Origin of the sequence: Shewanella avicenniae, from assembly GCF_017354945.1 — a bacterium.
Classification (GTDB): domain Bacteria; phylum Pseudomonadota; class Gammaproteobacteria; order Enterobacterales; family Shewanellaceae; genus Shewanella; species Shewanella avicenniae.
Map to the genome: position 1 here is coordinate 1,786,320 of NZ_CP071503.1, position 230,686 is coordinate 2,017,005.

Below are 230,686 nucleotides of genomic sequence, written 5' to 3' on the forward strand. Positions count from 1 at the left end.
GCTTTGTGGGTCACAAAAATTACATCGCGTCGTTGAATTTAAATAGTGGTGATTAATAATGATTTCAAACCTAACCTAGCGACAAGCAGGAGACAAGTATGTCATCAGAAATGAAATTGGCTTTAGGCACCACAGCAGGTATCGCACTGGTATTTATCGTGATGATTATTCAAATCTTCTGATCAAGCCAAGTAAAGAAAAATCCGCCTTCTTTGTTATATAGTAACTAAAAGGGCGGATTTTTTTTGGTGGCCTATCACCTTACTCTTCTGGATAGACCTTCTGTTTGTACTCACAAAGATCTTCAATAATACAGCTGCCACAGCGTGGTTTACGGGCAATACAGGTATAACGCCCGTGCAGTATGAGCCAATGGTGTACATCGACTTTAAATTCCGCAGGTACCACTTTTAGCAGCTTGTTTTCTACCTCAACAACATCTTTACCGGAAGCAAACTTAGTACGATTAGATACTCGGAAAATATGCGTATCAACCGCGATCGTTGGCCAGCCAAAGCATAACTATGATAGATTATGACTATGTTATAAAATAACAAGCCATTAAAAAACCAAGGGTACTCTATGCCAGCCAAACCGTTACTCTATACTTACATCCGATTTTCGACACAAGAACAGGCCAAAGGACATTCGATAGAGAGGCAACTCGATTACATAAACCGAGTTGCAAAGGAAAAAGGACTGGAGATTGATGACGCGCTTACAATGAAAGATTTCGGATTAAGTGCCTACCATGAAACGAATATTAAACGGGGAGCGTTAGGACAGTTTTTAAATGCGATTGATGAAGGCAAAGTACCAGCTGGCTCTGTTCTGGTTGTCGAAAGCATAGACCGCATTTCTCGTGCTAATCCATACCAAAGCCTGAAAACTATGATAGATATTATCAATGCGGGCATTACTGTTATTACTGCTATGGACCGCAAGGAATATAACTTAGAGAATATTACCAAAGAAATATTTCATTTAACTACTATGATCACTGAATTAGCTCGTGCTAATAATGAAAGTGAGGTTAAGTCTAAACGTGCAAAAGAAGCAATACTCAGTAAAATTAAATCGTGGGAAGCTGGAGAACGCGGTTTCAAGATCGGAGCTGGAAAGGCACCGATGTGGTTAGTTTGGGATAATGAAGAAAAAAAGTATGTTTTCAATCCCAGAAAAAAGCAAGTTATGCTCCGTAAAATTGAATTATTTAAACTTGGTCATGGTGGTCAAAAGATTGCTGATTTGCTTGAGCTAGAGTTTGGTGAAAAAATAACTCATAAAACAGGAGCAAATATTTACAGTGAAGTTAGACGTCCTTCTTTAATTGGTGAGCTGCACATGGAAAATGGAGGGAAAAAATATGTATTAAAAGAATATTATCCTCCATTAATAACACGATACGAATATTATGAACTGCTCTCGTTTGCAGCGAAGCGAACCGCAGTAAAATCGGGTCAAAAATTTGTAGGTATTATCTCGGGTATCGATATTTTTAAATGTAGTTCTTGTGGTAAGTCAGTAGGCTCACATGTTATTTATCGTAAAAAATTACTTCAGGATGTAACTGGCGGTCATAAAAGATATGGATGTGTTGAGGCAAGACGAAATAATAATTGTGAAATGAAGGCAACTGTTCAAATAGACTTTGTTGAAAATGCAGTTGTTAGATTTTGTCAAGATCGAGTTAATTTACGTAGAATACTTCTAAAAACACGAGATCAAAGTGAAATTATTGAGCAGGTTAAGTTGTTAAATGAAGAGAAAATAATGATTCAAGATAAGATTGAATTATTAGTTGAGTCATTAACTCACTACTCACAGAAAGCTCCTACTTCTGTATTGAACAAGATTTCTGAATTAGAATCAGAATTAGAGCTTGTAGCTAATAAAATAATTGATTCAGAATGTGAATTAGACATGATCAACCAAACTCAAAAGGATACTGTGAGTGAACGATGGGCTTCTCTTACAAAAAATTTATCAACTATGCCAGTTGATGAAAGATTAAATTTAAGGCAATTAGTTGGTGATACCTTTAAGAATATCTGGCTTAAAACATATGATAAAAATGCTGAAAAACAATTTGGAATAAATTTACTGGTCCAAGAACGTCTTTTTAATGGTTCTCATAATAATTTTTTTGATTTAATTCTAGAATTTCATAACGGTTATAAGAGAATGTTGAGAATAGACTCAAAGTCTGGTGATTTAATTTCCGGCTTCGATTTTACTTCAAATGATTAAAATTATAAACCCCTTTGATTTTACGAATTTTTCGTTCGGAGAAAGAATTGGAGGGGTTTAAATTTTGTCATCAGTGTATTTAAAATTAATTGTTTGCGTAAATTTTAAAGTCTTCCTTCTTTATTTGCTTGAAATTTGAACAGAAATCATCAACCACTTTCTTACTCATCGCTGTAAACACAGATTCGTTTACAGTCTCGCCTTGAACAACAATATTGTTGTTTTCATCTATGATCGCAAGCTGAAAACCTTGAGTTATTTCAATGCCAGTATTCGACGATCTCAATAAATCAGTTATTGATGGCTGCTCTCTGTGACTCACGTTGTTTTTACTCGTGATTGGTTTTGGTTCCTTTTTCATGTTTGTCATCCTTGACGTAATTCATTTAAAAGCATCTAACAAGCTAACTAGAAATTATCTTAGCTTATTTGACTTTATTAAAATTAATTTTTTTCAATATTTACATTTGTTAAAAATATATAAAAAACCAATAAAATCATATAGATATAAATCACTTTTTATCGTTTTTACAAAAGTATTGTTATATTGTAATTCATTATTTTAGTTTTAAAAAAATCTCTGGAATATTTGACATAAGATAAGTTTTACAAGAGTGATGTTGCTCTTGCATAACACGTCTACAAGGATGTTAAAAATGGCAAAAATGAATGTTTTTGTAACGACGAAGTCATGCGTCGATGCAAATACCGGTGAGCTAATGTTCACAGAGGAAGTTATGCAAACTAGCTTAACAAAAGCAGTTAAGATCAACTTCGTACAACTTTATGACTCGATAGAGTATCTCGATGGATTATCCGGAACTGAAATAAAAGTTTTGTTTTTTTTGGCCGGAAAGGCTGAGATGAACACTGCTCAAGTTGATATATCGACCGCTTTACGCCTTGAAATCTCTGAACGATTTAAAATCAAAAAAGGATCGGTTCGCAACATGATCTTAAAGTTGATTGGTCTTGGACTTATCAAACCTCTTAAGAATCAGAAGTACATGTTGAACCCTTTTGTTGTTTTTAAAGGGAACTCCAATAATGTCGTGAAAGTCAGAGAGTTGTTTGTCAATGAACGTAAGTGATTAGTTTGTCTCCCCTTTTAAATATTGTATTAGAGGGGGAGGAAGATGGATTTGCTTAACATGTTGATTATCAACAAAAACGATGTGTTTTATTTAATGTACTTATGTCATCAGCAAGATGACATTGTGCAATAGCTTTAAGTCTCAAAGTTTTTTTGATTTTTTTATCAAATTTAAATTGGCAAAAATATTTTGTGATAAAATCATTTTTGCCATTTGAAAAAAGGAAGGAGTTTAAAATGGACTTTTGCACTAAACGCGAAGCACTTCAATTTGATGTTGAAGTGAACGGGCTTACATCTGAAACGACGGAGTTATCATCTGTTCTACTTCGTCAAAATTTAGACCTGCATGTGGAATTTCCCGATTTAGTAACTTTGGGTCATCCGGTGTCAATGTGGGCAACATGTAAAAACGCGGTTGAAGTTAATCCAGTTACTATCGAAATGGGGGTGTATTTTCAGATCGTTTCTGAGTATGAGTCGAGTCAGAAATTTGATGTTGACGGTGGCTATTCTCGCGTTGAATTAATCGAGAAATTAAAAAGCGGCAAATCACTTGGCGTTCAAATGCCAACTGATATTTTGTTGTATCAGTTCTTGTTTGGTAAACGCAGTGTTAAAGCAAAGATTAAGGCAGTCAATAAGCCTAGAATTTTGCTGGATGTAACGTTGACCCCTGTCCCTGTTTATTAGCCACATCTTTCAGTGTGTTTTAACTAATTGAGTTTACTTACTGTCGGAGATAAATCATGAAACAAGATTTTGCTATTTTTCGCATCGGTAAACTCAAATCTAAAGCTGAAATCTCGGCAATGTCTGCCCACTGGCGTCGGACGAAACCGACGCCAAATGTCGACCCAACTAAAACGAAGTTCAATCGTGTACTGATGGGGGCGGCAGACCCCTATAAGGCATTTTGTGAAGGCGTTACGCAGCGAGGTATTACCAAGTTTCGTAAAAATGGCGTTTTTGCTTTAGAAGCTGTGCTGGCATTTTCGCCTAGCTTTATTATTGACGAATCAGGTAAGTATTTACCTGATGCGAAAGATAAGCTTACTCAGTGGATCAAATTATCGAAAGATTGGTTACAAGAGGAATTTGGCGAACGGGTGTTATCTGCATACCTACATGCTGATGAGCGAAATTTTCACATCCACTGTTGCATTCACGTATTTGAACTCAAGCAACGCCGTAACGGTGCGGTATGGGGCTTAAATGCGAGGGCTATAACGGGCGGAGCTGATAAGCTCCGTCGTCTACAAGACAGCTATTCGTCGAAAATGAACTGCCTAGGGTTAAAACGTGGCATTCGTGGTTCTAAAGCAACTCACTCAACAGTATCGCAGTTTTATAACGCTATAAACGAAGCGAAGGACGTAGCACAGTCATTAGGCCTTAATCCGCCGACAGATAGCCCTACAGCGTTTTCTCCTTGGTTAAAAAATGTTGAAAAGGTCATCACTGCGCTACAGAAACAACAACAGGTCGAGAAGACAAAGTTGTTAGATCTTATTCAGGAACTCAGAGACACAAACCAACGTTTAAACTATCAACTTCAATCTGGCACTCCAAGGCGTGGCATACGATAGAACTGAAATGTGTACACAACGAACGTAACAATTAGCGGTAGCTCAATTGTGTAGTGAGTACGCAAGTACCATCGTTATAAGATTTGTCGCTAGTGAGTTACTATCCGTTTGGGCTAGGGCTCTTCACTCTGTGATTGATTGTAAAATGCACAGGAGTTTACCGCCAGCACTCATGCAGAACTTTGACTGGAACACTTCCACGAAAGATGCTGTCCATACTTGGAAAGTACGGTTCTATCATTGTCGATTCTTCGATTTTCCCATATCCTCTTCCCATCAAGTTTTTGACCAATTCACTTAGTGCTAATTTGTTTAGATTTAAGGTCAAATTTCAATCAAAAAAACAGGCTTCGCTATCTGACTTCAACGGTAAATACCATTTTATAGGCTCGCAAGTGAAGACCTGATACTGGCTTTAAAATTGCGTACTCCTGTCGTTTCAATAAGACGATTTAGAAAATGGATCGAACAGGAATAGCGCGTTTGTAGTCAAAGTGAATAGCTCACAAACAACAATGAATTAAGAAGTTAAGGATCTCTATGCCAACGTTGGATTTTAAAGGTAAACAGTTTGTTTATTCACACCACTTGAGTGTGCCGTTTCGTGAACTAAAAGTGGTTGCAGATAAATCGTTACCGCAGGAAGGCAAGGCGGCATCATTGGATGACAACCTCATCATTCATGGCGACAACCTTGAAGCCCTCAAGGCGTTACTGCCTACCCATGCGGGTAAAGTAGACTGCATTTTTATCGACCCGCCGTACAACACAGGCAATGAGGGGTGGTGTTATAACGACAATGTACGCTCACCATTGATGCAGGAGTGGTTGAAACAGTCTGCCAATCCAGTTGACAAAGATGATTTGGAACGTCATGACAAGTGGTTATGCATGATGTGGCCTCGCTTAACGTTGTTAAAAGAACTGTTATCCGAAACAGGAACCATTTTTGTTTGTATAAATGACGTTGAGCAGCATTCACTAAAAATGTTACTTGATGAGATCTTTGGTGACGAAAATTTTTTAGCGACACTTGTTTGGGAAAAGGGAAAAAAAGGGGATTCCACGTTTTTCTCTAATACGCACGAATACATTCATGTATACAGCAAAAACAAAGAGACAGTTAAGTCAATGGATATCAAGTGGCGATCAGCCAAAGAAGGTATCGAGGAAGTTTTGAGTTTTTACCAAAGTCTCAGGAAGAAGCATAATAATAATCACGACTTAATTCGAGAGGATATGCAGGAATGGTTCAGAAAATTACCGAATGATGCTCCTGAGAAGAAAATGAAGCACTATTGCCACTCTGATGACAGAGGACTTTATTTTCCTGATAATTTTGCCGGTCCAGATGATGGCAGAAAAAACCGACCTAGATATGACATTCTTCATCCTGAAACCGGTGAACCTTGCTCGAAGCCTTCTACAGGATGGAGATGGGATGAGTCTACAACTAAAAGAGCTTTAGAAGCGAATCCGCCATTAATTCATTTTGGTAAAGATCATACAACAATACCAAACCGTAAAACATATCTTAAAAAAACTGGAGGCGAAGCTTTCAATACGGTGTTTTATAAGGATGGCAGGTCTGCGACACTTCAGGTTGAGCAACTCGTTGGTGAGGGTGTTTTTCCCTATCCAAAAGATGTTGATATTGCAGCTGCTTTAATAGACTTATGCTCCCATGAATCAGCAACAATATTGGACTCCTTCGCGGGAAGTGGAACTACATTGCATGCAGTTTTGAAACTTAATAACTCTGACGCCGGTAAAAGGAAATTTATCGGAATTCAATTGCCTGAAGAAGTACAGCCGGAAACGAAAGCCGCCGAAGCAGGGTATAATGACGTTATTGACATTACTCTAACAAGGGTAAGCAAAGTAATAACCGGTTATGTGTCGGAAAAAAACACTAAAGAAGAACTGTATGTAAAAAATATTAATTGGTCGGATTTTAAAAATTCAGAAAAAACAATTAATACTTTAAATGCTATAGAAGAAAGCACACAAGGGCAGTATCACTCATATCAACGTGTGATGAAGAATGGAGTACTTAGACTTTACGGTATTCGAAATGCAAATGAAAAGGTACTTGGCTTAGAAGGCTCCTATGCATTTTGCACATTGGGTGACCCTATAAGAATTGAAAGTTTGCTCACCGGCGAAGCAATGCCGTCATTCGACGCGCTTGCTCGTTATGTGTTTTATACCGCCACTGGGCAGTCGTTAGAAACGGTCGCTAAAGCCTCTGCCGATGGTTTTATCGGTGAAACAGACTTATTCCGTATCCATCTATTCTATCGTCCAGATAGTGAGTGGTTGCGGTCAAATGAAGCGGCATTAAACGCAGATAAAGTAGGGGCGATTGTTAAAAATAACACCACGAAAAAGCGCACGATTGTTTTTGCTGTGGCGAAATTTATGAGTCAGAAGGACTTAACTGAAAAACGCATTGAGTTTTGCCAGTTGCCTTACGCTATCCATCGCATTATGGGGGCGTAATATGGAGTTAAAAGACTACCAAAATGGTGTTTTGGATAAGCTAGATTATTACTTAAAAAAGCTAGCCGACACCAAGGAAGAGGCGGAAGACTTTGTTGCTTTTCAGAAAATGAAAGGCAAAGAGGCGCGCTTAACCGATTACGCCAAAGACACGTGGGAAGCTTTGGTACAGGAGCGCCGTATTGACCTACTTAAAGACAAAAGTGGTCACTTGGTGCCAGCGCCTTATGTCACAAGATTTGACGGCTTAGATAGACCAATTCCGAATATGTGTTTAAAGCTACCTACAGGCGGCGGTAAAACCTTACTTGGTGTGGCAGCTATTGAACGAGTGCAAACAGATCTTTTTGCGCAACAGACAGGGATGGTTCTGTGGGTTGTGCCTTCTGACACCATTTACAAACAGACATGGAAGCAGTTGGCCAATCGTGAGCATCCATATCGGCAAATGCTAGAGCGCGCTTCGGGTGGGCGTGTAAAAATGCTCGAAAAGAACGATGCATTTACCAAGCGGGATACCGATGAAAACCTGTGCGTTATGTTATTGATGCTGCAATCTAGTGCGCGTCAATCCAAAGAAACGCTGCGTATGTTCCGTGATAGCGGACGATTTACCACTTTCTTCCCGATTGAAGATGACACCACAGCCAACGAGGCGCTTTTGAGCCGTATTCGTAATTTAGATTGTAACGATCTTTCAGATTACGGTTGGCAAGAGGGTATAGCCCCTGGCTCTGTGTCAGTCAAACAAAGCTTAGGCAACGTGTTACGCATGGTTCGCCCAGTCATTATTGTGGATGAAGGGCATAAAGCCTATAGCGAAACCGCAAGAGAAACTCTGTGTGGATTTAACCCTAAGTTTATTCTTGAGCTTTCTGCCACGCCTAATGCTAACGGTAAGCATCACTCAAACGTGCTGGTGAATGTGTCAGGGCAAGCACTGAAAGATGAACAAATGATTAAGTTGCCTATCAACCTAATCAACGAAGAAAAAAGTGAGTGGAAGCATACCTTGGCGCTTGCGCACGCAAAACTGGCAGAGCTTGAAAAGGATGCGGGGCAGCTACAAAACGAAACTGGTCGCTATATTCGCCCCATCATGCTAATCCGTGTTGAGCGTACTGGTAAAGATCAGCGTGATTCATCGTTTGTGCATGCGGAAGATGCCCGCGAGTATTTGATGGACAAACTCGGCGTAAATGAAAATGAAATTCGCCTGAAAACATCTGATAAAGATGAGTTAGGTGATGATGATTTGCTTAGCGAAATGTGTCCCGTTAAATACATCATCACAAAGGATGCGCTACGTGAGGGGTGGGATTGTCCTTTCGCTTATATATTAACCGTGTTGTCAAAAATGACGGCAAAAACGGCAATCACCCAAATGATTGGTCGGGTATTACGCCAACCACATGCGCGATTGACGCAAAAACCAAGCTTAGATGAGTGTTATGTCTACACCTTTGATCAGGATGTGATGGAAGCGGTCGCCGGTGTTAAGCAAGGTTTAGAAGAAGAAGGGATGGGGGATGTGGCGAATCAGGTTAAAGCCTCAGAAGCCAATAAACCTGCCACTGTAGTAAGTAAAGAAACGTTACTGCGTAGAGAGCGTTTTCGTAGCTTACCGAAAATATTCTTGCCTCGGGTTTTACATCGTGATGCAGGCAACAAAGACGGCTACCGCTTGTTTGATTATGAACGGGATGTGCTCGGTGACTTAGATTGGGAATCGCTGTCTTATTTGAATGCTGAGAACTTCCAGTTAGTAGACGACAAGTTAAAGCGCACGATTGCTCGTATCGACTACAAAATGTCAAAGGATAAGCAAGGCGAGTTGGACTTGGCCGATCCGGTACACGAAAATGTCGAGTTTGACCCAAGTTTAGGCCTAGATATCTCGTTTATGGTAAGGCAACTCACTGATGTCATTCCAAACCCTTGGCAAGCCATGCGGGTGTTAACGCACACCTTAGACACCTTGCGTAGCAATGGGGTTACAGAGGAAGCGCTGTTTACTAATCGCCTAGAGCTGCTCAAAGAGATTAAGCGCGACATTAAACAACAGGTTGAGGAATTATCGGAGCAAATCTTCAAGTCTAAATTGGACAATGGTGATATATCACTGCGTCTACTCGCTTCAGATAATGAAAAGCTTAATTGGGAACTGGCGCAAACCCTAGAGGTAAATGTTAGTGAGCATGATCAGGTGCTTCGCCGCAAAGATGGATCTGAACTCGAAAAAAGCCTGTTCGAAAAGGTCTATCAAAATGGGTTGAACAATTTAGAGCGCGACACAGCTTGGTATCTAGATAAGCAAGAGTCTGTGTATTGGTGGCATCGTATTGCGGTAAACCAACGGGAGTACAGCCTACAAGGCTGGCAAAAGCAAAAGGTATACCCTGACTTGTTAGTTTGTGTGGAAGAACCTACTTTCGGTACTTATCGTTTTTCAGTGTTAGAAACGAAAGGCGAGCATTTGAAAGGAAATGATGACACTGAATACAAGCGTCGTTTGTTCGAATTGTTGACCGATCATATTAGGTCGGCAGTGGACGCTGGAGAAATGACGTTGGAAGCTGCCTCTGGTGGGATTTCATTTAGGATGCTAATGGAAAGTAGTTGGACACAGGAGATCGTGCCTGAGCTAACCAAGTAAAGTAAGACGAAATGCATAGTCAGGTCAGTAAGACTGCTTGACTATGCATTTATCAAAAAATATCAAACATTCCCACTCCCCTAAGCGCCAATTCTGCAACGTTTAAACCGTTTTCCCCTTAAACTCACAAAGATCATTGATTATGCATGAGCTACAGTCAGGTGTTCTAGCTTTACATACATAGCGTCCATGAAGGATGAACCAATGGTGCAAATTGAACATGAACTCAGTCTTATTGGGTGTGTTTTTGATAATGGCCTGCTCGGTTTGTTCGACTGTTTTGCCTTTAGCGTAGCCAGTGCGGTTAGCAAGGCGCTGAATGTGAGTGTCCACCGCGATAAAATATCTACCATCATTATCTTTTAGCCAGCCAAACGCTGTGTTAAGCACCACGTTAGCCGTTTTACGGCCGACACCAGGTAGGGACTCTAATGCTTCGCGATTCTTCGGTACTTGGCCATCGTATTTATCTAATAGGATTTGCGACAGCGCGACCACGTTTATCGCTTTGTTGTTATACAAGCCGATGGTTTTGATGTATTCCTTTAAGCCTTCAACACCAAGCGCCGCAATCGCCGCTGGAGTATTGGCAACGGGGAATAACTTATCAGTGGCGTTATTCACACTCACATCGGTTGCCTGTGCCGAGAGGGTCACTGCGACCAACAGTTCAAACGGACTGCTGTAGTTGAGTTCAGTTTTGGGATGAGGATTTTCAGTGCGGAGCCGCTCTAAAATTTGTCGACGTTTATCCTTATTCAATTCGCTTTCCGTCCATCGTGTTAACTCACTTTAGTGACTCGTGCCCGCTCTACAGCTGGAGCAGTCGGTGCCGGTTGCTTGGCGGCTAACTTGCTATCAATCACGTTCTTTAACGCAATCAACAATCCCATGCCTAAAAACGCGCCGGGTGGCAGCATCGCCAACAAAAATGAGGTATCGGTGTGCCAGAGCTCAATTCGCATACCCGCAGCCCACGGACCAAGCAACTGGTCAGCACCATCAAACAGCGTGCCCTGGCCTAATATTTCGCGCATTGCGCCGAGCACCAACAGCACAAGGGTAAAGCCTAAGCCCATCATAAAACCATCAAATGCGGCCTTCGCGACCGTGTTGCGAGAGGCAAAAGCTTCGGCACGACCGATAATGACGCAGTTGGTTACGATCAACGGCAAAAAGATCCCCAGCGACAGATACAGCCCATAAGCATAAGCGTTGATAGTGAGCTGCACCACGGTCACCAGTGCGGCAATAATCATCACAAACACCGCAATACGGATCTCTTTCGGCACAAATTCGCGGATTAACGACACGAGTACGTTGGAACCAATCAATACCGCCATGGTGGCTAGGCCTAAACCCAAGGCGTTGGTCACTGTAGCCGTCACTGCAAGCAGTGGACATAACCCCAACAATTGCACTAAGCCAGGGTTATTTCTCCATAACCCTTGTACGGCAATTTCGCGATATTGACTCATGATTTAGATGCCTCACAGCTGGTTTTACTGGTGTAGATTTGCGCCTTATGCGACACAAAATAGCTCAAGGTATTGCGCAATGCTTTGGTATAAGCACGCGGCGTAATGGTCGCACCGGTAAACTGATCAATCTCGCCGCCATCTTTTTTCACAAACCAAGATTTCATTTGGTTAGGGTCAAATGCACGCCCAACAAAACTTTCGACCCAGTTGGATTTACGTCGGTCGACTTTATCGCCGAGTCCAGGCGTTTCCTGCTGCTCCAGCGTTCTCACCCCAAGCACAGTACCTTGGTTATCCACTGCCACAATCAAAAGGATTTTACCGTTGTAACCATCCGGCGCGATGGTTTCAATCGCCACTGCTTGCGGTTGACCTTGTTTGCTGGCGATATACACCGGCATCGCGTCAGCAGTGCCAAGCGCTTCCGGTGCGGTGATTAAACGGCAAGAGGCTGCTAAATCATTGTCATGCAGTGCATCGGGAATAATCTGCTGCAGAGTGCCGAGCAGCTGCTGGCGCTGTTGAAACTCAATTTGGGGGCGCGTTAGCAGGTTGACACCAGCGACCAGCGCCGAACAAACCAAGGCAAACAGACCTAAAAGCAGGCCGTTTTTAAGCATCCCGTTATTAAATATTCCGCTTTGAAACATGTTGTTATTCACGTTCACCTCTTAAGACGATGCCCGGCCGTGGCCGTAGGTGCGTGGTTTAATGTAGTAATCCAGCAGCGGCGCGGTGAGGTTGGCTAACAGCACCGCAAAGGCAAAGGCGTCTGGGTACCCACCGTAACTGCGGATCAGATAAACCAAGGTGCCAATCAGCGCACCAAAAATAAGTCGACCTTTGTTGCTGGTGGCGGCGGTGACGGGATCGGTCGCAATAAAAAATGCTGCTAACATGGTGGCGCCGCTAAACAGATGCATCAACGGGCTGACATGGGTTTCAGGTTGCCACATCCAGCCGATAGCAGCACACACTGATAATGCGCCAAGCACCCCGGCACTGATATGCCAGCGAATCAGTCCCATTTTTAATAACAGCAAGCCACCGAGCAGGTAGGCCAAATTGACCCAAAACCAACCCGCACCCACAGCACCGTTAAATGCAGGTTTCTGCAGGATGTCGCTGATGGGATGGCCTTGTGATAAGCCTGTTCTTAACGTGTCGAGCGGAGTGGCCATAGTGAAACCATCGATGCCTTGCTGAAAGGTTTCTGCCACCGAAATTTGACTGCCCGAGAGAATAATTTGCGCACTCTCCAAAAGCTGCGGTGAGCTCGATGCGATGCTCACAGGAGCAACCCATGAGGTCATCTGCACTGGAAACGCGATCAGCAACACCACGTAGGCCGCCATTGCGGGGTTAAACAGATTATTCCCTAAGCCGCCATAGAGTTGTTTGACGATAATAATCGCAAAGGCGGTGCCGATAACCGTCAGCCACCATGGGGCTAATGGTGGCAGCGCAATACCAATTAATATGGCGGTTAACAGTGCGCTATTATCTGACAAAGCGCTTGCTACAGGGCGTTTACGTAGCACCATCACCAATGCTTCGCTGATCAGCGCGGTAAGCATAGCCAACAATACTTGAAACAGAGTTCCCCAGCCAAAAAAGGCAATCTGTACCGCAACCCCGGGTAAGGCACATAGCAGTACGCGTTGCATGACCGTACTGGTCTGCAGCGGCCGATTCATATGGGGCGATGAGGCAATTTTAAACGCCATTATGATTGATTCTCCTTCTCGGCGCGCTCAGCTGCCTTTTTGGCTTTAGCCTTGGCGACCGCGGCGGCAATACGCGCTTGCTTGGCATCAGCTTCATTTACTTCGACTACGGGGGCTTCTGCTGCTTCGATTGCGCTGCCGCTGTTATCCGTTGCGGGTGTCACATGCTCAGCTGCCATTGCCGCGTTAGCTTGCTCTGCGGCTTTTTTGGCTTTCGCTTTAGCTACCGCGGCGGCAATACGAGCCTGTTTGGCATTAACCATTTCGCCAGTATCAGCTGGGGCGGAAGCTTCATCGGCCACTGCCGCGTTGTCGTTAGCACTCACCGGTGTGTGAGCTCTAGCATCGTCGCTCTCAGTCGTCGTTGCTAATGCGCTCTGGGCCGGCGATGCAGATGGTGTCTGTTCCGTCGATGGTTGCGCATTGGCGGTCTTTTTGGCTTTGGCGCGGGCAACTGCAGCCGCGATTTTCGCTTGTTTATCGTCTGCGGGAATTGCTGCTTCGTTAACTGCTGCGCTGTTTTCTGCCGTATCAAGCTGAGTCGTCGATTCGGCGTCTGCTGTGTCATCACAACTCACTTGAACGGCTTTTTTAGCTTTGGCGCGGGCAACAGCGGCGGCAATTTTTGCTTGCTTGTCGTCTATAGTCGGTGGAACAGGCTCAGTTGCAGGTACATCATTGGTTTCAGTTGGCTGTGGTTCAGCTGCAAGTGCGGCCTTTTTCGCCTTAGCGCGAGCAACCGCGGCAGCGATTTGCGCTTGCTTAGTGTCGGAGGCTGCACCTGTTTCTGCCTTGATAGCCTCACTGTCGGCGACTGCGCTGTCTGCAACCTCGTCGGTCGATTGAGATTTCTTTGCTTTGGCACGAGCTATTGCGGCAGCAATTTGCGCTTTTTTATCATCGGTCACATCGCTGGTTACGTCGGATTCAGTATTAGACTGCACCACACTTGTTTCAGCAGTTTGCAGTTTTTTCGCCTTGGCTCTGGCGACTGCGGCGGCGATTGCATCATTGCTTGGCGGTTCGACAACCGCTGCATCGCTAAGTTGCACTTGCTTTTTGGCTTGCACGCGAGCTAACGCGGCAGCAACGGCATCTTTCTGATCGCCACTCATCGCGGCTTTACGTCGCTCTGACGCTTCTTTCGCTTTGGCTTCCCGTTCGAGGCGCTCTTGTTCTAAGCGTTCTAAACGGGCTTCATAGCGAATTTTTGCTTGTTCAGCTTGTACCTTTTCTGCACGGTCTTTACGGATTGCTGCTTTGGCAACACGATAATACTGCACCAAGGGAATATCTGACGGACAGACAAAAGCACAGCAGCCACACTCGATACAATCTTGCAGATTAAAGCTGTTGGCTTTGTCGTATTCTTCGGCTTTGGCATGCCAATAGAGTTGCTGTGGCAACAAGGAGGCGGGGCACACTTGCGCACACTCGCCGCAGCGAATACAAGCACGCTCATAATTGCCGCTGCTTAGCTCATTGCGTTTAGGCAACAACAAACAGTTGGTGCCTTTGAGTACCGGCACATCGGCATCGGGCAGGGTATAGCCCATCATCGGCCCGCCGACAATCACTTCTACCTGCTTATTACTGCGCAGCTTGAGTTGCTGCAGCACATGATTCACCGGAGTACCGATCGGTAACCAGTAGTTACCATTTTGCTCAATATTGCCGCCGGTCACGGTGACCACGCGTTCAATCAGTGGTTTACCCTCAACAACTGCATCACGAATGGCATAGGCTGTGCCCACGTTGTGCACCACAATGCCGAGTTGTGCCGGAATTGTTCCCGACGGCACCTCTTTGCCTGTGATGATTTGGATGAGCTGCTTTTCACCGCCGGAAGGGTATTTGGTCGGAATGACCCGCACTAACGCAATCGGTTTTAGCTCTGCACTTTGGCTGATAGCCGTCGCCATTGCCTTTGCAGCTTCAGCTTTATTATCTTCAATGGCGATAACAATACGACGTGCGCCAATCAGTTGCTGAATAATCTCAATACCGGCAACAATGTTGGCCGCATGTTCTCGCATCAAACGATCATCGGCAGTGATATAGGGTTCACATTCCACACCGTTGATGATCAGCAATTCAATTTTGGCAGCAGGTCTTAATTTGATGTGGCTAGGGAACATGGCGCCGCCCATACCGGCAATACCTGCATCGCGAATGCGCCCTAAAATCTGCTCTTTACTCAGTTGTTTGGCATCTGCAGTCTGAAACTGAAGCGCTTGGTCTTCACCGTCAGCGTCAATTATGCAGGTAAGTTCAGGTAAGGCTGAGGCGTGATTGCTGGCATGCGGCGCAATTGCGCTGACGACACCAGAGGTTGGCGCATGCGCCGCCACAAACATTGCACCGGCGGATTTGGTCAATGGCTGACCTTTTAACACGCGCTCCCCAACTTTCACCGTCAGCAGGGCGCTGTCGCCCACTTGTGGCACCGGAATATAAAACTGCTTAGCCAGCGGCAGGCGAGCCACGGGTGTTTGGTTTGACAAGTGCTTCATCTCAGCAGGATGAATACCACCGGTCAGCGGCCAAAGAGTATTTTGTTCGATAATATCGATAAGATTCAATTGACTATCCCCAACTACAGCGTCTTAACTGGAATGGCATTTAAGCGCCAATCCCAACTGCGGGTGTTCTGGGCGACTGGGATCATGTCGATACAGTCTACAGGGCAGGGCTCCACACAAAGATCACAGCCGGTGCAATTGACCGTCAGTACTGTGTGCATCAACTTGCCCGCGCCGATAATCGCGTCCACCGGACAGGCTTGGATACATTTGGTGCAGCCAATACATTCTTCTTCACGAATAAAGGCGACTTTCTTGACTTGTTCCTGTGCTTCGGCGGCGAGAGGCTCAGGTTCCACGCCCATCAATTCGGCTAATTTTTCCATGGTGGCGGTACCACCAGGCGGGCAACGGTTAATCTTTTCACCGTTTGCGATTGCCTCTGCATAGGGGCGACACCCCGGAAAACCACATTGGCCACATTGGGTTTGCGGTAACAGGGCTTCGAGCTGATCGACAATAGGGTTACCTTCAACACGAAATTTCTCTGCAGCAAAGCCGAGAATAACGCCAAAAACCAGTGCAAGCAGCGTCAGTAGTACAACAGCAGTTAACATCCTTTACTCCGTTATTTCACTAAGCCGGTAAAGCCCATAAAGGCTAACGACATTAAGCCGGCGGTAATCATTGCGATTGCGCCGCCACGGAAGGGGCTAGGAACGTCTGCGGCAGCAAGCCGCTCACGCATAGCTGAAAACAGGATCAACACTAATGAAAACCCGACTGCTGCGCCAAAACCATACACCGCACTTTGCAGCAGATTGTGTTGCTCATTGACGTTAAGTAATGCCACACCCAATACCGCACAGTTGGTGGTAATCAGTGGCAGATAGATACCCAAAGCGCGATAGAGCGCGGCGCTGGTTTTTTGCACCACCATCTCGGTAAATTGCACGACGACGGCAATCACCAAAATGAAACTCATGGTGCGCAGATATTCCAGCCCAAACGGAATTAATAGGTATTGGTTAACCAAGTAACTCAAAATCGACGCCAGCGTCAGCACAAAGGTGGTCGCCATCGCCATACCGAGCGCCGACTCCAACTTGCCCGAAACGCCCATAAAGGGACACAGGCCTAAAAATTTGACTAAGACGAAGTTGTTCACCAGCACGGTGCCGATCAACAGCAGTAAATATTCAGTCATTGCAATGCAATAGGTTCATTTTCATGGGCGCTTATTATCGGCATTTAGGCACCGATAAACAACACATAGAATGAAGGGGATAACGTTAATGAGCGGCGAATCGCCAGTGAACTAGGTACAGGTTGGCACAATGTGATGATTTGGTCACACAGTCACGACAATCAAGTGGGATTTCAGTTTGTAGTGGGGAATTGAGTTTAGCGAGCTGGGGAATTACGCAATGGCTCCCCTGACTGGACTTGAACCAGTGACATACGGATTAACAGTCCGCCGTTCTACCGACTGAACTACAGGGGAACATTTGAATTGCAGTAACAAGATGGCTCCCCTGACTGGACTTGAACCAGTGACATACGGATTAACAGTCCGCCGTTCTACCGACTGAACTACAGGGGAATTGCTTGTTGTTTAAAAGTGGCTCCCCTGACTGGACTTGAACCAGTGACATACGGATTAACAGTCCGCCGTTCTACCGACTGAACTACAGGGGAATTGCATTTAAACGTAAAATTGGCTCCCCTGACTGGACTTGAACCAGTGACATACGGATTAACAGTCCGCCGTTCTACCGACTGAACTACAGGGGAACACTTTGTTTCAGAATCGCTTGGCTCCCCTGACTGGACTTGAACCAGTGACATACGGATTAACAGTCCGCCGTTCTACCGACTGAACTACAGGGGAATTGCGATGTGTCTCTGAAGACGGAGCGCATAGTAAAACGCTCTTTGGGATGAGTCAACTCGCCTTTTCAAAAAAAGTCGGATTGCGGCGTTAATTGCTTATCTTATGCGCATACCCCAGAAATTTGGTGAATTATTAGCGAATAATGCATAAAAAATAACAGCTAAGCGAAATTTCAACGGCGATTAATGAGGGCGAGTTTGCCGCTCCAGCATGATGTGAAAGCTGCTCTGAATAGAAACTGGGCAATATTCGCTGTAGGGGATATTAAAAACGATCTTTTTGATTGCACCGAAGCAGGGCAATGTGATCTCTATCGAAATGATCCTCGACTAATTAATAAGGGGTAGTTGTGGGTCAATGTAATTTAATTTCGGCTTCATCAAGTTGTCACAAAAAGCACCTGCATTAGGCAATCCCGCATGGTTACGGGGCTTGAGCCACTTATCCACTATTTCTGTGGATAACCTTGTGAGTTATTACGGTAAATACGCTGCAAACCCTTGTGGTTACTGCAACGGACTTAAAATGCACAGTTTTGGTTAGAAAGAATAAAAATAAATAAAAACATATAGTTAAAAAAGTCAATACTCTGGTGTAGGCAGATTGGGACAAGTGTTCAAAATGTAAGGAAATCTCGCATGAATGCTGTGCATTAAATAGGGGCAGTTTTACTCAAAATAGCGAAATTTAGCCGTTTTTATGAGATCGCGATCTAAAGTTTGTTCTGTTTTCGCAACAGTAATCGTCTCTGCTCATAATCGCTAACGAGAACAATTCTGGTACTCGGTTACAAGGCTGATTACAATGGCTACTCGGAAGAAGGAGCTGTTATCGTGTCCGACACTGTTTTCAAACTCGAATCACAATATTCCCCTGCTGGCGATCAGCCGACTGCGATTAAGCAACTGATTGAAGGATTAGAAGCCGGACTTGCACATCAAACCCTTTTAGGGGTAACCGGCTCAGGTAAAACGTTCACTATCGCCAATGTGATTGCTACGTTGGGGCGACCCACCATTATTCTTGCGCCTAATAAAACTTTGGCAGCGCAATTGTATGGTGAGATGAAGGAGTTTTTCCCTCATAACGCGGTGGAATACTTCGTCTCTTATTATGACTATTACCAGCCAGAAGCTTATGTGCCGTCGACCAATACCTTTATTGAAAAGGATGCCTCGGTTAACGCCCATATTGAACAGATGCGGTTATCGGCAACCAAAGCACTGTTAGAACGGCGTGACGTGGTGTTAGTGGCATCGGTCTCGGCAATTTATGGTTTGGGTGACCCTGATTCCTACATGAAGATGCTGTTGCATCTCCGCCAAGGCGATATTATTGGTCAGCGCGACATTCTTAAACGCTTAAGTGAGTTGCAATATACCCGCAATGATATTGAGTTGGCGCGTGGCACCTTCCGTGTGCGTGGCGAGGTGATCGATATTTTCCCAGCGGAATCTGATCGCGATGCGATTCGGGTGGAATTGTTTGATGATGAGATTGATCGCTTGTCACTGTTCGATCCACTGACCGGACACGTCAGCAAAAAAATTGCCCGCGCCACTGTCTACCCGAAAACCCACTATGTGACCCCTCGAGAGAAGATCCTCGCCGCTGCGGAGCAGATTAAAGAGGAGTTGCGGGAACGTCGCGAACAATTGCTGCAATTGAATAAATTAGTCGAAGTGCAGCGTTTATCTGAGCGCGTGCAGTACGACATCGAGATGATGATGGAGCTGGGTTATTGCTCCGGCATTGAAAACTACTCGCGCTATCTGTCAGGGCGTGCGCCGGGTGAAGGCCCACCAACTTTGCTTGATTATCTGCCGGATGATGGCTTGATGATCATTGATGAATCCCACGTGACTGTGCCGCAAGTGGGCGCTATGTACAAAGGCGACCGTTCGCGTAAAACCACGCTGGTGGAATATGGCTTTCGCTTGCCGTCAGCGCTAGATAACCGACCGCTCAAGTTTGAAGAGTTTGAGGCATTAATGCCGCAAACGATCTATGTGTCGGCCACGCCGGGCAGTTACGAGATTGAGCGCAGCGATGGGGAAATTGCTGAGCAGGTGGTGCGGCCAACGGGGCTGCTCGACCCTGAAATTGAAGTCCGTCCTGTTTCAATTCAAGTCGATGATTTGCTGTCAGAGGTGGGTAAACGGGTTGCGGTTAATGAGCGGATTTTGGTGACCACGTTGACTAAGCGGATGGCGGAAGATCTGACCGAATATCTTGATGAGCATGGCGTCAAAGTCCGTTATCTGCACTCAGATGTGGATACAGTTGAGCGGGTAGAGATTATTCGCGATTTGCGTAAAGGCATCTTTGATGTGCTGGTGGGCATCAACTTGTTGCGTGAAGGCTTGGACATGCCAGAAGTATCACTGGTGTGTATCTTCGATGCCGACAAAGAGGGCTTCTTGCGCTCCGAGCGTTCACTGATCCAGACCATTGGCCGTGCGGCGCGTAACGTCAACGGTAAGGTGATTCTCTACGCCGATAAAATTACTCCATCGATGGAAAAGGCGATGGGCGAAACCGCCCGTCGGCGTGAGAAGCAACATCAGTTTAACCTCGAACACGGCATAGTGCCGCGCGGCGTGGTGAAACGGATTACCGATGTGATGGATATTGGTGATAGTTCAGAACGCGATCTGCCAAGTAATTTGGATATTCGTGGCAGAAGAAAAGTGGCCGAACCGAAAGCACAATATCATGGCAATGTTGGCGAGCTAACTAAGCAGATAACAGCGATGGAAGAGCGCATGTATCAACACGCCCGTAATCTGGAGTTTGAAGAAGCGGCACAACTGCGTGATGAAATTGCCGCGCTAAATGAACAGTTAAAACGCTTGGGCTGATCAATCAAAAGCTCATCAATACAAAAGCCGCTAGAAATAGCGGCTTTTTCGTCAGTGGCTTAGCAACCGAGTGACGGATGAGCTTATTGCAGATGTTTATGCAGCAAGCGACTGCCAAGCCAATAAAGGCCAAACAGTATTACACCGCTCAATAACCCAATGAGATGAGCGTCAATGGCAACCGGCGCATTAATCAGGTTAGTCACTTCACTGTTGGCGCCAGCATATTGCTCCCAGCCAACTTTTACGCTGACCCCGAGCAATAACAGGTAACCTGACTGTAAACCGCATTTGATGTCGCACAGACTGCCAAAGCTAAACAGCCCATGTAACACACCGCTCAGGCCAACATAGCCCCACAAACTCGGCACAGCAAAATAAAGCCCAATCCCTTCGACCACCAACAAACTCAGCATCAGGCCAATGAATCCCGACGCCGAGTAATGCATGCGGTGAATAAACACCACAACCCACATACCCGAGAGATTCATCAACAGATGCCAGAGATTCGTGTGTAGCAGATTACCTGTGAGTAAGCGCCAATATTCGCCGTTGCCAATCTCAGAACGCTGATAGGCCAATAGATCGGTTAAGCCGAGTAATTGCAGCAAGCCGCATAGAGCGCTGATGGCAAGTACTCCAAACCATAATGGCGGCAGTTTATAACTCATGCGCAAGTAAGTTTTTGCTGTAGCGATTGCTGCACCTGAGCTTGATTATCGAGATAATCCGCGAGCCCTTGATGGCGTAATTTGCAGGCTGGACATTCGCCACAGCCGTCGCCTTGAATACCGTTATAGCAGGTGAGGGTATGATGCCGGACTAATTCCAGTTGACCATAATGATCGGCCAGCGCCCAGGTTTCGGCTTTGTTGAGCCACATTAGCGGGGTTACTAACTTAAGCGGCCGTTCCATACCCAGTTCTAGCGCCTTATTTAGCGCAATCACAAAATCATTGCGGCAATCAGGGTAGCCAGAAAAATCGGTTTCACAGACGCCGGTAATCACAGCTTGAGCACCAATCTGATAGGCAAAAATGCCGGCCAGCGTGAGAAACAGAATATTGCGTCCAGGCACAAAGGTATTGGGCAGGCCGTTATCCATCAGTTCATTGGAGACGGGAATGTTATCGCGAGTGAGCGCCGAAATGGCCAATTCATTCAGCAGCCCCACATCCAACACTTTATGGCTGGTAACGCCTAATTTACTGGCGAGTGCTTTGGCCACATCAATCTCAGCTTTATGGCGTTGGCCATAGTCAAAGGTGATGGCGTGTACTTCGTCATACTGAGTCAAGGCTTGTACTAAGCAAGTGGTACTGTCTTGGCCGCCACTGAACACCACAATGGCGATACGTTTAGACTGGGGGGCATTGCTATTTGCTGTCATACTCAAATTGTTTTGTTCTGTTTGTTGCTTCAATGGGCGCTAGTTTAGCGTAAAAACACGCTAAACCCCATATCGCGCGGTAATTGCGTTTGTACGGAAAATCTTCTATAAAGTGCGCCGCAAATAAATGAGGTTAGTTAATGCAATATCCCGTTAATGAGATTTTCCAAACCATTCAAGGTGAAGGCCAATGGACCGGCGTGCCCGCAATCTTTGTCCGCTTGCAGGGGTGTCCAGTCGGCTGCCCTTGGTGTGATACGCGCCATACATGGGAATTGCAGCCAGAAAATGCCGTCGCGCAGCAGCTGATTTTCCAAACTGATGGCCAAATTGGCCGTTGGTCGAAGCTCACTGCCGCAGATATCATCGATGGGTTTAAGGCGCAGCAGTTTACTGCAAAGCATGTGGTCATCACCGGCGGTGAACCTTGTATGTATGATTTGCGGCCATTAACAAGTGAACTGCATGCACATGGCTTTAGTAGCCAAATTGAAACCAGTGGCACTTTTGAGGTGCAATGCGCCAACGAGACTTGGGTCACCGTGTCACCCAAAGTGAATATGCAGGGCAAACTGCCGGTACTGACGACGGCGTTGCAGCGTGCCAATGAAATTAAGCATCCTGTGGCCACAGAGCATCACATCGAAGAGTTGGAGCAGTTGCTGGCGACAATCGACACTGAAGGCAAGACCATCTGCCTGCAACCGATCAGTCAAAAAGCGCGCGCAACTGAATTAGCGATGCGGGTCTGTATTGAGCGGAATTGGCGTTTGTCGGTGCAAACACACAAATATCTGCAGATTGATTAACCCATGCAGCGAGTTTCGTGAGCGGCTATTAAGCGACATTGACCTGAGTAAATGTCGCTTTTTTGTGGGCAACGCTGATAGTTCTGGGGTAAAACCCGTTTGTGGGATGCTCAAGATGATACGTATTAGACTCAGGTAAACGAGCGATAATGCGTTTAGCAGTTGTGGAATTATCGGTTGTGTTGGGAGTTTTGAATCAAGGAAAGATAAAGCAGGAAGAAAATGGTGGAGGGAGAAGGATTCGAACCTTCGAAGGCGGAGCCGTCAGATTTACAGTCTGATCCCTTTGGCCACTCGGGAACCCCTCCATCAGGGAATGCGAATGAAATGAAGTTGAATAATGGTGGAGGGAGAAGGATTCGAACCTTCGAAGGCGGAGCCGTCAGATTTACAGTCTGATCCCTTTGGCCACTCGGGAACCCCTCCAGTGCTTATTCAAAACACATCACTACAAGCCGTGCAAAATGGTGGAGGGAGAAGGATTCGAACCTTCGAAGGCGGAGCCGTCAGATTTACAGTCTGATCCCTTTGGCCACTCGGGAACCCCTCCTCATTTAGCGGCGGCAATAGTAGACATAAACAGATTTCATGTAAAGCCCGAATTTTAAAAATGCGCTAAAGTTCTTGTTCAACTGGTCGATTAAATAACAACAGATTGTTTTATTGATGTTTTTTTATGCAGCCAGCGTCAATTGTCGTTAACGAGCTAACTATTGCCCCAGCCTTACGCAGTGCTGTGGAACAAAACCAGCGTGGTGACTTTGGGTTACTGCTGGCGATGTTGTCGCAAGATGCGCGGGACTGGCCGCAATTTCATCTACAAGATGGTATTGCGCTGCAAGAAAAGCTCGCTAAGCAGTTCGAATTACCCCCTGCAGAACGGCTCATCGACAACGTGGCTGAGAACGCTGAAGTGGTTGATAACAGCCAATACTTCCTTAATGAGGGCGCAACGGCGTTCCGCTTGCAGCAGTGTTTACGGCCAGAAGCCTTAGTGATCCGTGGTCAACATCCCTTAAGCGACAGTGAAGTGTTGGAAAACCTTGATCCACAAACTCGCCAACATCTTTCTGGAACTACATCCGTTAAGTTACCTGAGATCCCTGATTTTGCTGATCAATTAGCCGAGCAGCGTCTCTGGCTATCGCAACATCAAGCAGCGTGAATTACACCACAGTCTGGCACTGTGAATGCTGTATATAATGACGCGGTTAACCACAAATCCACCGGAATAAGATCATGAAAAGTATCAAAGATGCACAGAGTAGCTTGGTCAATGACACCTGCGCTGAGTGTGGCAGTTATGTTGATATTGGTGCGGTGATTGAAGAAAACGACACCTTGTTGAAAGTGGATTTTGTCGGTGAGTCGGCGACGCAACAAGCCCAAGCGCTGGGTGAACAGGCCTGCACACGTTTTGAAGATGCTCAGTATCAAGTGGTCACGACCGCAGAGGGGGCACAACTACTGGTCACCTTTGGCTGTAGTGCCGAGAAGATGATTTTTCAATTACAGAACAGTTTGCCGTAAACGACGTTGTAGTTAAGTGTAAATAAATATTATAGATATTGCTCGGAATAGCACGTCTGTGTACCCTTCAAAAGCACCCGTATATTAGGCGTCGTAGATATTTAAAATAGGTGATTGGTTTGGGAATTAGCGTTAATCGTGGGGAGTATAGACGGTTACTGGAGTCGCTAACGAATTCCGAGGCCAAACAGAAAGGAAATTTTGTTGCCACTGCAGATCTTGCTTGCCGTTTATTGAGTGAACATCTCAATGTCGAACGTGTTAGCGTGTTGTCGTGGTCGAAAGATCAAAATATCCAATTTGAAGTGGCACGGGTTGGTAGCCAACCTGACGTCTGTCGTCCGCAGCATTTGGTGGATGTTGGCAATTACGTTGCTGAATTGCATCAGCATTTGCATATTGATGCTGCCGATGCGGTGGTCGATTTCCGCTTAAGTGAATTACGTGACCACTATCTGCTGCCAAATAACATCGGCAGCTTGCTCGACATTGCCATTCGTATTAATGGACACATTGAAGGGGTAGTGTGCCTTGAACGATTAGGTGATGTTGCCGCTTGGGGGGAAGCCGATATCAGTTTTGCTTCTCATGTAGCAGATCAACTAGCGCTCACACTCGCCACCAGCAATGCTTATTATCAAGACGAGATGCTGAGTCTGTTTCAATCCGCAATTGAAAAATCTCGTCAGATCACCTTGCTGGTCAATCTCAATAAGCAAACCGTTGAATATGTAAACGGCGCCCATGAAATCATCACCGGCATCCCACGTGATAGAATTGAAGGTCGGAGCCTTGCTGAGTTAGCGTATTTCAAGCAACATCCAGAAGACGCTCAGCAAGTATTAGCGGAACTGCTGCAGGGCAATGTTGTACGGCAGATTTTTTCACTTACCAATAGCCGTGATGAAAAGATTTGGGTGAAGTTTTTTGCTAGCCATTTTGTCTCGCCAATGGGCAAACAATACGCGCTAGTATCGGCAGAAGATTACACCGAAACTAAGCAAAACCAGCAAGAACTTGAGTTCTACGCTTGGCATTGCAGTCTTACTGGTCTTTACAATCGCACCTATTTTAAACGCCAACTTGACCGGATGACTGATGGCAAACTGGTGTTGCTCAATCTGGTCGGTTTTAAACGATATAACGATACTTATGGCCATGAGCGTGGCGATCAGTTGTTGGTTGAAATTGCCCGTCGTTTGAAGCACTTTACCGATGCTCGCTTTAAGCCACCTTGTATGGCTGCGAGAATTGGCAGTGATGAGTTTGCCTTATTACTCGATAGTGATTCAGGCCAAGACCTTGATATTCATATCAATAAGCTTTATCAGCAGTTGTCTCATCCGGTCGCTTTTGGTAGCGAATCTGTGGATGTGCGCCCTGCGATAGCCATTGTAGATATTGGTGCTGTGACGGCAATTGCATCGCCGTTAACCTGTGCAGATATTGCATTGCAACATGCCAAAAAGAAGCAGGGGATGCCGATTAGAAGTTTTACTTCGGATCTGCTGGAAGCTTTTAAAGACGACTCAGAGATTGAGCGTGACCTTATTCACGCAATTCGTAAAAAGCAGTTTGAGCTTTATTATCAGCCACTTAAAGACCTACAAACTCAACGATATATCGGCGCAGAAGCATTAATTCGTTGGCATCATCCCAAACGGGGTGTGCTTTATCCCGGTACATTCATTGAGATTGCCGAGCAGAAAGGGCTGATTAATGCCATTGGATCTTGGGTATTAGAAGCCGCCTGCAAACAACTCTATCTGTGGCAGCACCATGACATCAGTCTGACGATGCATGTGAACGTATCGGCACGGCAATTTTTCGGCGGTAACCTGTATGAACAGGTGTGGGATTTGTTGACGCGCTATCCGATAAAACATCGCACCTTGATTTTAGAGATTACCGAAACCGAGTTGATGGAAGATATTCGTTATGCCACCAATCTTTGTCAGGAATTAGCGGAGTTGGGCGTGGGACTGGCCATCGACGATTTTGGTACTGGCTATAGCTCAATGCGCTATCTGAAGCAGTTCCCCATCAGTAAATTGAAAATTGATCGCTCATTTATCTCTGATCTGACCATTAGTCATCAAAGTCGAGAGATTGTCAGCGCAATCATTGCGATGGCAAAAGCGTTGAATATATCGCTGACGGCGGAAGGGGTTGAAGATCAGGAACAAGAGATGTTTTTGACGGAAAACTTGTGCCATCAGGCGCAAGGCTTCCTTTATAGTCCAGCATTAAGAGAAGCGGATTTTTCTCACTTTATTGATTTGCAATCCAGCAGTTCAATCGTGCATTAAGCGTTTAACCTGTTCAAGAAAGCAAAACGCTAAGTCCTTTAGGCTTAGCGTTTCAAACAACACTGCTTAAATTTTTTACCACTACCGCAGACACATGGGTCATTGCGGCCAGGTAAGCTGACCTTCAATAGTTCACCATCGGTGTAAAACCAGCGACCATCTTCAAGAACGAAATTGGACTGCTCGTGAATAGCATCAATCGTGCCGCCATCTCGATACCAAGCGCAAAAACGCACTTGGCCGACATTAGCCGACATTGAATGTGCTTCGACATTCAGCGATAGCCACTGCTCAGGCTGCGCCTGCGCCAATTGTGCTACTGTAAGCGCACCACAAAAATCAGCATGGTGCGTATCGAGCAAATATTGATATTGCTTTAACACAAAGGCACTGTAACGCGAACGCATCAGTTGCTCAGGCGTTTGTGCTGTGGCTTGTTGTTGGTGCAACTGACCACAGCAGTTCACATACTCTGTGCCACTGCCGCACGGGCAAGGCTTATTTAGTGTGTTGGTAGGCATTGGGGCTATTGTTTTCTGGTACAACCGCTGGCGTTAATTCTGAAAATTGCTCGCCATAATAAAAGTTGGGATGAGGCGTCGCATCGTAGTACAGCTTGGCATCGGCACGATTACTCATATCCAGTTGGACGCGCCATTGCAGTTGGTTATTCTTCTTCAGCATCATCACCAATTTACCCGCAAACTCGCTGATCGGTTCTTCAGTATCTTGCGGGGGATGATAACGCACCATGTAATAGACAATCTCAGTCACCTCATTGGTGCTGGTGTGGAGCCGCTCAATAACACGAAAATCGACATCTAGCGCGGCGCGGCGCTTTTTGACGCGATCGAAAAATTTTTGATACAAAGCGAGTACATCAGTCTTACCCTTGACGATGCCGACACTGTTTTGTTCAGGCACGTAAATGGTATCGTCGGCGTAGACGTTGGCCAACGGTGCAGCATCGAGCGCTTTAAATGCCTTAATAAATTCACCGTAAATGGCGTTTAACGCGGTTTGCTCGGCTTTGTCATTCGTTGCTGCAAACACTGGTGCTGCCAGCGAAGCGCACAGAATCAAAGCAGTTAGTAAGAATTTCATCAACTATTTCGAAGAATCTGTCATGGCTGCCACTATAATGGATGCGCCTTTTTACCAGAAGCCTGATTTATTTACAAAGTGTGTAGTGTTGTTTGTGAGAGGGAAGATAGCGATGCACCAAGACGACAGAGAACTGTTTCTCGAGGAAATGGCGGACGTTGTTCCCATCAAACAAGATGTTGAACAGCAAACGGCATTACGTAATGGTCCAACGGAAGGCCAACTCGCCAAAAAAGCAGCGGCGGAATTGAGCGAATATCATCAACGACTTACCTTGGATTTGAGTCAAATTCCGCCGCTAAAACCCGACGATATGTTGAGTTTTAAACGTGATGGTGTGCAGGAAGCGGTGTTTAAAAATTTTCGCCAAGGACAGTATCAAATCGCTGCTGAGTTAGATATTCACGCCATGTCGCTTCGGCAAGCGCGTGATAGCCTGCTGTCATTTTTGTTGGCGCAGGTAGAACGTGGTCACCGCTGTGTCTTAGTCATCCACGGCAAAGGTCATAGCAGTAAGCCTTTCCCCGGCTTAATGAAATCCTGTGTTAACTATTGGTTGGCTCAGGTAGACGAGGTGATGGCTTATCACAGTGCTCAGCGGCATCATGGCGGCTATGGCGCTGTCTATGTGATGTTGCCTAAATCCAGCGCAAAGCGAGTCGAAAGCCGCGAATTAAACAGTCGTGGGGTACGTAAACGCTAAGGGCTTATTAGACGTTTGTCCGCGGTGTTTTTGTTTGACAAGGTGGGTAGCAACAATTAATTTAAACGTATGTTTAAAATTGTTGGAGTCGCTATGTCCAGCAGAATCGATACCAAAACCAAAATCCTTGATGCAGCAGAAAAATTGTTTGCAGAACGCGGGTTTTCGGAAACATCGCTGCGTCTTATCACCAGTAAGGCGGAGGTGAACCTTGCCTCTGTGAACTATCATTTTGGCTCCAAACGCGAACTCATCCGAGCGGTGCTGGCGCGCTATCTCGATCAATTTATGCCTGCGGCATCAACTGCTATTACGCAATTGCAGCAAGACAATCCGCAGGCATCGTTATTTGACATATTTTCGGCGCTAGTCGAGCCGCTATTGCAACTAAACACTGTCCGCGTTGGCGGGACTCGCACCTTCTTGCAGTTGCTTGGGCGCGGTTATATCGAAAGCCAAGGTCACTTACGTTGGTTTATCACCTCGCAATACGGCACACATCTGAGCAGTTTTGTTTCCGCTGTGCATACCAGCGTGCCCGATATCCCCGAAGCTGACATTTTCTGGCGCTTACATTTCACCTTGGGCACTGTGGTGTTTACTATGGCCTCGGCGGATGCGCTGATTGATATTGCAGCCAATGATTTTGCTGAGAAAAACAATATTGAAACGGTTATTCGTAAAGTGATCCCGTACATCGCCGCTGGCGTTGCGGTATCTGCTTAACCAGTAGGTGATGATATGACGATATTTGTATTGTTATTAGTGGCAGCATTGATTGTGCTGTTTTTTGTAAGAGATGTTCGGCTGAAGTTTATTTCTACGCCGGTTCTGAAATTCTTTCGCAAAGTGTTGCCGCCTTTGTCTGAAACTGAGCGCCAAGCGATGGATGCGGGCGATATTTGGTGGGAAGCAGAGCTGTTTCGTGGCAAGCCCAATTGGGAACTGCTGCATAGCTACGGCAAGCCGGTACTGTCAACCGAAGAAAAAGCCTTTATTGATAATCAAGTCAACACCTTAATTAACATGATTGATGATTATGACATCGTCAATAAGCGCCGCGATTTACCACCAGAAGTATGGAACTACCTCAAACAAGAGGGGTTCTTTGCACTGATCATTCCGAAAAAGTTTGGCGGTAAGGCGTTTTCTGCCTATGCAAACTCCACGATTGTCAGCAAGATTGCCAGCCGCAGTTTAAGCGTCGCGGTAACTGTAATGGTGCCGAACTCCTTAGGCCCCGGTGAGCTACTTACTCATTACGGCACAGAGCAGCAAAAGCAACATTGGTTACCCGCATTAGCCAATGGAGAGGAGATCCCATGTTTTGCGCTTACCGGCCCAGAAGCAGGCTCAGATGCAGGCGCAATTCCAGATGTAGGCGTTGTGTGTCAAGGTGAGTTTAACGGTGAACAAACTCTCGGGCTTAAACTGACCTGGAATAAGCGTTACATTACGCTTGCACCTGTAGCAACTGTGCTGGGATTGGCGTTTCAGATGCGCGATCCTGACCATCTGCTTGGTGATAAAGTAGAGCTCGGGATTACCTGTGCGTTGATCCCAACCGATCACTCCGGCGTCGAAATTGGCCGCAGACACGACCCATTACATATGGCGTTTATGAACGGCACCACCCAAGGGAATGAAGTGTTCATTCCGTTAGATTGGATTATCGGCGGCCCAGACTATGCGGGTAAAGGTTGGCGCATGCTGGTGGAGTGTCTGTCTGCTGGGCGCGGAATTTCATTGCCAGCGTTGGCGACTGCAAGTGGTCATCTCGCCACTAAAACCACCACCGCCTATAGCTATATTCGTAAGCAATTTGGCTTGTCTATTGGCCAGTTTGAAGGCGTACAGGAAGCGTTAGCTCGGATTATTTCCAACACTTATCAGCTGGAAGCCGCACGCAGATTGACGACCACTGGCATCGATTTAAAGGTGAAGCCTTCTGTCGTCACTGCCATCGCCAAATATCATATGACCGAACTCGGGCGTCAGGTGATGAATGATGCAATGGATATTCAAGCGGGTAAGGGGATCCAAATGGGCCCGAAAAATTACCTCGCCCATGGCTATATGGCTAACCCCATCTCGATCACCGTTGAAGGCGCTAACATTCTCACCCGTAGTTTGATGATTTTTGGTCAGGGTGCCACCCGTTGCCATCCCTATGTGTTGGCTGAGATGGAAGCGGCACAGATGCAGAATCACGACGAAGCCTTAACTCGTTTTGATGCATTATTGATGGGGCATTTGGGTTACAGTGCGCGCAATGCGGGGGCTGCATTACTACATGCCGTCACTGGCAGTTACTTTGCCAGTGCTCCGGTGAGCGGTGAAACCCGAAATTATTACAAATGGTTAGGGCGTTTTTCTGCAGGATTAGCCTTTGTAACCGATATCGCCATGTTAGTGTTAGGCGGTGATTTAAAACGTCGTGAAATGATTTCGGCGCGCCTTGGTGACGTGTTAAGTCAATTGTATTTGGCTTCGGCAACACTGAAGTTGTTTGAAGATCATGGTCGCCAATTTGATGACTTACCGATAGTTAAGCATGTCTTAGATACCCGCCTACAAAAAATGGCTGAGGCAATGGAGGCGGCTATTCGGAATTTCCCGAATCGTCCAATGAGTTGGTTATTACGATTAGTGGTGTTCCCGTTAGGTAATAGGTTTAAAGGTCCCTCTGATGAATTGACCAAGCAAGTTGTCAAAGGCATGCTGAAACCAACGCCTGCGCGTGAGCGATTAACCTTTCTATCGCCAACCTTTAAAGATAACGACAATTCTGGCATTGCCGAAGTTGAAAGGGCGTTTCGTGCCTTGTATGACGCGCGCGAGTTGTTTGAGCGTTTACGTAATGCCCAAACAGATGGCCGCTTGGCAAAAGGCTTGAGTATTGAAGCGCTGATTGTCTTGGGCGTAAAAGCGAAGGTGATTTCTGAAGAGGACGCAGGCTATCTGTTTGCCGCGAATGAATTACGTCTTGCTGCCATTAATGTTGATGATTTTGTGCAGCTCTAACCATTGGGGCGAGTAGTTAGTTAGGCAATAAAAAGGTACGCGATGCGTACCTTTTTTGTCACTGTAGAGCGAGTGAATTACCACTAAGGGACAATCAACACCTTGCTGGTGTTAGTGCCACCAATGGTTTCCATTACGTCGCCTTTGGTCATCAATACCAAGTCGCCTGATTGCAATACGCCTTTTTCACGCAAACAATCTAACGCGCGTTGAGCCACTTCTTCTGCCGCATAAGCGGTAGTATCGAATTGCACTGGGTAGACACCACGGTATAGCGCCATGGCTGCTAAGGTGCGTGGATGACGCGCCAGCGCAAAAATCGGCAATGAAGAGCTGATGCGTGACATCAGTTTTGGCGTTGCACCTGATTCCGTCAGCGCAATAATCGCTTTCACGCCGTCCAAGTGGTTCGCAGCGTACATGGTCGCCAGTGCGACAGTTTCTTCAATAGAAGCAAAGTGTTCATCCAAGCGATGCTTAGAAACACGAACGCTTGGATGCGCTTCTGCGCCCAAACAAACGTTGGCCATTGCTTTAACGGTTTCTTCTGGGAAGTTACCGGCAGCGGTTTCAGCTGACAACATCACCGCGTCGGTACCGTCGAGTACCGCGTTTGCCACGTCCATCACTTCTGCACGCGTTGGCATTGGACTGGTGATCATCGATTCCATCATTTGGGTTGCAGTGATCACGACTTTGTTCAGTTGACGTGAACGGGCAATCAAACGTTTTTGCACAGCTACCAGCGCAGCGTCACCGATTTCAACACCCAAGTCACCACGGGCAACCATAACCGCATCAGACGCACGAATCACATCATCCATTGCTTCTTCAGTGGCGACAGCTTCTGCACGTTCAACTTTGGATACGATAAGGGCTTGGCTACCCGCTGCACGTGCTAATTCACGTGCGTATTCCAAATCTGCGCCAGAGCGAGGGAACGATACCGCAAGATAGTCCACTTCAATTTGCGCAGCAGTGATAATGTCGGCTTTATCTTTTTCTGTCAGTGCAGCAGCAGACAAGCCGCCGCCTTTCTTGTTGATGCCTTTGTTGTTAGACAATGGGCCTGCAACCGTCACAGAAGTGATTACCCGACGACCTTCTACCGCTTCTACGCGCAGCTGTACGCGACCGTCATCGAGCATCAGAATATCACCTACGGTGACGTCATCTGGCAGCTCTTTGTAGTCGATGCCTACTTGGTTTTCGTTACCTTCGCCTTTAGCTAACTCAGCATCCAACACGAATGTTTGACCTAATTCGAGTTGTACTTTCTTATTGTCTTTGAAAGTAGAAACACGGATTTTAGGGCCTTGAAGATCACCAAGAATTGCTACGTGCTTGCCAAGTTCTTTGGCAATGTTACGCACGTCAGTTGCACGCTTCATATGATCTTCTGGGGAGCCGTGGGAAAAGTTCAAGCGAACAACGTTGGCACCTGCTGCGATGATTTTGCGCAGGTTATCATCACGGTCTGTGGCTGGGCCCAGAGTAGTAACGATTTTAGTTCTGCGGAACATAGTTAACTCCGTTAAGTTTAAAGAATCTGGGATGCATTTTATCATACAAAATGCTGGAGTGTAGGAAACTTACGAACAAAAAACAGATCTGACTCAAAATTTATTTTTGTAAGTTTAGACAAATTTTATGACAAAAAATGCGCCATTGATGCTCAAGGGCGCACTTGGGAGCGGAATTTTACAGGAAATGAATTACAGTTGATCACTTTTTTCAATCCGAGACTCTTTTAGTGCCTCTTTTACGCGTTTTAAACTTTCACGGAAACGTGGGCCACGGCGTAAGGTAAAGCCAGTCGCTAACACGTCAATCACCACCAGTTGCGCTAAACGTGAGGCCATTGGCAGATACATGTCAGTATCTTCTGGCACTTCAAGCGTCACAGGCAGGGTACATTCTTTACTCAGTGGTGAGTTCTTGGCGGTAATACCAATCACCGAGGCGCCGTTTTCGCGGGCAAAGCGGGCGATATCAATCAGCGACTTGGTGCGGCCTGTATGGGAAATTAACACCACAACATCGCCTTCAGTACTGCTAATAGCGCTCATGCGTTGCATTAACACATCATCAAAACAAACGACCGGGACGTTAAAACGGAAGAATTTATTTTGTGCATCGTGTGCGACTGATGCGGATGCTCCCAAGCCAAAAAAGGAGATTTTTTTAGCTTGTGTTAATACATCAACCGCTTTATTAATAGCGATAGCGTCGATACTTTGACGAGCCGTGTCGAGCGAAGCCATTGAAGATTCGAAGATTTTGTTGGTATATGAATCTGGAGTGTCATCTTCCTCTACATGTCGGCTAACATACGGAGTACCATTAGCAAGACTTTGCGCAAGATGCAGTTTGAAATCAGGAAAGCCTTTTGTGTCTAAACGACGACAAAAACGGTTAACCGTAGGTTCACTGACATCAGCAAGTTTTGCCAGCGTGGCGATGCTGGAATGAATGGCTGTCTGGGGCGAAGCCAGAATCACTTCGGCAACTTTGCGTTCCGATTTGCTGAAATGAGGCAGGTTCTTCTGAACCTTTTCAAGAGTATTCATACTTTGTAACGTCCGCTGGATTTTGGTTATGTAATTTTATTAATTCTTGTGTCACAAGGCTGTGAACAAGAATACAAAACGCACCTTTAGTTGTTTACGTCAATGAAATCGCTGTAAACAGACGAGAACGTCTTGATTTTAGGCAAAAAGAGCATATCAGACTTGTTCATATTATGCCTAGATTCTATTTCATTGTGTTCGACTAAATACTAGGTGCAAACGAATATGTGTGTTGTTATATTACAACAAATTTGTATTTGATTTCCTAATAGAACGGTTGCCTCTGGTAATTATAGAACGGCAACCGTTGTCACAATGGAGACAGTAAAGTAATGGGCAAGCCAGCATCAGAGACCAAAGCTTGTGATTTCGTTCTTTTTGGTACGAAAGGAGATTTGGCCCGACGCAAGTTACTACCTTCCTTATATCAGCTGGATAAAGCTGATCTTTTGCATCCAGACACACGTGTTATTGGTGTCGCCAAAGACAAATTCACACGTGAAGAGTTTGTTGAGCGTGTGACTCAATCGCTGAAAACGTTCGTTAAAGAACCATTGAACGACGAAATCGTGAAGCGCTTTTTAGCCCGTTGTCACTACGTGGGTGCGAATTTTACCGATGTAGAAGAATATGCGGCATTTCATGAGGTGCTCGACCCAGCAACGCGCGTTACCGTGAATTATTTTGCGACTCCGCCTGCCATTTTCGGTGACATTTGTCGTTGTCTGCACGAACAAGGTTTGATCACCCCAGAAACTCGCGTGGTGCTTGAAAAACCTATCGGTTCAGATTTAGCTTCATCAAAAGTCATCAACGATCAAGTGTCTGCCTACTTTAAAGAGAAGCAGGTTTATCGTATTGACCACTACTTAGGCAAAGAAACAGTACAAAACCTGTTAACCCTGCGTTTTGCTAACTCGCTGTTTGCGTCTAAGTGGGACAACCGTACTGTTGATCACGTGCAAATTACCGTGGCAGAAGAAGTGGGTATCGAAGGCCGTTGGGGTTACTTCGATAAAGCGGGTCAGATGCGTGACATGATTCAAAACCACTTGTTGCAAGTGTTGACGCTAGTGGCGATGGATCCTCCGGTCAATTTGAATGCTGATAGCGTGCGTGACGAAAAGGTGAAAGTGCTGAAGTCATTGCGACCTATCAACATGGATAACGTGTTTGAAAACACCGTCCGTGGTCAGTATTCCGCTGGTTTCTTGAAAGGTTCACCGGTACCGGGTTATCTCGAAGAGGAAGATGCAAACGTCACCTCTAACACTGAAACTTTCGTTGCACTGCGCGTGGATATCGATAACTGGCGTTGGGCGGGTGTTCCTTTTTACTTGCGTAGCGGCAAGCGTATGCCAGTGAAAAGCTCTGAAATTGTTATCTATTTCAAGAATCCACCACACAACTTGTATCGTGAAAGCTACCGTAATTTGCCACCGAACAAGCTGACTATCCGTTTGCAGCCGCATGAAGGCGTTGAAATTCAGATGATGAACAAGGTGCCGGGCTTGGAGCAGAAACAACGTCTGCAAACCACCAAACTGGATTTGAGCTTCTCCGATACCTTCAAAACAGAACGCATTGCCGATGCCTATGAGCGTCTGCTGTTGGAAGCCATGTCGGGCAACCAAGCGCTGTTCGTGCGTCGCGACGAAGTTGAGCAAGCGTGGACATGGGTTGACGGTATTATCCAAGCGTGGGAACAAAGTGGCGAACGTCCAAAATCATACCCAGCAGGTACGTGGGGACCGGTTGCCTCTGTCGCACTTATCACCAAAGACGGCCGTTCTTGGGATGAATAAAGGAGTTCTCGAATGATCAAAGAAGCAGTATTTAAATCATTTGATAACACTGAAGCGTTAGAGCAACAGCTTGCTGATCGGATTGCGGCTGGCCTGCAAGAAGCAATTGATAAGCGTGGCGAAGCCAGTTTAGTGGTTTCTGGCGGTAAAACGCCGACTGGCTTGTTTAACAAACTCAGCCATAAGCCGATTGATTGGAGCGAGGTGTTTATCACGCTCGCCGACGAGCGTTGGGTTGACGCTGATCATCAAGATTCTAACGAAAATACTGTGCGTAGTGTTTTGCTGCAAAATCGTGCGGCTAACGCCAAATTTCGTGGTCTGAAAAACATGTTTGCCACGGCAGCCGCGGGTGTCGATATGACGACTGAGCAGTTGGCTAATTTCCCACGTCCATTCGATATCGTGATTTTGGGCATGGGCAATGACGGTCATACCTGTTCTTGGTTCCCATGTGCGGCACCAACCGAGTTGAATACCGCGCTAAATACCGATGCGTTACTGTGTGCGGTTCAGCCTACCACTGCACCCTATGAACGCATTACCTTCAGTAAAAAAGCGATTTTAAATAGCCGCCAGATCTATTTGCATCTGGTGGGCGAGCAGAAGCTCGACGTCTATAAAAAAGCACTTGCAAGCGACGTGGTAACAGAGATGCCTATCCGTGCTGTGTTGGCACAGCATAAGACACCTGTCGATGTATTTTGGAGTGCTTAAGGAGTAACTCATGCATGCAACAATTCAGGCAGTGACCGATAGGATCATTGCCCGCAGTCAAGAGCATCGCGGCAAGTACTTAGCTGCTATTGCTGAGGCGAAAGGACAAGGCGTTCATCGTGGCAAACTGAGCTGCGGTAACTTAGCGCACGGCTTTGCGGCGTGTTCGGCAGATGACAAAAACGCGTTATTGCAATTAACCAAAGCAAACGTCGGTATTGTCACAGCCTACAACGATATGCTTTCAGCCCATCAGCCTTATGAGCATTATCCGCAAATCCTCAAGCAGGCGTGCCAAGAAGTCGGTAGCGTTGCACAAGTTGCAGGGGGTGTTCCTGCTATGTGTGATGGTGTCACTCAAGGTCAGCCGGGGATGGAGCTAAGTCTGATCAGCCGTGAAGTGATTGCAATGGCGACCGCAGTTGGCTTGTCACACAATATGTTTGATGGTGCGTTGCTGCTGGGGATCTGTGACAAGATTGTGCCTGGATTGTTGATTGGTGCATTGAGCTTTGGTCATCTGCCGATGCTGTTCGTGCCAGCTGGCCCAATGCGCTCCGGTATTCCGAATAAAGAAAAAGCCCGTATTCGGCAGAAATTTGCTCAAGGCTTAGTCGACCGTGCGGCACTGCTTGAAGCTGAATCCAAGTCCTACCATAGCGCGGGTACTTGTACCTTCTATGGCACGGCAAACAGTAATCAGTTAGTGCTGGAAGTGATGGGGTTACAGCTACCTGGTTCTTCTTTTGTGAATCCAGATGATCCATTACGTCTCGCATTGACACAAGCGGCTGCACGTCAAGTGTGTCGTTTGACCAGCTTGGGTACCGATTACACCCCGATTGGTGAAATCGTCAATGAAAAATCGATTGTCAACGGCATTGTTGCGCTGTTGGCAACCGGTGGCTCAACCAACTTAACCATGCATATCGTTGCCGCTGCACGTGCTGCTGGCATCATCATTAACTGGGATGATTTTGCTGAATTGTCTGCCGTTGTGCCGCTACTGGCACGGGTTTATCCAAACGGGCATGCTGACATCAACCATTTCCACGCTGCTGGTGGTATGGCCTTCCTCGTTAAAGAACTGCTGGATGCCGGTATGCTGCATGAAGATGTGGCTACTGTTGCAGGATACGGTCTGCGACGTTACACCCAAGAGCCGAAGTTAATTGATGGCAACTTGGTGTGGGTTGATGGTCCAACCGTTAGTTTAGACACCGAAGTACTGGCGCCAATTGCGCAAGCATTCCAACCCAACGGTGGCTTGAAACTGCTGAAAGGTAATTTGGGCCGTGCAGTGATGAAAGTGTCTGCGGTTAATCCTAAATTCCGCGTGGTAGAAGCCCCCGCCGTCGTCATTGATGATCAGGACAAACTCAATGGCTTGTTCAAAGCGGGTGAACTCAACCGAGATTGTGTGATTGTGGTCAAAGGCCAAGGGCCAAAAGCCAATGGTATGCCGGAATTACACAAACTGACCCCAATTCTTGGCTCACTGCAAGACAGTGGCTATCACGTTGCCTTGGTGACTGACGGCCGTATGTCTGGAGCTTCGGGTAAAGTGCCTGCGGCAATTCATCTAACGCCTGAAGCGCTTGAAGGTGGTTTAATCGCCAAAGTGCAAAACGGCGACATGATCCGTGTTGACGCAGAAACGGGTGAGATTTCGTTATTGGTCGATGATGCTGTTATTGCAGCGCGACAAGCCGAAGAAGTGCCATTACGTCAGGTGCGTTACGGCATGGGACGCGAATTATTTAGTGCGATGAGAGCCAGCTTCTCTAGCCCAGAAACCGGTGCGCGCAGCACCAGTGCTGTTGATGAATATTATTAACCGTTAAGGACGTAAAAGAATGACAACAAATAATTGGTCAATGCAGCCTCAGGACGTGTTCAAACTGAGCCCTGTGATTCCTGTAATGGTTATCAACAAGCTTGAACATGCTGTGCCACTGGCGAAGGCGTTGGTTGCTGGCGGGATCCGCGTACTCGAAGTGACTTTACGTACTGAGTGTGCTTTAGCCGCAATTAGCAAAATTGCCAAAGAAGTGCCTGAAGCGGTTGTTGGTGCAGGTACTATTTTGAACGCAGAACAGCTGCAGCAAGCTACTGAAGCTGGCTCACAGTTTGCCATCACACCTGGTGCAACGCCTTCTATTTTGGCAGCGGGTAAAGCGGGCTCTATTCCATTGATCCCCGGTGTTGCGAGTATCTCTGAAGTCATGGAAGGGCTGAGCCAAGGCTACCAGTTCTTTAAATTCTTCCCAGCAGAAGCCTCGGGTGGCGTGGGTGCGTTGAAAGCGTTTGGTGGTCCATTGTCTGGTGTACATTTCTGCCCAACCGGTGGTATTACCCCAGAAAACTATCGTGATTATCTGAAACTGCCTAACGTTGACTGTATCGGTGGTAGTTGGATTGCGCCGGTGAGCGCCATGGAATCAGGTGACTGGGACCATATCACCAAGTTATGTCAGGAAGCATTAAGCGGCTTATAAGCCGCTTTTTCCTTTGCCGTTTTTAATTGTGTTTTTAGCTACGAAAACGGCAAAAAAAAAAGCCCATTCAAACGAATGGGCAACTAAAAATATCGCAATCAACAAATTGAAGGAAGGAAGTCAAGCATAAGAACCTTGAGCAAACTTTCTAACACTATCAACTAGGCTTGATGCCTATCGTTGATAAGAGAGTTAAGCTCGTCCTCAACATGCTGTGCATTCTAGGCCTCGGCAGATTTTTCAACAAACGAGAAAAATTGTAGGTCTACATTAGAAAAACTAATGTCGTGACATTCATCAAACTCCCATGAATGCTGATTCTATAGGGTTTTAACTAATATTTGCTTTTATCTGCATAAATAATCAATTTGTTTTTTTTATCCGTAATCACGCTTTTTTTACAAATGTTACGCCTTAGACACAACCCTTTTCAATTGCGCACTTTTCATCTCAAATAATCGCATTATATTTACTAGCCTGCGCTGCAGTTTGGCGCCATCAATTTGACTAATGACGAAATATAGGCGGAGTCCATGCTTAATAAGCACAAAATCGTATGTTTAGCACTCACACTGGTCAGTTCGGCGGTAATGACCGGCTGTAACTCGACCGCAACCGATAAGCAAGTCGATGCAAAACTAGTGAATAAATTGAACTATCCGATAACACGTAAAACTGACTTCAGTGAGGTGTTACACGGAACAACAGTTGCTGATCCTTATCGCTACTTGGAAGAAAATAATGCAGAGACGGACGCGTGGGTCAAAGCACAGCAGCAGTTTGGCAAACAATATTTAACCGCCATTCCTAACAAGCAAGCGTTAGTGGATCGTATTACCCACCTTTGGAATTACGAAAAGTTTTCTGCGCCATTTGAAAAGGGCAAGCGCAGTTTTTATTACCGTAATGATGGGCTGCAGGCACAATCGGTGCTGTATGTGAAAGAGGCGGATGGCAGCGAGCGAGTATTACTGGACCCTAATCAGTTATCAACCGATGGCACAGTCGCGTTAAGCGGCGTGGATGTCAGCGAAGACGGCAACACCTTGGCGTATGGTGTGTCGGCATCGGGTTCTGATTGGCAATCTTGGCACTTTATTGATGTGGCCAGCGGCAAAAAGCTGGAAGATGAACTGCAATGGATTAAGTTTTCCTCCGCTACTTGGAACATGCAAAACACAGGCGTCTACTACGCGCGTTATGATGCACCGAAGGGCGGTGATGTGATGGCCGACGTCAACTACGGCCAGAAAGTGTATTTCCATAAAATGGGCACTGCCCAAGCTGAAGATACGCTCGTATTTGAACGTCCAGATAATCCAGATTGGGGCTTTGGTATCAGCGTCAGTGACGATGGTAACTACCTGTTGCTTCCGGTGTCGCAAGGTACGGATAGTCGCAACCGCTTCTTTTATAAATCATTGGCTGACAATGGTCCTGTGATTGCATTGATCCCTGAGCTGGAAGCGGAGTTTAGTTTTATCGGCAATGATAAAACCCGTTTCTATTTTAAAACTGACTATCAAGCACCTAATGGCAAAGTGATTGCCATTGATATTCGTCATCCAGAAAAAGCGCAATGGAAAACCATTATTGCGGAATCTGCCGACCCAATTGCATCGGTTGCGCTGATTAATGAGCATTTGGTGGTAAGTTCGCTGCATGATGTGCTGGGCAAAATGGCGATTTATTCAATGAATGGTGCTAAACGGCAAGATGTGGAGATGCCTGGACAAGGCACTGTGATTGGCCCTTATGGCAGTGCAAAGAAAGATTACTTTTATTACAGCTATAACAGCTACATTCAGCCTGAGTCGATCTATAAGTTTGACTTCAAAACCTCGTCGTCCACCGTTTATAAACAACCGCAGGTTGCCTTTAACCCTGACGACTACCAATCAGAGCAGGTGTTTTACACCAGCAAAGATGGTACGCGAGTGCCGATGATGATTTCCTATAAAAAAGGGCTGAAGAAGAACGGCGATAATCCAACCTTACTTTACGCTTATGGTGGCTTTGCCATTTCTATGACGCCACGTTTCAGTGCTGCCAATATTGCGTGGATGGATCTCGGTGGGATTTATGCGGTACCTAACATTCGTGGCGGTGCCGAATATGGTGAAGGTTGGCACCAAGCCGGGATGTTCGATAAAAAGCAAAACGTGTTTGATGACTATTTTGCCGCGGCTGAATACTTGATTGCCAAGGGCTATACCAATAGCACAAAGATCGGTGCTTATGGCCGTAGTAATGGCGGTTTGTTGATGGGCGCAACCGTGACACAACGTCCCGAACTGTTTGCCGCGGTGTTGCCCGCCGTTGGTGTACTCGACATGTTACGCTTCCAAAAATTCACTATTGGATGGGCATGGACGAGTGAGTATGGCAGTGCCGATAACGCCGATCAGTTCCCTGCATTGTTGGCCTATTCGCCATACCATAACGTCAAAGCTCAAGCCTATCCGGCAACCATGATCATGACAGCCGATCACGATGACCGTGTGGTGCCAGCGCACAGCTTTAAGTTTGCGGCAATGATGCAAGCTAAGCAGCAAGGGGACAAACCGGTCATTATGCGCATCGAAAGTAACGCCGGTCACGGCGCAGGTAAACCGACTGCGATGAAGATCGATGAAGCGGCTGATATCTACGGATTTTTGTGGCATTCGTTTGGGCTGACTTTGCCTAGCCAAATCGACTGATTAAGGCAAGGTTAAGCTTCACAAAAATAAACTGGAGGCCTTGTGCCTCCTTTGCCTTGTGGCCATTCACAATCCTCGGCCGTATCGGTATAGTAGGCGTCATTTATTGTAGGGATCGAGCAAGAAAGATGTTTCGCTGGCCGATTACAGTTTATTATGAGGATACCGACGCTGGTGGCGTAGTTTATCACTCAAATTATTTAAATTTTTTTGAACGTGCGCGTACCGAGTGGCTTCGAGCACTTGGCATTAGCCAAACCCAATTATTAGTTGAGGATCTTGCGTTTGTGGTGCGTCATGCGGAGATTGATTTTCGTAAGGCGGCTCGCTTTGAACAACAATTTGAAGTCGTGACTACCATCGCTGCCACCAAACGTGCCTCGCTGATATTTGATCAACAATTGGTAGACGCTGACGGCCAAGTTTATTGTGCTGCAACGGTTACCGTCGTCTCTGTTTCGCTGTCGCGAATGAAACCCATCGCTATTCCGCCCCACATTTTGCAGGAGTTTACGCAAGGTGAATGCTGAAATTTCGTTTATCGGACTGTTCTTACAAGCCAGTTTACTGGTGAAGTTTGTGATGTTGACCTTGTTAACACTTTCCATCGTGTCATGGGGGGTGATCTTACAACGTCGCCGCGTATTAGGTGATGCTCGCCGTAACGCAACAAAATTTGAAGAAAAATTTTGGTCGGGCGTGGATCTGAATAAGTTTTATCAAGAGTTATCTGCCAGACAAGATGGCAATGTCGGCATGGAAAGTATGTTTGTCTCCGGCTTTAAAGAATATGCCCGTTTAAGCAAAACCAGTCATCGTGTACCTGAAGCGATTATGGATGGCAGCTATCGTGCAATGCGCATTGCCTTGTCGAAAGAGCTTGAAAAGATGGAAACCCATCTGCCGCTGCTGGCCACCATTGGTTCTACCAGCCCCTACATCGGCTTGTTCGGCACTGTGTGGGGGATCATGAATGCCTTTATTGCATTGGGTGCTGTGCAAAACGCGACATTGGCGATGGTGGCACCGGGTATTGCTGAAGCTTTGATTGCTACCGCAATGGGCTTGTTCGCGGCAATTCCGGCCGTTATTGCCTACAACCGTTTTTCAACCCAAGTGGAAAAATTGGAAGTAGCTTATGCCAACTTTATGGAAGAGTTCTCCAGTATTCTGCATCGTCAGGCGTATAGCGACAGGGCAGAAGTATGAACCAAGGATACCAGCGTAAGCGGCGCAGACCGGTCGCTGAAATCAACGTGGTTCCGTACATCGACGTAATGTTGGTGCTGTTGATCATCTTTATGGTGACTGCGCCGATTGTGTCGCAAGGTGTCAAAGTGGATTTGCCGCAAGCCTCAGCTGAACCCTTGTCGGCGGACAGTAAGCCGCCGATCATTGTGTCGATTGATGCTGATGGTGCCTACTTTGTTACCGATGGTGCCAGCCCTATTAAGGCCGAAGCCAGTGTTCAAAGTGCCACTGCACACGTATTAGCGATTCTCACTGATGAACCTGAGCGTCCAGTCGTCGTTAAAGGTGATCGCACTATCGCGTATGAAAAAGTTATTCAACTGATGGCCACGTTAAAAGCTGCAGGCTTACCATCGGTTGGCTTAATGACTGAATCACCGGAGGATAATTAAGTGTCCGGTAATCAGAATATGAAAACACCGTTGATTATTTCTGCCATGTTGCACTTAGGGGTGATTGGCGCATTGGCGTTGAATATCGATTTTTCTAAGCCCACGCCGTCGATGGTGATGAATGCCACTCTTGAACCGACGCCTGATGCTAAGCCAAAGCCAGAAGCGTTAAAGGCGGTCGCCGTTGATCAAGAGAAAGTGGATGATTACATCAAGAAAGTGCGGCAAGACCGTGCGGACGCCGCCCGTAAAGAGCGCGATCGCCAAGCTGAGTTAGACCGTAAGGCAGACGACGCCCGTAAGGCGCGTGAGCAAGAACAACAACGGATCCAGAAACTTGCGGAACAACGCAAGCAGCAAGAGCTAGAAACCCAAAAAGCCGCAGCCGCCGCAGAGGCCGCACGGCTAAAACAGCAGCAAGAGCAAGAAAAGGCTGCGAAAGCCGAAGCTGCGCGTAAGCAAAAAGAGCAGGAACAACAAGCAGCGGAAGACGCCGCCAAAAAAGCGGAAGCGAAACGCAAGGCTGAAGAGGCTGCAGCTAAAAAGGCTGAAGCCGAGCGTAAGGCGCGCGAAGAAGCTGAGCGTAAAGCCCGTGAAGAAGCTGACCGCAAGCGTAAAGCTGAAGAAGCAAAACGTCAGCAAGAGTTAGAAATGCAGCAAGCACTTGCTGCTGAGCAGGCACAATTGAGTGCCGCACGCTCACGGCAAGTGATGAGTGAAGTTGATAAATATAAGGCGATGATCACCTCGACCATTCAACGCAATTTGGTGGTGGACGATTCAATGCGCGGCAAAACCTGTAAGGTACAGGTGCGGTTAGCGCCTGATGGCTTCGTTACCAACTTGAGTATTTTGAGTGGTGATGCTCAGGTGTGTCGTGCGGCGCAAAGTGCAATTAACAAAGCGGGACGGCTACCGGTGTCACCACAGCCAGATGTTTATCAACAGATGAAAGAAATTAACCTGGAAGTAAGACCTGAGTTTAATTAAAGGAGTCACATGAAAGCGTTTGTTAAAGGTCTAATGTTACTCTGCGTGTTGATGGTCAAGCCCTCATTCGCAGCATTGGATATTGTGATTACAGAAGGTGTTGATGCTGCGCGTCCTATCGCCGTGGTGCCATTTGTCTGGCAAGGCAATGGCGTTGCGCCAACGTCGATCTCAGAAGTGGTTGCCAGTGATTTAACACGAAGTGGTACCTTTAAGCCGCTCGACGAGACTGGGCTAGGGCAGCGTGCCATCGGTCAATTGGCTGAATTTAATGCTGAATTGTGGCGCAACGTTGCGGCTGAAGCGGTGTTGATGGGCAGCATTAAGCCTTATGGTGCGAACCAATATTTGGTCAGCTTTGACCTGGTGGATCTGGTTAAGGCGCAGATGCAAGGTGCCGGACCTCAGTCAAAAAATGAGTATTTGCTGGATAGCCGCCAAACCGTGATCAGTGCCGAACAGTTTCGTCAGTATGGCCACCGCATCAGCGACATCGTTTACGAAAAACTCACCGGCGTGAAGGGCGCATTTTTGACACGTATCGCTTATGTGGTAGTCGATCGTCGTCAGACGAATGCCTATCAGCTGATGATCGCCGATTATGATGGTTATAACGAACAGATGTTGCTGCGCTCACCGGAACCGCTGATGTCGCCATCATGGTCACCAGACGGTCGTAAGTTGGCGTATGTGAGCTTCGAAAACAAAACGGCTGAAATCTATGTGCAGGATATCTACAGTCGCACTCGTATTAAAGTGACCAGTTATCCGGGCATTAACGGTTCTCCGAGCTTTTCACCCGACGGCACTAAGTTGGCGGTGACCTTATCAAAAGATGGTCAGCCTGAAATTTATGTCGTGGACATCGCGACCGGCGCACTTAAACGCGTGACCAATCATTACGCGATTGATACTGAGCCATCGTGGTTCCCTGATGGAAAGTCATTGCTGTTCACCTCTGAACGCGGTGGTCGTCCACAAATATATCAAGTTGAACTGGCGACTAATCGCGTTACCCGTTTGACCTTTGATGGTGAATGGAACTTAGGTGGCACCGTCACACCAGACGGTCGCAGCTTAATTTTCGTTAACCGCACCCAAAGCAAATTTAATATTGCGCGCATGGATCTCCAAACCCGCTTTATGCAGGTGTTGACATCTACCAAGCTGGATGAGTCTCCAAGCGTTGCTCCGAACGGTACGATGGTGATTTATGGTACTACCTATGGCAGCAAACAGGTGTTAGCCGCTGTTTCAGTCGATGGACGCTTTAAAGCTCGTTTACCGTCTGGCGAAGGCGATGTTAAGTCTCCCGCTTGGTCACCATTTTTATAACAACAAACGATTTAAACAAGGAACACATAATGGAATTCAATAAGATTGTAAAAGCACTGGTTGTTACCCTGCCGCTGATGACATTAGCCGCTTGTAGTTCAACCTCAGAAACCGATACTGCAGCGGGTGATGCAACAACAGGTGGTGCTGGTCAATACGGCAGTGGTGCCAATGGTGGGATTGAAATGGGTGGCGCAAACCCAGTGTTGTCTGCTGAAGAACAACAACGCCAGAAGTTTCAAGAACTGCGTCAAGACAGCATTATCTATTTTGACTTCGACCGCAGTGAGATCCGCGCCGATTACGCCAGTCTGTTAGAAGCACATGCTGATTACCTCAGCAGCCACCCAAGTGTACGAGTGTTGATTGAAGGTCACACCGATGAACGCGGTACTCCAGAATACAACATTGCCTTGGGCGAGCGCCGTGCCAAAGCGGTGGCTAAATATCTGCAAGGATTAGGCGTATTGCCAAGCCAGATGAGCATTGTGAGCTATGGTGAAGAAAAACCTGCCGATATGACACATTCTGCCGATGGTGAAGCGAAGAACCGCCGTGCCGTTTTAGTTTATTAAGGATAAGAGTCAATGAAAAAATCACTTATCGCCGTTGCATTGTTGCTGACTGGTGCTGCGCAAGCAGCACCTGCACCGGTAGAAGAAGTGGGGGGCGGCGGCAGTGCCGCCGACCGTATCGCCAGATTAGAGCGGATTATCAAAGCGCGTCAGCAATCTGAAGTCGATATGCAGCAACGTTTGGATGCTCTGCAACAGGAAGTGTTGGATTTACGTGGTTTAACTGAACAGCAAAACTACCAAATCCAGCAGATGTTGCAGCGTCAGCGCCAGTTATACGATGAAATTACTAAAGCGACGAGTTCACAACCCGCGCCAAGCGCTGCGGTGGCTCAGCCAAGTGTTACTGCGCCAGCAGCTACTGCCACTTCGTCGTTATCAGAGACTGATTCTTATCAGCAAGCGGTTGATCTGGTGCTGAAACAGCGCAAGTATGACGAAGCCATTCCAGCGTTTAAGAGTTTCATCAGCCAATATCCAAATTCAAATTTTGCCGACAACGCAAATTATTGGTTGGGACAACTGCTGTACAACCAAGGTGATACCGCTCAAGCGAAGTTGGCGTTTGAAAATGTTGTGACCAACTACAAAGAATCGGGCAAGCGCCCTGACTCTTTGGTGAAGTTGGCCATGATTGCTGAAAAATCAAACGACAAGAATGGCGCGCGTAATCTCTACAACCAAGTGTTAAGAGAATACGCCAACAGTGCTGCTGCGCGAATTGCGCAACAACAACTGGCTGCAATTAAGCCATGATTTAACAGCAATTAACCAAAAAAACTCCACCTCGACTGTTTTTCAGGCAAACAATAAAAAAAGCAGATTTTACGCTTGCATGAGAAACTGAAAACGGTATTATAGGCGCCCACAACGCGGGGCAGCTTAAATAGAAGTGAAAAACGCGTTGTACAGTTTGAAAATGGGTCGTTAGCTCAGTCGGTAGAGCAGTTGGCTTTTAACCAATTGGTCGAAGGTTCGAATCCTTCACGACCCACCATTTCAAACCCTATGTTGGGTCGTTAGCTCAGTCGGTAGAGCAGTTGGCTTTTAACCAATTGGTCGAAGGTTCGAATCCTTCACGACCCACCATTTTTGATTTGTCGGTTATCCCTTTGGGTCGTTAGCTCAGTCGGTAGAGCAGTTGGCTTTTAACCAATTGGTCGAAGGTTCGAATCCTTCACGACCCACCATCAAATCAAACCCCAACATGTATGGGTCGTTAGCTCAGTCGGTAGAGCAGTTGGCTTTTAACCAATTGGTCGAAGGTTCGAATCCTTCACGACCCACCATTACATGTTGCCCAATTAGACGGGTCGTTAGCTCAGTCGGTAGAGCAGTTGGCTTTTAACCAATTGGTCGAAGGTTCGAATCCTTCACGACCCACCATCTAATTCATGCCTATATCATGGGTCGTTAGCTCAGTCGGTAGAGCAGTTGGCTTTTAACCAATTGGTCGAAGGTTCGAATCCTTCACGACCCACCATGATGTGTTCTCCTCTGTTTCACAATTCCGTATCTAAACAAAAACCAGTAGTAGACCATCTGTCTGAGTTATTTCGCCCAATAAAAAAGCGCCCTCAGGCGCCTTTAACGGTTGTTGTCAGCTCAAATTACAGCATTTCTTTCTCACGAATAAAGGCTTCAAAGTCAGTGCAACCGCCAATTGGGGTTTTATCAACAAAGATTTGTGGCACAGTTTCAACTGGCTTACCTACACTTTTTGATAAATCCGCTTTGGTGATCCCTTCTTCATGAATATCAACGTAACGGAATTTAAAATCTTCGTGCTTATCTGCCAATTGCTCCGCTAACTGTTTTGCGCGAACACAGTATGGGCAGCCTGGACGACCAAAAATAACAACGTGCATGGTAACTCCTGAGTGAAAATTTGCTCCACAGTACAACAGCCGATGAATTGAGTACAGTGCCGATTCATCAAACTCGCCTTAGTCGCAAAAATTTGCACCAATTTGATAACGACCTTGATAGTCAAAAAATTTATCGACTAACTGCCAGCCCCGTTTCGGTTTTTTTTGCAATAACAGCAGGTCAGGTTGCCGAAAGCGCCTGGCATCGTCGATAACCGCAGCTGCAGTGGAATACTGCGGAAAAGGTAGGCCAGCACGACGGTCATGTGGCTTTAAAAAAGCAGCAAATAACGCGCGTCGTTGCGCTGCGGTTTGCAGTCTGAACGTTTCAGAAAACTGATTGCCATCAATATCGAAGTAATCAATCTGAAGCACGCCGCCAACGTCTTGCAGTTGCATGCTATCAACCCTAAACAGGTGGTGATGGCGGCTAGTCAACACCTCTTTTAAACGTTTGTCGGGATCGACCATCATCGAATTACAGCTGTGGCAATTGCGCGCCGCAATATCATTTTCGGCACCACAATCGGGGCAGATTTTGCCACGAAAGCGATAAGTACATTGGCTTCTCTCTGAGCCAACTAAGCCCTGACAGCGTCTGCCAAAGTGTTCAATGATATCGCCATCGGCATCTACCTTGCCCCAAAAACTGTTAGCAAAGCCGCATTCCGGGCAGGGCACTTGGACCGGTACTGCATTGCTGGCTGGCTTTGCTTGGGGGATCTCTGGCGCAAACAGATCAAAACCATTAGCGGCATAATCGATAATTAAGCAGTCGGGTTTATTCGGCGCTAAACGCAGGCCTCGCCCGGCCATTTGTTGGTATAGCCCTGCAGATGCGGTGGGGCGCAATATTGCGATTAAATCCACGTGCGGCGCATCAAATCCCGTGGTGAGTACCGCCACATTGACCATAAATTTAATCCGTTTAGCACGGAAATCGCTGATCGCTTGGTCGCGCTCAGTGGCAGGCGTGTCGGCGGTAATTAACGCAGCATTATGTTCAACGAGCAATGCCATGATCTCTGCTGCATGACGCACAGTGGCAGCAAAAATAATAACGCCTTGGCGATGCTCGCTGAGTTGAATCAATTGCTGAATAATCGCGGTGGTGGCACGCCCTTGATGGGCGATTAGCGCATCAACTTCACCTGGGGAATAGTCGCCATTTTCAGCAGGAGATAACTGCTCAAAATCATACTGTGCACTCAAGCCATCGAAGGTTTTTGGTGTGGTTAAATAGCCCTTTTTGACCAGATAACGCAGCGGCAATTCAAAGATGCAGTCATCAAATATCGCACTTTCACTGCCAACCTTGCCGTGGTAATGACGTTTATAGATATAACCGCTATCCAAACGGTAGGGCGTTGCCGTGAGACCCAGCACTTTCAGCTGTGGGTTATGCTGTTTAAGCGTGGTCAGCAACTGTTGGTATTGGGAGGTATCATCATCACTGACGCGATGACATTCATCGATGATCACTAACGAAAATCCGGCGTTAAATTGCGTTTGGTTGCGCGCAGCAGATTGAACGGACGCAATCACTGTTTTTCCATCGACGTGCTTTTGCTTCAGCCCCGCGGAGTAGATAGATAATTCGGTATCCATCAACGCCACTTTTTCGGCGTTTTGCTCAACCAATTCCTTCACGTGGGTCAGTACCAACACCTTGCCGCGTGCGACTCTGGCCAGCTCGGCAATAACGATACTTTTGCCAGCGCCAGTCGGCAACACAATGACTGCGCTCGAACTGTGGTGTCGAAAATGGCGCAACACCGAATCGACGGCTTGTTGTTGATAATCGCGAAGTTGGATTGCTGGCGTCTTGCTCATACACCTGTGGCTTTTGCTTAAATCTCGCCGCAGCATACCACAGCTAAGTTTTACGAGACGCCCGATTCAAAATTAGCTACGACTTTGGTTAAAAAAACTCCATGTTTTCATTTGTTAATCTCGATTGTGGCTGGCTAAATGGGGGGGACTGGCGTAAAATTTCCATCCTTTAAATATCATTCAGATACACTCAGCCCGCTGGGCTGGCATGCACTGGAAGGGAAGATGCAGCAGTTAACAGAGATCGTACAGCAGGCCCTCAACGCCATCGAAGGTGCCGCAGATCTAAAAGTATTAGACGAGATTCGAGTCGATTACCTTGGTAAAAAGGGCAAAATCACCGATCTGATGAAATTGATGGCAACGCTGAGTGCTGAAGAAAAACCAGCGTTTGGCCAAAAAGTCAACGAAGCGAAAAAGCAAGTTCAAGATTTTCTGAGTGCGCGCATTGATGCGCTGAAGGCGTCTGAATTAGAAGCCAAACTGAAAGCTGAACAGATTGATGTGGCGCTTCCCGGCCGCCGCTTAGAAAACGGTGGTTTGCATCCAGTGACTCGTACCATCGAACGCATTGAATCCTTCTTCGGTGAACTCGGTTTTAGTGTTAAACACGGCCCTGAAGTGGAAGATGGATATCACAACTTTGATGCATTGAATATTCCTGCGCATCACCCAGCACGTGCCGATCACGATACCTTTTACTTCAATCCAGAAGTTGTATTACGTACCCAAACGTCGGGCGTGCAGATCCGCACCATGGAAGTTGAAAAACCACCATTACGTATCATCTCTCCAGGCCGTGTATATCGTAACGACTACGACATGACGCACACCCCAATGTTCCACCAAGTGGAAGGGCTGTTGGTGGATGAAAACGTCAGCTTTGCGCAGTTAAAAGGCATTTTGCATGACTTCTTGCGCAACTTCTTCGAAGAAGATTTAGAGATCCGCTTCCGCCCATCTTATTTCCCATTCACCGAACCATCAGCTGAAGTGGATGTGAAAGGTAAGAACGGTTGGTTGGAAGTGCTGGGCTGTGGCATGGTGCACCCCAATGTGCTGCGTGGCGTCGGTATCGACCCTGAAAAATACTCCGGCTTTGCCTTTGGTATGGGCGTAGAGCGTTTGACCATGTTGCGTTACGGCGTAACTGACTTGCGTTCATTCTTTGAGAATGACCTACGTTTCCTCAAGCAATTCAAATAACGGAGCTAACTTACAATGAAATTCAGTGAATCATGGCTTCGTGAATGGGTAAACCCAGCGATTAGCCGCGAAGAATTGGCCCATCAAATCACTATGGCCGGTCTTGAAGTTGATGGCTTTGAAGCCGTAGCCGGAGATTTTACCGGTGTGGTTATCGGTGAAGTTGTTGAATGTGGTCAGCATCCTGATGCCGATAAACTGCGCGTGACCAAAGTTAACGTCGGTGGGGATGAACTGCTCGATATCGTCTGTGGCGCGCCAAACTGCCGTCAGGGCCTGAAAGTGTGCGTGGCCGTTGTCGGTGCCGTATTGCCTGGTGAATTCAAAATCAAGAAGGCAAAACTGCGTGGTCAGCCTTCAAACGGCATGTTGTGTTCTTATAGCGAACTGGGCATTGATATCGAAAGTGACGGCATTATTGAGCTGCCACTTGATGCGCCACTGGGCACCGATGTTCGCGAATACCTGCAACTTAACGACGCCGTAATCGATGTCGATTTAACCGCAAACCGCGCAGATTGCTTGGGCATGGTAGGTCTGGCGCGTGAAGTCGGCGTACTGAACCGTGCGACTGTGACAGCGCCAACTTGGGAGGCTGTTGCACCTTCACATCAAGAAACCTTTGCGGTTGATGTGCAAGCGCCACAAGGTTGCCCTCGTTATTTGAGTCGCGTGATCAACAGCGTTGATGTGAGCGCAGCTACGCCTGATTGGATGGTGGAAAAGTTACGTCGCAGTGGCATTCGCTCTATCGACCCTGTGGTTGATATCACCAATTATGTGCTGATCGAATTCGGTCAACCGATGCATGCATTTGATAAAGCCAACCTGAGTGGCAGCTTGCATGTACGTTTGGGTAACGGTGAAGAAAAGCTCACCCTGTTAGATGGTAACGAAGTTACTGTACCCGCAGATACACTGGTCGTTGCGGATGATAAAGGTTCACTGGCATTAGCTGGCATTTTTGGTGGTGAACACTCAGGTGTTAACGCTGAAACTAAAGATATCGTGCTGGAATGTGCTTTCTTCGCGCCACTCGCGATTATGGGCAAAGCACGTAAATTAGGGCTGCATACAGATTCAAGCCACCGTTTTGAACGTGGTGTTGACCCAGAGCAACAGCATAAGGTGATGGATCGCGCCTCACGGTTAGTGTTGGAGATCTGTGGCGGTGAAGCAGGGCCAGTGGTTGAAGTGAAAGCGGATGAATATCTGCCAACGGCCAATGAGATTACCCTGCGTCGCGTGAAACTCGACAAATTGCTCGGTCATCATGTGCCCGATAGCGATGTGGTCGAGATTCTTGAACGTCTAGGCTTTGCGGTGACTGTGATTGACGCTGGCTGGCAAGTCACTACCGCCACTTATCGTTTCGATATGGCGATTGAAGAAGACCTGATTGAAGAAATCGCGCGTATTTACGGCTATAACAACATTCCAAATACAGCACCAGTCGCCTCATTGAGTATGTCTGAACATCGCGAAAGCGATATCAAACTGACTAAAGTGCGTAGTTTGTTGGTTGCGCGTGGTTTCCAAGAAGCGGTGACCTACAGTTTTGTTGACCCGAAATTGCAAAATTTGGTGCATCCAGAGCAAGCTGCGATGGTGTTGCCAAACCCAATTTCTAGCGAAATGTCAGCAATGCGTCTGTCGCTGTTCACTGGTTTATTAACGTCAGTAGGTTACAACCAAGCCCGTCAGCAAAACCGCGTTCGCCTGTTTGAAACTGGTTTACGCTTTATCCCAGACAGTGCTGCGCCAATGGGTGTTCGTCAAGAACCGATGTTAGCCGCAGTGATTGCTGGGCCTCAAAGTGATGAACATTGGGCGCTTGAATCGAAAACGGTTGATTTTTTTGACCTTAAAGGTGATCTAGAAGCAATTATTGGCTTGACACTTTCCGATGCTGAATTTAGTTTTAAAGTAGCATCGCATTCGGCTCTTCATCCTGGGCAATGTGCTGAAATCACAAGAAATGATCAGGTGATTGGTTATATCGGTGCAGTGCATCCAGCACTAGAAAAGCCGTTTGGGCTAAATGGTAAAACTATCGTGTTTGAACTGTCGCTTGATGCGCTGTTACACGCCAGTTTGCCTGAGGCTAAACCAGTGTCTCGTTTCCCTGCAAACCGTCGTGATATCGCAGTCGTAGTAGACGAAGCAGTTCAAGCGGGTGATATTCTGTCAATGATAAAAAAAGTTGGCGGAAATCAGTTGGTTGGCTTAAACTTATTTGACGTATACCGAGGGCAGGGCGTCGTGGAAGGTAAAAAGAGCCTTGCCATCGCGCTCACGTTACAAGATAACGCTCGTACGCTTGAGGAAAAAGAGATTGCTGCCACCGTAGAAACAGTGGTTTCGGCACTCAAGACCGAGTTCAACGCATCGTTGAGGGATTAAAGTATGGCACTTACCAAGGCCGAAATGGCAGAGCATCTTTTTGAAACACTTGGCATAAATAAGCGTGTTGCCAAAGAGATTGTTGAAGCATTTTTCGAAGAAGTCCGCTTAGCGCTTGAGAACGGTGAACAAGTTAAGCTTTCCGGCTTCGGTAATTTCGACCTGCGTGATAAAAACCAGCGTCCAGGACGTAATCCAAAGACTGGTGAAGATATCCCAATCTCCGCTCGTCGCGTAGTTACGTTCCGTCCCGGTCAAAAACTTAAAAGCCGTGTAGAAGCTGCAAACTCGAAAGAATAAGGTTCTACAAGACGTTAGGTTTACATGAAAGCCACTGCTAGGTTACTGGCAGTGGTTTTCTTTTTTCTGCATGGCCATAAGCTAAGTTATTGATAGATTGCTGCGCGTATACAACGCAAAATATGGTGGAGTCAATTAACACTTTGGGATTGCTGGCGGAGTAAACGGATAGCGAAGGCGGCAGATAGCGTTAACAGAAAGGGAAGTTGACGAATTTCAGGCATAAAAAAACCGGCTTATGGCCGGTATTAATATTTCGCATTGGTTGCGGGAGCTGGATTTGAACCAACGACCTTCGGGTTATGAGCCCGACGAGCTACCATGCTGCTCCATCCCGCGACTGCGAATTTAGACTTCCTAAGAAAACTGGTTGCGGGAGCTGGATTTGAACCAACGACCTTCGGGTTATGAGCCCGACGAGCTACCATGCTGCTCCATCCCGCGACTGCGTTTTACTTAAGACTTATTGGTTGCGGGAGCTGGATTTGAACCAACGACCTTCGGGTTATGAGCCCGACGAGCTACCATGCTGCTCCATCCCGCGTCCGTCTAAGTGGTGCGCACTATAGCGATACCCTTTTGCGAATTCAACCTAAATTCTTAAAAGAGTGTTTAACTGCTCAATTTCACTGCAAATGTTACTCATGAGTTAACTGAACGCCCTCATCGCAGCGCGATACTGCTAAGTAAAACCCGCAAGTAGTTACCTTTTTATGCTGTAGGCAGGTTATAATGCGTGGCTATTACCACTTGTGATGAACTGTTTGATGTTGAATTGTTTTGCTGCTGCACCCAAAGGCTTTGAATATACACTCGCCACTGAGTTGACTGAGTTAGGTGCGGTTGATGTAAAAGAGAGTGTCGCCGGCGTATTTTTTAATGCGTCGCAGGAAACCTTATACCGCGTGCTGTTGTGGAGCCGTTTAGCGAGTCGTATTACCGTGGTGTTATACCAAGGTGCGTGTGATAACGCTGACCAACTTTATAACGCGGCCTACGCAATTGACTGGCCAGCAGAATTTGATAACCGCGCGACCTTCAGCATTGACTTTCATGGCATGGGCGGTTTTATCAATAACACCCAATTCGGTGCACTTAAGATAAAAGATGCTGTGGTGGATCGTTTCCGCAATGCTGGGCTTAATCGTCCTAACGTGGAACGTACCAATGCTGACATCCGTATTGATGCTCACTATCGTCATGGTCAATTGACCATTTCATTAAACCTGTCAGGCGCGCCGTTACATCAACGTGGCTATCGTCATGGCACAGGTGAAGCGCCATTAAAGGAAAACCTCGCCGCAAATATGCTGGTGAGAGCACAGTGGGATAAAACCAGTACGGTATTTGATCCATTCTGCGGTAGTGGCACGATTTTGATTGAAGCAGCCTTGATGGCTTGTGATGTTGCGCCGGGTTTGCTGCGTCCACGTTATGGTTTCGAACAATGGCGCCGCCATGATCAAGCGAGCTGGACTGAACTGTTAAACGACGCGAAAGCGCGTGCCTTTGTTGGCAAAAAACACTGTCAAGTAAAGTTCTTCGGTAGCGATATTGATTCGCGCATGGTGGCATTGGCAAAACGTAATGCCGCTAACGCAGGTGTTGATCATCTTATTCAATTCAATGCTGCTAACGTGCTTTCAGCCGCCGTACCTGCTGAGTCTGGTTTGCTGATTTCCAACCCGCCATACGGTGAGCGTTTGGGCAATGTGTCTACGTTGTTGCAGCTATATTTCCAATGGGGCGAACTGCTCAAGCAACAGTTTGGTGGCTGGCGCGTGGCTTTGTTGTGCAGCGAGATTGAATTGTTATCGGCACTCAAGTTGAAAGCTGATCGTCAATTGAAGATGTTCAATGGTCCATTAGAGTGTGCTTTTAATCTCTACACCTTGCATGCTAAAAGTACCCGTCGTCAGCAAGACGCATTGACCGAAGGGCAAGAGCTCAGCGAGTTTGCCGCATCCTTTGTTAACCGTATTAAAAAGAATCTTAAGCAGTTAGAAAAATGGGCTGCAAAAGAGGGTATTGATAGCTATCGTCTCTATGATGCTGATATTCCAGAATATAATGTCGCAATTGATCGCTATTTGGATTTTCTTGTTATTCAAGAGTATGCCGCGCCCGCAACCATCCCTGAACAGGTTACGCGTCGTCGACTGAGCGATGTGTTGCTGTCTCTGCCGAGTGCGACTGGCGTTGATCCGGAGCGGATTATTCTTAAAACGCGTGAAAAGCAGAAAGGCCGCAACCAGTATCAAAAGTTAGATAGTGAGAAGTTAGAGCTGACCACTGTCGAATATGGTGCCAAGTTTAAGCTCAATTTGAGTGATTATTTGGATACAGGGTTATTTCTTGATCACCGTTTAATCCGCAAATTTGTCGGTGAAAAATCCAAAGATCGCGACGTATTAAACCTGTTTGCCTATACCGGCACGGCGTCAGTTCATGCTGCACTTGGCGGGGCTAAGTCAGTCACCACGGTTGATATGTCCAACACCTATCTGAACTGGGCAAAAGATAACTTTATGCTGAATGGATTGATGGGCAGACAATACCATTTTGAACAGGGCGATTGTTTGCAGTGGATTCAGGACTGCAGCTTGCGATTCGACCTGATTTTTATCGATCCGCCGACATTCAGTAACTCTAAACGCATGGAAGATTCCTTTGATGTGCAACGTGACCATGGGGCAATGCTGACAGCGCTTGCTGGCTTACTCAATCCCGGTGGCGAAATCGTGTTTTCCAACAACAAGCGTAAATTTAAAATTGATGAGCAGGCGTTGACTGCCGCAGGATTGTCGATTCAAAATCTCGATGATCGCATGTTGCCGCTCGATTTTAAGCGTAACCCTCATATTCATAACACTTGGTTATTGTCATCGAACAATAAATAAGTCAGCGCGTAGCCGAGTGTCGAGAGCAACAAAAGGAAGATAGTGTGAGTTTGGTTCGTATCAACAATGGCTCGTTGGCATACGGATATATTCCGTTACTTAGCCATGCCGATTTCACTATTGAAGCCGGTGAACGGGTGTGTATTGTGGGGCGTAATGGCGCCGGTAAATCCAGTTTATTGAAAATTCTCGCGGGTGAAGTCTTGCTCGACGACGGTGAATTTAACATCGCCAGCGATGTGAAAGTCAGCCGTTTGCAGCAAGATCCGCCTAAAGCCGAGAGTGGCACTGTCTACGCGTATATTTCGGCAGGGCTTGCTGAAGTCGGTGATTTGTTGGAGCAGTATCATCAGCTGTCGGCAGCACTGATGACGGTTAGCGATGCTGAACAGCAACAGACGTTGGCGCAAATGGCCAAACTGCAAGAGCGTATTGACGTGCTCAATGGCTGGCAGTTTGACACCCGCATTCAACAAAACTGTAAGCTTTTGGGGCTTGATCCAGAAACTAAATTGAGTGAACTCTCTGGTGGCTGGCAGCGCAAAGTGGCATTGGCAAGAGCCTTAGTCAGCGAGCCTGATTTACTGCTGCTTGATGAACCGACCAACCACTTAGATATCGACACCATTGAATGGCTTGAGCAGTTTCTCAGTAACTTCAAAGGTGCGATTGCGTTTATCAGTCACGACCGTGGCTTTATCCAACGAGTGGCGACCCGAATCGTCGATTTAGATCGTGGTATCGCAACCTCTTGGCCAGGCGACTATCAAAAGTACCTTGACGGTAAGCAGGAATGGTTGCGGGTCGAAGAAGAACAAAACGCGCAGTTTGATAAACGCTTGGCTGAAGAAGAAGCGTGGATTCGTCAAGGCATCAAGGCACGTCGTACCCGTAACGAAGGCCGTGTTCGCGCGTTGAAATCATTACGCATGGAACGTCGTGACCGTATTGACCGTCAAGGCAAAGCGCAGATGTCTGTCTCAGATGCTGAACGCAGTGGTAAGTTGGTGTTCGAAGTTAAAGAGCTCAACTACAACTTGCCCGAAATGAATCTGGTGAAAGATTTTAGCGTCAATGTGATGCGCGGTGACCGCATTGCGCTGATTGGCCCAAATGGCTGTGGTAAATCAACCTTAATTAAGTTGTTGATTGGCCAACTTGAAGCACAATCGGGCTCAGTGCGCACTGGTACTAAGCTGGAAATCGCCTATTTCGACCAGTATCGCGAAGCGCTAGATCTTGAAAAAACTGTTGAAGAAAACGTGGGCGAGGGTAAAAGCACCGTCACGATTAACGGTAAAGACCGCCACATACTAAGCTATCTGCAAGATTTTCTGTTTTCGCCTGCGCGTGCGCGCACACCGGTGAAAGCGCTTAGCGGTGGCGAGAAAAACCGCCTGTTGCTTGCGCGTCTACTTTTACGCCCAGCAAACTTAATTATTCTCGACGAACCGACTAACGATCTTGATATTGAAACCTTGGAGTTGTTAGAGTCTCTGCTCTCCGATTTTCAAGGAACCTTGATCCTCGTCAGTCACGACCGTGCCTTTATCGATAATACGGTGACCAGTTCTTGGTGGTTTGCTGGCAATGGTCGGTGGAGCGAGTTTGTCGGTGGCTATCAAGACGCCGTCGACCAAGGCGCAAGATTCTATCGTGATCCTGTGGAACCTGTTGAGACAAATCAGGTCGAAAAGAAAACTTCGGTGAGCAAGCCGGTAGAAGCCGCAACTAAACCGAAGAAGCTGTCGTATAAATTACAGCGAGAATTAGAAGCGTTGCCTGAGCAGATGGAGCAACTCGAAGCCGAAATTGAAGCGTTGCAACAAGAGATGAATGCGCCCGATTTTTACAGTGGCGACCAGCAGCGCGTGGCAGAGAAACTGCAGCATTTGGCAGATAAGGAACAGCAGCTTGAAGCGTGCTTTGAGCGTTGGGAAGAACTTGAGTCAATGAAATAACTCAGTAATAACAATGGGAAACAATTGAATGAAGTTGAATAGTGCACTGTCGTTGGTTGCATTGAGCGTGGTCGGAGTATTGCAGATCGCGCCAGCACATGCCGCTTCTGTTTATGAGATCGTCAATATTGAAGATGCTGACATTAACGGCACCCTAACAGGATCTCAAAACGGATATGGCCAAAGCATCAACGCCAACGGTGTTGCGGTTGGGATCGCGAAAGGCCGTTCTGATTTGACCAACGCAGATATCGAAACGCAAAACGACTATATCGACAATAACAACGGTGTAGAGCCAGACCGCACCATTGTGCACACGGTTACCAGTGGTATTGTCGGTAACAACTTCACTTTTCATGCTTTGGAAAATGATGCCACAACCCCTTGGTTACCGATTTTTGAATCCGTCAATGGCACCACAGATCCAACCACTACAGATAATTCAGTTGATAGTTATTTTTACGACATCAATGATGCCGGCATTCGTGTGGGGGCGATGACAGCACCAGAGCAAACTACCGCTTATACGGGCAGTTCAACTGGCATTGAAAACTGGCATTTCCGTGAATACGAAATGCGTGGGTTTGTGAAAGATGGTGCCAATGCAAGTGAATTAGCCATGACGCCGGCGTTTACTACTTATACCGATGCAGATGGTGTTGCAGTTAATTTGGGCGGTTGGTCTGTTGCCGCAAAAATTAACAACAGTAACCAGATTGCGGGTTATGCTAGTGTGGCGTTAAGCGATGCTAGTGAGACGCGTGTAGATAACTGTATCAGCAACGCAAATGATGAGCCGATTGATGTCTGTATTCAGCGCTATCAATTTCCGAATACCTCAGGTATTCAGTACATTGCTTACCAAACGCGTGCTTTCGTGTGGGATTATGCAAATGGCGCAATTAGCGCAACAGAATTGCCACTTGGTTTAGAACCTGGTACCTCAACCCGAATTTTCCAGGCCCAAGGTTTAGGGATTAACGAAAATGGTGTGGTTGCAGGTCGCTCTCATGTTTACCGCAATGGCAATACAGACGACCTTTACTATGATGCAGCTTATTGGCAAAAAGACGCAGAAGGTAACTATCAATATCATTGGATTCCGGTCATTGATAATGATGATGTGCGCAGTTCAAAAGCGGTTGACGTGAATGACGCAGGCATTGTTGTTGGGAGTTTCGTTTCCTATATCAACGGTTACAGTCGCGAAAAATTCTTCGTATACGACATCAATTCGCCAGATACGCTGCCAGTTGTGCCTAATGATTTGTATAGCTACACCTCTGAGTTGACTAGCTATCCGAAAGATATCAACAACCAAGGCCAAGTGGTGGGTTCAATCGAAACAACTCACGAACAGGATTTTGCCGGTCCTCGTGATGGTTTCTTGTACAACGTGAATACGCAAGAGTTCAGCGATATCAACGATCTGCTAACTTGTCAGTCAAAAGGTTATGAGCAAGCAAGCGATGGTAGTTGGGCAAAACATGTGTTTACCGTAAACGACAGTACTGGGGCAAATTTGACCTATGATGCTGACGTACGTGTGGTAGAAGCCAATAAAATTACCGAAGATGGCACGATTGTGGCGACGGCTTTTGTTAGACGTCCAGTGTATGAAACGGATTCGCTTGGTGCTTTGGTCTTGGATGAAGACGGTAACCCAGTCTTCCAACTTGATGGCAGCGGCGCGCCTGTGACGGGCTATGTACCGCGGATGGTGGTGTTGAAACCAACCAACAGTGGTAGCGCATGTGACATTGAAGAAAACACTGACCAAGAAGGGACTGCAGCTCAGGGTAACTATGAGCGTAGTGGTGCAGCTTTCGGAGCCTGGCTGTTGATGTTGCCGTTGGTTTGGCTACGTCGTCGCAAATCTTAAGCGAATAACCGCAACACTAAAAAATCGGCAAAATATGCCGATTTTTTTTTGTCCGAGTCTCAGGTAGTTATCTGCTTTGAGTGTTTTTTGTGCAAATTTAATGTTGATTCTCGACCAGAAACGTTCTAATTCTGTAAGCGAGGTTTAGCTTCTTTGCTGGCCATAACAGACATTGTTTAGGCTCGAGCTGATTAGTTGAGTATTGATTAACGCGTGCTAGGACGATAAACCACAACGGTTACTGATTGCTGTGTTGACGTATTGGCAATCAGCTAAGCGGCTTGATAGATACTATCGCTAACGCACGTACACTCACAATTTCTGTGGCGCATTAACAGCTAAACATCGTTGTCACATTGAAACAGAGGAAACTTGCATGAAGAGACAAAAAAGAGATCGGATGGATCGCGCTTTCTCCAAGGGATTCCAAGCTGGTGTAGGTGGACGATCAAAAGAAAATTGCCCGTATTCTGGCCTAGACTCACGGTCGCAATGGCTCGGCGGTTGGCGGGAAGGGGTTGACGGGCGTCTCAATGGCTTGTTTAACAAATAATCTTGTTCAACATATAACAAAGTTGCCCTCATAAAGAGGGCATTTTTACATCAACAATCGACGTTTCGACGTTTCGACGTTTCGACGTTTCGACGTTTCGACGTTTCGACGTATAGTCGCGCGAAAATTAGAAGGTTGAAGTATCGCTAAATACGCCAACTTTCAGATCGGTCGCGGCGTAGATTTCTCTTCCATCCACTTCAACCGTTGCGTCAGCAATACCCATGATCAGCTTACGATTGATAGTGCGTTTGATGTTTAAGCGATAGGTCACTTTCTTGGCGGTTGGCAATACTTGGCCGGTGAATTTCACTTCGCCAACACCTAATGCACGACCTTTACCTTCTGCACCTTGCCAAGCAAGGAAGAAGCCGACTAATTGCCACATTGCATCGAGACCAAGGCAGCCTGGCATCACTGGGTCATCCACGAAGTGACAACCGAAGAACCAGAGTTCTGGATTGATATCCAGTTCCGCAATTAATTCACCTTTACCATAAGCACCACCGGTTTCGTTGATTTCAACGACGCGGTCAACCATGAGCATATTATCGATTGGCAGTCTTGGTGCATTTTTACCGAACACTTCACCGTGTCCGCAGGCAATCAGTTCTTGTTTGCTGAAACTGTTAGCTTTTGTCATTTTTATAACCACACATTATGAAATTGTGCCAAGATTAGCGAACAGGTGTACGCCAAACAAGTCCGATCAGCTTATAAATGCCCTTAAAACTTGAACTTGCTCAGGATACGACTGAACAGTGAATAATCTTCGTCGTCCCCATTGCCAGCAAGTCGATCTAAGCGACGTTGTACCAATCCATATAGGCTGTCTTCTGGAAAGTTGTCATCTTCATCCGGTTTGCCGGTTGCTTTGTTCATGAGTAACTCGATGGCATCATCCACGTGTGATATTTCATAAAGATGAAACTTACCTGCTTTTACGGCCTCAATGATGCGGTTGGGTAAATTGAGCTGCTGCACGTTGGAGCGGGGGATGATAACGCCTTGCGTTCCCGTCAGTCCGCGGCGTTCGCAAAGATTGTAGAAGCCTTCAATTTTTTCGTTAACGCCACCAATTGCTTGGACATTACCAAATTGGTCGAGTGCGCCCGTCACCGCAATACCCTGATAAATAGGTTGTTCACTGATGGCGGATATCAAACAGCAATATTCGGCCAGCGAGGCGCTGTCTCCATCGATTTCTTGATACGACTGTTCAAACACGATATTGGCGCTGAGATGTAGAGGCGCGTCTCGGCCAAATATTTGATACAGGCAGGAAGAAAGAATCATCATGCCTTTCGCATGAATATTACCGCCGAGCTCAGACTTCCGCTCGATATCGGCAACCTCACCATCCCCATAGTGAACAGATGCCGTAATACGTGCTGGTTCGCCATAGACATAATCACCCGAATCAATCACGGTTAAGCCACAGATTTGGCCAACCCTCTCGCCATCAGTGGGCAGATGAATAAAAGCATCATCAACATTTTGTGCCGACAGTTGTTCTTGAGCGTTGTGGCGAAATTGGCGCTGCTGTTTTGCCTGCAGAATATGGCTATCGGTAATCTCGCTGTCAGCTGCAATCGCGTGCGCTTCGTAAAACAATTGGATGAAATGCTGAGACGCTAAACTCAGCCTTTGTTGGTGCTCCGTCAACAGGCAAGCGTGATTAAGAAGGGGAGCGATAGCACTCGCTGCGAGTGTGCATCCTGCGACTTGAGCTAACTGCTGTAGCCAAGCACTGTAGTCAGTTAATTGAATGCTGTTGCTATCGAGTTCGTCCGCTACATCGCCAAACATTGAAAATACGTTTTGGAAGGCGCGGTCCAGTTGCAGTAGTTCGCTATAGTAGCCCGCATGGCCAATCAACACGATTCGCGCATTAACTGATTGCCATTGCTTACCACAGTTATAGCCTTGCCGTTGCATTGCTTCCAGCAACATCTCCCATAAGCGCGGTTTGTGTAGAATGGCCTCAGCATCGATAAACAACAGTTTGTGTTGCGCCAAATCACCAGCGTTGTCTGCACTACCAAAGAGCTGAGCGCGCGTCAGACGGCCAAACAGATATTCAAATTCTGAGCTGGCAATGTGCGCTAGTGCTGCCATCAGCCCCGGGCGATAAATGCCATCAAAATCGGCAATGTAAAGGCCTTGCTGAGAAAGACGGAGAAAGGTACAAAATGCGGCTTTGAGGCGGTCCTGCCCGAGCAGCTGTTGCTCGGGGTTGGCAGTCGTGGCAAGCGGTACCGCGGCAAATTGTGGAGCGAGTTGTGTAATAGCGATTGGATTTGGCTTCATGCTTGTATTAACTATGAACTTAGTAAGGCAATTTTATCACATTCAGGCGTAAGGCTTAGTAATTATTACGCTGGCTTTTCTTTGAAAAATTAATCAGTTTGGCAGATTAAGTTGCCGAATTGCGCAGCTTTTGAGCGGTAGAACGTAATTTTGAAAATAATGGTTTACAAGCTGACAGTCTGCTTATAGTATTTGCGCCGTTCGGAGGGGTGGCAGAGTGGTTTAATGCACCGGTCTTGAAAACCGGCGTGGGCTTATCCCCACCCAGGGTTCAAATCCCTGCTCCTCCGCCATATTTTGAGAACCCGCTACTTAGTAATAAGTAGCGGGTTTTTCTTTTGGTGGTTCTAAAAAAATTGGCGGACGCAGTTTTTAGGCTGAGTCGTCAAATTATTGGGCAAATTTGCTCACTAAGTCTAAGCTATCCTTTTGTCTATAAGGCATTATCTATAACGGTGTTTTCCGGATAATACGCTTTTATAATCGGGCAATTTCAGATAAATTACCTTTCTAATAACGGTGAGAAGTAGGCTTCTTGCCCAAAGCGATCAAGGTGGGTTGAAGTTGATTTCTGTATATTTGGTCGATGATCATGAGTTGGTCAGAACCGGTATTCGAAGGATCCTCGAAGACGAAAAAGGCATAAAAGTCGTTGGTGAAGCGGGCGACGGTGAAACCGCCGTGCAGTGGAGCCGCCAGAGTGAAGCGGATGTCATTCTGATGGACATGAATATGCCGGGCATTGGTGGCTTAGAAGCAACCCGTAAAATTTTGCGTTATCAGCCTCATGCCAAAATTATTGTGCTGACCATACACACTGAAGATCCACTGCCGACAAAAGTGATGCAGGCGGGAGCCTCTGGCTTTTTAACCAAAAGTGCCAAGCCGCCCGAGATGATTCATGCCATTCGTCAAGTGGCTTCTGGGCAGCGCTATTTAGCCCCCGAAATTGCCCACGCGATGGCGCTAAGCTCATTTAACCATAATGATGAAAATCCGTTTAAGAGCTTATCTGAGCGAGAATTGCAGATTTCGATGATGATCACCAATGGTCAAAAGGTGAATGAGATTTCGGAGCAGTTAAGCCTAAGTCCAAAAACGGTCAACAGTTACCGTTATCGCTTGTTTGCTAAGCTGGGGATCAGCGGTGATGTAGAACTTACCCGTTTAGCCATCCGTTACAAATTACTCGATACCGGGCATTTTTAGTTTGTGTTGATGCCTGTTGTGATTGCTGCGACAGGTGTTTTATCTCCAGCGAGTTACCGCGATACCACTATTCAGTTACTAGAGAGTCGTTATGTCCTCTGGGTTTAATGCCAAACAATTTTTACGTAATGTGACGTCGGCGCCTGGCGTTTATCGCATGTATGATGCCGATGCCAATGTGATTTACGTTGGTAAAGCCAAAGACCTCAAAAAACGATTATCTTCGTATTTTCGCGCCAATCTCCCCAATGTGAAAACTCAGGCATTGGTGTCTCATATTGCCAATATCGATGTCACTGTGACTCACAGTGAAACTGAAGCCTTGATATTGGAAAACGACTATATCAAGCGTTATATGCCGAAATATAACGTGCTGCTGCGTGATGATAAGTCGTATCCGTACATTTTACTGAGCCAGCATCGGCACCCACGCTTGGCCTATCATCGCGGCCCTAAACGCGAGAAAGGGCATTACTTTGGTCCTTACCCTAACGGTGGCGCGGTGCGGGAAAGTTTGCATCTGATGCAGAAGCTGTTTCCTATTCGCCAATGTGAAGACCTCTACTACAAGGCTCGCTCACGGCCCTGCTTGCAGTATCAACTGCAACGCTGCAGTGCGCCTTGTGTGGGTAAAATTTCCGATGAAGATTATCAACAGCAGGTACGACTCGCAGAGCTGTTTTTACGCGGTAAAGATCAGCAAGTGATTGCCAGTTTGGTTGAACAGATGGAAAAAGCCTCACACGGCTTACAGTTTGAGCAAGCGGCACAATATCGCGATCAGATCATGGCATTGCGGCGGGTTGCTGAGCAGCAGCAAGTCAGTTCGGCACATGGCGAGATGGATGTGATTGGCGTGCATTACGCGTCAGGTATTGCATGCTTTCATCTGTTGTTTATTCGTGAAGGTAAAATCATCGGCAGTCGCAGTTACTATCCGCAAGTACCTGATGCAACTGAATTAGCAGAAGTACTGCGGTCGTTTATGTTGCAGTTTTATCTCAATAGTGAAGTGCATGGCAGCGTGCCGAAAGAGATTTTACTGAGTGATGAATATGACGATTTAGATGAGTTAACGGCGTTATTGCTGGATGCCACCGGTAAAAAAGTGTCTATTCGCACTAACGTGCGTGGTGATCGCGCGGGCTATCTGAAGTTGGCAAAAACCAACGCAACCAATGCGGTACTCACTAAGCTCAATCATAAAAATACCGTCGAAGCACGATTTTTGTTGCTTGAAGAAGCACTTGAATTTAACGCGACCATTGCGCGGATGGAATGCTTTGACATCAGCCACACCATGGGCGAGAGCACGGTTGCTTCATGCGTGGTGTTCAATCGTGATGGGCCACAGAAGTCTGAATATCGTCGCTATAACATCAGCGGTATTACGCCCGGTGATGATTATGCGGCAATGAAGCAAGCATTAGAGCGGCGTTTTGATAAAGTGACCAGTAGCGGCAAGATCCCCGATATCGTGTTTATTGATGGTGGATTGGGTCAATTACGCATGGCACAAGCGGTCGTCGACTGTAAGTTCGTCGGCATCGACAAAGTGCCTATGTTAGTCGGTGTGGCTAAAGGCGAAAGCCGCAAGCCTGGGTTGGAAACGCTCATCTTTGGCGATAGTGAGCAAAGTTTTTCGCTACCAGACGATTCACCTGCGTTGCATTTAATTCAGCATATACGCGATGAATCTCACCGCTTTGCGATTACTGGACACCGTAATCGTCGGCAAAAGACTCGCAATACCTCGTCGTTGGAATCTATTCCCGGCGTCGGGCCTAAACGGCGTAAAGCGTTACTGCAATTTTTAGGTGGATTACAGGAAGTGAAAAACGCCAGTGTGAATGAATTAGCCAAAGTGCCGGGAATTAGCGCGGAAATGGCACAAACCATTCATGACGCATTGCGAGCCCATTAAATTTAAGGCAAGATTAATCCGCGAATAATCAGTTGGTTCTATCATGCCGTTTAATCTTCCTATGGCCTTAACCTGGTTTAGGCTATTTCTGTTACCGATCTTTATTGTAGTTTTCTACTTGCCTTACCCTTGGGCGTATTTTGCTTCGGCGTTTGTGTTTTGGCTGGCAGCAATTACCGATGCACTTGATGGCTATATGGCGCGCAAGTTAGGCCAATCAACCCGGTTCGGTGCGTTTCTAGACCCTGTAGCAGATAAGTTGATGGTCACTACGGCATTAGTGCTGTTGGTGGAGCAATACGATAGCCCTTGGTTAACGCTGCCGGCTTTGTTTATGGTCGGCCGTGAAATTGTCATTTCCGCGCTACGTGAGTGGATGGCAGAAATCGGTAAACGCGGCATTGTGGCGGTAAGTTGGATTGGTAAATACAAAACCGCGGCACAAATGTTGGCCATTATTGGTTTGCTGTGGCAAGTCGATACTTGGATGATCAATTTATCTTATGCGCTGCTTTATGTCGCGGCATGGCTCACTTTCTGGTCAATGATCAGTTACATAAAAGCGGCTTGGCAGGATTTGATTGCAGGTTAAACAGCAATAGATCATTTAGTGTGCGAACAGTCACTTATCCTGCTTTGTTGAATTGACAGGATAGTGGAAACCCGTAAAATGCGCCGCGTGAACTACGGTTCCTTCCTTCTTTTTGATGCGACATTAGCTCAGTTGGTAGAGCGATACCTTGCCAAGGTATAGGTCATCGGTTCGAACCCGATATGTCGCTCCAAATTATTAGGCGCGATGGCAGAATGGCTATGCTGCGGATTGCAAATCCGTCGATCTCGGTTCGACTCCGGGTCGCGCCTCCATTTTTTAATTTCCCTCTAGTTTCTACCGCCATTATCTCTCTGTTCTATAATCAGGTTATCCGTCGATAGTTACTGCATTGGATTCCTAAAAGGAATAGGGAAGTTAGCTCTGTGCGGATTCAATCTTTCACCGTGTTGCTGTTGGGCTGTTATGCGCTGCTGGCAGCGATTGGATATAGTGCGCCACTGGCCAACCGTGACGTCATGCTAAGTCAATTACGCATGATTTCATTACTGCCGGAATATCAAAATCTAGCCCGCTATATGGCGCCATTGGCCTCCAGTACCGATTCTGAGCAGGCTGTTGCACAAGCTCAGCAGGCTTTAGCTGCGTTTTGGCAGCAGCAGGGGTTAAATTCAGCGGTTGAGTTTGCTACTGGTGAGCCGCAACTCGCCCAATTTAACGCCCATGTTTCACGCTTACTTGCTCTCGAACATCATGCCGCATGGCCTCAAATTCAACCTGGCGGTTGGCTTCGCCCAGGCGATAGTCATAGCACAGTTCACTTGATTACTGAGCGTTTACGGTTACTGGGCGATCTCAGCCAAGAACTAAATAACGGCGATAGCTACACCGCTGAACTTGCCGAGGCAGTGCAGGCATTTCAACGGCGTCATGGTCTAAAAGTAGATGGGGTTATTGGGCCCCAAACGCTACATTTCTTGAATCTTACTCCGCGCCAACGTGCCACCTTGTTGGCACAAGCCTATGTGCAGCGCACACTGTTTACCGCGCAGCAACCGCACCAGTTTGTGTTGGTGAACGTACCGGCATTTGAGTTGACCTTGGTAGATGGCGAGCAAACGGTATTGCGCTCAAAAGTGGTGGTGGGCTTACCTTATCGACAAACACCGATGCTTACCAGTGAGATTTCCAGTGTAGTGCTCAATCCTCATTGGAATGTACCGCGCAGCATAGTGCGTCGAAAATTGCTCGGTAAGATCCGAGCTGACGATCAATATCTCACCAATCAAGCCTTTGATGTATATAACTATCAAGGGCAAAAAATTGATTCTGCTGAAGTGAATCAAATGGCTCAGGCCGGTGGTCGTTTTCCGTACCGCTTGGTACAAAAGCCGGGCCCAGATAACTCGTTAGGCCGCTATAAGTTTCATTTTTCGAACAGTTACGATGTTTACTTGCATGATACGCCAGAAAAACCATTATTTGCGCGCGAACAACGCGCCTTGTCGTCAGGTTGCGTTCGTGTTGAGAAGGCTGAAGCGCTGGCACAATGGCTTGCAGAGCATTTAATGGTAGATCGTCCTTTATGGCAACAGATGCAGAATAATTATACAGAGACAAAATGGTTTAAATTACAACATCGACTGCCAGTGTTTATAGTTTATTGGCCTGCATGGGTTGATAATCAAGGCATTGCGCAGTTTCGTCCAGATATTTACCAAAAATTATCAGCCCATTCCATTAGCCCTGTCACATCCCCATAACATCTGGTTTTAGGTCGTTGGCATAATTTTGGTGGCTAATGACCATTTTTAAATATTCTTGCTTGACCTTGTCGACAATGATGGTTACTTTCTGAACGGTTGCTATCTGTTGTAGAGGTCGTTTAGTAGTGTCTTTGTCTTGTCCAACTCGTCGTCAATTGCTCAAAGGCTTAGGTGGTGCGGCATTTATGTCGTTAGTACCTGCTGAAGCTTTTGCAAGTCGCTCAACCCAAGGAAGTCGTTCGCTGAGCTTTTATAATATTCATACAGGGGAACATGAGCAGGGCGTTTATTGGGAGAAGGGCGTCTATTTAGGGGAAACCTTAGACTCGTTTAACAGTGTGATGCGCGATCATCGACAAAATATCGCCGCGCCGATGGATAAGCGAGTATTCGATATTATTTATCAGTTACAGCAAAAGCTGGGCACATCTGACGAAGTGCATATCATCTCTGGCTATCGGTCACCGAAATCCAATGCACTTTTGGCGGCTAGCAGTAATGGCGTCGCGAAGAAAAGTTTTCATATGAAGGGGATGGCGGTCGACCTGTGTATTCCCGGAATTGCACTGAAAGATGTTCGCAAGGCAGCGTTGGAATTGAAGTTAGGTGGGGTTGGTTACTATCCCAAGTCTGGGTTTGTGCACGTCGATTGCGGCCCAGTACGTCGTTGGTAGTCAGTCAGTTTTAGGTTGTTGCTCTGTCCTGTCTGTGTTAGTATTCGCGCGCATTTTGCACTGGTTGTTGTTGGTCGAAAACGACAACCCCTATTTACTTATTTGAGAGTATTATTATGTCTTATACAATTCCTGCCGCTATCCGCACTGAGATCGGGAAAGGTTCGAGCCGCCGCCTGCGTCGTGAGGGTAAAGTTCCAGGCGTTATCTATGGTACTGGTAAAGAGCCTGTATCAATCGTGTTCGATCACAAAGATATCATCAACGTTCAAACTAACGATGATTTCTACACTAGCGTTCTGACTATCGTTGTGGACGGTAAAGAAGTGCCTGTACGTGCGCAAGCTATGCAACGCCACGTATTCAAGCCAATCATTGAGCACGTTGACTTTGTATACGCTTAATTAATAAGTGTTTAAAATGAAAAAGCGCCTCAGGGCGCTTTTTTTACGTCTGTAGCGGAGGTTCAAGTCGCGTGCAGGCCGACGCAAGTCATATACGCCTCAGTGCTAGTTGTCGATATCAAAGGTGTAATAGATATCCAGTGATTGGCCTAATGTGCTTGATACTGACTCTAAGTACAACTGCGACAACAGATAATAGCGCACGGTGACTTCATAACCCGGTGTAAACACGCCCACACCATATTTCAGCATCAAATCTTTACCGATATAGCCACTGATGGCGAGCTTGCCTTCGTTGTCTGTATCGAGCTGAACGTTGTTAAACCCAAACATCTCGACCAATCCAGCAGCACTGTTGGTAATGTTGCCCATCGTGGACTCGCCGCCACTAAACTGGCTACCGAGTGAAATCGCCGCACCAATCATCATACTGCTGTTATCAGCGGTACTGTCGTAGGCTTTACCTTGCAATATGTAAGAGAGAATTTCGGCCTGCTCGCGTGCGGGGTTTGAGAACAGCGTGACCTCAGGTTTTAGCGCGCTGCCGGTAATGCGAACGCCTGCCACCATATTTTGATCTTTGATTTCACGGATTGCTTCGATATTGAGTGTTGGTACTTGCGGTGGACCGATAAATTGCAATTCGCCCCGCGAAATTGTGAGCGTTTGACTCATGAATTTATAAGTACCGTCTTTTAGGGTGATATTGCCATAAATCTGTGCTGGCTTATTGGCATGTTGCTGTAGGTTAACCGTGCCATCTAACATGGCTTTGAGGCCATAGCCGTCGATCTTCAGCTTGTCTCCAAGATTTACCCCGATATCAGCGGTAACTGGCGTTGTAGCTTGCTGTGCCACTTGGATGGCTTGGGTATCGTCAAATACCACATCTTTAGACAGGCTTACTCCGCCTGAAGGTAGCTGAGTAATGGTAATGTTGCCACTGGGAATATTGACGTTGCCGCTAATGTGAATGGTATCACCGAGGCTGATATTCAAATCGGGGGAAACATCCACAATGGCTAACGGTGGTTGGATAACGGTGAGCTTACTGCCGCGTACCTTGATATCCCCCATAGTCTTGCCCTGTGGCCAACGAATATCACCGCTGACCGTTGCGCTACCTTTACCCATACGCCAGTTACCGTTAAGTAACAGTTGTTGACCGTTAAAGTCGGCCGATAAGGCGAGCTCATCAATTTTGGTTGGGTTATTGCTCAACACCAATGCCCCATCAGCAAGGCGTGCTTGGCCATGTGCTAATGGATCCGACAGTGTGCCACTCAGTTCGATGTTGGAGCTAAGTAAGCCTTCCAAGGTTTGAAATTGTGGAATGATCTGCTCAAAAAACTTGAGATTTAAGCGCTGCAAATTGACTGAACCCGTGAGTTGATGTTCGGGTGCGGTACTGACATTTACAGCGGCGTCAATTTTGAGCAAATCTCCGGCATCCAAGGCGATGTTGGTGGTCAGCAGATCTTGATTAAGCACGGCGAGGATCTGCCCAGCATGATATTCAACCGTTTCACTATTTTTTGTTTGTGGAGTAAATGTAACGCTGCCTTCATGCAAGGTAATCGCCACATTCGCAGTAGGTTTTGCCTTCGGTGGTAGGTTTATTTGCGCCGCCATCTCGGCGCTGCCTTGCCAATCAATCCCTTCAGGCAGGAATTTCGCCAAAGCAGTGCTTGGCTTACCTTGGTAATCGATATTCAATTGCGGATTCGCAAGTTCAACCGAATTGCGCAGGCAGATTTGATTGTCTGTGGACGTGAAACAGAACGGGCTAATCGAGCCTGCTCCAGTTTTTTGTTGCCAATCCGCTTTTAACGGGGTAGTTAATGACCAAACGCCTGCGACGCCATCAACATTGAGCTCAGTTAGATTTAATAGCAGCCGCTGCTGCTGTTGCTGATACTGATTGTCACCTTTTAGGAACAGGCTGTTTTCACCATCCAATTTAAATTCAAAGGCTTGTGCGGTAATGTCACCGTCGAACGAGGCATTAATTCTACCCAGTAATTGACGCTGAGCACTGATATCTCCGCTATTAATTTGTAACTGAAATTGATGTTGCTGCAGCGGTCGGTAATGCCCATTTAGCTGTAGTGACTCTATTTTGTAGCTGTTCCAGCCGAGGGTATCCATTTGCCCAGCAAGATCGAGCTGCGGGTTGTTAGCTGCACCTGATACCGACACAGTAGCGCTGACATTGCCGTAGCCGTTAGGCAGCCATTGAGCCACGTCAGGTATCTTAAGTTCGCCTTGCAGATCCCACTCGTCGCCTGCGTTGCCTTTGATAAAAGCGCGACTGTTGAGCGCTGTCAGTGTCAGCCCAGTAGAATGCAATTTCTGGCTGTCATCAACACTGAGATCGCCGGCAAGCGCAAAGGGCAGTTGATCGGCAATCCCGTTAAGTGAGACATCATCAATCCGCACTTGCCAATGGCCATCGCGATATTCGCCACTGGTGTGTATTGGCCCACTAATCTTGCTATCAGGAAGGCGAAATTCAGTTCGATTCTTAGCAGTGTTGCTGACGTTAACATCGGCACTTGGCTGCATCGCCAGCCGTATTGCGCCCAAATCGATCGCGTCAGTTTGTGCTTGCAGTTGCCAACGCAGACCTTTGGCGTAATTCAATAGGCCATTGAGGGTGATGCTACCCGCTGATGTGTGCAGTGCGAAGTTTTCTAAATCCAGCTGTTCACCACGATGGCTGAATTGGCCATCAAGTTGTGAGGCGCTCAAAAATGGCGTAAGCACCTGACCATTTAGGCTGACTTGCTGTTGGGTTAGGTTACCTTGACTTTCAAGCGTTAGCGATTGCGCGTGATATTGCGGCTGTTCAAACGGCCACTGCAGTTGCCCCTCTCTTAACGCGATATGGTAGGGCAATTGCGGATTGGTTAACTCGATACTTCCTTTAATCGCAGCTTGTTGCTGGCCATAGAAATTGGCCGTGATCGCTAAATCACGAAAGTCGCCACTGAGCTTAAGTTGAACGTCTTGCGCGAGCTTATCGTCAATACCGGGCAATTGTTGCAAGGCCAGTTGCGCTTGCAGCTCAAGCGGATAATCCTCAAGCAAATCTGCTTGACCTTTAATTGATGCCGCGCCGAGCTGATTTAGCACGGTGAATTGTGCTAAATCGACATGACTTTTAGCAACAGAACCGAGCAGCACCAGTAGCGGAAACGTTTCTTGATGGCCGCTTAAATCCAGCGTCGTTTGTTCTAAACGCGCCATCTTTACGTCAATAGGAAACGGCAAGACTACGCGAGGCAACTCGGCCAGCGGCCAACTGTTGTTGGCGGTTGTATTGGGTTCATCGGCGCTATTGGGGGCCAGCAGCAAATTATTGCCCACCAGCCGTTGCACCGTTAGGCCTTGTTTGTTCCATTGGGCACTGAGATTGATAGCAGCGGCCTGATAACGCATCTGATTGACGCTCACATCAATCGCATTTAGCTGAGCACTGCCAAGTTTTATCGAGAGCGGTAGCGTGAACTCAGCATAGGTTGGATTTTCCGTTGATGTGCTGGGGACGTCATTCTCATCTGCTACAGCGGTTTCGTCTTTCGTGGCAGTTGTAACCACAGCAACCAGGATTCCATCGGCGCCAAGACCATCAACACAGATTTCGCCTTTGATTAAACACCAAGGCCGCCAACTCAGTTGCAGCTGTGACACGTTCACAACGACGGTGTCGTTTTGCCAATGCACTTGTTCAAGGCTTAAATCACTATTTAACGCGCCGTGACGGTATTGCACCGCTAAGCCGGGCACGAATTTATCGGCTAGGAATACCGTTAGATGGCTACCAAAGGGCGTCGCGACCAACAATGCCACAATGACCAACAGCAGCAACGGCAGGTAAATCAGACTGCGAATGCTATGTTTCACCCAAGTTAGCCAGCGACTACCTTGACTCGCGTTCACCTCAGCACATTGCGGCTCATTGGTGGGAGAGGACTGCTCTGTCATAGTTCAGTCCCCATAGTTAAGTGAATCCGCCAAGTACTGTAGTCCACTTGTGGATCGCGTACGCCAAAGCCAATATCCAACTTAATTGGGCCTAGCGGTGAAATCCAATGGACGCCGCCACCGACAGATACCACGGGATCAAGTTGCCCTGCATCAAAGGCGTTACCACCATCAACAAACGCCGCAACACGCCAGGTGGGTGTCACATAATATTGGTATTCGATACTGCCCACCGCTAAGTAACGCCCACCGACTACTTGGCGGACTTGTTCGCCGTCGCTATTGGTGTATTCAATATAAGGACCGAGTTCTTGGTAACTGAAACCACGAATACTCTGATCACCACCCGCGAAATAGCGTAGTGAAGGGGGGATTTCCGCGAGTTCACCACTTCCGGTCAGGTTCACCCCTAAATCTAAGCGTGACACAAGGCGGTGTTTTTCAAAGAAGGTATCAATCCACTTTAGTTGTGCTTTAATGCGCGTGAGCCGCGTGTCAGACCCCAGCAGCGGGTCGGTGTATTCCACACTATAGAGTTGGCGATAGCCGGATTTAGGATCGAGCGAGTTATCACTGCGAACCGTTTTACTGATACTGCTGCCGAGCATCACAAACATCGGATCATAGGCGATCTCTGATTGGTTATAACGCTCTTGTAGGCCATTAAGGTAGTAGGAAAACAGCCAGCCACTGATCCGTTTATTGCGGGCAACACCAATGATTTTCTTCCGGGATTCGAGTTGCCCGGAGTTACGATATTCGCCCGATTCTGGATCGAACGTTTGGCTTACCCCGTAGCTGTCCCACAATAAACCCGCCTTAAATTGCAGTTGATCGTTTAACGGGTGAGATAACGGAATCGTGTAAGTAAACAGCGCCTTGGGGCGATCTGGCGACCACTCTAAACTTGTTTCTTGACTATGGCCGTAACGGTTTACTTGCGGTGTTTTCCACACTAAGGTGACCCGCGGCTCCAGTTCATTTTGACTACCATTACCAATATCAGCCCCTAAGCCCACTTGAAATGAATGGGCGGGCTTTGGAGTTAATTCCGCTTTTACGGGCACTTTGCCATCTGCCAATTTATCCAGTTGCGGCAGAACCTTAATGGAGGCGAAATAGCCAGTATCGAGCAGTTGCTGATTAAGTGCAGCAATGCGGCGAGTATTGTATTTAGCATGGGGACGAAACGGGATTAATTTGTCCAATAACTCAGGTTCGAGGGTTGAGCCTGTAAACGAGATATCTCCAAACCGATAACGTTCACCAGAATCAAACACTAAGTTAATTTGCGCAGTATTGAGGTCGCGATTGATGCGGATTTCGGCGCGCTGATAGTGACCATCAAAATAGCCTCGGGCAAATGCAATGGCAGACAACTGCGATTTCATCTGTTCATAGTCGCCATGGTTAAGATTATCACCCGGCTTTAGCGCCACGGAATTGAGCCAACGTTCAAAGATGGGATCGTGCAGCATTTCCCCTTCAATGCGGACGTTGACCCACTGTAGTTTGGTCACTTCACCCGCCGTCACTTCAAGGCTTAGTTGCCAAGGTTCTTTGGCATCGCGCGTCAGTGTTTGATTCAGCTTGCCATGATAATAGCCAAGCGATTCGAGCGCTTGATTGACACTGTCACTGACATTAAACAGATAAGCATCACGTTGCGCTTCGGTGACAGGGTCTTCACCTAAGTAAGCTTGGATATTACGTTTTAGCGCGCCGTCAACACCGGTAATTTTGACTTTTAATAGTTTGTCCTCAGCAACGGCTGAGGCAGAAAACAAACTTAAATAGCAAAGACTGAAAACGGAAAGCGCGGTTAGGAGATATTTAGCAGACAAATGTAATAACCGTGGTTTACGAGGGCTTCCTTACTCAACATTGTGAACCCTAGCGCCTCAAACAGGCAAGTCGCAGATTGTAATTGGCGCCGAAAATCGCTACAAAGAAGGCGTTTGTTAACAAGGAAGCAATAAAATGAAAACCAAAATAAAAAAAGTAGTACTTGCCGTTGCGCTATTGTCCCCTGGGTTCGCCACTTTTGCCGCTGATGAACCGTTCGCAATCGTCATTCATGGTGGCGCCGGTACGATTTCCAAAGCAAATCTCACTGACGAGCAGATAAAAGAATACAAAGCTAAGTTAACTGAAGCCGTCGATGCGGGTTATGACGTGCTTGAAGATGGCGGCAGCAGCTTAGATGCAATCCAAAAAGCGATTAATATTTTGGAAAGCAGCCCCTTGTTCAATGCGGGTAAGGGCGCTGTGTATACCTGGGATGGTAAACATGAGTTAGATGCCTCCATTATGGATGGTGCAACCATGAATGCTGGTGCCGTTGCGGGCGTTACCCATATCGAACATCCCGTCGATTTGGCACGTGCGGTAATGGAAAAATCCGAGCATGTCATGTTATCGGGTGCAGGCGCGGAAGAGTTCGCGCTCACCCAAGGTTTTCAATTGATTCCCGCAAATACCTTTGATACTGACCATCGCTATCAGCAGTTATTGCAGGCAAAAGCCAAGATTACCGCGTTAGAAAAAAATAACTACCAAGCCAAACTTGACCCGTTGGACTTGGACTACAAATTTGGCACTGTGGGCGCTGTCGCGCTGGATAAATCCGGCAACCTTGCTGCTGCCACATCTACGGGCGGTATGACGGCTAAGCGCTTTGGCCGGATTGGTGATTCCCCGGTGATTGGCGCGGGCACTTATGCAGAAAATGGTGTTTGTGCCGTGTCTGCCACTGGCCACGGAGAGTTTTTTATTCGTTATCAGGTCACCGGTGATATCTGTGCCCGCGTGAAGTATCAACAAAAATCGATTATCGAAGCCGCTGATGAGGTAATTAATGGCCGATTGAGCAAAGTGGGTGGCACTGGTGGCGTAATCGCGATTGATGGCCGAGGCAATATTGCTACCTTGTTCAACACCGAAGGCATGTATCGCGCCAGTCGTAAGAGTGGCGAAAAGCCGGTAGTGATGATTTGGCGTGAAGAATAAGCCTGTTTTCACGCTCGTTTACCTCATTAGGATTCGGTGATGTTTCCCTGCGTTATCGGCAATTGCCTACTACACTGAAAGGTGGGGTAATTGCTTCCTTTGGGGGATACATGGAATCACTAAGAGTACAAGACTATATGGATCGCTTTCCGGTAAAGCTATCTGCTGATATGACCATTGCACAAGCGGTTGAATTGTTATTGAAAGAACGTAAACCGGGCGCGCCAGTTGTTGCCCCTAACGGCCATTTAGTGGGCTTTTTGTCTCAACAGGACTGCATGGGAGCTATGCTCAAGAGCAGTTATTACTGCGATTTGGCTGACATGGTTAAGGATCGAATGCGCACCGACGTGCTCACCGTCTCACCTGATCACAGCATGTTATTGTTGGCTGAGCAGATGTTGGGGCAAAAACCAAAAATCTATCCTGTTGTTGATCATGGCCAAGTGGTGGGTGTGATTGACCGTTCAAACGTATTGGCAGCAATAAACAGCTATATGAAACAATGTTATATGGCACCTGCATAGTCAACATTCGGCAAGCTAATTGCAGCTCCTTAGTATTCAAAACGGCGTATCCTTGGTAGGATCGCCGTTTTCGTTGTTACTGGATATTGAGTGTTGAACGCCAAGTTGTCGCCGCTGTCGCGCGAATTCCTAGACCGTTGTTACCAGCCTGATGCGGCCCGTATTCGTCGCCAATTGTTCAAATCAAAATCGCTAAAAGATGCTGATAAAAAAGCAGCGCTTTTGGCCGATTTAACTACCGAAGCTGAAGCAGCATTAGCAAAAGCCAATCAGCGTATGGCAGCGCGGCCGACGATCAACTATCCCGATGAACTGCCCGTGTCGCAAAAGCGCGACGAAATTGCCTCGGCCATCATCAATAACCAAGTGGTGATTGTGGCGGGCGAGACCGGCTCTGGTAAAACTACCCAGTTACCCAAAATCTGTTTGGACTTAGGCCTCGGTGCTCGCGGTTTAATAGGCCATACCCAACCAAGACGGTTGGCGGCGCGCAGCGTTGCCAGTCGTGTGGCGGAAGAGCTACACACTGAACTCGGTCAAGCGGTTGGTTTTAAGGTGCGTTTTGCTGATGCAATTGCGCCTGAGTCCTACATCAAACTGATGACTGACGGGATTTTGTTGGCAGAGCTGTCGAACGATAAGTGGTTGTCGCAGTACGAATGTTTGATTATCGACGAAGCGCATGAGCGCAGTTTGAACATCGACTTTATCCTCGGCTACATGAAAGAAATTCTGCCGAAACGTCCTGATCTCAAACTGATCATCACTTCGGCCACCATCGATGTGGATCGCTTCTCTAAGCACTTTAATGACGCACCGGTGATTGAGGTCAGTGGCCGAACTTACCCTGTGGAAACTCGCTATCGGCCATTGCTGCAAGAAGATGATGACGATTTGGATTTAATCGACGGCATTTTCAAGGCGGTTGATGAGCTGTGCGCCGAAGGCCCCGGTGATATTTTGGTGTTTCTCAACGGTGAGCGCGAAATCCGCGACGTAGCCGAACAGCTCAACCGCCGTCAGTTGCGCGATACCGAAGTGCTGCCGCTGTATGCACGCCTGTCTTATGGTGAGCAATCCAAAGTGTTTAAACCGCATATTGGCCGTCGTATCGTGTTGGCCACCAACGTGGCGGAAACCTCGTTGACCGTGCCGGGTATTCGTTATGTCATCGACCCCGGCACTGCACGTATTAGCCGTTACAGCTATCGTACCAAAGTGCAGCGTTTGCCGATTGAACCGATTTCCCAAGCCAGTGCTAACCAACGTCAAGGCCGTTGTGGTCGTGTTGGCCCCGGTATCTGCATTCGGCTATACGACCAGTTGGATTTTAACAATCGCCCAGAATTTACCGATCCTGAAATTCTGCGTACCAACTTGGCGTCGGTGATTTTGCAGATGTTGTCGATTGGATTGGGCGATATTGCGGGTTTCCCGTTTATTCAGCCGCCGGACGAGCGCAATATTCGCGATGGCTTTTTACTGCTGGAAGAACTGCAAGCGGTTGCTCGCCATAAAGGCGAGCTGAAATTGACCAAGTTAGGGCAACAGTTGGCCAGTATTCCGGTCGACCCGCGCTTAGCGCGCATGGTGCTCGAAGCCAACAAGCTGGGCAGTTTGCATGAAGTGATGGTGGTGGCGGCGGCGCTGTCGATTCAAGACCCGCGTGAACGGCCCATCGAGAAGCAACAAGCTGCGGATGAATCCCATCGCCGCTTTGCTGATAGCAAATCTGACTTTGTCTCCCTACTGAACCTTTGGGATTACCTCAAAGAGCAGCAACAGCAACTGTCGGCTAATCAGTTCCGCAAGCAGGTGAAACAAGAGTTTCTTGCTTATCTGCGCATTCGTGAATGGCAGGATTTATACGCCCAGCTGCGCCAAAGCGTGCATGATTTAAAATGGCGTTTAAACAGTGAACCTGCCAATTATGAACAGCTGCACCAAGCACTGTTGTCAGGCCTGTTGAGCCAAATCGGTTTTAAAGATGCCAACAACGAATATCTCGGCACCCGTAATCGGCGCTTCTTTATCTTCCCCGGCTCACCGCTGGCGAAGAAAGGCCCAAAATGGTTGATGGCAGCGGAGCTGACCGAAACTTCACGCCTGTTTGCTCGCAGCGTAGCATCGATTGAACCCGAATGGCTGGAGCACCTTGGTGCCCATTTGATCAAGAAACAGCATAACGAACCGCATTTTGAGGCAAATCAAGGCGCGGTCATCGCCTTTGAAAACCAAGTGCTCTATGGCTTGACCGTGGTTAACCGGCGTCGAGTGCAGTTTGGCCCGATTGACCCGGTGCAGGCGCGTGAAATCTTTATTCGCAGCGGCCTTGCTGAAGGGCAACTCAAGCTGCGGGATAAGTTCTTCCACAACAATTTGAAATTGCTGGAAGAGGTGGAAACGTTAGAGCATAAATCCCGTCGGCGCGACATTTTGGTGGATGAAGATGTGCTGTTTGCGTTTTACGATGAACGCGTACCAGCGGACATCTACAATCTGCCGTTGTTCAATCGCTGGTGGCGTAACGCCTGTCGTGATACACCGGAATTGCTGAATTTTGATCGCAATCTGCTGATGCAGCGCGATGACACTCACGTCTCGGCGTTAGATTTTCCTGACGTTTGGCAGCAACACAATCTGCGCTTACCGCTGAGTTACCGTTTTGAGCCGGGCGAAGCGGATGATGGCGTGTCACTGCATATTCCGGTGGCGCTACTCAACCAAGTGGACGACAAAGATTTTGATTGGTTAGTGCCGGGGCTGCGGGAAGAAAAATGCGTAGCGCTTATTCGTGCGCTGCCAAAGCCGCTACGGCGTAACTTTGTGCCAGCACCGGATTATGCCAAAGCCTGCGTGCAGGCGATGCAGCCGTTTGAGCAATCACTGCTGGAGTCGCTCAGCTATCGGCTATTGCGCATGAGTGGCACCAAAGTTGTGCCCACGGATTACGACATCGCCACTATTCCGCTCTACCTTCGAATGAATTTCAAGGTGGAGGACGAGCAGGGCAAATTGATCGCCCAAAGCCGAGATCTGGATGCGTTAAAAGCCAAGCTGCAAGGGCAGGTCAAACAGGCCATTCGCCAAGTGGCCGATAAAGGCATTGAGCAGGAAGCGATTACCGAGTGGAGCTTTGGTGACTTGCCAATCGAATACCAACGCAATCGCGGTAACTATCAAGTGAAAGCCTATCCAGCGCTGGTGGACGAAGGCAAAGATGTTGCCATCAAATTGTTTGATGATGAACAGCAAGCCAATAAGCAGCATCGTCAAGGGGTGCGTAAATTGTTGCTGCTCAACATTCCTTCACCCGTCAAACATTTGCAACAAGCATTGCCAAATAAAGCCAAACTGGCGATGTATTTCAATCCATTTGGCCAAGTGCAACTGTTGATTGATGACATTATTGATGCAGCGATTCAGCAGATTTTGGATCAGCAAGCACTTGATGTGCGTACCCCCGCGCAGTTTGATGCGGCGCGTGATGCGGTGCGGCAAGATTTGAATAGTGCTGCCGAGCAGATCTCGCTCAAAGTGGAAGTGGTGCTGACCGCGCATCAACGGATCCGTAAGCGCTTAAAGGGCAAAATCAGTTTCGATATTGCCTTTGCGATGAGTGATATTCAAAGTCATCTTGATAGCTTAGTGTTTAAAGGGTTTGTGGAAGCAACCGGTTGGCAACGACTGGATGATTTAAATCGTTACCTCAAAGCGATCGAGATGCGCTTAGACAAACTGCCCGTTGACCCAAACCGCGATAAGTTGCACTTGCTCAGTATTCAGAACGTGACCGAAGAGTACAAAGCGACGCTGGCGAAAGTACCGAAATCGTTGCCAGTGCCCGAGGAGCTTGCCAATGTACGCTGGATGATTGAAGAGTATCGTGTCAGCTGTTTCGCGCAGACCTTAGGCACAGCCTATCCAATCTCAGAAAAACGGATTTTGAACCAGTTGCGACAGGTGTAATTGAGGAATAACGGCGAAAAACTAAAGGCTCCCGAGGGAGCCTTTATCATGTGTATTTAACCAACTCGATTAAGCGGTTTTTCTACGCAGCCAAACCAGCGGCAGCATTAGCAGGGTAAACCAGCCTAACGCACCACCGTGATTAGGCGTTTCAACCACGTTCACCGTGACGATTTTATTAACGCTATTACCGTGACGATCTGACACTGTGACTTGGAAGCTGAGGATTTCACCATCGCTACCCACATCCGGTGCATCCATCGTGATGCTTGCAGCAGTTGCATCAAAGCTTAGCGGCGTACCCGCAATTTGAACCCACTGATAGCTTAGCTCATCGGCGTTAGCATCAGTACTGCCTGAGGCATCTAAGGTAAAGCTCTTACGTTCGCCCACTTCTGCTGGAGCAGAAACAACCAACTCTGGTGCGACTTCCGCGATGCTAAAGCTGTAGTCTTGAGCGAGCAATTCAGCATTGGCAGAATCAACCACGTGGTTAAGTGTCATGAGATATTCACCCGCTTGACGCGGGATCAAGTCAAATGACGCTGTAGTTGCTGCGGAGTGCGGCGCTTGAGTGATGGTCCAAATGACACGGGTTTCACTCGCTACACCACCTTCAGACACATTGGCAATTTCTTGGCCCATCGGCAGTAACGCTTTGATAGTGTATGTGCGTGCGACATCACTTGGGTTAGCTGCTACTGGAATGCTAATGGTATGTGCAACACCTGGCTGGAACTCACCTGCAATGCTAGAAACCGCCGGCAAAATAACGTCATCTTCACCACGGCTGAACATCACTGGAATGGTGATATCTTCAACCGCCTCATCTGTGCTAGTTAACGTCAAAATTGCGTAACCTTCATCACCGATGCTAAAGCTATCGTCCCACGAATAGGTCAGGGCGAAGTCAGTATTATCACCGGTCAGATCTACCGCGAAGTTGTCATCGGTATCATCAGTGACGATGGTGGTCTTCAAGGTGAATGGATCTTGAGCATCAGGCGCTGACGCTTGATAGCTTTGAACCACAATGTAGTAATCACCAGGGATCGGGTTGCTGATGGATACAGCTTCGTTAGAGCCTGCACGTAGAGAAGCACCTGCGCGAATGTCAAGTACGCCATCACCATCGATATCGGCAAATACCCACAAGTCCAGATCGGGTGCTGCAGCACTGGTTAAGTTGGTGATAAACATTTCAGTGTTGGCTGGAACTGTGTAACCGATAACATCAACACCATCAGACAGATCATCCAATGGGCTGCTTACATTAGAATCCTGACCCACAGTACCCTGATACACATCTGAAATACTTAAGCCCGTTACCGAGGCGTCAATACCTGTCATATCAAGGTGTTTTAGATCGGCGACCACCAATTGGTCTTTATCTCGACCGGCTTCGATAGTAAAGGCAGCAGGAAGATTACTACGTGCTGACATTACCGCAATCGGCATGTGTGCAGTCGGGAAATCATCTGAGGTTAGCGTCAATTGACCAAAGGCATAGGTGCTGGCATCTACCAGTTCTGACACGTCTGCTGTAATGGTCAAGGTTTGTGATTCACCGGCGGCCAGGCTAAAGCTGGCAGGTGTTACTGTAATGCTGAGGCCTGATTCAGTATCTACCGCTGTGCCTGCAGCCGTCCAAGTCCCGGCAGCCGTTGCGGTAACAGTACGGGTCCAGCTACAGCTGGTCACACAATTGGAATCAGTCATGCTTGGAATGTTCAGCGTACGTGGATCCCCGCCCAAATCTGGATCAGCATTGATGTAGTTTTCATCAGCTTCATCCATCAATAAGCCGGTTTTTGCCGCTAAATCGACGCGAATACGACCCGCGCCCACATCAAATGGATCCGCAGCAGTAACGCCATCGGCTTTGAACATCGCTTGAGCGGTCGTTGCCGTCAACATCAATGCAGAGCGGATATTATCTGGAGTCCAAGATGGATGAGCAGATTTCAGCAATGCACCCGCACCTGCAACGTGTGGTGATGACATTGAGGTGCCTGACATCAGGGTAAAATCTGATGGTGCAGGGCCAGTGACATCATGGCCAAATTGTTGATCGGAGTGTGCTGCATAAATATCTACACCTGGTGCTGAGATAGAAGGCGTGATGACGTCAATGTAGCTGTTTGGTCCAAGCAAAGAGAAGCTTGCCAACACATCGGCAGGGCCTTTTGTGCTAACCACTTTGGCACTCAAGGTCACTGAAACGTCAGCATTAGCATCGATAGCGTCTTTAATGGCTACACCATCAGAGTTACCTAAGAATACAGACGGAATCGTGGTTTCTTCTAGCGCCGCCATGGTAAGGCGAGCATCGTTACCATCAGCGTTATAGACGATAACCCCCACAGCACCGGCGGCAGCAGCATTATTTACCTTAATCGAAAAGCTACAACTACCACGTTGAATTAACGCGATTTTTCCACTAAACGCATCCGCCGGGAATGCTTCACAACCATTTAAGTCGTCAGCAACATAAGTAATTGCTGCAGTGATATCTTCAGTGATCGCCGGGCCAGTACCAACCGTATAGAGGTAGCTTTCATCGCCCAGTGTCAGAGCACTGCCAATAACACGAGGATGAGTAGAAGCAGCTACAGCAGTGTACCAAGGCGCGTTCTTGCTGGTTGAATACGCCTCTGGATCCGTGCCGTTACCTGCTGATACCGCAGCGAAGATGCCGGCATCACGCGCAGCCAAAAAGCCCATTTCTGTAGCGCTATCCCAAGGATTACCACCACCACTGATGGAGTAGTTGATCACATCAACGCCATCAGCAACGGCATCATCAATGGCTTTCAAAATAGCTGACGTTGGACAGCCACCATAAGTATCGTCGGTATCGCCTGGACGACAAATTTGATAAGCCACGATATTGGCGTGTGGTGCAATACCGGCAACGCGGTCAAACACTAAGTCGGTCACGATACCGTCGCTTTCTTCCACGCCAGATTCTGGGGTGATGTACGGTACATCTAGCAGCACGTTACCTGCGGCTGTACTTGCGGTATGCGAGCCGTGGCCGTTGTAGTCTTCACCATTTTTAGCAGGTGGGGTATCACCGAAAACACTGGCATCATCATAGTCGTCAGTGATATCTGAATAGCTGCGAACGCCGATCAATTTATCGTTACACATGCTGCTAAATTCGCCAGCGCAGTCACCCACGTAAACACCTTGGCCCCATGGGTTGGTGTGGTCATAACCATCACCGCCGACATCGGCAAATGAAGGGTGATCAGTGTTCACTCCAGAATCCAACACCCCAACAATGACACCTTCACCCATCGCAGCATTGCCCGTTGCAGTGCCATCCCATACTTTGTCAGCGCCGATAAATGCAGGGCTAGAATCCGTTGCTAATTGGTATGTTGCTTCACGCTCGACATAAGCAACTTCAGGTAGTTTCGATAACGTTTTCGCTTGTTCGGGAGTTAACTCAGCCGACAAACCGTTAAAGGCATAGTGAAATTTATCTTTCACTTGAACGGAAACACCTGCTGCCGCGGCCATCATCATCACGGTGTTTTGTTTCGAGTTCAGATACTGCACATATGATTTAACTTTGGCTGATGACACATTCAGCTTGGCACTGCCACCGCTTTTGGTGATCGAGGCACGATCAAGCTTAGTCGCCGCAAGGCTTGCAACGCTACCTGAATAACTCGCTACGGGCGCATCGGCTAAACGGACGATATAGGTGTATTTTTTGTTGGCTAGGCCGGGCTCTTCAACAAACTTAAGCTTACCAGTTTTGCTCGTTTGCCCCTTAACGCCTGTAGCCGCCTGTTTGAGGGAATTAGGAACTTGAATTGACGGGTGAAGGATAGGCGCTGCAACGGCGAAAACGCCCATGCCCATCAAAGCTGCCGAAACAGCGATTGCGATTTTATTGTTTTTCAAAAGGAAGCTTCCTGTATTAGTTATGGTTGCAATACTTCCAAAATTACTCATTCAAGGCGAAACCGAAGAGACTTGTCACCATGATGAGGATTAATTTTTAGCACTTTTGTTAAACTTTTCACAACCAACTGATAACGAATTTAAACTTGTAAGAATGTAATGAATTGTTTGAGGCGGCATTTGGCTATGGCGGATAATTATCCAAAAAATTCATTAAATAATGCTGTTGTAGTTATGCCGTAGCTTGAACAAATTGACCATTCGGTGTGAAAAATATCAAATTGTACGTTGGCAGCAAATTACGGTGAAAGAATAGTGTAGGCGAGTATACCTATTGGGGGAGCGCGGTAATCACAGAGATCTTGTTAAACAAGGTTGGATTTAAAGAAGCCGCCAGCGCAGCTTCTTCAACGTGTTGAGCTTAGCAGGCAAGCGCTGTGAGTTCAGATACCGATTCGATCACAGTACGGATCTGCTGATGAATCTGTTGCAACTGCGCCAGTTCCTCTGCGGTGAATGGATGCTCAAGTACTCTTTCTAGACCGCGGCGGCCAACCACCGCCGGTAAACTTAACACTGAGCCGTTTAAGCCATAATGACCATCCACCAACACGCCAACCGGTAGCACAGAATGTTCGTTCAGGCTGACAGCTTGAATAATGCGATAAACGCTGGCGGCAACGCCATGAGTGGTGTTGAGTTTGCGTTTAAAGATTTCGTAGCCAGCCTGTTTGACATCTTCAAGTAACTGCTGCGGTTCTAGTCGAGCTAAGCCATTATTGTCGCAGTAAAAATCGATAGGTTGTCCGCCAGCACCTAAAATACTGGCGGGCATAAAACAGTGGCTGCCATGTTCACCGAGGATGTAACCAAAGACATTCTTCGGATCTAAGCCGGTATAGTCTCCGACAATTTTCATCAATCTGGCGGTATCTACCACGCAACCACTGCTAATCACCTGATGCACTTGATAACCGGTATTGTTGATAATAAAAAACGCTGCTAAGTCACAGGGATTGGTCACGACGATGAGAATGGCATTGGGAGCATGCTGTTCTATCTTTTGGGCGATGTCGACACAGATACGAGAATTGACTTCCGCCAGTTCAATACGCGGTTGACCGGCTTTAATTTGTGCGCCTGCGGTGATGACGACCAGGTCGGCATTGGCTAACATTCCATAATCATCGCCAGCGTTTAACCGAATATTCTTACCAAAAGTCAGAGAGCTGGCATGGCCAAAGTCCATCAGTTCACCTTCGGCTTTGGATTTGTTCTGATCGAGTAATACCAGTTCGCGGCAATTACCGAGGGCGAGTACATAGTTACACACCGCGACGCCAACTGCGCCGGCACCTATCACGCCTATTTTCATTATTTTGTCCGATAGTTGGATTACGATTGGCGCTGATTGTCCTTTAAATAAAACATTGAGCAAGGCAATCGGTTTAATTGGCGTAACCTAAACCGTCAAATATATTTGACGAATATATTGAACATATTGAATTTAATCTGTTTATTTTTAAAATATTAAATAAATATGGCAGTGTAAAAGATATATCGCTGGCGCTGATAAAACAACCGATAAACTGACTTGAAAGTGATAGTGTGTGACCGATAAATCTGCAAAACGCCATGAAAAAAAACTGGCGGCAATGGCCGCCAGTATTGAGTAACCTTTATTTAACGGCAGGGATAAATTCTTCTTCTACGGCTTTTTTGAGCAATTTAGGCGGCAATAGACCTTGCGCCAAAATGAAGTCATGAAAATCTTTCTGATTGAACTTGCCACGTAATGCCATTTCCGTGGTAACTCTTAATTCTCTGAGATTCATGTAGCCGTAAAAGTAAGAGGTGGCTTGGCCGGGCATTCTAAAGGTGTAGCGTTCTACTTCATGCTTAGCAAAGGTTGGTGACAGCACCACATCATCTGTCAGCACTTTTTCGGCTTCGGCGGGTGAGATCATTCCCAAGTTAAGCATCGGATCCAAAAATGCACGGGCAGCGCGTTGTAAACGTGCTTGCAAAACAAACAGTTGGCCTTCTTTGGGAAAGTACTGTTTCATTACGGCTTCAGCATAGAGCGCCCAGCCTTCGACATTGGCGCTGTTCATGGCAAAAATTGCTCGTGCGGTGGAAACGCCGTTTTCCACCATCGCAGTAAATTGCAATTCGTGACCTGGGCGTGCTTCGTGGGCGGTTAAAGTCCAAGAAAATCCTTCGCCAGTAAAGTCATTGCCTTTGCTGTGAGGGTCGAGCATTGGCAACACAAACTCACCATATTCACCTTGGTTGCCAATCAATCGCGGTGGGTTCATATGAGCGGCTGGCGATACTGCAGTTTCTGCGGCTGAGGCTACGCGAATATTGGCTTGGCGTTTTGGCATCGACACGATGTCATGTTGTTTGACAATCTCTTCAATGGCCGTTAAGCGCTGTTTGAAAAAGGGTAATACGTTGTCGCCGGTGATCTGTTTCTGCTTCAGGGTACGGATAACGGCGCGATAATCGTTGTCTTTTAAGCCTTGCTGCGCCGCGATATCGGTGGCTAATACCTGCATTTCATCGCGAATTTCAGCAAAAGTGAACAGTGCTTGCTGCATTAACTGTTGTGGCGGCACGTCCACGCCATAGCCTTTCAATGCCGATTGATACATGGGCAGCGGCATCACGTTGCTTTTGCTGGCAATCGGTAACACCGTTTTTTTTAGCCATTGCTGATATTGGCGTAACTGTACTGACAGTGTGTCAAAGGCAGGTTGCCAGTCAGCGATGTTATTGGTTTCAAACAGACCTTTGATACCATCGAGGAACTTTTCTGTATTCTCAATCGCTTGCTCTACTTCGATGTAGTAGGGGGTTTTGAGTTGCTTGTTTGCTAATGCGGCCTCGGTGCGCTGCATCGCTTGCGTCACAATCGGGTCGTTGCCCGTCATGCCGACGTAATGCTGTAACCGCGCCATCGCTTTTTGCTTCCGTTCGGCGCTATTTCTTTCATCAAGCAGGGTTTGCAACCCATTAAAAATAAATTCACTGACATTGTAGAAGGGCAAGGCGTATTGAACGGCAATATCACTGGCATTGATTTGCTGTTGCAGCGTATCAATCATGATCTGCAGATCTTGTTTCACCCGCGGGTCTGCTTCGGATTTTAATGCCACACTGAGTTTGGTGATTTCCGCTAAAGTCGTTTGCTTGGCGCGTTGTTCGGCGGCCATGCTTAAATCAGCGGCTAAGCCATCAACTTGTTCGATACCGAGTTGTGAGCCCATCTCAGGCTGTTGTGTCGCCATCACCGAAAGCACATTTATGGCGTACTGGTTACTGGTGGTGACCCACTGTGGCTCCGCGGCTGATAGTGAACAGCTGACCGCACACGCCAGCAATAGCATTTTTTTCATTGTTGTTTCCTGATCTTCTGTCGATTAGCGTTTGTTGAGTTATACCGAACCGAGCAAATAAGGCCATAAAAAATCAGTAAACTTTTATGTTTACCGATGTTTCCCAACAAATCGTGCTGCTACTTGGCTTAAATTAACTGCCAGTAACGTAAGGCGCCAAATGCTGCAGCAGTGACCGGCAGTGATACCAAGGTGGTGACGGCAATGATGCTGGCGGCTAGACGATGATCGCCCCCAAGATTACGCACCATCACATAACTGGCTGCGGCAGTGGGCGCGATAGCCAGCAACAATACGATGCCGAGCGCTGTGTCTCTAAAACCCATAGAATAGGCGGCGAATACCATCACCGCAGGATAGAGCACGCATTTACATACAGTGGCGACCACAATGTTGAACCAGTCGGCACTAAATGAACGAAACTGCAGTGATGCGCCAGTGCAGATCAGCGCCAAGGGGAGGGTAAGTTGTGCAAAATAGTGACCGGTTTTCAATATCCATTCAGGGATGGAAATCTGTAGGTAAGAGAATGGCAGCGCCGCCACAATGGCGATGATCAGCGGATTGGTTAGCATCCCTTTGATGGTGTGCAGTAAGGAGCGTTTTCCATCAAGATAAAAGTTAAGCACGAACACCGATAGAATATTAAAAAGTATGGTGATTGAGCCTAAATAGACCGAAGCCACTGCAATTCCTTCGGTGCCATAGGTATTGGCGCAATAAGCTAAGCCGATAATGCCCATATTGGCACGAAATCCGCCTTGGATCACCACACCTCTTGCGCTAGGTGGTGATACGCTGCGGTGACAAAACAGCATCAATACAGCAAAAAAAAGTGTGGTGGACACCGCGCCAGTGACGATCAGCGGCAGGTTAGCGGCGTGACTAAAGTCAGATTGGCTAATCGACAAAAACAACAGTGCCGGCAGCGCAAGGTTAAACACCAATTTAGAACCGGCTTCAACAAAGCCTTCGTTAAGGATTTTATAACGATATAAGCCCCAGCCCATCAGTAATAAGATCAGCACTGGTACCAAAGTGTTAGCGATAAAGGTGAACATTAACGGTGTTCCATCGGGAATGATACAGGTGCAAATGCTGATTCAGTATTTGCCGAAGTACTCCATCCTAACAGAATTATGCTAAGAACCTAGTAGCTTGAAAGGGGGAATTACTTGAAAAGGTTAAAAAATTTGGGGGTTGAATTAACCCCCATGCCGAAACATTTAAATAAGCGTTAATGCAGCAGGGACGAGCATCAAAGCTTTTGCAGAGAACAACTTGTGCAACAACATCAAGCAATGTTGTTACGGATAAGCTGGATAAATCGGCCAAGCAGTGGATGACTAATTCCACGATACGCAATGATGATTTCCAGCGATAGTCATGCTCCGACGCACTCGCTGGCAGTGTTCGGCATTCATTTAATGCTTTCATCTCCCCAAAGGGCACACAGCATTAAAACGAAAGAGGTTTGCAATTCAATACATTTACGGATAAACGCGTTGAACTTAGTGAGCTGAAGTTGCGAATTTGCTAGCCATCAACTCAATACATCATATGTATAACATATAGTTTTTTGAGCATGCGGTAAAATTACATCTGCTGTTTTTCAAAAGGGCTCACAATAGTGATGATTTCCGCATTAGGATCACATATCACAGCAGATTTTTCTGATTTAGCGAGATAAAACCAAGTGAAACATAATGTAGCAACATGTTGATTACGAATGGATGGTTTAGTTAAAGGTAAATAATGATAAGCATAATACCTGAGATACGACATCACACGGAGCTGAGTGAGCAGAAGAGACTTAGTGTAGGTATTAAAGACGGGGATTGGTTACACGAGATAAGCAGGTAGCGATTCGAAAACTGCTACCTGCCAAAGACGATAGAAACTTAGGGTTAGTTTCTATTCAGCAAGCGTTTTACCAAACCAAGTAAAGGCGCTGGAATGCTTGTTGAGAATCACCACATCGTCAGTTTGATCGGCAGGGCGACCGGCCAAGCCATAACAAACATGCAGTGGCAACAGGTGCTCTTCACGTGGCTGACAATAACGGGCATTAGGGGCTTGGCTCCAGTTGGCTAAACCTTGAGTGGCTTCAACCACATTATCGCCATTCACGGTATGTTGTAGCCAAGTTTCAAAACTTAGGTTTTTCTGTTCTCGTTCTTGGGTATGCGGCGCAAAAAATTCACGCATATTGTGGAACGAGAAGCCTGAACCAATCACCAATAAGTTATCGTAATCTAATGCTTGCAGTGCCTTACCAATCGCCAAATGTTGTTCGGGGCTAAGATTGTTAACCAGAGATAACTGCACACAAGGAATGTCCGCCTCTGGATACATCAACATCAACGGCACGAATAAGCCATGGTCATAACCGCGATTGGCATCTTGACGCACTGCAATACCAGCATGGTTCAGCGCATCATAAACTTTTTGTGCCAGTGCTGGTTCGCCCGGTGCAGGATATTGGATCTTGTAGGTTTCAGCTGGGAAACCGTAATAGTCATAAATCATCCCCGGCTTGGCTGATGCAGTGACCGTTGCAACCGTTTCTTCCCAGTGAGCGCTGATCAATAAAATTGCGCTTGGCTTGCCTAATTTGGGGGTTAAGCCCTTTAGATGTTTAACCATTTGTGCGTGAGCAGGGTCATTCAGCAAAGGCATTGGGCCGCCGCCGTGAGAAATAAAACTAATGGTTGGCGTTTTCATAACATACTCCTTAAAAATAATATGGCTAAGGGCGATTTCAGCCTAAATACTGTCTGGACCCACAGGCACAATTCCATTGGGGTTTAGCGCCTTGATTGAGTAATAGCCTGCTTTAATATGCTCGATATTGACTGTGTCCTTGATACCATCGAGTGCTAACACGCGTTGTGTGTAAGCGTGCAGATACGGCATCTCTTTTAGCTGGTTTCGATTACATTTAAACAAACTGTAGTAGGCAGCATCAAAACGGATGAGCGTGACAAACAATCGAATATCCGATTCAGTAAACAGGTCACCAAAGAGGAATGCGCGTCCATCGCTTAAACGCTGTTCTAGCATATCGAGCGTGTTGAATACGGCGTGATAAGCTTCTTCATAAGCTACTTGAGTAGTTGCGAATCCTGCTTTATATACGCCATTATTCAGCGAGTTATACATCTGCTCGTTCAGTAAGTCGATATCATTCGCTAAATTTTCAGGGAACAACACAGGACCTTGATTAACCAATTCACTAAAGCCCGTATCAAACATGCGCACAATATCGGCAGACTCATTGTTGACGATGGTTTGGGTGTGCTTATCCCATAGCACTGGCACTGTCGCACGACCGGTAAACTGTGGATCGGCTTTGGTGTAAAGCTGATGCACAAACGCTGCATCATTAAGCGGATCTGCGTTTAAGCCATCGAAGCCACCAAATTGCCAACCTTGATCTGACAGGCGCGGATTGACCACTGTAACGTCGATATAATCCGTCAGCCCTTTCAGCGCTCGAGCCATCAAGGTTCTCGATGCCCAAGGACAAATATAAGCAACGTAGAGATGGTAGCGGCCTTTCTCCGCTTTAAAACCCGCAATGCCAGTTGGGCCAGCGCTGCCGTCAGCTGTAATCCAGTTGCGAAAAGACGACGCCTGTCTTACAAAGCGACCATCTTTATCTTTTGCTTGTACCGGTTGCCAATCTTCAGTCCATACACCATTGACTAACATCACTTACTCCTTGGAAATCTTCGGGCTTCGTCGCCGAAGCCCATTAACTTGTTTATTGCGTACTTAACTTAGCGCTGTAAGCGGGCGGCGATTTGGCTATCCAGTGACAAGCGACCGCTGCCTTGAATCGCCAAGGTCAGTGTGGCGACCATCAGCGCTAACGCATATTCGTAGCCGTTATTGGCAAGGAACAAGCCGTTGTTGATATGTACCGATAGAATCGCAATCAACATGGTAAAGGCTGTGACGATTGCCGCTGGGCGAGTGAGCAACCCAAGTACCAACGCCAGACCACCGAAGAATTCAGCGCTACCTGCCATCAGAGCCATCAAATAACCTGGGGTCATCCCCATGCTGGCGAGCCATTGGCCTGTACCTTCTAGACCATAACCGCCGAACCAGCCGAATAGCTTTTGTGAGCCGTGCGCGGCGAGGATAATACCCACAGGTACGCGCAATACGACTGATGCAAAACCGGCATTAGTAGCGAATAGTTTGTTCAATAATTGTGCTTTCATGATCTGCTCTCCAAAGTTGTTAAAACTGGTTGTTGTCAGGTTTCCCCTTGACGATGGAGATACTTTACTTTGTGACTCTGCGAAGATTAATATGGCTATCAACGCAATATTATAAACACAGCATTTATAATTGGTGATTGAGCATGGATAGGATTGATGTACTACGCGCTTTTGTCATGGTGGCGAGTGAAAACAGCTTTACTAAAGCAGCGGATAGACTGCAGATCTCACCGCAGTTGGTGAGCAAATATGTGTCTCGGCTAGAAGAGACCGTCGGGATTCGATTAGTCAATCGCACCACCCGCAAAGTACACCTCACTGAAGCAGGGCTGCGTTATTTTCAGCGGGCGCAGCAGTTATTAGATGATTTTGATGATTTAGAACATCAGCTAAGTGACCTGCAAGATGATGCGCGTGGATTATTAAGGATCAGTGCACCAGTTTCATTTTCTACCGCGCACATGGCGCGCTTGTTGACTGATTTTCGTAAAGCCTATCCGCATGTTGATGTCGATCTGCAGCTTAATGATCGTAAGGTCGATATTGTCGAAGAGGGCTTTGATATCGCCTTGCGTATCGGCAACTTAAAGAGTTCCTCCCTGATCGCCAAACATTTAGCGCCGATCCGCTTGGTCATGTGTGCATCACCTGCCTATTTGGCAGAGTTTGGTACGCCAACCACTGCAGAAGCGCTGCAACAGCATCAGTTTTTAAGTTATAGCTATATGGAGCGAAATCCCTTGTGGCCGGAGGGGCATGATGCGTTGATCTCCAATAACGGCGATGTGTTAGTGCAAGCTGCAATCGCAGGGGCGGGCATCACTTTGCAACCCACCTTTATCGCTGGTGATGCATTGGCAGATGGCCGTTTAGTGATCGTGCTACCTGAGTTAGCGCCTGAGCCGCTAGGGCTTTTCGCGGTTTATCCACATCGCAAGCTGTTAGCCAGTAAAGTGCGCAGCTTTTTGGATTTTGCCGATGGCTATTTTGGCAATCCACCATATTGGGATGCAAACCTCGTCTAAACCATCATGCATTACCTTGCCGCTGTGGTGCCCACTTTCTTTGCATACGTGGGCATACTTTCTATGACATCTTATAAGGTGTCAGCGTCTGCTTCGTTAAACGCGCGTCATTTCCTTCCTCTTGGCTTATCAAGAATAGTCCCATCTGCTATCAGGGCTATCGATAATTTCGTTACAATAACACGCTGATTTTAATTTGAATTTAATCATGAATGGCTAGATTCGAGGCCATTTGATCGATAAATGTGAATCGCGCGCTATTATTGTATGGCAATTGTTTCGTGCGCATATTTTCGCTATTTAGCAATGCTTAAAAAGGACGCCTAATGCCCACCGCCTTGACTCGTCAGTATTTGCCTGCAGGATTGGCTGCTATCTCTTTGCTGTTTTCCACAATTAGTTTAGCTGCCGCGCCTGCGAAACGAGTCGTCGTTCAACCCGTCACCTTTGAACATGAAATCACTCGAGTCGATGTGGTCGGCACTGCTGAAGCAGATAAATCAGTCGTGCTGTATCCAGCGGTTGCAGAACGGGTAGTTGAGGTGAATTTTAAGCCCGGTGATAAAGTGGTAGAAGGACAAGCGCTGGTAAAACTCTATGCTCAGCGCCAGCAAGTGGCGGTTGAGCGGGCGCAAATCCAATTGGCCGATGCTGAACGCACCGTAAAAAGATTGACCAATATTCGCCAGCAAGGTGCGGTGCCTCAAACCGATCTTGATGATGCCATCACGCTGCGTGACTTGGCCAAAGTGTCGCTCGAAGAGGCGCAAGTGGCGTTGGAAGAGCGTATTGTGCGCGCGCCATTCAGTGGCTATGTTGGTTTAACTGATGTTGAGGTGGGCGATCGCTTGAGCATCAATACGCCCATCACCAGTATTGATAGCCGTGCCGCCTTGTATGTGAATTTTCAAGCCCCAGAAACCGCCTTTAACCTATTAGCTTCAAACGCGGAAATTGTGCTCCGCCCTTGGAATAACCGCGCTGAATTATTGCCTGCTACTATCGCGCAGCTGGACTCTCGGGTTGATGCCACCAGCCGCACCATTCGTGCTCGAGCCCTGATTGATAATCGGCAAGATCACTATCGCCCAGGGATGAGCTTTCGAGTGAGCTTGCAGATTGTCGGCGATGAGTATGCCCGTATTCCTGAAGCCGCCTTATCGTGGGGAGCTACCGGTGCCTATGTGTGGGTAGTAGAAAATCAGCAGGCAAAGCGGGTTGATATTCAGATCCAGCAACGTCTCAAAGGCCGAATTTTGGTGGCGGGCGAGTTAACCAGCACCACCCCGCTGATTATTGAAGGCATCCAAAACTTGCGCGAGGGGCAAACGGTGACGGTCGTTGAGGAGCAGTTCTAATGAGCCTGCAACATTACCTGCAAACCAGCGATTTGCCTTCATTATCGATTCGCCGCCCGGTGCTGGTGGTGGTGCTTAATTTGTTAATCATTATTGCAGGTTTTGCCGCAATTAATGGCGTTGAAGTGCGTGAACTGCCCGATGTCGACCGCCCAATTGTTACGGTGCGAGCGAATTTTCCCGGCGGTTCTCCTGAAACCGTTGATACTGAAGTCACCAGTATTTTGGAAGGCGCAGCTGCGCGGGTAAGCGGTGTTAAAAGCATTCGCGCCCAAAGCGAAGAAGGCAATGCGCGGGTTGTGGTGGAGTTCCGCCCCGGGGTTGATTTGGATAATGCCGCCAATGAAACGCGCGAGTCCGTCAGTCGCGTGCAGCGCGAGTTACCCGACGATGTTGAGCAACTTTCCATTATCAAGGCGGATAATGACGCCACTAGCGCTGTTAGCCTCGCAATTTCGAGCGACGAATTAGAGCTAGAAGAACTCACCGAAGTGGTAGATGTGGATTTAGCGCCACAGTTCCTCAGTATTCCCGGTGTTGCGGACGTGCGGCTCAACGGCGACCGCGAGCGGGTATTACGGGTGATGTTAGATCCGCTGCGTCTAACCAGTTTTCATCTGTCGGTCACCGATGTGGCCAACGTGTTGGAACAAGCCCCTTTTGATGTGCCCGCAGGCAGTTTGCGTTCGACCGACCAACAATTGATTGTGCGTGCCGATGCTACCTCGGTAACGGCTGAGCAGGTGGAGAATATTGTCGTGAGGGGGGATATCCGCATTGGCGATGTCGCCTCAGTCTACTTTGGCCCAGCTGATGCGAACTCGATCGTCCGGTTGGATGGTAAGCCGATCATCGGTGTCGAAATCATTCGGCAAGCACGCTCGAATACCATTGAAATCTCTGATGAAGTGTTGGCGATGGTGGAGCGGCTCAAGACGCGCTTCCCCAAGTTACAAATTGAAGTGACCTCAGACGACGCCAAGTTTATTCGGGACTCAGTCAAAGAGGTGATCACCAGTTTGGTACTCACCGTGCTGCTGGTAATTCTAACCTTGTGGATTTTTATCGGCTCGTGGCGAGCCACCATCGTGCCCGCGTTATCGATTCCCGTGGCATTAATCGGTTCAATTGCGATCATCTGGATGCTGGGTTTTTCAATCAACATCTTGACCTTGTTGGCGTTGGTGTTGGCAACTGGTCTGATTGTGGATGACGCAATCGTGGTGTCTGAAAACGTTCAGCGGCGCCGCTCGATGGGTCTGGGCGCTCGCGCTGCTGCTGTGGTCGGTAGTCGCGAGGTGTTTTTTGCAGTGGTGGCGACAACTGCGGTATTGGCCGCAGTGTTTATCCCGATCGCGTTTTTGCCATCAACTGCAGGGCGATTGTTCCGTGAATTTGGGGGGGTGCTTGCGGGGGCGGTGATTATCTCTTCCTTTGTCGCCTTATCACTGGTGCCTGCGCTCACCGCACGGTTGCCGAAGGGCAAGCAAGATAAAACCAGCTTATTTGGTCGTATTGGCCACAAGCTGCTCAATGGCTATCAAGCAAGCCTTCACTGGGTGCTTAATCATGCGTGGTTGGCATTCTTTGCTTCTGTTTTGGCCGCTGCTGGCGCTGCGATGTTGTATACCCAACTGCAAAATGAACTGCTGCCGACGGAAGATCGCGGCACGATTCGGATTTTTGCTCGTGGCCCCGACGGTGTTGGCTTGAATTATATGGAACGCCAAGCGCGCAAAATGGAAGATATTTTGCTGCCCTATGTGGATAAAGGTGAAATTGATTCGCTGTATTCTGTGGTGGGTCAGTGGGACCCCAACATTGTGTTTATCACCGCGCCTTTAAAGCACTGGGATGAACGTGATGAGTCACAGCAAGATATTATCGATAAAATTCGTGGTCCTTTGGGCGCGATCCCTGGCGCGCCAGCACGCGCCTTTGGTGCCAACAGTCTTAATTTACGCGGTCAAGGCGGCGGGTTGCAGTTGGCGCTGACCGGAGAAGATTATGCTGGCATTTACCAAGCGGCGCTGAATTTCAGCCGTGAGATTGAGCAAAACCTGCCGCAGCTAGGGACGCCTGACATTGGCTATAAACCAACGCAACCGCAGTTAAGAGTGAACATTGATCGCCGTCGTGCTGAAGAGCTCGGTGTGCCGTTGCGGGTTATCTCATCCACGCTACGGGTAGCGATTAACGGTGATGATATTGCCGATCTGAACGTCGGCGACCAGTCAATTCCCATCATGCTGCAAGCTCATAGTGGCGCCATAAACGACCCTAGCGATTTGTCGAATCTGTATGTTGGTTCGCAATCTGGGCAATTGGTGCCCTTATCGAGTTTGGCGACCATTTCGGAAGAGGGTGTTGCCGCCGAACTTAACCGCCACGCCCAGCGACGGGCCATCACCATCGAGATGGATTTGCCGGATGAGTTGCCGCTGGATCAAGCAGTGATGCAGCTGCGCGAACTAGCGGATCGTACCTTACCAGATAACATAGGGATGCTGTTTTTAGGTGAAGCGCTGACCTTTGAAGAAACCGCTCATGAAGTGATGCTGACTTATCTGTTGGCCTTCGTGATTGTCTTGCTGGTGCTGGCGGCGCAATTTGAAAGTGTTAACAGCGCCATTGTGGTGATGTTAACCGTGCCTTTTGGAATTGCGGCGGCACTGTTAGCGCTATATCTCACCAATACCTCAATTAATATCTATTCGCAGATTGGCTTAGTGATGTTGATTGGTTTGTTGGCGAAAAACTCGATTTTGCTGGTGGAGTTTGCTGACCAACTGCGCGATCAAGGCTTGGCTGTACGAGAGGCCGTTGAAAAAGCGGCAAAAATTCGGTTACGCGCCATTGCAATGACCTTGTTCTCCACCATTCTCGGCGGTCTACCGCTTATTCTCTCAACTGGCGCAGGGGCTGAGGCTCGCAATGCTATCGGTTGGGTAGTGTTCGGTGGATTAGGAATTGCGGTGGTATTTACCTTGTACCTGACGCCAGTACTGTATTTAGCGCTCGCACGGTTTACCAAACCGCGTGCAGATGAAAGCAAACGCTTAGCGCAAGAGCTTAGCGAAGTGACTGATATCGGGCACTAATTCTGAGCGTTTTCATATTGTAGATCGTATCGTTTTTACCAAGGGCTTGCCGAGTAATCAGCAAGCCCTTTTTGTATGGATTCCTTGCTGCTGGCTATTCATAGTGCCCAATAGCGCTCTCGTTTTATCGCCGTTTTTGTTAACTCTGAATGGTTTAAAAAACACATAATTGTAGCTGCTGAGCTAATGTTTTGTTCGCTAAATAAGATTTTTTCATTCGACGTTGAAACTTGACGATGATCACTAATACTTAAGGGGCTGCGGAGGAGAACTCAGCGAAGTCGCAGGGAAACTAATTTGAATGGATCAAGACTATTATGCGAAAAAATCTACCCGTGACGGATCGAGAACGAACATTCAGCCCTGATGAAAAACTTATTTCGGTCACTGATACCGAAGGCAAGATCCTAGAGTGTAACGATGCATTCGTCGCAATTAGTGGTTACGCCAAAGAGGAACTGATTGGCCAACCCCACAACCTCATTCGCCACCCCGATATGCCACCTGCCGCTTTCCGTAATATGTGGGAGTATTTAAAGGCTGGTAAACCATGGATGGGTATCGTTAAAAATCGCTGCAAAAATGGTGATTACTACTGGGTGAATGCCTATGTCACCCCAATGACAGACAACGGCAAAGTCATTGGTTACCAGTCTGTTCGCGTGGTTCCAAAGCGTGAAGATGTTGAGCGATGCATTAAACTTTACGCCAAGTTAAACAGTGGCAAAGGGTTAAAAAAGCCACGCTTAATGAGCCCTGAAAATGTGTTTATTATTGCTGCAACAGCCCTTTGTGGCGCACTGTTTCTACTCAATTTTGATCGCTTATCAGAAGAGCTGCTGGTGGTCGCGATTGTGATCTACGCAATTTGGAGTTCGCAATCAAAACGCAACGTATACAAAGATCTGTTGGAGCTGCTGGATGGCAGTTTCCAAGATCCATTAGCGATTCAATGCTACACAGATCAACGGCAAAAATTGGGTGCAATCAAAGTCGCCATTTTAAGTGAGCGAGCCCATCTCAATACAGTGCTGACTCGCATGGAGCATGCGTCGACCTTGATGGCGTCTGAAACCTGTTCGTCGGTAGAGTTGACCCGTAGAATTCATCACCAACTTGAATCTCAACATCTTGAGACCGAACAAGTTGCCACGGCGATGAACCAAATGACCACCACGATTACCGAAATTTCTCGCCATGTGAATGAAACGTCAATGCGGGTCAATAAGTCCACTGAGTTAGCCGAGCAGGTTAAAGATGTTGCGTCTTCGACCAGCGATGCTATTGCACAGTTGAGTGGTACCGTCGATGACATCAGTCGCTCGGTTGCCAGCGTGTCAGCGCAAACCGACAAAATTGCCACCGTAGCGCAGATGATCCAACAGATTGCCGAACAGACCAACCTATTGGCGCTGAATGCGGCGATTGAGGCTGCGCGTGCCGGGGAACAAGGACGCGGTTTTGCAGTTGTTGCGGATGAGGTGCGCTCGTTAGCCAGTCGAACCCAAGAATCTACCAAGGAGATCCACGACATCATTCAGGAGCTTGGTACACGCGCTGCGCGAGCGGTTACGGTGGCTGAACAAGGGCAAGGCGGCGCACAGCTAGGTTTGGAACGGGTTAAACAGAGCGAGCAGTTGCTTGTGGGTATATCCGATGAACTTGGTGTTATCGCCTCAATGTCGACCCAAATGGCGGCGGCGGTAGACGAACAAGCCCATGTATCTGAAGACATCAATCGACAAATCACTAATATTTCCAACTTGGCGTTTAGTAGCCAAGAAAATGCTGGTGAGGCCTCAAATAGCATTAAAAACCTGCAAACGGTAGCTGAAAACTTGATAGAAATCGTCCGGCGCTTTAAACGCTAACCCGTTAGTCCATTGAAAAAGGCTCCGGTTGGAGCTTTTTTCTTGTCATCGCTTTATGTCATGATGGCAATCAAACTTACTCACCTAAATCGCTTTGTTAGCAAACTCTCATTATCTTCGTTCCGGCCCCGATTATCGTTTTGATGAGCCAGCAGATTTTATTCAAATCCGCGATACGTTTGGTTTTGCTGCGGTACGTATCGGTAAGTGGGTCACTAATGAAGAGGCACAAAAGGCGGCAAATCTTTTATTTGATGCATTGGCCGACTTAGCCTTTGTGCTTAATGTGCCGCCACAGACCCTTGGGCTAAGGCAAAAGCTTAATTTGGATTTCGGCATCGGTGGCACTCAAGGGGTACAAGCGCATTATGCGCCGCAAACTAAAACCTTGGCGTTAGCAAAAAATGCAGGCGCGGGGGCGTTAGCGCATGAGTTTTGGCACGCACTTGATCATCATCTGGCGCAGACTGCGTTTACAGACTCGCCGTTACGACTCAGCCAAATCTGCTTTGCTTCCGAGTTATGGCTAAACGATACGCCATTGCGTCCACATCCGTTAAATCAACAGCTGCAACAGTTGTTAAAAGTGATGTTGCTTGACGCTGGTGGTGATGAGCCGAATGCTTTTGTCCGCAATGCTGTGTCGTTAGACAAGCAGATTAAACGCTACTATTTTGCCATGCCAACTGAGTTAGGCGCGCGGGCTTTTGAAGCGGCGATAGAGAGTGCTGGTACTATTATCAATCGCTATTTGGTGGATGGCACCCGCAAACAGGATGAGCAAACCCGATTGGCCTATCCAGATGCAGAGCATCGGCAGCACATTTTGCAGGCGCTACAGCAGTACTTCCATTGCCTTGCTGCATACTTGTAATGCGGCTAGGCACGATATGGCGGCAAGTAAATACGGATATTAACTGAATGACCAAAGGTTCAAGGTTTGCAGGGTTAACATGGCTAGGGTTACTCGGGCTATCGCTCGTTTGCCAATGGGTTTTTGCGGCTCAAACCATACCATTGCAACGTCAAGCGCTAACATCGGGGGCCGATTTCTCAGATATTGCTGCGGTCAATGTGGCACCCACACCGCGTTGGGTGGTGGCGCAGCCATTTGATAAAGACAGCGAAATCCCAGAACAGCAGCTGCAAAATGGCGTCTATTTTTTATTATCGGATTTTCAGTTTTTAGGCGATAAGCAGAATCGTGAGCAGCAGTTTCGTCACTTTGCGATAAAAATCAACAATGTGAAAGCAGTAGAGGATTATTCGCAGCTGTCATTGCAGTTTGATCCGAGTTACGAACAGCTGCAACTGCATCAAGTGACCCTTTATCGACACGGACAGACAATCGATAAACTGAAAGATGCAAGTCATAGTGTTGAACGTCACTCTCAATCCGCCCAAGTAGTTGATGGCAGCGTTAATCTACGCTTGTTACTTACCGATGTGCGTGTTGGCGATATATTGGAATATGCCTACACAGTTACAGGGGTTAATCCTGTGTTTGATGGCCATTTTTACCATCGTCGTCCGTTGCAATGGAACGTGCCGATTGCGCAGCAGTTTGTCAGTGTCTTATGGCGCCGAGATACGCCGTTGCAGCTGCAATTGGATAATGCGTCAGAGGGGCAACAGCTTGTTGAAACTCACATCGGAGATGATAGAAATTACCAAATTTCGCTCGGCCAAGTTGAAGGGCTTGCTGTGCCAAGCGATACCCCTAATGGGTACGATCCGCGCTTGCGTATTAGCTTTTCTGACTTTGCCGATTGGTCGGCGGTTGCCACATGGGGTTGGCAGTTATTTGCGCCCAAAATCAGCCAGTCAGCGACCGTCATATCGCAAGCCGATTTATTGAGTGCCGGATTGACTACTGATGAAGCCAAGGCAACGGCAGCGCTCGATTTTGTACAACAACAAATCCGTTATTTAGGGTTAGAAATGGGGGTAAATAGCCATTTGCCCGCCACGCCTGAGCAAACCTTGCGGCACCGTTTTGGTGATTGCAAAGACAAAACCGTGTTATTGGTTGCCTTGTTACACGCCATGGGTATTCAGGCTGAACCCGTGTTAGTTAATACCGACACAGGGGAGGCATTAGATAAACAATTACCGTCAGCAAAAGCCTTTAACCATGCAATTGTTCAACTCCTCTTGAATGGGCAAGCCTATTTTGTAGATCCCACCATTAGTTTTCAAAAAGGCATCATTACAGAGCGTAGTCAGCCGTTTTATGGATATGGCCTAGTGCTGTCGCCCACAACGGATGCACTCACACTGATGCCACGTGAACACTCGGGAGCAAGGATTGACTATGCTGAGCTGTTTAACCTGAGCCAAGGTGATACCAAAGCCGCGAGATATCAAGTAACCACTCATTATTGGGGAACTGAGGCCGAGCGCTTGCGCGAGCGGTTAGCATCAACAGGTTCCGCGCAATTGGCAACGTCTTATGCCGATTTTTACCGTGAACAATACGGTGAGCTTGCGGCTGAACCTTTGGTTATTGATGATAGAGATGATGGATTGACCATCAGCGAACAGTACACATTTACCAATCCTTGGCAGCAAGATGCGGATGGCGATCAGCAGTTTTTTGCAACCGAAAATCAGTTGAGTAATTTTATTGAGATCCCCAGTAATCGCGAGCCGCGCCCTTACGCGCTGAGCTATCCGTTGACGGTCGATGGCACAATTACACTTAAGTTATTCGATACGCATCATTGGGATTTGAATAATGAGCACCATCGAGAAAAGAACGCCTTTTTCGATTACCAGTTTGAGGTGAATTTTGATGCGGCGGCGCAGCAGTTGCGGCTGCATTATCGCTATCAATCATTGACACCATTTGTCACCGCGGCGGATTTTCCGCAATACATTGAAGCATTAAAGCGCATTCAAGCGCTGAATGAATACGGTATTGTCAGCTACAACAGTGATGCAAAACAGCAACAAGCGTTAGCGGATAAATTCACCAAAGATGTGCTTATCATCATTGGATATTGGTTGTTCGCGGCCGTACTGATTGGCCTGGCGCTGGCGTTTTGGCAGTCGGTTAAACAGCCGCAGCATTCGATGCAGTTTTACAGTGTGCCTTGGCATCAAGTGGCGCTGCTATCGCTGTTGACCTTAGGCGGTTACTTCTTTTATTGGAGTTTTCGAAACTGGCACTACCTTGAGCAGCACGGTATCACCCGTATTTCAGCAATATGGTGGACGCTTTTTGCACCGCTGACCTACTTACCGTTGGCGCTGGCGATGTGGCGACAGCAATCCCACTATAGAAAGGTTAATCCTATCATCAGCGCGGGCTTCATACTGTTTTTTGTGATAGTTGCGCTGGTACTCATTGTCAGCGTAGTCAATTTGGCCTTGATTCCGGTTGCACTGTGGTGGCTACCACCAACGCTTGCGCTGTTACCGTTAGTCGCCTTGGTAAGCCGAATGAATCGAAAGCAGGGTATTCGGCTAAATCCGCATTGGCAAAGCTATCATCTGTTATTGGCGTTAGCGGTATTGCCATTTTACGCGGTATCACTGGCAAAAAGTGTGTGGCTACTGCCGCAGGCGGAACCGACCGCCGGCAATAAATTGTGGCCAAGTTACAACGTATTCCTGCAACAGCAGCGTTATATCAAGCCTAATGAGTCTGCGGACTACTTTTACACAGATAGTTACTTTGATTTTCGTGATCAAGGTGTCGGTTTTAGCGACTCAACTATTTTCAGCTACCGCCATGATCAAGGAAAATCTACAGCGCAGCAGGCGAGTTTTGCCCAAGTGCGAGAAATTCAGGTGGAATCACTGCAACCACTGTTAACCAAAACTGAGGTGACAGTCGTGAAGCATGATGGTTCACGATTGGTTTTTCGTTTACCAGCCGATCAATCCAACTCGGCAGAGTTTATCGCAGCGCTCAAAGCACACTGGCAGCAGTATCGTCATCAAGACAACACAATCATCAAGGAGTAAGCATGTCGCAGGTTTTCATCACTGGCGCTAATCGAGGCATTGGGCTTGCGTTAACCAAATTGTATTTGAAAGCAGGCTGGGATGTGGTGGCATGCTGTCGGAACCCTGATCAAGCAGACGATCTACTTTATCTGATCAGCGACAATCCAGGCTTGGAAGTTTATCAACTGGATGTCACAGACTATGACGCAGTGGCTGAATTGGGTAAAGAGTTAGCGGACAGACCGATCTCGTTGCTAATTAATAATGCAGGATATTACGGCCCATACAATGTGGCTGTCGGCGGATCTGACGTGGAAGAATGGCGTAAAGTTATCGAAATCAACACAATTGCGCCCCTGAAAGTGGTTGAAGCTTTTTTACCGCAGCTAAAAATGGGGCAAGGCACCATTGCGAACATCAGCTCTAAAATGGGTAGCTTAGATGATAATAGTAGCGGTGGAGCCTATTACTACCGATCATCAAAAGCGGCACAAAATGCAGTGACCAAAAGCCTCGCAATAGATTTAGCCGTTGATGGCATCAAAGCTGTAGTCATTCATCCTGGCTGGGTAAGAACAGACATGGGCGGCCCACATGGGTTAATTGACACTGAAACCTCTGCCAGCGGGATTCAACAAGTATTGAATAATTTGACCGCGGCACAAAGCGGTCACTTTTTTGATTACCGAGGCAATGAGATTGCGTGGTAATTGGTCAATTAACGCAACAGTGATTTAAGACAAAGATGCCGTGTTAGCGCCGCTACGGCATCTTTGGTTTGCGACCCACTATTAGTTGCAGCAAAGCTGTTGAATTAACGGCAAACATCGGCAGCATCACGCCTCGGTGAGCGCAGTATGTAATTCAAATACAGATTGGCATAATCGCTTTTTTAATAAAATTTTCTGCGACAGCCCCTCATGCTGGTTATTTTTGCTACAATAGTTGTTCGCTGAAATTGCACTTGGCTGTACTCGTCGCAATTTACTCAGCGTTTTTTTGGTCTTCCCCTTCGCGATAGCATTGGAATGGTCATCATTCGATGGCGGGTTTTTGTCACGGAAATTTTGGATAAGGGGTAGGCCACGGAGGCCCTTCTGGACCGATTTTCGTCAGAACCGAACTGCGGGAGGTATCGAATTATGAGCATTTCTGACATCTCTGTTGAACAACAGAATCCCAACTTACGCCATCAAGAGCATTGCACTGTGCTTTCTCATACTCAGCGAGACGAAGGTGAGTGGGTTCAACACACACTGATGCTAGAGAATAACGAGACTCCTTTTCGGTTTAGACGTAGCAAACGATATCGCAGCCTCAAAGGCACTCGCGTCAACATTGACTATTATCCGCAGACCACATTAGTCGCCGGCATGGAGTTTGAAACCATGAAGGTGGTGCGGATCAAGCGCTGCTAATCCAGCGCCTGCATCATGCGGTATTCATCTTGAGCAAATTGGTCTGTCATGCCACTGATGTAATCTTGAATTAAACGGCAACGATGATAAAACTCTGGTAGTTCTGCATTCTTGCCGTTTTTTATGGCGTTTTTATAGGTGGCTAAATGTTTTTGCGGCAGACGATGCAGTAAGCGCGCGGCAATGATAGGTTTACGACTCGCACCCGACACCAATGCCATAAAATCCTCGCTTGTCAGCGCCAATAGCGGTGCATAGCTTTGTAGCAAGCCGCTGATAATGCGGTAACCTTGTAATTCCAGTTTTTCGACTTCGCGATGGCTAAATACCTTATCAATGGCCACTTGTTTGAGTGTGGCGGCAATGGCATGGCACACACTGCCATCTTCCAGTAAAGCTCGATTAAGATTTCCGGCAAATACCGCATCGATATTGGCAATAAACTCCGTTGCCGCATGATCCACTAACGGATGGATCAACTTCACCCGCAGGAAAGTGAAGAACTGGCTGGTGTGATTGATATTGATGCGCGCCGATTGGTTTTGTGCAAAACGAATCGCATCAACCATCAACGAGGCATGCTCATTGGGCAAGCCGTGCGCCGCGAGTTGCCGTTGGTACTCCTCGGTCAGCGCTTGTTGCAAGAGTGGCAGGCTGATAATGCCTTTTTCGACTGCATCTTCAATATCTGCAAGACAATAGGAGATATCATCGGCCGCTTCCATGATGTAACTGACTGGATGACGGTTATCTTTAGCAATCCCCAACTGCAGCCAAAGTTGCAGCACAAATTGGCGCTCAGACGCGTAATAGCCCACCTTTTTCATCAGGTAAGATTTATCTACGGGTATCTCATGTTTGGCGATATCACCGGCGCGGGTGTATTTCAAAATGCCAGCGATTTGACTGTAAGTGAGGTTAAGCCCTAACAACGAATGCATCAGCCGAATCGCCTGCGCATTGCCTTCAAAATGGCAGATATCTTGGGCGAGTGCTGGATAATTCGCTGCAAAATCCGCATTCAATATGGAGAGTTCAGTTTCAAACCAATCGCTGATGGCGGCTTCGCCAAAATGGCCGAAGGGTGGGTTGCCAACATCGTGCATCAGACAGGCCATCTCGACTAAGGTTTCTAATACGCGTTCCATCGGAGATAGGCCAAAGTCCTGCTGTTGTTCATCGAGCAGGTCAAAAATTCGCTGCACAATAAAACGCCCAGTTTGCTGCACCTCTAACGAATGAGTCAGACGACTGCGTACCGCCGCATTGCGTTCTAAAGCAAATACTTGGGTTTTTTGTTGCAACCGGCGAATTGCCGCTGAGTTAATGATCCGGCCGCGGTCACTTTCATAAGCACGTTGTAAGGCACGAATATCGAGAGTTTTAGGCTCACCACTGTTATGGCTAAACGGACGTTTCAAGCTAAAGCGCTGGCGAAAATCGATATCCATCGGTTACACATTCCTGAATTATCTGGCTGATATATAGACAAAAGTGTCACATTCTATGGCGTCAGTGTCATCAAATTTGTGATATTGTCACTGCAGCTAACTTCATCAGTATCCTGCGGAGGGAACTATGTCAAAAACAGTATATGGCGTACTGTTGCTTATCGCGATTGTGGTTTTAGGCTATTTCGGCTATCGCCACTCAGATAAACCCAAATTGCCCATTAGCGGCGAATGGAGCACTGGCTGCATCGCCGAAGGTGACAACAGCAAAAATTTCAGCATGAGTTTTACTGACAACACTTACCACAGTCTGGCCAAACTCTATCAAAACACAGATTGCAGCGGTGATACCTTGAGTGAGTACCGTGGCAGCGCATACGCCGAGGTGTCCGACGCGCATTTGAAAACCGTGGATGGCGATGAAGCTGTACTGCTGACGCTTTACTGGGATGACAAAACTCAGCCTCGACCTTTAGTTTATCAACAACGTGCCGATGGCACCTTGGTCACTGGGGTACCGCAACCTAAGACTGAGCAGCAAGCGGGTGGCTGGAAGATGGATACCTCCGCCGTATTTAAGCGGGTTACTCAGTAACTTAAACTGTAACAAGTGATGTGACAGCGGGATTTATTGCTGACATTTAGCATTGGCAATGGTTAACTCAAACAATCTCCACGTTTGAATGACCATGGAACCAATAGAATGAAAAAACTCCCGTTGTCACTGCTGATCACCGCTGTTCTATGTGGTGGTTTGACGGCTTGCCAATCTACTTCCGCACCTGAAACCTTCGCAACTGCGGTGACCACAGTGTCAGCCGATCAGCAATTTGCGTCGTTTAGCGACCAATTTATTGAAGCCTTTTGGCTGGTCATGCCTACGTATGCACTCTATAGCGGTTATCACAAATATGATGCAACGCTGGAAGTGCCAAATGCTGAAAATCGTGCTGCCACCTTGGCATTTGTTGATACCTATCAAGCAAAGCTGAGTGCTTTCAATCCCAACGGTTTGTCGGCGGCACATCTGATCGACTATCGCTTATTAGAAAATTTACTGGCAAGCATTCGCTGGGATCTGACGACCTTTAAAGGTTGGCAGTGGGATCCTTCGTCTTACAACGTCGCGGGCAGCTTCGCGCAGATCATCAATGGCAATTATGCCGCAGAAGATGAGCGCTTGCGCAGTGCCCTAGGTCGATTAACCAATGTACCGGCTTATTACCAAGCCGCTAAAGCCAATATTGACCATCCCACTTTGGAACATACTCAACTGGGGATTTTGCAAAACCAAGGTGCTTTCTCGGTGTTAAACGATGAGCTGCTGACCAAGGTCAATACTTCTGGGTTAACGGCAAATGAAAAGCAGCTATTTGCCTCGCGTCTGACTGATGCAAAAGCGGCTATCACAGGTTATATCGACTACTTGAAGTCCCTAGAATCCGATCTGAAGCAAAACGGTGCTCGTAGTTTCCGTATCGGTGAAGCCTTATATGAGCAGAAATTTGCCTTCGATATTCAATCCGGTATGACTGCAAAGGAGCTGTATCAAAAAGCGCTGGCCGATAAAGCTAAAGTACAAACCGAAATGGCCAAACTGACCGATCAACTGTGGAATAAGTACTTTACCCAAGCCAAGCCGGCAGATGAGAAAGTCGCGATTCGTATGATGATCGATAAGCTGTCTTTGCAGCATGTGTCACGCGATCAGTTTGTCGATGAAGTGAAAAAGCTAATGCCGAAGCTGGTTAACTTTGTTGAAACCAAAGATTTGGTCGAACTTGACCCGAATGAACCTTTGGTGGTGCGCGAAACCCCAGAATATATGCGCGGTTTCGCTGGCGCGTCAGTCAGTGCGCCAGGCCCTTATGATAAAGGTGCCAACACCTACTACAACGTAACCCCGCTTGATGGTATGAGCGACGAGTCAGCCGAAAGTTATCTGCGTGAATATAATCACTGGATGCTGCAAATTCTCAATATCCATGAAGCGATCCCTGGTCATTACACCCAACTGGTTTACGCCAATAAATCACCGAGTCTGATTAAAAGCATTTTTGGTAACGGCGCCATGATTGAAGGCTGGGCGGTCTATGGTGAACGCATGATGCTGGAAGAGGGCTATGGTGATTTTGAACCAGAACTGTGGTTGATGTACTACAAATGGAACCTCCGCACCATCTGTAACACTATTTTGGATTACAGCATTCAAGTGAAGGGCATGAGCCATGATGAAGCAATTGCATTAATGACCCAAGAAGCATTCCAACAAACGGCAGAAGCCGAGGGTAAGTGGCGTCGAGCAACTTTAAGCCAAGTGCAGTTAACCAGCTATTATGCCGGTTACCGCGCGATTTATGATTTGCGCGATGAACTGAAAGCCAAACAGGGTAAGCAGTTCAATCTTAAGCAATTTCATGAACAGTTTTTGAGCTACGGCAGTGCGCCAGTGATGTATATCCGCCAATTGATGTTGAAATAATTGCCATCTCACAGCAAAGAAAAGGGTCTGCTGAAACTTTTCTTTGCTGTTGCTCAAATTAGAAGCGTCAGAATATTGACACTTGCACTATAAATGCGTTTAATGTGCAAATGATAATAATTAGCAATAGTATTGGCGCGCTATGAATTTTCTAGTAGTAACAGATGATGAACAGTGGCAACAAGCAGTAACACCATGGATTGCAAGCAAAACTGAAAATACTCCCCATCGTTTTGCACTTCATTCGCTGAAGGAGCAGCATCTTAAGCCGCAGTTAACCCCTGATGTGTTAGTGATGTTATCCAGACACTTCAAAAAACCTGCAGAACATCAACAGTTAGCTTGTTATACCCAGCTGCCGTGTATCTTTACATCACCAGAATCGATTGATGCCGATATTGCGCCTATCCTTGTCGACGAAAGCGACAGCTCAGAGATTGTGATTGACCCAAAAAATGGTGCCATCATTCTGCAAAACCGGATAGTGCAGCTCACCGATACTGAGTTGAAAATCTTTCAATACCTGTATGAGCAACAAGGTCAGGCTGTTAGCAAGCCGGAATTGCAGCAGCAGATATTGCAGCGTGATTTTGGCCAGTACGATCGGAATTTGGACATGCACATCGCCAATATTCGTAAAAAACTGCAGCAGGCAGGGCTTGCACGTAACTTGATTTTGACCGTGCGTGGTCGAGGCTACAGCTTTAATCACGAACACTTACAGTTCGCCCAGCCAGATCCCGTTTCTAACGTTTAAACCCTTGGGGAATTGGTTTATCCTAGTGCGCAAATTTTGGCGGGTTTTATGCCCGCAGCGTAGTAAGGATATTAAATGAGAGTTACAGCCAATTTCGATGGCGGGAATATCGAAGTACTCGATATTGCTGACAAAAATGACATCCGTTTAGCGATTCGCCCGGATGCAGGTGATGAGTTTTTTCAGTGGTTTAACTTTCGTTTTGAAGGGCTGGTGGGCAATCAATATTGCCTCAAAATCGTTAATGCCGGAAAGTCCTCTTACGTAAAAGGGTGGCATGATTACCAAGCGGTAGCGAGCTACGACCGTCAGCATTGGTTCCGCGTACCGACCCGATTTGATGGTGAACAACTAATCATCGACTTAGCTCTGGATGCCGACGCGATTCAAATTGCTTACTTCGCCCCTTATAGCTATGAGCGCCACCTCGATCTGCTCAGTGCTGTGCAAGTTCACCCAGAAGTCTCACTTGAACATCTTGGTTTGACCTTAGATGGTCGCGATATGACCTTGGTGAAGATTGGTGATGGTGCTGAGCACAAGAAAAACATCTGGATTACTGCACGTCAGCATCCAGGTGAAACCATGGCGGAATGGTTAGTTGAAGGTCTGCTTTATCGTCTGCTTGACTCAGATGATCCGGTTTCAAAACAGTTGCTGGATAAAGCTAACTTCTATGTTGTGCCGAATATGAACCCTGACGGTAGCGCCCGTGGTCATCTGCGTACCAATGCGGTTGGCGTTAATCTTAATCGTGAATGGCAAACCCCTTCGCTAGAAAAAAGCCCAGAAGTTTATTACGTCGTTAATAAGATGAAAGCTATCGGCGTCGACTTGTTCTATGACGTGCATGGTGATGAAGGCTTACCATATGTGTTCTTAGCCGGCTGTGAAGGTGTACCGGCGTGGGATGATCGCATGCAAGCGCTGCAAGATGCCTTTGAAAATGCGTTGTTGCTGGTTAGCCCAGATTTTCAGACTGAATTTGGTTACGGTAAAGATGAGCCGGGTAAAGCTAACTTAACCATCGCGTCAAATTGGGTGGCAAATACCTTTAAATGTTTGTCGAATACCTTGGAAATGCCATTTAAAGATAATCATAATCTTGCAGATCCAATGGAAGGTTGGTCACCACAGCGTTGTATCTATTTTGGTGAAGCATCACTGACAGCGATGCTGGCCGTTGTTGATTCATTGAGGTAAGCACTATGGCGTTAGTCGAATGTCCTGTTTGTAATAAGCGCATGTCGAGTAGAGCAACTCGCTGTCCTAGCTGCAATATTGCAGTGGGCGAGGAGAGTGAATCTGCAGCGCGTATTAGTAGCATCCAAAAATCAACCAAGCTGCAAACGCATAGCTTTTTGGCATTAACCCTGTTTATCGCCGGGGTGGTTATTTGGTTTTGGGGCGGTGAAGTCGCCCAAGGCAATCAGGCATTAGTCGGCGCGGTATGTTTTGCGTTTGGTTTTGTGGGTTATCTCATCACCCGGATTCGTATCGTATTGCACAAAAGGAAAGGCTCATGAGCGACGAACTGTTAAAAGTGATTGATGACATGCCGCTTGAGGTGTTTGAGCGTTTACGTACTGCGGCTGAAATTGGTAAGTGGGAAGATGGCTCATTACTGACAGAAGAGCAAAAAGAATCTACTTTGCAGTTAGTCATGCTATTTCAAGCGCGACGGTTCGATCAAAATGAGCACTTTACGATTGGTAAAGACGGTCAGGTCATTGAGTTGTCAAAAGCAGAACTCAAACGTCGCTTTAAAGGTGACACCATCGCCTCGTTTGACGAAAAAGAGCTGTAACAGAAAAGCCCCAATGTTTGGGGCTTTTTTGATCATCACGCACTGACAAATTTTGCTTAGTTAGGGGTAAGCTCGCCAACTAAATTGTGCTGCATTTCTACTCTTATCTGTGCTGCTGACAAGTTACGCGACAGCAAATAGTGCAGTTTAGTCAGCGCTGCTTCAATCGTCATATCGTAGCCACTGATCACCCCCGCATGCGCCAGCGCATTACCCGTGGCGTAGCCGCCCATATTGACGCGACCTTGCATACATTGGGTAAGGTTAACTAACACAATGCCACTGTCATGGGCATCTTTTAAGGTGTTAAGCAATGCCGGTTGTTGTGGCGCATTTCCGACACCGTAGGTTAGCAGGATCAGCGCTTTGACCGGTTGTTGTAGAATATTCTTAAAGATCTCATTGGAGATCCCTGGATAAAGTGTCACCACGCCAATCGGCTGCGAGGTCAGTTGCTGCACTTGCAGCGGTTTGATCTCGCCAGAGGCTAAGCTGCCAGCTCTCATCCTGATTTGAATTCCAGCTTCAAGCAACAAGGGATAGTTAGGCGATGCAAATGCATCAAACCCTTCTGCATGCACTTTAGAAGTGCGATTACCCCGAAATAGCTTGTTATTAAAAAACAAGCAGACTTCTGCGACCGGATAATTGGCCGCGATATACAAGGCGTTTAATAAGTTGGTTTGTCCGTCAGAACGTAGTTCCGATAACGGGATCTGAGACCCCGTCACAATTACCGGTTTGGACAAATCTTGCAGCATGAATGACAAGGCTGAGGCTGTAAACGCCATGGTATCTGTGCCGTGCAGAATCACGAAACCATCGTATTTATCGTAGTTTGCGGCAATATCATCGGCAATTTGCTGCCAATGTGCCGGCGACATATCAGAAGAGTCAATTAGCGGCGAGTATTCATGTAACACAAACTCAGGCATCTCTGCGCGGAAAAATTCCGGCATACCATTCAAGCACTCGGTGAGAAAGCCTGCCACCGGCACAAAACCATTTTCAGTTTTTTGCATCCCGATGGTACCGCCAGTGTAGGCAATATAAATCGATTTCTTATTCATGTGAGTAGGGGGTTGCCGCTAATGCTGCGGATTATAACAAAGGCCCACAAAAAAGCCCTGAATGTTCAGGGCTTATCCGGCGAGTCTGATTAAATACTGCACGCTTCGCAGTATAGATAGACATTTTTCGGGTCATCAAACGCAGCAAAATCTTCTGCAACTTTGTTGAGTTGTTGCATTAATTTCTCGGTAGTGCTCATTTTGATGGTGGTTTGTGGCAGATACGCTGCCGCTGAACCTAATACGGCTTGCAGCATTTTTTGCTCTGGTGACAACTCTTTTTCAATGACGCGTAAATCATAGCTGGTTAATTTGGCTAATTCGGCGGCTTTGCCGATTGCCGCATCAAGATCACCTAATTCATCCACCAAACCGAGCTTCTTCGCCTCGATGCCTGACCAGACTCGGCCTTGAGCAATGCTGTCGACTTGCTCTAAGGTCATGTGGCGCGATTCAGCCACCATAGAGATAAAGTTGTGATAGCCTCGCTCGATATGCATCTGAATCGCGGCTTTGAATGATTCAGGTAAGGCGCGGGTCACAGACACTCCAGCAATATCGCTGGTGGCTACACCATCAGAGTGGATACCCAAGGCGGCCAGTGAATCTTCAAAGGTGGTCACCATACCAAAAATGCCGATAGAGCCGGTGATTGTGGCTGGATTGGCATAGATGTAATCGGCTGACGCTGAGATCCAATAACCGCCAGAGGCGGCAAGGCTGCTCATGCTCACCACTACAGGTTTACCTGCGGCTTGCAACGCCAGCACTTGTTGGCGGATCTGCTCTGACGCAAAGGCGCTGCCACCAGGGCTATCAACCCGAAGCACCACGGCTTTAATTTTGTCATCAAAACGGGCTTTTTTAAGGAGGTTGGCCGTACTGCGACCGCCAATGGTGCCCGCAGGTTGGTCGCCATTCAAAATATTCCCTTTGGCCACCACAATACCTATGCCTTCAGTTGGCACAATGCTTGGGGTCGGCGCAACGAGGTTGGCATAGTCGTAATAATCGATATGTTTAAAGCTATGACCTTTTTTGGCTTTTCCCACCAAGGCCAGCATCTCTTGGCGGAACTCTTCCTCGGTAACTAGCTTATCAACCCATTTTAGGTTGAGCGCCATCTGTGCAGCATCACCTTGGCTGTTTTTAAGTGCGGTAATGTAATCGGCACCTTGCAGTTGAAAATCGCGAGGCTCAAGCCCACGATTTTGGGCAACGGTCGCTGTAAAGACTTGCCAAACATCGTTCATCCACTTGCGATTAGCTTCTTTCGCAGCCTCAGACATATCATCGCGAATGTAGGGTTCAACGGCTGATTTGTAGGTGCCAACGCGGAATACGTGGGTGTTAACCTTAAGCTTTTCTAGCGCTGATTTGTAATAAGTTGGGTAGTTACCTAGGCCCTCAATCAGGGTTTGCCCCTGCTTATCGAGGTAAATTGTGTCGGCGTAACTGGCCAACAGATAGCGGTATTGATCGTAAAATGCGCCCATTGCAATCACGGGTTTACCGCTCTTTTTAAATTCAATGATGTGGCGGCCAATCGCTTCCAATTTGGTGAGACCACCAGATTGCATGTCCCCAGCGTCAATCACCAATGCCTTAATGCGGCTGTCTTGGGCTGCGCTGTCAATGGTATCGAGGATTTCAGCCAGCAGGATTTCGCCATTTTCATCTCGGTCATTCCCTTGATTCATTACCGCATCAAGTGGGGCGAGCTCAGTCTTTTGCTCGACGATTTTGCCTGCAAGGTTTAACAGCAGTGCAGAGCCATCTTCAATCTGAACCTCTTTATCAGTTGCAGATGCAGCAATAACGGCGACGACAACGATAAATAGAATTGGGAAAAAGATGATATTCAAGATCAGCTTGCGAACAAAGTTGATGACATTCCATATCAAAATCAACGTGTTCTTGGTGGTAAGCGGTTTTGCAGACATAGCGATTCCTAGCTTATTACAATGACCGATATGCTAACTGAAAACGCTGATGTCTGGTAATTTCATTTGTAAATCAATTTATCGTCACACTGAGAAAATTACATTAAAACACTACACCTTAGGTGGCATTGAGTGATCGACTTTTTACCGCTATGCTAGATTTAAACAACTGTTTGAATGGGTGAGTGATGAGCCAAACATTAGCGATGTTGCAGCCGTTGGATCTTGGATTTTGCCAGCTTAAAAATCGTGTGGTGATGGGCTCCATGCACACCGGTTTAGAAGAGGAAAAGCATGGCTTCGACAAGTTGGCGGTGTTTTATCGCGAGCGAGTGGAAGGCGGCGTAGGGTTAATTGTGACTGGTGGCATATCGCCCAATTTTCGTGGCCGATTAACTCCAGGGGCGACTCAGTTAAGTTTTCCGTGGCAGGTGGGCAAACATCGTATTGTGACGGATGCGGTTCACCAAGCTGGCGGTAAAATTTGTATGCAGCTACTGCACGCCGGACGCTACGGCTATCATCCATTTTCCTTGGCTCCATCGGCAATTAAGTCGCCCATCACGCCATTTACCCCGAAAGCCATGTCGCTGCGGCAAATTAAAGGCACGATCAAGGATTTTGCCCGCTCGGCAGCGCTCGCTAAAAAGGCGGGCTACGACGGTGTGGAGGTGATGGGTTCGGAAGGTTATCTCATTAACCAATTTATCTGTACACGTACGAATCAGCGCGATGATCAATATGGCGGCAGTTTTGAAAAACGGATCCAATTTGCGTTGGATGTTGTGGCAGCAATTCGCGCCCGTGTAGGTGCTGAATTTATCATTATCTTTCGTTTGTCGATGTTGGATTTAGTGGATAACGGCTCGAATTGGACTGAAGTTGTGGCGCTGGCAAAAGCGCTTGAGACCACTGGCGTCAATTTGATTAATACTGGCATTGGTTGGCATGAGGCGCGTATTCCTACGATTGCGACCAGCGTCCCTCGTGCGGCGTTTAGTTGGGTGACGGAAAAGCTGCGCCGTGAAGTGTCAATTCCGCTCATTGCAACCAATCGGATAAATATGCCAGAAGTTATTGAGCATATTTTGCAGTCGGGCCAAGCGGATATGGTGTCGATGGCGCGGCCGTTATTGGCCGATCCGCAATTCGTCAATAAGGCCGCTGCTGGGCATGACGCATTGATAAATACCTGCATAGGCTGTAATCAGGCCTGTCTTGATCATACCTTTAAGCTGCAGCGCGCGACCTGTTTGGTAAACCCGCGAGCGGTTTATGAAACCGAAATAAACTTTACGCCGGTGACGAAGGCTAAAAGTCTTGCTGTGGTGGGGGCGGGGCCTGCAGGTTTGGCATTTGCGGTGTATGCCGCTGAGCGTGGCCACCGAGTGACCTTGTTTGAAGCCAATGGCGAGATTGGTGGCCAGCTTAACTTTGCCAAAAATATTCCAGGTAAAGAGGAGTTCAACGAAACGCTGCGTTATTTCCGCGCGCAATTAGATCAGCATAACGTTGATGTGAGGTTAAATTGCGAATTTAGCAGTAAGGATGCCAGTGGTTTTGATGAGGTCATAATTGCGACCGGTGTTCGACCAAGACAGCTTGATATTGAGGGAATCAATCATCCCAAGGTCATGAGTTACCAAGCGTTATTAAGTGGCCAACAGCAGGCGGGTTCAAGCGTTGCGATTATCGGTGCTGGTGGCATAGGGGTTGATGTAGCGCACTTTCTTGCGGAGCGAACCTCTGCCACCTTAGTGCCTGAAAAATGGTACGCCCGCTGGGGGATTGATACCCAGTATCAGCATCGTGGCGGCTTAGTTGATGCGTTAGAAACCGAGCAACCTTCTGAACCGCGTGAACTGTATCTACTGCAACGTAAGCCAACGCCGATTGGGAAAGGATTGGGGAAAACCACTGGTTGGATTCATCGCGCCATGTTGAAATTGCATCATGTGAAGCAGTTGGTGGGGGTTGAGTATAAAAAGGTTGATGATGATGGACTGCATATTGTCCATCAAGGCCAAGCCAAGTTGTTGCCGGTAGATACTGTGGTTATCTGCGCTGGGCAGGAATCAAATGGTCAGTTAGCCGATGAGTTAATCGCGGCTGGAATTGCAGTCCATCTGATCGGCGGGGTGAAGATTGCCGCTGAGTTGGATGCAAAACGCGCAATACGCGATGCGGCTTTGCTGGCGGCAGCCATATAGCATTTACATAGACACGGTTAACCACAAGGTTAACCGTAGCTGTGCTGATATACCGGCGGCATTTCAGCGCCTTCGCTGGAGAGTTCTAAATCAAGATCTTCGCTTGGAATGCAGCAGCAGGGCAGACATTCATCGGCGGCAAGCTCTGCCAGCGGCTCGATAACATATTGCACTGCGCCGCTGCGGATTTTGGTGCGGCAAGCACCGCAAAAACCACTGCGGCACTCAGAGAAGATCCGCACCTGTTTATCTTCAAGGATTTCAAGCAGGGTTTGTTGTTCCTGCTGCCAATTCCACAGCAGCAGGGGCTCGCCTTGCAGATAAACGATTGGGCGTTTTTTAAAGATCAAAGTCGGAGAACTCATTTTCATCTACTGCAGCGTCAATTTGACCTACAAGATAAGAAGATACTTCAACTTCTTGCGGAGCTACTTGTACTGCGTCACTTTCCAACCAGTTTTTCATCCACGGCAGCGGATTACTACGCTCTTGATAGGGCGCTGGCAGATTGACTGACTTCATCCGTTCATTACTGATGTACTCAACGTAGTGACATAAAATCGCTTCGTTCAAGCCGATCATTGAGCCATCTTTGAACAGATACTTGGCCCAGGCTTTTTCCTGCTCTGCCGCACGATAGAAAATATCATAGGCTTCTTGATGACACTCTTTAGCGATTTCGCCCATTTCTGGATCATCGCGACCCGCTTGCATCAAGTTAATGATGTGCTGAGTTGAGTTCAAATGCAGTGCTTCATCACGAGCGATCAAACGAATGATCTTGGCATTACCTTCCATCAAACGGCGTTCAGCAAAGGCAAATGAGCAGGCAAAGCTGACGTAGAAACGAATCGCTTCGAGCGCATTCACTGACATCATGCACAAATAAAGTGCCTTTTTCAGCTCACGCAAGGTGACGTTAACGGTTTCACCATTGAACTGCAGCGAACCTTCACCGTGCAGGTGGTAGTACTGAGTCATATTGATCAAACGATCATAGTAATTCGCAATGTCACCCGCGCGTTTGAGGATCTCTTGGTTCACCACGATGTCGTCAAACACTTCTGATGGGTCATTCACAATGTTGCGAATGATATGAGTATAAGAGCGACTATGAATGGTTTCGGAGAATGACCAAGTTTCAATCCAAGTTTCCAACTCGGGCAGCGACACCAAAGGCAAAAACGCAATATTCGGTGAACGGCCTTGAATCGAGTCCAATAACGTTTGATATTTCAAGTTAGATAAAAAGATATGCTTTTCATGATCAGGCAGCGAAGCAAAATCAATTTTATCACGTGAAACATCAACTTCTTCTGGACGCCAAAAGAAAGACAGCTGTTTTTCAATCAGCTTTTCAAACACTTCATATTTTTGTTGGTCGTAACGTGCAACGTTAACTGCTTGACCGAAAAACATCGGTTCACGGGTTGCATCGTTCGGCGTTTGACAAAAAATCGAATAAGCCATAATCCATTCTTCCAAACAGTCGGGGCCAATTTGGCCCCGTTTAATATTTATTAAATCTTACATGCACCGCCAGCGCAGCCATCGTCTTCCTTCTCGACAGCAGCGAAATCGTCGTGCTTATCAGAGGCACCGTCACGGGTGTTATGATAATACAGCGTCTTCACACCCAGCTTGTAGGCTGTTAGCAAATCTTTCAGCAGCAACTGCATTGGTACTTTGCCACTGTCATATTTAGATGGGTCATAGTTGGTGTTAGCAGAGATCGATTGATCGATAAACTTCTGCATAATACCTACTAATTGCAGGTAACCATCATTGCTCGGCATTTGCCACAACAGCTCGTAGTTTTCGCGAAGCTGTTCAAAATCTGGTACCACTTGTTTCAGTTGGCCATCTTTTGATGCCTTAACACTGATTAAACCGCGTGGAGGTTCAATGCCGTTGGTCGCGTTAGAGATCTGTGATGAGGTCTCTGATGGCATTAGCGCTGACAGGGTAGAGTTACGCAAGCCGTATTCTTTGATGTCATTGCGCAGCTGTTCCCAATCTAAATGCAGTGGTTCAGAACAGATTTTGTCTAAATCACGCTTGTAGGTATCGATTGGCAAAATGCCTTTGGCATAGGTGGTTTCATTGAACAGTGGGCAAGCACCTTGCTCTTTTGCCAGTTTCATTGACGCCTTCAGTAGGTAGTACTGAATTGCTTCAAAGGTTTTATGGGTCAGGTTATTACCGCTGCCATCAGAATATTTCACGCCATGCTTCGCCAAATAGTTAGCAAAGTTGATCACGCCAATACCCAAAGTACGGCGATTCATCGACGCAGTGTGTGCCGCTGGAATTGGGTAATCTTGATAATCCAGCAGATTATCGAGCGCGCGTACGGCCAAATCAGCTAAGCCTTCAATTTCATTCAATTCAGAAATTGCGCCTAAGTTGAGAGCTGATAGCGTACACAGCGCAATCTCACCGTTTGGATCGTTCACGTCGTTCAGTGGTTTAGTTGGCAGTGCGATTTCCAAACACAGGTTGGATTGACGTACTGGCGCCACTTGTGGGTCAAACGGGCTATGGGTGTTGCAGTGGTCCACGTTTTGAATGTAGATACGGCCAGTAGAGGCACGTTCTTGCATCATCAACGAGAACAGCTCGACCGCGCGCAGCGAGCGTTTGCGAATGCTTGGGTTTTGTTCGTATTGGGTGTACAAACGCTCAAATTCTGCTTGGTCAGCAAAGAATGCATCGTAAAGACCTGGCACGTCTGATGGGCTAAACAAAGTGATGTTTTCGCCTTTGATCAAACGTTGATACATCAGCTTGTTGATCTGTACGCCGTAGTCCAAATGGCGGATACGGTTGTCGTCGACACCACGGTTGTTTTTCAAAACCAGCAGTGATTCAACTTCTAAGTGCCACAGTGGGTAGAACAGGGTTGCTGCGCCGCCACGAACACCACCTTGCGAGCAGGACTTAACCGCCGTTTGGAAATGCTTATAAAAGGGAATGCAACCAGTGTGGAATGCTTCACCGCCACGGATTGGGCTACCGAGCGCACGAATACGACCGGCGTTGATGCCGATACCGGCACGTTGGCTGACGTACTTCACAATCGCCGACGAGGTGGCGTTAATCGAATCTAAGCTGTCGCCAGTTTCAATCAATACACATGAACTGAATTGACGCGTTGGCGTACGCACGCCGGCCATAATTGGCGTTGGCAGTGAGATCTTAAACGTGGATACCGCATCGTAGAAATCACGCACGTACTGCAAGCGGGTTTCTTTTGGATAACGGGCAAACAAACATGCCGCTACCAGAATGTAGAGAAACTGCGCGCTTTCGTAGACTTCATGCGTCACACGGTTTTGTACTAAATATTTGCCTTCAAGCTGCTTCACTGCGGCGTAAGAGAAGGTCATATCGCGCCAATGATCGATATAGCTATCAAGAATGTCTAATTCTTCAGCCGTGTAATCTTCGACGATGTGTTTGTCGTATTTGCCTAATTCAACCAGCTTGGTTACATGGTCACGTAGCTTTGGTGGTTCAAACTGGCCAAAGGCCTTTTTGCGCAGATGGAAAATGGCCAAGCGCGCCGCTAAAAATTGGTAGTCTGGTGACTCAGGCGAGATCAGGTCAGCAGCTGCTTTGATAATCGTTTCGTGAATCGCTTCCGTTGGGATGCCGTCATAAAACTGCAGATGTGAGCGAAGTTCAACTTCAGAAACTGATACGTTAGAGAGGTCTTCAGCCGCCCAGGTGATTACGCGATGGATCTTGTCCAGATCGATCACTTCACGTGCGCCGCTGCGCTTGGTCACTGTCATATTGCTATTCATGGAGTCTAGCCCTGGTCAATTTTCTTATAGTGATGGAGGAATCCATCTAACTTCCGATGTAAACAAAAGTCTTCAACAGGCCTATCTTTTGCCTGTTTACTCTATTCGCTACCAGCGCAACACTAATCTACTGCTTGTGTGTGTGCTTATAGGTAACACACTATATATGGTGTGTCTTTGTTTGATATACATCAAGATAATGAGGTTATTGGGGATTTGCAAGGGGTAACGAAGCGCATATCTTGTGGATATCTACGCCATTGTTCCCTCTCACATTGATAAAGTGCCGTCAATACGGGGGATTGCGGTTGATGACGCAAAAGTGCGCAATCAAACAAAAAAATTTCGACTGCCAAAATAAGCAGCAGATGTAACACGATCGTGATCCGATCTGAATCTGAGTTAGCCTATCTATCGATCAATAAATGCTAATAAATCGGTAGGGGAATTGAGTGTAAGATCTGCGCCCCAACGCTCAGGCGTATCATGTTCGGCCAAGTAGCCCCAACCAGCCAATACACTCGGCATTTGCACATTGCGCGCCGCAATAATATCCCGTTCAGCATCCCCTAAATAGGCGATTTCCGCCGGATTGAGTACTAGTTGTGATGCCGCTAGTCGCATGGGCTGAATATCGGGCTTGCGATACAGGGTACTGTCTGCGCTGATGATGGATTTCATCAAGGGTGTCAGCCCAAGTTTGGTCAGCAATGGCCGAGTAAAGCGGGCTGGCTTATTGGTAACCACGCCGAGTTTGATGCGATGCTGCAGGGCAAAATCCAATAACAGGTCGATCCCATCGAATACACGGGCGCAATCACCATTCACACTGAGGTAATGCTCAAGTAGCGCTAAGCGTACGGATTCAGTGTGCTCGGCATCGAGATCAGGTTGTGCGGCTTTAACAAGTCCTAAAGAGCCATGAGAAGCGACAGAGGTAAGATAGTGTTCGTCAGCGAGGCAGGGCAGTTTAAACTGCGACAGGGCGCGATACAGCGCTTCGATAAGATCTGGCGCTGTATCAACCAGCGTACCATCAAGATCAAAAAGTAAACCGTTAATCTGAGGTAACGCAGGCATGGTATTATCCTAATTTTTGACAAGCAATCATGTAGTTCACTTCAAGATTTTTGGTGTACGAAAAGATTGAAGTAAGAGGATTGTATTTGATACCGATCGCATCGCGACAGTGCAGTTCGGTTTTCTCAACCATGTCGATGAGCTCAGATGGCCGAATATATTTATCGTGCTCATGGGTACCCACTGGCAGCATTTTCAACACGTATTCAGCCGCGACAATGGTTTGTAGCCATGACATCAGATTGCGGTTGATGGTCGAGAAAAATACCCAGCCATCATCGGCTACCATATCGCAACAAGCGCGGATAACCGAAAGCGGGTTAGGCACGTGCTCCAGCATCTCCATGCAGGTCACCACATCGTATGCACCTTGATGCGTCTGTGCATGTTCTTCGGCGGTTTGCTGCAAATAGTCGATAGTCACGCCTTTTTCGAGCGCGTGTAAGCGGGCGATTTCGAGTGGCTCATGGCCCATATCAAGCCCGGTGACCTTTGCCCCAATGCGCGCCATGCTTTCAGCAAGGATTCCGCCACCACAGCCGACATCTAACACCTTCTTATCAAAAATACCGCCTGCTTTTAGGTCGATATAGTTTAGGCGAAGTGGGTTTAGTTCGTGCAGAGGCTTAAATTCACCGTGCGGATCCCACCAACCGGCCGCCATTTTTTCAAACTTTGCAATTTCCTGCGGATCAACATTGGCGTTTTGAGACATGTATTCACTCGATTCCTGTCGACAAATAATGTGGGCATTATAACCTTATCTGTCTGATTAATTACCAGCGAAATTAGTGACATTGCTTTGTGCCATTAATCACTTGTCGCTAATTGAAAGCCTGCAACAATGATGCTAGGTAACATTTTGAATTACCGGTTGTTCATTAAATCAACGAACCTGAGCGTTTTCATTCACGCAACGGGAAACAAAGCTTACCAGCCCGCAGTTATGTGGTAGAATACCAAATTACGTTTTTCAGGCTCGGCAATGACATGGACTTAATAATAGTTGTCAGCTAATACAAGGGGATCGAGCAGTTTATGACTGACCAGGCTTCATCAATTTCACCAATAAATATTGAAGACGAACTCAAAAATTCCTACCTCGACTATGCGATGAGCGTAATCGTTGGACGGGCCCTGCCAGATGTTAGGGACGGTCTCAAACCAGTTCACCGTCGCGTCTTATTTGCGATGAACGAGCTGAAAAACGACTGGAATAAACCTTATAAGAAATCGGCCCGTGTTGTCGGCGACGTAATCGGTAAATACCACCCGCACGGCGATAGCGCGGTATATGACACCATCGTGCGTATGGCGCAGCCGTTCTCGTTGCGTTACACCCTGGTTGATGGTCAAGGTAACTTCGGTTCTATCGATGGTGACGCGGCAGCGGCAATGCGTTATACCGAAATCCGCATGGAAAAGCTGGCACACCAACTGCTGGCTGACTTAGATAAAGAAACTGTGGATTATGTGCCGAACTACGACGGTACAGAAATGATCCCTGAAGTACTGCCAACGCGTGTACCTAACCTGCTGATTAACGGTTCATCGGGTATCGCTGTTGGTATGGCAACCAACATTCCGCCACACAACATCACCGAAGTGATCAAAGGTTGTTTGGCGTTGATTGAAGAGCCTGAACTGTCGATTGAGCAGTTGATTGAATATATTCCGGGCCCAGATTTCCCAACCGCTGCAATTATCAATGGCCGTAAAGGTATTGAAGACGCCTACCGCACTGGTCGCGGCAAGGTGATCATGCGCGCGCGCGCTTCATTTGAAACCGATGAACATAACGGCCGTGAGCGTATTATCGTCACCGAAATCCCATATCAAGTGAACAAAGCACGCTTGATTGAGAAGATTGCAGAGCTGGTTAAAGATAAACGTATCGAAGGTATTAGCGGCCTGCGCGATGAGTCTGACAAAGACGGTATGCGCATCGTTATCGAAATTAAGCGCGGTGAAGTTGCAGAAGTTGTGTTGAACAACCTGTATGCCCAAACCCAGATGCAATGTTCTTTCGGTATCAACATGGTGGCGTTGGCAAATGGCCAACCTAAGCTATTCAACCTGAAAGAGATGCTGGAAGCTTTTATTCTGCATCGCCGCGAAGTGGTTACCCGTCGTACCGTTTTCGAATTGCGCAAAGCACGTGACCGTGCCCATATATTGGAAGCACTGGCTGTTGCGTTGTCTAACATCGATCCAATCATTGAGTTGATTAAAGCATCTGCGAGTCCAGCAGACGCCAAAACTGGCCTGATGGCACAAGGTTGGGAACTCGGTAACGTTCGCGAAATGCTTGAAAAAGCTGGTGATGATGCAGCTCGTCCAGAATGGCTTGAACCAGAGTATGGCATTCGTGACGGTCTCTACTATCTGACCGAACAACAAGCACAAGCAATTCTTGATCTGCGCTTGAACAAGCTGACCGGTCTAGAACACGAAAAAATCCTGCAAGAATATGTTGATCTTCTGGATATCATTGCTGGTTTATTACATATCCTGCGTAGCCCAGCACGCTTGATGGAAGTGATCAAAGAAGAACTTGACCAAGTGTTGGCTGATTTTGGCGATGAACGTCGCACAGAAATCACTGCATCATCAGCGGATATAAATCTCGAAGATTTGATCACTGAAGAAGACGTGGTCGTGACACTGTCACACTTAGGTTATGCAAAATACCAACCGCTGACGGACTATCAAGCGCAGCGCCGTGGTGGTAAAGGTAAAGCTGCAACCAAAGTAAAAGATGAAGACTTTGTCGAACGTCTGTTGGTGGCTAACACTCACGACACCATTTTGTGTTTCTCAGACTTTGGTAAGTTGTATTGGATGCGCGTATTTGAATTGCCACTGGCAAGTCGTCAATCACGCGGTAAGCCAATTGTGAACTTGTTACCTTTGTCGGAAGGTGAACGTATCACAGCGATTCTGCCAGTACGTGAATACGAAGAAGGCAAATACATCATCATGGCGACCTCACACGGCACCGTGAAGAAAACCGCATTGACTGAATATAGCCGTCCGCGTAGCAACGGTATTATTGCCGTGAACCTGAAAGATGGTGACCAGTTGATCGGTGTGGATATTACCGACGGCAGCAATGAGATCATGCTGTTCTCTGATGCGGGAAAAGTGGTGCGCTTTAAAGAAGCGGAAGAATCCATTGTCACTGACGAAGACGGTAATCCAGTATTGGATGAAAACGGTGAAGTACAAGTGAACTTCAAAGGTGTGCGCCCAATGGGACGTAACGCTACCGGTGTTCGTGGTATTGCATTAGAAGATGGCCAAAAAGTTGTATCACTGATTGTGCCGAAATCTGAAGATCCAATCCTGACAGTTACCGAAAACGGTTACGGTAAGCGTACGGCTATCGATGAGTATCCATCGAAGAGCCGTGCAACCAAAGGTGTAGTATCTATTAAAGTCTCAGATCGTAACGGGCCGGTCGTTGGCGCAGTTCAAGCCGCTGAAAACGACGAAATCATGCTGATCAGTGACAAAGGTACTTTGGTTCGTACTCCTGTGTCTGGTGTGTCGCTGATTGGTCGTAACACCCAAGGTGTGACCATCATCCGTACCGCAGATGATGAACGAGTGGTCGGACTGCAGCGCATTGACGAAATTCAATCTAACGGCGATGATATCGATTCGGAAGTAGTGGAAGATGAAACCTCAGCTACTACGCCAGATGCGCCGCAGGATGATGCCGAAGAGTAACCATTCTTAGCAGTAGTAACGAGCGTCCGATGAGACGCTCGTTTTATTTGTGCCTTATATATTTCCAAGGAGAAGATCAGTGAGTACGGTGTACAACTTTTGTGCCGGGCCAGCCATGTTGCCAGCTCCCGTTTTAGCTAAAGCGCAGCAAGAATTATTGGATTGGCAAGGCTTAGGCGTTTCAGTGATGGAAGTGAGCCATCGCGGTGCACCTTTCATTGAACTGGCGACCCAGTCAGAAAAAGATCTTCGTGCCTTAATGAACATTCCTGATAACTACAAAGTGCTGTTTATGCATGGCGGTGGTCGCGGTCAGTTCGCAGCAGTAGTGAATAACTTTCTCGGTGATAATGGTCGCGCACTCTATTTGCTATCGGGCCAATGGTCGACCTCCGCGGCGGAAGAAGCGGTACGTTTGGTGGGCGAAGATGCTATCGATACATTAAACATTGTCGAAAAAGTGGATGGTTTGAATAATGTGGTGTTGCCAAGCTTACAGGGTGACGCTGGCCAGTATCGCTATGTGCATTATTGTCCGAATGAAACGGTTGATGGCATTGAAATCTTTGACACGCTCGACAGTAGCTGGCCGATTGTGGCGGACATGTCGTCAACCATTATGTCGCGCGAAATCGACGTGAGTAAATTTGCGGTTATCTACGCTGGCGCGCAGAAGAATATTGGTCCATCAGGTTTGACGCTGGTGATTGTACGTGAAGATATGTTAGCGCTGCCAGTGGTACATCCGTCATCGATTATGGATTACCGCATCGCTGCTGCAAAAGATTCAATGTTCAATACACCACCTACCTTTGCATGGTATCTAGCGGCTGAAGTGTTCAAATGGTTGCTCAATGCTGGCGGTGTCGCAGCGATGGAGAAAACCAATATCGCCAAAGCGGAATTGTTGTATCACTGCATCGACAGCTTGCCATTCTATAAAAACGGTGTGGCGACTGAAAACCGTTCGCGTATGAATGTGACCTTCCAGTTGGCTGACGAATCACTCGATAAAGCGTTTCTTAAAGAAGCCGAAGCACAAGGTTTAGTTGCCTTAAAAGGCCATCGGATTGTGGGCGGTATGCGTGCGAGTATCTACAACGCCATGCCACTTGAAGGCGTTCAAAAACTGGTTGAATTTATGACGGCGTTTGCTGCCAAAAATAGCTAAGTGATGATGCATTAAAGATAAACAAAAAGCGGATGATTTAATCATCCGCTTTTTTATGCTGTGGCCAACACTAAAATGTTACTACTGACCTGATGAACAGCCACTCAGGCAAGCGTTCATCAGTTGCTATGGGCAAATCACAACACCTTGGCGATAGCTGCGGCTAAGTAATCAACGTTGGCTTCGGTGATACCGGCGATACTCATACGGCTAGAATCTACCATGTAGATACCGTGTTCATGTTTCAGCAGCGCAACTTGCTCTGGGGTAATTCCGAGGAAAGAGAACATCCCTTTTTGGCGAGCGATAAAGCTAAAGTCACGGGTAACGCCTTGCGCTTTGATACGTTCAACCAGCATGGCGCGATTACCGTTGATGCGATCACGCATCACTTGCAGCTCTTCATGCCATTGAGCTGTTAATTCAGTAGATGCCAGAATCGTTTCAACTAAGGCCGCACCGTGAGCTGGCGGCATTGAGTAGTTACTACGAACAACGTGCAGCATGACTGACTGGGCAATCGCGGCTTTGTCGCTATCTTTGGCAATAACGGCGCAAGCACCAATACGCTCACGGTATAAGCCAAAGTTCTTTGAACAAGAGGCACATAAGATCATCGCATCAACAGCGTCAGCCATGTTACGTACGCCGTAGGCGTCTTGATCTAGGTTTTCGCCAAAGCCTTGGTACGCCATATCGAGCAATGGTGTAAAACCGCGTTCTTGCGCAACAGCAACCACTTGATCCCACTGATCAGGCGTTAAATCTTCACCGGTTGGGTTGTGGCAGCATGCATGCAACAACACCACGTCATTGGCACCCAGTGTTTTAAGCTTGTCTAACATAGCGTCAAAACGCAGCGCATTGTTTTCGGTGTCGTAATAAGGGTATTTATCGACGGCTAAACCAGCTGCTTTAAAAATGCTGATGTGGTTCGCCCAAGTTGGGTCGCTTACCCATACAGTCGCATCAGGATTACAGCGTTTGATGAAATCAGAGGCAACTCGCAGTGAACCAGTACCACCTGGTGTTGACACGCTGCGAATACGATTGCTCAGCACTGCGCTGTGTGTTGCACCAAATGCCAGTTCGCAGATCAGACGGTTGAACTCTGGGCTACCCGCTGGGCTGATATAAACTTTTGAGGTCTCGGTTTCAGTGCGAATACGTTCTGCAGTTTTAACGCATGCAAGAATAGGTGTGTGGCCTGCAGGGTCTTTATAAACACCGACACCTAAGTCGATTTTATCTGTACGAGGATCTTCACGAAATTGTGCCATCAGACCAAGAATCGGATCCGCTGGCATGGGGTTTAATGCATTGAACATCGAGTCTTCCGTTTATAGTTATGTGTGACAGAATTGTTAGCATAGCGGTTAAAGCCGCCTGTGTTAATCTGCATTATTTTCAAAGAAAAATTATCACATGTACAGATAAATGAACGAAATCCTTCATCTTTGTACATTTCTGTTGACGGATTGTCGAAAAAGCATTTATTGCTTATTTTTTGTGCTGTAATGCTTGGCTATTACAAAAAATCGTTGAATTAAGGCGTCATTGGGTTACTTTAACCATACGAAGACGTAAATCAGGTGCCGATATCGGAGAGCGTTAAGATCCTCAGCTCAGTTACATCGACCTACATAAGCGCGAAAAACGACGCCGTAGGTTTATCAAGCAACTTATATCAAAACTAGAAATAGCTAAATATTATGAAACAGTTACACCTGAATAAAGTCTATCGTTTTAACGGTGAAGTAAATATTCCCGGCTCTAAAAGCATCTCAAACCGAGCCTTATTGTTAGCAGCCTTAGCAAAAGGTAAAACCACGCTCACTAATTTGCTCGATTCCGACGACATCCGGCATATGTTAAATGCGCTGCGGCAGTTAGGGGTTAAGTACCAACTTTCAGCAGACAAGCGCACCTGCACCGTTGAAGGTAATGCGGGGCCATTTAATAAGTCACAACCCTTGTCTATGTTTTTAGGTAATGCTGGCACAGCAATGCGCCCTCTGTGCGCCGCATTAACCCTTGGCAGTGGCGATTTTGAGCTTACCGGTGAACCGCGTATGGAAGAGCGTCCAATCAAGGATTTAGTGGATGCAATTGCGCAACTGGGAGCTAACATTCAATATCTTAAGAACGAAGGTTATCCTCCTGTAAATATTTTGGGTTCAGGGCTTTCTGGCGGAACGGTCAAGATATCTGGTGCGTTATCCAGCCAGTTCCTCACCGCATTATTGATGGTTGCCCCCTTGGCCAAAGGTGATGTTGAAATTGAGGTGGTGGGAGAACTGGTTTCAAAACCTTACATCGACATCACCTTGGCACTGATGGCTAAATTTGGTGTCAATGTCGACAATCAGCAATATCAACGTTTCCTTGTGAAAGGGAATCAACAATACATCGCTCCCGGCGCCTTGCTGGTTGAAGGTGATGCGTCATCAGCGTCTTATTTTCTTGCCGCGGGTGCGATTGCCGGTGGTGAAATTAAGGTGACAGGTGTTGGCAAGCAGAGCATTCAAGGCGATGTGAAGTTTGCTGATGCGCTTGCGGCGATGGGCGCAGATATTGAATGGGGTGATGACTACATCATTGCCCGAGGCAGTAAATTGCATGGCATTGATATGGATATGAATCATATTCCTGATGCTGCCATGACGATTGCAACCGCTGCATTATTTGCAGAAGGCGAGACTAAGCTCACCAATATCTATAACTGGCGTATTAAAGAAACCGATCGCCTAGCGGCGATGGCGACAGAATTACGAAAAGTCGGTGCAACAGTGGTAGAAGGGGAAGATTTTATCCAGATCACGCCTGCTGCGAAGATCAAGCATGCCGAGATCGATACCTATAATGATCACCGTATGGCAATGTGTTTCTCGTTGGTGGCGTTTAGTGATGCGGGTGTCACCATTAATGACCCGGATTGTACCTCAAAGACATTCCCTGATTACTTTGCGCAGTTCCAATTGCTTGCTTGCCATTGATCAAAGTGCCGAAGCCTTCGGCATTTAGTCACATGTTTGCTAAAAATCGCCGACTTCGAGGACGATATTGATATATAATATCGTCCGCTCATTTTCGAGGACGGCTTTTAAGCTTTCCTTTCGAAAGACTATTACTTGGAGGAATATATGTCTGATCGGGCGCCTGTCGTCACCATTGATGGTCCTAGCGGTGCAGGGAAGGGAACGATTAGTCAGCTACTTGCCAGCCATTTAGGTTGGAAGTTTCTGGATAGTGGTGCGATCTATCGAGTACTTGCTCTTGCTGCCATTCACCATAATGTTGAACTCGACAACGAAGAAGCGATCACCCTATTGGCGTCTCATTTAGACGTCCAGTTTTTCGCTGCCTCAGAGCAAGAATCTTCAAAAATTGTGCTTGAAGGTGAAGATGTTACCCAAAGTATTCGCTCACAGGAGTGTTCGGATGCTGCTTCTCGGGTTGCGGTCTTTCCCCGAGTTCGTGAAGCACTTTTGCGTCGCCAACGCGCATTCAAAGTTGAGCCAGGTTTGATCGCTGATGGTCGCGACATGGGCACCATCGTATTCCCTAATGCGCCAGCTAAATTATTTTTAACTGCATCAGCGGAAGAACGCGCGCAACGGCGCTATAATCAGTTGCGAGAGAAGGGCTTTGATGTTAATATCGGCACCCTTTTAACCGAGATTAAAGACCGTGATTTCAGGGACATGAACCGTGCAGTAGCGCCACTTGTTCCCGCTGATGATGCTTTGTTCATCGACACCACGGGTCTCGCGATTGAAGATGTATTTGCGCAAGCGCTGAAATACATTCAAGACAAATTATCTGCTGCAGCTGTTTAACAGCTGTGGTTTTGGTATTCACCATATGGATTTGGTGAATTATTGACATAACCCCATGTTCAGGATGCAACATGGCTTTTTAAATTAAGTTAATTAAACATGACTGAATCTTTTGCTGATCTGTTTGAACAATCCCTTCAACAACTGGAATTCCGCCCAGGTTCTATCGTTCGTGGTACTGTAGTTGCTATCGAAAACGGTGTAGTGCTGGTTGACGCTGGTCTGAAATCTGAAAGCCCAATCCCTGCAGAACAATTCAAAAACGCTCAAGGCGAATTGGAAATTGCTGTAGGCGACGAAGTTGATGTAGCGCTGGATAGCGTTGAAGACGGTTTCGGTGAGACTCAACTGTCTCGTGAAAAAGCGAAACGTCACGAAGCTTGGATCGTTCTCGAAAAAGCTTACGAAGATAACGAAACTGTTATCGGCGTTATCAACGGCAAAGTTAAAGGCGGTTTCACTGTTGAGTTGAACGGTATCCGTGCATTCTTGCCTGGTTCTCTGGTTGACGTTCGCCCTGTGCGCGATACTGCTCACCTGGAAAACAAAGAGCTGGAATTCAAGGTTATCAAACTGGATCAGAAACGTAACAACGTAGTGGTTTCTCGCCGCGCTGTTATTGAATCTGAAAGCAGTGCTGAGCGCGATGCTCTGCTGGAAAACCTGCAGGAAGGTCAATCTGTTAAAGGTATCGTTAAGAACCTGACCGACTACGGTGCATTCGTAGATCTGGGCGGTGTTGACGGCCTGCTGCACATCACTGACATGGCATGGAAACGCGTTAAGCATCCATCAGAAATCGTTAACGTTGGTGATGAAATCGAAGTTAAAGTGCTGAAATATGACCGTGAACGTACTCGCGTATCACTGGGTCTGAAACAACTGGGTGAAGACCCATGGTTGGAAATCAGCAAACGCTACCCAGAAAACACTCGTTTGTCTGGTCGCGTAACTAACCTGACTGACTACGGTTGCTTCGTTGAAATCGAAGAAGGCGTTGAAGGTCTGGTACACGTTTCTGAAATGGATTGGACTAACAAGAACATCCACCCATCTAAAGTTGTTAGCTTGGGCGATGAAGTTGAAGTTCTGGTACTGGATATCGACGAAGAACGTCGTCGTATCTCTCTGGGTCTGAAACAATGTAAGACTAACCCATGGGAAGACTTCGCTAACCGTTACGCTAAAGGCGACAAAGTAACTGGTAAGATCAAGTCAATCACTGACTTCGGTATCTTCATCGGTCTTGACGGCGGTATCGATGGTCTGGTTCACCTGTCTGACATCTCTTGGAATGCTGCTGGCGAAGAAGCTGTTGGCGAATACAAGAAAGGTGATGAAATCACTGCAGTTGTACTGTCAGTTGATCCAGAACGTGAGCGTATCAGCCTGGGCGTTAAGCAAACTGAAGACGATCCATTCAATGCTTACTTGGCAGACAAGAAGAAAGGTTCTATTGTAACAGGTACTGTTACTGCAGTTGACGCTAAAGGTGTTACTGTTGAACTGGCTGACGCTGTTGAAGGTTACATCCGTGTTGCTGACATCAGCCGTGAACACGTAGAAGACGCTTCTACTGAGTTCAACGTTGGTGATGCTATCGAAGCTAAGTTCATGGGCGTTGACCGTAAGAACCGTAACGTTTCTCTGTCTATCCGTGCTAAAGACGAAGCAGAAGAGAAAGAAGTAATGGCTAACCTGAACAAACAGGAAGAAGCTGTTATCGGTAACGCAATGGCAGAAGCGTTCAAAGCGGCTCGTAAGTAAGCTTGCCGTGAGGAAGGTGCAAGATGCACCTTCCATATCAATGGCTAAATTTGTTTGGCTTAACAATAGGGGTGATTAGGATGACAAAATCCGAACTTATCGAAAAGCTTGCTGAGACGCAGTCACTGTTATCAGCAAAAGATGTTGAAAGTGCCGTAAAAGAGATGTTGGAGCAAATGGCGAAGACATTAGAAATCGGTGATCGTATTGAGATCCGTGGTTTTGGTAGTTTCTCTCTGCATTATCGTGCACCTCGTGTTGGTCGTAATCCAAAAACAGGCTCTTCTGTTGAATTGGATGGTAAATACGTACCACATTTTAAGCCAGGTAAAGAATTACGAGAAAGAGTGGACGCTACTATTAGCTAAGCTCGTTGCGTATAAAAAGCCTCCTATTGGGGGCTTTTTTTATATCCCCAACAATCGAACACTGGTAGCAGTCGCCAAATTACTGGATAATCAGTACATTGAACATGGATATAGGAGCTGAAAGTGAAATCGTTTTTTGTCACTGTCCTCGTCGCTCTACTATTTATTATTGCGTTGATTTTCGGCGCTCGAAATGAGCAACTGGTTACCATCAACTATTTTGTGGTTGAGGGGGAATATCGTTTACCTTTGGTTCTGGCCGTTGTCTTTTTTGCTGGGTTTGTTTGTTGTTGGCTTGTGGCCTTTTTCTATATCCTCAGACTCAAAATTTCATTGAAACGTGCTCGACGCAGATTAATGACATTGGAAGCTGCTCAACAGGAGAGCGACAGCTAATATGTTAGAGCTGTTCTTTCTGTTGTTGCCTGTTGCGGTGGCCTATGGTTGGTACATGGGGCGGCGTAATCTTCGGCAAAAACAGACGTCGCAGCAAAAGCAACTTAGTCGTGACTACTTTGCCGGGCTTAATTTTCTGTTGTCCAATGAGTCAGACAAAGCCGTCGATATGTTTATCAGCATGTTAGACGTTGATGACGAAACCATTGATACCCACCTGTCGCTCGGTTCCTTATTTCGTAAACGCGGCGAAGTAGACCGCGCCATTCGCATTCACCAGAATTTAATCGCGCGACCATCGTTGTTAAATGAACAACGTGATTTGGCCATGATGGAGTTAGGTAAAGATTTTCTTGCTGCTGGTTTTTATGACCGTGCAGAGGAAATTTTTCTGAATCTTATTCAACTTGACGATCACTCTGAAGAGGCTGAAAGTCAGTTGATTTCCATCTATCAGATGACCAAAGAATGGCAAAAAGCCATCAATATCATTAAAAAATTACCGCGTAAGCGGCAACAGACGCTCAAATCGGTGCTTGCGCATTTTTATTGTCAGTTAGCTGATGAAAGCCGCAACGTAGATGAGCAGATTTCCCTACTGAAAATTGCCAACAAGCAAGACCCTTGCTGTGGTCGAGCGCTGCTAAAATTGATCAGGCTGTATTTGGCACAGCACCAAGCGCATCTTGCTGGTGAAGCCTTAGACCAACTAATTGATAAGGCACCGAGCCTCGTGGTTGACGCGCTGACGTCAGCCGTTGAATTAGCTGACATGACACGTGACCGTGCGGGGTTAAAACGACGATTGGCGCTTGCGGTAGAAAAGGGCGCTGGCGCGTCAGTGATTATCGCCCTCGCCAAGTTGCTGGTTGATGATGGTGAGTTAAAAGCGGCCGAATCGCTGATTTTGGATAATCTCTATCGTCATCCCACCATGCGTGGCTTTCAATTTTTGATGAAAATGCAATTGGCGCAAGCTGAAGAGGGGCAAGCGAAAGAAAGCTTAGCCATGCTGGAAAAGCTGGTAGAGCAGCAGATCCGCTCTCGGCCCGTGTACCGTTGCTGTGAGTGTGGCTTTCCGTCACACACCCTATATTGGCATTGTCCTTCGTGTAAAAGCTGGGGCAGTATTCAACATATTAGAGGACTGGACGGCGAATAGCCGTCTTTTATTGGAGAACATATGACCGAAAAAGCGATTGTTGTCGCCCTTGATTTCGATAACAAATTTAAGGCCTTACAGTTAGTTGATAAGCTTGATCCTACTCTTTGCCGCTTAAAAGTGGGCAAAGAGATGTTCACCTTATTTGGGCCAGATTTAGTCAAAGAAATTCATAACCGCGGCTTTGATCTATTTTTGGATCTTAAGTTTCACGATATTCCTAATACGGTTGCTAAAGCGGTTGCAGCAGCAGCAGAGCTGGGCGTTTGGATGGTCAACGTGCATGCCAGTGGCGGTTTGGCAATGATGGAAGCGGCTAAAAAAGCCTTGTTGCCATATGGTGAAAATGCACCACTGTTGATTGCGGTCACTGTACTCACCTCCATGAGTAGTGAAGAGCTGCAACTGCTCGGTATTAATGCGACGGCGCCAGAGCATGTTATGCGATTGGCTAAATTGACTCATCAAGCCGGTTTGAATGGTGTTGTTTGCTCAGCTCAAGAAGCGACGATGTTGAAAGCTGCATTTGGTGAAGATTTCAAATTGGTCACCCCCGGTATTCGGCCTGTTGGTGCCGACGTAGGTGATCAAAAACGAATTATGACACCAAGCAAAGCATTGGCCGCTGGTTCGGATTATTTGGTCATTGGTCGTCCAATTACACAAGCGGCAGATCCGTTAGCCGCATTGGAAGCCATTCATCACTCTATCCTAGTTGGGGAATAATCGTGGCGAACTCTCTTCAACAGCAGTTGTTAAAAGCTGGCTTAACCAGCAAGCAAAAGCTTAAAGATGTTAAGACTCAAAAAAAGCGCAACCGTAAATCTAACATCGATGATGGTAGTGCTGAATTTAAACAGCAGTTGGCACAGCAAAAAGCTGAGCAAATCGAGCGTGATAAGGCATTAAACGAAAGGCGGTTTGCCGAAGCAACCGAAAAAGGGCTAGTGCGTTCTTTAGTCACCGAAATCCATAAACAATCGATTTCATTGCCAAAAGATGGCGAGCTTAAATTCAACTTTACTCTGAGCAATAAAATCTACTCGCTGTTTATTGACGCCAAATTGCAGCAACAACTGCTCAATGGTCGTTTAGGCATTGTTCGCTTAGAAGAGAAGAGCTATGTGGTGCCGCATAAATTGGCTGAGAGGGTGAATCTGCTGGTGCCTGATTGGTGTGGCTATTTATGGACAGCGGAAGCAGCGCAATCAGCTGATACAGTGGAAGAGGATGATCCATATGCCGATTATGTCATCCCAGATGATCTGATGTGGTAATCGTCCCATCTGTTTGAGATGAAAAAAGGCCTCAACTGTTACCGGTTGAGGCCTTTGACTTTGCTTCCTAGCTCAGCCTTACTCCTTATAGGCCTTGCCGTAGAAGCTACACAACAGAAGCTCTTTTAATTCGCTAATCAATGGATAGCGAGGGTTAGCGCCGGTGCATTGATCATCAAATGCATCAACGGCTAACTTATCCACTTTGGCGAGGAAATCAGCTTCATTTACGCCCGCCTCTTGGATAGATTTTGGAATATTCAGCATGTCTTTAATGCTGTCCACTGCCTCGATTAACAAGGCCACTTTTTTCTCGTCACTGATGTTTTTGCCTTTTGCCAGCTTTAGATGATCGGCCACAGCGGCATAACGGCACAGCGCTTTAGGACGATCGTACTGACTAAAGGCGGCTTGTTTAGTCGGCACATCGGTCGCGTTAAAGCGGATTACGTTAGAAATGAGTAGCGCATTGGCCAAGCCATGAGGGATATGAAACTCCGCGCCTAACTTGTGTGCCATGGAGTGACATATGCCTAAGAAGGCGTTGGCAAAGGCAATCCCCGCAATGGTGGCTCCGTTGTGCACTTTTTCGCGGGCAACGGGCGCCGCAGCACCCAATTCATAGGAATCTGGCAGGTATTCAAACAGCAAATCGAGTGCTTGCAATGCTTGGCCATCACTAAACTCGTTCGCCATCACGCTCACATAGGCTTCGAGTGCGTGGGTAATCGCATCAACTCCCCCAAATGCAGTCAGTGATTTTGGCATGTTCATCACTAGATTTGGGTCTACGATCGCCATATTAGGCGTTAGTTCATAGTCGGCAATCGGGTATTTGGTCCCGGTGACTTCATCGGTCACGACCGCGAAAGGGGTCACTTCTGAGCCGGTACCTGAAGTGGTAGGAACCGCGACCATAGTTGCTTTGCGACCCAATTTAGGAAACTTGTAAATACGTTTACGGATATCCATAAAGCGCATCGCTAAATCAGAGAAATCGACATTGGGATGTTCGTACATTACCCAAATGATTTTGGCTGCATCCATCGGAGAGCCACCGCCAAGCGCAATGATGACATCTGGTTGAAAGTTTTCGGCTACCTTCGTACCCGCTTTAACCACACTCAGAGTTGGGTCAGCTTCGACCTCGTAAAACACTTCTGTTTCAAGACCGAAGCGTTTTAATATCGCGACAGTTTCATCAACATAACCGTTATTGAACAGGAATTTATCGGTGACGATAAGGGCACGTTTTTTCCCAGCCAACTCTTCCAAGGCGACGGGCAAGCTACCACGGCGGAAATAGATGGATGATGGAAGTTTGTGCCACAGCATGTTTTCAGCCCTCTTAGCGACCGTCTTCTTATTGATTAAGTGTGAAGGCCCAACGTTTTCTGAGATAGAGTTACCGCCCCATGAGCCACAGCCTAAGGTAAGGGAAGGTGCCAGTTTGAAGTTATAAAGATCGCCGATTCCGCCTTGGGACGCAGGAGTGTTGATCAATATGCGTGCTGTTTTCATTCTGGCACCGAAACTATGAACGCGATCGGTGTTGCGATCTTGGTCGGTGTATAGTCCTGAGGTATGGCCAATACCGCCGAGTTGTACCAGTGCTTCGGCTTTGTCTACGGCATCTTCAAAGTTGGCTGCGCGATACATGCCCAGTAGTGGCGATAGCTTTTCGTGGGCGAACGCTTCATCGTTGTCGATGGCGTCTACTTCGCCAATCAGCACTTTGGTGTATTTGGCGACTTTGATCCCGGCCATATCGGCAATTTTTGCGGCGCTTTGACCCACGATGGCCGCATTGAGCGCGCCATTCTTAAGAATGACGCCTCGAACCGCATCGATTTCTTTGCCAGTAAGAATGTAAGCACCGTGGCTGGCAAAGCGCTCTTTGACTTGCTCGTAGACTTCATCGACAACCACAACCGCTTGTTCTGAGGCGCAGACCACGCCGAAGTCAAAGGTTTTTGACATAAGGATTGAGCTCACGGCGCGTTTAATATCAGCGGTTTCGTCAATCACAATTGGGGTGTTACCAGCACCCACCCCAATGGCGGGTTTGCCAGAAGAGTAGGCGGCTTTTACCATGCCCGGTCCGCCGGTGGCCAAAATCAAATTGATTTTTTCGTGGGTCATTAGGTGATTTGATAACTCCACACTTGGTTCATCAATCCAGCCAATAATCTCTTTGGGTGCGCCAGCTGCAACCGCTGCCTCTAACACCAATTTAGCCGCTGCTACTGTGGAGGCTTTGGCGCGAGGATGTGGTGAAAACACAATTGCGTTACGTGTTTTTAAGCTAAGCAGTGATTTAAAGATGGCGGTTGAGGTTGGGTTTGTGGTCGGAATAATCCCGCAAATAATCCCTACTGGCTCAGCGATGGTAATGGTGCCGAAGGTTTCATCTTCTTCGAGTATGTCGCAGGTTTTGGTGTCTTTGTATTTGTTATAAATATACTCAGACGCAAAATGGTTTTTAATCACTTTGTCTTCGACTAATCCCATACCGGTTTCTTCTGCGGCTTGTTGTGCAAGTGGGATGCGAGCATCAGCGGCTGCCAATGCTGCGGCGCGAAAGATCCGATCTACCTGCGCTTGTGAGTAACTGCTGAATTTTATTTGGGCTGCAACGACTCGCTCAAGCAAACTGTCCAGCTCTTGAGTATTGGTCACTTTCATAGTGTTAGTCCTGTAAGAAAATTTAATCAAAGCGACAAGTATCGATTTGGTTAACTTCTCTTCTTGTGTAGTATTTTTACTGCTTTAAACGATTGAAAACTGTTACCAAGCGCAAAATATGGCTATAAATGTAATTAAATTACATTTAGCATTACAAAATGCACTAAAGTAGCGAAGCGTTATGAGGGGATAACCCATAAGAAAAATAGCGGTGAATTGTGAAAAAAACTCATTTTGTGAAGGGATAAAAACAGAGTAAATTACGCCTCCTAAAAATGTGTGTTTTATGTCTGCACTGTGTCGTTATTGGTGAGTAAATAAATTGGATTTTGGTTTATACGTTAAGTTCTTTTTCGGATTGGTGGCCGTTATCAATCCAGTAGGTTTGCTACCTGTTTTTATCAGTTTAACAAGTCATCAAACTCCGCTTGAGCGTGATCATACGGCAAAAGTGGCAAACTTTTCTGTGGTCATTATTTTGCTTTGTACCATGATGGCAGGGCAGTACATCCTCAATTTATTTAGTATTTCTCTTTCGGCATTCCGCATTGCCGGTGGCACCCTGATTGCGTTGATCGCGATGTCGATGTTGCAAGGTAAACTCGGCGAAGTAAAACGCAACAAAGAGGAAGATCGCGAAGCTTCGGTAATGGAATCTGTCGCTGTTGTGCCTTTAGCATTGCCGTTAATGGCGGGTCCTGGGGCTATCAGCTCTGTGATTGTATTTGCCGCTGAACATGGTGGTTGGATTAATTTAACCGCCATGTCGATTGTGGTGGTGATTTTTGGTGGGTTAAGTTACGGCCTGTTTCGGATTGCACCACTGATTAATCGTTGGCTGGGGACCACCGGCATCAACGTGATCACCCGTTTGATGGGGCTGCTAATGCTGTCGATCGGTATCGAAGTGATGGCCGCCGGGATTAAAGGGCTATTTCCTACATTAGTGGGTTAGTCAGCGGCTTACTGCCCACCAAATTCCATCATACTGATGCTGCGAGCGCTAAATAATTGTTGATGCAGTCTCGCAGCAAATTCATCTGTCATTCCTGATATATAGTCGGCAATTACTCGTTCACCCTGATGTTTTTCAGCAGCTGCTAACCAACGCTCGCGCGTGTTGCTCGGAAGTAGTCGTTGTGGATCTGAGGTCAGCGCATCAAATAGCTCCATTACTATCTGTTGACCTTTATACTCAAGAATTTGAACTTCTGGCTTCTGAATCACATAGCGCAATACAAACTGCTTAAAGATATCAAGTAGTTGACCATATTCGGCGGCCATAGTCGCGCGGTAGCGCAGCAGTGGCGATTCAAACTGGTCATACTGCTCCCAAACTACCGCCGTAACAAAGGCGTTGACCAAGGTGCCAATGGCGTCTTTGCGCAGGTAGTGTTTGTGGGAAAATAACTTCTCTTCAATCGCGGCTAGTTGCTCGGTAATCCAACTTGGAGGCAGTGCTAGTGCTCGCGGTGTGACAAATTGGCGCCAATGGGATCTGTCGACAATACCCATCACAATCGCATCTTCCATGTCATGAACGGCGTAAGCGATATCATCAGCAAGCTCCATCACAGTGCAATCAAACGACTTATGTTGGCTACGGTAATGGCCTGTGCTGCTTGACTCCGTTACCTGGGTGAAAAGCTGCTTATCACGATCGCTAAAAGGGGCAAGTACCCAATCAAATACATCGGCATCATCATCAAAAATCCCTTTAACAGCAGGCCAATGTTCAGGCTTGAGTTGGCGGAAACTTTCTAATTTGGGTTGTGGCGCATAGTTTGCCAGCGATGAGGTTAACGCAGGGTATTTGATGATTCCCAGCAGTGTTCGCCGTGTTAGGTTCATGCCATAGTGTTCGGTATACGGCTCAAGCTTAGCGAGTATTCTAAGCGTTTGGCCGTTGCCTTCAAAGCCGCCATGGTCGCGCATCATATAGTTCAGCGCCGTTTCGCCGCCATGCCCAAAGGGCGGATGCCCGATATCGTGGGCGAAACATAGCGCCTCAACCAAACTCATGGAGTCGAGTAAATCGACTTGGGCATTGGGGTGCTGTTGCAATTGATTGGCAATTCCAGTACCTATTTGAGCAACTTCCAATGAGTGGGTCAGTCGAGTGCGGTAGAAGTCGTTCATACCAACGCCAAGGACTTGGGTTTTGGCTTGTAAACGTCGAAATGCTGCCGAGTGCATGATCCGTGCGCGATCCCGTTGATAAGGGCTGCGTAGATCCTGACGTCGACTTGATTGGTCTTGTAGCTGACGTTGTTGCCAAAACTCCATAGGTACACCCGTTAAAGTAGTTGGTTAATCTGATCTAAATTTAAGCTAAAGCTTGGAATGAAATGTTCTCTAAAATAGCTTACCGCTGGATTAGGGTTGTCATCCAGCATTGACTCCAAACGGGCTTTGGCTGAACGAAACTCGCTATTACCTGCGTGTAACTCTTCTAAACATTTTAGATAAGCACACAAGGTGTCGGCTGATTTAACTAACGCTTTATATTCAGAAGGTGTTTCATCGCTTAGCAAAAGTTCTCTAAATTCTTGCTGGAATTCTTCTGGCAACATACTGAGTAAACGTGCCTCAGCTATGCCTTCAATTTTTTTGTATTCAACTTCAATCTCTTTGTTGAAATACTTCACTGGTGTAGGTAAGTCGCCGGTTAAGACTTCACTCGCATCGTGGTATATCGCAATTGCTGCGGCTTTATCTGGAGAAAATTTTCCATCAAATTTTTTGTTGCTAATGATTGCCAGCATATGGGCAACACAGGCGACTTGCAATGAATGCTCTTGAACGTTTTCCTTGCGCACATTGTGCATGAGCGGCCAGCGCTGAATCAGTTTCATTCGGGCGAGGTGGGCAAAAAAGTGACTCATAAAACTCCCTTACAACATCATGTTGCTGACCACTTTACTCCATGAGTGCTGCTTTGGGCAGAGGATAGCGCATAAAAAAGCCGTCGAGACGACGGCTTTAATACTATTGATGGTAGTGACTTAGAAAATCACCGAAGGCAAACAGCGCTCGCTGTAAATCCTCTTTATAAGGTAAGAATACTACCCGCATGTGGTCCGGCTCTGGCCAGTTAAAGGCAGTGCCTTGCACCAAGAGAATCTTCTTCTCTTTCAACAGATCCAGCACCAATCGCTCATCGTCCCGTATACTGAACCGCTTGGCATCGAGTTTCGGGAAGGCATACATGGCACCTTTTGGCTTTTTACAGCTTACCCCTGGAATTTGATTCAGCAGTTCGTAACAGGTGTCACGTTGAATCGTCAAACGGCCTTCAGGGGCTACCAATTCATTAATGCTTTGATAACCACCGAGTGCGGTTTGAATCGCGTGTTGGTTGGGCACGTTGGCGCATAAACGCATTGACGACAACATCTCCAGCCCTTCGATATAGCTCTTAGCTGCCTTCAGGTTGCCTGATAGCATCATCCAACCGACACGAAACCCAGCAGCACGATACACTTTTGACAGACCATTAAAGGTACAGGTCAAAATATCTGTCGATAGACTTGCTGCATGAATGTGTTCGGCACCGTCATAAATGATGCGGTCATAGATTTCATCAGAAAATAGAATTAGATCATGCTGACGGCATAATTCAACAATCTCTAACAGCAATTCGCGGCTATACACTGCACCGGTTGGGTTGTTGGGATTGATAATGACAATGCCACGGGTGCGCGGACTGATTTTGCTCTTAATATCTTCAATATCTGGAAACCAATCGGCTTCTTCATCGCAGACATAGTGCACCGCTTTCCCACCAGCCAGATTAACGGCGGCGGTCCACAGTGGGTAGTCAGGTGAGGGCAGTAGCACTTCATCGTCAGAGTTTAACAACCCCTGCATTGCCATCATGATCAGCTCAGATACACCGTTACCGATATAGATATCTTCAATATCAACGCCACGAATACCTTTGGCTTGATAATGCTGCACAATGGCTTTACGCGCCGAGAACAGTCCTTTTGATTCACAATAACCTTGAGAAGATGGCAGGTTCAGGATCACATCACGGACAATTTCTTCGGGCGCTTCAAATCCGAACGGGGCCGGATTACCGATATTGAGCTTGAGGATACGATGACCTTCATCTTCTAGGCGGCGGGCTTCCTTATGAACTGGTCCGCGAATGTCATAACACACACTGTCCAGTTTATGGGATTTAATAATGGGCCTCATATTACCTCGAAGCTGATGGCTTGATTAATTAACTAACTAGGGCAGCAACAATAGCGAATTTCTGTCAAATTAAAAAGAGCTATGTCAAAAAATATCGTTTTAATCCAGTCGATTAGTCTATTGCTAAAGGAAATTATTGCATTGATGCAGATGATTATGCTGTAACGTATGGGTTAAATAGAATGTTATACGTGTGACTGCGTCAAATTATGTTGATTTCATCAAATATAGCCATTCGAAATTACTGAATAGCTATTGTCACCATCGTTATGATTAAAAACAAGTAAGTTATTGAAGTTAAATCACTTAATTGAAATTCATGTCGATTTGTAATGCGTTTGACCACTCAGCATAGATATTTAGTTGACTCACCTAAAAAAGCGTTTTATTTTCAAGCCGATGTTTTAGTTAAAACGTCGAAAACATCGGCAATTTGCCATCGTTCACGACAATAAAACAGATAACGGCAGATTTGCTTCCCAAGCAGAGACTGTCAGACGATGATGTTGGCCCGCTCGGCCCTTGTTTGAGGACCTAAGTGCATGTCCGAACCGACAGCGTTAAGTCTTATCCCACCCATTGTGGTGTTAGTATGCGCAATTTTGTTACGCCGCCCAATTTTGGCATTAATTATTGGCGCAGTAACTGGGTTGTTACTGTTAGATCCTGCAACCGTTCTGGATAACTTTGCCGATGCGTCACTGAAAGTGATGCAGGATGAAACCATTGGCTGGTTAATCTTGGTATGTGGTGGCTTTGGTGCCCTGATCGCATTACTAGTGCGAACTGGCGGGGCATTAGCCTTCGGTCGCAACGCGATCCGTTTTGCTAAAGGCCCGCGATCATCGCTATTGATGACCTTTATTCTAGGTATCGTGATTTTTATCGACGATTATCTCAATGCGCTCACAGTGGGTGAAACCATGAAGCGGGTAACCGATCGGTTTAAAATTTCCCGCGAAATGTTGGCGTATATTGTCGACTCTACTGCTGCCCCAGTGTGCGTTATTGTCCCAGTCTCTACTTGGGCGGTGTTTTTTGGTGGGCTGCTGGTAGATAACGGCGTTGCTGCAAAAGGTGAGGGTATCCACGTTTACATGCAGGCCATCCCTTACATGCTCTACGCATGGTTGGCCGTGCTTATGGTGTTGCTGGTTGCAATGAAAATTGTCCCAGCGATTGGCCCGATGAAAAAGGCTGAGTTGGCAGCACAAGCTGGTGTTCCAGCAAAAGAGCAAGTGGATTTAGATGAAGTCATCACTTCAGATGAATATGCATTGAAGGCGATGGAAGAAGAGTTTGAGGCGGCGGACAAACAAGGACAATTACATAACTTTTTAGTGCCTATGTTCATGCTCGTTGGGTTTACTGTTTACTTTGACATCGACGTATGGAAAGGCCTGCTGGCAACTTTAGCGATCACCTTGCCTTATTATGCGGTTCAAAAACTGATGCCATTTCCTGAAATGATGGATCAGATGATCGATGGTTTTAAGAGCATGCTACCTGCGATTGGTACTGTGGTTGCAGCGTTTGTTTTTAAGGACGTATGCGATCAATTGTTATTGCCTCAATACGTGATCGACTCGTTGAGCCCTTATATGACAGCCACCATGTTACCGGCGGTCGTATTTTTGGCAATGGCGATATTGGCGTTTGCTACGGGGTCTAGCTGGGGCATTTTCGCGGTAACTATCCCTATCGTGATGCCACTCGCTCAATCGGTTGGCGCGGATATTCCATTAGTGATCGGTGCGTTATTGTCAGCGTCTTCCTTCGGTAGCCAAGCTTGCTTCTATTCAGATTCAACCGTGTTGGCTGCACAAGGCTCAGGTTGTAACTTAGTGAGCCATGCGGTGACGCAGTTACCTTACGCTCTGATTGCCGCGGTACTCGCATTCATCGGATTTATTGTTATCGCCTGATGTGATCTCCGTTATTAAGAAGCAGTTCGGAACTGCTTCTTTTTTCAACCAAGCAGAAAAGCAAAAAGCCAGCAATAAATGCTGGCTTTCTTTCGACTCACAGTACTGATTAAACGCGTTTCTTGAATTCGCCAGTACGGGTATCGATTTCGATTTTGTCGCCTTCTTTAACGAAGTCAGCAACCATCACGGTCAATTCAGAGTTAACCAGTTTAGCGGGTTTCATCACTTTACCAGTGGTGTCGCCACGTGCAGCAGGTTCAGTGTAACCAACTTCACGTACGATAGTAGTCGGCAGTTCTACAGAGATAGCTTTACCGTCGTAGAAAGTTACCTGACAAACTTCTTCCATACCATCAACGATGTAATTGATAGCGTCGCCCATGTTTTCTGCTTCAACGTCATATTGGTTGAATTCAGCGTCCATGAATACGTACATTGGATCAGCAAAGTAGGAATAAGTACATTCCAGGCGTTCCAATTGGATGTCTTCGAGCTTGTCATCCGCTTTAAACACGGTTTCGGTACCTGAACCCAGCAACAGGTTCTTCAGTTTCATTTTACAAACCGCAGCGTTACGGCCAGATTTGTTGTATTCGGTTTTCAGAACAACCATCGGCTGACCGTCAACCATAATCACGTTACCTGCGCGGATTTCCTGAGCAGTTTTCATTACCTAGATTCCTATATTTCACGGTTTTCACTACAGCGCAGCATCTTAGCCGTTTTTCAGCATTTGCACTAGCCTATTAGCAAGATCTGCGTCGTTTATTGCATATTTTGGCCAAACTTTCGAGTGTTGCGTAAGTCTCGGCCAATCAGAGTTAAGCATCTGCCATGCTTGATTAAATGCACTAACATCAGCTTGGTTAAATGCGAAATTTAATGCCTTCCATTGTGTTGTAAGGTCAGGGGCTAACTGGTCGCAATATCGGGCCATAAATGCGCTCAGTTTATCCAAATGGGCATCTTCATCTTGTGGGTAAATATGCCAAATGAATGGACGTGCCGCCCATTGTGCCCGCAGGAAGGAGTCTTCACCCCGCACAATATTGATATCACATGACCATAGTAGCCGATCATATTGCTCTTGGTTTTGCATTGGCAAAAGGTGAACGGTTAACTGGCCGTGTTGAATTTGTCGATGAGTAGCTAAGTCTGTCGGGTCGATTGCCAGTGCGCTTGCCACCGAGGTGAGCGCTCGTCCTTGTGGCACTAACAGATGACTGCTGCGGGGAGCTTTTGCAAGTTGTTCACATAACCCTGTGATGGCGGCGGTTTCGTAGCTAAATAAGCTAATGACGCAATCTTGAGTGTCGATGCCGTTTAGCCCCAATCCATTAAAATAGTCGGCGCGATTGGCAATTTGTTGCTGCCAGCGCTCTCGTTCTTCGAGTAACCCGCGTTCACAGATTAATCCGCCACTTTTCGCGCTAAATCCAGGAAAGAAAAACCGTTTCTTAATGCCATTTTTGACGGGGGATTGCAGGCCGTGACAGTCGTCAATCCAGCTTTCGGCACTCAGATATTCAAGGTTTATCCAGTGTGGAAAAGGCGTTAATGTGGCGGTTGCATCAATAATTTCGCTTGGCAGTTCGCAGGCAAACGCTTCAATTAATACGGCGCCGGGTATCCAAGGTGTGCTCAGCGGATTGTCCCATTTAATAATGGTTACTTGCTGATGTTGCTGCACAGCTTGGTTAAGATCGAGTGCAGGTAGGATAAAGCGAAAACTGTTTAGGTCATCTACCCAAAGTTTGACGTCGAGTTGATATTCGTTGGCGAGCTGCTTTGCCAAGCGCCAAGTAACACCGATGTCGCCATAATTGTCGACGACGGTGCAAAATATGTCCCAATGCGAATGTTTAGAGCGGGTGGCCATAGTGGATCACTTACAAAAAAGGCGGCAATCAGCCGCCTTTTTTAACAATACAAAATTAGTCTTCCAGCTCTGCTAAGCACATCTCTTCATAGATTTGCTTAACCCAAGCATCAACGCGTTCTTCGGTCAGTTCTGGTTGACGATCTTCGTCAATCCCTAAACCGACAAAGTGTTTGTCGTCTACCAGTGCTTTTGAGGCTTCGAAATCGTAGCCCGCGGTTGGCCAATGACCAATGATGATCGCACCACGAGGTTCAACGATATCGCGAATAGTGCCCATCGCATCAAGGAAGTACTCAGCGTAATCTTCCTGATCACCGCAACCGAAAATGGCGACCAATTTATCATTAAAATCGATTTTTTCGAGCTCAGGGAAGAAATCATCCCAATCGCACTGTGCTTCACCATAGTACCAAGTTGGAATACCTAGGATCAGCAGATCGAATGAGGCAATTTCCTCTTTTGTGCTCTTGGCAATATCTTTCACCGCGACCATCTTTTCGCCCAATTTCTTTTGGATCATTTGGGCGACTGCTTCAGTGTTACCTGTGTCGCTACCGAAAAAAAGACCTACAGTTGCCATCGTCTTTCCTTTAGTTAACTGTTGTAATGCGTAAAAAGTCTGAGACCGCTCAATATTATCGCGCCAGGTTTTCCTGAAGAATGATCTCAATTAGCTGGCTGCGGCTGATGTTACTGGCGTCAGCTCTCTCATTCAAGGCGTCGAACAAATCTTGTGACACCTTTAACTCTATTCGTTTTAAACCCTTCTCTCGATCTCGCTTAATTTGATTACGTTTGTTAACACGTAACTGTTGTTCTCGAGAAAGCGGATTACTTCTAGGTCGACCGCGTCGTTTTTCCGACGAGAATAGGTCGATCGTCGTTCTGTCAGCAGATTCTTTTGCCATGTTTCTTATTATGAATGCGCGTTACCGAAGCCGGTTCACCTTGGAAGCGCCGAGGCGCAAAATCCATTGCGTAAAAAGAAGCGGGAATATATCACAGCATCCCTAAATCGGCCATAACCAGTTAGCTATTTGCTGCACACTTGGCGATAAAATCACACACTACCCGATTGAATACAGCAGGCTTTTGCGCATGTAACCAGTGACCCGTACCTTCAATGGTCTTGGCTGATGCGTGTGGAAATTGTGCCACAATTTGCGCTTGATACTCTGCCTTTACGTAGTTTGAATCCCCGCCTCGTAGGAACAGAATCGGCCCTTGATAACTGGCAATCGAATTGGGTTCAATGTTGTACCAACCCACAATGTAATGATAACTGGCAATGAGTTCGGCTAAGTTAAACTTCCAACTGACCTGATTGTCGCCACGGACTAAGCTTTTGAGCAGAAATTGTGCCGTTCCTTCGTCAATGTCATGCGATATCAGATGGGCAAGGGCGGCGCGGCGATCTTTAATGTCGGCTGGCATGCTGTTTAACCCCGCGAACACCTTTTGATGGTGGGGTTGATAAACAACCGGCGCGATGTCGGTGGCCACAACCGCAGTTACACTCTCTGGATAGCTGAGTGCGAGGGTCATGGCGATCTTTCCTCCCATGGAGTGGCCAACTACCATAAACTGCTGGATGCCGATACTATCGAGCGTGGCTTTTATCTCCGCGGCCATTGCTGGATACGTCATAGGGTGAATGGCGGCACTTTTACCATGATTGGGACAATCCACGCGAATCACCCGAAATGACAGTTGTTCTAATTCGCGGCCAAGGCCTTTGAGATTGTCGCAATCACCAAATAGCCCATGAATAAGCACAATGGGAAAACCTGAGCCTGAATCAACAAAATTCACCATGACACAACTACCTTTAACACCCAATGTTCATAACGAAGGGCGGATATTGTGTGGCATGAGCTGAGGCATTACAAGTTGCTCAGGTGCTAACTGTTGCTGGTAAATTCAACAATCACCCATCGCCATTTTCAAAAGCCAACAATTTTAGCATGACGGGTCATGTCCATTGAGTTGCTTTGTGGCATACTGCCAGCAAACAACTCAATTTATTCGCTGCGATGATTTATCGCTTAGCATGTTAGGGAATAGCATGAAATATATTGAAATAGACGAAGAACTATACGGTTACATTGCAAGCAAAACAGAAAAAATTGGTGAGAGTGCTTCCGATATTATACGCCGCTTGTTGGCGTTACCTGCGGTTGAAGCTGTTGAGGTGCAACAACCTGCAGTTACCCTAAGCCAACCTAGTCTCGAAGCCGTCGACGCCAGTGCTGCCGTGCCAAGCACCCCAGAGTACCAACCTAATTCGCTGCCGGATGTCGATGAAGCGACGACAACCGACTATCAATTCAGTGACGCGCAACTTAATGAACAAAAAGGCGCAGTTGGGCGATTTTTGTTTGCGCTCTACTCGTTGTATCAACAAGCGCCGACAAAATTTGACGCGGTACTGCAAGTCCAAGGCCGCGACCGTTTGTATTTTGCATGCTCCAAAGACGCACTGTTAGAAGCGAGTAAGTCAAGTAATCCTAAAGAGATTGGCGATAGTGGTTATTGGGTGACGACCAACAATAATACCGGTAAGAAGCAAGCGATTTTGACTGAAGTAGTTAAGGCGCTGGGTTGTAGCGAAACTGCTGCAATGGCATTAGTGGCAAAAGCGCTGCCATAATCAGTTGTGCGTTTGGATTTAATTCAAGGAAAGAGAGGTCATTTTGGCAATTCACGAACGTGCCGGCAAAATCGCCGAACAACAAGATCTGGTCAATATCCCTAAGTTGATGAGTCTGTATTACCGACAGGTGCCCAATGTTGAAAACGCAGCCGAAAAGGTGAGTTTTGGTACCTCAGGTCACCGTGGCTCTGCGTTATCGACCAGCTTTAACCAAAACCATATCTGGGCTATAGCTCAAGCTACTGTTGATTACCGCAAACAAGCAGGTATCAATGGGGAGCTGTTTTTGGGGATGGATACGCACGCCTTATCTCAGGCGGCCTATATCTCTGCGTTGGAAGTGTTAGTTGCCAACGATGTAAAAGTTGTGGTGCAAAAAAACGAAAGCTTCACCCCAACGCCTGTGGTTTCACATGCAATTGTCAGCGCGAATAAGAGCAAAGCAGCCGATGCCGCCGATTTAGCTGACGGTCTTATCATTACCCCGTCACATAACCCGCCACAAGATGGCGGGATCAAATATAACCCGCCACACGGTGGTCCAGCGGAAGGTCAAGTGACTTCTTGGATTGAGGATCGCGCTAACGCGTATTTGAAAAACCGTATGGAAGGGGTGAAAAAGCTCAACTACGGTGTGGCTAAAAGCGTCGGATTGGTGTCAGAACGCGACCTTATTCGTCCATATGTGAAAGACTTAGCCAACGTGGTTGATGTTGAAGCGATTGCTAAGGCTGGGATCAAACTTGGTGTCGACCCTCTCGGCGGTTCGGGCATCTATTATTGGGACGTCATTGCTGAAGAGTTTGGCATCAATATCACGCTGGTGAACGATAAAGTTGATCCAACCTTTGGCTTTATGCCGCTTGATAAGGACGGCAAAATCCGTATGGATTGTTCCTCACCATACGCAATGGCTGGCTTACTCAAGCACCAAGAAGAGTTTGATCTCTGCTTGGGGAATGACCCTGACTATGACCGCCATGGCATTGTGTGCCCAGGTTTTGGGTTGATGAATCCAAACCACTATTTGGCGGTTGCAATCGACTATTTGCTGACACATCGACCACAGTGGTCGAGCGAGCTTAAGATTGGCAAAACTTTAGTATCAAGCGCGCTGATCGATCGTATTGTGGCAGGTCACAAACGTAATCTTTGTGAAGTGCCAGTTGGCTTTAAATGGTTTGTTGATGGCCTAGCTGACGGTTCATTTGCTTTCGGCGGCGAAGAAAGTGCCGGGGCGGCCTTCTTACGTTTTGATGGATCTACTTGGTGTACGGATAAAGACGGCATCATTCTCGGCTTGTTAGCCGCCGAGATTTTAGCGGTTACCGGTAAATCACCTGCTGAACGTCATCAAGAGTTAGTGGCGGAATACGGCGCAAGTTTTTATAGCCGTGTAGACAGTCCGATTAGTCCAAAACAAAAAGCGAAGTTTGGTGAGTTAAATGCTGAAACCCTCGGTGCCACAGAGTTGGCGGGTGAGGCGATTGAAAGTGTGTTGACTCATGCTCCGGGTAACGGGGCGGCAATCGGTGGTATCAAAGTAAATACAGCGAATGGCTGGTTTGCTGCGCGTCCATCGGGTACCGAAGCACTATATAAAGTGTACGCAGAGAGTTTTATTAGCGAAGATCATTTAGCGACGCTGCTGACTGAGGCGCAGGCTCTGATTAAAAATGCGCTTAAAGGCTGATCTTGTCTTCAAGCCTGTTTGACCAATCAAAACGGCCCATTACGGGCCGTTTTCGTTTCACTCTTAACTGAGGCGAGAAATAGCAGACTTTGCGTCAATTAAACTGTGCAATCAACTCTTGCTGGCGGCGGCTTTGCTCTTTTAACGCTTCACCGTGGTAGCTGGCATTCTGGCTATTGTCCCTTAACTTGTTTAATCCACCTTGTAAGCGGGTCGAATTTTCGTGTAATTGATCAACCGTATAGGCTTGTTCTTCAGTGGCGACCGCAATCTGCTGACTGTTACCGTTGATACGGCTTAGTGTTTTGGCTTCTTCATGCAGTTGATTGGCTAGGCGTTGTTCTAGGTTCTGACTTTGATCGACCAGCGTTTTGCTGCGGCCCATCTGCACTACGGCTTCGCGGCTTTTATCACTCAACTCTTTGATGATGCTGTAGATCTCTTTGGCTGAACTTGATGAGCGTTGTGCTAATGCCCGCACTTCATCAGCCACCACCGCAAATCCGCGTCCTGCTTCACCCGCGCGCGCGGCTTCAATCGCTGCGTTGAGCGCCAATAGATTGGTTTGCTCTGACAATTGTTCAATCACTGCCAACACCGTATTGACGCTTGAGCAGCGTTGATCTAATTCTTCAATTTGCTGCTCAACGGTGTGCACCAGTTGGTTCATTTCCGCGTTGGCTTCACGACTGGCTTGTAGCGCGGTTAGGGTGTTGCGATTGCTTGATTCAAGGTTGGCGACATCCATAGCGGTATTGGCAGACGTTGAGGCGATTTCTGCAATCGCACTTTTCATTTGGCTGATGGCCGCGGCAAGTTCATCTAACGCGCCTGCCTGTGCAGACAGTTCATGATGGTTGCTATCAACTGACTGTTGATGAGACGCCAAATTCTTATTGAGATGCTCACCGGTGTCGTTGATGCGAGCAGTGATGGCGATGACCTCCGCTTTCCGCATTCTAAGGCTTAATTCGGCGGCGCTTAGTTCGTCAGTATCCTCGGTGTATATCGCTTGCAGTAGTGGATTATTCTGCACTTCATTCGCAATTTTTTTGAGATTTGCACAGCGGTTACTGAGTTTTGTGGCAAACACCAGCATAACGCCTACGCCGAAAACTGCCGCGATTACACCATAAAGATCAGCGCTCGCAATTCCTGCACCGATAAATGCGGTAGAAATTAACCACGCCGCCAACACTTTTTGAGTCAGTGAAAGTTTGATGCTAGGTAAAGGCAGTTTGCCTTTCTCGATGTTTTGGTAACACTGCTCTGCGCGCGCAATCAATTCAGGTGACGCTTGGGTGCGAACTGATTGATACTCCACAATGTTGCCGTTGCGCTGAATTGGGGTAATAAATGCATTTACCCAATAATAGCCACCGTCTTTCCGGCGGTTTTTGACCAAGCCCATCCAGTTTTTCTTGGCCTTAATCTCACGCCAAAGATCGGCAAATGCAGCTTTAGGCATGTCAGGATGACGCACAATGTTATGTCCGTGGCCTAGCAGTTCGTCTGGCTGATAACCACAGATTTCGCAAAAATCATCGTTTACGTGAGTAATACGCCCCTTAAGATCCGTCGTCGATAAGATGCGATACGACTGAGGAACCTGGGTTTCTATATTGGTTATTGGTTGTTGCTGCTTCATCTTCGCGCACTCCTGACATAGGCAGGGTTATTATCGTTTTTGACGAGTGTCAAAAGTGTGACACTACTTTAACGAATGATAATCTACACGAATCTTCACGCGCTTCTTTGAATAGGATCATGTAAATGCCACGATGCGTGACACTTACACTATTCCATCAACTATTCGAGCTGGTTACATCAACATACAGGGTTAACATTTGCCCTGGTTGCAGATATTTTTTCTCGTTTAACTGATTCCATTTCCGCAATTGGCTCACGCTCACTTTAAATTTGCTGGCAATTGCCGCCAGCGAGTCGCCGTTACGTACTTTGTACTTGACCGTACGCACCACACCTTTGCGATTGTCATCTTGGTGCCAAATCACCAATGTTTTACCGGGTTTTAAGGTGTCTTTGGCAGACAAACCATTCCAATTTGCCAATTCACTGGTGCTGATCTTGAACTGGCGGGCAATTTTCCATAACGAATCACCGGATTTAACTTGATATTTACTGCTGTAACGGCTGCTATTGCGGTTTTGCTGTGCTAGCACCCGTTGCTCTGCTGATAAGGGATAGTCTGTAGCATCTTGCTGTGCGATTGGGATCAGCAAGTGTTTACCGGCAACAATGTTATTGCCTTTGATATTGTTGATAGAGCGGATGATATCCACCGTCGTACGGTGCTTTTTCGCGATGAGCCCAAGAGAATCGCCACGCCGGATTTGGTAACGCACCCAATTCAACCGCTCCTCAGCAGGCAATGCCGCTAACGCTGCGCTAAACTCTTCAGCTTTGTCTACGGGCAAAACTAATTTATGAGGCCCTTTTGGCGCCGTTGCCCAATGGTTATACCCCGGATTGAGCTGCTGCAAGTCGGTGATATCGATCTCAGCTAAACTTGCCGCCTTGGCTAAATCAATTTGGCTGCCAATATCTACCACATGAACAGCAGGTTTATTGTCGATAGCGGCTAACTGAATACCATACTGGTCAGCATGCTTAATTACGTCTGCAAGTGCCAGCAATTGTGGTACGTAACGTTCAGTTTCACTGGGTAATGACAGCGACCAAAAATCTGTTGGCTTACCAGCGGCTTCGTTGCGTTTGATGGCGTTGAGTATCCGTCCTTCACCGCTGTTGTAGGCTGCGATGGCGTACAACCAGTTTTCGCCGGTTTTTTGATAGAGATACTGCATCATATCTAACGCTGCCGTTGTTGCCGCTGGTACGTCACGACGTCCGTCATACCACCAGTTAATCTTGAGTCCAAAGTGGCGCGCCATAGGTGAGGTGAATTGCCATAAACCCGATGCGGCTCCCGGAGAGTAGGCAAAAGGATCAAAGGCGCTTTCTACGATTGGCAGCAGGGCTAACTCCATCGGTAAGCCTCGCTTTTCAATTGCATCCACGATCAGATACAAAAACGGACCAGCTCTTTCAGAGATTTGAGCCAGATGCTTCGGATTAGCTAAATACCATTCGCGATATCTTTCGACTAGTGCTTGCTCAGGCACTGGTATGTTGAGTTGTAATCTCAATCTTTGCCATACGTCGGTAATCTCAACCACTTGGGGTGCCTGTTGTGGCGTTGTTGGTTCAGGTGTCTCTGGTTGCGAATTAACTTCTGCCACAATGTCAGGATCGATGTTGTCACTGTCGCTGATGAACTGTGGCGAAACTTGGCAGCCAGACAAAAAGGCCAGCAATGCCAGTGCGGTGGTGATTTTGTAGTGCTTCAAAAGCGCTTTTCCTCAAAGTGTATTTAGGCAATACAGCGTCATCCCGCCAGAGCCTCAATGGTGTTTGGCTACCAGCAAGTGTCGACAATATTTTAACTTATTGTTATTTATTAAAAATAAAAAACAGCCGAGGCTAAGCAACGGCTGTTTTGCATTCTAACGGATCTATTAGAAGTTGTCTTTCCACAGACGCAGAAGTTTTAAGCGGTGCTCAGGTTCTGGACAGGGTTGTTGGAATTGTTGTTGCAAAACCTTCTGCAAACGATCATCTGTGCAATGTAAAAACGGATTAATTGCCTGTTCTAAGCCGATGGTGGAAGGCAAGGTGGGTTTGGCACGCTGACGCTCCGCGGCAACCGTCTGAGCGTATTGCTGTAACTCATGGTTATCCGGCTCAACAATTAGGGCAAATTTAATATTCGCCAAGGTGTATTCATGTGCGGCATAAACCCGTGTCAGTGGCGATAACTCATCCAGTGATGCCAGGGAGGTATACAGCTGCTCTGGGGTACCTTCAAACATCCGGCCACAGCCACAACTAAACAGAGTATCACCACAAAATAATGCATCATCAATCAAGTACACCCAGTGATCCAGCGTGTGGCCCGGGGTTGGCCAAACTTTAGCATTTAGATCAAAGCAATGTTGTTTGGATTGAAGCGCTAGAGCCCCTTTACTATCAAGCGGATGGGTAATACTAGGATGGCAGCCTTGTGGACCATAAACAGGAATGTCTTGGCCAAAATGCGCCAGCAGCTTGGTCACGCCACCAGTATGATCGCCATGATGATGGGTCAGTAAGATGCCGCATAAATTAATGTGTTTTTGCTGGAATAAGGCGAGTACTGGCTGTGCTTCACCTGGATCAACAACCCATGCATTTCCCGATGAATCGCAAATTGCCCAGATATAATTATCATTAAAGGCTTGGATCGGGGCGACAATAAACCCCTGATGCGATTGCTTAAAAGGAATGGACTGCGCCATTGATAGCTCCTAACACACGGTTTGATGTGACACAGTGCACAATTTAACTCACTATCTAGCTTGCCTCAATGGCCTTTCGGTTATTAATCTAACAATAAGTTAAAGGTCAGACCGGTATTTAATGGTGTCCTCAAGTACAGAATCTCTGTGGCAAGGCTGGGAAGCGATGCCAAATGGTATGCAGCTTTTAGCAGAAATTGATGAGGCGATGGCGCCATGGTGGCCAAGAATCTTTGGTTATCATTTATTAAAGTTGGGCGCGCTGAGTCTAGATTTGGACTCCAGCGCCAGTAAAATTAATCATACTTTTACCTTGTTTCCTGATCATCGAGCCGATGTTGTGGCTGATTTTGATCAGCTGCCTCTCAAATCATCCAGCGTCGACGCCGTTGCTATGCCGCTATTACTTGAGTTTGAGCAAGACCCTTACCGTATTCTACGTGAGGTTGATAGGGTACTGGTCAGCGGTGGCTACTTGGTTATTTGCGGTATCAATCCATTCAGCAGTGCCTACAGCGGAAAGTTGTTTCCTAAATATCAAACCCAATGGCCATGGAGTGGTCGGTTTTTCATGCCTGCGCGGGTAAAAGATTGGTTGGGTTTATTGGGTTATCAGCTCGTCGACGAGCGGCGCCTGGGGTTTCACGCGTTCATGCCGGAATGGGACTACCCTAAAATTTGTCGAAAGTGGCAGCAACGATTATTACCCGGAACTGGCTTGCTCTATCTCTTTGTGGCGCGCAAGTTGGATACTCCACTTACCCCGATTGCGCCTAAAAATAAGAAGCGAGTAGCGGGTTGGCAACCTGCTGCAACGGGTGGGTTCAGTGGCCGCCATATGAAACAAAGCGATAACGAATAGATGCGCATTACCCTCAAGCAGTTAATGATTTTTGAAGCGATTGCGCACAGTGGCCAAGTAGCAAAGGCTGCAGAACGCGTAAACCTCTCTGCGCCAGCGACATCCATGGCGTTATCAGAATTAGAGCGTCAACTCGACACACGTTTATTTGAACGTATTGGTAATAAGCTCAAGCTCAATTCACAAGGGGCAATGTTACTGCCGCTGGCTACCTCGGTATTACAACAAGTGGATGCAATTGAGTTAGCCTTTACTCCGTTAAACAGTGTGTTGGCTGGTTCGCTGAGTGTCAGCGCCAGCAACACCATAGGAAATTTTTTGTTATCCAAAGCTGTGGTAGCATTTTCGCAGCAACATCCCGAGGTCAATATTGAATTGAATATTGATAACTCGCGCCATGTAATTCGCGATGTTGCCGAATTTCGCGCTGAACTGGGGTTTATTGAGGGATATTGTCTCGATAGCCGTTTAGAAGTATCTGCATGGCATCACGATAAGCTGAAAGTCTTCTGCCATCCTGCACACCCTTTTGCTGGGCAAACGGTTAGCCCACAAACATTGAGTGATGCTTTGTGGGTGTTGCGCGAAGAAGGTTCGGGGACGCGCGAATATTTTGTTAATGCTGCCAATAAACTCAATTTACGGCCTGAAGTGCGTTACACCTTTCCCACGCCGGATGCTATCAAGCAAGCGGTTAAGCAGGGCGCGGGACTTGGGGTATTATCCGAACTAGCGATAGAAAAGGAGCTGACACGCCGAGAGATTAACCTCGTACAAGTGGCGGGGTTGCAGTTAGAACGACCGTTCTACTTACTAAAGCATAAACATTACAGTTTTACGCCACTTGCCAAGGCGTTTATCGAGTTTTGCGACAACTTTTTGCGGCTTGATAAAGCAGTCACATTGGCCGATTAGGCTTGGTATCCAACATCTACCGTGGTCGGGTTATTTTCAGCTGCCGTCCGTGCTAATTCGTCGCAACGTTCGTTTTCTGGATGACCCGCATGGCCCTTAACCCATAGCCAATCAATGCTATGTTGCTGACAAGCGGCGTCTAAACGTTTCCATAAGTCGACGTTTTTAACTGGGGTTTTGTTTGATGTGACCCAACCTTTGCGCTTCCAATTGTGGATCCATTGGGTGATGCCTTGACGCATGTACTGGCTATCACTGGTGAGCGTAACACTGCAGGGTTCTTTGAGGCTTTCTAATGCAACGATAACGGCCAATAACTCCATACGATTATTGGTTGTTAACTTGTAACCTTTAGATAACTCTTTGATATGTTGTTTGTATTTAAGGATTGCACCATAACCACCTGGGCCAGGGTTACCGAGACAAGAGCCATCAGTATAAATATCGATGTGTTTGAGTTCAGTCATCAACTTGCTAACATAGCCCCATAAATTTAGGGCATTCATCAGTTCCGAAAGCGACAACATACATGAATATTATCTCAAATGCGACGCGTCAGGTTATTCTCGATACTGAAACCACAGGTATGAACCAAGGCAGTGGCCCGATATATCAAGGTCATCGCATCATTGAAATCGGCTGCGTCGAGGTGATTAATCGCCGTCTAACGGGGCGTACCTATCATCAGTACATTAATCCGCAACAGGCGATTGATGAAGAGGCTATTGCAGTTCACGGGATCACCAATGAACGCGTTGCCAATGAACCTGTTTTTGCCCAAATCGCAGCGGAATTTGCCGCGTTTATTGAAGGCGCTGAAATTGTGGCGCATAACGCGTCGTTCGACGTGAACTTTATCGATCATGAATTTCGGATGTTGAACCCACGTGGCCCCGTGGTAAAGGAAATTTGCGATGTGCTCGATTCATTAGATATCGCCAAATTCCTGCATCCGGGGCAGAAAAACAACTTAGATGCCTTGTGTAAGCGCTATCATATTGATAACTCAAGACGTGATTATCACGGCGCGTTGCTCGACGCTGAGATCCTCGCGGATGTCTACTTGGCCATGACCGGTGGGCAAACCAAGTTTAACTTGAGTTTAGACAGCGAACGAAATGGCAGTGAGGCGGGCGGCATCATTCGATTAAATTCTTCTCGCGCGGGCCTTAAAGTGATCTCGGCATCTGCCGATGAACTTAATATGCACGAACAGCGCCTTGATTTGGTGGGAAAAAAATCAGGTAAATGTATTTGGCGCGATTAACATATTAGGATTGCAACTTGGCGACTCTTTATCGTGGCATTGTGTGGGTCAGTTTGGCGTTAACCGCTGTACTTAGCATGGCGGTGCAGGCAGACACTGTTCCCGCAGCACAGGCATCTGAATTAAAAAACCGCTTCCGCATTGACCATATGGTTGATGAGGTAACCTTAGTTATTCAACGAGAATTTGGTTCGGCGCCGGTAGTCATTATTCAGCCTGATGGCAGTAAGTGGTATTCATCAAGACATCCCCAAGAAGTGAAGTGGACCGATTCTGAGACCGGCGATTTCATCAACATCAAAAAGCCAACTCCTGGCCCATGGCAATTAACGGGCAAAATCGTCAAAGGTTCCAAAATTCTGTTGTTGTCCAAATTGGCTATAGACGTGGAATCAATTCCACAGCCAGTTTATCAAGGTGAGCGTTTAAAACTGCGTGCATCGATGTTGGGCGATGACTTAAAACTTCGCTTGCCCGGGTTGTCGTACATGATGCAGTGGAGCGCCAAGTTTTCATCAAGACAGAATAAAGAGGATGAAAACTTTGCCGCGGGCACCATCAGCGTGGGTAGTTATCAAGATAATGGTACAGCACTAGATGAGAGGCCCGATGATGGCGAGTTCACTTCAAACTTCAATCTTGAGCAACCGTGGGGGCATTACACCCTGATTGTACAGGCGCAAAACGAGGTGTTCCGCCGCGAGTATCAAGAAGAGTTTTTCTTGTCGCCGATGCCTGCAGACATTGAAGTGATTGAGCCTGAAAAGCCCACTGAGCAGCCATGGCAGATATCAATCGTGGCCGACGCCAACGAGCTTAAGTTAGATCAGTCCTTTTTTGAATTGACGGTGATTGGTCCGGCGGGTTTTCAAGCGAATTTTAGTGAGAAACTTAATGGCGTAGCGAAAAAAGCGCTGACACTCACCGATGTGACCGAGTATGGCAGTTATCGTATTAAAGGCGAGTTATTTGCTACTACGAAAACCGGGCGTGAAATTGTCATTACCCTGCCAGAACGTTTCTTCAATTATGTCGAACCACCTGCACCACCGCCGAGTGCGGAAGAGATGGCGGAGCGAGCTGCTGCAGCCGCAAGAGTCCAAGAAGAAGAAGCGAAAAGCTCGGTACTTACACTAATCATCGTCGGTAACGTGGTACTTATTTTGTTGGCTGCCGTGATACTGTTATTTTTACGCAAGCGTCAATCGCTTAAACTTGCGCTTGCTGCAGCAGCAAAAGAGGCTGAGTCAAAGGCAGAATCGAAAGACGGCGAAGTGAGAGACATCGATTTAACAATGCCTGATGAAGAGCTACGTTAATGCCTCAACCTCTTTAGCCATTCGCTCACGGCAATGGACTTTTGATATCGCTTGGCAACTGAGTTTTGAGGTGTTAATTCGTTAAAAATCAATCTTTGGTTAAAATTTGGCTGAACGGTTTTAATTCGGTTAAAAAACTGTTGACCTAAAAAAGCTGGCTACGTATTATTGCCGCCATCCTAAGTGGAGCGGTAGTTCAGTTGGTTAGAATACCGGCCTGTCACGCCGGGGGTCGCGGGTTCGAGTCCCGTCCGCTCCGCCAGTTAGGATACGAAATCGTTATGGAGCGGTAGTTCAGTTGGTTAGAATACCGGCCTGTCACGCCGGGGGTCGCGGGTTCGAGTCCCGTCCGCTCCGCCAACGATACAAGAAGCCAGCATTATTGCTGGTTTTTTTGTGCCTAAATTTTATCAACGTATGCTATTGGCGCTCAAGCTAACCCTGTTTATCTTGGCCTGAAATTACTTGCTGTTTGGAAAAGGTAACGACGAACGTTTTCCGGCGCAATCACTTCTATTTTATAAATCCTTTTCCGTTTATGGTTGTAAACCATCGACATCGGTTGTTTGGTAATTAAATTACACCGAGGTAGGCTGCATTTCGCTGCAACTGCAACAAGCCAACCATCGGTCACGGTTATATAACTGTCCAGTACTTATCATTTTTTTAAATTAAATATGTAGCGGCTAATTCAAACCAGTTATTGAAAAATTATTAATGGATAAACCGTTAAGGATTAATAGTGACGTTTTAACGCTATGACCTGTGATTTTTATCACGGCTTTGAGATTATATTAAGACGCTTAATTAGCTGTAACAACGAAAATAACAGAGTTTAATAGGCTGAATTTAAAGGTTAAATTTTGTTTTTAACCTAAAAACGATCTCGATATTTAATTGATACTTTAGTCTAATGAATAGTGTCGTCACTTCTCAGTTTATTAAATAGACAATTTTAACCATATGAAAAATAAGATGTTATTATAATTTTTGATAGCCTTGTAAGCGATTCGACTGCGATTGAAAAACCAAAAAACATACAATATGATTTGTTTCGTATAACCGAAGATAAGCAAGGATTGTAATATCCTTAACTATCTAAATTTAGGGGTAACCCTTTTTTTTGATAGCAATGTGCCACCGGTGGCACAAAGATTTTCTGTAATTTTGCTACCGGTGGCAACGTGGGGCGTTCAGTGGTGTGGTTGGTTTGGAGTGGGGACTCCTGAATATACGCAGCTGATCGAACGAACAAGGCCAATAGCCCTCAGGTTTATTTCGCTTTGTATAATAACAATGTTGGAGATATCCGAGATGTTTAAGAGAACAACGTTAGCAAGTACCATATTCATGGCGCTGTTTAGCCAAGCAATATATGCAGCAGATGACGCTACCGACAGTAAAGCAAAAGCTGATGAACCGATGGAAACCATCGAAGTTGTTGGTATTCGCAGCAGCTTAAATAAAGCCGTCAATATTAAACGCCAAACCGTGCAAGTGGTTGATGCGATTGTCGCGGAAGATATCGGTAAATTCCCAGATAACAACGTGGTTGAAGCGCTGCAGCGCGTAACCGGTGTTCAAACAACGAACCGTGAGTCTGGTGAAGTCAGTGGCGTGACCATTCGTGGTTTAACCGACGTTACAACTACTGTGAACGGCCGCGAAATGTTTACTGGTGTCGGTCGTACCTTGGCAGTGCAGGATATTCCAGCGGCGTTGTTAGAAAGTGTCGAAGTGTTTAAAACTCGCGACGCCAGCCAAATTGCCAGTGGTATCGCAGGGCAATTGAACGTTCGTACTCATCGTCCATTTAACTTTGAGGGTGCCAAATTCGCGCTCAATGCTCGTGGTGTTTATCAAGACCTTGCCGATAAAGCCGACCCGATTGTCAGTGCCTTAGCCAGTAATCGTTGGGATTCATCCATTGGTGAAGTGGGTGCGTTGCTCAACTTGTCGTTTGCGCAAACCCATTACCGTAATGAAAATGCATCAGCAGGTGCAGTGGTTCCATTTCGTACCGACAATCTGGCACGTATGTTTAACTACCCATTTGGCTTAGAGCATGGTGTCGATCGCACGCCTGGCGCAACCTTAGATGGGGTTGAATATTATTTGGGTCGTGATGCGCTAAACCAAACCGATATCAATGGTAAACGCCAACGTCCTGCGGTGAATTTGTCATTGCAATGGGCACCAACTGACACCTCTGAATATGTGTTCGAAGCTTTCTATAATGGCTACCGCAATGAAAGCTCAAACCACATGATCCTGACCTATGCCGACTCTAACCGTGTTGCCACCGATATTCAGCCAGAGCTGTTCGAAGGCACTAACGTAATTAAGTCACGCGCTTGGGGGAATTCTGGTGCATTTACCAGCGGCGACTACGGTGAGCAACAAACCGACAGCTACATGTTTGCGCTGGGTGGCAAGTGGGATTTGAATGCAGAAACTACGTTAAAATCTGAAATTGTTTATCAAACCAGTAAGTTCGAAAGGGAAGGCGTTGCTATGCAAGCTAACTCCCGTATGCCATATGTGTTTGCTGATTTTAACCATGACGATGGCGTAATGGCGTGGACACCATATTTGGAAGAGTATGGTGAAGAGCTTGATTTGACCGACCCTAGCCGTTGGACGACTTCAACAATGTTTGACAACGCCGGTAAAGACAAAGGCGATGCTCTAACCCTGACCACTGACATCGATTTCTATCTCGACTGGGGCATCTTTACCAAAGCTAAAGCCGGTATTCGTTACGAAAGACGGGGATCTGAAACTTACAGTCGCGACACCAACCGCGGCAATGCCATACCGTTGGTTGATTTAGACCCAGGTATGCTTGGTGTCAATAGTGACTTCTTCGATGGCAGAAGTGACTTACCACGTTCTTGGGTGGCAATGAGTGGTAAGGCCTTGTGGGATAACCGCGAAGAATTCCGTGAGTTATGGGGATTTGGCGCGGACGAAGAAGGACTACGTCGTCTTACCTTGCAAAGAAACTTTGAAATCGACCAAACCTCTATGGCAGCTTACGTTCAAAGTGAATTCGATACTGAGGTATTTGGTAAGCGTTTAGATGGGGCTATCGGTGTACGCTATACCTACGCCAGTGCCGATATGGATTTTTATAAGTGGAATGCAGACTTAGCGCAAATTGATCATTCAACAGGTAATAATACCAGCGCTAAGTTTTTGCCTAACTTAACCCTCCGCTATCATCTGCTTGATGATGTGATGATGCGCTTTGCCTATACAGAAACCCTGCGTCGTCCAGAATTTGGCGATTTGAACAGTTTCGTTTCGCTGCATCCGGATACTACTAATGTTGGTTATGGTAACGCGAATGGCGGTAACCCATCACTGAAACCTACTGAGTCTAAGAACTACGATTTCTCGTTAGAATATTATTTCGGCTCCGGAAATTCAGTGTATGCCACATACTTCTATCGTGATATTCAAGGTTTTGTGTTTGATTCATTGCTTCGTACACAGTTCCCTAATCCAGATACTGGAGTACTTGAAGACTACATTTTGTCAGCCAAAGGCAATACCTCAAACGGCGTGCTGAAAGGCTATGAAGTTGGTGCTGTTTACTTCCTTGAAGACGTACCGCAATGGTTAGATGGCTTTGGTATTCAAGCCAGTGGTACCTTCCTAGACTCAAACCAAGATATTCCTGTGTTTGATGATACAGGTGTTATTGAACGATATGATCATCGTGGCGTGTTTGGTGTGTCAGACACTTCTTACAGTGGTGTGTTGATTTACGAAAAAGAAGACTTTAGTGCGCGTCTGTCCTACGTATGGCGTGACAACTTCTTACATCGTTATGGTTCTGGTCGCTTCGCGCATCCTCGAGGCGTATATCGTCAACCAGAGGAAAGCTTAGACTTCCAAGTGAACTACAACATTACTGACAACTTGGTGGTTTCGTTTGATGCAACTAACTTAACCAATAAAGTGTTCAACCAGTACTATGAGAAGGAATTCCTTAACGATACAGCTTCCATCTACAGTCGTACCTTTGGCTTGGGCATCCGTTACTCCATGTAACTTGCTCGTTTAACTGGTAAACATCCCAGTTCCGGTAAGCCGCTTGGTTTGAGCAAGCGGCAACTTTCGCCGTCCATGCAAGTGGGCGGCATTTTTGTTTTTAATACTGCGTTGAGTAAAGGTTTATTTTTGCTCGGAGCTCAACAAGTGCGGCCCAGCGCCGTCTTTAGCTAAAACATCGTCTGGGTTTCTCAGGGGGCAGTCTGTTAGTGACAAACAGCCGCAGCCAATACAGCCTTCCATGCGGTCTCGTAGGGTAATTAGCGCCTCAATTCTTTCGGTTAAAATTGCATGCCACTCGCTACTCAATTCGCGCCATTCCTTCACTGAAATCGGCGTATTTGGCAGGGTATCGAGATGGCTTTTAATTTCATTAAGTGGAATGCCCGCCGATTGCGCAATTCTTATTACTGCGATACGACGTAACACTTTACGATCATAACGGCGTTGGTTTCCTTGGTTGCGCCAACTAGAAATGAGTCCTTTCGTTTCGTAGAAATGCAGCGTTGAAACCGCGACACCACTGCGTTTGGCAACTTCGCCAACCGATAAAGCACCTGTGCTTTCTACCATGTAAAATTCCTGTTGACCTCAAGTATACTTGAGGAAATATTATTCGCGTCGGCTAACGCATTCAAGCGTTGATTTACTCTATGACAATTTATTCAGGAGCCGACATGGGTAGAGATTATTCCCTTCGTCATCATTTGTTATTGGCAAGCTGTGTTACCCGATTAACATCCCAGTGTGAGATGGGAGGTCAAGATGAGTAACGGTGTTCAATTGCCACCAGCCCCTGTTTCGCAAAACAACCATTTAATTCGTACCGTTCTTATTACTGCAGTTGTGCTACTGCTACTATTAGGCGGTGTTTACTACTGGAAAGGCTACCTTGCGAGCCAACAACCTCACTGGCAGCCCCATGCTGTTCCCGTCACCGCAATGAAAGTGGCGGAAGCGCCGTTACCACTAGCGCTTAATGCCGTGGGTGAGTTGAAAGCGATCAATCAAGTCACGCTATCAGCCGATGTTGCCGGACGGGTTGACGCTATTGCGTTTCAATCAGGTGAAAAAGTAGCCGCAGCTCAGCCGTTAGTAAGCTTGTATAACGGTCCTGAACAAGCCGCGCTTGAAGCGGCGCAAGCACGCTTAGCCTTTGCTGAACATCAACTCAAACGTTCACAACAACTTGCGCCATCGGGCGCAGAATCATTGGACGTGTTGCAAGAACGTCAATCTGCGTTTGCCCAAGCAAAAGCTGACGTTGCTGCGGCAAAAGCGCAGTTACGCCAAAAGCAAGTTATTGCGCCATTCGCTGGCCAATTGGGGATCCGCAATGTCGATCTGGGGCAATACGTCAATGCCGGTCAGCCAGTGGTTACGCTTACGGCACTGGATAAGCTTTACGTAGAATTTACCTTGCCACAGCAAGATTTTGCTTCAGTCAAGGTTGGTGGTGAGATCAACTTAAGCAGCGATGTTTATCCGCAAGCCAGCTTTGTGGCCAAAGTGCACGCGGTAGAACCGCAACTGGATAGCGACACGCGCAACCTGTTAGTGCAAGGGGAATTAGATAATAGCGAACAGCTGTTACGCCCTGGCATGTATGTTAATGCCGCCTTATCCTTGCCAGCACAAACCGATGCGATTGTGGTGCCAGCCACTGCAGTGCAGACCTCAGCTCAAGGTTATAGCGTGGTAGTGATCCGCGGCGATAATGCCAGCCAACAGGGTAAAGCCAATATTGTTGCGGTTGAAGTGGGTAAACGCATCGATAACCGCATTCAAATCACCCACGGTTTACAAGCGGGCGATGTCATCGTGGTGACGGGCCAAAATCGCGTTCAGCCGGGCGCTGATTTAGTGGTACAGAACCTACTGCGCGCAGGGGAGTAAGCCTTATGCACTTTACTGATCTTTTTATTCGGCGGCCGATATTATCGATCGTCGTCAGCTTGATGATTTTACTGATCGGCATAAGCGCCACTTACAACTTGCCCATTCGTCAGTATCCGCAGATGGAAAGTGCGACGATCACTATTGATACGCAACTGCCGGGTGCAACGCAGGACATGATGCAGGGTTTTGTGACGACACCGATCGCACAAGCGATCTCGACTGCCAGCGGTATTGAGTACATCACCTCAACATCGCGCCAAGGCAAAAGTCATATCTCTGCCAAGTTAGTGTTGAATGCGGATGCGGATCGTTCAATGACCGAAATCCTATCCAAAGTTCAAACGGTGAAGTATCGCTTGCCGGAAGGGGTTACCGATCCCGTGATTGCGAAAATCACCGATGGCGCGTCGGCAATTCAGTACTTGGCTTTTGTGAGTGATAGTTTGGCGCCAGCGCAAATTGCTGATTTCATCTCGCGGGTAGCACAACCATTAATTACCTCTGTTCCCGGCGTGGCCTCAGCGACAGTAGTGGGTGGTGCACCATTTGCGATGCGGATCTGGGTTGACCCCGTGAAACTGGCTGCGCGCGGAATGACGGCGAGCGATGTCGCCGGCGCGCTGCGCAGTAACAACATTCAAGCTTCCCCGGGCCAATTAAAAGGGGATTCAACCGCACTGAATATTACGGCGGGTACTGACCTGCGCAGTATTGACGCGTTTCGCAACATGGTACTCAAGCAAGGCAGCCAAGGCGTGGTGCGTTTGCAAGATATCGCAACTGTCGAGCTTGGTGGCCAGAATTATGATTCCGGCATGTTGGCCTCAAACCGCAAAGCGGTATCGGTGGCTATTTCGCCAACACCGGATGGTAACCCATTGGATATCGTCGCGCAGATCAATGATTTGATTGACGATATGCAAAAAGTCGCACCACCGGGATTAGAAGTGATCAGCCAGTTTGACGTAGCACACTTTGTGGATGCCTCAATTGAAGAGGTGCAACACACACTGGTTGAAGCAATCGCGATTGTGGTGATTGTGATCTTTCTGTTCCTTGGGACTTTCCGTGCCGTCATCATTCCGATTGTGACTATCCCACTGTCATTGCTGGGCACCGCCGCGCTAATGCTGGCCTTTGGCTTCTCGCTGAACCTTCTCACCTTGTTGGCGATGGTGCTGGCGATTGGCTTGGTGGTGGATGATGCGATTGTGGTGGTTGAGAACATTCACCGCCATATAGAAGAAGGGTTATCCCCCTTTAACGCTGCATTGAAAGGCGCTCGTGAAATCGTTGGTCCCGTGATTGCGATGACGATTACCTTGGCAGCTGTGTATGCGCCTATCGGTATGATGGGTGGCTTAACTGGCGCTTTGTTCCGTGAGTTTGCCTTTACCCTTGCGGGATCTGTGATTGTCTCGGGAGTTGTTGCATTAACACTGTCGCCGATGATGAGCGGAAAATTGCTGCAGTCACGTCAGGCCGAATCCAAGTTGGAAAAATGGATTGAGCATTACATGGAAGGGCTGACTCAGCGCTATGTTAAGTTACTGGATAAAACTCTGGTATCTCGTCCGGCGGTTTTGCTGGTGGGCGTGGTTATTCTGGCTGCCATTGGTGCGTTATTCGCGGGTGCGAAACGTGAACTCGCGCCAGCAGAAGATATGGGCTATGTATTTGCCCAAACTAAGGCGCCGCAGTATGCCAACGTCGACTATACGACTAAGTACAGCACCCAAGTGGATAAGATCTTCCAGCAATTGCCTGAATTTGAGCGTAGCTTTTTTGCCATTAGTCATGAAGAAGCCAATATCGGCTTCGGTGGGGTGATCTTAAAAGAATGGTCTGAGCGCGAACGCAGTGCCGATGAGATCCAAGCCCAACTGGCCGGAATGACGGCTGGCGTTGATGGGGTTTACACCTCTTTATTCCAAGACAGCCCTTTGCCAGCCTCTACCGGTGGTTTGCCAGTGCAGATGGTGATCCGTTCATCAGGAGAATTTAGTGAGCTGTACCAAACACTGATGGGACTTAAAGGTGCAGCGTGGGGCAGTAGTTTATTCGCCTTTGTTGATAGTGACTTGGCGTTTGATAGCGCCGAAGCACACATAGAGATCGATCGCGACAAAGCGGGCGAACTAGGGATCAGCATGGCTGAAATCGCCGACACCTTGGCCATTTTGGTGGGCGAAAACTATATCAACCGCTTTAACTGGTTTGATCGCTCCTATGATGTCATCACGCAAGTGCCGCAAAACCAACGCTTAACGCCAGATAACCTCGGTAACTACTATGTCCGCACCGGTGCTGGTAAGTTGGTGCCATTGTCGACCGTGGTGAGTGTTGAGATTAAGCCTCAGGCGAATAAGTTGCCGCAATTTAACCAGATGAACTCGGCAACTTTGTCAGCAGTGTTGCTGCCAGGGGTGACGATGGGGCAAGCGGTGAATTTCCTGCAACAGCAACCTTTGCCGGATGGTGTTACCGTGGATTGGCTATCGAATAGCCGCCAGTTTGTCCATGAAGGTAATCGCCTGACGGTATCGTTTGCCTTTGCCTTGATTGTGATTTTCTTGGTATTAGCAGCTCAGTTTGAGAGCTTCCGTGACCCGTTGGTTATTTTGGTGACTGTTCCGCTCGCTGTGTGTGGTGCGCTAGTACCGCTATATTTAGGGTTTACTACGCTCAACATCTACACCCAGATTGGTTTAGTGACCTTAATTGGCTTGATTTCCAAACACGGTATTTTGATGGTGTCTTTTGCCAACGATATGCAGTTACATGAAAAGATGAGCAAGCTAGAAGCGATTCGTCATTCAGCAGCGGTGCGGATGCGCCCAGTATTGATGACAACCGCTGCGATGGTTGCTGGCCTAGTGCCACTGCTGTTTGCCGCTGGTGCAGGTGCAGCAAGCCGCTTCGCTATCGGGATTGTGGTGGTAATGGGTATGCTGATTGGTACGCTGTTTACCTTGTTCGTATTGCCAACCATTTACACTCTGTTAGCCGCAAATCACCAAGATGATCATGCTGATGAAGCGATTGATGCTGATCGCGCTGTTAGTGTAGCTAGTGCGGAGGTGGCTCATGGGTAATCGTCATAACGCATTGCGTTTAACTAGATTGCGCCCACTGGCTTTACTCCTGCCGTTAGTCTTGGCTGGCTGCAATACTGCGCCTAACTCGGCGGAGTACGCGCCCAAGTCAATGAACACGGGTGAGTTTGTTAGTCATCTCAATGGCCAAACGGCGTTGCAGCCATTACCGAACGATTGGTGGCAACTCTATCAAGATGAGCGCCTCAATCAGCTAGTGAGGCAAGCACTGAACGCCAATAACGATCTGCGGGTGGCCGAGGCGAATCTACGCCGCACGCAAGCGCTCTTGCAGCAAACCAGCGCTGACCGATTGCCGGCAACCACATTGTCTGCTGGTGCGACTTATGGTGATGCCACACAGGGCGCGAGCGATGATCAATGGAGTGAAACTGCTGGGTTATCGGTAGCATGGGAAGCTGACTTTTGGGGGCGTATTCGCCAAGCTATCGATGCTGCTGAAGCCGATGTCGCCGCCGAACAAGCCGCGCGCGATATGGTGCGAGTGACCGTAGCGGCAGAAACTACCCGTGCGTATCTTAATTTATGCGCCTATGGCAATCAGCTCAATGTTGTCGAAGCATCGTTAGCTAACAGTAAAACTCAGCGAGACATTATCGCCGCGCAATTTGCAGCGGGCACGGTGACTGAATCTGCGCTTGCCAGCGCTGAAGCGGTTGTGGCAACTGTGCAAGCGCAGCTACCAATAGCCCATGCGTCAAAACAAAATGCCTTGTTCGAACTTGCAGCGTTACTCGGGCTTACCCCCGCGGAAGCTCCGCAAGATCTGCAAAGTTGTACGCTGCCGCCGCAAGTCGCACTGGCATTGCCAGTCGGGGATGGTACTGAACTGCTAAGGCGTCGGCCGGATTTGCGTCAAGCGGAGCAAACATTGGCGGCGGATATTGTGCGTATTGGCGTGGCTATGGCGGATTTGTACCCGCGAATAAGCTTGGGCGCTTCTGCGAATTACTTACAAAACGATGTGGTTAGCGGTAGCGATAGTCTGAGTTATGGCATCGGGCCACTTATCTCGTGGAACTTTCCTAACACTTTGGCGGCAAGAGCCCGTTTAGCACAGGCGAAAGCGCAGGCTCAGGTTTCGGTCGCCGCTTTTGATGGGCTAGTGGTCAACGCGCTGAAAGAAGTAGAGCAAGCATTGACGTCACTCAATGCGGTGACGGCGCAACAACAATCGCTTGCACGCGCTGAACAGCAAGCCACGCGCGCTTATAACTTGGATAAGGTGCGCTTTGATGTTGGCGCGATTGCGCATGTGGATCTGCTAGTGAGTCAACGCAATATGCTCGACAGTCGTACCGCAAATGCGCAGGCGCAAGTTACGCTTACCAACGCGCAGGTTAATCTGTTTAAAGCGCTTGGTGGTGGCTGGCAGCAGGCTGCAGGGGTTACCGTCAAAGCGAATTAACCATCTGTTAATGAGTTATATTGGTAAAGGCCATTCATTTTGATGAATGGCCTTTTGTCTTTTTGGCACTCAGCTTAGATGTATTTTTAAGCAGCGTTTATGTAAACGCTTACAGTTTAATGGTGTAACTCAAGTAGATGGATCTGTGTCAAAGCGTTATGGTGCGCTATCATGCGAATGTTTAGGGCTAATTTAGCGAGTAATGAAGTGGTAGGAATAAACAGCGTTTTTCGCTTGGTTGCTCAAATGGCTCATTCTCTGGCGCTACGCTATTTATCGTTTTGCTTATATTTTTTGTCATGCTGCCGAGGTGGCAGGACATATCGTTATTGAATATGAACCTACAATTATCGCAACAAAATCTCGCCGTTACCTTATTTAAAGCCACATGGCCTATGGTGTTTGGTGTGCTTTCCATTATGAGTTTTCAACTGGTGGATAGTGCGTTTATTGGGCAGCTTGGCGTCATCCCGTTGGCGTTACAAGGCTTCACGATGCCGCTGCAGATGGTGATCATTGGCGTACAAGTGGGATTCGGCATTGCCGCTACCGTGTTGATCGCCAAACGTTTGGGAGCAAATCAAACTGGCCAAGCGAAGCAGATGGCAGGCTTGGTGGTGAGTTTAGGCTCCACCGTTATCGGGATTGTGTGTTGCTTGCTTTATCTCTGCCGTTTTCCGCTATTGACGGCATTAGGTGCAACTGAAGCGGTTCATCCTCTTGTCAGCGGTTATTGGGCATGGTGGGGCTTGAGTGCTTGGCTTGGTGCATTACAGTATTTTCTCTATAGTGTGTGCCGCGCCAACGGCAATACCATGTTGCCCGGTATAATGATGGTGGTGACCAGCGTATTGAATATCGCGCTTGATCCACTGTTTATCTTTGTGTTTGGTTGGGGAATTAACGGCGCCGCTATTGCTACCTGTGTATCTTTCTTTATCGGCATTCTGCTGGTGGCATATCGACTGAAACATTCACACTGGCTCAGTTTTCAACGTGGCGAATTGGCGATTAAGCGTGCGCTCAGCCAAATAGGCCATATTTTCTTTCCGGCGGTGATGAGTCAATTGATGCCGTCACTTTCGGCAATTTTGGCCACTAAGTTGTTGGCCAGCTTTGGCGCTGCTGCTGTCGCTGCGTGGGGGCTGGGTTCGCGCGTAGAATTCTTTGCCATCGTCGTGGTGTTGGCCTTGACCATGTCATTGCCGCCGATGATCAGTCACGCACTTGGTGCAGGGAAGTTTGACCGGATCACTCAGCTGGTGCGTATCGCATTATTGTTTGTGCTCGGCTGGCAGTTGCTGATTGCCGTTATCATATGGCTCGGGGCCGATAGCTTAGCGCAATTGATGAGCGCAGAAGGTGAGGTCAGTGCCATCCTTCGGCAGCATCTGTTAATTGTACCGTTCAGTTTAGGTGCATTAGGCTGCTGCATGATTCTGGTGTCGGTGTCGAACGCGCTCGGCAAGTCTTACAATGCTTTGCTGATCTCGGTCGTGAGGCTATTTGTGTTGTTTTTGCCTTGCATTTGGCTAGGAGCGCAGCTGGGCGGGATCATGGGGATTTTTGTTGGTGCATTTGCGGGTAACTTATTTGCTGGTAGTTTTGCCTATCTGTCTTATCGTAAAACAATGGCCAAGTTAACTTTGCAATCGTAACCCGCATAGCGGCGGTTAGCTGGTATCTTGTTTTCGCTTCATGTTACTATCGCCGGCCGTTTTAAGTTGGACTCGCTTGTTTGCTTAGGCGAAGCCGATGAATAATGGCCTAACTTGCTTTGGGTATTGCGCCGATATTGTGCGCTAGTTATCCATATCCTCAGATTGAATTTCGTTTAAGAGATTCTGTTAACTGTTGTTTTGTATCCAGAATTCATCAATCTTTTTGGTTGTAGGATTCGTTAATTAGGCTGTCTTTTTTCATCTGTATTCTGCTTTTGTACTGAATCTTTGCCTGAGGGATTGATCCTAAAGCGTGATCCAGTCGATACTCTTTCGAGCCCATTTTTATCAGTCAAATATGAATTCATGTTGTCTGTCACCGTTGTTAATGTGAACAAGGGACTGTAATGATTGAACAAATTACCGGAATGTTGGCGCTAATTGGCGTGTTGTCACTATTGTGTCAGTGGTTAGGCTGGCAATTGCGGCTACCTGCGATTTTACCTTTGCTCTGCTGCGGCTTATTAGTCGGCCCTGGGTTGGGGTGGCTCGATCCTGATGCGATTTTTGGCAACCTGCTGTTTCCGCTTATTTCTCTCGGGGTGGCAATCATTCTGTTTGAAGGCGCACTTACTCTAAATTTCAAAGAGATCCGCGATCATGGCCGTATGGTGACCCACTTGGTGACCATCGGGGCCGCTGTGACTTGGTTGTGCATCAGTATGGCATCTTGGTGCCTATTTGACTTTACGCCTTCAATTGCGTTGTTGTTTGGCGCATTGGTTGTAGTAACGGGGCCAACGGTGATTGTGCCTATGTTACGCACGGTCAGACCCAAATCTGAGCTTTCTAGCATTCTTCGCTGGGAAGGGATTGTCATCGACCCGATCGGCGCCTTAATTGCGGTATTGGTGTACGAATACATTACCGTGAGTTCGGATCAAACCTCACACGTGTTAATCGCACTGGGCTCTATGTTGGGTATCGGTTTGGGAGCCGGCGCGTTAGCAGGCTATCTGCTGGGTTGGGTGTTGCGGCGTAACATTTTACCGCATTACCTCACCAATACTGCCGTATTGACCGTAACCCTTGGGGTGTTTGTCGGCTCGAATTTGCTACAGGAAGAATCGGGTCTGCTAACTGTGACCGTGATGGGGATCTGGCTGGCGAACATGCGTGGCGTATCGACCCAGTCGATCATTGAATTTAAAGAAACGCTGACGGTATTGCTGATCTCTGCACTGTTTATTTTGTTGGCGGCGCGATTGAATTCTGATGCGATGTTGAACCTTGGCTGGCAAGGACTTGTGTTACTGCTGGTGGTGTTGTTCATCGCACGGCCATTAAGCATTTGGATTTCAGGGTTTGGAACTTCGCTAAGTTCTCGCGACAAATGGTTTTTAAGTTGGATTGCCCCCCGCGGGATTGTCGCCGCGGCAGTGAGCTCACTGTTTGCAATTAAACTCGAACAACGCGGTGTTGATGGTGCTGATATGTTGGTGCCATTGGCGTTCTTAATCATCATTGGCACGGTAGTTATTCAATCGCTTACCGCGCGAAGATGGGCGCAGCATTTGGGGGTCACGGCGAAATCTGCTCAAGGTATTTTGATCTTTGGCGGCTCTAAATTTGCCCGAGATCTCGCCAAAATCCTCGTATCAAAAGGGATTAAAGTGATTATCGCCGACTCCAACTGGGATAACGTGCGTTTGGCGCGTATGGACAATATCCAGGTGTATTTCGGTAATCCGGTATCGGAACATGCCAACAACTTCTTGGATTTGGGTGGCATTGGTAAAGTGTTGATCTTGAGTCCTTACCAGCAACTCAATCCAGTGGTGTATTTTCACTTCCAAGACATTTTTGGCCCAGAGCGTGTTTATGGGGTGAATACGACAGATGCTTCAGCCAGTGCTCGTCATCAATTATCAGAATCTTATTTGAGCCGGATGTGTTTGTTCAGCGACTCGGTGTCCTATTCAAAATTGGCCAGTTTGATGTCACGTGACGCGGTATTAAAAAGTACCAACTTGACCGACAACTTCAGTTACCAGATGTTCTTAGAGCGTTATGGTGAGTCAGTAATCCCATTGATTTATATGAAGGGCGGTAAAGTGCATATGATCACCACTGAAACCACCTCAGTGCCTAATGGTGTTGAACTGATCAGCCTGATCCCTAAAGAGGCGATGGAGCATCAACAGAAAAAAGCCGCTGAAGAGAAAGAGCTGAAAGAGTTGCAGGAAAAAGAAAAACTCCAACTTGAGGATACTGATATAGAAGCGCAGGCTTAACTTGCTGCTTAATAAGCTGGGGTGGCTGAGCAAGGTTAAGTTGCAATAGCATGAATAGAAAAGGAGGCATAAATATCGCCTCCTTTTTGTTTGGTCAGATATTTCAGACGGGGTTTATGCTGCCTTATGCTTAGTGTCGACGCGTTTAAGCGTGTTGGCCTTTAGCTCTTCAGGGTCAAAATCATCGACATTGATTGACAGTAGACGACCACGTTCAGCTTGTTCCAGTAACTTCACTTCATCATCTGATAACACGCCTAACGCTTTACCTTCGGCTGCAATCTTATCCAATTGCATAAATGGATAGCGCTTGCCGGCCGCTTTGCAGACTTTATCGTATAATGGCTCAGCTAACAGAATATCGCGCAAGGTATGTTCCTGAATACCGACAGGGTTATTGGCGGTGGCCTTTAAGTATTGACCATTGCCTAAGCGATTACGGCTAGCGCACGGGGTTTGCATTATACGGGCAACTTTATGATCAAGTTTATCGGATGGGCGTTTAATTGGACGACCAAACGGGAAGATGACGACGCGCAATACTGGCCCCAATCTGTTTGGGAAGTTATCGAGTAACTCATCCAAAGATACCTGCAAGCGATATAGGCAATCTTCTACCGCCCATTGCAGCAAGGGCAGATCCTCAGTTAAACGGCCATCATCTTCATAGCGCTTCAACGTGGCTGATGCCAGATACAGCTGACTCAACATATCGCCAAGGCGGGCTGAGATCCGTTCTTTACGCTTCAAACTGCCACCGAGCGTGGCCATGGCAACATCTGACAGCAAAGCCAAGTTCGCGCTGAACCGGTTAATCTGTTGGTAGTAGCGACGAGTCTTATCGTGTACCGGTGCGTTGGACAAATAACTGCCGGTGACTCCCATCCATAAACTTCTGACAAAGTTAGACAGACTGAAGCCGATATGGCCAAACAGTGCGCGGTCAAACATGCGTAAACCGCGCAGCTCATCGGGTTCAAACGCGGCTTCCATCTCTGACAGAATGTAAGGATGGCAACGAATTGCCCCTTGGCCGTAGATGATCATGGAGCGGGTAAGAATATTGGCGCCCTCGACCGTAATGGCGATTGGTGCCGCTTGATAACCACGACCAAGATAGTTGTTAGGGCCTAAGCAGATCCCTTTACCGCCGTGGATATCCATTGCGTCAATCATGCATTTCTGCATCCGCTCGGTGAGGTGGCATTTTACGATGGCAGAGATCACCGATGGCTTCTCGCCGCTATCAATACCTGTGGTGGTTAATGCTGCTACGGCGTCCATCAGATAGGCGTTGCCGCCAATTCTGGCTAAAGGTTCTTCAATGCCTTCTAGCTTGCCGATCGGCAGTTTAAACTGGCGACGAATGCGGGCATAGGCACCGCTGGCCAGCGCCATTGTTTTTACCCCACCTGCGGAGTTTGATGGCAGGGTGATACCACGTCCTACCGAGAGACATTCCACCAGCATACGCCAGCCTTGTCCGGCCATTTTCTCGCCGCCGATGATAAAGCTCAGTGGTACGAACACCTCTTTACCGCGGGTTGGTCCGTTTTGGAACATGCAGTTAAGCGGGAAGTGACGTCGACCAATCTCCACACCATCAATATCGGTTGGGATCAGCGCGCAGGTGATTCCGAGTTCCTCTTCATTGCCAAGCAGATGCTCAGGATCGCGCAGCTTGAAGGCCAAGCCCAACACCGTGGCAATCGGCGCGAGGGTAATGTAACGCTTGTTCCAGGTCAGTTTCATCCCCAGCACTTGCTCGCCTTGCCATTTGCCATAACACACCACACCAAAATCGGGAATGGCGCCTGCATCAGAACCCGCTTCAGGGCTAGTGAGGGCAAAACAGGGGATCTCTTCGCCACGCGCTAACCGTGGCAAGTAGTGTTGTTGTTGGGCTTCAGTGCCATAGTGTTGCAGTAATTCGCCAGGGCCAAGAGAGTTAGGTACGCCCACGGTTGAGGCCAACTCGCTGCTGACGCCAGCAAGTTTTTGCAGGACGCGAGATTGAGCATAGGCTGAAAACTCTAAGCCTCCATATTGCTTCTTGATGATCATCGCGAAGAAACCATGGGATTTAAGATAATCCCAAACCTCAGCAGGTAGGTCGCCAAGTTCATGGGATACCTGATGCTGGCTGACCATGGCACAGACTTCTTCCACTGGGCCATCGAGAAATGCTTGCTCTTCTGCACTCAGCCGCGCTTTAGGGTAGTTATGTAGCTTGCGCCAGTTAGGATTACCGGCAAACAGATCCGCTTCCCACCATGTTGTACCCGCATCGATCGCCTCTTTCTCGGTCGATGACATCTCCGGCATGATGTTTCGATATATGCGCATGGCCGGACGAGTGATAAAGTTTTGTCGAATAGAGGCTACATTGAGCGGTATAACAAGCAACAAGTAAGGTAGCCACATCCATAAGCTGACACTGTCCAGTAGATTGCCAAGCAAAATGACCGCCGCTGCGGCAAGGCTGGACGTGAGCAGCGAAACCCTCAGATAGGCAGCAGCCCCCAGTACAAACGTTAATGTGATGAGCCAAATTAGGGTAGTCACGGTACGTCTCCTCGATAAATCGGGTTATCTAATAGTTATTACGTATTTGAAGCGCTTTTGGGGTCTAAAAACAGCTGGTCAGACCTCTCTTTAGATAAAGTTAATAGACAAATTCTGTGAACTCAAGCAATTTTCAAACAATTGTTTGAATCTTTAGTCGCATCTTAATTTTTCCATTAATCACTGAAATCGCTACAATGTGCAGCAGCATTGGTTTTGGGGGAATGTAGTTACCATGTGTGAGTTGTTGGCGATGAGTGCAAATGTGCCTACGGATATCGTGTTTAGCTTTACCGGATTGGTCGAGCGGGGTGGCGTGACTGGACCGCACGTTGATGGTTGGGGCATCACGTTTTACGAAGGCAAGGGTAGTCGAACCTTTAAAGATGCCGCGCCTAGTAGTCAGTCGCATATTGCTAAGCTCATAAAGTCTTATCCCATCAAAAGTGAAGTGGTGATTAGCCATATCCGTCAAGCCAATCGTGGCTGCGTGGCGCTGGAAAATACCCACCCCTTCAGTCGTGAGTTATGGGGGCGCTATTGGACTTATGCCCATAATGGCCAGCTCAGTGATTACATGGAGAAATTCGCCACCAAGCGCTTTCAACCCGTAGGTAGCACCGATAGCGAAATGGCATTTTGTTGGATATTGGAGCAGGTCGTGCAGCAGTTTGGCGATATACCGCCGGTCGATATGCAGCCAGTCTTTGAGTTCATCGCACAGCTTGCCGATGATGTTCGGCAGTTAGGGGTGTTTAACCTGATTATCTCTGACGGTGATTTTCTGATGTGTTTCTGTAGCAATAATCTCAGCTACATTACCCGCTGTGCACCTTTTGGTAAGGCTAAATTGATTGATACAGATGTGGTGATTGATTTTGATACAGAAACCACACCCAATGATGTGGTGTCTGTCATAGCCACCCGTCCGCTGACCAACAATGAAGATTGGTACATCATGCAGCCGAGTGAGTGGAAGTTATTTCGCCTCGGCGAGATCATCGCTGAAGGTTGTGCTACCAAACTGAGCCCGAGTGAGTGTCAGCTGTAATGCACTATCGCCTTTTTTCTGATGAATAAATTTCACTGGAAGATAACCTAAATCAGGCGCCATCCATACAACCGTGCGACGCTTATCGGTGTCGCGCTGAACTTCAAGCTTAACGGCTTGATATTTATGACCTTCAACAATAACGCTTTCTACGCCATGGTTGTGAAATCGATAGTCGTTAAACTTGTTATCTTTCACCATGTCGTAGGCAAACTCGGGTTTCCCCAAGCTTAAATCAAGCCGAAACTGTAATTGCACCATCATGGCATCGTACAGCGTGCCTTGGTAATCCAAGGTTTTGTTCTTCGCTTTATACACGGTAAACACTTTGCCTAACTCTTTGGCAAAGCGGATCTGCTCGGTAAAATCTGAACCTGTGCCAGTACGTTTATGTTCAAACAAGTTCGGAATGAGTTGATCCCCATTGCGGCTGAATTCACTGGTGATTTCACGTTCATCGGACACGACCAACAGGCTTAACTTACTGGTCATCTCATATTTATAGGTATTATCTTGTGGCGCATCGAGCACAAAACGGGCATCGCCCAAACCAATGCTGCCATATTGCACATGGTATTCCGCAATCTGCGGTTCAAGTGGGTTATGGTCTGCGAGAACACTCAACGGCCATAAAGCGATACAAGCTAAAATATGCTGCAGCTTCAATATAAATTCCTCTTTAGAACGGCACTGACATCACTAAGGTAGCAATATCAGGTTGCCACCCATAATCAGACCAACAAATTTTCCCTTGGTTCAGTAAGATGCCTTCACTGCGTAGTCGTTGGCTTTGTTCACGATAGGCATCTGAATCTTTAGCGAAGGATAATTTGCCCTGAGCGTTAATGACTCGATGCCAAGGCAGTGTCAATGTTGCTGGCGCTTGTTGCAATGCGCGTGAGACATAACGTGCCCGTCCGGGCAATCCGGCAATATCTGCCACCATGCCATAACTAGCAACCCTACCTGATGGGATCATCGCAACGACCCACCAGATGCGCTGCATGGGCGATAAGGTTGACGCGTTTTCATCAGAAAAAGTAGACATAAATTGGCTTTGTGCGGCTGTTATCGTGAGTTGCTGATTGTAAGAAATAAGCTGTGATGAGGTAAAGCGTGCATATGGTCAACTTGCCAAGTTCATATTTACGCATATACTGTATATAAATACAGTATTGAGGTTGATTATGAATTCGCTTGACTCCCAAGCTGCCATTTCTTCGTTACTGGCTCGACAAGATTTGTGGCTAGGTCATGCCAATGGCCAACTGCAATCAGGCTATCAAACGGGATTTGATGAGTTACAAGCACATCTACCTTACTGGCCAGCGCATGGTGTGTGTGAGTTACTCAGTGATGGGGCTGGCGCAGGGGAGTTAGGCTTATTATTACCGATCATCGAATCTGTTTGCATGGATACAGATGCGCCCATTTTGATAATTGCACCGCCCTATATGCTGAATCCCGAAGCTTTGCGAGTGTTGCGTGTTCCACCTGAACGCTTTGTTTGGCTCGACATCGCATTCGAGAAAGAAGCCTTATGGGCCATGGAACAAGCGCTTCGCAGTGGCAGTTGTGGTTTGGTGCTGGGCTGGTTTGATAATCTTTCTCTGAAAGCGGCGAGGCGATTACAACTGGCTGCCGAAGAGGGTAATTGCCTTGGTTTTTGTATGTTGCCGTTGACCAGTGCGGGCAATGAGCATCCGATACCTTTAAAATTGGCGTTAAAAACCTCCCAAGGCGAGTGCTATCTGCAGATTTTAAAACGCAGAGGTGGTTGGCCAGTAAGTGATATTCACTTGGCAGATCTAGCCGTGCCGCTGTTACGTCGCATGAGTTTGGCGCGCGCTAAGCTAGCAACAGAATCAACGGCTAGTACGGCGAGCGTGGTGAATAGCATGGTGACGAGCGTGGTAAATAGCGCAACCGATTCCGCAAAAACTGTGTCGTTACAGTCTTTGTCGGGTTTAACCGCAGCAAACGACCGCCATTCGATTGAGTTCCAGCATGGCTGAGTGTTGGTTAGCGGTTTATTTTCATCAGCTGTTATTGCAGTTCCATGCTTGGAGTCAAGGTTGTGGTCACTATTCAATAGGTGATGTGTATAGCGAACTTCCACCCCAAGCATTGTTTGATAAGCACACTCATCAAATAGTGGCAGCCTCCCCAAATGCAGCAGTTGAGGGCGTAGTGGCAGGGTTGAGTGTAACGACTGCGCAAGCGCTATTACCCACCTTACAGCTCACAGAGCAACAACAGGTTGACCAACAACGATTACAGCAGTGGCTTTGTCAATGGCACTATGATTTTAGTGCGCGGATCTGGCCGGCGATCCTAGCCGATGAGGTGAAAAACACGGGAAGTTCTCATGCGCGCCAAAGCATGCTGCAGCAAACGGCGCAATCAAACATTTGGCCGCAAGAAACACTGGTGCTGGAAGTTGGCTCGATGCTGAAGTTGTTTGGGGGGCAAGCGGCGTTCATCACGGCCTATCAACAGCGTTTAGCGCACTATGGCTTGCGTGCCACTTGGGCATTAGCCCAACATCCGTTGCAGGCGGCGGTATTAGCCCGTAAACCGATACCTGTTGCAGTGAGAGCGCATCAAGCGCCTCGAGTGTCTACACCGCGCCAAACCCGTTATAAAATGAACACCGATTGCGGTATGTCTTCAACAATAGCGCAGCATGGGATTGCTGAGGCTGAAAGCGGTTATCACTCGGTTGCCAGCGCTTTGCCGAACGATCTTCCGCTGCAGCAATTGCCGCTGCCAGCAAAAACATTGCAACGGCTCAGTAGCATGGGCATTAGCTGTTGGCAGCAGTTGCAGGCGTTACCGCGCGCTGAGCTCGGTAAACGTTTTGGGCAAGAGTTACTCACTTTGTTGATGCTGCTCGAAGGACGCATAAGCTGCCAGCGGCAAGCCTATGAGTTACCGCTAACGTTTCGGTTGTCGGTGTTGCTATCACACGATGTGGCGTTTATTCAAGGGCTTATCTTCCCGTTGTCGCCCATGTTGACGCAATTGGCGGACTACTTACGTGGGCGGCAACTGGCGGTAAGGCAGATCAGCATCACACTGCAATTCCGTGGTAAAGAGCGGCCAGCACAGCGGTTAGATATCGATTATCCGCTCGGCGAGTATCGTGCCGATGGCTTATTAAAGCTGTGTCGGCTGCAGTTAGAACGAGTGCAACTGCCTGCTCCCGTCACCGATATCACCTTGTTAGCGGAGCATTTTGTCTGCCTTGATATTCCCGCTGCATCGCTCACGGCAGATAAGGTGACGCAACCTTTTGCACAGCTGTTAGCCAAGCTGCAGGCGCGCTTAGGGAATGACAAGGTGCGGCGTTTACATTTTTCACCGCATCCCTTACCGGAATTGAGTGGTCAGAGCCTGCCCATTGAACGTTGGCCGCCGCGACAAAGTTCGGAGCAGCCGCAACCCTTGGCATTACGGCCACTTTGGTTACTGCCCGAGCCAGAAGCCATTTTCAAAGATGAGCTAGTGCTACTGCGTGGACCCGAGCGCGTCTGTTGTGGTTGGTTTCAAGAGTTAGCCCGAGATTACTATCTTGCGCGGCATCATTCCGGACGCTACTGCTGGGTGTTTCGTCAAGGGCAATCACTTTGGTTACATGGCTGGATGTCGTAGATGTACGCCGAGTTACATGCCATCTCCAATTACAGTTTCTTGCGCAGTGCTTCTCATCCTGAAGAGCTGGTGGAGCAGGCGGCACAGCTTGGATACCAAGCAATCGCGCTGACCGATGAGTGTTCGCTTGCTGGATGCGTTAAGGCACATGATGCGGCGTTACAGCATCAAATTAAATTGATCATCGGCGCTGAGTTTCATCTGGCTGAAGGGCTGTTGGTGGTGTTAGCTGAAAATCGCCAAGGCTATGCCAGATTAAGCCAACTGATCACTCTGGGGCGTCGGCGAGTAGATAAAGGGCACTATCAGCTGTCGTTAGAGGATTTTTCCACACTAGTGCACTGTATTTGCTTGTGGCGTCCGCCGAGTTTTAGCGAATGTGCGAATGAAGGGCGTTTGACGGAACAAACCATTGTTGATGTGAGTTCAAACTGGCATGCGTTGGCCTTACGCCTGCGTGAACAGCTGAAGATAGATTGCTATCTGCTTGCTGAGCGGCAATTGGTTGCGGGTGATGCTTGGCACATCGACGCCTTACAACTCTTATCTCAACGGGTAAAGATGCCGTGCGTCGCCGCGGGCAATATTCGCATGCATTGCGAGACTGAGCAACGCACCTTAGATCTGTTAAGTTGTATTCGCCATGGCTGTGACATTCATTCTGCCGGAGCTTTGTTGAGCCAAAATGCGGAAGCCGCGATGCAGCCAATTGAGGTGATTCGTAAGCGCTTCCCAGAAGATTGGTTAAAAAACACTGTAGAAATTGCCGCACGCTGTCACTTTTCATTGACAGAATTACGCTATGAATATCCCGCTGAGCTGGTGCCCAGTGGTTTTTCTGCTGCCAGCTACCTAACCCAAGAAGTACGCAAGGGCGCGATCAAACGATTTGATGGCAATGTGCCTGAAAGCGTGCAAAACCAGTATCAGCGTGAGCTAGAAATCATCATTGAATTACGCTACGAATACTTCTTTCTCACCATTTATGACTTAGTAACTTTTGCCAAACAACAGCGAATTCTACATCAGGGGCGGGGATCGGCGGCAAACTCAGTGGTCTGTTATTGCTTAGGTATTACCGAAGTTGACCCTACTAAGGTGAATATGTTGTTCGAACGATTTATTTCAAAGGAACGGCATGAGCCTCCCGATATTGATGTGGATTTTGAGCATGAACGTCGCGAAGAGGTGATCCAATACATCTACCAAAAGTATGGCCGTGACCGAGCTGCGCTGGCCGCAAGTGTGATCAGTTATCGGTTTCGCAGTGCTATGCGTGATGTGGGCAAAGTACTAGGGATTGATCAACAACGGATAGAGCAATTGCTGACCGCGGTTGATCGCCGCGACAGCGAACACGACTGGCAACAGCAGTTGTCGCAGCAACAGTTGGTAGCAACACAGGGCGCAGCAGCTTGGTTATTACCGTTAGTGCAAAGGTTAATGGGCTTTCCGCGCCATTTATCGCAGCATGTGGGCGGATTCATAATTTCAGCAGGGCCATTAGCTGAGCTAGTTCCTATAGAAAATGCCGCCATGCCTGATCGCACCGTTATTCAATGGGATAAAGACGATCTTGAGAGCCTAGGGTTACTCAAGGTCGATGTATTAGCGCTCGGCATGCTGACGGCCATCCGCAAATGTTTAGCCTTGGTGAGTCAGCATTTTCGACCGCTGACATTGCCCCAAGTGGTGTGGGAAGATCCTGCGGTGTATCGCATGCTGCAGCAGGGCGATAGTATGGGGGTGTTTCAGGTGGAGTCGCGCGCCCAAACCTCGATGCTGCCACGACTGAAACCAGCCTGTTACTACGACTTAGTGGTGCAAATCGCGATTGTGCGTCCAGGGCCCATTCAAGGGGATATGGTGCATCCATACTTACGTCGACGTGACGGTATAGAGCAAGTTGATTACCCATCCGATGAGGTGCGGCAGGTATTGCAGCGCACTCTCGGTGTACCCATCTTTCAAGAACAAGTGATCCAATTGGCGATGGTTGCGGCGGGTTTTTCTGGCGGTGAAGCCGATCAATTGCGTCGGGCTATGGCAAGCTGGAAGCGCTCCGGTGAGTTGGAAAAATTTGAGCAGAAGTTAAAATCCGGCATGGCCGCAAGAGGTTACAGTGAGCAGTTTGCCCAGCAGATTTTTAAGCAGATCCGCGGCTTCGGTGAGTATGGTTTTCCAGAATCTCATTCGGCCAGTTTTGCCCTGTTGGCATATGTCTCTGCTTACCTGAAATACTATTTTCCAGAAGCCTTTTGTTGTGCGCTGCTCAACAGCCAACCAATGGGGTTCTACAGTCCATCGCAATTGATTCAAGATCTTCGCCGTCATGGTGGCCAAGTGCTGTCTGTCTGCGTCAATCACAGCGAGTGGGATTGTACGCTCACCGTTGATGAGCACCATGGCGTAGCATTACAGCTTGGCCTACGGCTAGTGAAAGGCTTGAGTTATGCTAGTGCGCAGACTTTATTGAAAGCACGGCGGCAGCCATTTTCGACATTAACAGAGGTCGGGGGGCTTGGGATCGCCCGTGATGAGCTAGAAGCGCTCGCCAGTGCCAATGCTTTTAGCCACTTGAGCGGAGATAGACATCAAGTTCGGTGGCAGCTCGCTGCATGTCAGCAACTATCCTTGCCTTTGCTAGCTGACGCAGAAATAGCAGAGCCAAAGGTTGAATTACCAGCAGTGACCGAGTTGGCCGCGATGCTGGCAGATTATCAACAAACAGGGCTGACATTAGGACGCCATCCTTTAGCATTGCTGCGTGAGGCGGGCGCATTAGCGCATTGTCAAACCGCTGATGCGCTGTGGCAGTGTCGCCATGGGCAAGTGGTGCATGTGGCAGGATTGGTAGTCGGTCGACAGCGTCCCGGCACCGCCAGCGGTGTCACCTTTGTCACTCTTGAGGATGAAACCGGACATACCAATGTTGTGGTGTGGAGCGCGACCGCAAAAGCGCAACGTCGGCCATTTTTAGCAGCGACGATTCTTAAAGTCAGTGGCGTGGTGGAGTTTTCATCGGGTGTCATGCATGTGATTGCCGGGCAACTGACCGATATTTCACATGCACTTGATAGTCTTAGCGTACATTCACGTGACTTTAAGTAAACTGAATTGGAACGGCGATTAATGTGGCAAAACGGTTAGGTAGATACATAGGAAATGACAGACTGCACCCGCTAACACAAACAGATGCCAAATCGCATGATTGTAGGGAATACGCTTAATGGCATAAAAGGGCACGCCTAAGCTATAGCATAGCCCCCCAGAGATAAGTAACCAAAACCCAGAAGCTGAGAGGTTAGCAATCAGTTGCGGTAAAATCGCCACGCATAGCCAGCCCATCAGCAGATACAAGCTCAGGCTAAACAGTTTAAAGCGATGCACAAAAAAGCTTTTAAAGATCACCCCACTGGCCGCTAACCCCCAAATGGCCGCGAGAACCCATTCAGTTTCAGTATCGTGCAGCGAAATTAGCATCAAAGGCGTGTAGGTGCCGGCGATAAGCAGGTAGATTGCACAATGGTCGAGGATTTTTAGCCGCGTTTTTAGATGGGGAGAGGAGATGCCGTGATACAGGGTCGAGCAAAGAAATAGCAAAATAAAGCTGCTACCATACAAAATTACACCTGTAAGCTGAAGTGTGCTGAGCTGCATATGACTTTTGTGGATCATCAGCACCAAGCCTACCAGCCCAAATAAAATACCGATCCCGTGCGAGATACTATTTATTAACTCTTCAGAACGTGTGTAAGCCGGTGTGTAATGAGGTAGAGCCTGTGCATTGGCCATAATGACGTGACAAAATAGAATGTGGCGACAAGTGAATTACAGTCTATCAACTAAGTTAGCTTAAGGCTATATTTTTAGCTTACAGTTGTAAGCTAATTTTGGGGGCGATATTTCACATTTATGCTAGAAGAAACGCGCAGATAGCAATGTGTCATCCACCTGAACAGCATAAAACCAGTCGGTGTTGCATCAAATTCACTGCGCGCAAAATGAACTATGACCGTTTTTTCTTATCAAAGCAAAGCGTATAACTCGTTAATAATGCAAGGAATGCATGACATCTTTAACGCTGCACTCTGCCGACCGCAGCACACTTGCTGAAAATTGTCTCCCGCGCGAGCCAATTCATGCCCTATGGCGATTTCTACTACCCGCACTATTGCTTCATCTGTCGCTGTTCATGTTATTGCTTAACAGCGTTTCTTTTTCTGTGCCGTCAGTCGGAACTCCACAGCTATTAGTGCCTAAAATAATTCACTCGTTTTTGTATCAAGCTCCAGCCAACACACCAAAAACGACACCAGCAATGTCTGCAGCCGAACAAGTTCATTTGCAGCTAACGCCTGAAACGGCAGAACCTAGTCCAATAGCTGTTGCTGAGACGAAGAAATCAGTCACAGCAGTCAAGCCGAAGCCCTTTAAGCACCCAAAAACTCACCGCGAAGCTGCTACTGCCGGTCAAGCTTTCAGCTCCAACCTGACAACGCCTTCTAGCGCAACTGACATTGACATGGCAACGGCAAATTATCTGCAGCAGCAAAGCAATGAAGCGCTGACTCATTTGAGTGAGCGCTATGCTGATAACAAGACAAACTATCGTAGTGATAGTGAAATCACCGCAACGCCGCCTCACTTAACTTTGCCTCAAACGCCTTTGGCAGAGCGCAGTGGCACGCTGGATTTGGCGTTAGACCCCAATCGCATTGTTAAGCACGTCAACACTTGTTACCGAGTCGTCAAAACCCCAACGCAGCTCAATCCCGATGCGGAGAATTTGGGATTTGCATTCAAATGTGGCAAGACCGACGACGAAAAGCTATTTGATGCCGTATTAAAAAATCGGATCAATCAACATCGTCACTAAAAAATCGCTACAACTTTTATTGAGACTGTACTTTTACCAGGCTTTGCACAATAATTAATCAATCAATATAGTGCTTAGAAAGTGAAGTGTATTAACGCCAAACTTCATTTTCGGCATTGATTCAGCAAGGAGTGATATATGCAAATTCAATCTGCGTTTTATGCTGGTGTGCAAGGACTGCAAAGTGCGCAAAACGGCTTAACTCAAGCCACTGTTGATGTCGCACGACCAACAGAAAATGAGCAGTCTGAAACTGCGACTCTGCAAGCTACCGAAGCCGCCCAATCCACGGATAAAACTGGTGCTTTAGTTTCTGCCATGGCGTCACAACAGCAAGGTGAAGCAGCGGTAAATGTGATTGACCGTGCGAATGAAACTGTCGGTAGTATCATCGATATAGAGGTTTAATGTGGTTTCGGCGCTTTCTAACGGAAATGCGCCGACACTGACAGAGTTTGGTGTCCGGCGAGCAATCAGTGAGCCAGCCAAGTCTAGTTCACCCAGCCAAGCTGTGTCTTCAATCCCAACGTTTACTCAACCTATTCAATCAATTAGGGGGTCTTCACAAACCACTGCTAACTTATCGGCTAATCAAGCCCCCGCTGTTCCCCATTCGCCCCCAAGTCACAACCAAAGCCAGAATCTAAGTCAGAACGTAAGCCTGAACTTCAGCCAGACTCATGACACAGCGGTTGTTAATTCTACCGGCGTATCGTCCCCTGTCGCATTACAGGCTAACTCGAAAGTATCCACGCCAACTAGCGTAAACTCAGCGCAATCACGCAGTGCGCTTGTCAGTATGACCAAGGGTTTTTTAGGTGCTGCGGGTTTACAAGTTGCTGCGAGTGATACCGCTTCAAGTGTTGTCGCTAATATTACAGAACCTAGCAGTTCACTTGTTGTGGCAAATGTGGATGCTCAAGACGTTGTTTCGGTGTTTGGTGACACGGATAATGGGAGCGACAGCGCCGATGTGTCGGGTGACAACCCAACCGATGAGACAGAAGCTGATTCAACCACTAAAGCTTCGGTTAGCGGTGACAGTGAATATCCAGAACAGCAGCAAGAAATAGCGCAACTTGAAAGTCGTGATGCCGAAGTCAGAGCACATGAGCAGGCCCATGCTGCCACTGGTGGAATTTATGCCGGACAGCCTAACTTAACCTTTGAGAGTGGCCCCGATGGACGGCGTTACGCCGTCGATGGTGAAGTGCAGATTGATGTATCTGTCGTTCACGGTAACCCAGAAGCTACCATGCGTAAAATGCAGCAAGTGTATGCGGCGGCGATGGCGCCGATGGAGCCTTCCAGTGCTGATCTGCGGGTTGCCGCTGAAGCAATGCGCAAGTACAACGAAGCGAAAGCACAAGCGGCTGAGTTAAGAATCGAAAAATCGACCAGTGCCATAAAAGCCGCGGAAGGCATAACCGATACTGAAGCTAAATTAGTGCAGAATCAGGCTGACAACGTTAATAACGCTTGGCGTAAACAACGTTACCCGATGGGGTTAGCGTTAGTCATGTCAAAGCTTAATCCGTCAGTCACTGAAACTAATACTGATTTGGAAAATTTCACAATTCCTAACGCTGAACTAGAAAACGCGACGGCTGCACGTATGTTGCAGAACGAAGCCTATTCAACACCAAGTTAAACTAGCAACGGCTCTGTCGCTTCAGTGTGCTGCGCCAAAATCAACGATTCGAGCAATTTACTCGCAGGCCCTTGGTTATCACGTTGTGGTACAACGAGGGTGAGTACGATGCGACGCGTACTTGCTCCTTTCATTTTTAAGCGCACCAGCTGTCCCGATTGAATTTCATCTTGAATGAGGTGTTCTGGCACCCAGCAAAATCCAATACCTTTACTCAGAATCACTTTGGCTTCATGGAAGTTACTTACCGTCCAACGCTGCTCAGCTTTGAGCCAACCAATTTCTTGTGTGGGATTAACGCCAGTGTCTTTAATCACAATTTGCAGATGTTGCGCTAGTTCACGATCGTCTTCTAACTCGCCCATCTGAGCCAAAGGGTGATCGCGGTGACATACCAGATGAAATTCAAGATCGCACAAAGGCTCGGCAATATAGCCTTTGGGTGGCACACCACATATGGCCAAGTCGACCTGATTATTGACGATGAGTTCGCTGGTGCCGTTGATAACGGTATCGACAACAGTAATGCGCGTACCACGGCTTTCTGGCAAGAAGGTGGCGAGGGCATTGGTCAGCAACTCCATCGGATATACCAACTCGCGCGCGATAATTAGCGAAGGCTCCCAACCTTGCTCAAGATTGCTGGCCAATTGCTCCAATTCATTCACTGTTTGAGTGAGATGGCGGGAACGACGCAGCAAGACTTCACCCTGCTCAGTGAGATAGGCTTTTCGACCTTTCACTTCCAGTAACTGGATCCCCAGTTGTGATTGCAACTTGGCAACCGCATGGTTAAGTGACGATTGGCTTTTACTGAGATGGTCTGCAGCTTGGGCATAGCCGCCAAAATCGACGACCGCTTGCAAAATACGCCATTGTTCAAGGGTGGATTTAGGTCTGTGCATTATCTACGAATTTATCGAATTCTTTGGGCAGATAATGCGCTACAAAATCGAATAATTCAACGATTAGCTAACGCTTTGTGATGAAAAAATCAGCGATTCAAAATTGGCATTGTGTTGATAATGAAGGGGAATATTCACCATGGTTGAATTGGCGAATAAACTGCTGAATACCGCCATCGGGCCAGATATGTTCTACGATAACCCGTAGATCATCTTGTGGCTCATTAACGACTAAGGTGCTAAACACCTTTGCCGCGTCGCAAGTTTCTGTTTCAAGCGTCAGCGCCCGCGCCAATTGGCGCTGAAACAGCTGCGCTAGATATAACGGCCCCGACTCGCTGACGCCGATAAATGTGTAGGGCAGAATATCGGCCTGTGGCCATTCGCTGCCAAATACGTTGGCAAAATCTTGTTGTAGATTGACTGAAAGCTTAGGTCGGTAGAGCGAAAGGGCAGCTATCGCTTTGAGTCGCTCAAACTGGGTTTGGTATTGGGCGAACAAGGCTTCTCTAGTGCCGTTTGGAAATTCAGCGTGAAATTGTTGATTAAGATATTCGTTTAGCCACAGCGTCCCGAGTTGATTGCTATCCTGCTCTGTTTCAAGATTATTAATCAAATAAAACTGACCACTGGCGGCCATCATGCCCACGATTTCGGCAACGGCATGATTCGCTTGCTGTAGTGCCGCAATATTACTGAGTTGGGCGGGAAGGTTTAACCGGGCGATCCCAGTTTGTTGGCCAACGACGGCATAGCGCAACAAAAGCGCCTCTGGACGCCCCTCCGACAGCATCACATCGCCCAAGTAACGTTGTTGGTGCCATAGCCGCAGCCAATTTTCATCAACTGCTTGTAATGTAATGCCTAATCGCTGCAGTTGTCCTGTGAGCTGTTGAATATAGTCCGTGCGAGTTAATGATGAAAATTCAGCTTTAGGTGCAATCTTTAACTGTTGGCCAATGTTCCAAGGGGCAACATTGATTGGCTGAACGATAGCGGCTAAAAAAGCTGCCGCTGAATCAGCAGAGCCTAATAAGGTGTGACTAAACGCAGCATCAACATAATGACTAAAACCTTGGCTGCTCGCTTGTTGCTGCTGGATTTCAGTTAATGTATTGATATCCGCTTTTACATAATCAACCGCGCGCGCTTGATAGGCTTGCCACACTTGCATGCGACAGTTGCTATCAGATTGATTTAACATATATTGCGCAATCGACGACGCTAACGGCTGATGACGTTCAGGGTCACCATCTGTAACGAGGGCGCATTCAGCCAATTCGATAGCGAAATTGGCACTTTTGAGGCGCTGTTTAACCGCTGCTTGCAGCGTGGCTAACTTGAGTTTTTGCTGAGCATCAAACTGTTGTGAACGCAGAAATTGATAGCGTTTGGCAAGCGCGGATAACTGCGGTGAATTTGAAGCAGTCTGCTGTGCAATGAAGGCGGGCATCTGTGGAGCATTGAGCAAGCGATTAATCGCATCGGCAACTGATAATTGGCATTGCAGCAGCCACTCGTTATCATCATTCGACAGCTGAAAGTGTCGATAATACTGCAGCCTATCGGCAAGGTTTTGTAAGCCGATGGTGTTACGTTCAAGTGCGGTGGCACTATTAAAATCAGGCGTGAATTGCTCGCTATAATCCAAACATTGATTCACAAACAAAGACACTGCATCGAGTTGTTCGGCATACGCTTTGGGCAATGTTGCGCCCATGCCAAACCACAGGCATAGGACGAACATTATCAATCTCACTGTGTGCGTATGTCGTCCAATCCCCATTAAGCGTCCTTGTCGGTGTTGTTGGGCTATTTTGTGGCAATAATGGTTGCTCGGCGCGGTGCGGCATGTCCCTCAACGGTCAATTCAGGGTTATTAGGATCAAGAAAATCCACCAAAGATTCATTGCGCATCCAGCCAGTTGAACGTTGTTCATCCAGCGACGTTACGTCCAAGTTAACACAACGCACGTCTTTGAATTCACATTTTTTAAGCCACAGTTCAAGCGCTGCGACCGATGGAATAAACCATACGTTGTTCATTTTGCCGTAGCGATCATTGGGTACCAGCACTGTGGTTTCATCGCCCTCGACCACTAAGGTTTCTAACACCAGTTCCCCGCCGTCACGCAGTTGATCACGCAATTGCAGTAAGTGTTCGATAGGGGATTTACGGTGATAGAGCACGCCCATTGAGAACACAGTGTCAAATGCATCGTATGCCGGTAGTTCTTCAATACCGAGCGGTAATAGATGCACCGGATGATCTTCACCCGCTAGGCGCTTTATCGCTTCGAACTGGCACAAAAATAGTGATGATGGATCAACGCCCACCACAAATTTTGCCCCTTCACCGTACATCCGCCACATGTGATAGCCGCTGCCACAGCCCACATCGAGCACTGTGCGATTTGCTAACGGTGAAATGTGGGGAGACACCCGATCCCATTTCCAATCGGAACGCCACTCAGTATCGATATGGATCCCATGAACATAAAACGGCCCTTTACGCCATGGATGCAGTAGCTGTAATAAGTTCTCTAATTTTTCTTTTGGGCCTTCGGCCAACTGTTCGCCACTACCGATAGTGACTGACGTTTTGAAGTCGATTGTATCGGGCGCGGGGTAGTTAAGTTTGGCGAGTACCTTTTCCCATTTAGGTAAGGCGCCATGCTTGTGCTCGCGTTGCCATGCTGCCAGTTTTGTCGGGAGATGTTCTAACCAACCCTGCAATTGATTTTCGGCAATATCTTTATAAAAACGGGTAAAACTAATCACTTGACCGCCACCATTGAGGCAAAATTAAAACATTGGAACCACACACTGTGATGGCGGAATCCGGCATTTGCGAAGCGTTGTTGATGTATTTCGAGCGTGTCTGTTTTCATCACGTTTTCAATTGCACTGCGTTTTTGGCTGATTTCCAGTTCGCTGTAGCCATTAGCACGTTTGAAATCGAGGTGCTGTTTATCAATAACTTGCTGAATCACATCGTCGCTGAAACGCAACTTCTCTGACAATATTAATGCCCCACCGGGGCGCAACCCTTGATAGATCTTTTTCAGCAGCGCGTCACGATCTTCAGGCGGCAAAAACTGTAGGGTGAAGTTAAGCACCACAAATGAGGCATTTTCAATGTCGATATCGCGAATGTCGGCACAGACCAATTCCACTGGCGTATCGCTCACGTAAGCATTCAGATGTTCACGACAACGTTCAATCATGGCTGCAGAATTATCCACAGCCGTGATACTACAACCGCGCTCAGCAATATGGCGGCGCATGCTCAGGGTTGAAGCACCCAACGAACAGCCTAAGTCATAAAGGCGTGTGTTCGGCTCGGCAAATTGACCGGCAAAATCACCAATACCGGCAACGATTTGCGCGTAGCCAGGCACAGAACGCTTAATCATGTCGCTGAATACACCAGCGACGCGATCATCGAATACGAAGTCAGCGACTTTGTCTAAAGCAGTCGCGTAAATATTGTCTTGGGAAGAATGCATGGATAGGTACTTAAAATCGAAAACCGGCGTATTTTACAAATTTCTATGCCTTAGCAGCAACAAATTCACCACATCGACCTCAATATCGCAGTTTTTACACGATTACTGCTGTTATTTTGAACGCTCATCTTCACTCTGAGAGACAGAACTATGGTCAAATTCAGTAAAGTGTTTGATACTTCACCGTCTAGATTCGCGGGGCTTTGGTAAATGGCATTAATTCAATATAATGCTGCCCCAAAATATATTTTCGTACCGGCGCCATCCGGCAGCAACAAAGGAAAATACGATGCGCAGCCATTATTGTGGGGACGTTAACAAGTCTCACGTTGGACAAGAAGTAACTTTAGTAGGTTGGGTTAACCGTAGCCGTGACTTGGGCGGCGTGGTGTTTTTGGATTTACGTGACCGCGAAGGTCTGATCCAAGTTGTGTATGATCCTGACTTGCCAGAAGTCTTCGACGTTGCCAGCTCACTGCGTAGCGAATTCTGTGTACAGGTAAAAGGCTTAGTACGCGCTCGCCCAGATAGCCAAGTTAATCCAAACATGCGCACTGGCGAAATCGAAGTGTTAGGTACTGCTCTGACGATTATCAACGCCTCTGAGCCACTGCCGCTGAGCATGGATAACTTCCAAAACAACAGTGAAGAGCAACGTCTGAAATATCGTTATCTCGATCTTCGTCGCCCAGAAATGACACAGCGTTTGATTTTCCGCGCTAAAGTGACCAGCGCTGTACGTCGTTATCTGGATAGCAACGGCTTCTTGGATATCGAAACCCCTATTCTAACCAAGGCAACACCAGAAGGTGCGCGTGACTATTTGGTACCTAGCCGTACTTATAAAGGTCACTTCTTCGCCTTGCCACAATCGCCACAGCTGTTCAAACAGTTGCTGATGATGTCAGGTTTTGACCGTTACTATCAGATCGTAAAATGTTTCCGTGACGAAGACTTACGTGCTGACCGTCAACCTGAATTTACTCAGATCGATATCGAAACCTCGTTCATGACCTCAGAGCAGGTGATGGCGAAGACCGAAGAGATGGTACGTGGCCTGTTCCTTGAACTGTTGAATGTCGATTTAGGCGAATTCCCGAAAATGACCTGGGACGAAGCGATGCGTCGTTTCGGCTCAGATAAGCCAGATCTGCGTAACCCGCTTGAGCTGGTCGATGTTGCTGACTTAGTCAAAGACGTCGAGTTTGCGGTATTCCAAGGCCCAGCCAATGATGCCGAAGGTCGTGTTGCTGCTATCAAAGTGCCAAATGGCGCTAGCTTGTCTCGTAAGCAAATCGACGAATACACCAAGTATGTTGGCATCTATGGTGCCAAAGGCTTGGCGTGGATGAAGATTAATGACATCAATGCAGGTTTAGACGGTATTCAGTCACCTGTGCTGAAGTTCTTGAATGAAGAGATCGTTAGCAATATTCTGGCCCGCGTTGAAGCGCAGTCAGGCGACATTATTCTGTTTGGTGCTGACAAAGCCAACGTTGTGGCTGAAGCTATGGGCGCATTGCGCTTGAAGTTGGGTCAAGATTTCGACTTGCTGCAGGGCGAATGGAGACCACTTTGGGTGGTTGACTTCCCAATGTTTGAGAAAGCGGACGGCCGCTGGTATGCCGTTCACCACCCATTTACCGCGCCAAGTACTGTGACTGCAGAAGAGTTAGCTGCTAACCCAGGTACTGCCGTGTCAGACGCTTATGACATGGTATTAAACGGTGTTGAGCTGGGCGGTGGTTCAGTGCGTATCCATAGACAGGATATGCAAGCGACTGTATTTAAAATCTTGGGCATTTCTGATGAAGAAGCTCAAGAGAAGTTTGGCTTCCTATTGGAAGCGTTGCGTTATGGCACACCTCCACATGCAGGTTTGGCCTTCGGGTTAGACCGTATGGTGATGTTGATGACTGGCGCGACATCAATCCGTGATGTAATGGCATTCCCTAAAACAACCACTGCTGCGTGTCCATTGACCGATGCGCCAAGCTTGGCAAATCCACAGCAGCTGATTGAATTGGGTATCGATGTCACTAAAGCAGAAAAAGCTGCTGAAAAATCAGAATAATTTTTGTTTAATTTGAATCAAACCGAGGCATTTGCCTCGGTCTGTTTATCTATCGGGCGACTATTTTCCGATAAAGAGGAGTAAGTTATGGCAGGTCATAGTAAGTGGGCCAACATCAAACACCGTAAAGCTGCGCAAGACGCTAAGCGCGGTAAACTGTTCACCAAATTCATTCGCGAACTGACAGTGTCAGCCCGTGAAGGTGGTTCAGATCCAGATTCAAACCCACGTCTACGCGCTGCCATCGATAAAGCGCTGTCTAACAACATGACCCGTGACACCGTTGATCGCGCAATCAAGCGTGGCGCAGGTGAATTAGATGGGCAAAACTTGGAAACCATTACCTACGAAGGTTATGGTCCAGGCGGTACAGCGGTGCTAGTTGAATGTATGACGGATAACCGTAATCGCACCGTGACAGGTGTGCGTAACGCATTCAATAAATCAGGTGGTAACTTAGGAACTGATGGTTCGGTGGCTTACCTGTTTACCAAGCAAGGTATTATCAGCTACGAAGCGGGCATTAATGAAGATGCCATCATGGAAGTTGCCCTTGAAAGCGGTGCTGATGACGTGCAAGTAAATGATGATGGTTCTATCGATGTTTACACCGAACCAGCAGCGTTTGGTGCGGTAAAAGACGCATTGGACGCAGCCGGATTTGAATCAGTTAACGCTGAAGTCACCATGGTGCCGTCAACCAAAGCGGATCTCGATGAAGAAACTGCAGCGAAATTCCTGCGTTTAATTGATACGTTGGAAGACCACGACGACGTGCAAGAAGTGTATCACAACGCTGAAATCTCTGATGAAGTGATGGACAAGCTGGGCTAAGACTCTATGCCCATCATTTTAGGGATTGACCCTGGCTCGCGGATCACTGGTTATGGTGTGATTCAGTGTCAGGGTCGCCACCAAATTTATCTCGGCAGCGGTTGTATTCGCACCGCTTCCGATGACTTACCGCAACGTCTGCAGCAAATCTTCATGGGTATTAGTGAAATCATTCGCCAATATCAACCCGAGCAGATGGCCATTGAAAAAGTCTTTCTTGCCAAAAACGCCGATTCTGCTTTAAAGCTAGGACAAGCCCGTGGTGCTGCCATTGTCGCAGCGACCAACGCTGGCTTACCGGTATCGGAATACACTGCAACACAAATTAAAAGTGCGGTTGTTGGTACTGGTCGGGCGCAAAAGACCCAAGTGCAGCACATGATTACCCAAATCTTAAAGTTGCCCGGCAAACCGCAAGCTGATGCCGCAGATGCACTGAGTGTGGCAGTATGTCATTATCATACCTGTCAAAGCTTGGTAGCAATGGGCGGTCAAGCCAGTAGCAGAACTTACGGAAGATATCGATGATTGGTCGTTTACAAGGCTTGATTGTTGAAAAACAAGCGCCAGATGTATTAATTGATGTGCACGGTGTTGGCTACGAATTACAGATGCCGCTCACCAGCTTTTATGAGTTGCCTGAGCTGAATCAAGCGGCAACCATCTACACCCATTTTGTGGTGCGTGAAGATGCACAATTGCTTTATGGCTTTATCACGAAGCAAGAGCGCTCGTTGTTTCGCTTGTTGATCAAAGCCAACGGTGTTGGTCCCAAGTTAGCGTTGACGATTTTATCGGGCTTGACCGCCAGTGAGTTTGTCGGCTGTGTTGAACGTGATGATATTGCCACGCTGGTTAAATTGCCTGGCGTTGGTAAGAAAACTGCCGAACGCTTGTTGGTTGAGATGCGTGACAAATTGAAGAGCTTGATGGAAGCCTCAAGCGGCAATGAGCGCGAATTTGTGCTGAAATCCAACTTCACCCCAGCGCCAGTTGAGAACACTGCAGAGGAAGATGCCATCGCAGCCTTATTGTCGCTCGGCTATAAACCTGCCCAAGCCAGTAAAGCTGTGTCGAGTGCCTTTGTTGAAGGCATGGATTCAGAAACATTGATTAAAGCCGCGCTAAAATCGATGCTATAGGAAATAGCCATTCATGATAGAAGCAGATCGTCTCATTCAGCCGCACAGTAATCCTCAAGATGAATTGATTGACCGCGCGATGCGGCCAAAATTGCTTGATGAATACACGGGCCAAAATGAAGCGCGCGAGCAATTAAAAGTTTTTATTCAAGCCGCCAAAAATCGAAACGAAGCGTTAGACCACATGTTGATCTACGGTCCGCCTGGATTGGGTAAAACTACCTTGGCGATGATTGTGGCCAATGAAATGGGGGTGAATATTAAATCCACCTCTGGTCCGGTACTTGAGAAAGCAGGGGACTTGGCCGCCTTGTTAACTAACCTTGAAGCCGGTGATGTGCTGTTTATTGATGAGATCCATCGCCTGAGTCCGGTAGTTGAAGAGATCCTCTATCCGGCAATGGAAGACTACCAGCTCGATATCATGATTGGTGAAGGCCCTGCGGCGCGTTCAATCAAATTGGATATTCCGCCGTTCACTCTCGTAGGGGCTACCACGCGCGCCGGAGCGTTAACCTCGCCATTACGCGCGCGTTTTGGTATTCCGCTGCGGCTAGAATTTTATAATGTCGATGATTTGAGCACTATTGTGGCGCGCTCTGCGGCTATGCTCGAGTTGCCGCTTGACGAGTTGGGCGCCCGTGAAATTGCGCGACGTTCGCGGGGTACGCCGCGTATAGCTAATCGTTTATTACGCCGAGTGCGTGACTATGCCGAAGTGAAGCACGATGGACGTGTAACTCAACACGTCGCACAACAAGCTTTAGACATGCTCGATGTCGATGGTGAGGGCTTCGATTACATGGACCGCAAACTTCTGTTGGCGATTATTGATAAGTTTATGGGCGGCCCAGTCGGTTTAGATAATTTAGCGGCGGCGATTGGTGAAGAGCGGGAAACAATCGAGGACGTGTTAGAGCCGTTTTTGATTCAACAAGGCTTTATCCAACGCACACCGCGAGGCCGAATTGCCACCGATAGAGCCTATCGTCATTTTGAGATGGTCAAACCAGAATGATGACTATCGAAGCCAACTAGTTAAGCGCTACGTGATAAAAAAAGCAGCTCGATTGGTGAGCTGCTTTTTTGTATCCGGTCATCGAATAATTAATGCGATGGTTTGTGATGACCGTGTGGCAGGATCAGGTTCATCAGGATCGCCACAATACCGCACAAGCTGATACCTGACAGACTAAACTCACCGATACCAAATGCCATACCGCCGATACCGAATACCAAGGTAACCCCCACAATTGCCAGATTACGTGGTTCGTTCAGATCAACTTGTGCCTTAATCATTGAGTTCAAGCCGACAGCGGCAATTGAACCGAACAATAGACACATGATGCCGCCCATCACTGGCACAGGAATGGTTTGCAGTGCCGCACCCAACTTGCCCACGAAGGCCAACACAATGGCGCATACCGCAGCCCAAGTCATCACTACTGGGTTGAAGTTTTTGGTCAGAGTTACTGCACCGGTTACTTCAGAGTAAGTAGTGTTTGGTGGTCCACCAAAGGCGGTTGCCGCGATAGTGGCTAAACCGTCACCCGCTAAGGTGCGGTGTAGGCCAGGCTTTTTAAAGAAGTCTTTACCCGTCACGTTTGAAATTGCCACGATATCGCCAATATGCTCAACGGCAGGAGCGATAGCTACGGGGATCATGTAGGCAATTGCGTACCAGTTAAACTCTGGCGCAACGAAATCTGGAATCGCGAACCAAGCCGCTTCGGTGATTTTATCGAAGCTGACGATGCCCATAAATAGACTCAGGATGTAACCCACAAGGATACCTGAAACGATAGGCATCAATTTCAGTAAACCTTTGGCAAAGATGGCGACCGCAATGGTTGTCACCAGTGAAATGATCGATATCCAAATAGCGGCTTGTTGTTCAACGATTACGATTGAACCGTCACCGCTTTTCCCTAGAGCCATATTGACTGCCGTAGGTGCAAGACCAAGACCGATGATAATAATCACTGGCCCCACGACGACCGGTGGTAGCAGCTTCTTAATAAAATCGGAACCGCGTAGTTTAATTACAGTCGCCAGCACTAGATACACACAGCCGGCAGCGATCAAACCGCCCATCGTTGATGCAATACCCCAATGTTGAACACCAAAAGTGATCGGTGCAATAAAGGCGAATGATGATGCCAAAAATACAGGTACTTCACGTTTGGTACAGACTTGAAAGATCAAGGTACCAATACCTGCGGTAAATAGGGCGACACTGGCGTTTAGTCCCGTCAGTAACGGTACCAATACCAACGCGCCGAAGGCGACGAATAACATCTGTGCGCCTTGCAGTGGAAGGGTTAGGTTTTTCATTGTTTTGCCCATGTTGATAAAATCCGGCATATGCTACCAGCAAGCGCATTAGCGTTCAGAAATATTTTGAAGATTTAGCTCAAATTTTTACCAATTCATGTGGTTTTATTACAGTAACTGAGCAAGTGATTCTTGAGCCGTGTTTGATAGATTTGCTAAGGCGATATCTGTGGTACACTTGCGCCAACTCCATCGTAGGCAGCTAGGCAAGTATGCTCAAACAGATATCAGGGATTATTGTCGCATTAGGCGTTCTGTGTTCAATGTTTCAGGCGAATGCCGTCGAGATTGCTAAGCTCGATCAATCGAGTGCAATTGTAGACTCTCGTTCCGATGCCGATCGCAATCAAGCACTGCGACAAGCACTATTTAACGTGCTGCAGCTCAACTCTGGTGCCAAAGCGCTGAAAGACAATCCCCAAATTGCCGCTATCATGGGAGATGCTTCTGCGCTCGTGGTGCAATATTCCTACGATAAGACAGAGGCGGGTTTACAACTCAACGCTACCTTTGACCATGACAAAATCATCAAATTATTGCGAGACGCAGGCTTACCCGTGTGGGGCAAGCAGCGCCCGTTAACCTTAGTTTGGTTAGCCTCTGATATCAGTGGGGAATCGCAACTGATTGCCGATGCTGCGGAGTCAACTGAACGCAATGATTTTTCAAAGGCGTCAACCGCGCGTGGTATTCCGTTGGTGTTGCCGCTGCTGGATTTAGACGACTTGATGGCGGTTAGTGTTAACGATGTAAGAGGCATGTTTGCTAATACAGTTGCCAAAGCATCGTTGCGTTACCAGGCTGACTATTTTGCACTCGCGTCAATCCAAACAGTGGCTGATCAATCGATTCAATTTGAAGTAGCTTTGTATTCAAAGGCTGCAGCGAATAATCCGTATGCACCCGCTTTGGCCACTCGCAGTGGCACAGTCGCATCGCGCGAAGAGGCTATTGGTGAAATCATGCTTTCACTATCGGATTATTTCGTATCGCAATATGCGGTGACCGATTCTGGCTTGGCCGATGTCGCTGAAATTGAGTTTAGTGGCATTCATGCAATGCGGCAGTTAGTAGCTATTGATGGGTTTTTCAGCCAACTCACGGTGGTGAAGCAATTTAGCGTGAAATCGATAAAAGCAGATCGCGTACGTTATCAACTACAACTTATTGGTAGTCGTGATGATTTAGCCAACGTGCTGCGACTCGAACCGCGGATGAGCCCATTGACGACGAATGAATCTTTGCCAGTTGCCACAGGTACTGCAGAGAGTGACGCGCACTTGGTGGGTCGATACCGTTGGGCAGAACAATAATTTTGCTGTTTAGTAATACCGTAAATTTTTAAAGTAAGTGGGATCCATCGATTGAGTCATAGCAATCCAATACAGCTGTCTTTGCCAGTTTATCTTCCAGATGACGAAACGTTTGAAAGTTATTATCCCGCAGCAGGTAACGACGAATTAATAAAAGCGCTTGGTGGCGCAGCAGAAGGACAAAAGCAACAGTCTTTGTATCTTTGGGGGCCAGAAAAATCAGGCCGTACCCATCTGTTACATGCTGCGTGCGCCCATGCCAATGAGCTGAGTCGCAGTAATTTCTACGTGCCATTAAGTATCCATGCCAGTATTTCGCCAGCACTGTTAGAGCGATTAGAGCAGTTAGATTTGGTGTGTATTGACGATGTGGATGCGATCGCTGGGCATCCACTATGGGAAGAAGCCTTATTTGATCTCTACAACCGTGTGGCAGAGCAGGGCAATTGTGCCCTGATTGTTGCGGGACGAAACGCGCCAGCTGACGCCGGTTTTAGCTTGCCGGATTTGGTCTCTCGCATGCAGTGGGGACTGAGTTACCAACTAAACCCAATGGCCGATGAGGAAAAACTAGCCGCACTGCAACGCCGTGCTGCGATGCGTGGTTTGCAACTGCCGGAAGATAGTGGAAAGTTCTTATTAAGTCGTTTAGCGCGGGATTTACGCACCTTATTTGATGTGCTCGACAAGCTCGATAAGGCTTCAATGGTGCATCAACGGAAACTGACGATTCCTTTTATCAAAGAGATTTTGCGACTTTAGTCTAGCGCCTGAATGCGACAATATTTTTTGTTTGTGAATCACATGGAAAATAAATTGCTGAATCGCTAATTTGTTCAGCGATCGATAGCGTTTTTTGAGCTTGATCTATGTCGATAATCACAGGAATGATATAACTGTCGCATTAAAGCCCTACCTCCTACATAACAGGATACCGTGATGATATTTACCAACGTCGCTGCTGCTCCAGCAGATCCTATCTTAGGCTTAACCGAAGCCTTTAAAAAAGACCCTCGTGAAGACAAAGTGAACCTTGGTGTTGGTGTTTACAAAACCGACGAAGGACTGACGCCTGTATTAAAGTCAGTAAAACTTGCAGAAGAAAAATTGCTGAAAGAAGAAAGTAGTAAAAATTATCTCGGCATTGAGGGTGTACAGCTTTATAACAAAGTTGTTCAGGAACTGTTGTTTGGTACTGACAGTGCCATTATTAGCGCGGGGCGTGCGTTTACTGCGCAAGCACCTGGTGGTACAGGTTCCTTGCGTGTGGCGGCTGAATTTTTGGTTAACAACACTGACAGCAAAGTGATTTGGGTAAGTAATCCAACGTGGGCCAACCACAAAAATATCTTCGAAGCAGCAGGGCTGACCATTAAAGAATATCGTTACTATGATGCAGCCACTCAAGGGTTAGATTTCAGCGCAATGGTTGACGATCTCAACACTGCAGCAGCAGGTGATTTAGTATTGCTGCACGGTTGTTGCCACAACCCATCTGGTATTGATCCTACTGTTGAACAATGGCAGGCGATTGCAGAATTGGTTGCAGCCAAAGGCTTGGTGCCACTGTTTGACTTTGCTTATCAAGGTTTTGGTGATGGTGTGGAAGAAGACGCTATCGGTTTACGTACTGTGGCCGCTGCAGTGCCTGAATTCTTAGTCGCGAACTCATTTTCTAAAAACTTTGGCTTGTACAACGAACGTATTGGTGCGGTGACCATCGTTGCTAAAGACCAAGCGGAAGGTGAGAAAGCGTTTAGCCAAGTCAAACGTACTATTCGTGCCAACTACTCGAATCCGCCAGCACATGGTGCCTTGATTGTGAGTACTATTCTGAGCAATCCTGAATTAAGAGCCCTTTGGGAAAATGAAGTAACAGAAATGCGTGAACGTATCGCGAAAATGCGCCAGTTGTTTGTTGAAACACTGGCTGCAGAAGGTGTCCAGCAAGACTTTTCGTTCATTTCTGGTCAAAAAGGGATGTTCAGCTTCTCCGGTTTGAATAAGCAGCAAGTTGAACAACTTAAGAACGAATTTGGCATTTATATTGTCGGTTCTGGCCGAATCAGCGTTGCCGGTATGACCACCACAAACGTACCGGTGATCTGTAAAGCGATTGCTAAAATTATTTGATTAATCAGATAAATAATTTCAAAAAGGCCGCGTTTGCGGCCTTTTTTGTGGGCGGTAACGGCATCGCACAAGGGACAAATTTTGTGATTTGAGACGGCTAGCTTATAATTCGCGGTTAACAGAGTTCAGTTGTTAATGTTAGGGGGCTGTTTGAGAACAGGCAGAGTGGGTTCATCTGTGTTAGCGGTCGCCGTGGTGATCCTAGCGGTTATTGCATTACGTGTGATTTTTATTCCGCTAAATGAGTCCGATTCACAAAGCGCACCACTGGTTAAGAAGAACCAATTAGGTGTTAATCTTATTCCAGATTTTGCTGCAATGGACGATGTCGATGCCAAGAAGAAGGCATTTTTCGAGTTCCTACGTCCTGCAGTGCGTAAACAAAACCGCATTATTTTAAGTGAACGCAAATTTTTGCTCTCGGTGCAATCGCATCTTGCTAACGGCTTAATGCTCGATAATGCCGAGGTGTACCGAGTGCAATCGATCGCGGAAAAATATGAATATAGCATTCGTAATATCGATGACTCAGCGGTTAAAAGCTTGCTAAGTCGGGTGGATGTGATTCCTGAACCTATGGTGCTGATCCAAGCAGCCAATGAATCAGGGTGGGGGAGCTCTCGTTTTGCCAAAGAAGGATTTAACTTTTTTGGTCAATGGTGTTTTACAGAGGGCTGTGGCCTAGTACCGCAACAGCGTGGTGATGGTCAGGTGCATGAGGTGAAAGTATTTGCCAGTGTTGATGAATCGATTGCCTCATACATGAATAACCTAAATTCGAATGCAGCTTACAGGTTGTTTCGCTCAATTCGCGCTGATATGCGGGCGCAAGCGCAGCCGCTGACGGCTGAGAAATTGATCTACGGCTTAGTGAATTATTCTGAACGGCAAGAAGCCTATATCGACGAATTGCTCGATATGCTGCGTCACAACGAAGAGTTTTTTGATATGCCGACCAGCTCACCGCAAACGACAACTGCTCTCAACAGTTGAATCTCTGTACAGTCAGGCGATGAAATATAGATGTAAAAAAGCCCGATAATCTCGGGCTTTTTCTTTTTAAACCATCAGTTATGCAGAAGTTTAGGCTTTATCTAAGAAGCGTTCCGCATCAAGCGCTGCCATACAACCAGTACCGGCAGAGGTAATGGCTTGGCGATAATGTTGGTCCATCACGTCGCCTGCTGCAAAGACACCTTCTACGCTGGTTTGGGTCGCATTACCATGCAGGCCGCTGTTAACTTTGAGATAACCGTTGTTCATCTCAAGCTGACCCGCAAAAATGTCGGTGTTAGGGCTGTGACCAATCGCCACGAACACGCCGGCAACCGCCAGTTCAGTGATGCTGCTATCTTTGGTGCTTTTGATTTTGGCACCAGTCACACCCATATCGTCACCAACCACTTCTTCCAAGGTGCTATCTAAGTGCAGCACGATGTTGCCGTTTGCGACTTTATCCATCAGACGGTCAATGAGAATTTTCTCAGAGCGGAAGTTATCACGACGGTGAATCACATGAACTTCAGCGGCAATATTCGATAGATAAAGTGCTTCTTCAACAGCGGTATTACCACCACCGATCACTGCAACTTTCTGATTACGATAAAAGAAACCGTCACATGTCGCGCATGCTGATACACCACGGCCTTTAAATGCATCTTCAGAAGGTAATCCGAGATATTTGGCAGATGCGCCAGTACAGATGATCAAGGCATCACAGGTATAAACGCCGTTGTCACCTTTAAGCGTGAACGGGCGATTTGATAATTCCACTTCGTTGATGTGATCAAAAATGATCTCGGTATTGAACTTCTCAGCATGTTTTTGCATGCGATCCATCAACAACGGCCCCGTTAACTCATCAGCATCGCCCGGCCAGTTTTCAACTTCAGTTGTTGTCGTTAATTGGCCACCTTGCTGCATGCCAGTGATCAACACAGGATTAAGGTTCGCCCGCGCAGCATAAACTGCTGCAGTATATCCGGCAGGGCCTGAACCTAAGATCAGTAACTGGCAATGTTTGGATTCGCTCATTTGAATCTCCGTCCGTTCATTAAGTGGCATGGATTTTAGGTAATTTATTGCTGTGGGTAAAGCAAGGTGCACGGATTATTGAAGATTGTGCTAATCGAAAAAAGGAGCCAATGGCTCCTTTTTTAATCAGTACAGAAGTAGTCGCAATTACAGCACAGCGGCTACTGGGGTATATTCCAATCCGTGAGCTTCTGCCACTTCTTTACAGGTCAATTTACCGTGCATCACGTTCAGACCATTCAGCAAGTGTTTATCTTGGGTAAGTGCTTCTTTGTAGCCAAGTTTAGCCAGCTTCAGAATGTATGGCAGGGTGGCGTTGTTCAGAGCGAAGGTTGAGGTGCGCGCTACGGCCCCAGGCATGTTGGCCACACAGTAGTGCACCACGTCGTCAACGATATAAGTTGGGTCTTGGTGTGTTGTTGCTTTTGAGGTTGCAACGCAACCGCCTTGGTCGATGGCAACGTCAACAATTGCACTGCCAGGCTTCATCGCAGCGATCATTTCGCGTGTCACGAGTTTTGGGGCTGCAGCACCTGGGATCAGCACGCCGCCAATCACCAAATCTGCTTCCAGAACGTGCTTTTCAATCGCATCGGCAGTGGAATACACGGCTTTTACACTTGAACCGAACTGCACGTTCAAACGACGTAAAACATCAATCGAACGGTCAAGTACGGTAACATCTGCACCCATGCCTACTGCGATTTGCGCAGCGTTAGTGCCGACCATACCACCACCAATGATGACAACTTTGGCTGGTTCAACGCCCGGTACACCACCTAACAGCATGCCACGGCCACCATGAGATTTTTCTAGCGCCATAGCACCGGCTTGAATTGACATGCGACCAGCAACTTCAGACATAGGGGCGAGTAGGGGCAGGCCGCCTTTATCATCAGTTACGGTTTCGTATGCAATACACACAGCGCCGCTGTTAATCAAATCTTCGGTTTGAGGCAAATCTGGCGCCAAATGAAGATAAGTAAATAAAATCTGGTCATGCTTGAGCATGGCACGTTCGACTGCTTGAGGCTCTTTTACCTTTACAATCATCTCTGCGATATCGAAAACTTCAGCTGCAGTAGCTAGGATCTGCGCACCTGCGTCAACATAATCCTGATCGGCAAAGCCGATGCCACTACCGGCATTCTGTTCGACAAAAACCTCGTGACCTTGTAGTGTCAATTCTTTCACTGCAGAAGGTACCATGCCAACACGATATTCGTGGTTTTTAATCTCTTTTGGAACACCAATCTTCATAGTAGAGCCTCAATTGTAAACCCGTCTGTCGGGAGTAGGATATTTGTTATAATTAACTGCTGGGCTAAAAAAGTCAGCGGGATTTAGTATATTATTGAATCAGCAGATTATCTTGCTGAAGTTTACACATACGCAACATTAAATATCGTTTTACCGATATAACCAGGTTAAAAAAATGGCCGAAATAAAAAAGAGCACTATTAAAGACTTGGATAGAATCGACCGTAATATTCTTAACGAATTGCAAAATGACGGACGAATTTCCAATGTCGAGTTGTCAAAAAGGGTAGGACTCAGTCCAACGCCTTGTTTAGAGCGTGTAAAACGTTTGGAGAAGCAAGGTTATATCAAAGGTTATAACGCTCAAGTAAATCCCCAATTGCTGGGCGCGTCATTGCTAATTTTTATCGAAATCACCCTGAGCCGTGATACGCCAGATGTGTTCGATAAATTCAATCGCGCGGTGCAATTGCTAGATACTATTCAGGAGTGTCATTTGGTATCCGGGGATTTCGACTACTTGCTGAAAACGCGAGTAGAGGATATGTCAGCCTATCGTAAGCTACTTGGTGAAACCTTGTTAAAGCTTCCTTCGGTTTCTGATACGCGTACTTATGTGGTCATGGAAGAAGTTAAACAAAGTAGTCGAATCTATATCGATTGCTAATTTTTCACCCAAGTTGTCTTTGGTCTGGACTCACCAAAGACAACTTTATTTCTGTTCAATTTCCCTTCAACTTCAAAAAGCTATGCTATGTTGCGCAATATGCGGAGCAGCACTGCACTTTAGCTAAGTTTCTGGTATCTTAGCTGCATTTCACTACTCATTGATGGATACCGGTTTGTCTCAGGGAAATAGCATCAAAACTTTGTCGGGATTACAGCGATTGCAGGAGATTGGATTGATTGCCTGTGCGGTGATCGCTGTCTACATCTTGTTATCACTGGGCAGTTTCAATCCATCCGATCCGGGATGGAGTCAGTCACAATTTTCTGGTGAGATCAAAAACCTCACTGGCGCTGTCGGCGCATGGACTGCTGATGTGCTGTTCTATTTCTTGGGCTACACCGCTTATTGTATTCCGCTTGTCGTGGTTGCCACGGGGTGGTTGCTGTTTCGCCGTAGTTATCAGTTCGATAAAGTCGATTATTTTTCTGTTGGATTAAGAATCATAGGTTTTCTGTTGCTAATGACCAGTTTGGCAGCGTTAGCCTCGATGAATGCTGATGATATCTATGAGTTTTCTGCCGGCGGCGTTACCGGTGACGTGGTTTGGCAAGCAATGCTGCCTTATTTCAATCAGTTGGGCACAACGCTGTTGTTGCTATGTTTTGTTTGTGCGGGCTTCACTCTGATGACCGGCATTAGCATGATCGCCTTGGTTGAGTCTGTGGGCTTCGCTACCTTTTGGTGTGTGAAGAAATTGGTGGAATTACCGAAATCTTTCGGTACCCCACAAGAGTCAAGTGACACTCAGGGCTTTATGAACGTTGTTGAGAAGTTTAAACAACGTCGTGATAGTGAACAAGACGACGAGCCTAGGGCGATGCAAACGGCGGCTCTAGAGCCTGATGAGCTGGATGATGACGGACAAGAACCAAAATCTGGAATTCTGTCTCGCTTTGTGCGTAAAGGGAAAGTCGCTACCGCTGAGGTCGAAACGACGCTGACGACGGCAGAACGTGTTGAGCCTGTTATCCATCTCAGCGCTCAATATCCTGATGACGAGGATGCGGATGACATTGACCGACCCGATGACGCATTTGGCCAATCACACTCAAGTGGCGTATTACCCCTTAAACAACGGCAACTACAGGCGCAAAAGGCGAGGGTAGAAAATGGCATTATCGTGATTCCCGGCGAAGAGCCGATTGTTAGGCAAAAGCCACAAAATCCGCTGCCAAGTATCGACTTGCTCAATGTGCCAAATCGCAAGGAAAACCCGATTAGCGCTGATGAACTGCAGCAAATTGCCCGTTTGGTTGAAGTCAAATTGGCTGACTTTGGCATTACCGCCAATGTGGTTGGTGTGTATCCTGGTCCGGTTATCACCCGTTTTGAACTGGAGTTGGCACCGGGCGTTAAGGCATCGAAGATCTCTAATCTGTCGAAAGACCTAGCACGTTCATTGTTGGCCGAAAGTGTGCGGGTGGTAGAAGTTATCCCCGGTAAAGCTTATGTCGGTATTGAGTTACCAAACAAATTCCGCGAAACCGTATTTTTGCGCGACGTGCTTGATTGCCAAGCCTTTACCGAAAACAAATCCAACCTCACTATGGTGCTTGGCCAAGATATTGCCGGTGAACCTGTGGTAGTCGACCTCGCTAAAATGCCTCACTTATTGGTGGCCGGTACCACTGGTTCAGGTAAGTCAGTTGGGGTGAACGTCATGATCACCAGTTTGCTGTATAAATCATCTCCCGATGATGTGCGCTTTATCATGATCGACCCAAAAATGCTGGAATTATCTGTATATGAAGGCATTCCGCATCTGCTCTGTGAAGTTGTGACCGATATGAAGGAAGCGTCCAATGCATTGCGTTGGTGCGTGGGTGAGATGGAGCGTCGTTACAAGTTGATGTCAATGCTCGGCGTGCGTAACCTTAAAGGCTATAACGCTAAAATTGAGAAAGCAAAAGAAGCGGGTGAAGTGATTTATGATCCGTTATGGCGCGCTGAAACCAGTATGGAAGATGAAGCGGCCGCGTTGGATAAGCTGCCATCAATCGTTGTCGTAGTGGACGAATTTGCCGATATGATGATGATCGTCGGCAAAAAAGTTGAAGAGCTAATTGCTCGTATCGCTCAAAAAGCCCGTGCTGCTGGCATCCACTTGATTCTAGCAACCCAACGGCCATCAGTTGATGTGATTACTGGTTTGATTAAAGCCAACATTCCTACGCGTATTGCGTTCCAAGTGTCATCACGAATTGATTCTCGCACCATTCTTGATCAGCAGGGGGCAGAAACCTTGTTAGGTATGGGCGACATGCTGTATTTGCCGCCTGGCACCAGTGTGCCTATTCGCGTACACGGCGCATTCATTGATGACGATGAAGTTCACGCGGTTGTTAACGACTGGCATGCGCGCGGTAAACCGCAATACATCGATGAAATTCTTAATGGTTCATCTGAAGGTGAACAAGTGCTGTTGCCGGGTGAAGCGGCAGAAGGCGGCGATGACGACTACGACGAGTTATATGATGAAGCGGTTGCTTTTGTCACCGAAACTCGCCGCGGCTCGATTTCAAGCGTACAGCGTAAATTCAAAATCGGTTATAACCGTGCGGCACGTATCATCGAAATGATGGAGATGCAAGGCATCGTTAGCACGCAAGGCCATAACGGGAACCGCGAGGTGTTAGCTCCACCTCCGCCAAGGTCATAAAGCAAAGAGGTATTAATGACGAAATTTTCTGTATTGGCGTTAGCGTTGGTTGCAGCGTCTGCTGCGGCAACTCCTGCTACAGAGTTACAAGCCAAGTTGGATGTAAATCCAGCATTTTCCGCTACGTTTCAACAAACGGTAACCGACGCAAACAACAAAGTGATTCAATCTGGCACTGGCACGTTAGCGCTTGCCCAGCCAAACCGGTTTTACTGGCATTTAGCTGAGCCTGATGAATCGTTAATAGTGGCGGACGGCCAAGATGTATGGATTTATAACCCATTTGCAGAAGAAGCCACAGTGCTGACGCTCGATCAGGCGATTGCCACTTCACCAATGACGCTATTAGTACATCGTGACGCGGCATCTTGGCAACAATTTGATATCACAGAAAAATCGGGCTGTTTCACCATAGCGCCCAAGGCAACTGATAGCGGTGTGCAGCAAGTGTCGGTTTGTTTTAATGGCCAACAGCTGACTGAAATTTCGTTAAATGATAATCAAAGTAATATCAGCCGTTTTCGATTAACTGAACAGCATGCGATAGCGGCGGATGATGGGTTGTTCAACTTTGTTGCGCCAGAAGGTATCTCGATTGACGATCAGCGCCACGGTGCCCAGTAGTTATGGACAGTTTAGGATTCGATTTCTCGCCAGATTTCCGTCCGCTTGCCGCGCGAATGCGGCCGCGGGATCTGAATGAGTATATTGGTCAAGGACATCTGCTGGGTGACGGTCAACCACTGCGCAAAGCGTTGGAAGCAGGCAAAGCGCATTCCATGATGTTTTGGGGGCCGCCCGGTACCGGTAAAACGACGCTGGCGGAATTAATTGCCCACTACGCCAATGCCCATGTAGAAAGGATTTCCGCTGTCACCTCGGGTGTCAAAGAGATCCGCGCTGCGATTGAACATGCTAAAAATATCGCCCAATCTCGTGGCCAACGCACGCTGTTATTTGTCGATGAAGTGCATCGTTTCAACAAAAGCCAACAAGATGCATTTTTGCCGTTTATTGAAGACGGCACGGTCATTTTTGTCGGCGCGACCACCGAAAACCCATCCTTTGAAATCAACAACGCGTTGCTAAGTCGTGTCAGAGTTTACTTGATTAAGCGTCTAGCCGATGTTGAAATCCGCCAAATTGTGTTGCAAGCCTTAAATGATACGGAACGCGGCTTAGGGCAGCAGCAGTTACAAATGCCAGACGAGGTGCTGCAACAACTGGCGGATATCGTTGAAGGTGATGCTCGCCGCGCATTAAACTTGCTCGAACTGATGGCCGATATGTTGCCTCCTCATGGTGAGTTTACCAAGGAGATGCTGACGCAAGTCTCTGGCGAACAGTTAGCCGGTTTTGATAAAAATGGCGATCAATATTACGACTTAATATCGGCAGTGCATAAATCGATTCGCGGTTCTGCGCCCGATGCAGCTTTATATTGGTATAGCCGCATGCTGGAAGGCGGCTGCGATCCGCTTTACGTCGCGCGGCGGTTGTTAGCCATTGCATCTGAAGATGTGGGGAATGCCGACCCTACAGCGATGACTGTAGCGCTTAACGCTTGGGATTGTTTCCATCGGGTTGGGCCTGCTGAAGGGGAACGCGCAATTGCCCAAGCCATTGTCTATCTCGCTGTCGCGCCTAAAAGCAATGCGGTCTACGAAGCCTATGCAGCTGCGCGACAACTGGCACGTGAAACGGGTAACGAACCTGTGCCGATGCATTTACGTAATGCACCGACTAAGTTATTGGCATCGATTGGTGCTGGTGAAGACTATCGTTATGCCCACAATGAAGCGCACGCCTATGCGGCAGGTGAAAACTATTTTCCGGAAAGCTTAAAAAATAGTCGTTTTTATCATCCAACCAATCGGGGCTTTGAAAAGCGGATGCAGGAGAAATTGAAACTGCTACAGCAAATGGATGCGTTAAGTGAGAGGAAACGCTATGAATAATCTGGCATTGATCGCCTTAGGTGGTGCAGGCGGTGCAGTTTTGCGCTATTCAATCTCGATATTTATGATCCAGCTATTTGGCACAAGTTTTCCTTTTGGTACACTGGCGGTTAATGTACTTGGCTCTTTTTTGCTGGGCGCGATTTCTGCGTTGGCGCAGTTGAGCCATATCAGCCCAGAAGTGAAAGCGCTGTTTGGTGTTGGCTTTATGGGCGCACTAACCACTTTCTCAACTTTTTCGAATGAAACCTTATTACTCATCCAGGCTGGAGAGTTGTTTAAGGCAAGTTTAAATGTGGCGTTGAATCTAGGTATTTGCTTATTGATGGTGTACCTAGGGCAACAATTGATTCTTTCACGCGTATAACGAATAAAGATTAAAAAATGTTAGATCCTAAATATCTGCGTAATGAACTAGCAACCACTGCGGAACGTTTGGCGACCCGCGGTTATATTCTTGATGTATCTAAGCTCACCAAGTTAGAAGAGCAACGTAAAGCCTTGCAGGTAGAAACTGAAGAGCTGCAAGCAAGTCGCAATTCGATTTCTAAGTCGATTGGCCAAGCAAAATCGCGCGGTGAAGATGTTGCCCCAATCATGGCGCAGGTGGGCGATTTGGGTGAGAAACTTCAAGCTAAGCAAGTTGAATTAGCGCAACTGCAGGCTGAAATACAAGCGGTTGCCTTGAGCACGCCTAACTTGCCTGATGAATCAGTACCCGTTGGCCGTGATGAAAACGAAAACGTTGAAGTTCGTCGTTGGGGAACACCACGTGAGTTCGACTTTACGATAAAAGATCACGTTGATTTAGGCGAGGGCGTTAAAGGCTTAGATTTCAAAAGTGCCGTTAAGCTGACAGGCTCACGTTTCATTGTGATGCAAGGTCAAATCGCGCGAATGCATCGTGCCTTGGCGCAATTTATGCTGGATCTGCACACATCTGAACACGGCTACACCGAGGCCTACGTTCCGTTGTTGGTTAATGACGATAGCTTGTATGGAACAGGGCAATTGCCGAAATTCTCTGAAGATCTGTTCCACACTAAGCCTGCGACAGAAGAAGCTCAAAGCCTGCACTTGATCCCAACCGCTGAAGTGCCGTTAACTAACTTGGCGCGTGACATGATTTTTGATGAAGCAGAATTGCCAATCAAATTGACAGCTCACACACCATGCTTCCGCAGTGAAGCGGGTTCTTACGGTAAAGATACCCGTGGCCTGATCCGTCAACACCAATTTGACAAAGTGGAACTGGTGCAATTGGTTAAGCCAGAAGACTCAATGGCAGCGCTGGAGCAATTAACTGCCCATGCAGAAACCGTATTGCAAAAACTGGGCTTACCATACCGTGTTGTGTCGCTGTGTACTGGTGATATGGGCTTTAGTGCAGCAAAAACCTACGACATTGAAGTATGGTTGCCGGCGCAAAATACTTACCGCGAAATATCTTCATGTTCCAACATGAAGGACTTCCAAGCGCGTCGTATGCAAGCACGTTACCGTGCAGTTAACGATAAAAAACCAAGCTTAATCCACACCTTGAATGGTTCGGGTTTGGCGGTTGGTCGCACCTTGGTTGCGGTCATAGAGAACTATCAGAATGCTGATGGCAGCATCAGCGTACCTGAAGTGCTAAAACCCTATATGGGGGGAGTTGAGAAGATCGGATAAGGAAGTCATGAATGGACAATGACAGTAGTCGATATTTAAAAAAGTTATCCTACGCCGTAGTTGTTGTGCTGTTTTTAGTGATGATCTTTGGCACGCTCGGCAAAGCAGCAGTTTTGGTGTTTGAGCACTTAAACTGACAGTGAACAAAAGTAAAAACGCCCCAAATTTGGGGGCGTTTTTTTATAAGAACGGAATGCTAGTGCACCGAATGGCAAATAGCTAAGCATTGATGACTAGACGTTAATGCCTAGATGTTGATGATTAAGCCACTTAAATACACTTTGCAGGTTTAGGTAAGCCAGCAATTTTGGTCGCTTGCTTTGCTGGCCCAATTGGGAACAGCTTATAAAGATACTTCGAGTTACCTTTATCTTCGCCGAGCTTTTGTCCCATGGCTTTGACCAATGCACGGATCGCCGGGCTAGTTTTGTACTCCAGATAAAAATCTCGTACAAAATGAATCACTTCCCAATGTGCATCGGTTAATTCAATCTCTTCTCTTGCTGCAATCACTGGCGCCAATTCTGGTTGCCAATCATTAACATCCAGCAGATAACCTTGTGCGTCAGTTTCGATTTGACGCCCATTAAAGTCGATACTATTTACCACGAAATTACCTTGTCACTTTTTAACGTCAATTGTACAAATTCAGCGTAATCCAACGTCGGATAGCCAGCGAGCTTTGCTGCCAAGCCTAAAGCTTCACAATCTTGATCCAACACATACACAGTATATTGTGCTAGTTGCGTTTGCACTGCCGGATTGAGCAAACCATACAAAGCTTCACTACTTAGCAACAGGCAGTCTTCATCAGCAATAAGCGGCAACGCAGCTGTGAAAGCGTTGTCGCTGCTCAGCGATGTTTGAAAATGATGCAGAATCAAAACACTAATACCTCATCAACGGATTGCAGGTGTTGCTGTATGGTCGCAGCAGTGCTGACGGTGGCTGGGTAGAGCAGATCCGCTGGGGTTAACGAGAACTTGGCCATTGCTTCCTCAGCAACCAATACCGGTTCAATATCGTAAAAATCCACCGCTTTAAAACTGGCAATATAATCTTTGTTGCCGATAAGCTCTGGCTGCTGCGCTGCCAGCAGATTAAAAATACCTTCATCTAAAAAGATCAGGCTGACCTGCTGATCTAAATTTGCCGCCAACAGGGCAAACTCAAGGCCTTCGCGAGCTTTACCGTTTCGATGTGGCGCGCTGCGAAATATCACGGCGATATGCTTCATTAAAACCTCACCAATCGATGTGACTTAGTGATACCCGCCACCAGTTCAACCAGTCCACCGGCGTGAAATAAGTCACTTTGATTCGCGCTTAAGCCAAGCTCGCTTGCTTCCACGTCACTCAGCACACCACGTCGACTCGCCGCTGTTGTACAGTTAATCAGGGGGATTTCATGTTGTGCGGCAAACTGTTGCCAATGCAGTTTGATGTCGGTTTCATCACTGACAACTTGCAGCAAGCTGTTCGCATGGCTGATGCCATCGCCTGAAAAAAAGATGCTATGAATTGTGTGCCCTTGCGCTAACGCTGATTCAGCAAACTGAATCGCTTTTAAGCCGTTTGCAGGCGTTATTGCTGATGATGAAAGCAGAATAATAAAACTAGGCATAGACAATAGGCATAAAAAAATGGCCCTCAATAATGAGCGCCATTTTAACTCAGAATACGCTAAAACGCAGATTAATCGTCGTTGCTGACACCCAACAGGTTCAAAATCGCGATAAACAGGTTCAAAAAGTCGAGATACAACGAAATGGTAGCGCGAATATAGTTGGTTTCACCGCCGTTGACGATACGGCTGGTATCAAACAATATAAACCCGGTCATCAAAAGTGCAACACCTGCGTTAAGCGCCATAAATACCACTGGGCTACCCAAAAAGATGTTGATGATTGCGGCAACGATAACCACTACTAAGCCAGCAATCAAAAAGCCGCGCATAAACGAAAAGTCTTTCTTGGTGGTGACGGCATAGGCTGACAAAGCCACAAACACTGCCGCGGTTAGCCCCAGTGCTTGCATAATTAACGACGGGCCGTTGCTTAATCCCAAATAGTTGTTCAGTAGGTGGCCTAAGGAAGCGCCTTCGACACCGGTAAAGGCGAAGATCCACGCCAGACCCGCGGCTGAATCTGCCTTACGGAGAGTAACAAACAGCAGCACTAAGCCGCCGATGGATAACACTAATGACGTTAATGGAGAAATCCCTAACGCTGTAGCAAATGCAGCACAGACAGCGGAAAACGCCAGTGTCATTGCCAGCAGCATATAGGTATTACGAAGCATCTTATTGACGACTTCTGTGGATGCAGTAATTGTGTATGTTGCGTGCTGATTCATTGCAAGCTCCTATGCTACCAATGAGAATAAAATAGTTAATATTTCAGACCGATAACTCTAATCAATGTTCCCTAAATGAAACTTAAATCGGTCATCTGGGGTTGATTTTATATATGGGGTCAATTTTTAGAAAGCCAACTGTCAACTAGACGCTTATCGCGGGTTAAATAGTCAATCAACCAATTCATTGCTTCATGTTGTACGTTGCGGTTCCAAACTAATAGCGCTGGTGAATCATTAATCTGCAGATCACTGCTTTTGACGATAAGAGAACCATTGTCAACAAATGGGGCGATGAGATGGCTCGGTAAACAGCCAACAGCTAACCCATCTTTAACGCAGTTAATTGCGCGGATCCAATCCGGCACGGCCAAAGCGCGTTGGCCTGGTGCTAAACCTAACCGCGTTGCTGGATATTTTGCCGCCGTATCGCACACACATACGCCGGCATAGTTGTTCAACTTTGAATGAGTGATGTGTAGCTCTGTGGCTAACGGATGATCAGCTGCGACCACAAACTGCCAACTTAGCTCACCAATAGCGCGATGTTCATATGGACCGCCCACAGGAATATTCGACGCTGCTCCAATTGCGATATCACAACGTTGTTCATTCAGCGCCTGCCAGCAACCATTGATTTGTTCGCGATAAATATGCAATTCAACATCGGCAAACGCTTTATAAAATTCACGCACTAAATAGCTGATTCCGTCTTCTCTAACCAAACCATCGAGCGCAATGCCAATGGTTGGGCGCCAACCTTGGTTAACTGCGAGGGTAGAGTGCTTTAGCTCTGCGATTGATAACATCAGCGATTTAGCTTGGTTAACGAAGTGTTCTCCCGCTGGGGTGAGGCTGACACTGCGATGATGGCGTTCAAACAGTTCAACACCCAACTCGTCTTCAATCTGTTTCACAGCATAGCTGATCGCTGATGGCACCTTGTTAAGGTGATTGGCAGCCGAAGTAAAGCTTCCTAGCTTGGCGACCAACTCAACCAGCTCAAATGATTGCTCTGAAAGCATATGCATCCCTTTGTTGGTGTGAACATAATTCAATAGTGCAAGTTACGCAGTTATTGCGTATAACTCAAGCAATCTCGCGCTAAATTCGTGCGCTTTAGATCAATATTTCGACTTAATGTTTACGGCTTAACCACTTGATTCAATATACTAAAAAACTGGTTTACAAGCGCCACGCAAGCGGGATATTATTGCTGCCGTTCGGAGGGGTGGCAGAGTGGTTTAATGCACCGGTCTTGAAAACCGGCGTGGGCTTATCCCCACCCAGGGTTCAAATCCCTGCTCCTCCGCCATATTCTGAGAAGGCCGCTATTACTAGCGGCCTTTTTCATTTTTAGCGTTTAACACCCTTTGCAGCCGCTCAATGCCAGAACCCTGCATTTTTCGAACCTTGCTAACATCGCCAAGTTGATGACTTAATTGGCATTTTGAATATCAATTAATCACTTAAATCAATTCTTTAAAAATCCTGTTTACAAGCATTGCTCAATGCGGATATTATTCGCGGCGTTCGGAGGGGTGGCAGAGTGGTTTAATGCACCGGTCTTGAAAACCGGCGTGGGCTTATCCCCACCCAGGGTTCAAATCCCTGCTCCTCCGCCATATTCAGTACAAAAGGCTCGCTAATTAGCGAGCCTTTTGTCGTTCTAGCGCTCCAATCACGATTTCCCTCTTTTTTTGCAGTTTCTTCAACCATGTACCGGTGATGTGCAGGGATTTTTATATAAGGTTTTGATAGGCCTAATTAGTTTGTTATAACCCTGTTACATTATAAAAATAAAGCAATACAGAGGGTTACTTTTGATTGGACTGTCAGCGTGGTCTTTGCTGCCCATTATTATCACCTTAGTTGTGTCGTTGTGGACGCGTAAAGTGGTGTTGGGGTTGTTCTACGGTGTTGTTACCGGCGTCTTGATGCTTCAGGATTCATTCAATCCATTGGCACTCATCGGTGGCTTAGTTCAGTTCCATCTAGTGCCGCAAGTGATGGACAGTTACAACGCCGGTGTTTTGGTGCTGTTGGTGTTTATTGGTGGTTTTGTCGCTCTGATGGAGCAATCGGGCGGCGGGCATGCGTTTGCTGAGCGGGTGACCACTTGGGTGAAATCCCAATGGCAAGTACAAATCGCCTCTTGGTTTGGTGGGATTGTCATTTTCTTTTCCGATCTCGGTACGCCACTGATCATTGGGCCGGTATTTCGCCCGCTGTTTGACAAGCTAAAAGTGTCACGGCAAAAACTGGCATTTATCGTCGATTCCACCGCATCGCCGGTCGCTATCCTGGTGCCTTTTATTGGCTGGGGCGTATATATCATGGGTCTTATTCGCAAAGAATTAGTGCTGTATCGGCCAGAGCTGACGGAGTGGGATGCCTTTGTCGGCGCAATACCATTTCAGTTTTATGCGCTGTTAGCGGTGATTGTGGTGCCGGTGTTGGCGATTCATAAAATGGATTTTGGGCCGATGGCGCAGGCTGATCGACATGTGCAGCAGGGTACTCCGCAGGGATATACCCAAGTAAGCGTCAGTAGTTTTTCCCATCCCAACGCCAAGGCTTCCTTTGTGTGGGCGCCGTTATTAGTGATGTTAGCGGTAATTTTGTTGATGTTAGTGCCGCAGGGGTTTCCGTTACAGCAGGTGTCCGGCGCTGCGTTTCGCGCCGCATTAGCAAGCGGGTATTTTTTTGCGGCCACCACGCTGATTTTGCTGATGGCGTACCATCGAGTTCGAAAGTTGATAGAGGGCATTAATCTCTATCTGCAGGGGATGAACAATATGATGCAAATTGCCATTGTGTTGATTCTCGCTTGGACCTTAAGTGCGTTGGGTAAGGAGCTCGGTACAGCCGCTTATATCGCCGATGTTGCGAAGGCGGGTTTCCCTGCATGGTTGCTGCCAGCGGCAACGTTTCTGATCGCGGCGATTATTTCTTTCGCAACCGGCTCTTCGTGGGGAACCTTTGCGATAATGATGCCGTTGGTGCTGCCGACGGCGTTTGCCATCGATGCGCCATTATTGGTGTGTATCGGTGCTGTTTTATCGGGCGGGCTATTTGGCGACCATTGTTCGCCAATCTCGGAAACAACTGTGTTTGCATCTACAGGGGCAGGTTGCGATCAATATGAGCATTTTCGTACTCAATTGCCTTATGCATTAATGAATGGTGTGTTGGCGTTAGCGGGGTTTGTGATGAGTGGCGCGTATCCAACTCCTTATGTGCTGCTATTGGTGTTGGCGCTACAACTTATTGTGCTTACGCTGCATGCTAAGTGGAATTCACCTGCTGCTGGTTAAGGCGTTTTTACTGTATCAATAAAAAAGCGCTGCATAATTTGGCAGCGCTTTTTCTTTATTATCTATTCAATATGATGATTATTGACCATCTTCCGCAGTTAAGGTGCGTTGGGCTAAGTCAGCAGCGGATTTTTCTTGCCACACGGCCCAATATTCGATTTGTTTGGCTTTGATACTGGCCAGATTGGCTTCAAACCATGCTTCAGCTTTAGGAGACAGGCTCGCTAACTTGGTGCCTGTATTCCAATCATTGAAATCGGCACTGCTTAACGAATAGCGCGCATTCGGGTTAGCTTTGATTGGCCACATTGAAAAACGCGCTTTCCACATGCCCATCCGCGGTGTCACGATACTGTAGTAAGTTTTACCAGGGATAAGTTCGGCCTCCATAAAGTCTGCCGCTTCCGAGACCACCATAAACACGTGTTTACCCGGGGTTACCGAGTGCGCAAGTTTAGTACCGTTGTCCAGAATACCGATGAATACTGGTTCGCCACTGCTAATATCAAAAATTGAGGCACTGATTGCGGCGCCAACGAATGAATCACGCATGAATACTACTTGGGCGTGATCTGCACTTGGGCGATTGACTTCTACTTGTTTGGATACCGTCATTGGATTGCTGGCACAACCGGCAAATAACAGGGTTAAACACACGATAACGATTTTAAATGGGTTCATTAAATGTCCTTTTTTGCGTGAACTCATCCCGCAGTTGGGATTTACATCGGCTATGTTAGCGCTATTTTGTAATATTAATGAACTGTTATCGGCTTGATACTGAACCCAAACGTATAATTTTTAGGCGGCAGTAAATATTGCGGATGCGCTTTGGCCCCCCAACTATCATCGCCGCCGACGCCGCTCTGCTGATAATCAATATTCACTAGGGTAAGTTGACGTTTTGGCAAGTCGATATAATGCCGCTGCGCCTTGGTTTGCCCAGCATCAAAATCACGATTCAGTCGGTGGTGAGCACTAAAATCAAAGGTCGCAGGTGTGCTTCTGTCGAGCTTAGCGGAGAACTGCAACCCTAGGCCTTGAACATTAGTAAAACGACTCCAGCGCACATCACTACGATTACCGTTTTCTTGCGGACGAATATAGTCAAAACCTAAGTCAGTAACAGACGAGTGATAACGGCCGATAAAGGCTGCTGACTTACGGTCTTGATAATTCTCGAACGGACCGCGTCCATAATAATCAACCTGATTAAACGCGAAGGGCAGTTGTAAGCTGGTGCCAATTCGCGGTAATTCAGGTAGCTCGATCGCACTTGATTGCAACGGCAATACAAAGGTTAGGTCAATTTCGCCATTACTCGTGATTTGATAAGTGGCAGTCACTGTTGCCACGTCATCCAGCTTAATCTGCTGTTGTAATATGAGGCGATTTTTTTGCTGCTGAATAACGGTTGCGCCTAAGCCTCGTTGCTCAGCAGTGAGTTTTTGCCAAAGCTGAGCTCTTTGCTGAAAACGGCTGCCGAAATCGTTATCTGTAGGCGCACGCCAAAAATTGAGTGTAAGCGGTTGCGCCAACAGTTGTGTATTGCCTGTTTCAATCCCAGCCAAAAAGCCTGCAGCATCAAAATGGATGCGGGTGTCGCGGGTATAAATGGTGATGCCATCATCAGTTGCTTTATAACGCAGTTGCTCAGGTTGCGTTGCAACGCTGGTATCACCGCCTGGTTCAATGTTTGCAGCCTGCTGTAGTGCAATTTGCTCACTGGCTAGTACAGTGCCTGCCGCGATTAAGCCATTGTCAGTTTTGCTTTTGGCGTAAAACTCAATAAAGCGCTCTTTGCCGCCAGTGTTTTCAGGTAAATCCTCCATTGAAAACTCAATGGTTTGCTGCGGTTTCGCCGCGAGTGATAACACGCCATCTAAAGTCGGCATACCATCTTCAACGAGTCGCCATTCGATGTTATAGCCACTCAAATCCACGAAGAAGTTTTCGTTGTAGAGCGAAAAGGTATTGTTGCGAATGTGGCTAAAATGAAGGTCTTGATAAACCTTTTTTACTTCAAACAGCGCCGGGTGAGGGCTGCGGTCTGGGTTGACTAATCCATTGAGACAAAAGTTGTCGTCATTACGAACGCCTTTAGGCTCAAAGTCGCCGCCATAGCCCCAATAGCTTTTATTAACGTCTGTTTCCTTTTGCTGTTTAACGAGTCCTTGATCGACCCAATCCCAAATAAAACCGCCTTGAAATTGCGTTTCGCGGCGGACCATCTGCCAATCTTCTAGTAAGTTGCCGCTGCTGTTGCCCATCGCATGCGCATATTCAATCCAGATAAAAGGCCGCTCAGGTTTGCTATCCAAATAGTGTTGAATAGCATCTAAGCCTGCATACATCCAACTGTAGATATCGGTATGCCACTGATGAAAGTCCGTCGGATGCCGTTCGGCACGTTCATATTGCACTAAGCGCGAGTTATCGCGTTGTTTAATCCAATGATAACCATTGATAAATGCGGGTCCATCACCGGCTTCATTGCCGAGAGACCAAAATATGATGGAAGGGTGGTTTTTATCGCGTTCGACCATCCGCTGAATCCGATCTAGGTGCATCGGCTCAAACTCAGCTTTATTGGCGAGGGTTTTATCTGAATCATAGCCAAAGCCATGAGTTTCGATATTCGCTTCGTCGATAACATAAATGCCGTATTTGTCGGCAAGCTGGTAAAAATAGGGATCATTCGGGTAGTGAGAGGTGCGAACCGCATTAATGTTGTTTTGTTTAAACATTTTAATATCTTGCAGCATGGATTCACGGCTTACTACATGCGCTTCATATTGATCATGTTCATGGCGGTTAACGCCTTTAAATAACACCGGCTGGCCATTGACTAATACTTGGCCATTGGCTAGTTCCACCTGCCGAAAGCCAATTTTGCTGGCGATAAACTGTGGCTCAGTTTTTGGTGTATGGATAGACAGCACGAGATCATACAGATTTGGGGTCTCGGCACTCCATGCGGCCACATTTTCCACGGTGACTGGCAATTGAATGGTTTGATTGCGGTTGGCGTCAAGCGACAGCGATTGTTTTAGCTGTTTCACAAGCACATGTTGTGCGTCAAACAGTTGGAGGGACACTTCAACCGCATCAACCGGTTTGTCCAAGCTATTACTTAGTTCAACTTCGAGCGCTAACTCGCCATCTTGGTAATGATTCGTCAACCCCGTCTTCGCAAAATAATCGCGAATATGAACTGAGTTTTGTTGGTAAAGGTAGACGTCACGTTCAATGCCACTAACACGCCAAAAGTCCTGATCTTCAAGGTAACTGCCATCACTAAAGCGCAGCACTTTAACCGCCAAGGTGTTGTTCCCTTGGGTTAAATACTCTGTCACATCAAATTCCGTCGGCGTTTTACTGCCCTCGCTATAACCAACAAATTTTCCGTTCAGCCAACAATAAAAAGCTGAATTAACCGCACCAAAATGCAGGATTTGCCTCATTTCAGTCTGTAAATTGTTCACGGAAAACTGATGAACATAGGCGCCTGTTGGATTGTGATCTGCGGGCACATAAGGAGGATTCATCGGGAACGGATAGCCGTTATTGACGTAATTCGGGTAATCCTCGCCATGCATTTGCCAATCGGCAGGGACAGGCATAGTACGCCAATTCGCAACTTCGTCACTCTGCCAAAACTGTTCAGGTACGGCTTTAGGATTTGGGTAGAGCTTGAATTGCCATTGACCATTGAGCGATTGATAGTAGGCAGATGTTGACTGCTCATTCGCGACAGCTTTTGCTAAGTTGTCATAAGGAATAAAGCTGGCTTTGGGCGCTAAGCTATTGATGCGAAATACACTCAAGTCTTCGTACGCGGGTAATTCAACAGGCGTGCTGTTAACTGCAGTGCTAAATAAACTGCCGCAACAGAGCAGCAAGCAGGCAAGATGTTTTGACATAAAAAATCCCAACCAAGAAAACACACGGTTGCCTAAGTAGCAGAGCCTTAGGCAACCGGAGAAAATTATCGTGGAAGCAATCTGTGATTATTTAACACCACAGCTTGGACTTGCCAATTGTTTCATCAATTTTGGTGACGCCCATGTTTTCCAATCTGGTTTTAATAAACCATAGGTTTCAACATCACCTTCAGTACGGCTATATCCCATCATTTGCTCGCCATTTAATGGCCAGTATGCCCAACTCGCGGTCGCGTCTGCGGGGAGTGAACAGATGTAATTTGCGAATGCTTCTACAAATTGGTAACGGTCTTCTGGACAGCGTTGGCCATCTTTTCCGGTTTGGGTGCAGCCGCCCCATTCACTTAAATACAGTGGGGCAGTATAGGGTTGGTTAGGTTCAAGGATGAAGCCCCAAAGTTGATAGGCATTTTCGGCAAATGCGGCTGGGTCGGTTAAATCCTTAGCTGGATGGTTCCACACATAATCATGTGCGACATAAACCAATTTATTGGCAGCGTTCAGCTTAACTGGACTGGCCTTGATATCGGCTAAATCTGTTTGCCAACGTAAGCCACCTATCATGATGAGTAAAGCAGGATTTTGTTGATGGATAAGATTCGCAACTTTTGTCGCAGCGGCCTTCCAATCGGTTTTCGGGTTGCCATCTCCCCACGTTGGTTCAAGGTCGAGTTGCTTGTCTGGACGAACTTCATTACGCAACTCTGCCGCGATGACGAACTTCCGATCACGATAGCGTTTGGCCATCAATTGCCAATGTTCAAAATAGCTTTCTGGGCTGTAGTCTTTGGAATACCACAAACCGTCGCCGTGTATATCGTCACAGCACCAATCGCCGCGGCTACGATGATTATCCAAAATCACCATCAATCCAGCGTTACCCAACGCATCAATAATATTATCAAACACCATTAAGGCCGATTTGCCTTGCAGCTTGGGGTTAGCTTTCAATAAGCGCGTTTCGATCAGTGGATTTTTTGCCACCATTTCATTCGCCCACGGTAAGCGCACTGAATTGAATCCGGCTTGTTTTATTAGGCTGATAAGATCTGCCAGCGGTTGTTTATCTAAGCCACCCGGCGTTAATGCGGCTGATTCACCACCAAACCAGTTAACGCTCTTGAGAACGACCTTGCAGCCTTGGGAATCACGAATAAATTGCTGATCTGTATGAAGCGGATAAGCCACAGTATCGCAATTGGCGAAACTTAATAATGGGCAGAACAGCAGGCCAGTACCTAGGTAAATTGGGCGTAATACTCGAGCTAACATTGTCACTCCTTGGCAGATGGAAATCTTAAACAACGCACTGTTTGCCTAAATATTGCGGTAACGTCATTTTAAAGTGCGTTTTGGTTAATCGATTTTTAACCAATAATTACATAGATTTCGGACAATGTCGGCGTATTTGTATTACTTTTGTGAAGGCAAGATTCAGAACACAGCAACGCTGGATAGGATATGGTTGTTCTATTGAGGAGTACTCATGTGCTGCTAGAAACTGCAAAACTGTAACCAAAAACGGTACTAACCCATAGCAGCGCAGCGGCTGTAATGAATCCCCGGTATCAGCCAAGCAGAAAACTCTTTTGGAGGAAGGGGCTTAGAGTGCAGATAGCCCTGTACCTGATCACAGCCTAATGTGGCAAGATAAGATTGCTCCTCAGCGGTTTCAACGCCTTCTGCTATTGTTTTGATTTTAAGTGCTTTGGCCATCGCAATGATGGCAGTGGTAATCCCTTGTTTGGTTTCGGTGGTTTCAATGTTTGAAATAAAAGCTCGGTCGATTTTGAGCGTGGAAATCGGCATTGTGTGCAGATAGGACAAACTTGAGTAGCCTGTACCAAAGTCATCGATTGACATCGAAATGCCCAATTTACGCAGTTCAGTCATTACCGCTTGTGTTTTTTTAATGTCGCCTAACGCTACGCGCTCGGTAATTTCAAATTCGAGTAAATCGCCGCGAATGCCAGACTCAGCTAACAGTGTGGCAACATCGTCGACAAAATGGTTTCGCGTGAATGTTGGCATTGAAAGGTTAACGGCAATCGGCACTAACGGCAGTTTGAGTCGTTGCCATTCAGTAAGTTGCGACACCACAGCTTTTAGCACCCACCAATCTAATTGAATAATTTGGCCACTACGCTCTGCAAGCGGAATAAACCGATCTGGACTGACAAAGCCTAACTCTGGATGATTCCAACGAACTAGTGCTTCGCCACCAACAAATTGCTGCCGTTTGATTTCCATTTTTGGCTGGAACACCAGTGATAATTCATTATGATCAAGTGCATAGGCTAATTCAGTTTTCAGTGCCAAGCTTTCATAGACATCTTGATTAATTGTTTTACTGGCGAATACAAATGAGGTGCGGTTATTTGTTTTTGCCGCAAATAACGCACTATCAGCACGACTCGCCAATTCATCGAGTGAATCATCATGATTCAATGCAACTGAAATGCCGATACTACAACTCAAACTAATCGGCTTAAAATGCACGAAGTAGTGCGATTTCATCAAATCTAAAATTCGTTCAATTAAAAGCAAGGTATCGTCAGGGTGATACTCGGTAACCAGTGCAAAAACATCACCGCTAAAACGGTAAAGTAGCCCATCTTGGGCTACATGTTTTGCCAGCCTATCAGCAACGGCTTTTAAAACATCGTCACCAAAATTGTGCCCAAGTGCCTCATTAATATGTTTGAAATCATCCAGATCAATCAGCATCACCGATAGCTGCCGAGTGGTAACATCATCCTGAAGAAACTCGTTGAAGTCGGCTTGAAGTTTGGCGCGATTAGGTAAACCTGTGAGCGGGTCGTAAAAGTTCAAACGGTTGATAGACGCTTCTTTGGCTTTGAGCGCGGTAATGTCTTCCATCAATGCCGCATAGAAAATTGGGTTTCCTTGGGTGTCTTTAATCGTCGATATGGTGCCGCGTTGCGTGTACGGAGTGCCATCCTTAGTTTTATTAACAAATTCACCGCTCCAAAACTCATTGGTTTTCAGGGTTTGCCACAAGGTGCGATAGAAGTCTTTGCATTGCTGTCCAGAACTGAGCATTTTGGGATTGTTGCCAATGGCTTCTTGCTCTGTATAGCCGGTAATACGAGTAAACGATTGGTTAACCCGAACGATTTTGCCATGTAAGTCAGTAATGACCACCGCTTCACGGGCATTGTTGAGTACTTGGTCGGAAAGCCCTAACTGAAATTTGCGCAAATCATCACTAATTCGGTAACTAATTTTACTGGCAGTACCAGAAAAATAATGGCTAATGTTGGCGTCGGGCGTCATTCGCTTAAGCAAATTATTACCGCTGACTTCCATGATTGCGCACAGGCTGTGTTGCTTATAAATGGCAAAATACACCGAGGGATGACATTTTGAGCGAATGGTGCATGACGCACATTTCTCCAATAAAATTTGTGAATGTTGCTGTTGTGGCACTAATGAATTGGCCTGCGCTACTACTCGATTCAACTTCTCATCATGAGTGGCTGAAATATCATGTAACTGGTGAAACTGCACAAAAATTTGATAGCGAGAAAAGGGTTTGAAGGCCTCAGCAATGCTACTTAGCGTCTCCTCATAGCCAAGATCTTCTTCAAACAAAATTCGATTAACTTCAAATTGAACATCGTTTTTGCAGCGATGATATTTGGCGTTAAATTTTAAAAGAAAATCTTGTAGCATGCCCTTGGCCCTATTCGTCCGTGTTAGGTGTTTAATTAATGTATTGCGTGATTAGCTGACTTTAAATCCAGAAATCGAGTTCTGTAATTGAGTGCCCAGTGCCGCAAGCCGTTCCGCTGCGGCGGAGGTTTCCTGAGATGAGGCCGCGGTTTGGTCGGAAATCTCATTCACCTCAACGATACGACGATTGATCTCTTCTGCAACAACACTTTGCTCTTCTGCCGCTGTCGCAATCTGTTGATTCATCTGTTGCACGTCATTCACTGCGTTGGCAATCCGAGTAAACATTTCGCCGACATTACCCGCGTTAAGCGCATTCGCCATTGCGATTTCACGGCTACTGGCCATGCGTTGTAATGCCAGTGCTGACTCTGATTGTAGTGACTGAATCATGTTCTCAATTTCAGAGGTAGAATGTTGAGTGCGTTGGGCAAGATTGCGGACTTCATCAGCGACTACCGCAAATCCGCGACCCGCTTCGCCAGCGCGAGCAGCTTCAATTGCCGCATTAAGCGCCAGCAGGTTAGTTTGCTCAGCAACTGTTTTGATAACTTCTAATACGCCACCAATGCTATCGGTTTGTTTGGCGAGCACATCCATTGCTGAAGACGTTTTATCGACTTCCTGGGTTAAACTTTCCACGATTCGACGCGCCTCAACGATGGCTTGATCGCCAAGTTCAGTTTCGTTTTGCGCATTAGTCGTCGCTTCTGCGGCATGTTCTGCATTACGGGCAACGTCATGCACTGTTGTGGTCATTTCGTTCATTGCCGCAGCAACTTGCTCAATCTCGGCGTGTTGCTTGTTCATGCCTTGTTGGTTTTGCTCAGTCACTGCCGATAGTTGTGAGGCCGCGGATGATAATTCAGCAATTCCGGCAGCCACATTACTAATAATCTCTTTAAGCGAACGTGTCATGTTACCGATTGCGCTTTGTAATTGGCCCACTTCATCTTTTCGATTAGCAACTAGCTGATGAGATAAATCACCGTTTGCAATTCGCGCCGCTGCTGCCACTAACTCGTGAAGGGGCGTAGCTATCTGTTTAGTGATATTGACTGAGGCGAAAATACCAATGATCAAGGAGGCGGCTGTTGCCACAAGGAGTAGGGTAGAGGCAGCAGAAACAGTAGATTCCAAAGTGTGTTGCTGGGTAGATTCTAATTTATCAACACTGCTACGTAATTTACTCGCAACGCTTGAGTATCTGTCGGTCACCCCATCCATAGTGACATCAAGCTGTACCAAATTATTAAATAGTTGCTTAAGCGTTTGTTGCTCACTAATGATAGATTGGACATTCACCCCGTTGATGGCACTCAGTAATTCAATTGATTGATCTAAATAGCGTTGAACGGTGGAATTTGCCGTATGGTCAGACGTCCCTGATTTTAGCCAACTGCGAGCAAGTTTATCGATTTGTACCATGTTGATGGAGACAGTTTTTAAGTTAGAACTTAACTGCCATGCGTTCACATCAGTTATGGCTTGAGTCTCAATCTGTTGAGTTACTGACGACAAGCTATCGATGGTAGAGGCCGTAATTGTTGCCGCTTTGTTCATGTTGTCAGCTTTTTGATCGACTAACAGCGTGAGCTCATTAAAGATATTTTTGTACTCAGACAGGGCGCTCAAGGCATCTTCAACCAAGACCACATCATCAGCGCTAGTTGAGTCGGCATTGACTTGCTTGAGAATTGATTTCATTTGTTCAATATCATCGGCAAGTGAGTTTTTATGCTCAGCATTCATGGTTCTGAGATAGTTTTCTCTGGTTGCCTTAGCTTCAGATATCACTTTATTAAGCGATTGTATGGATGACATCTTAGTGCTGTTATTCACGATATGATGCATGCCAAACCAACCTGAAAGGGTAAGCACCATGCTCAGTAGGATTAGGGTGCCAAAGCCCAAGCTCATTTTAGTTGATATTGATAGATTATTCATAGTTCCCTGCTTTTTAGTCACTATCCTGTTGGGTTGAAAATTTGATTCTATTTTAATTATTTAAGGCGTTTAACCAATAAAAACGTCAAAAATACTATCTTATGACATTATTTTGACGTGTTAACGGAAAAATGGCAGTGTTTAATAGTGCTTACTTTATTAAGAGATGCATTATTAACACATCTAATAAATGATACAATTGAATATGTATTCATTTTTTTGATCGCGGCTAATATTTAGTTACATTTTTAAAATAGATCACAATTTGTACTGAATTGTGCTGCGCAGCCATACGACATTTAGAAATGAGTAAGGCGGTCTCATTGACTACAAACAAATGCCAATGCTGCTAAACCACACTCAGTGATATGTAAAGTTAACCATGAACAGACCATAAAAGAGTGATAGGCCTGACGCGCGGTACCAGCGCAAAGAGTTTTGCTACTTAAGGCTGCGCATCATTTAATTTAAAATGTATTGGCTGTGAGTCACTTCACCAGTAACAACGCTGGGGCAACATGCCAAACCGATAAAAGCATTGCAGCGACGTGTTCTTAGTTGGTGTCTGTCCTAGACTGATGAGCAGTTTGACCGATGATCCGTTTGACGATAGTTAGGCGGCGGACATCAGACTAAGGCTATCTAAATAAGAATATCTCAGTATAAACATCCGATTCGTTTACCGGTCAGTTCCAACAGGATTGCTTTCATCAATCTATCGTAACTGTTAAATTCCGGATTCAAGTGGTTTGGACTGCATGGAATGAGAATAGGCATCCAATCCCGCAAACTATCAATTGGCAAGTACGATTATGGATAATTGGATGCTGTTAATCAGCGAGAGGTTCGTTCGAAACACCAGCGGAAATCCCGAGGGGACACATCAACAATTATTACAACTTTCCACAAAAATTGTATTTAACATAATATACATTGTGCGCAGTTGGATGTGATGCTGTGTGGCTGCTTGAGGTTTGAGCTGTGTGATTGGCTTAATCAGAAACCAAAGGCGTTATTTTGGTAATGTACTTTTTTATCAGCAAGATGCAACTAATGCCATTTGGTCTATCAACGCCAATACCTGTCCTAATTATGAATCAACTGAACCGCAAAGTGATCATGCAACGCAACATACCGCATATCGTTATTGCTGATAACCTGGCTTCCGCAAAGTCTGTGCAAATGCAACTCTGTCCAAGTTTTATTGTGGCAGTTACTCAAACCACGTGTTATTTATCGCTGTTATTTAGCTCTTGCGGAGATTTTTTAATAATCACCAAACAGCTGCTTAATCCGTACTGCACTGGTTAGACGCTAACAAGATCAAACGATGTGATAAACGCTGAGTAAAGCTTGTTGATTATCGATGTCAGAACGATACCCATGAGCCAAACCGTAATTGACCATAATCTCAATGGGACATTGAACCTAATTATTTCATGCTTGCTTGGTTCAACGTCATTATTCGTTGCGATTGTATCGGTACAACGCTAATCGGCTGTTATTGGCAAACGTGTTTTGAATGGGCGCGACCCAGAGTTAATACTGCCTGTTCAGAATACTTTGGAATTTCGCTCGTAACTGCTTTACTTGGGCGGTATTACTGACAGCTGCCAAAGTATTTGCTGAGGTATTAGAACGTGCTAACAGTTACACCAATTCGTTCAATATCAATATTAGCAGTCAGGCTGTTTGTTTGAGAATTACGTTCTTGGTTAAGAGTAATAAATTACAGGCTATCAATTAGTTGAACGAATACCCGACCAATTATGTGAACTGATATTTTTGCCGATAATCGAGGTTATCGGCAAAAATGTGGTACACTTTGCTTTACTTAACCTTTGTCATTTTTTGCTATGGAACTGCAATTACAACCTTTATTTGCCGGCGACCATAACAGCGATATCGAACTTTCGCTCGTGTCTTATCATCAAACTGATGGTGTGTTTAATCAGGTGGATGCTGCGCTATTGGAATATCAAGAAGCCTGCCGCTTTCTGCGTGGCGTGCAAAATCGCCCTAATACATTTAGGAGCTACCGCCGTGATGTTGAAAAGCTGTTGCTTTGGTCTTGGTTTATCAAGCAAGCGTCGGTCACAACATTACGCCCGAGCGACCTATTAGATATGGTGCGGTTTTATACCAATCCACCCCCGGTGTGGTGTAATGCCAATCAAATCAAACGGTTTATTGATCATACGATCAATCCTGCTTGGCGACCTTGCATAGCAAACCGCCCTGCACCCACGCAAAGCTCGATTAAAGCAATGTTGGCATCGATCAGCGCCTTCTACCAATTTTTGGTGGATGATGCTGAAATTGCTATGGGAAATCCGGCGTTATCTGCGCGCAAACGCAGTATTGCCAGTGCCGCGCCGACCCAAGAGATTTCAACAAAACTGTTCACGGCAACGCAGGTGCAATATCTCACCTTGGCCTCGCGTAATATGGCGCAACTCAACCCGATAAAATGGGCTAAAGCACGTTTTGCTGTGGCGCTGCTATTTCATCGCTATTTGCGTATTTCCGAAATCTCTCGTCATACAGTTCGTGGCTGGCAAAGCTATACCCCGACGATGGGCTGCTTTCAACGCGTATCGGGCAACTGGTTTTTTCATATCCCCGCGGGCACTAGTAAAAATAATAAAAGTGATTTGATTACGGTGCCGCCAGAATTGTTAGAAGAACTTAAGCTTTATCGCCGTCAAATCGCTGCGCAAACCGGTTTAGCATTGCCGGATTTGCCCGCACCAG

179 protein-coding genes, 24 tRNA genes and 1 pseudogene (1 of these 204 running past the window's edge) are annotated in these 230,686 nt (G+C 47.2%); 119 read left to right on the forward strand and 85 right to left on the reverse strand.

The genetic code is table 11. From position 1 onward, the window contains the following. Positions 1 to 261: 261 nt before the first annotated feature. Positions 262 to 516: pseudogene (locus tag JYB87_RS07910) on the reverse strand (endonuclease III); the annotation flags it as partial. Between the two features lie 66 nt (positions 517 to 582). Here JYB87_RS07910 and JYB87_RS07915 point away from each other — a divergent pair. Then, complete coding sequence (locus tag JYB87_RS07915; RefSeq protein WP_207356321.1) at positions 583 to 2,250, forward strand: recombinase family protein; 1,668 nt, start codon at positions 583 to 585, stop codon at positions 2,248 to 2,250. Positions 2,251 to 2,335: 85 nt separating this feature from the next. Here JYB87_RS07915 and JYB87_RS07920 read toward each other — a convergent pair whose 3' ends face one another. After that, positions 2,336 to 2,611, reverse strand: coding sequence for a hypothetical protein (locus tag JYB87_RS07920; RefSeq protein ID WP_207356322.1), 276 nt, complete (start codon positions 2,609 to 2,611; stop codon positions 2,336 to 2,338). Positions 2,612 to 2,906: 295 nt separating this feature from the next. Here JYB87_RS07920 and JYB87_RS07925 point away from each other — a divergent pair, with 295 nt between their 5' ends. The 5 genes from JYB87_RS07925 to JYB87_RS07945 all read left to right on the forward strand — a co-directional run bounded on the left by JYB87_RS07925 (position 2,907) and on the right by JYB87_RS07945 (position 10,090). After that, the gene (locus tag JYB87_RS07925; protein WP_207356323.1) at positions 2,907 to 3,341 is read left to right on the forward strand and encodes a MarR family transcriptional regulator; all 435 of its coding nucleotides are present in this window, start codon (positions 2,907 to 2,909) and stop codon (positions 3,339 to 3,341) included. Between the two features lie 239 nt (positions 3,342 to 3,580). Further along, a complete protein-coding gene (locus JYB87_RS07930; RefSeq protein WP_207356324.1) occupies positions 3,581 to 4,036 on the forward strand; it encodes a hypothetical protein in 456 nt (151 codons plus the stop codon). Between the two features lie 56 nt (positions 4,037 to 4,092). After that, complete coding sequence (mobV, locus tag JYB87_RS07935) at positions 4,093 to 4,932, forward strand: MobV family relaxase (RefSeq protein ID WP_207356325.1); 840 nt, start codon at positions 4,093 to 4,095, stop codon at positions 4,930 to 4,932. A gap of 540 nt (positions 4,933 to 5,472) precedes the next feature. After that, positions 5,473 to 7,434, forward strand: coding sequence for a site-specific DNA-methyltransferase (locus JYB87_RS07940; RefSeq protein WP_207356326.1), 1,962 nt, complete (start codon positions 5,473 to 5,475; stop codon positions 7,432 to 7,434). A 1-nt stretch (position 7,435) separates the two neighbouring features. Beyond that, complete coding sequence (locus JYB87_RS07945; RefSeq protein ID WP_207356327.1) at positions 7,436 to 10,090, forward strand: DEAD/DEAH box helicase; 2,655 nt, start codon at positions 7,436 to 7,438, stop codon at positions 10,088 to 10,090. A 102-nt stretch (positions 10,091 to 10,192) separates the two neighbouring features. On the opposite strand, the gene nth is transcribed toward JYB87_RS07945, so the two are convergent. From nth to JYB87_RS08005, 12 genes are all read right to left on the reverse strand, one after another. Next, the gene (gene nth / locus JYB87_RS07950) at positions 10,193 to 10,852 is read right to left on the reverse strand and encodes an endonuclease III (protein ID WP_207356328.1); all 660 of its coding nucleotides are present in this window, start codon (positions 10,850 to 10,852) and stop codon (positions 10,193 to 10,195) included. Positions 10,853 to 10,872: 20 nt separating this feature from the next. Next, positions 10,873 to 11,568: an electron transport complex subunit E gene (locus JYB87_RS07955; protein ID WP_207356329.1), complete on the reverse strand. Its 696-nt coding sequence runs from the start codon at positions 11,566 to 11,568 to the stop codon at positions 10,873 to 10,875. Then, positions 11,565 to 12,191, reverse strand: coding sequence for an electron transport complex subunit RsxG (gene rsxG / locus JYB87_RS07960; RefSeq protein WP_207356635.1), 627 nt, complete (start codon positions 12,189 to 12,191; stop codon positions 11,565 to 11,567). The genes JYB87_RS07955 and rsxG overlap by 4 nt, the downstream gene beginning before the upstream one ends. A 51-nt stretch (positions 12,192 to 12,242) precedes the next feature. Further along, complete coding sequence (gene rsxD / locus JYB87_RS07965; RefSeq protein ID WP_207356330.1) at positions 12,243 to 13,298, reverse strand: electron transport complex subunit RsxD; 1,056 nt, start codon at positions 13,296 to 13,298, stop codon at positions 12,243 to 12,245. Then, the gene (rsxC, locus tag JYB87_RS07970; protein ID WP_228729972.1) at positions 13,298 to 15,880 is read right to left on the reverse strand and encodes an electron transport complex subunit RsxC; all 2,583 of its coding nucleotides are present in this window, start codon (positions 15,878 to 15,880) and stop codon (positions 13,298 to 13,300) included. The genes rsxD and rsxC overlap by 1 nt, the downstream gene beginning before the upstream one ends. 14 nt (positions 15,881 to 15,894) lie before the next feature. Further along, on the reverse strand, positions 15,895 to 16,437 hold the full coding sequence (gene rsxB / locus JYB87_RS07975) for an electron transport complex subunit RsxB (protein WP_207356331.1): 543 nt from the start codon (positions 16,435 to 16,437) through the stop codon (positions 15,895 to 15,897). Between the two features lie 11 nt (positions 16,438 to 16,448). Continuing rightward, positions 16,449 to 17,027 carry an electron transport complex subunit RsxA gene (gene rsxA / locus JYB87_RS07980; RefSeq protein WP_207356332.1) on the reverse strand — a complete coding sequence of 193 codons (579 nt, stop codon included), beginning with the start codon at positions 17,025 to 17,027 and terminating at the stop codon, positions 16,449 to 16,451. 221 nt (positions 17,028 to 17,248) lie between these two features. After that, a tRNA-Asn gene (locus tag JYB87_RS07985) sits at positions 17,249 to 17,324 on the reverse strand. A gap of 23 nt (positions 17,325 to 17,347) precedes the next feature. After that, positions 17,348 to 17,423, reverse strand: a tRNA-Asn gene (locus JYB87_RS07990). Between the two features lie 19 nt (positions 17,424 to 17,442). Continuing rightward, positions 17,443 to 17,518: transfer RNA gene (locus JYB87_RS07995), tRNA-Asn, on the reverse strand. 20 nt (positions 17,519 to 17,538) lie between these two features. Beyond that, positions 17,539 to 17,614, reverse strand: a tRNA-Asn gene (locus tag JYB87_RS08000). A 21-nt stretch (positions 17,615 to 17,635) separates the two neighbouring features. After that, positions 17,636 to 17,711 (reverse strand) — tRNA-Asn (locus tag JYB87_RS08005). 836 nt (positions 17,712 to 18,547) lie between these two features. On the opposite strand from JYB87_RS08005, the gene uvrB reads away from it, so the two are divergent. Beyond that, on the forward strand, positions 18,548 to 20,575 hold the full coding sequence (gene uvrB / locus JYB87_RS08010; protein WP_207356333.1) for an excinuclease ABC subunit UvrB: 2,028 nt from the start codon (positions 18,548 to 18,550) through the stop codon (positions 20,573 to 20,575). Positions 20,576 to 20,658: 83 nt separating this feature from the next. On the opposite strand, the gene rrtA is transcribed toward uvrB, so the two are convergent. Together rrtA and queC are read right to left on the reverse strand one after the other, a co-directional pair. Further along, on the reverse strand, positions 20,659 to 21,246 hold the full coding sequence (gene rrtA / locus JYB87_RS08015; protein ID WP_207356334.1) for a rhombosortase: 588 nt from the start codon (positions 21,244 to 21,246) through the stop codon (positions 20,659 to 20,661). Further along, positions 21,243 to 21,965 (reverse strand): 7-cyano-7-deazaguanine synthase QueC, encoded by a 723-nt coding sequence (queC, locus tag JYB87_RS08020; RefSeq protein WP_207356335.1) that lies wholly within the window; start codon positions 21,963 to 21,965, stop codon positions 21,243 to 21,245. Before queC ends, rrtA begins: the two co-directional genes overlap by 4 nt. Positions 21,966 to 22,105: 140 nt before the next feature. Here queC and queE point away from each other — a divergent pair, with 140 nt between their 5' ends. Beyond that, positions 22,106 to 22,774, forward strand: a complete 669-nt coding sequence (gene queE / locus JYB87_RS08025) for a 7-carboxy-7-deazaguanine synthase QueE (RefSeq protein WP_207356336.1) — start codon at positions 22,106 to 22,108, stop codon at positions 22,772 to 22,774. 223 nt (positions 22,775 to 22,997) lie between these two features. Here the strand turns inward: queE and JYB87_RS08030 are convergent. The 3 genes from JYB87_RS08030 to JYB87_RS08040 all read right to left on the reverse strand — a co-directional run bounded on the left by JYB87_RS08030 (position 22,998) and on the right by JYB87_RS08040 (position 23,324). Further along, positions 22,998 to 23,082: transfer RNA gene (locus tag JYB87_RS08030), tRNA-Tyr, on the reverse strand. A gap of 33 nt (positions 23,083 to 23,115) precedes the next feature. Further along, positions 23,116 to 23,200 (reverse strand) — tRNA-Tyr (locus JYB87_RS08035). Between the two features lie 39 nt (positions 23,201 to 23,239). Continuing rightward, positions 23,240 to 23,324 (reverse strand) — tRNA-Tyr (locus JYB87_RS08040). A gap of 126 nt (positions 23,325 to 23,450) precedes the next feature. Here JYB87_RS08040 and JYB87_RS08045 point away from each other — a divergent pair. The 3 genes from JYB87_RS08045 (at position 23,451) to JYB87_RS08055 (ending at position 26,613) form a co-directional block, all read left to right on the forward strand. Next, positions 23,451 to 23,939: a VC2046/SO_2500 family protein gene (locus tag JYB87_RS08045; RefSeq protein ID WP_207356337.1), complete on the forward strand. Its 489-nt coding sequence runs from the start codon at positions 23,451 to 23,453 to the stop codon at positions 23,937 to 23,939. A 74-nt stretch (positions 23,940 to 24,013) separates the two neighbouring features. After that, positions 24,014 to 24,304 carry a DUF406 family protein gene (locus JYB87_RS08050; RefSeq protein ID WP_207356338.1) on the forward strand — a complete coding sequence of 97 codons (291 nt, stop codon included), beginning with the start codon at positions 24,014 to 24,016 and terminating at the stop codon, positions 24,302 to 24,304. A 119-nt stretch (positions 24,305 to 24,423) separates the two neighbouring features. Next, positions 24,424 to 26,613, forward strand: coding sequence for a putative bifunctional diguanylate cyclase/phosphodiesterase (locus JYB87_RS08055; protein ID WP_228729973.1), 2,190 nt, complete (start codon positions 24,424 to 24,426; stop codon positions 26,611 to 26,613). Positions 26,614 to 26,657: 44 nt separating this feature from the next. Here the strand turns inward: JYB87_RS08055 and JYB87_RS08060 are convergent, their stop codons facing one another. After that, a complete protein-coding gene (locus tag JYB87_RS08060; RefSeq protein WP_207356339.1) occupies positions 26,658 to 27,134 on the reverse strand; it encodes a YchJ family protein in 477 nt (158 codons plus the stop codon). Next, positions 27,112 to 27,717, reverse strand: coding sequence for a YybH family protein (locus JYB87_RS08065; protein WP_207356340.1), 606 nt, complete (start codon positions 27,715 to 27,717; stop codon positions 27,112 to 27,114). The genes JYB87_RS08060 and JYB87_RS08065 overlap by 23 nt, the downstream gene beginning before the upstream one ends. Positions 27,718 to 27,829: 112 nt before the next feature. Here JYB87_RS08065 and smrA point away from each other — a divergent pair, with 112 nt between their 5' ends. The 3 genes from smrA (at position 27,830) to JYB87_RS08080 (ending at position 31,444) form a co-directional block, all read left to right on the forward strand. Beyond that, positions 27,830 to 28,420 (forward strand): DNA endonuclease SmrA, encoded by a 591-nt coding sequence (gene smrA / locus JYB87_RS08070; protein ID WP_207356341.1) that lies wholly within the window; start codon positions 27,830 to 27,832, stop codon positions 28,418 to 28,420. A gap of 93 nt (positions 28,421 to 28,513) precedes the next feature. Beyond that, complete coding sequence (locus JYB87_RS08075; protein WP_207356342.1) at positions 28,514 to 29,146, forward strand: TetR/AcrR family transcriptional regulator; 633 nt, start codon at positions 28,514 to 28,516, stop codon at positions 29,144 to 29,146. A 15-nt stretch (positions 29,147 to 29,161) separates the two neighbouring features. Continuing rightward, positions 29,162 to 31,444, forward strand: a complete 2,283-nt coding sequence (locus tag JYB87_RS08080; protein WP_207356343.1) for an acyl-CoA dehydrogenase — start codon at positions 29,162 to 29,164, stop codon at positions 31,442 to 31,444. A gap of 83 nt (positions 31,445 to 31,527) precedes the next feature. Here the strand turns inward: JYB87_RS08080 and pyk are convergent, their stop codons facing one another. Both pyk and JYB87_RS08090 read right to left on the reverse strand, forming a co-directional pair. Then, on the reverse strand, positions 31,528 to 32,967 hold the full coding sequence (pyk, locus tag JYB87_RS08085) for a pyruvate kinase (RefSeq protein WP_207356344.1): 1,440 nt from the start codon (positions 32,965 to 32,967) through the stop codon (positions 31,528 to 31,530). Between the two features lie 192 nt (positions 32,968 to 33,159). Next, on the reverse strand, positions 33,160 to 34,014 hold the full coding sequence (locus JYB87_RS08090; protein WP_207356345.1) for a MurR/RpiR family transcriptional regulator: 855 nt from the start codon (positions 34,012 to 34,014) through the stop codon (positions 33,160 to 33,162). A gap of 332 nt (positions 34,015 to 34,346) precedes the next feature. Here JYB87_RS08090 and zwf point away from each other — a divergent pair, with 332 nt between their 5' ends. From zwf to JYB87_RS08180, 18 genes are all read left to right on the forward strand, one after another. Then, positions 34,347 to 35,819, forward strand: a complete 1,473-nt coding sequence (gene zwf, locus JYB87_RS08095; RefSeq protein WP_207356346.1) for a glucose-6-phosphate dehydrogenase — start codon at positions 34,347 to 34,349, stop codon at positions 35,817 to 35,819. A gap of 12 nt (positions 35,820 to 35,831) precedes the next feature. Then, positions 35,832 to 36,536, forward strand: a complete 705-nt coding sequence (pgl, locus tag JYB87_RS08100) for a 6-phosphogluconolactonase (RefSeq protein ID WP_207356347.1) — start codon at positions 35,832 to 35,834, stop codon at positions 36,534 to 36,536. 10 nt (positions 36,537 to 36,546) lie between these two features. Next, complete coding sequence (edd, locus tag JYB87_RS08105; RefSeq protein WP_207356348.1) at positions 36,547 to 38,373, forward strand: phosphogluconate dehydratase; 1,827 nt, start codon at positions 36,547 to 36,549, stop codon at positions 38,371 to 38,373. A gap of 19 nt (positions 38,374 to 38,392) precedes the next feature. Beyond that, positions 38,393 to 39,034, forward strand: a complete 642-nt coding sequence (locus JYB87_RS08110; protein ID WP_207356349.1) for a bifunctional 4-hydroxy-2-oxoglutarate aldolase/2-dehydro-3-deoxy-phosphogluconate aldolase — start codon at positions 38,393 to 38,395, stop codon at positions 39,032 to 39,034. A gap of 590 nt (positions 39,035 to 39,624) precedes the next feature. After that, a complete protein-coding gene (locus JYB87_RS08115; protein ID WP_228730001.1) occupies positions 39,625 to 41,736 on the forward strand; it encodes a prolyl oligopeptidase family serine peptidase in 2,112 nt (703 codons plus the stop codon). Between the two features lie 128 nt (positions 41,737 to 41,864). Continuing rightward, on the forward strand, positions 41,865 to 42,266 hold the full coding sequence (gene ybgC, locus JYB87_RS08120) for a tol-pal system-associated acyl-CoA thioesterase (RefSeq protein WP_207356351.1): 402 nt from the start codon (positions 41,865 to 41,867) through the stop codon (positions 42,264 to 42,266). After that, positions 42,256 to 42,945, forward strand: coding sequence for a protein TolQ (tolQ, locus tag JYB87_RS08125; RefSeq protein ID WP_207356352.1), 690 nt, complete (start codon positions 42,256 to 42,258; stop codon positions 42,943 to 42,945). The genes ybgC and tolQ overlap by 11 nt, the downstream gene beginning before the upstream one ends. After that, positions 42,942 to 43,379 carry a protein TolR gene (gene tolR / locus JYB87_RS08130; protein WP_207356353.1) on the forward strand — a complete coding sequence of 146 codons (438 nt, stop codon included), beginning with the start codon at positions 42,942 to 42,944 and terminating at the stop codon, positions 43,377 to 43,379. The genes tolQ and tolR overlap by 4 nt, the downstream gene beginning before the upstream one ends. Then, positions 43,380 to 44,369 carry a cell envelope integrity protein TolA gene (tolA, locus tag JYB87_RS08135; RefSeq protein WP_207356354.1) on the forward strand — a complete coding sequence of 330 codons (990 nt, stop codon included), beginning with the start codon at positions 43,380 to 43,382 and terminating at the stop codon, positions 44,367 to 44,369. Positions 44,370 to 44,378: 9 nt separating this feature from the next. After that, positions 44,379 to 45,704, forward strand: coding sequence for a Tol-Pal system beta propeller repeat protein TolB (gene tolB / locus JYB87_RS08140; RefSeq protein ID WP_207356355.1), 1,326 nt, complete (start codon positions 44,379 to 44,381; stop codon positions 45,702 to 45,704). 29 nt (positions 45,705 to 45,733) lie between these two features. After that, positions 45,734 to 46,279 carry a peptidoglycan-associated lipoprotein Pal gene (gene pal / locus JYB87_RS08145; protein ID WP_207356356.1) on the forward strand — a complete coding sequence of 182 codons (546 nt, stop codon included), beginning with the start codon at positions 45,734 to 45,736 and terminating at the stop codon, positions 46,277 to 46,279. A gap of 12 nt (positions 46,280 to 46,291) precedes the next feature. Further along, entirely contained in the window at positions 46,292 to 47,035 is a 744-nt protein-coding gene (ybgF, locus tag JYB87_RS08150; RefSeq protein WP_207356357.1) for a tol-pal system protein YbgF, read from the forward strand. Positions 47,036 to 47,200: 165 nt separating this feature from the next. Then, positions 47,201 to 47,276 (forward strand) — tRNA-Lys (locus JYB87_RS08155). A 16-nt stretch (positions 47,277 to 47,292) separates the two neighbouring features. Next, a tRNA-Lys gene (locus JYB87_RS08160) sits at positions 47,293 to 47,368 on the forward strand. A gap of 25 nt (positions 47,369 to 47,393) precedes the next feature. After that, positions 47,394 to 47,469: transfer RNA gene (locus JYB87_RS08165), tRNA-Lys, on the forward strand. Positions 47,470 to 47,492: 23 nt separating this feature from the next. Next, a tRNA-Lys gene (locus JYB87_RS08170) sits at positions 47,493 to 47,568 on the forward strand. A 21-nt stretch (positions 47,569 to 47,589) separates the two neighbouring features. Next, positions 47,590 to 47,665: transfer RNA gene (locus JYB87_RS08175), tRNA-Lys, on the forward strand. A gap of 21 nt (positions 47,666 to 47,686) precedes the next feature. Continuing rightward, a tRNA-Lys gene (locus tag JYB87_RS08180) sits at positions 47,687 to 47,762 on the forward strand. Positions 47,763 to 47,889: 127 nt separating this feature from the next. On the opposite strand, the gene JYB87_RS08185 is transcribed toward JYB87_RS08180, so the two are convergent. Then, the gene (locus JYB87_RS08185) at positions 47,890 to 48,147 is read right to left on the reverse strand and encodes a GrxA family glutaredoxin (protein ID WP_207356358.1); all 258 of its coding nucleotides are present in this window, start codon (positions 48,145 to 48,147) and stop codon (positions 47,890 to 47,892) included. A gap of 78 nt (positions 48,148 to 48,225) precedes the next feature. After that, positions 48,226 to 49,980, reverse strand: a complete 1,755-nt coding sequence (locus JYB87_RS08190; protein ID WP_207356359.1) for a DEAD/DEAH box helicase family protein — start codon at positions 49,978 to 49,980, stop codon at positions 48,226 to 48,228. Positions 49,981 to 50,205: 225 nt separating this feature from the next. On the opposite strand from JYB87_RS08190, the gene pheS reads away from it, so the two are divergent. The 3 genes from pheS to ihfA are packed head-to-tail and all read left to right on the forward strand — an operon-like array spanning position 50,206 to position 53,889. After that, positions 50,206 to 51,186 carry a phenylalanine--tRNA ligase subunit alpha gene (pheS, locus tag JYB87_RS08195; protein WP_207356360.1) on the forward strand — a complete coding sequence of 327 codons (981 nt, stop codon included), beginning with the start codon at positions 50,206 to 50,208 and terminating at the stop codon, positions 51,184 to 51,186. 15 nt (positions 51,187 to 51,201) lie between these two features. After that, entirely contained in the window at positions 51,202 to 53,589 is a 2,388-nt protein-coding gene (pheT, locus tag JYB87_RS08200; protein ID WP_207356361.1) for a phenylalanine--tRNA ligase subunit beta, read from the forward strand. A gap of 3 nt (positions 53,590 to 53,592) precedes the next feature. Beyond that, complete coding sequence (ihfA, locus tag JYB87_RS08205) at positions 53,593 to 53,889, forward strand: integration host factor subunit alpha (protein WP_207356362.1); 297 nt, start codon at positions 53,593 to 53,595, stop codon at positions 53,887 to 53,889. A gap of 262 nt (positions 53,890 to 54,151) precedes the next feature. Here ihfA and JYB87_RS08210 read toward each other — a convergent pair. The 3 genes from JYB87_RS08210 to JYB87_RS08220 all read right to left on the reverse strand — a co-directional run bounded on the left by JYB87_RS08210 (position 54,152) and on the right by JYB87_RS08220 (position 54,433). Beyond that, positions 54,152 to 54,228, reverse strand: a tRNA-Met gene (locus JYB87_RS08210). 28 nt (positions 54,229 to 54,256) lie between these two features. Beyond that, positions 54,257 to 54,333 (reverse strand) — tRNA-Met (locus tag JYB87_RS08215). Between the two features lie 23 nt (positions 54,334 to 54,356). Continuing rightward, positions 54,357 to 54,433 (reverse strand) — tRNA-Met (locus tag JYB87_RS08220). 223 nt (positions 54,434 to 54,656) lie between these two features. Here JYB87_RS08220 and rlmKL point away from each other — a divergent pair. The 4 genes from rlmKL (at position 54,657) to rmf (ending at position 61,185) form a co-directional block, all read left to right on the forward strand. Beyond that, positions 54,657 to 56,789, forward strand: coding sequence for a bifunctional 23S rRNA (guanine(2069)-N(7))-methyltransferase RlmK/23S rRNA (guanine(2445)-N(2))-methyltransferase RlmL (gene rlmKL / locus JYB87_RS08225; protein ID WP_207356363.1), 2,133 nt, complete (start codon positions 54,657 to 54,659; stop codon positions 56,787 to 56,789). 44 nt (positions 56,790 to 56,833) lie between these two features. Further along, positions 56,834 to 58,750 (forward strand): ABC transporter ATP-binding protein, encoded by a 1,917-nt coding sequence (locus JYB87_RS08230; protein ID WP_207356364.1) that lies wholly within the window; start codon positions 56,834 to 56,836, stop codon positions 58,748 to 58,750. 28 nt (positions 58,751 to 58,778) lie between these two features. Further along, the gene (locus tag JYB87_RS08235) at positions 58,779 to 60,632 is read left to right on the forward strand and encodes a DUF3466 family protein (RefSeq protein ID WP_207356365.1); all 1,854 of its coding nucleotides are present in this window, start codon (positions 58,779 to 58,781) and stop codon (positions 60,630 to 60,632) included. A gap of 376 nt (positions 60,633 to 61,008) precedes the next feature. Then, the gene (rmf, locus tag JYB87_RS08240) at positions 61,009 to 61,185 is read left to right on the forward strand and encodes a ribosome modulation factor (protein ID WP_207356366.1); all 177 of its coding nucleotides are present in this window, start codon (positions 61,009 to 61,011) and stop codon (positions 61,183 to 61,185) included. 127 nt (positions 61,186 to 61,312) lie between these two features. Here the strand turns inward: rmf and fabA are convergent, their stop codons facing one another. Continuing rightward, positions 61,313 to 61,828, reverse strand: coding sequence for a bifunctional 3-hydroxydecanoyl-ACP dehydratase/trans-2-decenoyl-ACP isomerase (gene fabA, locus JYB87_RS08245; protein ID WP_207356367.1), 516 nt, complete (start codon positions 61,826 to 61,828; stop codon positions 61,313 to 61,315). A gap of 83 nt (positions 61,829 to 61,911) precedes the next feature. Continuing rightward, positions 61,912 to 63,495, reverse strand: coding sequence for a Lon-insertion domain-containing protein (locus JYB87_RS08250; RefSeq protein ID WP_207356368.1), 1,584 nt, complete (start codon positions 63,493 to 63,495; stop codon positions 61,912 to 61,914). A gap of 203 nt (positions 63,496 to 63,698) precedes the next feature. Here JYB87_RS08250 and JYB87_RS08255 point away from each other — a divergent pair. From JYB87_RS08255 to rplY, 9 genes are all read left to right on the forward strand, one after another. After that, positions 63,699 to 63,788, forward strand: a tRNA-Ser gene (locus tag JYB87_RS08255). Between the two features lie 271 nt (positions 63,789 to 64,059). Continuing rightward, complete coding sequence (gene uvrY / locus JYB87_RS08260; protein ID WP_207356369.1) at positions 64,060 to 64,704, forward strand: UvrY/SirA/GacA family response regulator transcription factor; 645 nt, start codon at positions 64,060 to 64,062, stop codon at positions 64,702 to 64,704. A 91-nt stretch (positions 64,705 to 64,795) separates the two neighbouring features. After that, on the forward strand, positions 64,796 to 66,628 hold the full coding sequence (uvrC, locus tag JYB87_RS08265) for an excinuclease ABC subunit UvrC (protein ID WP_207356370.1): 1,833 nt from the start codon (positions 64,796 to 64,798) through the stop codon (positions 66,626 to 66,628). Between the two features lie 43 nt (positions 66,629 to 66,671). Further along, entirely contained in the window at positions 66,672 to 67,220 is a 549-nt protein-coding gene (gene pgsA, locus JYB87_RS08270; protein WP_207356371.1) for a CDP-diacylglycerol--glycerol-3-phosphate 3-phosphatidyltransferase, read from the forward strand. Positions 67,221 to 67,337: 117 nt separating this feature from the next. Beyond that, positions 67,338 to 67,413: transfer RNA gene (locus JYB87_RS08275), tRNA-Gly, on the forward strand. Positions 67,414 to 67,421: 8 nt separating this feature from the next. Next, a tRNA-Cys gene (locus JYB87_RS08280) sits at positions 67,422 to 67,495 on the forward strand. Between the two features lie 111 nt (positions 67,496 to 67,606). Continuing rightward, positions 67,607 to 68,944, forward strand: a complete 1,338-nt coding sequence (locus JYB87_RS08285; protein WP_207356372.1) for a L,D-transpeptidase family protein — start codon at positions 67,607 to 67,609, stop codon at positions 68,942 to 68,944. Positions 68,945 to 69,072: 128 nt separating this feature from the next. Next, positions 69,073 to 69,621 carry a DUF882 domain-containing protein gene (locus JYB87_RS08290; RefSeq protein WP_207356373.1) on the forward strand — a complete coding sequence of 183 codons (549 nt, stop codon included), beginning with the start codon at positions 69,073 to 69,075 and terminating at the stop codon, positions 69,619 to 69,621. A 116-nt stretch (positions 69,622 to 69,737) separates the two neighbouring features. After that, positions 69,738 to 70,025, forward strand: coding sequence for a 50S ribosomal protein L25 (rplY, locus tag JYB87_RS08295; RefSeq protein WP_207356374.1), 288 nt, complete (start codon positions 69,738 to 69,740; stop codon positions 70,023 to 70,025). Between the two features lie 105 nt (positions 70,026 to 70,130). Here the strand turns inward: rplY and tamB are convergent, their stop codons facing one another. Both tamB and JYB87_RS08305 read right to left on the reverse strand, forming a co-directional pair. After that, the gene (gene tamB, locus JYB87_RS08300; protein ID WP_207356375.1) at positions 70,131 to 74,012 is read right to left on the reverse strand and encodes an autotransporter assembly complex protein TamB; all 3,882 of its coding nucleotides are present in this window, start codon (positions 74,010 to 74,012) and stop codon (positions 70,131 to 70,133) included. Then, on the reverse strand, positions 74,009 to 75,799 hold the full coding sequence (locus JYB87_RS08305) for an autotransporter assembly complex protein TamA (protein ID WP_228729974.1): 1,791 nt from the start codon (positions 75,797 to 75,799) through the stop codon (positions 74,009 to 74,011). The genes tamB and JYB87_RS08305 overlap by 4 nt, the downstream gene beginning before the upstream one ends. 193 nt (positions 75,800 to 75,992) lie before the next feature. Between JYB87_RS08305 and JYB87_RS08310 the strand changes: the two genes are divergently transcribed. The 3 genes from JYB87_RS08310 to hrpA all read left to right on the forward strand — a co-directional run bounded on the left by JYB87_RS08310 (position 75,993) and on the right by hrpA (position 81,517). After that, complete coding sequence (locus JYB87_RS08310; protein WP_207356377.1) at positions 75,993 to 77,021, forward strand: isoaspartyl peptidase/L-asparaginase family protein; 1,029 nt, start codon at positions 75,993 to 75,995, stop codon at positions 77,019 to 77,021. Between the two features lie 110 nt (positions 77,022 to 77,131). Next, positions 77,132 to 77,548, forward strand: a complete 417-nt coding sequence (locus JYB87_RS08315) for a CBS domain-containing protein (RefSeq protein ID WP_207356378.1) — start codon at positions 77,132 to 77,134, stop codon at positions 77,546 to 77,548. Positions 77,549 to 77,638: 90 nt separating this feature from the next. Then, a complete protein-coding gene (gene hrpA, locus JYB87_RS08320; RefSeq protein ID WP_407695836.1) occupies positions 77,639 to 81,517 on the forward strand; it encodes an ATP-dependent RNA helicase HrpA in 3,879 nt (1,292 codons plus the stop codon). A 69-nt stretch (positions 81,518 to 81,586) separates the two neighbouring features. Here the strand turns inward: hrpA and JYB87_RS18845 are convergent, their stop codons facing one another. The 8 genes from JYB87_RS18845 to JYB87_RS08360 form a co-directional block, all read right to left on the reverse strand. Next, complete coding sequence (locus JYB87_RS18845) at positions 81,587 to 85,435, reverse strand: S8 family serine peptidase (RefSeq protein WP_324032615.1); 3,849 nt, start codon at positions 85,433 to 85,435, stop codon at positions 81,587 to 81,589. Positions 85,436 to 85,856: 421 nt separating this feature from the next. Then, entirely contained in the window at positions 85,857 to 86,810 is a 954-nt protein-coding gene (locus JYB87_RS08330) for a lactate/malate family dehydrogenase (protein ID WP_207356379.1), read from the reverse strand. A 304-nt stretch (positions 86,811 to 87,114) separates the two neighbouring features. Then, entirely contained in the window at positions 87,115 to 88,836 is a 1,722-nt protein-coding gene (locus JYB87_RS08335) for a DUF885 domain-containing protein (protein WP_207356380.1), read from the reverse strand. Between the two features lie 128 nt (positions 88,837 to 88,964). After that, positions 88,965 to 89,897, reverse strand: coding sequence for an AEC family transporter (locus JYB87_RS08340; RefSeq protein WP_207356381.1), 933 nt, complete (start codon positions 89,895 to 89,897; stop codon positions 88,965 to 88,967). A 76-nt stretch (positions 89,898 to 89,973) separates the two neighbouring features. Beyond that, a complete protein-coding gene (locus tag JYB87_RS08345; protein WP_207356382.1) occupies positions 89,974 to 90,273 on the reverse strand; it encodes a hypothetical protein in 300 nt (99 codons plus the stop codon). Positions 90,274 to 90,750: 477 nt separating this feature from the next. Then, positions 90,751 to 91,560 carry a DODA-type extradiol aromatic ring-opening family dioxygenase gene (locus JYB87_RS08350; protein WP_207356383.1) on the reverse strand — a complete coding sequence of 270 codons (810 nt, stop codon included), beginning with the start codon at positions 91,558 to 91,560 and terminating at the stop codon, positions 90,751 to 90,753. Positions 91,561 to 91,602: 42 nt separating this feature from the next. Then, positions 91,603 to 92,550: a glutathione S-transferase family protein gene (locus tag JYB87_RS08355; protein ID WP_207356384.1), complete on the reverse strand. Its 948-nt coding sequence runs from the start codon at positions 92,548 to 92,550 to the stop codon at positions 91,603 to 91,605. 68 nt (positions 92,551 to 92,618) lie between these two features. After that, positions 92,619 to 93,068 carry a DoxX family protein gene (locus tag JYB87_RS08360; protein WP_207356385.1) on the reverse strand — a complete coding sequence of 150 codons (450 nt, stop codon included), beginning with the start codon at positions 93,066 to 93,068 and terminating at the stop codon, positions 92,619 to 92,621. 143 nt (positions 93,069 to 93,211) lie between these two features. On the opposite strand from JYB87_RS08360, the gene JYB87_RS08365 reads away from it, so the two are divergent. From JYB87_RS08365 to JYB87_RS08400, 8 genes are all read left to right on the forward strand, one after another. Continuing rightward, positions 93,212 to 94,093, forward strand: coding sequence for a LysR family transcriptional regulator (locus tag JYB87_RS08365; RefSeq protein WP_207356386.1), 882 nt, complete (start codon positions 93,212 to 93,214; stop codon positions 94,091 to 94,093). Between the two features lie 326 nt (positions 94,094 to 94,419). Next, positions 94,420 to 95,451, forward strand: a complete 1,032-nt coding sequence (locus JYB87_RS08370) for an efflux RND transporter periplasmic adaptor subunit (protein ID WP_207356387.1) — start codon at positions 94,420 to 94,422, stop codon at positions 95,449 to 95,451. After that, the gene (locus JYB87_RS08375; protein WP_207356388.1) at positions 95,451 to 98,552 is read left to right on the forward strand and encodes an efflux RND transporter permease subunit; all 3,102 of its coding nucleotides are present in this window, start codon (positions 95,451 to 95,453) and stop codon (positions 98,550 to 98,552) included. Before JYB87_RS08370 ends, JYB87_RS08375 begins: the two co-directional genes overlap by 1 nt. A gap of 317 nt (positions 98,553 to 98,869) precedes the next feature. Beyond that, on the forward strand, positions 98,870 to 100,423 hold the full coding sequence (locus JYB87_RS08380) for a methyl-accepting chemotaxis protein (RefSeq protein WP_207356389.1): 1,554 nt from the start codon (positions 98,870 to 98,872) through the stop codon (positions 100,421 to 100,423). A 94-nt stretch (positions 100,424 to 100,517) separates the two neighbouring features. Continuing rightward, the gene (locus JYB87_RS08385; RefSeq protein ID WP_207356390.1) at positions 100,518 to 101,297 is read left to right on the forward strand and encodes a CLCA_X family protein; all 780 of its coding nucleotides are present in this window, start codon (positions 100,518 to 100,520) and stop codon (positions 101,295 to 101,297) included. Between the two features lie 47 nt (positions 101,298 to 101,344). Beyond that, positions 101,345 to 104,395 carry a DUF3857 domain-containing protein gene (locus tag JYB87_RS08390; protein ID WP_207356391.1) on the forward strand — a complete coding sequence of 1,017 codons (3,051 nt, stop codon included), beginning with the start codon at positions 101,345 to 101,347 and terminating at the stop codon, positions 104,393 to 104,395. Positions 104,396 to 104,397: 2 nt separating this feature from the next. Next, positions 104,398 to 105,087, forward strand: a complete 690-nt coding sequence (locus JYB87_RS08395; protein ID WP_207356392.1) for an SDR family oxidoreductase — start codon at positions 104,398 to 104,400, stop codon at positions 105,085 to 105,087. Positions 105,088 to 105,519: 432 nt separating this feature from the next. Continuing rightward, the gene (locus tag JYB87_RS08400; RefSeq protein ID WP_207356393.1) at positions 105,520 to 105,795 is read left to right on the forward strand and encodes a hypothetical protein; all 276 of its coding nucleotides are present in this window, start codon (positions 105,520 to 105,522) and stop codon (positions 105,793 to 105,795) included. Here JYB87_RS08400 and dgt read toward each other — a convergent pair. Further along, positions 105,792 to 107,246, reverse strand: a complete 1,455-nt coding sequence (dgt, locus tag JYB87_RS08405) for a dGTPase (protein ID WP_207356394.1) — start codon at positions 107,244 to 107,246, stop codon at positions 105,792 to 105,794. The two genes, JYB87_RS08400 and dgt, sit on opposite strands and share 4 nt — an antisense overlap. A gap of 127 nt (positions 107,247 to 107,373) precedes the next feature. Between dgt and JYB87_RS08410 the strand changes: the two genes are divergently transcribed. From JYB87_RS08410 to JYB87_RS08435, 6 genes are all read left to right on the forward strand, one after another. After that, positions 107,374 to 107,841 carry a hypothetical protein gene (locus JYB87_RS08410; protein WP_207356395.1) on the forward strand — a complete coding sequence of 156 codons (468 nt, stop codon included), beginning with the start codon at positions 107,374 to 107,376 and terminating at the stop codon, positions 107,839 to 107,841. 108 nt (positions 107,842 to 107,949) lie between these two features. Continuing rightward, a complete protein-coding gene (locus tag JYB87_RS08415; RefSeq protein ID WP_207356396.1) occupies positions 107,950 to 109,728 on the forward strand; it encodes a DUF885 domain-containing protein in 1,779 nt (592 codons plus the stop codon). Between the two features lie 142 nt (positions 109,729 to 109,870). Next, positions 109,871 to 110,485, forward strand: coding sequence for a winged helix-turn-helix domain-containing protein (locus JYB87_RS08420; RefSeq protein ID WP_207356397.1), 615 nt, complete (start codon positions 109,871 to 109,873; stop codon positions 110,483 to 110,485). 75 nt (positions 110,486 to 110,560) lie between these two features. Beyond that, positions 110,561 to 111,688: a M14 family metallopeptidase gene (locus JYB87_RS08425; RefSeq protein ID WP_207356398.1), complete on the forward strand. Its 1,128-nt coding sequence runs from the start codon at positions 110,561 to 110,563 to the stop codon at positions 111,686 to 111,688. Between the two features lie 5 nt (positions 111,689 to 111,693). Then, a complete protein-coding gene (locus tag JYB87_RS08430) occupies positions 111,694 to 112,011 on the forward strand; it encodes a zinc ribbon domain-containing protein (protein WP_207356399.1) in 318 nt (105 codons plus the stop codon). After that, positions 112,008 to 112,292 carry a YeaC family protein gene (locus tag JYB87_RS08435; protein ID WP_207356400.1) on the forward strand — a complete coding sequence of 95 codons (285 nt, stop codon included), beginning with the start codon at positions 112,008 to 112,010 and terminating at the stop codon, positions 112,290 to 112,292. The genes JYB87_RS08430 and JYB87_RS08435 overlap by 4 nt, the downstream gene beginning before the upstream one ends. Positions 112,293 to 112,348: 56 nt before the next feature. Here the strand turns inward: JYB87_RS08435 and ansA are convergent, their stop codons facing one another. Next, positions 112,349 to 113,362: an asparaginase gene (gene ansA / locus JYB87_RS08440; protein ID WP_207356401.1), complete on the reverse strand. Its 1,014-nt coding sequence runs from the start codon at positions 113,360 to 113,362 to the stop codon at positions 112,349 to 112,351. Between the two features lie 89 nt (positions 113,363 to 113,451). Then, the gene (sppA, locus tag JYB87_RS08445) at positions 113,452 to 115,305 is read right to left on the reverse strand and encodes a signal peptide peptidase SppA (protein WP_207356402.1); all 1,854 of its coding nucleotides are present in this window, start codon (positions 115,303 to 115,305) and stop codon (positions 113,452 to 113,454) included. A gap of 188 nt (positions 115,306 to 115,493) precedes the next feature. On the opposite strand from sppA, the gene JYB87_RS08450 reads away from it, so the two are divergent. Further along, positions 115,494 to 117,515 (forward strand): NADPH-dependent 2,4-dienoyl-CoA reductase, encoded by a 2,022-nt coding sequence (locus tag JYB87_RS08450; RefSeq protein ID WP_207356403.1) that lies wholly within the window; start codon positions 115,494 to 115,496, stop codon positions 117,513 to 117,515. Positions 117,516 to 117,544: 29 nt separating this feature from the next. Here JYB87_RS08450 and yfaE read toward each other — a convergent pair whose 3' ends face one another. The 5 genes from yfaE to ubiG all read right to left on the reverse strand — a co-directional run bounded on the left by yfaE (position 117,545) and on the right by ubiG (position 123,119). After that, positions 117,545 to 117,886, reverse strand: a complete 342-nt coding sequence (gene yfaE / locus JYB87_RS08455) for a class I ribonucleotide reductase maintenance protein YfaE (protein WP_407695837.1) — start codon at positions 117,884 to 117,886, stop codon at positions 117,545 to 117,547. After that, positions 117,855 to 118,985 (reverse strand): class Ia ribonucleoside-diphosphate reductase subunit beta, encoded by a 1,131-nt coding sequence (gene nrdB / locus JYB87_RS08460; protein ID WP_207356405.1) that lies wholly within the window; start codon positions 118,983 to 118,985, stop codon positions 117,855 to 117,857. The genes yfaE and nrdB overlap by 32 nt, the downstream gene beginning before the upstream one ends. Before the next feature lie 50 nt (positions 118,986 to 119,035). Further along, on the reverse strand, positions 119,036 to 121,324 hold the full coding sequence (gene nrdA, locus JYB87_RS08465; RefSeq protein WP_207356406.1) for a class 1a ribonucleoside-diphosphate reductase subunit alpha: 2,289 nt from the start codon (positions 121,322 to 121,324) through the stop codon (positions 119,036 to 119,038). Between the two features lie 411 nt (positions 121,325 to 121,735). Then, positions 121,736 to 122,404, reverse strand: coding sequence for an HAD family hydrolase (locus tag JYB87_RS08470; protein ID WP_207356407.1), 669 nt, complete (start codon positions 122,402 to 122,404; stop codon positions 121,736 to 121,738). 4 nt (positions 122,405 to 122,408) lie between these two features. Further along, entirely contained in the window at positions 122,409 to 123,119 is a 711-nt protein-coding gene (gene ubiG, locus JYB87_RS08475) for a bifunctional 2-polyprenyl-6-hydroxyphenol methylase/3-demethylubiquinol 3-O-methyltransferase UbiG (protein WP_207356408.1), read from the reverse strand. A 323-nt stretch (positions 123,120 to 123,442) separates the two neighbouring features. Between ubiG and gyrA the strand changes: the two genes are divergently transcribed. Continuing rightward, entirely contained in the window at positions 123,443 to 126,136 is a 2,694-nt protein-coding gene (gene gyrA / locus JYB87_RS08480) for a DNA topoisomerase (ATP-hydrolyzing) subunit A (RefSeq protein WP_207356409.1), read from the forward strand. 79 nt (positions 126,137 to 126,215) lie between these two features. Continuing rightward, positions 126,216 to 127,307, forward strand: coding sequence for a 3-phosphoserine/phosphohydroxythreonine transaminase (gene serC / locus JYB87_RS08485; protein WP_207356410.1), 1,092 nt, complete (start codon positions 126,216 to 126,218; stop codon positions 127,305 to 127,307). 137 nt (positions 127,308 to 127,444) lie between these two features. Here the strand turns inward: serC and JYB87_RS08490 are convergent, their stop codons facing one another. Beyond that, positions 127,445 to 128,635, reverse strand: a complete 1,191-nt coding sequence (locus tag JYB87_RS08490) for an amino acid aminotransferase (protein ID WP_207356411.1) — start codon at positions 128,633 to 128,635, stop codon at positions 127,445 to 127,447. Positions 128,636 to 129,019: 384 nt separating this feature from the next. Here JYB87_RS08490 and aroA point away from each other — a divergent pair, with 384 nt between their 5' ends. From aroA to JYB87_RS08530, 8 genes are all read left to right on the forward strand, one after another. Then, on the forward strand, positions 129,020 to 130,303 hold the full coding sequence (aroA, locus tag JYB87_RS08495) for a 3-phosphoshikimate 1-carboxyvinyltransferase (RefSeq protein ID WP_207356412.1): 1,284 nt from the start codon (positions 129,020 to 129,022) through the stop codon (positions 130,301 to 130,303). Positions 130,304 to 130,450: 147 nt separating this feature from the next. Next, positions 130,451 to 131,146 (forward strand): (d)CMP kinase, encoded by a 696-nt coding sequence (cmk, locus tag JYB87_RS08500; RefSeq protein WP_207356413.1) that lies wholly within the window; start codon positions 130,451 to 130,453, stop codon positions 131,144 to 131,146. Between the two features lie 99 nt (positions 131,147 to 131,245). After that, positions 131,246 to 132,913 (forward strand): 30S ribosomal protein S1, encoded by a 1,668-nt coding sequence (rpsA, locus tag JYB87_RS08505; RefSeq protein ID WP_207356414.1) that lies wholly within the window; start codon positions 131,246 to 131,248, stop codon positions 132,911 to 132,913. An 80-nt stretch (positions 132,914 to 132,993) separates the two neighbouring features. After that, positions 132,994 to 133,281, forward strand: a complete 288-nt coding sequence (gene ihfB / locus JYB87_RS08510; RefSeq protein ID WP_207356415.1) for an integration host factor subunit beta — start codon at positions 132,994 to 132,996, stop codon at positions 133,279 to 133,281. 123 nt (positions 133,282 to 133,404) lie between these two features. Further along, the gene (locus tag JYB87_RS08515) at positions 133,405 to 133,677 is read left to right on the forward strand and encodes a LapA family protein (protein ID WP_207356416.1); all 273 of its coding nucleotides are present in this window, start codon (positions 133,405 to 133,407) and stop codon (positions 133,675 to 133,677) included. Position 133,678: 1 nt separating this feature from the next. Beyond that, positions 133,679 to 134,839, forward strand: coding sequence for a lipopolysaccharide assembly protein LapB (gene lapB, locus JYB87_RS08520; RefSeq protein WP_207356417.1), 1,161 nt, complete (start codon positions 133,679 to 133,681; stop codon positions 134,837 to 134,839). Between the two features lie 21 nt (positions 134,840 to 134,860). Then, the gene (gene pyrF, locus JYB87_RS08525) at positions 134,861 to 135,565 is read left to right on the forward strand and encodes an orotidine-5'-phosphate decarboxylase (protein ID WP_207356418.1); all 705 of its coding nucleotides are present in this window, start codon (positions 134,861 to 134,863) and stop codon (positions 135,563 to 135,565) included. A gap of 2 nt (positions 135,566 to 135,567) precedes the next feature. Next, positions 135,568 to 136,116 (forward strand): DUF2058 domain-containing protein, encoded by a 549-nt coding sequence (locus tag JYB87_RS08530; protein WP_207356419.1) that lies wholly within the window; start codon positions 135,568 to 135,570, stop codon positions 136,114 to 136,116. A gap of 78 nt (positions 136,117 to 136,194) precedes the next feature. Here the strand turns inward: JYB87_RS08530 and adhE are convergent, their stop codons facing one another. Next, positions 136,195 to 138,801, reverse strand: a complete 2,607-nt coding sequence (gene adhE, locus JYB87_RS08535; RefSeq protein WP_207356420.1) for a bifunctional acetaldehyde-CoA/alcohol dehydrogenase — start codon at positions 138,799 to 138,801, stop codon at positions 136,195 to 136,197. 322 nt (positions 138,802 to 139,123) lie between these two features. Here adhE and JYB87_RS08540 point away from each other — a divergent pair, with 322 nt between their 5' ends. Next, positions 139,124 to 139,756, forward strand: coding sequence for a YchE family NAAT transporter (locus JYB87_RS08540; RefSeq protein ID WP_207356421.1), 633 nt, complete (start codon positions 139,124 to 139,126; stop codon positions 139,754 to 139,756). An 8-nt stretch (positions 139,757 to 139,764) separates the two neighbouring features. Here the strand turns inward: JYB87_RS08540 and JYB87_RS08545 are convergent, their stop codons facing one another. The 3 genes from JYB87_RS08545 to JYB87_RS08555 form a co-directional block, all read right to left on the reverse strand. Continuing rightward, positions 139,765 to 141,087, reverse strand: a complete 1,323-nt coding sequence (locus JYB87_RS08545; protein ID WP_207356422.1) for an anti-phage deoxyguanosine triphosphatase — start codon at positions 141,085 to 141,087, stop codon at positions 139,765 to 139,767. Positions 141,088 to 141,098: 11 nt separating this feature from the next. Then, positions 141,099 to 141,686, reverse strand: a complete 588-nt coding sequence (gene yfbR / locus JYB87_RS08550; RefSeq protein WP_207356423.1) for a 5'-deoxynucleotidase — start codon at positions 141,684 to 141,686, stop codon at positions 141,099 to 141,101. Positions 141,687 to 141,789: 103 nt separating this feature from the next. Beyond that, complete coding sequence (locus JYB87_RS08555; protein ID WP_207356424.1) at positions 141,790 to 143,004, reverse strand: pyridoxal phosphate-dependent aminotransferase; 1,215 nt, start codon at positions 143,002 to 143,004, stop codon at positions 141,790 to 141,792. A gap of 542 nt (positions 143,005 to 143,546) precedes the next feature. On the opposite strand from JYB87_RS08555, the gene JYB87_RS08560 reads away from it, so the two are divergent. Then, complete coding sequence (locus JYB87_RS08560) at positions 143,547 to 144,929, forward strand: Na+/H+ antiporter NhaC family protein (protein ID WP_207356425.1); 1,383 nt, start codon at positions 143,547 to 143,549, stop codon at positions 144,927 to 144,929. A gap of 109 nt (positions 144,930 to 145,038) precedes the next feature. On the opposite strand, the gene efp is transcribed toward JYB87_RS08560, so the two are convergent. From efp to JYB87_RS08585, 5 genes are all read right to left on the reverse strand, one after another. Then, complete coding sequence (gene efp / locus JYB87_RS08565; protein WP_207356426.1) at positions 145,039 to 145,602, reverse strand: elongation factor P; 564 nt, start codon at positions 145,600 to 145,602, stop codon at positions 145,039 to 145,041. A gap of 45 nt (positions 145,603 to 145,647) precedes the next feature. Beyond that, the gene (gene earP / locus JYB87_RS08570) at positions 145,648 to 146,811 is read right to left on the reverse strand and encodes an elongation factor P maturation arginine rhamnosyltransferase EarP (protein WP_207356427.1); all 1,164 of its coding nucleotides are present in this window, start codon (positions 146,809 to 146,811) and stop codon (positions 145,648 to 145,650) included. A 55-nt stretch (positions 146,812 to 146,866) separates the two neighbouring features. Next, positions 146,867 to 147,394 (reverse strand): flavodoxin FldA, encoded by a 528-nt coding sequence (fldA, locus tag JYB87_RS08575; protein WP_207356428.1) that lies wholly within the window; start codon positions 147,392 to 147,394, stop codon positions 146,867 to 146,869. Between the two features lie 55 nt (positions 147,395 to 147,449). Then, a complete protein-coding gene (ybfE, locus tag JYB87_RS08580; protein ID WP_207356429.1) occupies positions 147,450 to 147,722 on the reverse strand; it encodes a LexA regulated protein in 273 nt (90 codons plus the stop codon). 121 nt (positions 147,723 to 147,843) lie between these two features. Beyond that, on the reverse strand, positions 147,844 to 148,626 hold the full coding sequence (locus tag JYB87_RS08585) for an alpha/beta fold hydrolase (RefSeq protein ID WP_207356640.1): 783 nt from the start codon (positions 148,624 to 148,626) through the stop codon (positions 147,844 to 147,846). Positions 148,627 to 148,879: 253 nt separating this feature from the next. Here JYB87_RS08585 and seqA point away from each other — a divergent pair, with 253 nt between their 5' ends. Continuing rightward, positions 148,880 to 149,464, forward strand: a complete 585-nt coding sequence (seqA, locus tag JYB87_RS08590) for a replication initiation negative regulator SeqA (protein ID WP_207356430.1) — start codon at positions 148,880 to 148,882, stop codon at positions 149,462 to 149,464. Positions 149,465 to 149,507: 43 nt separating this feature from the next. After that, positions 149,508 to 151,160 (forward strand): phosphoglucomutase (alpha-D-glucose-1,6-bisphosphate-dependent), encoded by a 1,653-nt coding sequence (gene pgm, locus JYB87_RS08595; protein WP_207356431.1) that lies wholly within the window; start codon positions 149,508 to 149,510, stop codon positions 151,158 to 151,160. A 94-nt stretch (positions 151,161 to 151,254) separates the two neighbouring features. On the opposite strand, the gene JYB87_RS08600 is transcribed toward pgm, so the two are convergent. The 3 genes from JYB87_RS08600 to gloB all read right to left on the reverse strand — a co-directional run bounded on the left by JYB87_RS08600 (position 151,255) and on the right by gloB (position 155,518). Further along, the gene (locus tag JYB87_RS08600) at positions 151,255 to 152,808 is read right to left on the reverse strand and encodes a methyl-accepting chemotaxis protein (protein WP_207356432.1); all 1,554 of its coding nucleotides are present in this window, start codon (positions 152,806 to 152,808) and stop codon (positions 151,255 to 151,257) included. A 157-nt stretch (positions 152,809 to 152,965) separates the two neighbouring features. Then, positions 152,966 to 154,531 (reverse strand): LysM peptidoglycan-binding domain-containing protein, encoded by a 1,566-nt coding sequence (locus JYB87_RS08605; RefSeq protein ID WP_228729975.1) that lies wholly within the window; start codon positions 154,529 to 154,531, stop codon positions 152,966 to 152,968. A gap of 168 nt (positions 154,532 to 154,699) precedes the next feature. After that, complete coding sequence (gene gloB, locus JYB87_RS08610) at positions 154,700 to 155,518, reverse strand: hydroxyacylglutathione hydrolase (RefSeq protein WP_207356433.1); 819 nt, start codon at positions 155,516 to 155,518, stop codon at positions 154,700 to 154,702. Positions 155,519 to 155,639: 121 nt separating this feature from the next. Between gloB and JYB87_RS08615 the strand changes: the two genes are divergently transcribed. Both JYB87_RS08615 and JYB87_RS08620 read left to right on the forward strand, forming a co-directional pair. Continuing rightward, entirely contained in the window at positions 155,640 to 156,380 is a 741-nt protein-coding gene (locus tag JYB87_RS08615; RefSeq protein ID WP_207356434.1) for a class I SAM-dependent methyltransferase, read from the forward strand. Beyond that, positions 156,381 to 157,295 carry a LysR substrate-binding domain-containing protein gene (locus JYB87_RS08620; protein ID WP_207356435.1) on the forward strand — a complete coding sequence of 305 codons (915 nt, stop codon included), beginning with the start codon at positions 156,381 to 156,383 and terminating at the stop codon, positions 157,293 to 157,295. Here JYB87_RS08620 and rnhA read toward each other — a convergent pair. Continuing rightward, positions 157,292 to 157,762: a ribonuclease HI gene (rnhA, locus tag JYB87_RS08625; protein WP_207356436.1), complete on the reverse strand. Its 471-nt coding sequence runs from the start codon at positions 157,760 to 157,762 to the stop codon at positions 157,292 to 157,294. The genes JYB87_RS08620 and rnhA overlap by 4 nt on opposite strands. Positions 157,763 to 157,824: 62 nt before the next feature. Between rnhA and dnaQ the strand changes: the two genes are divergently transcribed. The 5 genes from dnaQ (at position 157,825) to JYB87_RS08650 (ending at position 163,940) form a co-directional block, all read left to right on the forward strand. Beyond that, positions 157,825 to 158,562, forward strand: a complete 738-nt coding sequence (gene dnaQ, locus JYB87_RS08630; RefSeq protein WP_207356437.1) for a DNA polymerase III subunit epsilon — start codon at positions 157,825 to 157,827, stop codon at positions 158,560 to 158,562. 77 nt (positions 158,563 to 158,639) lie between these two features. Continuing rightward, positions 158,640 to 159,881, forward strand: a complete 1,242-nt coding sequence (locus JYB87_RS08635) for a TIGR03503 family protein (RefSeq protein WP_207356642.1) — start codon at positions 158,640 to 158,642, stop codon at positions 159,879 to 159,881. Positions 159,882 to 160,066: 185 nt separating this feature from the next. Continuing rightward, positions 160,067 to 160,143: transfer RNA gene (locus JYB87_RS08640), tRNA-Asp, on the forward strand. A gap of 21 nt (positions 160,144 to 160,164) precedes the next feature. Further along, positions 160,165 to 160,241, forward strand: a tRNA-Asp gene (locus JYB87_RS08645). Between the two features lie 954 nt (positions 160,242 to 161,195). Continuing rightward, positions 161,196 to 163,940, forward strand: coding sequence for a TonB-dependent receptor (locus JYB87_RS08650; protein WP_207356438.1), 2,745 nt, complete (start codon positions 161,196 to 161,198; stop codon positions 163,938 to 163,940). A gap of 123 nt (positions 163,941 to 164,063) precedes the next feature. Here JYB87_RS08650 and soxR read toward each other — a convergent pair whose 3' ends face one another. Continuing rightward, the gene (soxR, locus tag JYB87_RS08655; protein WP_207356439.1) at positions 164,064 to 164,513 is read right to left on the reverse strand and encodes a redox-sensitive transcriptional activator SoxR; all 450 of its coding nucleotides are present in this window, start codon (positions 164,511 to 164,513) and stop codon (positions 164,064 to 164,066) included. Between the two features lie 192 nt (positions 164,514 to 164,705). Here soxR and JYB87_RS08660 point away from each other — a divergent pair, with 192 nt between their 5' ends. The 5 genes from JYB87_RS08660 to JYB87_RS08680 all read left to right on the forward strand — a co-directional run bounded on the left by JYB87_RS08660 (position 164,706) and on the right by JYB87_RS08680 (position 174,318). Next, positions 164,706 to 165,836, forward strand: coding sequence for an efflux RND transporter periplasmic adaptor subunit (locus JYB87_RS08660; RefSeq protein WP_207356440.1), 1,131 nt, complete (start codon positions 164,706 to 164,708; stop codon positions 165,834 to 165,836). 5 nt (positions 165,837 to 165,841) lie between these two features. Continuing rightward, positions 165,842 to 168,934, forward strand: coding sequence for an efflux RND transporter permease subunit (locus JYB87_RS08665; protein ID WP_207356441.1), 3,093 nt, complete (start codon positions 165,842 to 165,844; stop codon positions 168,932 to 168,934). Next, positions 168,927 to 170,363, forward strand: coding sequence for an efflux transporter outer membrane subunit (locus tag JYB87_RS08670; RefSeq protein WP_207356442.1), 1,437 nt, complete (start codon positions 168,927 to 168,929; stop codon positions 170,361 to 170,363). Before JYB87_RS08665 ends, JYB87_RS08670 begins: the two co-directional genes overlap by 8 nt. A 335-nt stretch (positions 170,364 to 170,698) precedes the next feature. Beyond that, positions 170,699 to 172,021: an MATE family efflux transporter gene (locus JYB87_RS08675; RefSeq protein ID WP_207356643.1), complete on the forward strand. Its 1,323-nt coding sequence runs from the start codon at positions 170,699 to 170,701 to the stop codon at positions 172,019 to 172,021. Between the two features lie 410 nt (positions 172,022 to 172,431). Next, entirely contained in the window at positions 172,432 to 174,318 is a 1,887-nt protein-coding gene (locus tag JYB87_RS08680; RefSeq protein ID WP_207356443.1) for a cation:proton antiporter, read from the forward strand. A 114-nt stretch (positions 174,319 to 174,432) separates the two neighbouring features. Here JYB87_RS08680 and fadE read toward each other — a convergent pair whose 3' ends face one another. Continuing rightward, positions 174,433 to 176,883, reverse strand: a complete 2,451-nt coding sequence (fadE, locus tag JYB87_RS08685) for an acyl-CoA dehydrogenase FadE (protein ID WP_207356444.1) — start codon at positions 176,881 to 176,883, stop codon at positions 174,433 to 174,435. A gap of 235 nt (positions 176,884 to 177,118) precedes the next feature. On the opposite strand from fadE, the gene JYB87_RS08690 reads away from it, so the two are divergent. Next, the gene (locus JYB87_RS08690) at positions 177,119 to 177,934 is read left to right on the forward strand and encodes a class II glutamine amidotransferase (RefSeq protein WP_207356445.1); all 816 of its coding nucleotides are present in this window, start codon (positions 177,119 to 177,121) and stop codon (positions 177,932 to 177,934) included. Here JYB87_RS08690 and JYB87_RS08695 read toward each other — a convergent pair. Further along, complete coding sequence (locus JYB87_RS08695) at positions 177,863 to 178,600, reverse strand: DUF3108 domain-containing protein (RefSeq protein ID WP_228729977.1); 738 nt, start codon at positions 178,598 to 178,600, stop codon at positions 177,863 to 177,865. The two genes, JYB87_RS08690 and JYB87_RS08695, sit on opposite strands and share 72 nt — an antisense overlap. Before the next feature lie 13 nt (positions 178,601 to 178,613). Further along, positions 178,614 to 178,982: an MGMT family protein gene (locus JYB87_RS08700; RefSeq protein ID WP_228729978.1), complete on the reverse strand. Its 369-nt coding sequence runs from the start codon at positions 178,980 to 178,982 to the stop codon at positions 178,614 to 178,616. 139 nt (positions 178,983 to 179,121) lie between these two features. Here JYB87_RS08700 and imuA point away from each other — a divergent pair, with 139 nt between their 5' ends. The 3 genes from imuA to JYB87_RS08715 are packed head-to-tail and all read left to right on the forward strand — an operon-like array spanning position 179,122 to position 184,699. After that, positions 179,122 to 179,949: a translesion DNA synthesis-associated protein ImuA gene (gene imuA, locus JYB87_RS08705; protein WP_207356446.1), complete on the forward strand. Its 828-nt coding sequence runs from the start codon at positions 179,122 to 179,124 to the stop codon at positions 179,947 to 179,949. Then, positions 179,942 to 181,588 (forward strand): Y-family DNA polymerase, encoded by a 1,647-nt coding sequence (locus tag JYB87_RS08710; protein WP_207356447.1) that lies wholly within the window; start codon positions 179,942 to 179,944, stop codon positions 181,586 to 181,588. The genes imuA and JYB87_RS08710 overlap by 8 nt, the downstream gene beginning before the upstream one ends. Continuing rightward, positions 181,589 to 184,699 carry an error-prone DNA polymerase gene (locus JYB87_RS08715; protein ID WP_207356448.1) on the forward strand — a complete coding sequence of 1,037 codons (3,111 nt, stop codon included), beginning with the start codon at positions 181,589 to 181,591 and terminating at the stop codon, positions 184,697 to 184,699. It abuts the gene before it with no gap. Positions 184,700 to 184,717: 18 nt separating this feature from the next. Here the strand turns inward: JYB87_RS08715 and trhA are convergent, their stop codons facing one another. Beyond that, positions 184,718 to 185,383, reverse strand: a complete 666-nt coding sequence (gene trhA / locus JYB87_RS08720) for a PAQR family membrane homeostasis protein TrhA (protein WP_207356449.1) — start codon at positions 185,381 to 185,383, stop codon at positions 184,718 to 184,720. A 526-nt stretch (positions 185,384 to 185,909) separates the two neighbouring features. Between trhA and JYB87_RS08725 the strand changes: the two genes are divergently transcribed. The 3 genes from JYB87_RS08725 to JYB87_RS08735 all read left to right on the forward strand — a co-directional run bounded on the left by JYB87_RS08725 (position 185,910) and on the right by JYB87_RS08735 (position 188,118). Beyond that, entirely contained in the window at positions 185,910 to 186,467 is a 558-nt protein-coding gene (locus JYB87_RS08725) for a hypothetical protein (RefSeq protein ID WP_207356450.1), read from the forward strand. Between the two features lie 138 nt (positions 186,468 to 186,605). Then, positions 186,606 to 186,875, forward strand: coding sequence for a chemotaxis protein (locus JYB87_RS08730; RefSeq protein WP_207356451.1), 270 nt, complete (start codon positions 186,606 to 186,608; stop codon positions 186,873 to 186,875). Between the two features lie 103 nt (positions 186,876 to 186,978). After that, entirely contained in the window at positions 186,979 to 188,118 is a 1,140-nt protein-coding gene (locus JYB87_RS08735; protein ID WP_207356452.1) for a putative metalloprotease CJM1_0395 family protein, read from the forward strand. On the opposite strand, the gene JYB87_RS08740 is transcribed toward JYB87_RS08735, so the two are convergent. The 4 genes from JYB87_RS08740 to cmoA all read right to left on the reverse strand — a co-directional run bounded on the left by JYB87_RS08740 (position 188,115) and on the right by cmoA (position 192,532). Next, positions 188,115 to 189,023, reverse strand: coding sequence for a LysR family transcriptional regulator (locus tag JYB87_RS08740; RefSeq protein WP_207356453.1), 909 nt, complete (start codon positions 189,021 to 189,023; stop codon positions 188,115 to 188,117). The genes JYB87_RS08735 and JYB87_RS08740 overlap by 4 nt on opposite strands. Before the next feature lie 97 nt (positions 189,024 to 189,120). Next, entirely contained in the window at positions 189,121 to 190,770 is a 1,650-nt protein-coding gene (locus tag JYB87_RS08745) for a hypothetical protein (RefSeq protein WP_207356454.1), read from the reverse strand. A gap of 65 nt (positions 190,771 to 190,835) precedes the next feature. Continuing rightward, positions 190,836 to 191,804: a tRNA 5-methoxyuridine(34)/uridine 5-oxyacetic acid(34) synthase CmoB gene (gene cmoB, locus JYB87_RS08750; RefSeq protein WP_207356455.1), complete on the reverse strand. Its 969-nt coding sequence runs from the start codon at positions 191,802 to 191,804 to the stop codon at positions 190,836 to 190,838. Next, positions 191,801 to 192,532 carry a carboxy-S-adenosyl-L-methionine synthase CmoA gene (cmoA, locus tag JYB87_RS08755; RefSeq protein ID WP_207356456.1) on the reverse strand — a complete coding sequence of 244 codons (732 nt, stop codon included), beginning with the start codon at positions 192,530 to 192,532 and terminating at the stop codon, positions 191,801 to 191,803. The genes cmoB and cmoA overlap by 4 nt, the downstream gene beginning before the upstream one ends. A gap of 289 nt (positions 192,533 to 192,821) precedes the next feature. On the opposite strand from cmoA, the gene aspS reads away from it, so the two are divergent. From aspS to ruvB, 5 genes are all read left to right on the forward strand, one after another. After that, positions 192,822 to 194,606, forward strand: coding sequence for an aspartate--tRNA ligase (gene aspS, locus JYB87_RS08760; RefSeq protein WP_207356457.1), 1,785 nt, complete (start codon positions 192,822 to 192,824; stop codon positions 194,604 to 194,606). 87 nt (positions 194,607 to 194,693) lie between these two features. Then, positions 194,694 to 195,440 carry a YebC/PmpR family DNA-binding transcriptional regulator gene (locus tag JYB87_RS08765; RefSeq protein ID WP_207356458.1) on the forward strand — a complete coding sequence of 249 codons (747 nt, stop codon included), beginning with the start codon at positions 194,694 to 194,696 and terminating at the stop codon, positions 195,438 to 195,440. A gap of 6 nt (positions 195,441 to 195,446) precedes the next feature. Beyond that, positions 195,447 to 195,968 (forward strand): crossover junction endodeoxyribonuclease RuvC, encoded by a 522-nt coding sequence (gene ruvC / locus JYB87_RS08770; protein WP_207356459.1) that lies wholly within the window; start codon positions 195,447 to 195,449, stop codon positions 195,966 to 195,968. Further along, on the forward strand, positions 195,965 to 196,582 hold the full coding sequence (gene ruvA / locus JYB87_RS08775) for a Holliday junction branch migration protein RuvA (RefSeq protein ID WP_207356460.1): 618 nt from the start codon (positions 195,965 to 195,967) through the stop codon (positions 196,580 to 196,582). Before ruvC ends, ruvA begins: the two co-directional genes overlap by 4 nt. 13 nt (positions 196,583 to 196,595) lie before the next feature. Then, positions 196,596 to 197,600, forward strand: a complete 1,005-nt coding sequence (gene ruvB / locus JYB87_RS08780; RefSeq protein WP_207356461.1) for a Holliday junction branch migration DNA helicase RuvB — start codon at positions 196,596 to 196,598, stop codon at positions 197,598 to 197,600. Positions 197,601 to 197,689: 89 nt separating this feature from the next. Here ruvB and JYB87_RS08785 read toward each other — a convergent pair whose 3' ends face one another. Beyond that, complete coding sequence (locus tag JYB87_RS08785) at positions 197,690 to 198,916, reverse strand: uracil-xanthine permease family protein (RefSeq protein WP_207356462.1); 1,227 nt, start codon at positions 198,914 to 198,916, stop codon at positions 197,690 to 197,692. A 212-nt stretch (positions 198,917 to 199,128) separates the two neighbouring features. Here JYB87_RS08785 and JYB87_RS08790 point away from each other — a divergent pair, with 212 nt between their 5' ends. The 4 genes from JYB87_RS08790 to JYB87_RS08805 all read left to right on the forward strand — a co-directional run bounded on the left by JYB87_RS08790 (position 199,129) and on the right by JYB87_RS08805 (position 203,355). After that, on the forward strand, positions 199,129 to 200,229 hold the full coding sequence (locus tag JYB87_RS08790) for a DUF2066 domain-containing protein (RefSeq protein WP_207356463.1): 1,101 nt from the start codon (positions 199,129 to 199,131) through the stop codon (positions 200,227 to 200,229). Positions 200,230 to 200,280: 51 nt separating this feature from the next. Beyond that, positions 200,281 to 200,991, forward strand: a complete 711-nt coding sequence (gene hda / locus JYB87_RS08795; RefSeq protein WP_207356464.1) for a DnaA inactivator Hda — start codon at positions 200,281 to 200,283, stop codon at positions 200,989 to 200,991. Positions 200,992 to 201,168: 177 nt separating this feature from the next. Continuing rightward, a complete protein-coding gene (locus JYB87_RS08800) occupies positions 201,169 to 202,362 on the forward strand; it encodes an amino acid aminotransferase (protein WP_207356465.1) in 1,194 nt (397 codons plus the stop codon). Positions 202,363 to 202,512: 150 nt separating this feature from the next. After that, positions 202,513 to 203,355, forward strand: coding sequence for a glucosaminidase domain-containing protein (locus JYB87_RS08805; RefSeq protein ID WP_207356466.1), 843 nt, complete (start codon positions 202,513 to 202,515; stop codon positions 203,353 to 203,355). 90 nt (positions 203,356 to 203,445) lie between these two features. Here JYB87_RS08805 and trxB read toward each other — a convergent pair whose 3' ends face one another. Beyond that, a complete protein-coding gene (gene trxB / locus JYB87_RS08810) occupies positions 203,446 to 204,396 on the reverse strand; it encodes a thioredoxin-disulfide reductase (RefSeq protein WP_207356467.1) in 951 nt (316 codons plus the stop codon). A gap of 147 nt (positions 204,397 to 204,543) precedes the next feature. Then, on the reverse strand, positions 204,544 to 205,656 hold the full coding sequence (ald, locus tag JYB87_RS08815) for an alanine dehydrogenase (RefSeq protein ID WP_207356468.1): 1,113 nt from the start codon (positions 205,654 to 205,656) through the stop codon (positions 204,544 to 204,546). A 175-nt stretch (positions 205,657 to 205,831) separates the two neighbouring features. On the opposite strand from ald, the gene lrp reads away from it, so the two are divergent. The 7 genes from lrp (at position 205,832) to JYB87_RS18790 (ending at position 212,811) form a co-directional block, all read left to right on the forward strand. Continuing rightward, positions 205,832 to 206,323, forward strand: coding sequence for a leucine-responsive transcriptional regulator Lrp (gene lrp / locus JYB87_RS08820; RefSeq protein WP_207356469.1), 492 nt, complete (start codon positions 205,832 to 205,834; stop codon positions 206,321 to 206,323). Between the two features lie 175 nt (positions 206,324 to 206,498). Next, positions 206,499 to 209,045, forward strand: a complete 2,547-nt coding sequence (locus JYB87_RS08825; RefSeq protein ID WP_228729979.1) for a DNA translocase FtsK — start codon at positions 206,499 to 206,501, stop codon at positions 209,043 to 209,045. Positions 209,046 to 209,060: 15 nt separating this feature from the next. Further along, the gene (gene lolA / locus JYB87_RS08830; protein WP_207356471.1) at positions 209,061 to 209,669 is read left to right on the forward strand and encodes an outer membrane lipoprotein chaperone LolA; all 609 of its coding nucleotides are present in this window, start codon (positions 209,061 to 209,063) and stop codon (positions 209,667 to 209,669) included. A 2-nt stretch (positions 209,670 to 209,671) separates the two neighbouring features. After that, a complete protein-coding gene (locus JYB87_RS08835) occupies positions 209,672 to 211,003 on the forward strand; it encodes a replication-associated recombination protein A (protein WP_207356472.1) in 1,332 nt (443 codons plus the stop codon). Next, entirely contained in the window at positions 210,996 to 211,370 is a 375-nt protein-coding gene (gene crcB / locus JYB87_RS08840) for a fluoride efflux transporter CrcB (RefSeq protein WP_207356473.1), read from the forward strand. The genes JYB87_RS08835 and crcB overlap by 8 nt, the downstream gene beginning before the upstream one ends. A 17-nt stretch (positions 211,371 to 211,387) precedes the next feature. After that, the gene (serS, locus tag JYB87_RS08845) at positions 211,388 to 212,674 is read left to right on the forward strand and encodes a serine--tRNA ligase (protein WP_207356474.1); all 1,287 of its coding nucleotides are present in this window, start codon (positions 211,388 to 211,390) and stop codon (positions 212,672 to 212,674) included. Positions 212,675 to 212,685: 11 nt separating this feature from the next. Continuing rightward, positions 212,686 to 212,811 carry a hypothetical protein gene (locus tag JYB87_RS18790; RefSeq protein ID WP_267459564.1) on the forward strand — a complete coding sequence of 42 codons (126 nt, stop codon included), beginning with the start codon at positions 212,686 to 212,688 and terminating at the stop codon, positions 212,809 to 212,811. Between the two features lie 133 nt (positions 212,812 to 212,944). On the opposite strand, the gene JYB87_RS08850 is transcribed toward JYB87_RS18790, so the two are convergent. From JYB87_RS08850 to punR, 6 genes are all read right to left on the reverse strand, one after another. Continuing rightward, a complete protein-coding gene (locus tag JYB87_RS08850) occupies positions 212,945 to 213,283 on the reverse strand; it encodes a TusE/DsrC/DsvC family sulfur relay protein (protein WP_207356475.1) in 339 nt (112 codons plus the stop codon). Next, a complete protein-coding gene (tusB, locus tag JYB87_RS08855) occupies positions 213,277 to 213,558 on the reverse strand; it encodes a sulfurtransferase complex subunit TusB (RefSeq protein ID WP_207356476.1) in 282 nt (93 codons plus the stop codon). The genes JYB87_RS08850 and tusB overlap by 7 nt, the downstream gene beginning before the upstream one ends. Continuing rightward, on the reverse strand, positions 213,555 to 213,911 hold the full coding sequence (gene tusC, locus JYB87_RS08860; RefSeq protein WP_207356477.1) for a sulfurtransferase complex subunit TusC: 357 nt from the start codon (positions 213,909 to 213,911) through the stop codon (positions 213,555 to 213,557). Before tusC ends, tusB begins: the two co-directional genes overlap by 4 nt. Further along, on the reverse strand, positions 213,911 to 214,297 hold the full coding sequence (tusD, locus tag JYB87_RS08865) for a sulfurtransferase complex subunit TusD (RefSeq protein ID WP_207356478.1): 387 nt from the start codon (positions 214,295 to 214,297) through the stop codon (positions 213,911 to 213,913). Before tusD ends, tusC begins: the two co-directional genes overlap by 1 nt. A gap of 71 nt (positions 214,298 to 214,368) precedes the next feature. Continuing rightward, positions 214,369 to 215,028 carry a Bax inhibitor-1/YccA family protein gene (locus JYB87_RS08870; RefSeq protein WP_207356479.1) on the reverse strand — a complete coding sequence of 220 codons (660 nt, stop codon included), beginning with the start codon at positions 215,026 to 215,028 and terminating at the stop codon, positions 214,369 to 214,371. 119 nt (positions 215,029 to 215,147) lie between these two features. After that, positions 215,148 to 216,053: a DNA-binding transcriptional activator PunR gene (punR, locus tag JYB87_RS08875; protein ID WP_207356480.1), complete on the reverse strand. Its 906-nt coding sequence runs from the start codon at positions 216,051 to 216,053 to the stop codon at positions 215,148 to 215,150. A gap of 200 nt (positions 216,054 to 216,253) precedes the next feature. On the opposite strand from punR, the gene JYB87_RS08880 reads away from it, so the two are divergent. The 3 genes from JYB87_RS08880 (at position 216,254) to JYB87_RS08890 (ending at position 218,345) form a co-directional block, all read left to right on the forward strand. Further along, positions 216,254 to 216,343: transfer RNA gene (locus tag JYB87_RS08880), tRNA-Ser, on the forward strand. Positions 216,344 to 216,563: 220 nt separating this feature from the next. Continuing rightward, positions 216,564 to 216,653 (forward strand) — tRNA-Ser (locus JYB87_RS08885). A 198-nt stretch (positions 216,654 to 216,851) separates the two neighbouring features. Then, the gene (locus tag JYB87_RS08890; RefSeq protein WP_207356481.1) at positions 216,852 to 218,345 is read left to right on the forward strand and encodes a Na+/H+ antiporter NhaC family protein; all 1,494 of its coding nucleotides are present in this window, start codon (positions 216,852 to 216,854) and stop codon (positions 218,343 to 218,345) included. A gap of 78 nt (positions 218,346 to 218,423) precedes the next feature. Here JYB87_RS08890 and JYB87_RS08895 read toward each other — a convergent pair whose 3' ends face one another. From JYB87_RS08895 to JYB87_RS08915, 5 genes are all read right to left on the reverse strand, one after another. Continuing rightward, positions 218,424 to 219,026 (reverse strand): hypothetical protein, encoded by a 603-nt coding sequence (locus JYB87_RS08895; protein WP_207356482.1) that lies wholly within the window; start codon positions 219,024 to 219,026, stop codon positions 218,424 to 218,426. A 74-nt stretch (positions 219,027 to 219,100) separates the two neighbouring features. Further along, entirely contained in the window at positions 219,101 to 222,268 is a 3,168-nt protein-coding gene (locus tag JYB87_RS08900) for a glycoside hydrolase family 2 TIM barrel-domain containing protein (RefSeq protein ID WP_207356483.1), read from the reverse strand. Positions 222,269 to 222,355: 87 nt separating this feature from the next. After that, positions 222,356 to 223,561, reverse strand: coding sequence for a glycoside hydrolase family 5 protein (locus JYB87_RS08905; protein WP_207356484.1), 1,206 nt, complete (start codon positions 223,559 to 223,561; stop codon positions 222,356 to 222,358). Positions 223,562 to 223,816: 255 nt separating this feature from the next. Next, complete coding sequence (locus tag JYB87_RS08910) at positions 223,817 to 225,985, reverse strand: putative bifunctional diguanylate cyclase/phosphodiesterase (protein WP_207356485.1); 2,169 nt, start codon at positions 225,983 to 225,985, stop codon at positions 223,817 to 223,819. Positions 225,986 to 226,036: 51 nt separating this feature from the next. After that, entirely contained in the window at positions 226,037 to 227,932 is a 1,896-nt protein-coding gene (locus tag JYB87_RS08915; protein WP_207356486.1) for a HAMP domain-containing methyl-accepting chemotaxis protein, read from the reverse strand. Positions 227,933 to 229,788: 1,856 nt separating this feature from the next. On the opposite strand from JYB87_RS08915, the gene JYB87_RS08920 reads away from it, so the two are divergent. Further along, a protein-coding gene (locus tag JYB87_RS08920) for a tyrosine-type recombinase/integrase (RefSeq protein WP_207356487.1) crosses the window boundary here: on the forward strand, positions 229,789 to 230,686 show its 5' portion. The gene runs 365 nt beyond the window's last position; 898 of the gene's 1,263 nt are visible here — the first part of the coding sequence; it begins with the start codon at positions 229,789 to 229,791; the stop codon falls past the right edge of the window.

Bases quoted from the DNA above. Each gene is read 5' to 3' on its own strand.
- JYB87_RS07915 (WP_207356321.1), top strand. From the start codon at position 583: ATGCCAGCCAAACCGTTACTCTATACTTACATCCGATTTTCGACACAA.
- JYB87_RS07920 (WP_207356322.1), bottom strand. From the start codon at position 2,611: ATGAAAAAGGAACCAAAACCAATCACGAGTAAAAACAACGTGAGTCAC.
- JYB87_RS07925 (WP_207356323.1), top strand. From the start codon at position 2,907: ATGGCAAAAATGAATGTTTTTGTAACGACGAAGTCATGCGTCGATGCA.
- JYB87_RS07930 (WP_207356324.1), top strand. From the start codon at position 3,581: ATGGACTTTTGCACTAAACGCGAAGCACTTCAATTTGATGTTGAAGTG.
- mobV (WP_207356325.1), top strand. From the start codon at position 4,093: ATGAAACAAGATTTTGCTATTTTTCGCATCGGTAAACTCAAATCTAAA.
- JYB87_RS07940 (WP_207356326.1), top strand. From the start codon at position 5,473: ATGCCAACGTTGGATTTTAAAGGTAAACAGTTTGTTTATTCACACCAC.
- JYB87_RS07945 (WP_207356327.1), top strand. From the start codon at position 7,436: ATGGAGTTAAAAGACTACCAAAATGGTGTTTTGGATAAGCTAGATTAT.
- JYB87_RS07955 (WP_207356329.1), bottom strand. From the start codon at position 11,568: ATGAGTCAATATCGCGAAATTGCCGTACAAGGGTTATGGAGAAATAAC.
- rsxG (WP_207356635.1), bottom strand. From the start codon at position 12,191: ATGCTTAAAAACGGCCTGCTTTTAGGTCTGTTTGCCTTGGTTTGTTCG.
- rsxD (WP_207356330.1), bottom strand. From the start codon at position 13,298: ATGGCGTTTAAAATTGCCTCATCGCCCCATATGAATCGGCCGCTGCAG.
- rsxB (WP_207356331.1), bottom strand. From the start codon at position 16,437: ATGTTAACTGCTGTTGTACTACTGACGCTGCTTGCACTGGTTTTTGGC.
- rsxA (WP_207356332.1), bottom strand. From the start codon at position 17,027: ATGACTGAATATTTACTGCTGTTGATCGGCACCGTGCTGGTGAACAAC.
- rrtA (WP_207356334.1), bottom strand. From the start codon at position 21,246: ATGAGTTATAAACTGCCGCCATTATGGTTTGGAGTACTTGCCATCAGC.
- queC (WP_207356335.1), bottom strand. From the start codon at position 21,965: ATGACAGCAAATAGCAATGCCCCCCAGTCTAAACGTATCGCCATTGTG.
- queE (WP_207356336.1), top strand. From the start codon at position 22,106: ATGCAATATCCCGTTAATGAGATTTTCCAAACCATTCAAGGTGAAGGC.
- JYB87_RS08045 (WP_207356337.1), top strand. From the start codon at position 23,451: ATGCAGCCAGCGTCAATTGTCGTTAACGAGCTAACTATTGCCCCAGCC.
- JYB87_RS08050 (WP_207356338.1), top strand. From the start codon at position 24,014: ATGAAAAGTATCAAAGATGCACAGAGTAGCTTGGTCAATGACACCTGC.
- JYB87_RS08060 (WP_207356339.1), bottom strand. From the start codon at position 27,134: ATGCCTACCAACACACTAAATAAGCCTTGCCCGTGCGGCAGTGGCACA.
- JYB87_RS08065 (WP_207356340.1), bottom strand. From the start codon at position 27,717: ATGAAATTCTTACTAACTGCTTTGATTCTGTGCGCTTCGCTGGCAGCA.
- smrA (WP_207356341.1), top strand. From the start codon at position 27,830: ATGCACCAAGACGACAGAGAACTGTTTCTCGAGGAAATGGCGGACGTT.
- JYB87_RS08075 (WP_207356342.1), top strand. From the start codon at position 28,514: ATGTCCAGCAGAATCGATACCAAAACCAAAATCCTTGATGCAGCAGAA.
- JYB87_RS08080 (WP_207356343.1), top strand. From the start codon at position 29,162: ATGACGATATTTGTATTGTTATTAGTGGCAGCATTGATTGTGCTGTTT.
- pyk (WP_207356344.1), bottom strand. From the start codon at position 32,967: ATGTTCCGCAGAACTAAAATCGTTACTACTCTGGGCCCAGCCACAGAC.
- JYB87_RS08090 (WP_207356345.1), bottom strand. From the start codon at position 34,014: ATGAATACTCTTGAAAAGGTTCAGAAGAACCTGCCTCATTTCAGCAAA.
- zwf (WP_207356346.1), top strand. From the start codon at position 34,347: ATGGGCAAGCCAGCATCAGAGACCAAAGCTTGTGATTTCGTTCTTTTT.
- pgl (WP_207356347.1), top strand. From the start codon at position 35,832: ATGATCAAAGAAGCAGTATTTAAATCATTTGATAACACTGAAGCGTTA.
- edd (WP_207356348.1), top strand. From the start codon at position 36,547: ATGCATGCAACAATTCAGGCAGTGACCGATAGGATCATTGCCCGCAGT.
- JYB87_RS08110 (WP_207356349.1), top strand. From the start codon at position 38,393: ATGACAACAAATAATTGGTCAATGCAGCCTCAGGACGTGTTCAAACTG.
- JYB87_RS08115 (WP_228730001.1), top strand. From the start codon at position 39,625: ATGACCGGCTGTAACTCGACCGCAACCGATAAGCAAGTCGATGCAAAA.
- ybgC (WP_207356351.1), top strand. From the start codon at position 41,865: ATGTTTCGCTGGCCGATTACAGTTTATTATGAGGATACCGACGCTGGT.
- tolR (WP_207356353.1), top strand. From the start codon at position 42,942: ATGAACCAAGGATACCAGCGTAAGCGGCGCAGACCGGTCGCTGAAATC.
- tolB (WP_207356355.1), top strand. From the start codon at position 44,379: ATGAAAGCGTTTGTTAAAGGTCTAATGTTACTCTGCGTGTTGATGGTC.
- pal (WP_207356356.1), top strand. From the start codon at position 45,734: ATGGAATTCAATAAGATTGTAAAAGCACTGGTTGTTACCCTGCCGCTG.
- ybgF (WP_207356357.1), top strand. From the start codon at position 46,292: ATGAAAAAATCACTTATCGCCGTTGCATTGTTGCTGACTGGTGCTGCG.
- JYB87_RS08185 (WP_207356358.1), bottom strand. From the start codon at position 48,147: ATGCACGTTGTTATTTTTGGTCGTCCAGGCTGCCCATACTGTGTTCGC.
- JYB87_RS08190 (WP_207356359.1), bottom strand. From the start codon at position 49,980: ATGAGCAAGACGCCAGCAATCCAACTTCGCGATTATCAACAACAAGCC.
- pheS (WP_207356360.1), top strand. From the start codon at position 50,206: ATGCAGCAGTTAACAGAGATCGTACAGCAGGCCCTCAACGCCATCGAA.
- pheT (WP_207356361.1), top strand. From the start codon at position 51,202: ATGAAATTCAGTGAATCATGGCTTCGTGAATGGGTAAACCCAGCGATT.
- ihfA (WP_207356362.1), top strand. From the start codon at position 53,593: ATGGCACTTACCAAGGCCGAAATGGCAGAGCATCTTTTTGAAACACTT.
- rlmKL (WP_207356363.1), top strand. From the start codon at position 54,657: ATGTTGAATTGTTTTGCTGCTGCACCCAAAGGCTTTGAATATACACTC.
- JYB87_RS08235 (WP_207356365.1), top strand. From the start codon at position 58,779: ATGAAGTTGAATAGTGCACTGTCGTTGGTTGCATTGAGCGTGGTCGGA.
- rmf (WP_207356366.1), top strand. From the start codon at position 61,009: ATGAAGAGACAAAAAAGAGATCGGATGGATCGCGCTTTCTCCAAGGGA.
- fabA (WP_207356367.1), bottom strand. From the start codon at position 61,828: ATGACAAAAGCTAACAGTTTCAGCAAACAAGAACTGATTGCCTGCGGA.
- JYB87_RS08250 (WP_207356368.1), bottom strand. From the start codon at position 63,495: ATGAAGCCAAATCCAATCGCTATTACACAACTCGCTCCACAATTTGCC.
- uvrC (WP_207356370.1), top strand. From the start codon at position 64,796: ATGTCCTCTGGGTTTAATGCCAAACAATTTTTACGTAATGTGACGTCG.
- pgsA (WP_207356371.1), top strand. From the start codon at position 66,672: ATGCCGTTTAATCTTCCTATGGCCTTAACCTGGTTTAGGCTATTTCTG.
- rplY (WP_207356374.1), top strand. From the start codon at position 69,738: ATGTCTTATACAATTCCTGCCGCTATCCGCACTGAGATCGGGAAAGGT.
- tamB (WP_207356375.1), bottom strand. From the start codon at position 74,012: ATGACAGAGCAGTCCTCTCCCACCAATGAGCCGCAATGTGCTGAGGTG.
- JYB87_RS08310 (WP_207356377.1), top strand. From the start codon at position 75,993: ATGAAAACCAAAATAAAAAAAGTAGTACTTGCCGTTGCGCTATTGTCC.
- JYB87_RS08315 (WP_207356378.1), top strand. From the start codon at position 77,132: ATGGAATCACTAAGAGTACAAGACTATATGGATCGCTTTCCGGTAAAG.
- JYB87_RS08330 (WP_207356379.1), bottom strand. From the start codon at position 86,810: ATGAAAATAGGCGTGATAGGTGCCGGCGCAGTTGGCGTCGCGGTGTGT.
- JYB87_RS08335 (WP_207356380.1), bottom strand. From the start codon at position 88,836: ATGAAAAAAATGCTATTGCTGGCGTGTGCGGTCAGCTGTTCACTATCA.
- JYB87_RS08340 (WP_207356381.1), bottom strand. From the start codon at position 89,897: ATGTTCACCTTTATCGCTAACACTTTGGTACCAGTGCTGATCTTATTA.
- JYB87_RS08345 (WP_207356382.1), bottom strand. From the start codon at position 90,273: ATGAAAGCATTAAATGAATGCCGAACACTGCCAGCGAGTGCGTCGGAG.
- JYB87_RS08350 (WP_207356383.1), bottom strand. From the start codon at position 91,560: ATGAAAACGCCAACCATTAGTTTTATTTCTCACGGCGGCGGCCCAATG.
- JYB87_RS08355 (WP_207356384.1), bottom strand. From the start codon at position 92,550: ATGTTAGTCAATGGTGTATGGACTGAAGATTGGCAACCGGTACAAGCA.
- JYB87_RS08360 (WP_207356385.1), bottom strand. From the start codon at position 93,068: ATGAAAGCACAATTATTGAACAAACTATTCGCTACTAATGCCGGTTTT.
- JYB87_RS08365 (WP_207356386.1), top strand. From the start codon at position 93,212: ATGGATAGGATTGATGTACTACGCGCTTTTGTCATGGTGGCGAGTGAA.
- JYB87_RS08370 (WP_207356387.1), top strand. From the start codon at position 94,420: ATGCCCACCGCCTTGACTCGTCAGTATTTGCCTGCAGGATTGGCTGCT.
- JYB87_RS08375 (WP_207356388.1), top strand. From the start codon at position 95,451: ATGAGCCTGCAACATTACCTGCAAACCAGCGATTTGCCTTCATTATCG.
- JYB87_RS08380 (WP_207356389.1), top strand. From the start codon at position 98,870: ATGCGAAAAAATCTACCCGTGACGGATCGAGAACGAACATTCAGCCCT.
- JYB87_RS08390 (WP_207356391.1), top strand. From the start codon at position 101,345: ATGACCAAAGGTTCAAGGTTTGCAGGGTTAACATGGCTAGGGTTACTC.
- JYB87_RS08395 (WP_207356392.1), top strand. From the start codon at position 104,398: ATGTCGCAGGTTTTCATCACTGGCGCTAATCGAGGCATTGGGCTTGCG.
- JYB87_RS08400 (WP_207356393.1), top strand. From the start codon at position 105,520: ATGAGCATTTCTGACATCTCTGTTGAACAACAGAATCCCAACTTACGC.
- dgt (WP_207356394.1), bottom strand. From the start codon at position 107,246: ATGGATATCGATTTTCGCCAGCGCTTTAGCTTGAAACGTCCGTTTAGC.
- JYB87_RS08410 (WP_207356395.1), top strand. From the start codon at position 107,374: ATGTCAAAAACAGTATATGGCGTACTGTTGCTTATCGCGATTGTGGTT.
- JYB87_RS08415 (WP_207356396.1), top strand. From the start codon at position 107,950: ATGAAAAAACTCCCGTTGTCACTGCTGATCACCGCTGTTCTATGTGGT.
- JYB87_RS08420 (WP_207356397.1), top strand. From the start codon at position 109,871: ATGAATTTTCTAGTAGTAACAGATGATGAACAGTGGCAACAAGCAGTA.
- JYB87_RS08425 (WP_207356398.1), top strand. From the start codon at position 110,561: ATGAGAGTTACAGCCAATTTCGATGGCGGGAATATCGAAGTACTCGAT.
- JYB87_RS08430 (WP_207356399.1), top strand. From the start codon at position 111,694: ATGGCGTTAGTCGAATGTCCTGTTTGTAATAAGCGCATGTCGAGTAGA.
- JYB87_RS08435 (WP_207356400.1), top strand. From the start codon at position 112,008: ATGAGCGACGAACTGTTAAAAGTGATTGATGACATGCCGCTTGAGGTG.
- ansA (WP_207356401.1), bottom strand. From the start codon at position 113,362: ATGAATAAGAAATCGATTTATATTGCCTACACTGGCGGTACCATCGGG.
- sppA (WP_207356402.1), bottom strand. From the start codon at position 115,305: ATGTCTGCAAAACCGCTTACCACCAAGAACACGTTGATTTTGATATGG.
- JYB87_RS08450 (WP_207356403.1), top strand. From the start codon at position 115,494: ATGAGCCAAACATTAGCGATGTTGCAGCCGTTGGATCTTGGATTTTGC.
- yfaE (WP_407695837.1), bottom strand. From the start codon at position 117,886: ATGAAAATGAGTTCTCCGACTTTGATCTTTAAAAAACGCCCAATCGTT.
- nrdB (WP_207356405.1), bottom strand. From the start codon at position 118,985: ATGGCTTATTCGATTTTTTGTCAAACGCCGAACGATGCAACCCGTGAA.
- nrdA (WP_207356406.1), bottom strand. From the start codon at position 121,324: ATGAATAGCAATATGACAGTGACCAAGCGCAGCGGCGCACGTGAAGTG.
- JYB87_RS08470 (WP_207356407.1), bottom strand. From the start codon at position 122,404: ATGCCTGCGTTACCTCAGATTAACGGTTTACTTTTTGATCTTGATGGT.
- ubiG (WP_207356408.1), bottom strand. From the start codon at position 123,119: ATGTCTCAAAACGCCAATGTTGATCCGCAGGAAATTGCAAAGTTTGAA.
- gyrA (WP_207356409.1), top strand. From the start codon at position 123,443: ATGACTGACCAGGCTTCATCAATTTCACCAATAAATATTGAAGACGAA.
- JYB87_RS08490 (WP_207356411.1), bottom strand. From the start codon at position 128,635: ATGTTCAATGCATTAAACCCCATGCCAGCGGATCCGATTCTTGGTCTG.
- aroA (WP_207356412.1), top strand. From the start codon at position 129,020: ATGAAACAGTTACACCTGAATAAAGTCTATCGTTTTAACGGTGAAGTA.
- cmk (WP_207356413.1), top strand. From the start codon at position 130,451: ATGTCTGATCGGGCGCCTGTCGTCACCATTGATGGTCCTAGCGGTGCA.
- rpsA (WP_207356414.1), top strand. From the start codon at position 131,246: ATGACTGAATCTTTTGCTGATCTGTTTGAACAATCCCTTCAACAACTG.
- ihfB (WP_207356415.1), top strand. From the start codon at position 132,994: ATGACAAAATCCGAACTTATCGAAAAGCTTGCTGAGACGCAGTCACTG.
- lapB (WP_207356417.1), top strand. From the start codon at position 133,679: ATGTTAGAGCTGTTCTTTCTGTTGTTGCCTGTTGCGGTGGCCTATGGT.
- pyrF (WP_207356418.1), top strand. From the start codon at position 134,861: ATGACCGAAAAAGCGATTGTTGTCGCCCTTGATTTCGATAACAAATTT.
- adhE (WP_207356420.1), bottom strand. From the start codon at position 138,801: ATGAAAGTGACCAATACTCAAGAGCTGGACAGTTTGCTTGAGCGAGTC.
- JYB87_RS08545 (WP_207356422.1), bottom strand. From the start codon at position 141,087: ATGGAGTTTTGGCAACAACGTCAGCTACAAGACCAATCAAGTCGACGT.
- yfbR (WP_207356423.1), bottom strand. From the start codon at position 141,686: ATGAGTCACTTTTTTGCCCACCTCGCCCGAATGAAACTGATTCAGCGC.
- JYB87_RS08555 (WP_207356424.1), bottom strand. From the start codon at position 143,004: ATGAGGCCCATTATTAAATCCCATAAACTGGACAGTGTGTGTTATGAC.
- JYB87_RS08560 (WP_207356425.1), top strand. From the start codon at position 143,547: ATGTCCGAACCGACAGCGTTAAGTCTTATCCCACCCATTGTGGTGTTA.
- efp (WP_207356426.1), bottom strand. From the start codon at position 145,602: ATGAAAACTGCTCAGGAAATCCGCGCAGGTAACGTGATTATGGTTGAC.
- earP (WP_207356427.1), bottom strand. From the start codon at position 146,811: ATGGCCACCCGCTCTAAACATTCGCATTGGGACATATTTTGCACCGTC.
- fldA (WP_207356428.1), bottom strand. From the start codon at position 147,394: ATGGCAACTGTAGGTCTTTTTTTCGGTAGCGACACAGGTAACACTGAA.
- ybfE (WP_207356429.1), bottom strand. From the start codon at position 147,722: ATGGCAAAAGAATCTGCTGACAGAACGACGATCGACCTATTCTCGTCG.
- seqA (WP_207356430.1), top strand. From the start codon at position 148,880: ATGAAATATATTGAAATAGACGAAGAACTATACGGTTACATTGCAAGC.
- JYB87_RS08600 (WP_207356432.1), bottom strand. From the start codon at position 152,808: ATGAAGCAGCAACAACCAATAACCAATATAGAAACCCAGGTTCCTCAG.
- gloB (WP_207356433.1), bottom strand. From the start codon at position 155,518: ATGGCGCAGTCCATTCCTTTTAAGCAATCGCATCAGGGGTTTATTGTC.
- JYB87_RS08615 (WP_207356434.1), top strand. From the start codon at position 155,640: ATGGTGTCCTCAAGTACAGAATCTCTGTGGCAAGGCTGGGAAGCGATG.
- JYB87_RS08620 (WP_207356435.1), top strand. From the start codon at position 156,381: ATGCGCATTACCCTCAAGCAGTTAATGATTTTTGAAGCGATTGCGCAC.
- rnhA (WP_207356436.1), bottom strand. From the start codon at position 157,762: ATGACTGAACTCAAACACATCGATATTTATACTGATGGCTCTTGTCTC.
- dnaQ (WP_207356437.1), top strand. From the start codon at position 157,825: ATGAATATTATCTCAAATGCGACGCGTCAGGTTATTCTCGATACTGAA.
- JYB87_RS08635 (WP_207356642.1), top strand. From the start codon at position 158,640: ATGGCGGTGCAGGCAGACACTGTTCCCGCAGCACAGGCATCTGAATTA.
- JYB87_RS08650 (WP_207356438.1), top strand. From the start codon at position 161,196: ATGTTTAAGAGAACAACGTTAGCAAGTACCATATTCATGGCGCTGTTT.
- soxR (WP_207356439.1), bottom strand. From the start codon at position 164,513: ATGGTAGAAAGCACAGGTGCTTTATCGGTTGGCGAAGTTGCCAAACGC.
- JYB87_RS08660 (WP_207356440.1), top strand. From the start codon at position 164,706: ATGAGTAACGGTGTTCAATTGCCACCAGCCCCTGTTTCGCAAAACAAC.
- JYB87_RS08665 (WP_207356441.1), top strand. From the start codon at position 165,842: ATGCACTTTACTGATCTTTTTATTCGGCGGCCGATATTATCGATCGTC.
- JYB87_RS08670 (WP_207356442.1), top strand. From the start codon at position 168,927: ATGGGTAATCGTCATAACGCATTGCGTTTAACTAGATTGCGCCCACTG.
- JYB87_RS08675 (WP_207356643.1), top strand. From the start codon at position 170,699: ATGAACCTACAATTATCGCAACAAAATCTCGCCGTTACCTTATTTAAA.
- JYB87_RS08680 (WP_207356443.1), top strand. From the start codon at position 172,432: ATGATTGAACAAATTACCGGAATGTTGGCGCTAATTGGCGTGTTGTCA.
- JYB87_RS08690 (WP_207356445.1), top strand. From the start codon at position 177,119: ATGTGTGAGTTGTTGGCGATGAGTGCAAATGTGCCTACGGATATCGTG.
- JYB87_RS08700 (WP_228729978.1), bottom strand. From the start codon at position 178,982: ATGTCTACTTTTTCTGATGAAAACGCGTCAACCTTATCGCCCATGCAG.
- imuA (WP_207356446.1), top strand. From the start codon at position 179,122: ATGAATTCGCTTGACTCCCAAGCTGCCATTTCTTCGTTACTGGCTCGA.
- JYB87_RS08710 (WP_207356447.1), top strand. From the start codon at position 179,942: ATGGCTGAGTGTTGGTTAGCGGTTTATTTTCATCAGCTGTTATTGCAG.
- JYB87_RS08715 (WP_207356448.1), top strand. From the start codon at position 181,589: ATGTACGCCGAGTTACATGCCATCTCCAATTACAGTTTCTTGCGCAGT.
- trhA (WP_207356449.1), bottom strand. From the start codon at position 185,383: ATGGCCAATGCACAGGCTCTACCTCATTACACACCGGCTTACACACGT.
- JYB87_RS08725 (WP_207356450.1), top strand. From the start codon at position 185,910: ATGTCTGCAGCCGAACAAGTTCATTTGCAGCTAACGCCTGAAACGGCA.
- JYB87_RS08730 (WP_207356451.1), top strand. From the start codon at position 186,606: ATGCAAATTCAATCTGCGTTTTATGCTGGTGTGCAAGGACTGCAAAGT.
- JYB87_RS08740 (WP_207356453.1), bottom strand. From the start codon at position 189,023: ATGCACAGACCTAAATCCACCCTTGAACAATGGCGTATTTTGCAAGCG.
- JYB87_RS08745 (WP_207356454.1), bottom strand. From the start codon at position 190,770: ATGTTCGTCCTATGCCTGTGGTTTGGCATGGGCGCAACATTGCCCAAA.
- cmoA (WP_207356456.1), bottom strand. From the start codon at position 192,532: ATGCATTCTTCCCAAGACAATATTTACGCGACTGCTTTAGACAAAGTC.
- aspS (WP_207356457.1), top strand. From the start codon at position 192,822: ATGCGCAGCCATTATTGTGGGGACGTTAACAAGTCTCACGTTGGACAA.
- JYB87_RS08765 (WP_207356458.1), top strand. From the start codon at position 194,694: ATGGCAGGTCATAGTAAGTGGGCCAACATCAAACACCGTAAAGCTGCG.
- ruvC (WP_207356459.1), top strand. From the start codon at position 195,447: ATGCCCATCATTTTAGGGATTGACCCTGGCTCGCGGATCACTGGTTAT.
- ruvA (WP_207356460.1), top strand. From the start codon at position 195,965: ATGATTGGTCGTTTACAAGGCTTGATTGTTGAAAAACAAGCGCCAGAT.
- ruvB (WP_207356461.1), top strand. From the start codon at position 196,596: ATGATAGAAGCAGATCGTCTCATTCAGCCGCACAGTAATCCTCAAGAT.
- JYB87_RS08785 (WP_207356462.1), bottom strand. From the start codon at position 198,916: ATGAAAAACCTAACCCTTCCACTGCAAGGCGCACAGATGTTATTCGTC.
- JYB87_RS08790 (WP_207356463.1), top strand. From the start codon at position 199,129: ATGCTCAAACAGATATCAGGGATTATTGTCGCATTAGGCGTTCTGTGT.
- JYB87_RS08800 (WP_207356465.1), top strand. From the start codon at position 201,169: ATGATATTTACCAACGTCGCTGCTGCTCCAGCAGATCCTATCTTAGGC.
- trxB (WP_207356467.1), bottom strand. From the start codon at position 204,396: ATGAGCGAATCCAAACATTGCCAGTTACTGATCTTAGGTTCAGGCCCT.
- ald (WP_207356468.1), bottom strand. From the start codon at position 205,656: ATGAAGATTGGTGTTCCAAAAGAGATTAAAAACCACGAATATCGTGTT.
- lrp (WP_207356469.1), top strand. From the start codon at position 205,832: ATGGCCGAAATAAAAAAGAGCACTATTAAAGACTTGGATAGAATCGAC.
- lolA (WP_207356471.1), top strand. From the start codon at position 209,061: ATGACGAAATTTTCTGTATTGGCGTTAGCGTTGGTTGCAGCGTCTGCT.
- JYB87_RS08835 (WP_207356472.1), top strand. From the start codon at position 209,672: ATGGACAGTTTAGGATTCGATTTCTCGCCAGATTTCCGTCCGCTTGCC.
- crcB (WP_207356473.1), top strand. From the start codon at position 210,996: ATGAATAATCTGGCATTGATCGCCTTAGGTGGTGCAGGCGGTGCAGTT.
- serS (WP_207356474.1), top strand. From the start codon at position 211,388: ATGTTAGATCCTAAATATCTGCGTAATGAACTAGCAACCACTGCGGAA.
- JYB87_RS18790 (WP_267459564.1), top strand. From the start codon at position 212,686: ATGGACAATGACAGTAGTCGATATTTAAAAAAGTTATCCTACGCCGTA.
- tusC (WP_207356477.1), bottom strand. From the start codon at position 213,911: ATGAAGCATATCGCCGTGATATTTCGCAGCGCGCCACATCGAAACGGT.
- tusD (WP_207356478.1), bottom strand. From the start codon at position 214,297: ATGCCTAGTTTTATTATTCTGCTTTCATCATCAGCAATAACGCCTGCA.
- JYB87_RS08870 (WP_207356479.1), bottom strand. From the start codon at position 215,028: ATGAATCAGCACGCAACATACACAATTACTGCATCCACAGAAGTCGTC.
- punR (WP_207356480.1), bottom strand. From the start codon at position 216,053: ATGCTTTCAGAGCAATCATTTGAGCTGGTTGAGTTGGTCGCCAAGCTA.
- JYB87_RS08895 (WP_207356482.1), bottom strand. From the start codon at position 219,026: ATGAACCCATTTAAAATCGTTATCGTGTGTTTAACCCTGTTATTTGCC.
- JYB87_RS08900 (WP_207356483.1), bottom strand. From the start codon at position 222,268: ATGTCAAAACATCTTGCCTGCTTGCTGCTCTGTTGCGGCAGTTTATTT.
- JYB87_RS08905 (WP_207356484.1), bottom strand. From the start codon at position 223,561: ATGTTAGCTCGAGTATTACGCCCAATTTACCTAGGTACTGGCCTGCTG.
- JYB87_RS08910 (WP_207356485.1), bottom strand. From the start codon at position 225,985: ATGCTACAAGATTTTCTTTTAAAATTTAACGCCAAATATCATCGCTGC.
- JYB87_RS08915 (WP_207356486.1), bottom strand. From the start codon at position 227,932: ATGAATAATCTATCAATATCAACTAAAATGAGCTTGGGCTTTGGCACC.